The organism is Planomonospora parontospora, assembly GCA_014647935.1.
GTDB lineage: Bacteria > Actinomycetota > Actinomycetes > Streptosporangiales > Streptosporangiaceae > Planomonospora > Planomonospora parontospora.
Genome location: BMQD01000002.1, coordinates 282,835 through 499,623, shown reverse-complemented (window position 1 = coordinate 499,623; position 216,789 = coordinate 282,835). Strand labels below are relative to the sequence as shown.

The 216,789-nt window shown below is 73.7% G+C and carries 187 protein-coding genes, 4 tRNA genes and 1 pseudogene (1 of these 192 only partly in view); 100 read left to right on the top strand and 92 right to left on the bottom strand.

Annotated features, from left to right (window positions below; genetic code table 11):
• Positions 1 to 57: 57 nt before the first annotated feature.
• Positions 58 to 1,161 carry a CU044_5270 family protein gene (locus IEZ07_RS05305; RefSeq protein WP_307729006.1) on the top strand — a complete coding sequence of 368 codons (1,104 nt, stop codon included), beginning with the start codon at positions 58 to 60 and terminating at the stop codon, positions 1,159 to 1,161.
• A gap of 144 nt (positions 1,162 to 1,305) precedes the next feature.
• Entirely contained in the window at positions 1,306 to 2,529 is a 1,224-nt protein-coding gene (locus tag IEZ07_RS05300) for a GAF domain-containing sensor histidine kinase (protein WP_191893730.1), read from the top strand.
• Positions 2,530 to 2,587: 58 nt separating this feature from the next.
• On the opposite strand, the gene IEZ07_RS05295 is transcribed toward IEZ07_RS05300, so the two are convergent.
• Positions 2,588 to 4,030 carry an ATP-binding protein gene (locus tag IEZ07_RS05295; protein ID WP_191893729.1) on the bottom strand — a complete coding sequence of 481 codons (1,443 nt, stop codon included), beginning with the start codon at positions 4,028 to 4,030 and terminating at the stop codon, positions 2,588 to 2,590.
• Positions 4,031 to 4,174: 144 nt separating this feature from the next.
• Between IEZ07_RS05295 and IEZ07_RS05290 the strand changes: the two genes are divergently transcribed.
• The gene (locus IEZ07_RS05290; RefSeq protein ID WP_191893728.1) at positions 4,175 to 5,428 is read left to right on the top strand and encodes a hypothetical protein; all 1,254 of its coding nucleotides are present in this window, start codon (positions 4,175 to 4,177) and stop codon (positions 5,426 to 5,428) included.
• An 85-nt stretch (positions 5,429 to 5,513) separates the two neighbouring features.
• Here IEZ07_RS05290 and IEZ07_RS05285 read toward each other — a convergent pair whose 3' ends face one another.
• Positions 5,514 to 6,893 carry an ATP-binding protein gene (locus IEZ07_RS05285; RefSeq protein ID WP_191893727.1) on the bottom strand — a complete coding sequence of 460 codons (1,380 nt, stop codon included), beginning with the start codon at positions 6,891 to 6,893 and terminating at the stop codon, positions 5,514 to 5,516.
• A gap of 310 nt (positions 6,894 to 7,203) precedes the next feature.
• Positions 7,204 to 8,568, bottom strand: coding sequence for an APC family permease (locus IEZ07_RS05280; protein ID WP_191893726.1), 1,365 nt, complete (start codon positions 8,566 to 8,568; stop codon positions 7,204 to 7,206).
• 215 nt (positions 8,569 to 8,783) lie between these two features.
• Between IEZ07_RS05280 and IEZ07_RS05275 the strand changes: the two genes are divergently transcribed.
• Positions 8,784 to 9,170 (top strand): DUF8711 family protein, encoded by a 387-nt coding sequence (locus tag IEZ07_RS05275; protein WP_191893725.1) that lies wholly within the window; start codon positions 8,784 to 8,786, stop codon positions 9,168 to 9,170.
• A gap of 268 nt (positions 9,171 to 9,438) precedes the next feature.
• Here IEZ07_RS05275 and IEZ07_RS05270 read toward each other — a convergent pair whose 3' ends face one another.
• Positions 9,439 to 10,674: a glycosyltransferase family 4 protein gene (locus IEZ07_RS05270; RefSeq protein ID WP_191893724.1), complete on the bottom strand. Its 1,236-nt coding sequence runs from the start codon at positions 10,672 to 10,674 to the stop codon at positions 9,439 to 9,441.
• Positions 10,675 to 10,709: 35 nt separating this feature from the next.
• On the opposite strand from IEZ07_RS05270, the gene IEZ07_RS05265 reads away from it, so the two are divergent.
• The 3 genes from IEZ07_RS05265 to IEZ07_RS05255 all read left to right on the top strand — a co-directional run bounded on the left by IEZ07_RS05265 (position 10,710) and on the right by IEZ07_RS05255 (position 16,140).
• On the top strand, positions 10,710 to 11,543 hold the full coding sequence (locus IEZ07_RS05265; protein ID WP_239319377.1) for a PIG-L family deacetylase: 834 nt from the start codon (positions 10,710 to 10,712) through the stop codon (positions 11,541 to 11,543).
• Between the two features lie 34 nt (positions 11,544 to 11,577).
• Positions 11,578 to 12,639: a lysylphosphatidylglycerol synthase transmembrane domain-containing protein gene (locus tag IEZ07_RS05260; RefSeq protein WP_068903407.1), complete on the top strand. Its 1,062-nt coding sequence runs from the start codon at positions 11,578 to 11,580 to the stop codon at positions 12,637 to 12,639.
• A gap of 105 nt (positions 12,640 to 12,744) precedes the next feature.
• Complete coding sequence (locus IEZ07_RS05255; protein WP_239319380.1) at positions 12,745 to 16,140, top strand: ATP-binding protein; 3,396 nt, start codon at positions 12,745 to 12,747, stop codon at positions 16,138 to 16,140.
• Positions 16,141 to 16,161: 21 nt separating this feature from the next.
• On the opposite strand, the gene IEZ07_RS05250 is transcribed toward IEZ07_RS05255, so the two are convergent.
• Positions 16,162 to 16,680 carry a hypothetical protein gene (locus IEZ07_RS05250; RefSeq protein ID WP_191893723.1) on the bottom strand — a complete coding sequence of 173 codons (519 nt, stop codon included), beginning with the start codon at positions 16,678 to 16,680 and terminating at the stop codon, positions 16,162 to 16,164.
• Positions 16,681 to 16,838: 158 nt separating this feature from the next.
• Between IEZ07_RS05250 and IEZ07_RS05245 the strand changes: the two genes are divergently transcribed.
• Together IEZ07_RS05245 and IEZ07_RS05240 are read left to right on the top strand one after the other, a co-directional pair.
• Positions 16,839 to 17,405 (top strand): DedA family protein, encoded by a 567-nt coding sequence (locus IEZ07_RS05245; RefSeq protein ID WP_191893722.1) that lies wholly within the window; start codon positions 16,839 to 16,841, stop codon positions 17,403 to 17,405.
• Positions 17,398 to 18,435, top strand: a complete 1,038-nt coding sequence (locus IEZ07_RS05240) for a D-alanyl-D-alanine carboxypeptidase family protein (protein WP_204054235.1) — start codon at positions 17,398 to 17,400, stop codon at positions 18,433 to 18,435. Before IEZ07_RS05245 ends, IEZ07_RS05240 begins: the two co-directional genes overlap by 8 nt.
• Positions 18,436 to 18,514: 79 nt before the next feature.
• On the opposite strand, the gene IEZ07_RS05235 is transcribed toward IEZ07_RS05240, so the two are convergent.
• Entirely contained in the window at positions 18,515 to 19,480 is a 966-nt protein-coding gene (locus IEZ07_RS05235) for a TrmH family RNA methyltransferase (RefSeq protein WP_191893720.1), read from the bottom strand.
• 278 nt (positions 19,481 to 19,758) lie between these two features.
• Between IEZ07_RS05235 and IEZ07_RS05230 the strand changes: the two genes are divergently transcribed.
• The 14 genes from IEZ07_RS05230 (at position 19,759) to IEZ07_RS05165 (ending at position 39,502) form a co-directional block, all read left to right on the top strand.
• Positions 19,759 to 20,412 carry a cation efflux transmembrane domain-containing protein gene (locus IEZ07_RS05230; protein WP_239319383.1) on the top strand — a complete coding sequence of 218 codons (654 nt, stop codon included), beginning with the start codon at positions 19,759 to 19,761 and terminating at the stop codon, positions 20,410 to 20,412.
• 342 nt (positions 20,413 to 20,754) lie between these two features.
• Entirely contained in the window at positions 20,755 to 22,530 is a 1,776-nt protein-coding gene (locus IEZ07_RS05225) for a substrate-binding and VWA domain-containing protein (protein ID WP_191893718.1), read from the top strand.
• A gap of 192 nt (positions 22,531 to 22,722) precedes the next feature.
• Entirely contained in the window at positions 22,723 to 24,327 is a 1,605-nt protein-coding gene (locus tag IEZ07_RS05220) for a sigma factor-like helix-turn-helix DNA-binding protein (RefSeq protein ID WP_191893717.1), read from the top strand.
• Positions 24,328 to 24,847: 520 nt separating this feature from the next.
• Positions 24,848 to 25,966 (top strand): GNAT family N-acetyltransferase, encoded by a 1,119-nt coding sequence (locus IEZ07_RS05215; protein ID WP_191893716.1) that lies wholly within the window; start codon positions 24,848 to 24,850, stop codon positions 25,964 to 25,966.
• Positions 25,967 to 26,077: 111 nt separating this feature from the next.
• The gene (locus IEZ07_RS05210; RefSeq protein ID WP_191893715.1) at positions 26,078 to 26,911 is read left to right on the top strand and encodes a glycosyltransferase family 2 protein; all 834 of its coding nucleotides are present in this window, start codon (positions 26,078 to 26,080) and stop codon (positions 26,909 to 26,911) included.
• Positions 26,912 to 26,913: 2 nt separating this feature from the next.
• Entirely contained in the window at positions 26,914 to 27,855 is a 942-nt protein-coding gene (locus IEZ07_RS05205) for a glycosyltransferase family 2 protein (protein ID WP_191893714.1), read from the top strand.
• Entirely contained in the window at positions 27,852 to 28,673 is an 822-nt protein-coding gene (locus tag IEZ07_RS05200; RefSeq protein ID WP_191893713.1) for a polysaccharide deacetylase family protein, read from the top strand. The genes IEZ07_RS05205 and IEZ07_RS05200 overlap by 4 nt, the downstream gene beginning before the upstream one ends.
• Positions 28,670 to 30,955 carry a lipopolysaccharide biosynthesis protein gene (locus IEZ07_RS05195; protein ID WP_191893712.1) on the top strand — a complete coding sequence of 762 codons (2,286 nt, stop codon included), beginning with the start codon at positions 28,670 to 28,672 and terminating at the stop codon, positions 30,953 to 30,955. Before IEZ07_RS05200 ends, IEZ07_RS05195 begins: the two co-directional genes overlap by 4 nt.
• 135 nt (positions 30,956 to 31,090) lie before the next feature.
• A complete protein-coding gene (locus IEZ07_RS05190; RefSeq protein WP_068903378.1) occupies positions 31,091 to 32,002 on the top strand; it encodes a glycosyltransferase family 2 protein in 912 nt (303 codons plus the stop codon).
• Entirely contained in the window at positions 31,999 to 33,090 is a 1,092-nt protein-coding gene (locus tag IEZ07_RS05185) for a GNAT family N-acetyltransferase (protein WP_191893711.1), read from the top strand. Before IEZ07_RS05190 ends, IEZ07_RS05185 begins: the two co-directional genes overlap by 4 nt.
• Entirely contained in the window at positions 33,087 to 34,328 is a 1,242-nt protein-coding gene (locus tag IEZ07_RS05180; protein WP_191893710.1) for a DegT/DnrJ/EryC1/StrS family aminotransferase, read from the top strand. The genes IEZ07_RS05185 and IEZ07_RS05180 overlap by 4 nt, the downstream gene beginning before the upstream one ends.
• A 152-nt stretch (positions 34,329 to 34,480) precedes the next feature.
• The gene (locus tag IEZ07_RS05175; RefSeq protein WP_191893709.1) at positions 34,481 to 35,578 is read left to right on the top strand and encodes a glycoside hydrolase family 26 protein; all 1,098 of its coding nucleotides are present in this window, start codon (positions 34,481 to 34,483) and stop codon (positions 35,576 to 35,578) included.
• A gap of 170 nt (positions 35,579 to 35,748) precedes the next feature.
• Complete coding sequence (locus tag IEZ07_RS05170) at positions 35,749 to 39,081, top strand: glycosyltransferase family 2 protein (RefSeq protein ID WP_191893708.1); 3,333 nt, start codon at positions 35,749 to 35,751, stop codon at positions 39,079 to 39,081.
• A 28-nt stretch (positions 39,082 to 39,109) separates the two neighbouring features.
• Positions 39,110 to 39,502, top strand: a complete 393-nt coding sequence (locus IEZ07_RS05165; protein ID WP_191893707.1) for a hypothetical protein — start codon at positions 39,110 to 39,112, stop codon at positions 39,500 to 39,502.
• A gap of 131 nt (positions 39,503 to 39,633) precedes the next feature.
• Here IEZ07_RS05165 and IEZ07_RS05160 read toward each other — a convergent pair whose 3' ends face one another.
• Positions 39,634 to 40,671 (bottom strand): phosphotransferase family protein, encoded by a 1,038-nt coding sequence (locus IEZ07_RS05160; RefSeq protein ID WP_191893706.1) that lies wholly within the window; start codon positions 40,669 to 40,671, stop codon positions 39,634 to 39,636.
• 17 nt (positions 40,672 to 40,688) lie between these two features.
• Positions 40,689 to 42,113 (bottom strand): MocR-like pyridoxine biosynthesis transcription factor PdxR, encoded by a 1,425-nt coding sequence (gene pdxR / locus IEZ07_RS05155; RefSeq protein WP_191893705.1) that lies wholly within the window; start codon positions 42,111 to 42,113, stop codon positions 40,689 to 40,691.
• A gap of 68 nt (positions 42,114 to 42,181) precedes the next feature.
• Between pdxR and IEZ07_RS05150 the strand changes: the two genes are divergently transcribed.
• From IEZ07_RS05150 to IEZ07_RS05115, 8 genes are all read left to right on the top strand, one after another.
• Positions 42,182 to 42,874, top strand: coding sequence for a pyridoxamine 5'-phosphate oxidase family protein (locus IEZ07_RS05150; protein WP_191893704.1), 693 nt, complete (start codon positions 42,182 to 42,184; stop codon positions 42,872 to 42,874).
• Positions 42,875 to 42,962: 88 nt separating this feature from the next.
• Complete coding sequence (locus IEZ07_RS35465; RefSeq protein WP_191893703.1) at positions 42,963 to 44,963, top strand: serine/threonine-protein kinase; 2,001 nt, start codon at positions 42,963 to 42,965, stop codon at positions 44,961 to 44,963.
• A 188-nt stretch (positions 44,964 to 45,151) separates the two neighbouring features.
• Entirely contained in the window at positions 45,152 to 46,699 is a 1,548-nt protein-coding gene (locus IEZ07_RS05140) for a serine/threonine-protein kinase (RefSeq protein ID WP_191893702.1), read from the top strand.
• A 130-nt stretch (positions 46,700 to 46,829) separates the two neighbouring features.
• Complete coding sequence (locus tag IEZ07_RS05135; protein ID WP_191893701.1) at positions 46,830 to 48,230, top strand: protein kinase family protein; 1,401 nt, start codon at positions 46,830 to 46,832, stop codon at positions 48,228 to 48,230.
• A 58-nt stretch (positions 48,231 to 48,288) separates the two neighbouring features.
• Positions 48,289 to 49,608, top strand: coding sequence for a DUF2510 domain-containing protein (locus IEZ07_RS35460; RefSeq protein ID WP_204054237.1), 1,320 nt, complete (start codon positions 48,289 to 48,291; stop codon positions 49,606 to 49,608).
• A gap of 24 nt (positions 49,609 to 49,632) precedes the next feature.
• The gene (gene orn, locus IEZ07_RS05125) at positions 49,633 to 50,244 is read left to right on the top strand and encodes an oligoribonuclease (protein WP_191893700.1); all 612 of its coding nucleotides are present in this window, start codon (positions 49,633 to 49,635) and stop codon (positions 50,242 to 50,244) included.
• A gap of 210 nt (positions 50,245 to 50,454) precedes the next feature.
• Positions 50,455 to 50,530 (top strand) — tRNA-His (locus IEZ07_RS05120).
• A gap of 159 nt (positions 50,531 to 50,689) precedes the next feature.
• Positions 50,690 to 50,968, top strand: a complete 279-nt coding sequence (locus IEZ07_RS05115) for a helix-turn-helix domain-containing protein (protein ID WP_068903357.1) — start codon at positions 50,690 to 50,692, stop codon at positions 50,966 to 50,968.
• A gap of 77 nt (positions 50,969 to 51,045) precedes the next feature.
• Here the strand turns inward: IEZ07_RS05115 and lat are convergent, their stop codons facing one another.
• The gene (lat, locus tag IEZ07_RS05110; RefSeq protein ID WP_191893699.1) at positions 51,046 to 52,329 is read right to left on the bottom strand and encodes an L-lysine 6-transaminase; all 1,284 of its coding nucleotides are present in this window, start codon (positions 52,327 to 52,329) and stop codon (positions 51,046 to 51,048) included.
• A 214-nt stretch (positions 52,330 to 52,543) separates the two neighbouring features.
• Here lat and IEZ07_RS05105 point away from each other — a divergent pair, with 214 nt between their 5' ends.
• Positions 52,544 to 53,743, top strand: coding sequence for a M20 metallopeptidase family protein (locus tag IEZ07_RS05105; RefSeq protein ID WP_191893698.1), 1,200 nt, complete (start codon positions 52,544 to 52,546; stop codon positions 53,741 to 53,743).
• Between the two features lie 119 nt (positions 53,744 to 53,862).
• Here IEZ07_RS05105 and IEZ07_RS05100 read toward each other — a convergent pair whose 3' ends face one another.
• Entirely contained in the window at positions 53,863 to 54,243 is a 381-nt protein-coding gene (locus IEZ07_RS05100; RefSeq protein ID WP_191893697.1) for a PPOX class F420-dependent oxidoreductase, read from the bottom strand.
• A 346-nt stretch (positions 54,244 to 54,589) separates the two neighbouring features.
• Here IEZ07_RS05100 and IEZ07_RS05095 point away from each other — a divergent pair, with 346 nt between their 5' ends.
• Positions 54,590 to 55,282: a sensor histidine kinase gene (locus tag IEZ07_RS05095; protein WP_191893696.1), complete on the top strand. Its 693-nt coding sequence runs from the start codon at positions 54,590 to 54,592 to the stop codon at positions 55,280 to 55,282.
• On the top strand, positions 55,282 to 55,824 hold the full coding sequence (locus IEZ07_RS05090; RefSeq protein ID WP_191893695.1) for a sensor histidine kinase: 543 nt from the start codon (positions 55,282 to 55,284) through the stop codon (positions 55,822 to 55,824). The genes IEZ07_RS05095 and IEZ07_RS05090 overlap by 1 nt, the downstream gene beginning before the upstream one ends.
• Here IEZ07_RS05090 and trhA read toward each other — a convergent pair.
• Positions 55,809 to 56,483: a PAQR family membrane homeostasis protein TrhA gene (trhA, locus tag IEZ07_RS05085; protein WP_191893694.1), complete on the bottom strand. Its 675-nt coding sequence runs from the start codon at positions 56,481 to 56,483 to the stop codon at positions 55,809 to 55,811. The two genes, IEZ07_RS05090 and trhA, sit on opposite strands and share 16 nt — an antisense overlap.
• A 60-nt stretch (positions 56,484 to 56,543) precedes the next feature.
• Complete coding sequence (locus IEZ07_RS05080) at positions 56,544 to 58,133, bottom strand: penicillin-binding transpeptidase domain-containing protein (protein ID WP_191893693.1); 1,590 nt, start codon at positions 58,131 to 58,133, stop codon at positions 56,544 to 56,546.
• 59 nt (positions 58,134 to 58,192) lie between these two features.
• On the opposite strand from IEZ07_RS05080, the gene IEZ07_RS35455 reads away from it, so the two are divergent.
• Positions 58,193 to 59,041: a spermidine synthase gene (locus IEZ07_RS35455; RefSeq protein WP_239319385.1), complete on the top strand. Its 849-nt coding sequence runs from the start codon at positions 58,193 to 58,195 to the stop codon at positions 59,039 to 59,041.
• Positions 59,042 to 59,170: 129 nt separating this feature from the next.
• On the opposite strand, the pseudogene IEZ07_RS35450 reads toward IEZ07_RS35455, so the two are convergent.
• Positions 59,171 to 60,163: pseudogene (locus tag IEZ07_RS35450) on the bottom strand (sensor histidine kinase); the annotation flags it as partial.
• A 928-nt stretch (positions 60,164 to 61,091) separates the two neighbouring features.
• On the opposite strand from IEZ07_RS35450, the gene IEZ07_RS05070 reads away from it, so the two are divergent.
• Positions 61,092 to 62,525: a serine hydrolase gene (locus IEZ07_RS05070; RefSeq protein ID WP_191893691.1), complete on the top strand. Its 1,434-nt coding sequence runs from the start codon at positions 61,092 to 61,094 to the stop codon at positions 62,523 to 62,525.
• Between the two features lie 156 nt (positions 62,526 to 62,681).
• On the opposite strand, the gene IEZ07_RS05065 is transcribed toward IEZ07_RS05070, so the two are convergent.
• Together IEZ07_RS05065 and IEZ07_RS05060 are read right to left on the bottom strand one after the other, a co-directional pair.
• Positions 62,682 to 63,257 (bottom strand): superoxide dismutase family protein, encoded by a 576-nt coding sequence (locus IEZ07_RS05065; protein WP_191893690.1) that lies wholly within the window; start codon positions 63,255 to 63,257, stop codon positions 62,682 to 62,684.
• 186 nt (positions 63,258 to 63,443) lie between these two features.
• Complete coding sequence (locus tag IEZ07_RS05060; RefSeq protein WP_068903344.1) at positions 63,444 to 63,737, bottom strand: 4a-hydroxytetrahydrobiopterin dehydratase; 294 nt, start codon at positions 63,735 to 63,737, stop codon at positions 63,444 to 63,446.
• 151 nt (positions 63,738 to 63,888) lie between these two features.
• Here IEZ07_RS05060 and IEZ07_RS05055 point away from each other — a divergent pair, with 151 nt between their 5' ends.
• From IEZ07_RS05055 to IEZ07_RS05030, 6 genes are all read left to right on the top strand, one after another.
• A complete protein-coding gene (locus IEZ07_RS05055) occupies positions 63,889 to 64,539 on the top strand; it encodes a class II aldolase/adducin family protein (RefSeq protein ID WP_191893689.1) in 651 nt (216 codons plus the stop codon).
• Between the two features lie 2 nt (positions 64,540 to 64,541).
• Positions 64,542 to 65,756 carry a DUF4032 domain-containing protein gene (locus tag IEZ07_RS05050; RefSeq protein ID WP_191893688.1) on the top strand — a complete coding sequence of 405 codons (1,215 nt, stop codon included), beginning with the start codon at positions 64,542 to 64,544 and terminating at the stop codon, positions 65,754 to 65,756.
• A gap of 152 nt (positions 65,757 to 65,908) precedes the next feature.
• The gene (locus IEZ07_RS05045) at positions 65,909 to 66,289 is read left to right on the top strand and encodes a roadblock/LC7 domain-containing protein (RefSeq protein ID WP_084009003.1); all 381 of its coding nucleotides are present in this window, start codon (positions 65,909 to 65,911) and stop codon (positions 66,287 to 66,289) included.
• Between the two features lie 3 nt (positions 66,290 to 66,292).
• Complete coding sequence (locus tag IEZ07_RS05040; RefSeq protein ID WP_191893687.1) at positions 66,293 to 67,339, top strand: DUF4388 domain-containing protein; 1,047 nt, start codon at positions 66,293 to 66,295, stop codon at positions 67,337 to 67,339.
• 64 nt (positions 67,340 to 67,403) lie between these two features.
• The gene (locus IEZ07_RS05035) at positions 67,404 to 67,802 is read left to right on the top strand and encodes a roadblock/LC7 domain-containing protein (protein ID WP_084009027.1); all 399 of its coding nucleotides are present in this window, start codon (positions 67,404 to 67,406) and stop codon (positions 67,800 to 67,802) included.
• A gap of 28 nt (positions 67,803 to 67,830) precedes the next feature.
• Entirely contained in the window at positions 67,831 to 68,202 is a 372-nt protein-coding gene (locus tag IEZ07_RS05030; protein ID WP_189237785.1) for a hypothetical protein, read from the top strand.
• A 72-nt stretch (positions 68,203 to 68,274) separates the two neighbouring features.
• Here IEZ07_RS05030 and IEZ07_RS05025 read toward each other — a convergent pair whose 3' ends face one another.
• Both IEZ07_RS05025 and IEZ07_RS05020 read right to left on the bottom strand, forming a co-directional pair.
• Positions 68,275 to 69,141: an alpha/beta fold hydrolase gene (locus IEZ07_RS05025; RefSeq protein ID WP_191893686.1), complete on the bottom strand. Its 867-nt coding sequence runs from the start codon at positions 69,139 to 69,141 to the stop codon at positions 68,275 to 68,277.
• Between the two features lie 145 nt (positions 69,142 to 69,286).
• On the bottom strand, positions 69,287 to 70,177 hold the full coding sequence (locus IEZ07_RS05020) for a DUF4253 domain-containing protein (RefSeq protein ID WP_231647617.1): 891 nt from the start codon (positions 70,175 to 70,177) through the stop codon (positions 69,287 to 69,289).
• Between the two features lie 277 nt (positions 70,178 to 70,454).
• Between IEZ07_RS05020 and IEZ07_RS05015 the strand changes: the two genes are divergently transcribed.
• Positions 70,455 to 70,796 (top strand): ArsR/SmtB family transcription factor, encoded by a 342-nt coding sequence (locus IEZ07_RS05015; RefSeq protein WP_191893685.1) that lies wholly within the window; start codon positions 70,455 to 70,457, stop codon positions 70,794 to 70,796.
• Here the strand turns inward: IEZ07_RS05015 and IEZ07_RS05010 are convergent.
• From IEZ07_RS05010 to IEZ07_RS05000, 3 genes are read right to left on the bottom strand one after another with little or no spacing between them, the layout of a single operon-like run.
• Positions 70,726 to 72,573, bottom strand: a complete 1,848-nt coding sequence (locus tag IEZ07_RS05010) for a SulP family inorganic anion transporter (RefSeq protein ID WP_191893684.1) — start codon at positions 72,571 to 72,573, stop codon at positions 70,726 to 70,728. The two genes, IEZ07_RS05015 and IEZ07_RS05010, sit on opposite strands and share 71 nt — an antisense overlap.
• Positions 72,570 to 72,905, bottom strand: coding sequence for an ArsR/SmtB family transcription factor (locus IEZ07_RS05005; RefSeq protein WP_068903481.1), 336 nt, complete (start codon positions 72,903 to 72,905; stop codon positions 72,570 to 72,572). The genes IEZ07_RS05010 and IEZ07_RS05005 overlap by 4 nt, the downstream gene beginning before the upstream one ends.
• Positions 72,906 to 72,907: 2 nt before the next feature.
• Positions 72,908 to 73,102: a hypothetical protein gene (locus tag IEZ07_RS05000; RefSeq protein WP_068903334.1), complete on the bottom strand. Its 195-nt coding sequence runs from the start codon at positions 73,100 to 73,102 to the stop codon at positions 72,908 to 72,910.
• 330 nt (positions 73,103 to 73,432) lie between these two features.
• Here IEZ07_RS05000 and IEZ07_RS04995 point away from each other — a divergent pair, with 330 nt between their 5' ends.
• The 4 genes from IEZ07_RS04995 to IEZ07_RS04980 all read left to right on the top strand — a co-directional run bounded on the left by IEZ07_RS04995 (position 73,433) and on the right by IEZ07_RS04980 (position 76,293).
• Positions 73,433 to 73,603 carry a DUF3073 domain-containing protein gene (locus IEZ07_RS04995; RefSeq protein ID WP_084009001.1) on the top strand — a complete coding sequence of 57 codons (171 nt, stop codon included), beginning with the start codon at positions 73,433 to 73,435 and terminating at the stop codon, positions 73,601 to 73,603.
• A 215-nt stretch (positions 73,604 to 73,818) separates the two neighbouring features.
• Positions 73,819 to 74,163 carry a YciI family protein gene (locus IEZ07_RS04990; RefSeq protein WP_191893683.1) on the top strand — a complete coding sequence of 115 codons (345 nt, stop codon included), beginning with the start codon at positions 73,819 to 73,821 and terminating at the stop codon, positions 74,161 to 74,163.
• A 215-nt stretch (positions 74,164 to 74,378) separates the two neighbouring features.
• Positions 74,379 to 75,596: an RNA polymerase sigma factor gene (locus IEZ07_RS04985; protein ID WP_191893770.1), complete on the top strand. Its 1,218-nt coding sequence runs from the start codon at positions 74,379 to 74,381 to the stop codon at positions 75,594 to 75,596.
• 145 nt (positions 75,597 to 75,741) lie between these two features.
• The gene (locus IEZ07_RS04980) at positions 75,742 to 76,293 is read left to right on the top strand and encodes a DoxX family protein (RefSeq protein WP_191893682.1); all 552 of its coding nucleotides are present in this window, start codon (positions 75,742 to 75,744) and stop codon (positions 76,291 to 76,293) included.
• 211 nt (positions 76,294 to 76,504) lie between these two features.
• On the opposite strand, the gene IEZ07_RS04975 is transcribed toward IEZ07_RS04980, so the two are convergent.
• Positions 76,505 to 76,891, bottom strand: a complete 387-nt coding sequence (locus IEZ07_RS04975; RefSeq protein WP_191893681.1) for a hypothetical protein — start codon at positions 76,889 to 76,891, stop codon at positions 76,505 to 76,507.
• A gap of 377 nt (positions 76,892 to 77,268) precedes the next feature.
• Here IEZ07_RS04975 and IEZ07_RS04970 point away from each other — a divergent pair, with 377 nt between their 5' ends.
• Complete coding sequence (locus IEZ07_RS04970) at positions 77,269 to 78,267, top strand: TolB family protein (protein ID WP_191893680.1); 999 nt, start codon at positions 77,269 to 77,271, stop codon at positions 78,265 to 78,267.
• Positions 78,268 to 78,378: 111 nt separating this feature from the next.
• On the opposite strand, the gene IEZ07_RS04965 is transcribed toward IEZ07_RS04970, so the two are convergent.
• Positions 78,379 to 79,854: an AAA family ATPase gene (locus IEZ07_RS04965; protein WP_191893679.1), complete on the bottom strand. Its 1,476-nt coding sequence runs from the start codon at positions 79,852 to 79,854 to the stop codon at positions 78,379 to 78,381.
• Positions 79,855 to 80,150: 296 nt separating this feature from the next.
• Between IEZ07_RS04965 and IEZ07_RS04960 the strand changes: the two genes are divergently transcribed.
• Positions 80,151 to 80,420, top strand: coding sequence for a hypothetical protein (locus IEZ07_RS04960; RefSeq protein ID WP_191893678.1), 270 nt, complete (start codon positions 80,151 to 80,153; stop codon positions 80,418 to 80,420).
• A gap of 261 nt (positions 80,421 to 80,681) precedes the next feature.
• On the opposite strand, the gene IEZ07_RS04955 is transcribed toward IEZ07_RS04960, so the two are convergent.
• Positions 80,682 to 81,146: a pyridoxamine 5'-phosphate oxidase family protein gene (locus tag IEZ07_RS04955; protein ID WP_191893677.1), complete on the bottom strand. Its 465-nt coding sequence runs from the start codon at positions 81,144 to 81,146 to the stop codon at positions 80,682 to 80,684.
• On the opposite strand from IEZ07_RS04955, the gene IEZ07_RS04950 reads away from it, so the two are divergent.
• Positions 81,145 to 81,627 (top strand): MarR family winged helix-turn-helix transcriptional regulator, encoded by a 483-nt coding sequence (locus IEZ07_RS04950; RefSeq protein WP_191893676.1) that lies wholly within the window; start codon positions 81,145 to 81,147, stop codon positions 81,625 to 81,627. The two genes, IEZ07_RS04955 and IEZ07_RS04950, sit on opposite strands and share 2 nt — an antisense overlap.
• An 8-nt stretch (positions 81,628 to 81,635) precedes the next feature.
• On the opposite strand, the gene IEZ07_RS04945 is transcribed toward IEZ07_RS04950, so the two are convergent.
• The gene (locus tag IEZ07_RS04945) at positions 81,636 to 82,991 is read right to left on the bottom strand and encodes an AMP-dependent synthetase/ligase (RefSeq protein ID WP_204054238.1); all 1,356 of its coding nucleotides are present in this window, start codon (positions 82,989 to 82,991) and stop codon (positions 81,636 to 81,638) included.
• The gene (locus IEZ07_RS35445; protein ID WP_204054239.1) at positions 82,913 to 83,101 is read right to left on the bottom strand and encodes a hypothetical protein; all 189 of its coding nucleotides are present in this window, start codon (positions 83,099 to 83,101) and stop codon (positions 82,913 to 82,915) included. Before IEZ07_RS35445 ends, IEZ07_RS04945 begins: the two co-directional genes overlap by 79 nt.
• A 245-nt stretch (positions 83,102 to 83,346) precedes the next feature.
• Here IEZ07_RS35445 and IEZ07_RS04940 point away from each other — a divergent pair, with 245 nt between their 5' ends.
• Positions 83,347 to 83,577 carry a hypothetical protein gene (locus IEZ07_RS04940; RefSeq protein ID WP_196469648.1) on the top strand — a complete coding sequence of 77 codons (231 nt, stop codon included), beginning with the start codon at positions 83,347 to 83,349 and terminating at the stop codon, positions 83,575 to 83,577.
• Positions 83,578 to 83,871: 294 nt separating this feature from the next.
• Here the strand turns inward: IEZ07_RS04940 and IEZ07_RS04935 are convergent.
• Positions 83,872 to 83,948: transfer RNA gene (locus tag IEZ07_RS04935), tRNA-Lys, on the bottom strand.
• A gap of 100 nt (positions 83,949 to 84,048) precedes the next feature.
• Here IEZ07_RS04935 and IEZ07_RS04930 point away from each other — a divergent pair.
• Together IEZ07_RS04930 and IEZ07_RS04925 are read left to right on the top strand one after the other, a co-directional pair.
• The gene (locus tag IEZ07_RS04930) at positions 84,049 to 84,900 is read left to right on the top strand and encodes an AAA family ATPase (protein WP_191893673.1); all 852 of its coding nucleotides are present in this window, start codon (positions 84,049 to 84,051) and stop codon (positions 84,898 to 84,900) included.
• Positions 84,897 to 86,264, top strand: coding sequence for a vWA domain-containing protein (locus IEZ07_RS04925; protein ID WP_191893672.1), 1,368 nt, complete (start codon positions 84,897 to 84,899; stop codon positions 86,262 to 86,264). Before IEZ07_RS04930 ends, IEZ07_RS04925 begins: the two co-directional genes overlap by 4 nt.
• A 151-nt stretch (positions 86,265 to 86,415) precedes the next feature.
• On the opposite strand, the gene IEZ07_RS04920 is transcribed toward IEZ07_RS04925, so the two are convergent.
• Entirely contained in the window at positions 86,416 to 88,056 is a 1,641-nt protein-coding gene (locus IEZ07_RS04920; protein WP_191893671.1) for a methyl-accepting chemotaxis protein, read from the bottom strand.
• Positions 88,057 to 88,197: 141 nt separating this feature from the next.
• On the bottom strand, positions 88,198 to 88,926 hold the full coding sequence (locus tag IEZ07_RS04915; RefSeq protein WP_239319387.1) for a nuclease-related domain-containing protein: 729 nt from the start codon (positions 88,924 to 88,926) through the stop codon (positions 88,198 to 88,200).
• A gap of 237 nt (positions 88,927 to 89,163) precedes the next feature.
• On the opposite strand from IEZ07_RS04915, the gene IEZ07_RS04910 reads away from it, so the two are divergent.
• Positions 89,164 to 89,763, top strand: coding sequence for a TetR/AcrR family transcriptional regulator (locus IEZ07_RS04910; RefSeq protein ID WP_068903316.1), 600 nt, complete (start codon positions 89,164 to 89,166; stop codon positions 89,761 to 89,763).
• 165 nt (positions 89,764 to 89,928) lie between these two features.
• Here the strand turns inward: IEZ07_RS04910 and IEZ07_RS04905 are convergent, their stop codons facing one another.
• The 3 genes from IEZ07_RS04905 to IEZ07_RS04895 all read right to left on the bottom strand — a co-directional run bounded on the left by IEZ07_RS04905 (position 89,929) and on the right by IEZ07_RS04895 (position 93,711).
• Positions 89,929 to 91,008, bottom strand: a complete 1,080-nt coding sequence (locus IEZ07_RS04905; RefSeq protein ID WP_191893669.1) for an acyl-CoA dehydrogenase family protein — start codon at positions 91,006 to 91,008, stop codon at positions 89,929 to 89,931.
• 169 nt (positions 91,009 to 91,177) lie between these two features.
• Positions 91,178 to 92,347 carry an acyl-CoA dehydrogenase family protein gene (locus tag IEZ07_RS04900; protein ID WP_191893668.1) on the bottom strand — a complete coding sequence of 390 codons (1,170 nt, stop codon included), beginning with the start codon at positions 92,345 to 92,347 and terminating at the stop codon, positions 91,178 to 91,180.
• 146 nt (positions 92,348 to 92,493) lie between these two features.
• Complete coding sequence (locus IEZ07_RS04895; RefSeq protein ID WP_068903312.1) at positions 92,494 to 93,711, bottom strand: acyl-CoA dehydrogenase family protein; 1,218 nt, start codon at positions 93,709 to 93,711, stop codon at positions 92,494 to 92,496.
• 144 nt (positions 93,712 to 93,855) lie between these two features.
• On the opposite strand from IEZ07_RS04895, the gene IEZ07_RS04890 reads away from it, so the two are divergent.
• A complete protein-coding gene (locus IEZ07_RS04890; RefSeq protein ID WP_191893667.1) occupies positions 93,856 to 94,557 on the top strand; it encodes a GNAT family N-acetyltransferase in 702 nt (233 codons plus the stop codon).
• Positions 94,558 to 94,597: 40 nt separating this feature from the next.
• On the opposite strand, the gene IEZ07_RS04885 is transcribed toward IEZ07_RS04890, so the two are convergent.
• Positions 94,598 to 95,290, bottom strand: coding sequence for a TetR/AcrR family transcriptional regulator (locus IEZ07_RS04885; RefSeq protein WP_204054240.1), 693 nt, complete (start codon positions 95,288 to 95,290; stop codon positions 94,598 to 94,600).
• Between the two features lie 74 nt (positions 95,291 to 95,364).
• On the opposite strand from IEZ07_RS04885, the gene IEZ07_RS04880 reads away from it, so the two are divergent.
• Entirely contained in the window at positions 95,365 to 96,684 is a 1,320-nt protein-coding gene (locus tag IEZ07_RS04880) for an FAD-dependent monooxygenase (RefSeq protein WP_191893666.1), read from the top strand.
• On the opposite strand, the gene IEZ07_RS04875 is transcribed toward IEZ07_RS04880, so the two are convergent.
• Positions 96,674 to 97,828: a DMT family transporter gene (locus tag IEZ07_RS04875; RefSeq protein WP_301549303.1), complete on the bottom strand. Its 1,155-nt coding sequence runs from the start codon at positions 97,826 to 97,828 to the stop codon at positions 96,674 to 96,676. The two genes, IEZ07_RS04880 and IEZ07_RS04875, sit on opposite strands and share 11 nt — an antisense overlap.
• Before the next feature lie 223 nt (positions 97,829 to 98,051).
• On the bottom strand, positions 98,052 to 98,807 hold the full coding sequence (locus IEZ07_RS04870) for a class I SAM-dependent methyltransferase (protein WP_191893665.1): 756 nt from the start codon (positions 98,805 to 98,807) through the stop codon (positions 98,052 to 98,054).
• A gap of 71 nt (positions 98,808 to 98,878) precedes the next feature.
• Here IEZ07_RS04870 and IEZ07_RS04865 point away from each other — a divergent pair, with 71 nt between their 5' ends.
• On the top strand, positions 98,879 to 99,448 hold the full coding sequence (locus tag IEZ07_RS04865) for a CGNR zinc finger domain-containing protein (RefSeq protein WP_191893664.1): 570 nt from the start codon (positions 98,879 to 98,881) through the stop codon (positions 99,446 to 99,448).
• A 35-nt stretch (positions 99,449 to 99,483) separates the two neighbouring features.
• Here the strand turns inward: IEZ07_RS04865 and IEZ07_RS04860 are convergent, their stop codons facing one another.
• Entirely contained in the window at positions 99,484 to 100,602 is a 1,119-nt protein-coding gene (locus tag IEZ07_RS04860) for an epoxide hydrolase family protein (protein ID WP_191893663.1), read from the bottom strand.
• A gap of 126 nt (positions 100,603 to 100,728) precedes the next feature.
• On the opposite strand from IEZ07_RS04860, the gene IEZ07_RS04855 reads away from it, so the two are divergent.
• Complete coding sequence (locus IEZ07_RS04855) at positions 100,729 to 102,558, top strand: sensor histidine kinase (RefSeq protein ID WP_191893662.1); 1,830 nt, start codon at positions 100,729 to 100,731, stop codon at positions 102,556 to 102,558.
• On the opposite strand, the gene IEZ07_RS04850 is transcribed toward IEZ07_RS04855, so the two are convergent.
• The 4 genes from IEZ07_RS04850 to IEZ07_RS04835 form a co-directional block, all read right to left on the bottom strand.
• Complete coding sequence (locus IEZ07_RS04850; protein ID WP_191893661.1) at positions 102,536 to 103,141, bottom strand: response regulator transcription factor; 606 nt, start codon at positions 103,139 to 103,141, stop codon at positions 102,536 to 102,538. The two genes, IEZ07_RS04855 and IEZ07_RS04850, sit on opposite strands and share 23 nt — an antisense overlap.
• Before the next feature lie 187 nt (positions 103,142 to 103,328).
• The gene (locus tag IEZ07_RS04845; RefSeq protein ID WP_191893660.1) at positions 103,329 to 103,691 is read right to left on the bottom strand and encodes a VOC family protein; all 363 of its coding nucleotides are present in this window, start codon (positions 103,689 to 103,691) and stop codon (positions 103,329 to 103,331) included.
• Positions 103,692 to 103,784: 93 nt separating this feature from the next.
• The gene (locus IEZ07_RS04840) at positions 103,785 to 104,279 is read right to left on the bottom strand and encodes a hypothetical protein (RefSeq protein WP_191893659.1); all 495 of its coding nucleotides are present in this window, start codon (positions 104,277 to 104,279) and stop codon (positions 103,785 to 103,787) included.
• A gap of 180 nt (positions 104,280 to 104,459) precedes the next feature.
• Positions 104,460 to 106,121: a sensor histidine kinase gene (locus IEZ07_RS04835; RefSeq protein WP_191893658.1), complete on the bottom strand. Its 1,662-nt coding sequence runs from the start codon at positions 106,119 to 106,121 to the stop codon at positions 104,460 to 104,462.
• 244 nt (positions 106,122 to 106,365) lie between these two features.
• On the opposite strand from IEZ07_RS04835, the gene secA2 reads away from it, so the two are divergent.
• Complete coding sequence (gene secA2 / locus IEZ07_RS04830) at positions 106,366 to 108,681, top strand: accessory Sec system translocase SecA2 (RefSeq protein ID WP_204054247.1); 2,316 nt, start codon at positions 106,366 to 106,368, stop codon at positions 108,679 to 108,681.
• Between the two features lie 120 nt (positions 108,682 to 108,801).
• Here the strand turns inward: secA2 and IEZ07_RS04825 are convergent, their stop codons facing one another.
• The 3 genes from IEZ07_RS04825 to modB all read right to left on the bottom strand — a co-directional run bounded on the left by IEZ07_RS04825 (position 108,802) and on the right by modB (position 112,142).
• The gene (locus tag IEZ07_RS04825; RefSeq protein ID WP_191893656.1) at positions 108,802 to 110,058 is read right to left on the bottom strand and encodes an aminoglycoside phosphotransferase family protein; all 1,257 of its coding nucleotides are present in this window, start codon (positions 110,056 to 110,058) and stop codon (positions 108,802 to 108,804) included.
• Positions 110,059 to 110,293: 235 nt separating this feature from the next.
• The gene (locus IEZ07_RS04820) at positions 110,294 to 111,322 is read right to left on the bottom strand and encodes an ABC transporter ATP-binding protein (protein ID WP_191893655.1); all 1,029 of its coding nucleotides are present in this window, start codon (positions 111,320 to 111,322) and stop codon (positions 110,294 to 110,296) included.
• A gap of 37 nt (positions 111,323 to 111,359) precedes the next feature.
• Positions 111,360 to 112,142 carry a molybdate ABC transporter permease subunit gene (modB, locus tag IEZ07_RS04815; RefSeq protein ID WP_191893654.1) on the bottom strand — a complete coding sequence of 261 codons (783 nt, stop codon included), beginning with the start codon at positions 112,140 to 112,142 and terminating at the stop codon, positions 111,360 to 111,362.
• Between the two features lie 229 nt (positions 112,143 to 112,371).
• On the opposite strand from modB, the gene IEZ07_RS04810 reads away from it, so the two are divergent.
• The gene (locus IEZ07_RS04810) at positions 112,372 to 113,172 is read left to right on the top strand and encodes a helix-turn-helix domain-containing protein (protein ID WP_068903291.1); all 801 of its coding nucleotides are present in this window, start codon (positions 112,372 to 112,374) and stop codon (positions 113,170 to 113,172) included.
• A gap of 105 nt (positions 113,173 to 113,277) precedes the next feature.
• Here the strand turns inward: IEZ07_RS04810 and IEZ07_RS04805 are convergent, their stop codons facing one another.
• Entirely contained in the window at positions 113,278 to 113,685 is a 408-nt protein-coding gene (locus tag IEZ07_RS04805) for a RidA family protein (protein ID WP_068903289.1), read from the bottom strand.
• Between the two features lie 94 nt (positions 113,686 to 113,779).
• On the opposite strand from IEZ07_RS04805, the gene IEZ07_RS04800 reads away from it, so the two are divergent.
• Positions 113,780 to 114,388 (top strand): TetR/AcrR family transcriptional regulator, encoded by a 609-nt coding sequence (locus IEZ07_RS04800; protein ID WP_191893653.1) that lies wholly within the window; start codon positions 113,780 to 113,782, stop codon positions 114,386 to 114,388.
• Between the two features lie 52 nt (positions 114,389 to 114,440).
• Here the strand turns inward: IEZ07_RS04800 and IEZ07_RS04795 are convergent, their stop codons facing one another.
• Positions 114,441 to 114,986: a helix-turn-helix domain-containing protein gene (locus tag IEZ07_RS04795; RefSeq protein WP_191893652.1), complete on the bottom strand. Its 546-nt coding sequence runs from the start codon at positions 114,984 to 114,986 to the stop codon at positions 114,441 to 114,443.
• A gap of 74 nt (positions 114,987 to 115,060) precedes the next feature.
• Here IEZ07_RS04795 and IEZ07_RS04790 point away from each other — a divergent pair, with 74 nt between their 5' ends.
• From IEZ07_RS04790 to IEZ07_RS04780, 3 genes are all read left to right on the top strand, one after another.
• Complete coding sequence (locus IEZ07_RS04790) at positions 115,061 to 116,572, top strand: serine aminopeptidase domain-containing protein (protein WP_191893651.1); 1,512 nt, start codon at positions 115,061 to 115,063, stop codon at positions 116,570 to 116,572.
• Positions 116,573 to 116,608: 36 nt separating this feature from the next.
• Complete coding sequence (locus tag IEZ07_RS04785; RefSeq protein ID WP_191893650.1) at positions 116,609 to 117,643, top strand: LacI family DNA-binding transcriptional regulator; 1,035 nt, start codon at positions 116,609 to 116,611, stop codon at positions 117,641 to 117,643.
• Between the two features lie 328 nt (positions 117,644 to 117,971).
• Positions 117,972 to 119,345, top strand: coding sequence for an extracellular catalytic domain type 1 short-chain-length polyhydroxyalkanoate depolymerase (locus tag IEZ07_RS04780; protein WP_239319392.1), 1,374 nt, complete (start codon positions 117,972 to 117,974; stop codon positions 119,343 to 119,345).
• A gap of 112 nt (positions 119,346 to 119,457) precedes the next feature.
• On the opposite strand, the gene IEZ07_RS04775 is transcribed toward IEZ07_RS04780, so the two are convergent.
• Entirely contained in the window at positions 119,458 to 123,324 is a 3,867-nt protein-coding gene (locus tag IEZ07_RS04775; protein WP_191893649.1) for a WD40 repeat domain-containing protein, read from the bottom strand.
• 215 nt (positions 123,325 to 123,539) lie between these two features.
• Here IEZ07_RS04775 and IEZ07_RS04770 point away from each other — a divergent pair, with 215 nt between their 5' ends.
• Positions 123,540 to 123,932, top strand: coding sequence for a hypothetical protein (locus tag IEZ07_RS04770; protein WP_153054610.1), 393 nt, complete (start codon positions 123,540 to 123,542; stop codon positions 123,930 to 123,932).
• 305 nt (positions 123,933 to 124,237) lie between these two features.
• Positions 124,238 to 124,771, top strand: coding sequence for a hypothetical protein (locus IEZ07_RS04765; RefSeq protein ID WP_191893648.1), 534 nt, complete (start codon positions 124,238 to 124,240; stop codon positions 124,769 to 124,771).
• An 11-nt stretch (positions 124,772 to 124,782) separates the two neighbouring features.
• Here the strand turns inward: IEZ07_RS04765 and IEZ07_RS04760 are convergent, their stop codons facing one another.
• From IEZ07_RS04760 to IEZ07_RS04745, 4 genes are all read right to left on the bottom strand, one after another.
• Positions 124,783 to 125,724 carry a WD40 repeat domain-containing protein gene (locus IEZ07_RS04760; RefSeq protein WP_191893647.1) on the bottom strand — a complete coding sequence of 314 codons (942 nt, stop codon included), beginning with the start codon at positions 125,722 to 125,724 and terminating at the stop codon, positions 124,783 to 124,785.
• A gap of 51 nt (positions 125,725 to 125,775) precedes the next feature.
• Positions 125,776 to 126,402: a hypothetical protein gene (locus IEZ07_RS04755; protein ID WP_191893646.1), complete on the bottom strand. Its 627-nt coding sequence runs from the start codon at positions 126,400 to 126,402 to the stop codon at positions 125,776 to 125,778.
• Between the two features lie 85 nt (positions 126,403 to 126,487).
• Positions 126,488 to 127,306: an alpha/beta fold hydrolase gene (locus tag IEZ07_RS04750; protein WP_191893645.1), complete on the bottom strand. Its 819-nt coding sequence runs from the start codon at positions 127,304 to 127,306 to the stop codon at positions 126,488 to 126,490.
• 174 nt (positions 127,307 to 127,480) lie between these two features.
• Positions 127,481 to 128,674: an FAD-dependent oxidoreductase gene (locus IEZ07_RS04745; protein WP_191893644.1), complete on the bottom strand. Its 1,194-nt coding sequence runs from the start codon at positions 128,672 to 128,674 to the stop codon at positions 127,481 to 127,483.
• 85 nt (positions 128,675 to 128,759) lie between these two features.
• Here IEZ07_RS04745 and IEZ07_RS04740 point away from each other — a divergent pair, with 85 nt between their 5' ends.
• Complete coding sequence (locus IEZ07_RS04740; protein WP_191893643.1) at positions 128,760 to 129,269, top strand: MarR family transcriptional regulator; 510 nt, start codon at positions 128,760 to 128,762, stop codon at positions 129,267 to 129,269.
• Positions 129,270 to 129,351: 82 nt separating this feature from the next.
• Here IEZ07_RS04740 and IEZ07_RS04735 read toward each other — a convergent pair whose 3' ends face one another.
• The 3 genes from IEZ07_RS04735 to IEZ07_RS04725 form a co-directional block, all read right to left on the bottom strand.
• Positions 129,352 to 129,711, bottom strand: a complete 360-nt coding sequence (locus tag IEZ07_RS04735) for a hypothetical protein (RefSeq protein ID WP_191893642.1) — start codon at positions 129,709 to 129,711, stop codon at positions 129,352 to 129,354.
• A gap of 187 nt (positions 129,712 to 129,898) precedes the next feature.
• On the bottom strand, positions 129,899 to 132,361 hold the full coding sequence (locus IEZ07_RS04730; protein ID WP_191893641.1) for a hypothetical protein: 2,463 nt from the start codon (positions 132,359 to 132,361) through the stop codon (positions 129,899 to 129,901).
• Between the two features lie 243 nt (positions 132,362 to 132,604).
• Positions 132,605 to 134,224: a methyl-accepting chemotaxis protein gene (locus tag IEZ07_RS04725; RefSeq protein WP_239319408.1), complete on the bottom strand. Its 1,620-nt coding sequence runs from the start codon at positions 134,222 to 134,224 to the stop codon at positions 132,605 to 132,607.
• Between the two features lie 333 nt (positions 134,225 to 134,557).
• Between IEZ07_RS04725 and IEZ07_RS04720 the strand changes: the two genes are divergently transcribed.
• Both IEZ07_RS04720 and IEZ07_RS04715 read left to right on the top strand, forming a co-directional pair.
• Positions 134,558 to 139,237 carry a non-ribosomal peptide synthetase gene (locus IEZ07_RS04720; protein ID WP_191893639.1) on the top strand — a complete coding sequence of 1,560 codons (4,680 nt, stop codon included), beginning with the start codon at positions 134,558 to 134,560 and terminating at the stop codon, positions 139,235 to 139,237.
• Complete coding sequence (locus tag IEZ07_RS04715) at positions 139,234 to 140,610, top strand: MFS transporter (protein ID WP_204054242.1); 1,377 nt, start codon at positions 139,234 to 139,236, stop codon at positions 140,608 to 140,610. The genes IEZ07_RS04720 and IEZ07_RS04715 overlap by 4 nt, the downstream gene beginning before the upstream one ends.
• On the opposite strand, the gene IEZ07_RS04710 is transcribed toward IEZ07_RS04715, so the two are convergent.
• The 7 genes from IEZ07_RS04710 to IEZ07_RS04680 form a co-directional block, all read right to left on the bottom strand.
• The gene (locus tag IEZ07_RS04710; RefSeq protein WP_191893638.1) at positions 140,542 to 141,582 is read right to left on the bottom strand and encodes an SAM-dependent methyltransferase; all 1,041 of its coding nucleotides are present in this window, start codon (positions 141,580 to 141,582) and stop codon (positions 140,542 to 140,544) included. The two genes, IEZ07_RS04715 and IEZ07_RS04710, sit on opposite strands and share 69 nt — an antisense overlap.
• A gap of 61 nt (positions 141,583 to 141,643) precedes the next feature.
• The gene (locus IEZ07_RS04705) at positions 141,644 to 142,306 is read right to left on the bottom strand and encodes a DUF6875 domain-containing protein (RefSeq protein WP_191893637.1); all 663 of its coding nucleotides are present in this window, start codon (positions 142,304 to 142,306) and stop codon (positions 141,644 to 141,646) included.
• On the bottom strand, positions 142,303 to 143,718 hold the full coding sequence (locus IEZ07_RS04700) for an FAD-dependent oxidoreductase (protein ID WP_191893636.1): 1,416 nt from the start codon (positions 143,716 to 143,718) through the stop codon (positions 142,303 to 142,305). The genes IEZ07_RS04705 and IEZ07_RS04700 overlap by 4 nt, the downstream gene beginning before the upstream one ends.
• Positions 143,719 to 144,885: 1,167 nt before the next feature.
• Positions 144,886 to 145,821, bottom strand: a complete 936-nt coding sequence (locus IEZ07_RS04695) for an RNA polymerase sigma factor (protein WP_239319394.1) — start codon at positions 145,819 to 145,821, stop codon at positions 144,886 to 144,888.
• 328 nt (positions 145,822 to 146,149) lie between these two features.
• Complete coding sequence (locus tag IEZ07_RS04690) at positions 146,150 to 146,611, bottom strand: ATP-binding protein (RefSeq protein WP_191893634.1); 462 nt, start codon at positions 146,609 to 146,611, stop codon at positions 146,150 to 146,152.
• A gap of 105 nt (positions 146,612 to 146,716) precedes the next feature.
• Complete coding sequence (locus IEZ07_RS04685) at positions 146,717 to 147,673, bottom strand: TIGR03885 family FMN-dependent LLM class oxidoreductase (RefSeq protein WP_191893633.1); 957 nt, start codon at positions 147,671 to 147,673, stop codon at positions 146,717 to 146,719.
• Positions 147,674 to 147,748: 75 nt separating this feature from the next.
• A complete protein-coding gene (locus IEZ07_RS04680) occupies positions 147,749 to 148,672 on the bottom strand; it encodes a universal stress protein (protein ID WP_191893632.1) in 924 nt (307 codons plus the stop codon).
• Between the two features lie 277 nt (positions 148,673 to 148,949).
• On the opposite strand from IEZ07_RS04680, the gene IEZ07_RS04675 reads away from it, so the two are divergent.
• Complete coding sequence (locus tag IEZ07_RS04675) at positions 148,950 to 149,834, top strand: hypothetical protein (RefSeq protein WP_191893631.1); 885 nt, start codon at positions 148,950 to 148,952, stop codon at positions 149,832 to 149,834.
• Positions 149,835 to 149,921: 87 nt separating this feature from the next.
• On the opposite strand, the gene IEZ07_RS04670 is transcribed toward IEZ07_RS04675, so the two are convergent.
• Positions 149,922 to 150,734 (bottom strand): SDR family NAD(P)-dependent oxidoreductase, encoded by an 813-nt coding sequence (locus tag IEZ07_RS04670; RefSeq protein ID WP_191893630.1) that lies wholly within the window; start codon positions 150,732 to 150,734, stop codon positions 149,922 to 149,924.
• Positions 150,735 to 150,820: 86 nt separating this feature from the next.
• Between IEZ07_RS04670 and IEZ07_RS04665 the strand changes: the two genes are divergently transcribed.
• Both IEZ07_RS04665 and IEZ07_RS04660 read left to right on the top strand, forming a co-directional pair.
• Entirely contained in the window at positions 150,821 to 151,456 is a 636-nt protein-coding gene (locus tag IEZ07_RS04665) for a TetR/AcrR family transcriptional regulator (protein WP_191893629.1), read from the top strand.
• A gap of 369 nt (positions 151,457 to 151,825) precedes the next feature.
• Positions 151,826 to 152,530: a CBS domain-containing protein gene (locus IEZ07_RS04660; protein WP_191893766.1), complete on the top strand. Its 705-nt coding sequence runs from the start codon at positions 151,826 to 151,828 to the stop codon at positions 152,528 to 152,530.
• Positions 152,531 to 152,613: 83 nt separating this feature from the next.
• Here IEZ07_RS04660 and IEZ07_RS04655 read toward each other — a convergent pair whose 3' ends face one another.
• The 4 genes from IEZ07_RS04655 to IEZ07_RS04640 all read right to left on the bottom strand — a co-directional run bounded on the left by IEZ07_RS04655 (position 152,614) and on the right by IEZ07_RS04640 (position 154,501).
• On the bottom strand, positions 152,614 to 152,781 hold the full coding sequence (locus tag IEZ07_RS04655; RefSeq protein WP_157237477.1) for a hypothetical protein: 168 nt from the start codon (positions 152,779 to 152,781) through the stop codon (positions 152,614 to 152,616).
• Positions 152,782 to 152,995: 214 nt separating this feature from the next.
• Positions 152,996 to 153,484 carry a hypothetical protein gene (locus IEZ07_RS35440; protein ID WP_239319398.1) on the bottom strand — a complete coding sequence of 163 codons (489 nt, stop codon included), beginning with the start codon at positions 153,482 to 153,484 and terminating at the stop codon, positions 152,996 to 152,998.
• A 278-nt stretch (positions 153,485 to 153,762) separates the two neighbouring features.
• Positions 153,763 to 153,836: transfer RNA gene (locus IEZ07_RS04645), tRNA-Lys, on the bottom strand.
• Positions 153,837 to 153,949: 113 nt separating this feature from the next.
• Positions 153,950 to 154,501, bottom strand: a complete 552-nt coding sequence (locus IEZ07_RS04640) for a nucleotidyltransferase family protein (protein WP_230882396.1) — start codon at positions 154,499 to 154,501, stop codon at positions 153,950 to 153,952.
• A gap of 119 nt (positions 154,502 to 154,620) precedes the next feature.
• Here IEZ07_RS04640 and IEZ07_RS04635 point away from each other — a divergent pair, with 119 nt between their 5' ends.
• Together IEZ07_RS04635 and IEZ07_RS04630 are read left to right on the top strand one after the other, a co-directional pair.
• Positions 154,621 to 155,121 (top strand): DUF6328 family protein, encoded by a 501-nt coding sequence (locus IEZ07_RS04635; RefSeq protein ID WP_191893628.1) that lies wholly within the window; start codon positions 154,621 to 154,623, stop codon positions 155,119 to 155,121.
• Positions 155,122 to 155,146: 25 nt separating this feature from the next.
• Positions 155,147 to 155,296: a GPGG-motif small membrane protein gene (locus tag IEZ07_RS04630; protein WP_184719841.1), complete on the top strand. Its 150-nt coding sequence runs from the start codon at positions 155,147 to 155,149 to the stop codon at positions 155,294 to 155,296.
• A gap of 287 nt (positions 155,297 to 155,583) precedes the next feature.
• Here IEZ07_RS04630 and IEZ07_RS04625 read toward each other — a convergent pair whose 3' ends face one another.
• From IEZ07_RS04625 to IEZ07_RS04610, 4 genes are all read right to left on the bottom strand, one after another.
• On the bottom strand, positions 155,584 to 156,315 hold the full coding sequence (locus tag IEZ07_RS04625) for a metallophosphoesterase family protein (RefSeq protein WP_204054244.1): 732 nt from the start codon (positions 156,313 to 156,315) through the stop codon (positions 155,584 to 155,586).
• Positions 156,312 to 156,557: a BON domain-containing protein gene (locus tag IEZ07_RS04620; protein WP_068897500.1), complete on the bottom strand. Its 246-nt coding sequence runs from the start codon at positions 156,555 to 156,557 to the stop codon at positions 156,312 to 156,314. The genes IEZ07_RS04625 and IEZ07_RS04620 overlap by 4 nt, the downstream gene beginning before the upstream one ends.
• A gap of 210 nt (positions 156,558 to 156,767) precedes the next feature.
• Entirely contained in the window at positions 156,768 to 157,019 is a 252-nt protein-coding gene (locus IEZ07_RS04615) for a DUF4235 domain-containing protein (protein WP_068897501.1), read from the bottom strand.
• 31 nt (positions 157,020 to 157,050) lie between these two features.
• Positions 157,051 to 157,314 carry a DUF6458 family protein gene (locus IEZ07_RS04610; RefSeq protein ID WP_068897502.1) on the bottom strand — a complete coding sequence of 88 codons (264 nt, stop codon included), beginning with the start codon at positions 157,312 to 157,314 and terminating at the stop codon, positions 157,051 to 157,053.
• Positions 157,315 to 157,391: 77 nt separating this feature from the next.
• Here IEZ07_RS04610 and IEZ07_RS04605 point away from each other — a divergent pair, with 77 nt between their 5' ends.
• A complete protein-coding gene (locus IEZ07_RS04605; RefSeq protein WP_204054245.1) occupies positions 157,392 to 157,910 on the top strand; it encodes a shikimate kinase in 519 nt (172 codons plus the stop codon).
• Between the two features lie 128 nt (positions 157,911 to 158,038).
• Here the strand turns inward: IEZ07_RS04605 and IEZ07_RS04600 are convergent, their stop codons facing one another.
• From IEZ07_RS04600 to IEZ07_RS04585, 4 genes are all read right to left on the bottom strand, one after another.
• Positions 158,039 to 158,902, bottom strand: a complete 864-nt coding sequence (locus IEZ07_RS04600) for an SDR family oxidoreductase (protein WP_191893627.1) — start codon at positions 158,900 to 158,902, stop codon at positions 158,039 to 158,041.
• Between the two features lie 140 nt (positions 158,903 to 159,042).
• Positions 159,043 to 159,669 carry a DUF305 domain-containing protein gene (locus IEZ07_RS04595; RefSeq protein WP_239319402.1) on the bottom strand — a complete coding sequence of 209 codons (627 nt, stop codon included), beginning with the start codon at positions 159,667 to 159,669 and terminating at the stop codon, positions 159,043 to 159,045.
• A 10-nt stretch (positions 159,670 to 159,679) separates the two neighbouring features.
• Positions 159,680 to 160,555, bottom strand: a complete 876-nt coding sequence (locus IEZ07_RS04590) for a lytic polysaccharide monooxygenase auxiliary activity family 9 protein (protein WP_239319405.1) — start codon at positions 160,553 to 160,555, stop codon at positions 159,680 to 159,682.
• A gap of 116 nt (positions 160,556 to 160,671) precedes the next feature.
• A complete protein-coding gene (locus IEZ07_RS04585; RefSeq protein WP_191893626.1) occupies positions 160,672 to 161,580 on the bottom strand; it encodes an NADP-dependent oxidoreductase in 909 nt (302 codons plus the stop codon).
• A 149-nt stretch (positions 161,581 to 161,729) separates the two neighbouring features.
• Here IEZ07_RS04585 and IEZ07_RS04580 point away from each other — a divergent pair, with 149 nt between their 5' ends.
• From IEZ07_RS04580 to IEZ07_RS04555, 6 genes are all read left to right on the top strand, one after another.
• Entirely contained in the window at positions 161,730 to 163,352 is a 1,623-nt protein-coding gene (locus IEZ07_RS04580) for a serine/threonine-protein kinase (protein WP_191893625.1), read from the top strand.
• Positions 163,349 to 164,875, top strand: a complete 1,527-nt coding sequence (locus tag IEZ07_RS04575) for a serine/threonine-protein kinase (protein ID WP_191893624.1) — start codon at positions 163,349 to 163,351, stop codon at positions 164,873 to 164,875. Before IEZ07_RS04580 ends, IEZ07_RS04575 begins: the two co-directional genes overlap by 4 nt.
• A gap of 31 nt (positions 164,876 to 164,906) precedes the next feature.
• On the top strand, positions 164,907 to 166,370 hold the full coding sequence (locus tag IEZ07_RS04570; protein WP_191893623.1) for a hypothetical protein: 1,464 nt from the start codon (positions 164,907 to 164,909) through the stop codon (positions 166,368 to 166,370).
• A 2-nt stretch (positions 166,371 to 166,372) separates the two neighbouring features.
• Positions 166,373 to 167,125 (top strand): hypothetical protein, encoded by a 753-nt coding sequence (locus IEZ07_RS04565; RefSeq protein ID WP_191893622.1) that lies wholly within the window; start codon positions 166,373 to 166,375, stop codon positions 167,123 to 167,125.
• Positions 167,126 to 167,319: 194 nt separating this feature from the next.
• Entirely contained in the window at positions 167,320 to 167,775 is a 456-nt protein-coding gene (locus tag IEZ07_RS04560) for a helix-turn-helix domain-containing protein (protein WP_191893621.1), read from the top strand.
• Positions 167,776 to 167,784: 9 nt separating this feature from the next.
• The gene (locus IEZ07_RS04555) at positions 167,785 to 168,366 is read left to right on the top strand and encodes a PIN domain-containing protein (protein ID WP_191893620.1); all 582 of its coding nucleotides are present in this window, start codon (positions 167,785 to 167,787) and stop codon (positions 168,364 to 168,366) included.
• A 15-nt stretch (positions 168,367 to 168,381) separates the two neighbouring features.
• Here IEZ07_RS04555 and IEZ07_RS04550 read toward each other — a convergent pair whose 3' ends face one another.
• On the bottom strand, positions 168,382 to 168,918 hold the full coding sequence (locus IEZ07_RS04550) for an HAD domain-containing protein (protein WP_301549302.1): 537 nt from the start codon (positions 168,916 to 168,918) through the stop codon (positions 168,382 to 168,384).
• 245 nt (positions 168,919 to 169,163) lie between these two features.
• Here IEZ07_RS04550 and IEZ07_RS04545 point away from each other — a divergent pair, with 245 nt between their 5' ends.
• The 10 genes from IEZ07_RS04545 to IEZ07_RS04500 all read left to right on the top strand — a co-directional run bounded on the left by IEZ07_RS04545 (position 169,164) and on the right by IEZ07_RS04500 (position 186,803).
• Positions 169,164 to 169,961 (top strand): 2,3-dihydro-2,3-dihydroxybenzoate dehydrogenase, encoded by a 798-nt coding sequence (locus IEZ07_RS04545; protein WP_191893618.1) that lies wholly within the window; start codon positions 169,164 to 169,166, stop codon positions 169,959 to 169,961.
• Between the two features lie 107 nt (positions 169,962 to 170,068).
• Complete coding sequence (locus IEZ07_RS04540) at positions 170,069 to 171,292, top strand: isochorismate synthase (protein WP_191893617.1); 1,224 nt, start codon at positions 170,069 to 170,071, stop codon at positions 171,290 to 171,292.
• Complete coding sequence (locus IEZ07_RS04535) at positions 171,279 to 172,826, top strand: (2,3-dihydroxybenzoyl)adenylate synthase (RefSeq protein WP_191893616.1); 1,548 nt, start codon at positions 171,279 to 171,281, stop codon at positions 172,824 to 172,826. Before IEZ07_RS04540 ends, IEZ07_RS04535 begins: the two co-directional genes overlap by 14 nt.
• 6 nt (positions 172,827 to 172,832) lie before the next feature.
• Positions 172,833 to 173,480, top strand: a complete 648-nt coding sequence (locus IEZ07_RS04530) for an isochorismatase family protein (protein ID WP_068897512.1) — start codon at positions 172,833 to 172,835, stop codon at positions 173,478 to 173,480.
• Positions 173,473 to 173,691 carry a phosphopantetheine-binding protein gene (locus IEZ07_RS04525; RefSeq protein WP_068897513.1) on the top strand — a complete coding sequence of 73 codons (219 nt, stop codon included), beginning with the start codon at positions 173,473 to 173,475 and terminating at the stop codon, positions 173,689 to 173,691. Before IEZ07_RS04530 ends, IEZ07_RS04525 begins: the two co-directional genes overlap by 8 nt.
• Positions 173,688 to 180,992, top strand: coding sequence for a non-ribosomal peptide synthetase (locus IEZ07_RS04520; protein ID WP_191893615.1), 7,305 nt, complete (start codon positions 173,688 to 173,690; stop codon positions 180,990 to 180,992). The genes IEZ07_RS04525 and IEZ07_RS04520 overlap by 4 nt, the downstream gene beginning before the upstream one ends.
• Positions 180,989 to 181,183, top strand: coding sequence for an MbtH family protein (locus tag IEZ07_RS04515; RefSeq protein ID WP_068897514.1), 195 nt, complete (start codon positions 180,989 to 180,991; stop codon positions 181,181 to 181,183). The genes IEZ07_RS04520 and IEZ07_RS04515 overlap by 4 nt, the downstream gene beginning before the upstream one ends.
• Positions 181,180 to 182,478, top strand: coding sequence for an MFS transporter (locus IEZ07_RS04510; protein WP_191893614.1), 1,299 nt, complete (start codon positions 181,180 to 181,182; stop codon positions 182,476 to 182,478). The genes IEZ07_RS04515 and IEZ07_RS04510 overlap by 4 nt, the downstream gene beginning before the upstream one ends.
• Positions 182,479 to 182,731: 253 nt before the next feature.
• Complete coding sequence (locus IEZ07_RS04505; RefSeq protein WP_204054251.1) at positions 182,732 to 184,174, top strand: helix-turn-helix domain-containing protein; 1,443 nt, start codon at positions 182,732 to 182,734, stop codon at positions 184,172 to 184,174.
• 343 nt (positions 184,175 to 184,517) lie between these two features.
• A complete protein-coding gene (locus IEZ07_RS04500) occupies positions 184,518 to 186,803 on the top strand; it encodes a M4 family metallopeptidase (RefSeq protein WP_191893613.1) in 2,286 nt (761 codons plus the stop codon).
• A 190-nt stretch (positions 186,804 to 186,993) separates the two neighbouring features.
• Here IEZ07_RS04500 and IEZ07_RS04495 read toward each other — a convergent pair whose 3' ends face one another.
• The 7 genes from IEZ07_RS04495 to IEZ07_RS04465 all read right to left on the bottom strand — a co-directional run bounded on the left by IEZ07_RS04495 (position 186,994) and on the right by IEZ07_RS04465 (position 196,144).
• On the bottom strand, positions 186,994 to 187,908 hold the full coding sequence (locus IEZ07_RS04495; protein WP_239319415.1) for an RpnC/YadD family protein: 915 nt from the start codon (positions 187,906 to 187,908) through the stop codon (positions 186,994 to 186,996).
• A 120-nt stretch (positions 187,909 to 188,028) separates the two neighbouring features.
• The gene (gene efeB / locus IEZ07_RS04490) at positions 188,029 to 189,288 is read right to left on the bottom strand and encodes an iron uptake transporter deferrochelatase/peroxidase subunit (protein WP_239319420.1); all 1,260 of its coding nucleotides are present in this window, start codon (positions 189,286 to 189,288) and stop codon (positions 188,029 to 188,031) included.
• A complete protein-coding gene (gene efeO / locus IEZ07_RS04485) occupies positions 189,285 to 190,442 on the bottom strand; it encodes an iron uptake system protein EfeO (RefSeq protein WP_191893612.1) in 1,158 nt (385 codons plus the stop codon). Before efeO ends, efeB begins: the two co-directional genes overlap by 4 nt.
• Positions 190,443 to 190,456: 14 nt before the next feature.
• The gene (gene efeU / locus IEZ07_RS04480; RefSeq protein WP_191893611.1) at positions 190,457 to 191,299 is read right to left on the bottom strand and encodes an iron uptake transporter permease EfeU; all 843 of its coding nucleotides are present in this window, start codon (positions 191,297 to 191,299) and stop codon (positions 190,457 to 190,459) included.
• An 87-nt stretch (positions 191,300 to 191,386) separates the two neighbouring features.
• Positions 191,387 to 192,574: an amidohydrolase gene (locus IEZ07_RS04475; protein WP_204054252.1), complete on the bottom strand. Its 1,188-nt coding sequence runs from the start codon at positions 192,572 to 192,574 to the stop codon at positions 191,387 to 191,389.
• A 50-nt stretch (positions 192,575 to 192,624) separates the two neighbouring features.
• On the bottom strand, positions 192,625 to 193,899 hold the full coding sequence (locus IEZ07_RS04470; protein WP_204054253.1) for an enterochelin esterase domain-containing protein: 1,275 nt from the start codon (positions 193,897 to 193,899) through the stop codon (positions 192,625 to 192,627).
• 1 nt (position 193,900) lies between these two features.
• Complete coding sequence (locus tag IEZ07_RS04465) at positions 193,901 to 196,144, bottom strand: iron chelate uptake ABC transporter family permease subunit (protein WP_191893609.1); 2,244 nt, start codon at positions 196,142 to 196,144, stop codon at positions 193,901 to 193,903.
• 55 nt (positions 196,145 to 196,199) lie between these two features.
• Here IEZ07_RS04465 and IEZ07_RS04460 point away from each other — a divergent pair, with 55 nt between their 5' ends.
• Positions 196,200 to 197,171: an ABC transporter substrate-binding protein gene (locus IEZ07_RS04460; RefSeq protein ID WP_191893608.1), complete on the top strand. Its 972-nt coding sequence runs from the start codon at positions 196,200 to 196,202 to the stop codon at positions 197,169 to 197,171.
• Between the two features lie 132 nt (positions 197,172 to 197,303).
• On the opposite strand, the gene IEZ07_RS04455 is transcribed toward IEZ07_RS04460, so the two are convergent.
• Entirely contained in the window at positions 197,304 to 198,410 is a 1,107-nt protein-coding gene (locus IEZ07_RS04455; protein WP_191893607.1) for a hypothetical protein, read from the bottom strand.
• A gap of 240 nt (positions 198,411 to 198,650) precedes the next feature.
• On the opposite strand from IEZ07_RS04455, the gene IEZ07_RS04450 reads away from it, so the two are divergent.
• Positions 198,651 to 199,160, top strand: coding sequence for a DinB family protein (locus IEZ07_RS04450; protein ID WP_191893606.1), 510 nt, complete (start codon positions 198,651 to 198,653; stop codon positions 199,158 to 199,160).
• 99 nt (positions 199,161 to 199,259) lie between these two features.
• On the opposite strand, the gene IEZ07_RS04445 is transcribed toward IEZ07_RS04450, so the two are convergent.
• The 3 genes from IEZ07_RS04445 to IEZ07_RS04435 form a co-directional block, all read right to left on the bottom strand.
• A tRNA-Lys gene (locus IEZ07_RS04445) sits at positions 199,260 to 199,333 on the bottom strand.
• A 386-nt stretch (positions 199,334 to 199,719) separates the two neighbouring features.
• Positions 199,720 to 200,118: an OsmC family protein gene (locus tag IEZ07_RS04440; protein WP_068897527.1), complete on the bottom strand. Its 399-nt coding sequence runs from the start codon at positions 200,116 to 200,118 to the stop codon at positions 199,720 to 199,722.
• 133 nt (positions 200,119 to 200,251) lie between these two features.
• The gene (locus tag IEZ07_RS04435) at positions 200,252 to 200,554 is read right to left on the bottom strand and encodes a hypothetical protein (RefSeq protein ID WP_231647395.1); all 303 of its coding nucleotides are present in this window, start codon (positions 200,552 to 200,554) and stop codon (positions 200,252 to 200,254) included.
• A gap of 292 nt (positions 200,555 to 200,846) precedes the next feature.
• On the opposite strand from IEZ07_RS04435, the gene IEZ07_RS04430 reads away from it, so the two are divergent.
• Complete coding sequence (locus IEZ07_RS04430; RefSeq protein ID WP_191893605.1) at positions 200,847 to 201,218, top strand: phage holin family protein; 372 nt, start codon at positions 200,847 to 200,849, stop codon at positions 201,216 to 201,218.
• A gap of 72 nt (positions 201,219 to 201,290) precedes the next feature.
• On the opposite strand, the gene IEZ07_RS04425 is transcribed toward IEZ07_RS04430, so the two are convergent.
• Both IEZ07_RS04425 and IEZ07_RS04420 read right to left on the bottom strand, forming a co-directional pair.
• Positions 201,291 to 202,388, bottom strand: a complete 1,098-nt coding sequence (locus IEZ07_RS04425) for a glycerophosphodiester phosphodiesterase (protein ID WP_191893604.1) — start codon at positions 202,386 to 202,388, stop codon at positions 201,291 to 201,293.
• Between the two features lie 78 nt (positions 202,389 to 202,466).
• On the bottom strand, positions 202,467 to 203,795 hold the full coding sequence (locus tag IEZ07_RS04420; RefSeq protein WP_191893603.1) for a CynX/NimT family MFS transporter: 1,329 nt from the start codon (positions 203,793 to 203,795) through the stop codon (positions 202,467 to 202,469).
• Positions 203,796 to 203,998: 203 nt separating this feature from the next.
• Between IEZ07_RS04420 and pcaB the strand changes: the two genes are divergently transcribed.
• Together pcaB and IEZ07_RS04410 are read left to right on the top strand one after the other, a co-directional pair.
• On the top strand, positions 203,999 to 205,345 hold the full coding sequence (pcaB, locus tag IEZ07_RS04415; RefSeq protein ID WP_239319423.1) for a 3-carboxy-cis,cis-muconate cycloisomerase: 1,347 nt from the start codon (positions 203,999 to 204,001) through the stop codon (positions 205,343 to 205,345).
• A gap of 171 nt (positions 205,346 to 205,516) precedes the next feature.
• Entirely contained in the window at positions 205,517 to 206,506 is a 990-nt protein-coding gene (locus IEZ07_RS04410; protein WP_239319435.1) for a LacI family DNA-binding transcriptional regulator, read from the top strand.
• A 66-nt stretch (positions 206,507 to 206,572) separates the two neighbouring features.
• Here IEZ07_RS04410 and IEZ07_RS04405 read toward each other — a convergent pair whose 3' ends face one another.
• From IEZ07_RS04405 to IEZ07_RS04395, 3 genes are all read right to left on the bottom strand, one after another.
• Positions 206,573 to 206,974 (bottom strand): response regulator transcription factor, encoded by a 402-nt coding sequence (locus IEZ07_RS04405; protein WP_191893602.1) that lies wholly within the window; start codon positions 206,972 to 206,974, stop codon positions 206,573 to 206,575.
• A gap of 190 nt (positions 206,975 to 207,164) precedes the next feature.
• Complete coding sequence (locus tag IEZ07_RS04400) at positions 207,165 to 207,686, bottom strand: GNAT family N-acetyltransferase (RefSeq protein WP_191893601.1); 522 nt, start codon at positions 207,684 to 207,686, stop codon at positions 207,165 to 207,167.
• A gap of 122 nt (positions 207,687 to 207,808) precedes the next feature.
• A complete protein-coding gene (locus IEZ07_RS04395) occupies positions 207,809 to 209,005 on the bottom strand; it encodes an MFS transporter (protein WP_191893600.1) in 1,197 nt (398 codons plus the stop codon).
• An 87-nt stretch (positions 209,006 to 209,092) separates the two neighbouring features.
• Between IEZ07_RS04395 and IEZ07_RS04390 the strand changes: the two genes are divergently transcribed.
• On the top strand, positions 209,093 to 210,196 hold the full coding sequence (locus IEZ07_RS04390) for an ArsR family transcriptional regulator (RefSeq protein WP_191893599.1): 1,104 nt from the start codon (positions 209,093 to 209,095) through the stop codon (positions 210,194 to 210,196).
• A 114-nt stretch (positions 210,197 to 210,310) separates the two neighbouring features.
• Complete coding sequence (locus IEZ07_RS36165) at positions 210,311 to 212,545, top strand: ATP-binding cassette domain-containing protein (RefSeq protein ID WP_444980669.1); 2,235 nt, start codon at positions 210,311 to 210,313, stop codon at positions 212,543 to 212,545.
• On the opposite strand, the gene IEZ07_RS04380 is transcribed toward IEZ07_RS36165, so the two are convergent.
• Positions 212,523 to 213,980, bottom strand: coding sequence for a peptidoglycan D,D-transpeptidase FtsI family protein (locus IEZ07_RS04380; protein WP_191893598.1), 1,458 nt, complete (start codon positions 213,978 to 213,980; stop codon positions 212,523 to 212,525). The genes IEZ07_RS36165 and IEZ07_RS04380 overlap by 23 nt on opposite strands.
• Positions 213,981 to 214,164: 184 nt before the next feature.
• Positions 214,165 to 214,545, bottom strand: a complete 381-nt coding sequence (locus IEZ07_RS04375; protein ID WP_191893597.1) for a MerR family transcriptional regulator — start codon at positions 214,543 to 214,545, stop codon at positions 214,165 to 214,167.
• A 146-nt stretch (positions 214,546 to 214,691) separates the two neighbouring features.
• Between IEZ07_RS04375 and IEZ07_RS04370 the strand changes: the two genes are divergently transcribed.
• Positions 214,692 to 215,630, top strand: coding sequence for an aldo/keto reductase (locus IEZ07_RS04370; RefSeq protein ID WP_191893596.1), 939 nt, complete (start codon positions 214,692 to 214,694; stop codon positions 215,628 to 215,630).
• A gap of 70 nt (positions 215,631 to 215,700) precedes the next feature.
• On the opposite strand, the gene IEZ07_RS04365 is transcribed toward IEZ07_RS04370, so the two are convergent.
• Positions 215,701 to 216,351: a TetR/AcrR family transcriptional regulator gene (locus tag IEZ07_RS04365; RefSeq protein WP_191893595.1), complete on the bottom strand. Its 651-nt coding sequence runs from the start codon at positions 216,349 to 216,351 to the stop codon at positions 215,701 to 215,703.
• 71 nt (positions 216,352 to 216,422) lie between these two features.
• Between IEZ07_RS04365 and IEZ07_RS04360 the strand changes: the two genes are divergently transcribed.
• On the top strand, positions 216,423 to 216,789 hold the beginning of the coding sequence (locus IEZ07_RS04360; RefSeq protein ID WP_191893594.1) for a GH1 family beta-glucosidase. The gene runs 959 nt beyond the window's last position; the window shows 367 of its 1,326 coding nt (coding positions 1-367); its start codon is at positions 216,423 to 216,425; its stop codon lies beyond the right edge, outside the window.

Here is a 216,789-nt window from a genome sequence, read left to right as displayed (position 1 = left end):
GCGGGAGCTTCGTTTCCTCCCCGGCCTGAAGGCCGGGGTATCCACGAAGGAGGCCCCATGATGAACGCGATCCCGCCACGTCCGGCCGGACCCGGAGAGCACCCGGAACCGTCCGGGCCGCTACCGGTGCCCGCCGTACCGGACCTCTCCGCCGACCGCCATCACGTCCTCAGGGAGCATCTGATGAGCGAGATCCAGACGGCACACGGGTCCGAGAGGTCCCCGGCCCGGCGCCGGCCCCTCCTCCGGTTCTACCTGCCGCTCACCGCCGTGGCCGCGGCGGCCTGCGCCACCGCGCTCGTGGTCGGCGGCGTCGTGCCCGGAGCCCCCGGCGGCCCCGGCGGCCCCGTCTCCGGCGGCGGGACGGCGGCCGGAGCCGGCGGGACGGGCGCCACGCCCCGGTCCACCGCGGCCACCGTGGTCGAACTGGGCACCGCCAGCGCCGCCGGGGTCACGCGGCAGCTGGAGCGCATCTCCCTCGCGGCGGCGAAGCGGACCGCGCAGGTCCGCGCCGACCAGTTCGCCTACCAGAGGAGGATGCAGGCCGGCTCGATCCCGGCCCTCGAGCGGACCATGCCCGGCGAGGGCCCCATGGTGCTGACGCCCATGGCCCACCGGCAGATCTGGATCCCCCAGGACCCGCGCGGTAACCACGGCCTGATCATCGAGAACGGGGTCTCCGAGGACTGGGACCTCACCGCGACCGGCAACCCCTACGCCTACGGGCTGCTGGCCGCCTACCCCACCGACCCGGACGAGCTGCTGGCGAAGATCTACGCCGGCCTCGGCTCCGGGCTCCACGACGGCACCACCCGGGACCAGCAGGCGTTCAACGCCGTCGGCGAGATCCTGGACGGGGCGGTGCTGCCCCCGGACCTCGGCGCGGCGCTCTACCGGGCCGTCGCGAAGATCCCCGGCGTGGTCCTCGTCGACCGCGCGCAGGACGCGGCCGGACGCACCGGGATCGCGGTGGCCCGCGAGGACGACGGCGCGCGCACGGAATGGATCTTCGACCCGGAGACCCTGGAGTACCTCGGCGAACGCAAGGTCCAGGTGAAGGCCACCCGGTGGCTCCGGCCCGGGACCCTGCTGTCCACCAGCGCCGTCCTGGAGAGCGCCATCGTCGACGGGAAGGGCGAGGTCCCCGGGACGCGCTCCTGACCGTGACGGGCGGCCATCGCCCTCCGGCCCATCAGAGGACCCGGTCTGATCTGGGCTTTTACCCGGCGCGCCGGGCAGGGGCCCCACTAGACGGGGCGACAGCGGGTAGAAGTCCCGGACACGCCACGGCGAGAGGGGAACGTGATGGCGCAGGCGCCGGCTCCGGACGACGAGGCCGCCCGGTTGCGGGAGCTCGACGAGCTGGGAGCGCTGGAGGTCATCGTGGAGCCGGTCTTCCAGGCCATCGCCTCCCTCGCCTCCCAGATCTGCCGCACGCCCATCGCCCTGGTCAACCTGCTCGGCCGCGACCGCCAGTACTTCAAGGGGCACATCGGCGTCAGCTCCGTCAGCATGGACCGGCGGGTGACCTTCTGCCCCTACACCGCCACGACCCGGCAGACGCTGGAGGTGCCCGACGCGCTGGCCGACCCGCGCTTCCGCGACGATCCCATCGTGACCGGAGACCCGTATGTGCGCTTCTACGCGGGCGCGCCGATGGTCAACAGCCGTGACGTCGTCCTGGGCGTGGTGTGCGTGTTCGACCACCGGCCGCGCCGTCTCGCCGCGGAGCACCTCCGGGCCCTGGAGACCCTGGCCCTCTGCGCCGTCGGCATGCTGGAGCTGCGCCATCACGCCCGCCAGGCCGAACGGGTCATGGCCCGGTTGCGCGAGCTGGAGGAGCTCAAGCACCAGTTCCTGCGCACGGTCAACCACGAGCTGCGCACCCCGCTGACCTCCATCCGCAGCTATCTCCAGCTGCTCCAGGAGGGCGGGCTGGACCCGGAGACCGAGCAGCGGTTCATGCAGGTGATCGAGCGCAACGGCGACCGCATCCTCGATCTGGTCGACGGGCTGCTCCTGATGGCCAGCCTGAACGCCCGGACCGCGATCTTCCATCCGGCCCGGACCGACCTGGCCGAACTCGCCCGCCAGGCGGTCGCCGAGGCCACCGCCAAGGCGTGGGGCAGCGACCAGTCCCTCACCCTGGACGCCCCGGAACGGCTGGACGTGCTGGCCGACGCCGGGCGGATCCGGCACGTGATGGCCCAGTTGTTGGACAACGCCATCAAGTTCACCCCGTCCGGAGGGCGGGTCACCGTCACGGTGACCGGCGATCCCGTCCCCGCCGTGGAGGTCCGCGACACCGGCATCGGCATCGAGCCGGACCAGCTGGAGCACGTCTTCGACGACTTCTACCGCGCTCCGCAGGCCGAGTACCACGCGATCGGCGGCACCGGGATCGGCCTGTCCATCGTGCAGAAGGTCATGCGCATGCACGGCGGGAGCGTCCGGATCGTGAGCCGCCCCGGCGAGGGCGCCTCCGTGCGCTTCACCCTGCCCGCCGCCCCCTCGGCACCGCCCCCGTAGGGGCGTCGTCCTGGGCGGGAGGCCGCCTTCCGGTGTCATCGGGCCGAATCACCGATCCTCACCTCCAGGCCGCCAGCAGGTCCTCCGGTGTCCAGCTCGCGGCGAGGGGCAACCCCGGTTCGAACCCGGCCCTCGACACGGCCACCCTCGGCGTGTCCGCGGTCGTCCCGGGAACGGCGGCCGAGCCGCGGACCAGTTCGTCGTGGTCACGGCAGTCGAACGGCCGGGCGTCCAGCCACTTGATCGATCCGGTGAAGTGCACCCGGCTCGCGACAGGTTCCCGGTCCGCGCCCACGAGATCGATCTCGGGATTGTTCTGCCGGTTCCACCATCCGCCTACGGCCTCGGTGTCCGGCCAGGTGCCGTCCGGGAGCATCCTGGCCAGCGAGTCGCGCACGAGTGGCTCCACCGCGCGGCCCCGCCAGGTGGTCCAGGAGCGTTCGATCCTGCGCAGCGCCAGATCCGGCCTGCCGCGCTCGCTGTCCGAGAGGGCGCGTTGCAGGAAGGCGAGCCAGAACCGGAGGTAGTGATCCGCGATCCGGTACCGCTTGTTCTTCGTGTCGGGCCGGTCAGAGAGGGGAAGGTCCGCTGCCACGACCCGCTTGGCGATCAGGTTCGCGAGAATCGGAGACAGGGTGCCGGACGGCAGCGGCGCCGCGCCCCCCACGTTCGCGGCGATCGCGCTGAAGGTGCGTTCCCCGGCCCCGATGGTCTCCAGAACGGCCCGGGCGTAGGTCGCCGACGGGAACTCCCCGAGCAGGGACAGTTCTCCGGCCGCGAGGAGAGGGGACAGGGGGTTGGCAAGACTGGCTCGCAGGAAAGCCGCCCTGTCCATGCCCGGTTCCCATGAGCGGAGCACCTCGGGGAACCCTCCGGTGATGAGCAGGGCGTCCACCGCGTCGGCGGCGGCGAGTCCTGTCATGTCCGCGACGTCACCGAGGTCGAGCGGCTTCACCGTCATATGGGCGGCCCGGCCGAAGAACGGCCGGCCGTACTCCTGCAGGGCCTCCATCACCGACAGGTCGCCGCCGACCAGGAGCAGCAGGATCGGGCGGCCGGACAGGTGCCTGTCCCAGACCGTCTGGAGCGCTCCCTCGAACTCGCCGTCCTGCTCGATCAACCAGGGAACCTCGTCCAGGACGACGATGCACGGCGTCTCATCGCCCGCGGCGACTGCCAATGCGCGCAGGGCGTGGTTCCAGTCCCGGGGTACGGCCCCCTGGACGAGTTCGCCTCCCGCAAGCCCGGAGCAGGCGACAGCCTCGGCGAAGTCGCTCCGCTCCGCGACCGGGTTACGCCCCCTCGTCGCCTGGAAGACGACGTACGGGCGGCCCGAGCGGTCGCAGAACTCCTGGACCAACCGTGACTTGCCGACTCGTCTGCGGCCGGTGACGATCACCGCCCTACCGCGCGTCCCTCCTCGCCCTTCCGCCACCAGGCGCAGCTGAGCATCCAGCCGATCAAGGTCGGAACCTCTTCCGGCGAAGTCAGTCGATTTCATCTTAGTAAGATCTCATATTACGTATATTCAATCTACCTTTGATGGCAGACCGGCGTGGACCTGCGGGGTGACCACGCTGGAAAGATCGTGGCGGTCCGAGACATCCAGGCGCCTGAGAGGGGCGCCCCTGGGAAGATGCCGGACATGGTGAGGGTGCGGGTGGTGGCGGTCGCGGTCGTCGGAGCGTTCCTGGCGGCGGGGTGCGGTGCGGGCCGTACGGCGCAGCCCTCTCCGCCCGCGCCGGAGCGGATGACGGCGACCCTGCCCGCCCCCGCGCCGGGCCGTACGGCCTCCGCGGGCGCGACGCCTGCCGAGGACGCCCGGAGCACCGGGGCCGCCGGGGACGCGGTGGTGGCGCCGGAGTGGCGGGCCGTGCCGGGGGCGGAGCTGGAGGGCGCCGCCGCGCTCGTCGACGTGGCGGTCGCCGGGCCGCGGGACGTGTGGGCGGTCGGCTACCAGGCGAGCGCCGAGGACCGGGAGGGCTCGCCCGCCGTGGTGCGGTGGGACGGGGACCGGTGGCGCGAGGTCCCGCTGGGCGGCGGGCACGGGCTCTTCCGCGTGGAGGCCGTGAGCGCGGGCGGGCCGGACGACGTGTGGATCGCCGGGAACGGCGAGGGCGCCGTCGCCGGGCGCTGGAACGGCGGGGCCTGGAGCTGGGAGCGGCCGTTCGGGGTGGCGCAGGACTACCGCCTGGCGGACGTGGCGGTGGCCGGGGACCGGGTGTGGCTCGCCGCGAACGGCCCGGCGGGAGCGGTGGTCGTGGAGTGGGACGGCCGGGGGTTCCGCACCGCCCACCGGGCCGACGGGACCGTCCGTGCGATCACCGCGCGGGCGGGCCGGGTCTGGGCCGTGGGCCACGACGACGGCGGGCCGGCGGCCTGGCTCGGCTCCGGGGAGCCCGCCGCCCGGGTGTGGGAGGAGACCGCGATGCCCGCGATCCCCGGCGGGCGGCTGGGCCGCGTCTGGCAGGTCTCGCCGTCCGAGGCGTGGGCGGTGGGCGAGGCCGCCCCCGGCCCGGTGAACGTCTACGGCCGCAGGGAGGGGGAGCCGCTGGTCCTGCGCTGGGACGGGTCGCGCTGGACGCGGTCGCCGGTCCCGGTCGCGCGGGGCGCGCTGCACGGCGTCACGGCGTTCGACGGCGGCGACGTCTGGGCGTCCGGGACCGACGCGGCCCACCCCGGCCAGGCGCTCCTGCTCCGCTTCGACGGCACGCGGTGGAGCGCCGGGTACGGCCCCCGCCTCCGAGCCCGCGAGCAGGAACCGCGTTACGACGTCTCCGCCGACGTCGGGCGGACCGGCATCGCCAGGGTCCCGGGCACCGGCACGCTCTGGGCGGTGGGCTCGGTGGGCTGGGGCGACGACGAGGACGTCTTCGTCCTGCGCCGGGCATCCCGCTGAGCACCGCGCCGCCGACCCGCCCTTGCGGGTTCCCGCCGGGACCCGCCCGCGCTCCCCCGGCCGGGCCGCCGCCCTCGGGACGCGGCTACCTGTGCGCGGGTGGGGAGAAGATGTCGGCGGCCGTGATGGACAGGACGTCGGCGTCCGCGTTGGTGACGCTCTCCCTGGCGCATACCGCATAGCGCAGATCATCCGGATCCGCCGCCAGATGCGTCGCCTTCGCCGCGAGACCCGCCCTGATCCGGGCCGCGTTCACTTTCCTGCCCCATTTGGCCTCGCCCACCAGGATGGGCGTTCTCGACCTCCCGCTGAGCGCCACCGCGTCGATCTGGTGCTGTCCGTCTCCGCGCCACCAGGGGCCGACCGCCACCACCTCGGGTCCGATCTCGGCGGCCCGCAGGCGCAGGTGGTCGCGGAACGCCTCCTCCCACACGCCTCCCATGTGGTCGTCCAACGATGCCATCAGCACCGGCAGGACGGTCTCCCCGAGACCCCGGTCGACCTCCGGCAGTACCCGGGAGAGTGTGCCCAGGTAGAAGGCGAGGAAGTTGTCGGTGATGCGGTAGACCTTCCGGCGGGTCCGCGCCGACTCGGTGACCGGCTGGATCCTTTCCACCAGGCGGAGGGTCAGCAGATCGTTGAGGGTGCGGGTGGGGTCCGTGCCGATCGCGTCGGCGATCTCGTTGTGCTTGGTGCAGCCTTCGGCGATGGCCTGCAAGGTGGCGGCGAGGTGCGCTCCCTGCCCCGCCTCCGTGGCGAGGACCAGGTCTCCTTCACGGATCATCTTCGCGTCGGGACGGCAGGCGAGTCTTCTGATGTTGTCCTCGATCGAGAGCTCCTGACGCCACCACGACAGGTAGAGAGGCATCCCGCCGAGGATCCCGTAGACCAGTGCCCGATCCGGAGGGGACAGGTCCGGCAGCATCTCCGCCGCCTCGTGGGGGCGGAACGGGTGGAGCTGCATCGTCAGGTCGAACCGCCCGTAGAGCGGCGCGCGGTACTCCTGGATCGCGCGCATCGTGCGGACGGCCGACCCGCACAGGATGATCCGGAGCTTGGTCCGCCCATGCGCATGGTCGAGGAAGGCCCGGAGGACGCCTTCCAACTCGGGCGCCCGGCCGATCATCTCGGGGAACTCGTCCAGCACCAGGAGAAGGGGTTCGTCCTGCGCCTCGCGGCCGAGGTGGTCGAGCGCTTCGTCCCAGTTGCCGAAAGGACGCGAAACCAGGTCACGGGTGGAGGACAGCGTGTTGGCGGCGACGCGGTGGGAGAGCGCCTCCAGCTCACGGCGGGGCGCACGGTTCCCCCCCGTATGGAAGACCGCCCGCTTGCCCTCGGCGAACTCCTGGAGCAACGCCGTCTTCCCGACCCGGCGGCGGCCCCAGAGCAGAGCGGGCCGGGCGTCCGCCTCCTCCCACCACTCCCGCAGGGCCGCCAATTGCTCTTCACGTCCGACGAAAACCATGGGACAACGCTAACCGACATCGACGTCGCCGACATCCATGTCGGCGACGTCGATGTCGGTTTCCCTCGGAGTCAGTGGCGACCGCGCTGAAGAGACCATCGCACGAAGTTCACAGAGCGTCTGTTTCGAGACAAAGAATCCCAAGGGATGGACGAAACAGTCGGTGGGCTGGCGTAGCCTCCCTACTCTGACAAAAGGGAGTAGGAGATGAAAAGGGAGCAAATCACACAGAAGCCTCGGCCGCCCCGGCGGCCCGATCCGCTCGACCTCCGCACGCCCTCAGGGCGGCGGCTGCCGTTCTGACCCGGGCTCAGGACGATGACCGCCGTCCCGCTCCGGGCCGCAGACCGCCCCCGCCGCCCATGAAGAGCCGGTTCACCAGCCACAGCAGCGCGCCGACGCCCAGCAGCAGGCCCGCGCGGGCGTACACGTCGGCGCCGCGGCCCGTGACGGGCAGCGCCAGCACCAGGCAGACCACCGCGCCCAGCGCCGGCATCCAGCTCGGCGCCCGGAAGTGGTCGTGCGCCACGGGATCCCTCCGCAGGACCAGCACCGCCACGTTCACCATCGTGAACACGCACAGCAGCAGGAGCACCGTGGTGTCGGCCAGGCCCGCCACGTCCCCGGTGGCGACGAGCACCGCCGCGACGGCCACGGTGAACAGGATGGCCACCCAGGGAGTGGCACGCCGGGGGTGGACCACCGCGAAGGCGCCGGGCACGATGCCCTCGCGCGCCATGCCGTACACCAGGCGCGAGGCCATGATCATGTTGATCAGCGCCGTGTTCCCCACCGCCAGCAGCGCGATCAGCGCGAAGAGCTTGGGCGGGAAGGCCAGGCCCGCGACCCTGACGACCTCCAGGAGCGGGCCGGTCGACGCCACCAGCGTCTCGGTCTCCACCAGCATGGTCGCGGTGAACACGACCGCCATGTAGATCACCGTCGCGGCCGCCAGCCCGCCGAAGAGCGCCCGCGGGAAGTCACGCGCCGGGTCCTTCGCCTCCTCGGCGAGGTTGACCGAGTCCTCGAAGCCGAGCAGCGCGTAGAAGGCCAGGGCCGTGCCGCCCAGCACGCCCATGAAGGCGCCGTGCTCCGGATGGAACTCCAGCGCCCGGGCGGGCTCGCCCTCGCCGGTGAGCAGGGCGTAGACGCCGATCGCGACGATGACCAGCAGGCCGAACGCCTCGATGACCGTCAGGACCACGTTGACCTTGACCGACTCGGAGATGCCCGCCAGGTTCACCAGCGTCACCAGCGCCAGGAACCCGAACGCGCCGACGACGGCCGGCAGCGTCACGAACTCGCCGAGATAGGACCCGCCGAAGGCCCGCGCCGCCGCGCTCGCCGAGGTGACCCCGCTCATCATCACCGCGAAGGCCACCAGGAACGTGACGAACGGGATGCCGAACGCCCGGTTGGCGTAGAGCGCGGCCCCGGCCGCCTTCGGGTACTTCCCGACGAGCTCGGCGTAGGCGGTCGCGGTCAGCGCGGCCAGCACGAAGGCCACCAGGAAGGGCAGCCAGAGCGCCCCGCCGGCGTGCCCGGCCACCTTCCCCACCAGCGCGTAGATCCCCGCGCCCAGGATGTCGCCCACCACGAAGAGCAGCAGCGTCCGGCGCCCGATCACCCGCTTCAGGGAGTGCGGGGCGGCGGGACCAGCGGTCGTCTCGGCCATGCGCTCCCACTACCCGCGACCCGGCCGGGATCACGCCCGAGATCACAGCCGGGTCAGGTGCGGGATCACTGCCGAGATCAGGCCCGTGATCTCGGCTGGGATCACAGCCGAGATCACGTCCGCCCCGGGAGCCACCCGTGTAAGCGGCGTGTAAGTGATCCGCAAGGAGGGGCCCTAGAGTTCCACTCGTCACAGATTGCAGTGAAAGGCAAACAATGTTCTCCCTCCTCTCCTCCCGCCGCATCGCCGTCACCCTCGCGGGAGCCGCGCTCATCTCCATGACCGCCGCCTGCGGCGGCGCCGCCAACGCCGAAGCCTGCACCGAGGCGCAGAGCATCCTGACCAACGCCACGACCTCGATGTCCACCGCGGGCACCGACCCGGCGAAGTTCAACGAGGCGACCCAGAAGGTCGCCGACGACTTCAAGGCCCTGGCCGCCAAGACCGACGGCGACCTCGCCACCGCGATCACCGGCTTCGCCGACGTCTGGGCGAACATCAAGATCGACACGGCCAACCCCGCCGGGCTCGCCACGTCGATCCAGGACCTCACCTCGAAGAGCCAGGCGTTCAGCACCGAACTCGCCAAGGCCTGCTCCTAAACAGGACCCTGTGCCCCCTGTGGGGAGGGGGCACAGCCGGGATGCGGCCGCCGTTCCGCCTGCGGGGGGCAGGACGGTTCGGCGGCCGCGCCCGACCACGCTCGACCGGAGACCCCGGCCCGCCACCACGGGCCGGGGTCTTCGCGCGCCGCCGTACGGCACCGCACGCGACGATCGGCGATAACGCACGTCCCCGCACGGATCCGGCCCGGCCACGCCACCCGAGGCGGCCGGGCGGCCCCGGAACCCGCGGGCCCGCCGACCCGGCTCAGCCCCGCAGCGTGCGGGCCTGCTCGTAGCAGCGGTCGAAGCCCTCCAGCACGGCCGGCCACGAGCTGCGGACCGGCTCGGTCCCCCGGTTGTGCGCGGCGATCGACTCGCGCAGCTCCCGGTCCCGGGCCAGCCGGGCCACCGCCGACACCAGCTCCTCGAAGCTCCCCCCGAGCAGCCCCTCCTTGCCCGGCCGGACGAAGTCGGCCACCCCGCTCTCCGTCCTCGCCACCACCGGGACCCCCGCCGCCCGCGCCTCCAGCGCCGCCAGCCCGAACGACTCGCGGGGCGCCGGGGCCACGAACACGTCCGCCGCGGCGAGCAACTCCCGGATCCGCTCGCGGCTGTAGCGGCCGGGCAGCGACACCCAGCCGGTCATCCCGTTGGACCGCAGGTAGCGCTCCATCTGCGCGCGCGCCGGGCCGTCCCCGACGATGGTGGCCCGCAGCGGCACCCCCTCCGGGACCTGCGCCCGCGCCTGCTTCAGCAGCCGGAGCAGCCGGACCGGCTGCTTGCGCGGGGCCAGCCGCCCCACCGCGACCACGTGCACCGTCCCGTCCGCGGGCCTCGCGCCGATCCCCCGGCCCGCCGCGCCCTCCGGTCCCTCGCCCGGCCCGCCGTACGACGGCTCACCGGCCGCCCCGCCCTCCGGTCCGCCCGCCGGGACATCATCCGGGGCGCCGCCCGGCGCGGGCCGTACGGCGGGTGCCTCCGGGCGCCAGGCGGACAGGTTCAGGCCGTTGGAGACCACGTGCACCGGCACGCCCGGCCCGGCCACCGCGCGGATCGGCCGGGCCGCGGCCTCGCTCACCGCGGTGCCCACCAGCCCCCAGCGCTGCCAGCCGTACAGCGCCCGCAGGCTCCGGTAGATCCCGCGGGTGACCGGGTCCCACATGCTGTGCACGGTCACCACCAGCGGCAGTCCCGCGCGCGCCGCGGCGCGCACGCCCATCCAGGCGAACGGCGAGACCGCGCCGGTGTGCACGTGCACCACGTCCGGCCGCCGCGCCGCCATCAACCGGAGCAGGTGCCCCGTCCCGGCGGGGTGGACCGGCAGGTCGAAGGGGAGGTTCGCGACGGTCCGGTGCACCCCCGGCAGCGGCTCCCCCGGGGTGGCGGTCACCACCTCGGCGTCGTGCCCCGCCTCGCGCTGCGCCCGGACCAGATCGGCGACCTGCACCTCGATCCCCCCGAGGCGTGGCAGGTAGCAGTCACTGACGTGGATGATCCTCACGCTGCCAGCGTAGCCCCGCGTGAGATCATGGCCGAGTGCGCGCTTCCACGACCCGTCCGTCCGCCCCCCGCACCGCCGTGTTCTTCCACGCCCACCCCGACGACGAGGCCCTGCTGACCGCGGGCACCATGGCCATGCTCGCCGCCGAGGGCCACCGCGTGATCCTCGTCGTGGCGACCTCCGGCGAGCGCGGCCAGGCCGACCTCGCGCCCGGCGAGGCCCTCGGCGAGGCCCGGATGGCGGAGCTGTACAAGTCGGCCGCCGCGCTCGGCTGCGCCCGCGTGGTGAACCTCGGCTACGGCGACTCCGGGCTGGCCCCCGGCGGGGGGATCGCCGAGGACCGGCCGCCGAACGCGTTCATCGACGCCGACGGCGAGGAGGCGGCCCGGCGGCTGGCCGCGGTCCTCACCGAGGAGAAGGCCGACCTGCTGACCACCTACGACCCGGCCGGCGGCTACGGTCACCCCGACCACGTGCAGGTGCACCGGGTGGGCGGCCGGGCCGCGGAACTCGCGGGCACCCCGATCGTGCTGGAGGCGACGGTCAACCGCGACCCGCTGCTGCGGGGCCTCAAGCTGGCCCGCCGGTTCTACCCGCAGCTGGACGTGCGGGCCTTCGAGCGGGCCTACTCCTCCGGTGAGGAGATCACCCACCGGGTGAACGTGCGCCGGTTCGCCCGGCAGAAGCGGGCCAGCATGGCCGCCCACGCCACCCAGGCCACCGGGGCCGACACCCGGACCCTGGGCGTGATGCTCAAGGTGCCCGGCCCGCTGTACCGGCTGGTCTTCGGCACCGAGTGGTACGTCCGGCGGGACGTCCCGGCCGGCGCGAGGCTGAGGCACCCCTTCGAAACTCCTCCCAAAGCATGAGGCCCGTACCGGCACACTTGTTCCGGGAGGGCATATGAAGAACAGATGGGTCCAGATCGGCCTGTCGGTCGCGTCGCTGGGCCTGGCCGCCGCGCTGGTGGTCTTCCTGCCGCAGATCGTGCAGGCGCTGACGGGCAAGACCGTCTCCTGGACGGAGATCGGCGCCCGCTTCGCCGCGCTGAGCTGGCAGGCGGTGGCGCTGATGGCCGTCCTCTGGCTGGCCAGCCTGCTCGCCTACACGTTCGTGCTGACCGCCTCCCTGCCCGGCCTGACCCACCTGCAGGCCCTCACCCTGAACGCGGGCGGCAGCGCGGTGAGCAACCTGCTGCCCTTCGGCGGCGCCGCCGGGGTCGCGCTGACCTTCGCCATGACGAAGGGGTGGGGCTTCCCGGCCCGCGCCGTCGTCGTCTCCACGCTCTCCAGCGGCGTCTGGAACACGCTGTTCCGGTTCGTGCTGCCCGCCGTGGGCATCCTGGCGCTGCTGGCCAGCGGCAAGGCGCTCAGCCCCGCCGTCGTCCAGGCGGGCTGGGCCGGGGCCCTGTCCATCCTGGTGCTGGTCTGCGTCGCGGGGGCGGCGCTCTACTGGGACCGCGCCGCCGCTCTGCTCGGCCGCGCCCTCGACGCCCTCATGCGGCTGGCGCCCCCGGCGGTCCGCCCCGGCGAGCACGCCGCCTCGGCCGCCCTGGAGCGGCTCCGCGCCGACACCTCCGCGGTCGTGCGGACCCGCTGGCGCGGGCTGACTCTGGGCATGGTCTCCTTCCTCGGTCTCCAGTGGCTGGTCCTGGTCTGCTGCCTGCACGCGACGGGCGCCTATCCGGGCCTGGCCCAGTCGATCGCCGCCTTCGCGCTGTCCCGGGTCCTGACCACCGCCCTGGTCACTCCGAGCGGGACGGGGATCATGGAGGCCGGGACAATCGGCGCGCTGGTCTTCTTCGGGGTGCCCGCCGATTCGGCGACCGCCGCCGCACTGCTTTTCGGGTTCTGGACCTACACTGTCGAAATCCCCTTCGGAGGTCTGGCCCTGGGTGCGTGGGCGCTCCTGCGCCGACGCGAGGGCGCCCAGGCGGCGCCCGCCGAGGAGCCGGCCGGCCGTTAGGGGGTGCCCGCGGACCCCGCCCCGGCAGGACCCACCGGCACCCCGGGGTGCCAGCACCTGCCAGATGGGGAAAAACCTTGTGCGCGATTCGAAGGCACGCATAGCGTGACTGCTGACATGGTGGCGTTCCGGGTTCTCGGTCCGGTCGAGGCGTACCCCGGTGACAACGGGGGTGACGACGGGCTCGACCTCGGCGGGCTGCGGCAGCGTGCCGTGCTCGCCCGGCTCCTCGTCGCCCGGGGCCAGGTCGTCCCGGTCGACACCCTGCTGTACGACCTGTGGGACGACGACGCCGCCAAGGGCGCGCAGTCGGGCCTGCAGGTCTACATCTCCCGCCTGCGCCGGGTCCTGGAGCCCGGCCGGCCGCGCGGCGGCCCCAACCGGCTGCTGGTGACCGTCGCCTCCGGTTACGCGCTGCGGGTGGCCCCCGACCAGGTGGACGCGCTCCGCTTCGAGTCGCTGGTCCGCGCCGCCGGGGAGCAGTTGGAGGGCGACGACCCCGCCTCCGCCCGGGTCCGGCTGGAGAAGGCCCTGGGCATGTGGCGCGGCACCCCCTACTCCGAGTTCGCCGACCAGCCGTGGGCCGAGGCGGAGGTGAACCGCCTGACCGAGCTGCGGCTGGTCGCCCGCGAGCGGCACGCCGACAGCGGCCTGCGCCTGGGCATGCCCTCGGAGGCGGTGCCCGATCTGGAAGCGCTGACCACCGAGCACCCCCTGCGCGAGGAGGGCTGGCGGCTGCTCGCCCTGGGCCTGTACCGGTGCGGGCGGCAGGGCGACGCGCTGGCCGCGCTGCGCAGGGCCCGCACGATCCTCGCCGACGAGCTGGGCATCGACCCCGGCCCTGCGCTGCGCAAGCTGGAGTCCGACATCCTGTCCCAGGACCCCGGCCTGCAGCTGCCCGTCCCGCAGGGCAGGCAGCGCCCGGTGGTCCCGGCCGACACCTGGCCGCCCCGGCCCGCCGCGCTGGCCCCGGTCGAGCCGCCGCCGCTGGAGCCCGAGCCGTTCGTGGGCCGCGACGCCGAGCTGGAGCGGCTGACCGCGGCCGCGGCCAGGACCGGCCGCTTCACCGTCGCGGTGATCAGCGGTGACGCGGGCGCGGGCAAGAGCACGCTGGTCCGCCAGCTCACCACGCGGCTGTCGGCCGACGGCTGGGGCACCGCCTCCGGCGCCTGCCCGGACAGCAGCGCCACCCCGCCCGGCTGGGCCTGGGTGGAGATCCTGCGCACCCTGGTGGGCATGGCCGGTCCCGGCGAGTACGCCCCGCTGCTCGCCCCGCTGCTGGACGACACCGCCCCCGATCCCGACGACGACCAGGCGTCCGGCGGTTTCCGGCTGCACCGGGCGGTGGGCGGCTACATCGCCGCGATCGCGCGCGACACCCCGATCCTGCTCACGCTGGAGGACCTGCACTGGGCCGACGACCAGACGCTGGCGCTGCTGCGCGCGCTGCCGAGCCTGCTGGCCGGGAGCCGGGTGCTGCTGGTGGTCACCTGCCGTGACAGCGAGCTGACCGACCGGCAGGCCGAGGTACTGGCCGCGCTGGCCCGCCTCGGCCCGGTCCGGGTGGCCCTGTCCGGGCTGGACCCCAAGGCGGTGGCGGAGCTGGTCCGGGCGACCTGCGTACGCGAGGTGGACGAGGAGGCCGTCGAGAGCATCGTGGAGCGGACCCGCGGCAACCCCTTCTTCGTCCGCGAGACCGTGCGCCTGCTCGACGCCGAGGCGGTCAGCGACCGCGCCACGGCCGCCGAGGTGATCTCCGGGGTGCCGTCCGGCGTCCGCGACGTGCTGCGGCGGCGCATCTCCCGGCTGCCCGCCGCCGCCCAGCAGATCCTGCTGCAGGCCGCGGTGATCGGCCGCGACGTCGACGTGGACGTGCTGGTGGACGTGGCCGGCGACGAGGACGCGGTCGTCGAGGCCGTGGAGGCCGCGCTGCTGGCGGGCCTGGTCACCGAGCCGGGTCCCGGCCGGCTCCGCTTCGACCACGACCTGATGCGCGACACGCTCTACTCCGACGCCTCGCGGCTGCGCCGTTCCCGGCTGCACGCCGCGGTGGCCGCGGTGATCGAGCGCAGGAGCCCCGGGGACGTGGCCGCGCTGGCGCACCACTACGACGCGGCCGGGACCACCGAGACCGCGGTCAAGGCGGTGCACTACGCCGGACTAGCGGCCGAGCAGGCCGAGCGCCGCTTCGCCCACCGGGAGGCGGCCACCCTCTGGGCGCAGGCCATCGCCGCCTTCGACCGCTCCGGCGTGACCCAGACCCCGGAGACCGCCCGCGAGCGGCTGCTGCTGACGCTGCGGCTGATCAGGGCGCTGGCCCTGTGCGGGGACATGGCGGCGGCCCGCCGCCACCGGCGCGAGGCGATGGAGGCGGCCCGCCCGCTGGGCGACCTGGAGCTCACCGCCCGGGTCGCCGCGTCGCTGGCCGTACCGCACAAGGGCATGGCGCGCGACTTCACCCGGACCGCGTGGGAGATCGTGGACGTCGCCGAGCGGGCGCTGGTGGAGCTGCCCGCCGCCGAGCAGTCGCTGCGGGCCAGCCTGCTGGCCACGGTCGCGCTGGAGCTGGAGGGCTCGGCCACCTCCCGGGGCGAGCAGGCCTCGCTGGAGGCCGAGGAACTGGCCCGCCGGACCGGCGACCCGGCGCTGCTGGCGACCGCGCTGAGCGGGCGCCTGCGCCAGTCGTACGGCATCGCGCCGGTCGGCGAGCGGGAGGTCATCGGGCGGGAGCTGCTCCAGGTCGGCGAGGCCAGCGGGCAGGTCGCGGTGCAGGCCCTGGCCCACCTGGTGCTGATGGAGTGCTCGGCCGCCTCGGGCGCGTTCGCCGAGGCCGACGCGCACGTCGCGGCGGCCGAGCGGCTGGCCCGGCGGTACGGCCTGCCCGCGCCGGCCGCCGTCGGCGCGTGGTACGCCGGGCAGCGCCTGATGATCGCCGGTGACTTCCCCGGCGCGGAGCGGGCCTACCGCGACGCCGCTCGGCTGACCGCCCGGGCCGGGATGCTGGAGGGCCGCCAGGACCTGCCGCTGATCACCACCTTCTGCCTGCGGCTGGTCAACGGCCAGGCCGCGGAGATGGTGGAGCCGCTGGCCGAGGCGCACCAGCGCGGCGCCAAGTGGACGCTGGACGCCTACGCGGTGGCGCTGGCATCCGCGGGGCACGAGCGCGACGCGCGCGCGGTCATCGCGGTGAAGACGCCGGTGCGGCCGGACTTCCTCTACGAGCTGGCGCTGATCTGGCGGGCGCTGGCGGGCATGCTGCTCGACGACCGGGAGCGGATGGTCGAGGCCTACGACACGCTGAAGCCGTTCTCCGAGCGGATCGCGGGGGCGGGCACCGGCGTGGTCGCGCTCTGGCCGGTCGCGCTGACGCTCGGCGACCTCGCGCTCCGGCTGGGTTTCACCGACGCGGCGCGGTCCCACTACGCCAAGGCGCTGGAGGTGGCCGAGCGGGTCGGCGTGCCCCGCTGGGTCGAGGCGGCGCAGCGCTCCCTGAACGGCTGAGAAGGACCGGACCCGGCCGGGTCAGCAGCTGACCATGAACTTCTCGCTGCGCAGGGTGGCACCGCCGTCGACCGAGAGCTTCACCCGGTACAGGCCGGGGTTGCCGACGATCCGGGGCTCCCACTCGGCGGTCCGGCTCGCGCCGGTGAAGCCCGAGCCGGAGGTGAGGTAGGTCCGCCAGGTCCTGGTCGCCGGGCTCCAGCGCTGCAGGCGCCAGCCGTACGAGACGGTCTCCCCGGGGTCGGGGTTGCCGACCAGGCTCCGCACCCGGTAGGTCCGCTCGCAGCGCCCGCCCCCGGGGACCTCGTCGACGGCCACCGTGCCGGGCTCCGGCGCCCGCTCCGCGGCGGACTTCCCCGCCTGCGCCGAGAGGGTCACCGTCCGCACCCGCTCCGGTCCGGCGGCCTCGGCCCGGGCCGAGCCGCCCAGCGACTCCGCCCCCGCGTAGAGCGCGGCGAAGACGAGCGTGGCCGACAGCAGTCTCAGGACGGTCGCGGTTCCGCTGGCGACCACCGGTACGACGCTGCTCCGCGGGCTCATGACAGGCACCTCTCCTTCGTTCCACCCCAGGTGTACGGCGGAGCAGTTGATCCTTGCTTGCGGACTGCTTGCAGTGGCCTTCAAGGTCTAAAGTGAGGTAAGCCTGACCTAAGACCTCAAAAGGTCAGGCACCACGATCATGGCGGTGACGTTCACAGATGCGACCCCTCTCGGCGGCCCTTCCCGATCCCACCTCCGCCTCCGTCTTCGGCCTGCCGCTCTGGCTCTGGGTCGTGCTGGGCGGGGCGGCCCTGTTCGGCGCGTTCCAGGCCTACTACTGGATCGGCCACGCGCTCGGGCCGCGGCTGTACGCCTCCCGGGTCGGGCGCAGGATCAGGCCCGAGCACGTGCGGGCGGCCGAGAACGCGGTGCGCCGCTGGGGCGCGCTCGCCGTCTACGGCTGCTTCTGGGTCCCGGTGCTGCGGCACACGCTGCCGTGGGTGGCGGGCGTGCTGCGCGTCTCCTACCCCTGGTACGTCGTGGCCAGCGCACTCGGCTGCCTGACCTGGGTACCGGTCACCTCCTTCGGCCTGTACTCGGTGATCTGGGGGTGGGCGGGGCTGGCCGGGGAGTCGCCCCTCGCGGCGGGCGCCGTGGCCGCCGCGGTGGTCGCCGCGGTCGTCCTGCTCTTCCGGTGGCGCCGCCGCAGGGCCGCCCGGCGCGCCGAGGAGGCGCGGCTCCCGCGGAGCTCCGAGGCGCTCTGCCACGATGACTCGCATGCCTAACGGGGGAATCCTCCTGACCGCCTGCGTCACCGTGTTCGGACTGACCGGACCGACCGGGCCGCCCGCCCTGGCCGGACCGGCCGCCCCGGCGGCCCCGGCGGGACGCGTCATCCTGGCGGAACCCGCGTCCCTGACCGGACCGCCCGGCCTCACCGGACCGGCCGTCCCGGCGGCCCCCGCCGTCTCCGCCCGCGCCGCCTACCTGGTCGACACGACCACCGGAACGGCCCACTTCGGCAAGGAGGCGACCCGGAGGATGCCGGTCGCCAGCCTGGCCAAGATCATGACGGCGTACGTCGTGCTGCGCGAGGCCCGGCTGACCGATCTCGTGACGGTCAAGGCCGGGGACGTGGCGTACGCCCGGCGGAACGACGCCACCGACGCCTCGCTGCGCGCCGGGGAGCGGCTGACCGTCAAGGACCTGCTGCACGGCGCGATGCTCCCCTCCGGGGCGGACGCCACCCACGCGCTGGCCCGCGTCTACGGCCCGGGCCAGAAGAGGTTCGTCGCCAAGATGAACGCCACGGCCCGCTCCCTGGGACTGGCCGACACCGTCTACACCAACGCCGACGGGCTGCCCCGGCCGCGCGGCGGCCACTCCACCGCGGCCGACCAGGTGAGGCTGAGCGACCTCGCGCTCCGCCACCCGGTGCTGTCCGCCATCGCCTCCACCGAGAGGTACGTCGTGCGCAGGACCGCCGCACACCGCCGGCACGTCTGGACCAACACCAACGAACTGCTCGGCACACCCGGAGTGCTGGGCGTCAAGACCGGCTACACCGGCGCCGCCGGCTACTGCCTGGCCTTCGCCGCCGACCGCGACGGCCACCGGCTGGTCGGCGTGCTGCTGGGCGAGACCCGCTCCAAGCGGCGTTTCCAGACCGCCGGGCGGCTGCTGGACTGGGCCGAGAGGCTGATCGAGGAGGCCCCGGTGCCGGACGGCCCGCCGCCGGGCGGCGGGGAGCCCGCCCCGCCCGCCCCGCCGGGAGGCCTGCTGGACCTGCCGGCCCTGGACTCCACCGTCCTTTGACGTCCTCCTCACGGAACGAGGGGGGGGGACGCCGCCCCGATCCCCCGCCCGATGAGGAGACCGGGCCGGGGCTCCCGGTTCACCGGTCCCGGCGCATCAGGCCGTGGCAGGCGATGGCGGCGGCGGCCACCACGTTGAGGGAGTCGACGCCCAGGCCCATCGCGGCCGGGCTCATCGGGATGCACACCGGCAGGTCGGCCTCGTGCAGCCACCGGGAGGAGAGCCCGTCGCCCTCCGATCCCAGCAGCAGCGCCACCCGCTCCGGCATCTCCACCCCGTCCAGGGGCGCGGCGGCCTGGTCGGGGGTGAGCGCCAGCGTCAGGAAGCCCGCCGCGCGCAGCTCCGCCAGGCCGTCGTACCAGTCGGCCATCCGCGCGTACGGGATCGCGAAGACCGCGCCCATCGAGACCTTGACGGACCTGCGGTAGAGCGGGTCGGCGCAGCGGGGCGAGAGGATCACCGCCTCGACGCCCAGGGCCGCGGCGCACCGGAAGATGGCGCCGACGTTGCCGTGGTCCACGAGGTCCTCCAGGACCAGGACGCGGCCGGGAGCGCTCCGCTCCCCGGTCGTCCGGGCCCCGCCGTCGCGGCCCTCCCCCGCCGCGGCCTCCGCTCGGCCCGGCTCCGCCGCAGCTTGCGCTCGGCCCGGCTCCGCTGCGGCCTGCGTGCACACCGGCTCCGCCTCCGCGGTCCGGCCGCCTCCGCGGGGCGGCCCGGCGAGGATCTCCGCCACGGAGGGCAGGACCCGCCGTTCCATCGAGGCGAGCGCGCCCCGGTGCACGGGAAACCCCGTGATCTCCTCCATCACGTCGTCGTCCACCACGTGGACCCGGTCGCCGAGGCCGGCGAGGACGTCGGCGAGGGAGTCGACCCAGCGGCGGGTCAGCAGTACCGAGCGCACCGGGTAGCCGGCGGCCACGGCGCGGCGGATGACCTTCTCCCCCTCCGCGATGAACAGGCCGTGCTCGGCCTCCAGACTCTTGCGGAGCTCGACGTCGCGCAGGTGGGCGAAGTCGGTCAGGCGGGGATCCGGGGCGTCGTGCACCTTCGAATCCTGCCACGGCCCGCGGTCAGGCCTCCCGGGAGGGTTCGGCCGGGGCCGGGCGGATCGAATCCGGGCGGATCCGATCCGAGGAGACGAGCGGCAGCACGGCGGCGACGTGGCTGGGCGTGAACGGCACGGGGCTCCCACGGGGTCGAGTGGATCTTTCCGGGATCCTACGGACCGGCCCCCGTTCCCCGGAGCCGGAGATGGACGGTCACCATGAGGTAACGTTCCGTGACGGACGGAGGGGCCGTCACCGGGAGAGGACAGGGGAGCCAGTGGCCGAGCAGGGGGCGGAGCGGACCGCGACAGGTCCGGTACGGCCGGCGCACGACGGCGGCTGGCTCCGCGACGCCCGCCGGGCGCGCACGCTCTCGCTGGTCACCCTCGCCTGGCTGGGCGCCGAGAGCGCGCTCGGCATCGCCGCGGGCCTGCGGGCCCACTCGGTCGCGCTGATCGGCTGGGGGGTCTGGTCCCTGGTGGAGGCGCTCGCCAGCCTCATCGTGGTCTGGCGGTTCACCGGGTCCCGGATGCACTCGGCGGACGCCGAGGACCGGGCGCGCAGGGCGGTGGCGGTCAGCTTCTGGCTGCTCGCCCCCTACCTCGTGGTGCACGTGGCGCACGACCTGGACGCGGGGCACCGGGCGGAGCCCAGCGCGCTCGGGATCGCGGTGACGGCGGTCAGCCTGGTGAGCATGCCGCTGCTGGGCGCGGCGAAACGACGGCTCGGCGCACGGCTGCACTCGACGGCCACCGCGGGCGAGGGCACCCAGAACCTCATGTGCGGGCTGCTCGCCGCGGGCGTGCTGGCCGGGCTGGTGCTGAACGGCGCCGGCTGGTGGTGGGCGGACCCGCTGATGGCCGTGTGCCTGGCCGCGGTGGCCGTGCGAGAGGGACTGCGGACCTGGCAGGGGCACTCCTGCTGCCACTGAGGCCGCCGCACCGCCGCCGCGGCGGCCACTGAGGTCGCCGCGCCGCCGCCTCCGCAACCGCTGAAGCCGCCGGACGGCGCCACCGATGGCCGCCCGGTCGGCGCCATCGCCCTCACCGGCGGCTGCCGGGTGGGCACCAGGTCGCGACGGTCCGTGCCCCCGGCCGGACGCCGCGCGACCGTTGCACACCGCGAGTCCCTGTTTCGTCACATGAAGTAATAGCCACACTAAAAGGGGCGTTTTGCCGTAGTAAGTGTTCCCAGTACAGTTCCGTGAATATTGCGGTTTACCTCCCGATAAGGTGACCGCTGGCTTCAGGACATCGACACCGAAGAGGACATCGTGGGCGGACGCCACCGGACGGATGAACTCGACGACGGCTACACCTCCCCCCGCGAGGCGTCCCGGCGGCGGCGGGGCGGGCGGGGGAAGGTACTGGTCCCGCTCGCGGGATCGGTGGCCTTCGCCGTACTGCTCGGAGTCGCCGCCTTCGTGATCGTCAACCGTGACGGGGGATGCGCGGAGGACGCGACCGGTCTCCGGGTCACCGTCTCGCCCGACATCCATCTCGCGGTCTCCCAGATCGCGGAGCGCTTCAACAAGGCGGGCCGGGAGGACGGCGGCGGGTGCGCCTCCGTCAAGGTGGCCAAGGCCGCCTCGGCCACCGTGGCCTCCGGGCTGGGCGGGAGCGGCGGCAAGGTCGGCGCGATGGACCTGTGGATCCCCGACTCCAGCCTCTGGGTGACCGGCGTCCGGGCGAAGAACCCGTCCGTCCCCGAGCCCGCCGTGTCCGTCGCCCAGTCCCCCGTCGTCATGGTGGCCTCCGGGTCGGTGGTGCCGAACCTGAAGAAGAGCTTCGGCGACGCCAGCTGGACCGGAATGATCAACGCCACGAACGCGGCCAACGTGGACGGCCCCGGCCGCAAGGTCCGCGTGCTCGCCCTGGACCCCGCACTCAACTCCGCCGGGCTGGGCGCGCTGCTGGCCGCCGCCGGGGTGGCCACGGCCTCGGGCGTCGGCGACGAGCAGCTGGTCGGCGCGATGAAGACGCTGTCCACCTCGACCGTCAAGGACCAGGGCGCGCTCCTGGCCAGCCTGGGCGTCAAGGGCCGCCGCGTCCCGCTGGGGGTCTCCTCCGAGCAGGGCGTCTGGGCCTTCAACAACACCAAGAAGCCCGAGGTCCCGGCCGTCCCCCTCTATCCGGCCGAGGGCACCTTCAACCTCGACTACCCGGCGGTGGTCACCGCCCAGGACGCCGGCGTCCGCAAGGCGGCCGAGGCGTTCGTCAAGGAGCTCGGCACCCCCGCCGCCCAGAAGACCCTCCAGGACCAGGGCTTCCGCACCCCGGACGGCGAGGGCGGCAAGGCCATCTCCGACGCGGACGGCTTCCAGGCCGAGGCTCCGCAGGCGCTGCCGACCCCCGACCCCAAGACCGTGGCGAGCATGTCCCAGTCGTGGTCGCGGATCAACCTCGGCACCAGGCTGGTCACCCTCCTGGACGTCTCCGGCACGATGGCGCTGCCCATCCCCGGCACCGGGCTCACCCGGATGCAGGCGATCAGCAGGATCGCCATCGAGGGCATGAAGCCGTTCCCCAACGGCAGCGAGATGGGGTTGTGGGAGTTCTCCACCCATCTCGACGGCAAGGGGGTGGACTACCGCGAGACGGTCTCGGTCGGCCCGCTGACCGAGACCGTGGACGGCGTGCTGCGCCGGAACCTGATCAACCAGAAGCTCGCCGGGGTCCAGGCCAGGGCCACCGGTGACACCGGGCTCAACGACACCCTCGCCGCCGCCTACCGGATGATGAAGGACGGCTACAAGAGCGACAAGATCAACACGATCCTCATCATGACGGACGGCGCCGGGAACGACGACCCCGACGGCGGGATGAGCAACCAGGAACTCCTGAAGCTCCTGAAGGACGAGTTCGACCCGGAGAAGCCGGTCAGCATCCTCATCATCGCCTTCGGCCCCGACGCCCCCAAGGGCAAGCGGCAGATGGACGCCATCGCCAAGGCGACCAACGGCGACGCCTACATCGTCAAGGACATCCTGGAGATCCGGAAGGTCTTCCTGGAGGGCATGAAGCGCCGCCTCTGCTCCCCCCACTGCTGATCTTCCCGCTCTTCCGACGGCCGGTGCCCCACGGGCACCGGCCGTCACATTCTTCCCGATCATCCCGGTTCTCCCAGGTCATGCCGGGTCGGCATATCGGGACAACCCCTCCCGGACAGGCGGCGTCCCACTCGCGTGGGGTCTCGGGCGCGTCCCGTGAACGAGCCCGTCTGCGTCGGGGAGGAAATGTCCGTGCCCGGATGGCCGACCGTCGGCCGGACCGACGATCAACGACTCGCGGAGGCGCTCCGGCGCGCCGACGCCCAGGCGCCCGCGCGGCTGTTCGACGCCTACGCCGAACGGCTCGGCGACTACGCCTTCTCGCTGCTGGGCGACGTCGACGCGGCGGCCGACGCCGTGCACGACGCCCTGGTCGTCGCGCACGGGTGCGCGGACCGGCTGCGGGACGCCGGACGGCTGCGCCCCTGGCTGTACGCGCTCGTCCGGGTCCGGTGCGCCGCCGGCTCCCGCGGCGGACGGGGCACAGGGCCCTCGCCGGTCGTCGACGAGCCCGACGACCCCGGGGAGCGCGAACTGGCCGCGCTGGTCCGGGAGACGCTGGCGGAGCTGGGCGGACAGGAGCGGGAGGTGCTGGAGCTCTCCCTCCGGCACGGCCTGAGCTCCGGCGAGGCCGGCGCGGTGCTCGGCCTGACCTCCCGGCAGGCCGCGACCCGCCTCGGCCGGGCCCGCGACCATCTGGAGAACGCCGCCGCCGCGGTCGTGCTGGCCAGGATCGGCCGGGCGCACTGCCCGGACCTGTCGGCGATGGTCGACTCGTGGGAAGGGCCGCTCACCCCGGCGCTGCGCAGGAGGCTGTCGGCCCACATCGCCCGCTGCGAGGTCTGCGCCGGCCTGCGCGACCGGCACGTCCCGGCCGGGCGGCTGCTGGACCTGCTCCCCGCCGCCCTCCCGCCGCTCTCCCTGCGCCGCCGGACGATCGCCACCTGCGTGGACCCCGGGCAGAGCGGGACCCGCGCCGCCGTCGTCGCCGCCGGGGACCGCTTCGACCGGACCGGCTTCCCGGTCACCGGAGAACGACGCGCCGTACCGAGGGCCGCGCGCCGCAGGAAGCGGACCGGGCGGGCGGCCCCGGTGATCGCGGCGGCCGTGTGCGTGCTGGCCGCGACGGCGGGCGTGATCGTGGTCACCGGACAGGACCTCGTACGGAGTCCTGCGGGCCGGGCGGAGTCCGCACCCGACCCGGAACCGGCGATGATCGTCGCCCCGCCGGAGCCGGAGCCGGACGCCGCGCCGGAGCCGGAGGAGCCCGGACCCGGTCTGGAGGAGCCCCCGGCGGAGGAGCCCGGACCCGAACCGGCGGAGAGCGCCCGCAGCACCGCACCGGGTCCCCGCACCGGCCGCCCCGCGGCCTCCCGCCCCGCCGTACCCCGCCCGGCGGCGGACCGGCCGCGCACCACCCGCCCGCCCGCGCCCCGGCCGTCCGCCCGGCTGAGCGTCTCGTGCCCGTCGAGCATCGGCGCCGGGGCGGGGCGGATCCGGCTGACGGCGCGGGGCGCCGCGGTCGAGTGGTCGGCGACCACCTCGGGAGGACTGGTCGTCCACCCCGCCGGCGGGCGGCTCCGGGCCGGTGCCTCGGCGATGATCTGGGTGACCGCCGCCGACCCCGGGGAGAGCGGGTCCGGGCGGGTCGCGTTCCGGTCGTCCGGGGGCGGCACCGCCTGCGCCGTCTCCTGGGACGGCCCCGCCCCCGAGGACTCCGAGCCCGCACCCGATCCCACCGAGGCTCCCGAGCCCACCCCTACGCCCTCCGTGAGCCCGGAGCAGGAGGCCGCCTGATTTCCTGACCGGACGCTGAACGACTTCACGACATCCCTTAGCAATTGGGTAAACCATGGGCCTATGGCAAACGTCGCCATTGACGACCCTGAGGGACGGTTGGTCACATGGGGTGGCGGTCAGCCACGCCCTACCAGTCCGGGAGTCGGGAGATGCGGATCATCCGCAGGGCGCTCCGAGGGGCGCTCGCGTTCGCATGTGCGACGGGAGCGGCCCTGGCACTCACCGGGACCGAGGTTTTCTTCCGTTCTGTCCTGGTTCTTCTGTTTCTTCTATTAACTCCCGCCGTCGCTCTGATCGGAGTGTTGCGTGATCGTAACCCTCTCAGAGTGATAACGACTGGAATAGCGGCAAGTGTCGCTACTAACACGCTCCTTGCCATAGCCATGCTCTCTTTTGACGCATGGTCGCCACGTGCCGGAGTGGCGACGATCGCGGTTGTGGGAGCGTTCTTGTGGGTGCTGCGCACGCTGTATCGGGGCGACGGAGGCCTGCGGGCCGAACAGGGGGCGAGGTCAGGGTGAAGATCACTGTTGTCTGTCCGGGGGAGCTCGGCGAGCCGGAGATCAACCGGTGGCGTGAGATCCAGAAGGCCTCTCCGGCTCTCGACAATCCGTTCCTGTCCGTGGACTTCACGCTGGCCATGGGCCGGCTGCGCGACCGCGTCAGGGTCGCGGTCATCGAGGACGGCGGCACGGTCACGGGCTTCTTCCCCTACGAGCGGCACGCCTTCGGCGTCGGCAGGCCGCTGGGCGGCTTCCTCGTCACCTGCCACGGAGTGATCGCGACGCCGGAGTTCAAGATGGACGCGCGCGAACTGCTCCGGGCCTGCAGGCTCTCGGTCATCGACTTCGACTACCTGGTCGCGGGCCAGCCCACGTTCTCCCCGTACGAGACGGACGTGCGCCCGGCCCCCGTCATGGACCTCGGCTCCGGGTTCGACGCCTACGTCGAGCAGATCCGCGCCGCCTCGCCGAAGAACTACAAGACCGTGCGGTACAAGGAACGCAAACTCGGCCGCGAGCACGGCGAGGTCAGGTTCGACTGGGAGTCCGCGGACCTCGGCGCGCTGCACACGCTCCTGCGCTGGAAGTCCGACCAGTACCAGCGGACCGGCCGGGTCGACCGCTTCGCCCAGCCCTGGATCATCCGGCTCGTCGAGGAGATGCACGCCGCCCGGTCCGACGACTTCGCCGGAGTCCTGACCATGGTCTACGCCGGGGACACCCCGGTCGCCGGTCACTTCGGCCTGCGCACCGCGCAGACCCTCGTCGGCTGGTTCCCCGCCTACGACACCGCCTACGCCCCCTACTCGCCCGGCATCATGCACCACCTGCACCTGGCCGAGCACGCCGCGCGCTCCGGCCTGCACCAGATCGACATGGGCAAGGGCGACCGCGAGTACAAGGACTGGTTGAAGACCGGCGTCCTGATGGTCGCCGAGGCCCGCGTCGCGCGCCCATCCCCCACCACCGCCGTGCAGTGGGCGGGCAGGGTCCCCCTGAGCCGGCTGCGCACCGCCGTCGTGGACGACCCGCGTCTCTTCAAGGCAGCCGACCGCCTGCTCAAGGCCTACGGGCAGGCAAAATCACGCCTCCGACCGCGTTTCCGCTCGCACCAGTCAACGCGGACACGGTAACCATTCCCTTCACGGCCATTCGATTCCCGATGTGACACCTCTCTCGCTCTCAGTCGCGCTCGTCCTCGTCTCGTGCCGGGAACCGAGCGCGCGGAAGGACCATCCGTCATCATGAACCACGAAACGATCAGAGCCAATGGCAAGCAGAGCGGCACACTCCGCTCCATCCCGCCCCTCGAGCGGTTCACCCCGCTCACTCCCCACATGGCCATCTCGCCCACCGTGAGCGTCGTCGTGCCCGCGATGAACGAGGCGGAGAACCTCCCGCACGTCTTCGCCACGCTGCCGCAGTGGATCGACGAGATCATCCTGGTGGACGGCAACTCGGTGGACGACACCGTCGCCGTCGCCAAGAGGCTGCGGCCCAACGTCCGCGTGGTCACCCAGACCGGCAAGGGCAAGGGCGACGCGCTGGCCGCGGGCTTCGCCGCCTGCACCGGCGACATCATCGTGATGATCGACGCCGACGGGTCCACCGACGGCCGGGAGATCATCCAGTTCGTGAGCGCGCTGGTGGCCGGCGCCGACTTCGTCAAGGGTTCGCGCTACGCCTCCGGCGGCGGCAGCGACGACCTCACCTTCACCCGCACGCTCGGCAACAAGGCGCTGACCGGTCTGGTGAACAGGATCTACGGGACCCAGTACAGCGACCTGTGCTATGGCTACAACGCCTTCTGGGCCCGCCACCTCGGCGTCCTCAACGTGGACTGCGCGGGCTTCGAGGTGGAGACCCTGATGAACATCAGGGCGGCCAAGGCCGGGCTGAAGATCCACGAGGTGCCCAGCCACGAGCGCTGCCGCATCCACGGGGAGAGCAACCTCCGTGCGGTCCGCGACGGCCTCCGGGTGCTCAGGACGATCATCAGGGAGTGGCGCGGCCGCTCCACGGCCAGGGTTCCCGAGCCGCGGACCGCCACCCCCGCCGCGGACCAGGGCGCCGCCTGACCATGAAGATCAGCGTCGTCATCTGCGTCTACACGGAAGACCGCTGGGAGGACATCCGGGAGGCCGTCGAATCGGTCGAACGGCAGCGGCGCAAGCCGTACGAGGTCATCCTGGTCGTCGATCACAACCCGGACCTGCACCTGCGGCTGAAGCAGGAGTACCCCGGCGCGATCGTGGTCGAGAACGCGCACGAGCAGGGGCTGTCCGGTGGCAAGAACACCGGCGCGGCGACCGCCTCGGGCGACGTCGTGGCGTACCTGGACGACGACGCGGTGGCGGAGCCCGGCTGGCTGGAGGCTTTGGAGGAGGGTTTCCAGGACCCGGCCGTCGTGGGGGTGGGCGGGTCGACCAGGCCGCTGTGGGCGACGGGCCGTCGCCCGCGCTGGTTCCCACCGGAGTTCGACTGGACCGTGGGGTGCACCTACGTGGGCATGCCCACGGTCCGCGCGCCGATCCGCAACGTGATGGGCGGCAACGCGGCCTTCCGCCGCGAGGTCGTGGGCGCGGCCGGCGGCTTCCACACCGGCATCGGCCGCAGCGTGCAGGGCCGCAGGAGCCGCCCGCTCGGCTGCGAGGAGACGGAGTTCTGCATCCGCCTCTCCCAGCGGTTCCCGGGAGCGGTGATGCTGTTCGAGCCGGCGGCGGTGATCGGGCACAAGGTCTCGGCGCAGCGGGAGCGGTTCGCCTACTTCAGGTCCCGCTGCTACGCCGAGGGCCTGTCCAAGGCCCTGGTCGCCTCCAGCGTCGGCACCCGGGACGGTCTCTCCAGCGAGAGGGCGTACGCGACCAGGACCCTGCCCGCCGGAGTGCTGCACGGGATCGGCGCGGCGTTCCGGGGCGACCCGGCGGGCCTGGCCAGGGCCTTCGCCATCGTCGTCGGCCTGGCCTGGACCGGTTGGGGCTATGTGGTGGGCACGACACGTCTGAAGTCGAGGCGATCATGACACGCGTTCCGATCCTGATGTACCACGCGGTGAGCGAGCGGCCGACCGAGGAGACCCGGCCGCTCGCGGTCTCGCCGCGGCGCTTCGCCGAGCAGCTGGAGATGCTCCGGGAGCAGGGTTTCACCCCGATGACCATGTCCGACCTGGTCGCCGGGGTGAACCGGACCGGCCCGCTGCCGGACAGGCCGGTGGCGATCACCTTCGACGACGGTTACGCCGACTTCCACGACGAGGCGCTGCCGCTGCTCGCCCGGTACGGCTATCCCGCGACGGTCTTCGTGACCACCGGCTGGATCCGGGACGCCGGGTCGGAGTCCGCCGGACGGCCGCTGGGCCCCACCCTGGCCTGGAACCAGATCCGGGAGGCGGTCTCCTGCGGCATCGAGATCGGCGGGCACAGCCACAGCCACCCGCAGCTCGACCAGCTCCCCGGCCGGAAGCTCCGTGACGAGCTGCGCCGGAACAAGGCCCTGCTGGAGGACCACCTCGACCGCCCGGTGGCCACCATGGCCTACCCCTACGGCTACTCCAGCGCCCGGGTGCGCCGGGAGGTCCGCAGAGCGGGCTACTGGACCGCGTGCGCCGTGGCCAACGACGTCTTCTGCGAGGGCGACGAACTGCTGGCGCTGCCGCGGCTCACCGTCACCGAGCACACCTCGCCGATGAAGTTCGCCAAGGTGATCACCGGGCAGGGCCTGCCCCTGCTCTACCTGCGCGAGCGGGCGCTCACCAAGGGATACGCGCTCGTGCGGCGCACCCGCTACGGGTTGCACCGGACCGGCGCCCTGCTGCGGGCCGGGACAGGTAATGGGCGGTGACTGAGACGAGTGCGCCGGCGGGGAGGACGGAGGGCGCGAAGCGGCGGCGAGGATCGCTGGGCACCCTGCGGGACCGCCTCCCCAAGGACCTGAACGACCCCCTGCTCCGCAACGCCTACTCGCTGATCGTCAACGCCGGTGCGGCCGGCGCCCTCGGGCTGGCCTACTGGACGGTCGCCGCACGCTTCTACGGCGACGCCGACTACGGCCGCGGCTTCGCACTGATCGCCGCCATGCGGCTGCTCGCGGCGCTCACCGCCTTCGGCTTCGTCGGCGCGCTCACCCGGTTCCTGCCCGAGGGCGGGCGGGCGACGGGCCGTCTGGTCGGCTGCACCTACCTGGTGGGCGGCGGCGCGGCTGCGGCCGCGACGGGGCTCTTCCTCGCCACGCTCCCGTCCTGGGGCGCCAACTTCGGCGGCCTGTCCGGGCTCGCGCCCGCGGCCTGGTTCCTGCTGGCCGTCGTCCTGTGGTGCGTGTTCACGCTCCAGGACGTGGTGCTCACCGCGCTGGGCAAGGCGCCCTGGGTGCCGCTGATCGGGGTGGCCGTCGGGGTGGCGAAGCTCGGACTGCTGATCGTGCTGGCCCCGTCCTTCCCCGGCTCGGGGATCTTCCTGGCCTGGACGATCCCGGTGGCCTTCACCGTCGTGCCGATCAGCATCGCGATCTTCACCAGGCTGGCGCCGCGGGCCGCCGCCCGCAGCGGTCACCGCCCGCCGCCCCCGATGCGCAGGATCGGCGGCTTCCTGGCCGGCGACTTCCCCGGCACGCTGCTCATCCTGGCCAGCGTCTACCTCGTGCCCGCCCTGGTGTCCGGGGGCGTGGACGCGCGCATGGCGGGTTACTACGGCGCGGCGGTGACCCTCGTCGGCGTCTTCGACATGCTCGCCCTCAACATGGCGATCTCCCTGACCATCGAGGGTGCCGGCGACCCGGCGGCGCTCGCGGGCAGGTGCAGGCTCGCCCTCCGGCGGACCATGATGCTCCTGGTCCCCGCGGTGGCGGTGACGGCTCTGGCCGCCCCGCTCATCCTCCGGCTCGGCTGGGGGGAGTCCTACGCCGAACACGGGGCGGACGTGCTCAGGCTGCTCGCGTTCGCCTCGATCCCGCACGCCCTCATCGAGATCTACCTGGGCGTGCTGCGCGCCCGCAGCCGCGTGCGGGCGCTGCTGCTGTTCCAGGCGCTGCTCTGCGTCCTGGTCGTGGGGCTGTCGTTCGTCTTCTTCCGCGCGCACGGCATCACCGGTGTGGGCCTCGGCACCCTCGCCGCCCAGGTGATCGTCGCCGCCGTCATCGCCCCCGGGCTGTTCCGGGTGCTGCGGACGGCCGGCGCACCGGGCACCGGACTCCCGCCGGACGCCGACCTCTCACCGGACAACGTCCCGACCCTGGTGATGATGACGGTCGACGCCCAGCCCACGGTCACCCGGCTCCGGGACGGATCCCCCTTCCCGGACGGCGGCCCCGCGCCACGGCCCCGGCACGCGCGGCCCGCGGCACCGGACCCGGGTGCGGGGCGCACCGCACCGGACCCGGGTGCGGGGCGCACCGCACCGCATCCCGGGCGCACCGTACCGGCGCCGCGCGCGCCCCGCCCGGTGCCGGGTCCGCGGACACGGCCCGCCGTGCCGTGGTGGGAGTGGACGCGCGCCCTGCTTCCGCCGCTGATCGCCGCCGAGGGCCTCGTGATCGTCGTGCTCACCGTGGCGGCGGGCGGGCGCTCGCCCGCCGTACCCGTGCCCGCGGTGACCCTGGCCGGCGCCGGGCTGGTGGCGGTGGCGCTCCTGGCCGAGCTCGTGATGCGCCGCCGGACCTGGCTGCTGTGGGTGCAGCTGCTCACCGTGGCGCTGTGCCTGCACGGGACGGAGGCGCTGTCCGGCTCGACCGGCCGTGCCACCGCCGCCACCGCCGGCGCGGTCGTGAGGGTGATGGCGACCGGCGAGGCCGGCCCCGGGGAGTGGCCGCTGGCCCTGCCCGCGTTCCTGGCCCGCGCGATGGGCCTGACCGACCCCACCCCGCTGCTCGTGTGGGCGCCGGTCGCCCTGGCCGCGGCGAGCCTGGCCCCCGCGCTGCTCGCCGCGCGGCTCGTGCACCACGACGAACGCGTCCGCTGGACTCTGGCGCTCGCGGTGACGGCGGTGCTCTGGCTCGCGCCCGCCGAGTCGATCACGGCCTCCACCGCCTTCCTGCTCTGCCTGTGCGCGCTGGCCCTGGCACCGGCCCGCGCGCCGCGCCGGACCGCTCCCGCGGCCGCCGAGGACGGGCGTCTGGAGACGGCGGCCTAGATGAGGACCACGACCGGCGACCCGCCCTCCGGCCCGGATCCCGTCCCCGGAGGGCCCGAGAGCGCCCGGACCGCTCCGGCCTCCATGACCTCCCGAGTTCCCATGAGTTTCCCGAGTTCTAGGAAAGGACCTGCCGTGAACGACTGGCCGGCGATCACCGTGGTGATCCCGACCCGCAATCGCACCGGACTCCTCCAGGAGACGATCGACTCGATCCTCGGCCAGGACTATCCGGGCGACATCACCTGCGTCGCCGTCTTCGACCAGAGCCCCCCGGACGAGTCGTTCGCGACCTCCCGTCCCGGGCGGCGGGTCATGGTGACGCCCAACACGCGGCAGCCGGGGATCGCCGGCGCCCGCAACACCGGCGTGCTGCTCGACGACGGCGAACTGGTCGCCTTCTGCGACGACACCGACCTCTGGCTGCCGCACCGGCTCCGGTCCCAGGTGACGGCGCTCGGCGGCGGCCACTTCGCGACCTGCGGGATCGAGCTCTTCAACGACGAGGTGGCCTTCGCCAGGTCGGTGCCCACGCCGACGGTGACCCTGCAGGACCTGCTGCGCAAGCAGCTGCCCTCGATGCACCCCTCGACCTACCTGATGCGCCGCGACGCGCTCACCGGCGGCTTCGGCCTGGTCAGCGAGGAGCTGCCCGGCGGCTACGGCGAGGACTACGAGTTGCTGCTGCGGGCCGCCCGGTTTGGGCCGATCGTCAACGTGCCGGAGACGGGGGTCAGGGTCAGGCTGCACACGGCCTCGCACTTCTCCGTCGTCGAGTCCAGCGAGACGATCTCCACGGCGCTGCGCTGGATGCTGGAGCGCTATCCGGAGTTCACCGGGGCGCCGGGCGGCTACGCCCAGCTCGCCGGGAAGATCGCCTTCGCCGAGGCCGCGCTGGGCCGCTCCGCGCAGGCGCTGCGCTGGATCGGCAGGGCCGTACGGCGGCGCCCCTGGGAGCCGCGCGCCTACCTGGCGCTGGCCGTCACGGCGGGCATGCCCGCTCCGGCGATCGTGGGCCGCCTGCACCGGATGGGGCGCGGCATATGAAGATCGACGTCATCCGCCCCGGGGAGCTGGGCAAGGCCGAGATCGACGCGTGGCGCGAGATGCAGCACGCCACGCCGCGGCTGGGCAACCCCTTCCTCAGCCCGGAGTTCACGGTCGCGATGGGCGAGGTCTGCGCCGAGGCCCGGGTCGCGGTCGTCTCCGAGCAGGACGGGCCGGTCGGCTTCTTCCCGTTCGAGCGGCACCCCGGCGGCGTGGGCACCGCGCTGGGCGCCTGGGTCTCGCTCTGCCAGGGCGTGGTCCACGCGCCGGGCGCCGAGTTCGACGCCGAGGCCCTGTTGCGCGCCTGCGGGCTGCACGTGTGGGAGTTCGGCTGCATGGTCGACGGGCAGAAGTGGTTCCAGCCGTTCGAGGTACTGCGCCAGGAGGCCGTGGTCCTCGACCTGGCGGACGGCTACGCCGCCTATCTCGACGGGCTGCGCGAGCGCTCCCCCAAGTTCCTCAAGTCCACCCTCTACAAGGAGCGCAAGCTCGGCCGCGACGCGGGCGAGCTGACCTTCGACTTCGCGGTCCGCGACGAGGAGCAGTTCCGGCTGCTGCGGAGCTGGAAGTCCGCGCAGTACCAGCGGATGGGCCGCCCCGACCGGTTCGGCAGGGCCTGGGTCGTGGAGCTCGCCGAGCGGCTGCACGCGATCGACACCCCCGACTTCGCCGGGCCGCTGTCCATGCTCTACTGCGACGGCAAGCCGGTCGCGGGGCACTTCGGGCTGCGCTCGGACACGATCCTGATCGGCTGGTTCCCGGCCTACGACCCGGAGTTCGCCAAGTACTCCCCCGGCCTGATCCAGCACCTGAGGATGGCCGAGGCGGCCGCCGCCGCCGGGCTGCGCTCGATGGACCTGGGGATCGGGACCGGCTCGGAGTACAAGGACGCGCTGCGCAGCCGGGGCGAGCCGGTGAGCGAGGGATGCGTGCGCCGCCGCTCGGCCGGCGCGGCGGCGTACTGGCTGCGCCGCACGCCGGTGCGCCGGGCCCGGCAGTTCATCCTGGACAGCCCCGCCCTGTACGGCGCGGCCGACCGGGCCATGAAGCGGTACGGGAACCTGCGGGCACGGTTGAAGACGCGATGAGCCGCACCCTCGAATCGATCATGAGTGAGCGGGTCGGGGCCGCGTGCCTGCACGTGCCCTCGGCCCGGTTCGGCCTCTACCTCGCCCTGCGGCACTGGTTCGGCGCCGGAGACCGGGTGCTGATCGCCCCGACCAACTGCGAGACCGTGCTGTTCATCGCGCTGGCAGCGGGCCTGCGGCCCGTCATGGCGCCCGTCTCGGCGGACGACGGCAACATCGACCCGGACCTGGTCGACTGGACCGGCCTGGCGGGCGTGCTCACCACCCACCTGTACGGCCAGCCCGACCGGGTGGTCCGGCTGCGCGCCGAGTGCGACCGCCGCGGCCTGGTCCTGGTCGACGACGCCGCGCACGCCATGCTCACCACGGTGGACGGCCGCCCGGCCGGCACGTTCGGCGCCGCCGGCGTGTTCAGCCTGGCCAAGCACGGCAGGGCCATGTCCGGCGGGTTCCTCACGGTGGAGGACCCCGGCGAGCTGCCCGCCCTGGCCCGCATGCGCGACGGGCTCCTGCTCGACGGCGGTCCGCGCGCGCAGGTCCTCGGCGCGCTCCGCCCGATGCTGCGGGAGACGGTCTACCGGACCGGGCTGGTCCGGCCGATGTGGCGGGCGCTGAAGGCGCTCGGCGTGATCGAGTGGACGGGCCACCGCTGCGCTCCGCGCGAGGAGGAACTGCTCGCGGCCCTGGAGGCGGTGGAGGACCCGGAGGCGCCGGGCGGGCTCGACGGGCTCGGCCACTGGCTCCGGATCGACCTGGACGACTGGCGGATGCGGCAGGGCGGGCTGCTCCGGGCCTACCAGCGCTCCCGCTTCCGGGTGGTCGACCGGGAGCGCGAACGCCGGCTGGCCGGGGTGGAGCTGCTGCGCGGGCTGCCGTGGGCCGCGCGGGGCGTGGCCGGGTCGCCGCCGGCGCCGTTGCTCCGGGTGCCGCTGGTGGTCGAGGACCGCGACGCGGTCGTCACCGCACTGGAGAGGCACGGCGTGGTCCCGGGGTTCGTCTACGACCCGCCGCTGGACGACTATCTCGGCCTCGTGCCCGCCGGGCCCACCCCGGAGGCCGCGCGCTGGTGGACGCGGCACGTGCTCCCGGTGGACCCGTTGCGCGCGCGGCGCGTCGCCGTACTGCTGGACCGGCTGGGGGTGCGGCCGGCCGGCCCGCCTCCGCCCCGCTCTCCGGGCCCGCCCCCGGCTCCGTCCGCCCCCGCGGCCTCGGCGGAGGAGACGGGCGCCCGGATGTGAGCACCGAAGACAGCGCAGCGTGACCTTACGCTCACCATAGCCCGCCCCCTTCATGATCCATGAGAGCTGATGAGTCAAGCAGAGCGCCCGGAGAGTGATCGCCCCATGTCGGCTTCAGCCGGTCCGCTGGACCCACGCGTTCGGAGGACCACATGACCATGCCCGGCAGGGGGAGGCACGCCCGCCGCGACCGGGGGCTGCCCCCTTCCAAGTGGATTCCGATCTCGCTGGTGGCGGCCCTGGTGGCCGCCCTGGCCGTCACCGCCGTGGTCTACATGTACGCCTCCCCCGTCGAACGCAGTGCGGCGCCGCCCCCGCCGACCGTGCCGGGGGTCCGGCCGACCCCGACCTCCTGCGTGCCGACCTCCGACCTGGTGCCGCCGTGCGGGGCCTGGTGGGGGATGCACGTCCCGCCGGACCGGGAGCGCGGGCTGGTGGCCGACGTGACGGCGATGGAGTCGAGGATCGGCCGGAAACTCGACATCACCATCAGTTACCACGACATGTCCGAGACCGACGCGGGCCGCTTCTTCCGGGACGACGAGAGCGACCTCGCCGAGGAGCGCGTGCTGTTCCTCGGCTGGGAGTCGACGATCTGGGCCGGGAACGTGGACATCCCCTGGCACGCCATCGCGCGCGGGGAGCTCGACCGGGTCATCGACGCCCAGGCCGAGCGGGTCAAGGAGTACGGCAAGCCCGTCCTGATCGGCTTCGACGGGGAGAAGGACCGCGAGGAGAGCGGCCAGACCCCCGAGGAGTACATCGCGGCCTACAAGCGCATCGTCGACCGCTTCCGGCAGGCGGGCGCGGACAACGCGCTCTGGGTCTGGGGCGTCACCGGCTACTACCCGTTCCGCGACCGCTGGAAGCCGTACTACCCGGGCGACGACTACGTCGACTGGATCAGCTACGACCCCTACAACTTCGCCACCTGCCGGGGCGCGAAGTGGCAGAGCTTCGAGGAGACCGTGCAGCCCACCTACGAGTGGTTCCAGCAGAACGGCTTCGCCCACAAGCCGCTGATGCTGGCCGAGTACGGGACGGAGAGCGACTCCGCCGACCCCTCCGCGCGGGCCGACTGGTACCGCGGCATCCCGGCTGCGATGAAGCGGATGCCCAACCTCAAGGCGATCATCCAGTGGAACAACACCGACGCCGACGACTGCGATTTCTCGCTCACCGGTCCCGGCGTCCTGGAGGCGTTCGCGGAGGCGGGGAAGGATCCCTACTTCCAGCAGCCCCTCCCCTGACGGAGGGGTCGCGGAGCCGGGCCCGCGCCCGGCGGATGACGCGCGGCGACACGGAGCGGACCAGGTCAAGGCCCTCTGTGGCCGTACGGCGGTGATACGGCGAAAGCGAAGCAACGCGGAGTAAAGTCGGCAACGATTAGCTCCCGTCGACTACCCAGGGAAGGGTGCGTGTGGAGGGCAAGCAGGCTGAAGAGGTGATCGACGAGGTGATCACCCGACCGATGAGGCGCCCGGCCTCCACCGCGGTCGAGCCCTCCGAGCCCTCCGAGCCCGGTGAGCCCGGAGCCGGGCCCGCGGTCGAGTCCGCGGTCGAGTCCGCGGTCGAGTCCGCGGTCGAGTCCATGGCCGGACCCGCGGCCGAGCCCGGCGGCGGGAGCCCGGCGGGAAGCGCACCTGACCGGAGGGCCCGGGATGACGGGCCCTCCGCGGAGCGCGGAACCGGACCTGACGACTCCGGCGGACTCGGCGAACCCGACGGCTCCGGCGAACCCGACGGCTCCGGCGGCTCCGGCGGCTCCGGCGGGGAGGACGTCCCGGAGACCGCGGACGAGGTCTCCGGAGACGGGATCTCCGCGGAGACGATCACCGTCGTGCCGGTCGGGCGGGGCGGTGTGAGCGACGGCGCGCCCACCGTCGTCTGGCGGGTGCCCGTCCCGAAGATCCCGGCCGCCCGCGGGGAGCCGGAGCTGGAGAAGACCGCGCCCGAGCAGGAGGAGACCCCGCCCGGCGAGACGGTCGTCCCGTCGCTGTCGGTCGTCGTCGTCGCGGGCCCCGCGCAGTCGCGGTTCCGCCTGGCCGTCACGGTCAAGGCGCTGCGGGCCCAGGAGCCGGCCCCCGAGGAGATCGTCCTGGTCGTGGACCGCTCCCCCGAGCTGGCCGAGTGGGCCGAGGCCGAACTCTGCGGGACCGACGGGGCCGGGGAGATCACCGTGGTGCGGGAACAGGAGGCCGCCGGCGCGGCCTCCGCCCGCAACCTGGGGCTGGCCCGCGTCCGGGGGGACGTCGTCGCCTTCCTCGACGGCGACTCCGCTCCCGAACCGGGTTGGTCGGCGGCGCTGCTGGAGCCGTACGCCGACCACGACGTGGTCGCGGTCCGCGGCAGGGTGGCGCTGCGCTGGAGCTCGGGCAGGCCCGACTGGTTCCCCGCCGAACTGGCCTGGGTGCTGGGGGTGCCGTTCACGGGTTCCCGCATCCAGCCGGACCGCGTCGACGACCTGTACGGCGGCGCCCTGTCGTTCCGGCGGGAGGCGCTGGCCGAGGCCGGGGGGTTCCCCGAGGAGCCCGACCAGCGCCCCGAGGAGATCTCCGCCGAGCCCGCGGGCGGTGTGAAGACCGAGCTCCGCTCCCGCCTGCTCGACCTGCGGCCCGGCGCGAAGCTGCTCCACGAGCCTTCGGCGGTGGTACGGCTGGACGTGCCCGAGCGGCGCTCCCGCCTGGCCTACTTTCTGGCCCGGTGCGCCGCCGAGGGCCGGTCGCAGGCGGACGTGGGGCGTCGCACCAACGGGTGGGAGGGGCTCCTGGCCCACCTGGCACCGGTCCGGAACGGCCTGCCCCGGGCGGTGTTCCGCGCGGTCACCTTCACCGGGCCGGCGGACATCAAGGGGTGGAAGGCCCTGCTCGTGATGCTCCTGGGCATGGCGGCGGCCAACGCCGGCTACGTGAGCGGGAGGCTGCGCACGACGCGGGCCGACGGGACTCCGCGGGAGACGGGCCAGTGGACGTGGTTCCTCTCCCGGACGGCGCTGCCGGTCGCCACCGTGCTGTGGGGGCTCTCCCTGCGCGAGGTCGACCTCGACCGGATGACCGACCTGGGGCTGATCACCGTCCTGCCCGCCCTGTTCTGGATCGCGGTCGCGGTCATGATCATCGGGTTCGTCGCGCTGCTCGGCGACCGGAAGGCCCTGGAGCTCTGGCACGCGGGCTACACCCTGGTGCTGATCGCGGTCCTGCACGCGACCCCCGCGCTGCTCTACCCCTCGCTGCGCTACTCCTGGGCGTGGAAGCACGTCTCCGTCATCGACTACCTGATCCGGCACGGCGCCACGGACCCGGAGCTCAGCCCGCTGGCCGCCTACCACCAGTGGCCGGGCTTCTTCTCGTTCTTCGCGATGATGACGGAGGCCGCCGGGCTGCCGGACGCCCTCGGCATCGCCGCGTGGGGGCCCGCCGTCTTCAACACCGCGATGCTGCTCCCGCTGCTGCTGCTGTTCCGCACGGTGACGCGCAACCGGCAGCTGGTGTGGGGCGCGGTCTGGGTCTACTTCTCCTGCTCCTGGGTGGGCCAGGACTACTTCTCGCCGCAGGCCACCACCCTGGTCCTCTACCTGACCGTGCTGGTCGTCGTGGTGCGGCGCTTCCGGCGCGGGCCGATCAGGGCGGGCGACGACCCCGAGGGGCTGGGCGCGGAGCCCCCGCCCGTCTCCGGCACGCGCAGGCGCCTGGTCTGGACGATCCTGCTGGCCCTCCCGATCGTGGCGATCGCCTCCTCCCACCAGCTGACGCCGCTCATGCTGGTGGCCGGACTGGCCGCCCTGTCCGTACTGCGGCGCCACCGCAACCTGGGCATCCTGCTGTTCACCGGGTTCACCGTGCTGGTGTGGGACGCCGTGGCCGCCTGGCAGCTCCTGGAGGCCCGGTTCAGCGACATCGTGGAGTCGCTCGGCGACGCCGGCGGCAACCTGGACGACGGCCTCCTCTCCCTCGGCACCGCCGCCCCCGGACAGGTGATCGTCGCCTACGCCGACCGCGCGCTCTCCGCGGGGCTGTGGCTGCTCGCCGCCGGCGGCGCCCTGCTGCGCCGCCGCTGGCTCAGGCGGCCGGGCCTGCCCCTGCTGGTGATCGGGCTCAGCCCGCTGCTGTTCCTCGCCGCGGGGAGCTACGGCGGGGAGATCATGTTCCGCATCTACCTGTTCACGCTCCCGCTCAGCGCGTTCCTGGCCGCCGCGCTGTTCCTGCCCGCCCGCCGGACCTTCGTCCGCGTCCTGATCCTGCCCCTGGTCCTCATGCTCATGGTCACCGGCTTCTTCTTCGGCAACTACGGCAAGGAGCAGTCCAACTACTTCACCCAGGACGAGGTCCGGCTCGTGCGCGCGGTGCACCGCGCGGCGCCGGAGGGGTCGCTCATCGTGGCGCCCACGTTCTTCCTGCCCGCCGCCTACGACTACTACGAGCGCTACCAGCACAGCTGGCTGGACGAGCTGCCCCGCTCGCGCGACGCCGCCCCCGGGATGCCGAAGTACGTGCCCACCCGGGTGGAGCTGGTGCAGGACCCGGTGCCGTCGCTCATCGGCCTCATGTCGAGCGTGCCGCCGGGCGGCAAGGCCTACCTGGTGCTCAACCGCGCGCAGAAGGCCGCCATCGAGACGGCGGGCATCTTCCCGAAGGGCACGATCGACCGGCTGCGCCGGGGGATCGAGGCGTCCGACCGGTTCCGGGTGCTCGTCCGCAACTCCGGGGGCGCCGTCTACGAACTGATCCCGAAGAGAGCGGCGGCGACCCCGTGACGGCGGGGCTCCGCGCTGGAGGCAACCGATGAACACCATACGCTGGCCGCTCCTGCTGCTCGCCTCCTCCGGCTGGCTGGCCCTGCTCACGACCGAGACTCCCGGCGGCGCTCCGCTGCGCGTCACCGTCACGGTGGTCTTCCTGCTCACCTGTCCGGGAGCCGCCGTGCTGGCGCTGTTCCGGCCGCTGCTCGCCCCGCGCGACCACACCGGGGACGCCATGGAGAGCATCGCGCTCACGGTGGCGCTCAGCGTCGCGCTGGGCATCCTGGTCAGCGAGGCGTTCTTCATGACGGGCGCGTTCACGGTGTACCGGGTGCTGACCGCGCTGGCCACCATCACCTCGCTCGCCGCCCTCGGCGTGCCGCTCACCGCGTACCGGGCCCGCCGGCGCGCGGCGCGCTCGCCGGAGGCCGCCTGAGGCCGTCCGGCGCCGCGCCCCGCCCGGCACCGCCCCGGGGTCCGCGCCGTACCCGTCCCGCCCCGGGTCCGCGCCGCCGTACCCCGCCCCGGACCACCGCCCCGGGATTCGCGCGGAGTGCGTACGGAGGGTCAGGCCGGGCGCTCGTCCAGCGCCCGGTGGGCCCGCGCGACCAGGACGGGGACGGAGGCGCCCAGGTCGCCGAAGCCCTCGCCGACCGTCTTGCCTTGGACGAAGCGCGCGTGGATGCCCTCCAGGATCACGGCGAGCTTGAAGTTGCCGAAGGCCAGGTAGAAGTCCAGGTCGCTCAGGTCGGCCCCGGACACCTTCGCGTAGTGGGCGGCGAACCCCTTCGCGTCCAGGAAGCCGGGGGTGAGCGTGACGTCGCCCGCCACCGGGACGGAGGAGCGCGCGCCGTCACCGGGGTCGTGCCAGTAGGTCAGGGTGAGGCCGAGGTCGGCGACGGGGTCGCCCAAGGTGGACATCTCCCAGTCGACCACGGCCCGGATCTGCGGGTCCGCGCCGGGCACCAGCCGTACCAGCGTGTTGTCCAGGCGGTAGTCGCCGTGCACGAGAGCGGCGGACGGCCGGTCGGGGAGGCGTTCGCGCAGGCGGGCGACGAGCTCGTCGTACTCGGCGAGCTCGCGGGTCTTCGAGCGCTCCCACTGCTGTCCCCAGCGCTCCAGCTGGCGCGCCAGGTAGCCCTCCGGCCGACCGAAGCCGCGCAGGCCGACCGCCTCGTAGTCGACGGCGTGGATCGCGGCGAGCACCTCGGCGAGCCGCTCCGACAGCGCCCTGGCCTGGGCCGGCGCCAGGTCGGCCTGACCGCGGGCGCGCAGGGCCTCGCCCTCGACGTGGGCCATCAGGTAGAAGGGGGCGCCGATCACGTCCTCGTCGGTGCAGAGGGCGACCGGCTCGGGCACCGGCACGGGGGTCGGCGCGAGCGCGGAGACGACCCGCCACTCCCTGCGCATGTCGTGGGCCGTGGGCAGGACGTGGCCAAGGGGCGGGCGGCGCAGGACCAGCCTGCGGCCCGGCGTCTCGACCCGGTACGTCAGGTTGGACCGGCCTCCCGAGATCAGCGCGATCTCGGTGGGCTCCTCCGCGTCGGGGACGTGGCGGGCCATCCACGCGACCAGGCGGGTCCGGTCGATGCCAGGGATGCTCATGGCCCACTATTAGAACGTTATTCTGCACCGTCCGCCAGTCCCGGCCCCAGCAACCGGGCCAGGATCGCGGCCCCGGCCCGCACCTGGGCGAGCGAGGCGGAGCCGTACCCGATCACCAGGCCGTGCCGGCCGGGCGGCCCGTGGTGGTGGCGGTCGGTGGTGTCCAGCAGGACGCCGCGGGCGCGGGCCGCCTCGACGAGGGGACCGACCCGGTGCTCCGGGAGCCCGACCATGACGTGCAGGCCCGCGGTGTCCCCCGTCACCCGGGAGCCGAGCGCCGCCACGAGCGCGGCCCGCCGCCGGGCGTACTCCAGCCGCATGCGGCGCAGGTGCCGGTCGAGATCGCCGCGCTCCAGCAGTACGGTCACCGCCTGCTGGGCCGGGCCCCCGGTGCGGTCGGTCAGGTCCTCGCGGGTCCGGGCGACGGCGTCGAGCAGGCCGGGGGAGGCGACCAGCCAGCCGACCCCGATGTCCGGGGACAGGGACTTCGACAGGGTGCCGAGCAGCACCACCTGATCGGGGTCGAGGCCGTACAGGGCGGGCAGCGGGGCGACGTCGTAACGGAACTCGGCGTCGTAGTCGTCCTCCACGACGAACGCGCCGCTGCGCCGGGCCCAGGCGAGCAGGCGCTCCCGGCGCGCGATGGGCAGGCGCCCGCCGAGCGGGTACTGGTGGGCGGGCGTGGTGTACAGCAGGCCGAGGTCCTCCGGCAGCCCGTCGACGAGTACCCCGTCGGCGTCCACCGGGCAGGGGACGATCGCGGCGCCCCGCGCCCGGAGGATCGTCCGCGCCCTGCGCCAGCCGGGGTCCTCGACGCCCGCCCGGTCACCGGAGCGCAGGACGGTGGCCGCGAGCAGGTCGAGGCCGTTGCCGGTGCCGCGGGTGACCATGACGTTCTCCGGGCCCGCCGGGACGCCCCTGGTCCTGCGCAGGTGCACGGCCAGCGCCTCCCGCAGCCGCGGCAGGCCGTAGGGGTCGGGGTCGTCCCCCGGCGGCAGGTCGGCGGCCTGCCGCCACGCCCGCCGCCACGCCGCCTCGTCGTAGTCCCGCACCCACGGCCGTCCCGGCCGCAGATCGATCAGGGGCCCGCCGTCCGGAGCCGTCGCCGCACCCGCGCGGCGCGTCACGGGCCTCCCCCGCGTCGCACCGGCCGGCTCCGCCGCGGGGCCGTGCCAGGAGAGGTCGAGGTCGGCCACGTAGGTGCCGGAGCCGTGGCGGCCCTCGATCCAGCCTTCGGCGTAGAGCTGCTGGTAGGCCTCGGTGACGACGGTGCGGCTGACGGCGAGCTGGCGGGCCAGCGCGCGGGTCGAGGGCAGCCGCTCACCGGGCTTGAGGGTCCCGCCGCGGATGGCGGCGCGCAACCGGTCGCCGAGCTGGACGGTGAGGGAGACCGGGGCGGCGCGGTCCACCGCGAGGGGCAGGTCGACGGGGATGGGGGGCAAAGTGGTCTCCCGGATCAGACGGGAAGTGGACGTGTTCCCGGTGTCCACTCCCTGTCTAGGTTAGGACCATGTCCTCACCCTCCTCGCCGCCCGCCCCGTCCGTCCCGCCGCTCTCGGCGACCCCCCGGACCGTCCTCGGCCGTTCCCGGGAGCGGGCCCGCACCGACCGCGCCGACCTGTACGCCGTGCTGGACGCCGGGCTCATCTGCCACCTGGGCGTGGTGGCCCGCGGCGTCCCGATGGTGGTGCCCACCGGCTACGGCCGCATCGGCGACACCCTCTACCTGCACGGTTCCACCGGCGCCACCTCCCTGCGGGCCGGCGGAGACGGAGGCGAGGTCTGCGTCACCGTCACCCACCTGGACGGCATCGTGCTGGCCCGGTCGGCCTTCCACCACTCGGTCAACTACCGCTCGGCCATGGTCTACGGCACTCCCCGCCTCGTGACCGACCCCGACGAGCACCTGGCCGGGCTGCGCGCGATCACCGAGCAGCTCGCTCCCGGCCAGTGGGACGCCGTGCGCCCGCCGACCCGCAAGGAGCTCGCCGCGACGGCCGTGCTCGCCCTCTCCCTCGCCGAGGCCTCGGTGAAGATCCGGCAGGGGCCGCCGGTCGACGACGAGGAGGACTACGGGCTGCCGATCTGGGCCGGGGTCCTGCCGCTCCGCACGACGTGGGGCGAGCCCGAGCCGGACCCCGCCCTGACGGCGGACCTGCCCGTGCCCGGACATATCGCCTCGCGAAACATAACCATCGGGTAAGGCTGCTCCGGCAAACCGGATACCCGGCCCAGACGTCTCATCAGAGGATCATCGAAGGAGCCTCACCCCGAACCCATTGGAGAGCGTCATGGCCGCCGGCGGATGGAGCGTGCCCGGCTACACCGAGCTGCGCGAGCTCGGCGCGGGCGGTGGAGGCCGGGTGGTGCTCGCCCGGCACGACGAGTCGGGCGTGCACGTCGCGATCAAGTACCTGTCGGAGTCCCTCCGGGACGACCCCGGCTTCCTCGCCCGGTTCCGCGACGAGGCGCGGCTCCTGGTGGAGCTGGCCGACCCCAACGTGACCCGGCTCTACGAGTACGTCGAGGAGGCCGGGAACGCCGCGATCGTGATGGAGGCCGTCGACGCGGTCTCCCTGCGCGAACTGCTGCGCGAGCACGGCGCGACCGGCCCCGAGGCCGCCCTCGTCGTGCTCAAGGGCTCGCTGCTGGGACTGGCCGCGGCGCACGGGAGCGGCCTGGTGCACCGGGACTACAAGCCGGAGAACGTCCTCGTCCAGGCGGACGGCGCCAGCAAGCTGGTGGACTTCGGCATCGCCGTGCGCGCCGGGCAGGCGGACGCTCCCGCGGGCACGCCGCCGTACATGGCGCCCGAGCAGTGGACCGGCGCGCCCGCCTCACCCACCACCGACGTCTACGCCGCCACCGTGGTGTTCTTCGAGTGCCTGACCGGGCGCCGGCCGTACCGGGCGGGTGACCGGGCCGTGCTGATGCACCAGCACGCGCACGCGCCGATCCCGGTGGAGGAGGTGCCCGGGCCCGTCCGGGACCTGGTCGCCCGGGGCATGGCCAAGGACCCGTGGGACCGGCCGGTCTCCTCCGCGGGGTTCGTGGCCGAACTGGAGGCCGTGGCGACGGCGGCGTACGGATCCGACTGGGAGGAACGGGGAAGGTCTCGGCTGGCCGCCCTGGCGGCGCTGCTCCCGCTGCTGTTCCGGCTCCGCGCGCCCGGCTCGGAGGGCGGGACCGCCCTGTTCCAGAGCACGCTGTTCCGCACCGTGCTGGGCGCGTTGCGCGGCAGGTCGGCGGGGGTCGCGGTCGGTGCCGGGCTGGTCCTGGCCGCCGGCGGCGTCAGCGTCTACGTGCTGGCCGCCGACCGGGCTCCGGAACCGCAGCGGATCGACGTCGTGGCCGCCGCGCCGCCGTCCGGCGCTCCGGGTTCACCCGGCCCGGAGAGCCTCTCCCCTCCCCCCACCTCCGGCGCCCCGACCGCCCCCGGGAGCCCTTCCGGAGAACCCGCGACGCCGCCCGGCCTGACGACACCGCCCGGGACCGGGGAGCCGCCCTCCGCCGGACCGTCGAGCCCGCCCGCAGCCACCGCCCCCGCCGGCGGCCCCACGGCCGCTCCCACGACCGCGCCGGCCCCGGGTCCCACCGCCACCGCCACTCTCACCCCGACCCCGGCCGCCACACCCACACCGGCCGCCACACCCACGCCGACCGCCACACCCACGCCGACCGCCACACCCACACCGACCCCGACCGCCACGCCCACCGCGGCTCCGAGGCCGCTGGTCCGGCGGGTGGACGTGGCACGGGCCGCACTCGACGCCAGGGGCGCGGCCGTCGCCTCGGTCACCGTGGGCGCCGCGAACAACCGGCAGGTGCGGCTGCGCGTCGCCTTCCGGGTGGGCCGGAGCGTCCAGCAGACGACGGTGGCCCTGGCCGGGGCGACGGACTACACCCGGACGGTCAGGTTCTCCTTCCCGAAGGTGCCCTGCGGGTCGGGATGGAGCGTCGTGGCGACCGGGCTGCCGTCGGGGCGTTCCGACAGCGCGAGCGGCAGGACCGCCCCGTGCGCCCGGCCCACCCCGACCGCCGAGCCCACCCCGACGCGGCGGCCCACCGCCGATCGCACGACGCCCACGACTGACCGCACGACGCCCGGGACCACGCAGAAGCAGACGGCCAGGGCCACGGTGAAGCCCACGGCCCGGATCACGGTGAAGCCTACGCTCAAGGCGCCCGCCACCCGGAAGCCGTCGCCTAAGCCGCCCGCGCCGGCCCCGCCCCGCACGAAGAGCACCGCGCCGTCCACGGAGGCCGGGACGGGGCCCGACCGGATCGGATGACCGCCGGTCATCCCGGACGATGGCCGGTTCCGGCGCCGCCCGACTCATGCCCGGCCGGCTCGTATGACCGCCGGTCACTCCACTCTTATGAGATGAATTCGTGATTTATCAGCGCAGTGCGCTGTTTGATGGCTAAGCTACGGTCCGTTCTTTTACGGGTGGGGGTCCCGGCAACGGAGGAGACCGTTATGTACGGCATGCCATCGGCTTGGCGTGTCCCTGGTTACACGGAGATCCGCGAGCTGGGCGCCGGCGCCGCCGGGCGCGTGGTGATGGCCCGGCACGACGCCGAGGGCACGCTGGTCGCGATCAAGTATCTGTCCGACGAGCTCCGCGGCGACGCGGGCTTCGCCGCGCGCTTCCGGCACGAGGCGCGGCTGCTCCACCGGCTGAACGGCTCGCACGCCGTCCGGCTGTACGACTACGTGGAGACCAGCGAGGGCGCGGCCATCGTCATGGAGCTCGTGGACGGCGTGTCCCTGCGCGCCATCCTCCGCTCCGAGGGACCGACCGGTCCCGAGGCCGCGCTCGTGGTGCTCAGGGGCTCGCTGCTGGGCCTCGCCGCCGCGCACCGGGCGGGGATCGTGCACCGCGACTTCAAGCCCGAGAACGTCATGGTCGACGCCGGCGGGACGAGCAAGCTGGTCGACTTCGGCATCGCGCTCCCCACCGGCGACGGCGGCGCGCCCGCGGGCACGCCGCCGTACATGGCGCCCGAGCAGTGGGGCGGCGCGCCCGCCTCGCCCGCCACCGACGTCTACGCCGCCACCGTGGTGTTCTTCGAGTGCCTGACGGGCGCCCGGCCCTTCCGCGCGCAGACCGTCGCCGCGCTGGCCCGGCAGCACCAGACCCTCGAGCCTCCCGTGGACGAGGTCCCGCCCGCCCTGCAGGGGCTGGTGGAACGCGGCCTGGCCAAGAACCCCGCCGACCGGCCGCCGACCGCCGCCGCCTTCGTCACCGAGTTGGAGGCGGTCGCCGCCGACGCCTACGGGCCGGACTGGCAGGAGCGCGGGCGCCGGCGCCTGTCCGGGCTCGCGGGGCTGCTGGCGAGCCTGTTCCCCGACCAGCCGGAGACCCCGGAGACCGGCACCTCCCTGGCGGAGACCGACCTCGGCGGCGGTGACGAGTCCCTGCTCGGCAGACTGGGCGTCAAGATCGCGATCGGCGTCGCGTGCATCGCGGTGATCACCGGGGTGGCCGTCGTGCTGGTCGGCTCCGGGGACGACCCCGTGCTGCAGTCGCAGAGCTCGGTCACCGCTCCGAGCGATCCCCCGTCCGACCCCGTCGAGTCCCCGGAGGACGAGGAGCCCGACGAGCCGGCGGAGCCGGAGGAACCGGAGGACGGGCCCGAGGCGACGCCGACCCCCGCTCCGGCCGGGACCACCGCTCCTCCGTCGGCCGCGCCCAGCACCGCCCCCGCCGCCCCCTCCTCGGCCGCGCCCAGCCGCACCCCCTCCGCGACGCCCACCAGGAAGCCCGCACCGGCGACGACGAAACCGGCCGCCCCCGCCGAGGAGGAGCAGGACGAGGGCTCCGAGCCCGGCGGACCGGAATCCGTCTCCGCCGACAGGCCGACGCGGACGCGGTCCGCGCCGCCGCCACCGCCGGCGACGACCGCACCGCCCCGGACCTCCGCCCCCTCCACCGCGCCCTCGGCCTCCTCGGAGTCGACGCCCAGCGAGGGCGGTTCCGCCCCGGTCACCGCCTCGCCCGTCGTGCTAGAGACGCCGCGCTGACCGTCCCGTGCCCCGTCGCACGGCACCCGTCCCGGGACCGGTGACGGGTGCCGTGCGTTCCGTCCACACTGATGGGGGGGCGGTGGGAGAACGGGACGGCAGCGGAGACGACGGCGGAACGGAAACGATCTTGAGCGACGGGCAGATGGAACTCGCCGGACACCGGCTGACCGGCCGGACGTGGATCGGCGAACTGGGGACGTGGTACTCGGCGGTGGCCCCGGGCGGCCGGCCGGCGAGCGCGCTCAGGTTCGACGCCCGGCCGTTCACCGACCCGGCGGCACGGGACCGGCTGGTCGCGGCCGTGGTCGCCGACCGCAGGCTCCTCCAGGGCGGCCTGACGGGGCTGGTCCCGGTCACCGATCTGATCACCGCGCGGGACGAGATCTGGCTGCTCACCGGGGAACCGGTCAGTCCGACCGTGACCGATCTGCTGACCCGGCCGCCCGGCGGTCCGCGGCCCGGCGCGAGCGAGGCGGCCACCGTACTGGCGGAGACCGCGCAGACACTGCTGGCCGTCCACACCGCGGGGCTGGCCCACGGCGCGGTGCATCCCGGCACCGTGGTGATCGCCCCGGGCGGATCGGTGCTGCTGGCCGAGCGCGGCCTGGCCGACGCCCTGCACGGGCGGCCCTCCGTCCCGGACAGGGACGTCGCGGCCTGGGCCTCGCTCGCCCGCGGTCTGGCGGCGAACTGGGCCGTGGACGCCCCCCGGGCGGCCGGATTGTTCGAGCGGGTCGCGGTGACCGCCACCACCCACGGCCTCGCGGCGGCCCGCGACGCCCTGCTCGCCGGTCGCGACCTGCTCCCCTCGGGGTTCCCCGCCCGCGACCGGCTGACGGAGACCGCGCACCGGTGGTCCGTGCACGACGAGCCCACCCGGGCGGCGCACCCGGCTCCTGCTCCGGTCCCGCTCCCGGCCGGCCGCGACGAGGAGGAGGCCGTCACACTGCTCCAGGTCCCGGAGGGCGGCGGCCGTACCGGAGCCGCCGTGCGGTTCGGTCCCGGAGTGCCGTCGGAGACGGCCGCCGCGCAGATCTGGCGGGAGGGAAGGAGCGGGCAGGCCACCGTGCTCGGCTCCGGCGGGGAGCGGGCGCCCCGGCCGTCCCGGCCCCCCGCCCGGCGATACCGTACGGCGCTCTCCGCGGCGGTCCTCGCGCTGATGGTCGCGGGAGCTGTGGTGGTCTGGCTGCTGCGGGGCCCGTCCGTTCCCCTGGCGGTGACCGGGGTGGAGGTGCTGGCGCCGAAGCAGACGCAGCGGTGCGGCGAGACCATCACCATCCGGGGCGTGCTCACCACGAACGGCTCCCCGGGAGAGGTCCGCTACCGGTGGAGGCAGAGCGACAAGAAGGACGAGCCGATCGAGCAGGCCCAGCGGGTGGCGGCCGGGAAGACCGAATACGTGGTTCCCATGCACTGGCGCGTGAAGGGCAAGGGGAACTTCAGGGGAACGGCCACCCTGGAGGTCGTCTCGCCGGTTCCGGACGGCGCGAAGATCTCCGACAAGGCGAGCATCACCTACAGATGCTGACGAAGCATCGCAAGGTCCACAATGCACTGCATACCGGATTCTTACTACTCTGACCACTATGACCACGCAGACCCCCGCCGGCTGGTATCCCGATCCCTACGGTTCACCGCAGCTGCGGTGGTGGGACGGCAGCCAGTGGACCGACGCCACGCACCCGCTCGACTCGCCGCCCGCCGGGCAGGCCGGGCCCTCGGCGCCGCAGGGACCCAGTCAGGGACAGCCGGGAGCCCAGGGACATCCGGCGGCGGGCCCGTCCCAGGAAGGGGCGGCGCAGAGCGGCATGACGGTTCAGATGGAGCAGCCCCAGTGGAGCGCCACCCCCGATGACACCCTCCGGATGCCCCCCGCGGAGCAGGAGGGCGCGGCGCCCGCCGCACCGTACGGAGGACCGGCGCCCGCCGCACCGTACGGAGGACCGGCGCCCGCCGCACCCTACGGCGCGCCCGCCCCGGCCGGGCCCTACGGCGCACCCGCTCCCGCCGCACCGTACGGCGCGCCCGCCCCGGCCGGGCCCTATGGGGGACCCGCCGCACCCTACGGCGGAGGACCCGTCGCACCGGCGGCCGGACCCTACGGCGGGCCCGGCGGTCCTTACGGCGCGCCTCCCGGACCGCAGCCGGGCGGGAAGAGCCCGTGGCCCTGGATCCTCGGCGGCGGCGGGGTGGTCGTCCTGATCATCGGAATCGTGGTCGCCGCCATGTTCCTGATCGATGCGGACGGCAGGCCTACCGCGAGCGGCTTCACCCCCCCGCCCGTGCCGACCGTGACGCAGGAGCCCACTCCCGAGTCGACGCCCGAGCCCTCGCCGACCCAGGAGAGTCCTTCCGGCGACATGCCCCAGCCGGAGAACGGGCGCATCACCGACCCTGTGACCGGTCTGTCCTACGAATTCCCCGGCGACAGGTGGCAGGTGCCCACCGGAAACCCCTCGGGGGCGCTCGGCTTCACCTGGACCAGCGCGGTGGAGACCACGTCCCACGAGAACTACGACGGCCAGGGCCACAGCTGGCTCGGCACCATTTACAGCGCGGAACTTCCCGCCCGGTACGCCTACGACGGGCCGAAGAGCATGGACTCCGTCACGGCGCAGATCATGCTGGGGCTGGAGCCGATCTTCTACAGCCCCGAGCACCGGCGCGAGCCCGTCGATCGCAAGGCCATCAAGGTCAGCGGCAGGGACGCCTGGCTGGTCTCGTTCGACCTGGACTTCACCGAGCTCTCGGAGAAGAACGGGTGGAAGTGGAAGAAGGAGCGGGCCACCCTCGTGCTCGTGGACCGGGGGGAGGGCAAGCGCCCCGCGCTGCTGTACATGTCCATCCCGGACAACCTCGACACCTCGGTGACCGACCGGGTGCTCAAGTCGCTCGAACTCTCCTGACCCGGGGGCACTACGCTGAAGGTTATGAGTGACCTGCTGGTCTGGATCGACTGTGAGATGACCGGGCTCGACCTCGGCCGTGACGCCCTCGTCGAGGTGGCCTGCGTGGTCACCGACGGCGAGCTCAACCAGCTGGACGAGGGCGTCGACGTGGTCATCAAGCCCCCGCCCGAGTCGCTGGAGCAGATGTCGGAGGTGGTGCGGGAGATGCACACCGCCTCGGGCCTGCTGGACGTGCTGGGCGGGGGTGTCACGCTGGCCGAGGCCGAGGCGCTCGTCCTCGACTACATCAAGGGCCACGTGCCGGAGCCGAAGAAGGCACCGCTGTGCGGCAACTCCATCGCCACGGACAGATCCTTCATCGCGCGGGACATGCCCCTGGTGGACGCCTTCCTGCACTACCGGATGATCGACGTCTCCTCGGTGAAGGAGCTCGCCCGGCGGTGGTACCCGCGGGTCTACTTCGCCTCCCCGGAGAAGCAGGGCGGCCATCGGGCGCTGGCCGACATCGTCGAGAGCATCCGCGAGCTCCGCTACTACCGCGCGGCGGTCTTCGTGCCCCAGCCCGGGCCCGACTCCGCCACCGCCCGCGGACTCGCCGAGAGCGTCTCCACCCCGCCCTCCGCCTCCGCCTGAGCCGCGGCGCGCAGCGTCGCCGTGAAACCCGCGAGGGGCTCCGGCGTCTGGACCGAGGAGCGAAGGAGCGCAGCGGATGAGCGACGAGGGAAGACGGCGGTTACCGGCCCCCGAGCCGCGGCGCGCGGCGTCGCCGTAAAACAGGGTGCGTGACGACTCCCAAAGACCGCTACACTTTTCATGTGCTGCCGCCGCGAGGCGACGGACATGGTGGGCGTAGCTCAGTTGGCAGAGCGCCAGGTTGTGGTCCTGGATGCCGGGGGTTCAAGTCCCCTCGCTCACCCCAGGTGAACGGCCGGTCCTTCGGGACCGGCCGTTCTGCATTTCCCCCAAGGATTCAACTTCCCCACCAAAGAGGGACATCACGGGTTATGCTCGCTGCTACTGCTGCGCCGTAAGACCGGGGGCCTCGGCGACCTGACCGTGTTGCTTCCGCGGAGGCGGGATGAGAGTCGACGATGCAAGGTTCAACGCCGAACCCGGAGTCGTGACGGGCTTGAGCAGGCGCGAGGCCGAGGTCATGGAGCTGATCGCGGACGGTCACTCCAACGGCCAGATCGCCCGTCACCTGTTCCTCAGCGAGAAGACCGTCAAGAACCACGTGAACCGGATCTACGCCAAGCTCGGCGCGGACTCGCGGGTGACCGCGATCGGCCTCTGGCGGGGACGGAAGGCTCCCGGCGCACCGTCCCGCCGTGAACCCGGAGAGGACCCGCCCAGGTAGCCTCGCCGCCGCTCCGGAGACGGACCGGGCCGCCCGGGTGGAGGGCGGGGGCCGTACCGACGGGCCGAGGCGGGCGGCTAGCGGACCGGGTCCAGGACCCGGGCGATGGCGGCCGCGCCCTCCTGGAGTTCCTCCCTGGTCACCGAGAGGGCGGGGCGGAGCCGTACCGACCGCTCGCCGCAGGGCAGCACGAGCACCCCCTCGTCCTCCCGCAGACGGGCCACCGCCCGGTCCCGGTCCGCTCCCGAGGGCAGGTCGAAGGCGCACATCAGGCCCCGTCCCCGGGCGTTCCCGACCCGCTCGGGGAACTTCGCCTGGATCTTCAGGAGCATCGCCAGGAGTTCCTCTCCCAGCTCTCCGGCGCGCGGGATCAGGCCGTCACGCTCGACGATCTCCAGGATGCGGCGGGAGCGGACCATGTCCACCAGCCCGCCGCCCCAGGTGGAGTTGATCCGGCCGCTGACCCGGAACACGTTGTCCGGCACGAGGTCCACCCTGCGGCCCGCCATCACCCCTCCGACCTGGACCTTCTTGGCGAAGGCGACCACGTCGGGGCGCAGGCCGAGCTGCTGGTAGGCCCAGGGGGTGCCGGTGGTGCCGCCCCCGGTCTGCACCTCGTCCAGGACGAACAGCGCGTCGTGGGCGTGGCAGAGCCGTTCCATCGCCTGGAGGAACTCGGCGCGCATGTGGTTGTCGCCGCCCTCGCCCTGGATCGGCTCGGCGATGAAGCAGGCGATGTCGTGCGGGTGCCGTTCGAACGCGGCCCGAGCCTGTGCCAGCGCCCGCTCCTCGGCGGCCTCGACGTCGCCGAAGTGAACGGCGGGCACGTCGATGCGGGGCCAGCCGAACGTCGGGAACCGGTCGGTCTTGACCGGGTCGGTGTTGGTCAGCGAGAGGGTGTAGCCGCTGCGGCCGTGGAAGGCCCGGGTGAGGTGGAGCACCTTCGTGCCGAGTCCGGCGGGCCGGCCGTTCGCCTCGTTGTGCCGCGACTTCCAGTCGAAGGCGCACTTCAGCGCGTTCTCCACGGCCAGCGCGCCGCCCTCGACGAAGAACAGGTGGGGTAGTTCGGGGTCGCCGAGCACGCGGGTGAAGGTCTCGGCGAAGTCGGCGAGGTGGGCGGTGTAGAGGTCGGAGTTGGCGGGTTTGTTCGCGGCGACCCGGCCGAGCAGCGCGAGGAACTCCGGATCGTCGCCGAACGGGTTCACGCCGAGCGGCGCGGACGCGAAGAAGGTGTAGAAGTCCAGGTAGGAGCGGCCGGTCCGGGCGTCGACGAGCCGGGATCCGCGGCTCCGTTCGAGATCGAGAACCAGCCGGTAGCCGTCCACGAGCAGGTGGCGAGCGAGGCGGCCGTGCACGTCCATGTCCCCTCCACGGTGAGCTGGACAGATGATTCCCCCGCATTGATCCTCTTACTTGAAGATATTACGTAATATCCCCGATATTTGTGAAGATTATGCGGTGACCGTCAGGTGACACCGGCGACCTCCGCGACCCCGGCGGGGAGGACCTCACCTCCGCCCGGGGCGCCGGGTTATGGTTCCCTCGGAGAGCCCGTCCGTCCAGGAGGAGTGCCCGGTGTCCCTTCGCGAATCCGCCGTCGACATGCGGGACGAACTGGTCCGTCTCCGCCACGCCCTGCACCGGGAGCCCGAGCTCGGCCTCGACCTGCCCCGGACCCAGGAGAAGGTGCTGACCGCGCTGTCGGGCCTCCCCCTGGAGGTACGGCTCGGCGAGGGGCTGAGCTCGGTCACCGCGGTCCTCCGGGGCGACCGGCCCGGCCCCACCGTGCTGCTCCGCGGCGACATGGACGCCCTGCCGGTCTCCGAGCGCGGCGGCGCGGAGGAGGTCTCCCGGCTGGACGGGCGGATGCACGCCTGCGGCCACGACCTGCACACCACCATGCTCGCCGGGGCCGCCCACCTGCTCTCGGCCCGGCGCGACCGGCTCGCCGGGAACGTGGTCTTCATGTTCCAGCCGGGCGAGGAGGGGCACCGGGGCGCGAAGATCATGATCGATGAGGGCGTGCTCGACGCGTCCGGCGAGTGGCCGGTCGCCGCCTACGCCCTGCACGTGATCAGCTCGGTGCTCCCGAACGGCCTCTTCCTCACCAGGACCGGACCGATCATGGCGGCCGCCGACCGGCTCGTCGTGACCGTGCGCGGCGCCGGAGGGCACGGCTCGGCGCCGCACCTGGCCAAGGACCCGATTCCCGCCGCGTGCGAGATGGTCCTGGCGCTCCAGTCGATGGTGACGCGGGGCTTCGACGTGTTCGACCCGGTGGTGGTCACCGTCGGCTCCTTCCACGCGGGCACGGTCGACAACGTGATCCCCGAGGAGGCCAGGTTCGAGGCGACGATCCGGTCGTTCTCCGCCGCCTCCCACGAGCGGGTCCGGGAGCGGGCGGTCGCCCTCGTCGGAGGCATCGCCGCGGCGCACGGGCTCGAGGTGGAGACCGACTTCGAGATGGGCTACCCGGTCACGGTCAACGACGGCGCCGAGGCCGACTTCGTCGGCGAGACCGTCCGCGAGGTCTACGGCGAGGAGCGGTTCATCCGGGCGCCGCAGCCGTTCACCGGCGCGGAGGACTTCTCCTACGTGTGCGACCGGGTCCCGTCGGCGTTCGTGGCCCTCGGCGCGTGCCCGCCCGGCCTCGACCCGCGCAGGGCCGCCTACAACCACTCCCCCGAGGCCCGCTTCGACGACGGGGTCCTGACCGACGGCGCCGCCCTCTACGCCGAGCTCGCCTCCCGCCGCCTCGGCCTGGCCGCGGGCTGACCACCTCCGGAGGACCTGCCGGGACGTCCGGACCCGCCGCCGGAGGACCTGCCGGGCCCGGAAGGCCTCCCTCCGCTCCGGAACGCGGCAGGCCGGACACGGAGCCGGACGGGCGCGGCTCAGCCGGCGGGGGTGATGCGGATGCCCACGGTGCCCGCGCTCCCCCTGCGGAGCCTGCTGCCGAGGATGACCAGCCGGGCCTGCAGACCGTACTTCCGCGTCAGCAGACCTCGCACCCGCTCGGTCTCCTCGGCGGACATGATCTCCGCCCGGCCCCCGACCTCTTCGCCCCGCGCGTTCCCCCGCACGTCGCACGCCCTGACCGCGACCTCCGGGTTGTTGCGGATCCGCTTGACCTTGCCCGCCGAGACCGGCGTCCAGATCACCAGGGCCTCACCGTCGGGAGCCGCCCAGACCGGCGTGGCGACCGCCGCGCCGTTCCTGCGGTAGGTCGTCACGGAGACGTACGGCTCGGCGGCCAGCTCCCGGATGCTCGTCATGGCCGGAATCCTAGGCCGCGGCGGCGCCGTACCGCCCCGCGGACACGCCCCGGCCGACTGGAGGTCCTCCGTACGGCGGGGCTGATCGACTGCGAGCGGCGCGGCACCCGGGTCCACTACTGGATCGTCCCCGAGACGGTGAACCGGCTCGGCGCCCTGTTCGGACCGCAGGCCGAGCCCGCGCACGTCGAGACGGCGTTCCCCGCCGGTAGACCCGGTGCGACCTGGGCATGGACAGGTGGGTACGGATGCTCGGGCACGGATGAGCGCCGACGAGCACGGATCAGCGCGACTCGGAACGGACGACCTCGAAGCGAGTCGCCGGAAGACTTTGGACGCGTTGCGGATGCCGGAGACACCGATACCGGCCGACGAGGCCGAGCGGCTGCGGGAGATGGACGACCTGCAGGTGCTGAACCCCGCCCTCGAACCCGAACTCCAGGCCATCGCCACGCTGGCCGCGCGCATCTGCGGGGTCCCCATCGCGCTGGTGAACCTGGTGGGCGGGGAGTGGCAGTACTTCAAGGGCCGTGCGGGCATCACGCTGAGCGGCGTGGGCCGTGACAGCGGATTCTGCCCGTACACCGTCTTCGAACGCGAGCTGCTGGAGGTGACCGACGCGCTGACCGACCCGCGCTTCCAGGAGGACCCCCTGGTCGTCGGCGAGCCGCACGTGCGCTACTACGTCGGCGTGCCGATGCTCAGCAGCCGGGGCCACGTTCTCGGCACCGTCTGCCTGTTCGACCACCGGCCGCGCCGGTTGACGCCCGAGCAGCACCAGGTCCTGCGCGTCCTGGCGGCCAACGCCACCATGCTGCTGGAGTTGCGGAGCCGCGCCCGGGAGTCCGAGCGGGTCACCCGGAGCCTGCGCGAGGTGCAGGAACTCAAGGCGCAGTTCCTGCGCACGATCAACCACGAGCTGCGCACCCCGATGACCTCGATCCGCAGCTACCTGCACCTGCTGGAGGAGGACGACGGACTGGACGAGCTCACCCGGGACAGGTCCTGCAGGTCGTCGAGCGCAACACCACGCACCTGATGGACCTGCTGGACGAGTTGCTGCTGCTGGCCAGCCTCAACGCCGGGACCGCCGCGTTCACCCCTGCGCGCGCGGACCTGGCCGACATCGCCCGGCGCGCGGTCGACGCCGTCTCCCGGGAGGCCGAGGACAGGGAGCACTCCCTGCGCCTGCACGCTCCCGCCGGGGCGCAGGTGCGGGTCGACGCCGGACGCCTGGAGCACGCCCTGCGGCACGTGCTGAGCAACGCGATCAAGTTCACCCCGCCCGGCGGCTCCATCGACGTCGCCGTCAGCCGCGACCCCGTGCCCACACTGGAGATCCGCGACACCGGGATCGCCGTCGGGGTGGAGGACCTGGAGTACGTCTTCGAGGACTTCTACCGCGCCTCGAACGCCGAGGAGCAGGCCATCGCCGGTCTGGGCATCGGCCTGTCCATCACCTCGAAGATCGTCCGGTGGCACGGGGGCGTCGCGCGGATGGAGAACGAGGAGCACGGAGGCATCCACGTCACCCTCACCCTTCCCGTCCCCGCACCTCGCACGGCTCAGGACGCTCCGTAGACCACCAGGGAGACCGCGATGTACTGCACCAGGTAGGCGGCGAGGGTGAAGGCGTGGAAGACCTCGTGGAACCCGAACCAGCGGGGCGAGGGGTCGGGGCGGCGCAGGCCGTACACGACGCCGCCGGCGGTGTAGAGGACTCCGCCGACGAAGATCAGCGCCACCGCGGCCACGCCCGCGCCCTCCGCGAGCTGGGGCAGCACGAAGACGGCCGTCCAGCCGAGGGCGATGTAGAGGGCCGTGGACAGCCAGCGGGGCGCGTGGGTCCACAGCACCCGGAACAGCACGCCCGCGATCGCGCCGGCCCAGACCACGGACAGGACCACCACGCGGGCGGAGCCGTCCAGCGCGAGCAGCGCGAACGGGGTGTAGGTGCCCGCGATGATCAGATAGATGTTGGCGTGGTCGAGCCTGCGCAGCACCTCTTCCAGGCGCGGTGAGAGCGTGCCGCGGTGGTACGTCGCCGAGATGCCGAACAGCAGGCCCGAGGTGATCGCGTAGATCACGGCGGCGAGCCGCGCCTGCAGGGTCGGCCCCAGTGCCACCAGGACGAAACCGGCGACGAGCGTGACGGGCAGCGCCCCGGCGTGCAGCCATCCGCGGAGCCTCGGCTTGATCGACTCCGGGAGCGACGTCTTCTCAGAAGCGGTCGTGGTCATGAACCTACGGTATCGTAACTTACGCCTACGTAGGTTGTGATCCGCCCTACATCTCCTCCCCTACAGGGCCCGTAGGAAACGGGCCGCGACGGGCAGGGCCGTCCCCGCCCCGCTCCCGCCGTTCTCCACGAACACCGCGAAGGCCACCCCGTCCCGGTAGCCGACGAACCAGGCGTGCTCCCCGGTGGCCGCCTCGGCGGTGCCCGTCTTGCCCGCCGTGCCCTCCGGCAACGGCACGCCCGAGGCGCTCCCCTCCGTCACCGCCGCCCGCATCATCGTGCGCAGTCCCTCGGCGACGCCCGGCGGGAGCGGGCGGTCCTCCTCCTCGCCCCGCCGCCGCGTCATGGTCGGGGAGTGCCAGTGCCCGCTCTCCACCGCGGCGGCGGCCAGTGCCATGCAGAGCGGGCTGGCCTCCACCGAGTTCTGCCCGAAGGAGTCGGCGGCCAGCTCGTCGCCTGTCGTGTGCGCCCGGATCGAGCCGCACCGGCCCGGGACCCCGGGAAGGGGCCGGTTGAACCCGAACAGCTCGGCGGCCCGCACCAGGCCGCCGTCCTGCAGGCCGGTCACCGCCCGCTCGGCGAAGGCGGTGTTGCAGGAGACGGCGAAGGCGCGGATCAGCGTGGTCTCGCCGAGCGCGGTGACGGACGAGGCGTTGCGGAACGGGTACCCGCCCGGGGGCGAGTAGGAGTCCGGGCAGGACACCGGCGAGTCCGGGGTGAGCCCGGCCGACAGCAGCGCCGCGCCGGTGACCACCTTGAACGTCGAGCCCGGCGGATACAGGCCGAAGAACGCCTTCCGGCCGCCCAGCCGGTCGGCGACCGCGAGGACCTCGCCGGTGCCGGACGCGACCGCGACGATCGCGGCGGGACGGCCGACGCCGTCCAGCGCCCGGGCCGCCGCCGCCTGGACCCGGCGGGAGAACGTGGTGCGCACGTCCTCGGCGGGCGGCGGCTCGGACCCCAGGAGCCGCCGGACACCGCCGCCGGGCTCCACCGCCTCCAGCACGAGACCCGCGGCCTCCCCGTCCTCCGCGTCCTCCCCGTCCTCCCCGTCCTCCGCGGCCTCTCCGGCGGCCTCGCCGAGGAGGCCCTCCCGCAGCTCCGCGAGGTAGTCCTCCGCCCCGCTGTCGCGCGGGAAGCGGGCGCCCGAGGAGGTCACCAGCCGGGCCTGCGGCGCCGGGATCTCCCTGATCCGCACCCGCCCGCCGCCGGCGAGCGCCGGGTGGAGGGTCTCCGGCGCCCAGGCCACCTTCCACTCCCCGTCCTCGCGGGCGAGCCTCAGCGTCGAGGCGAACGGCCACTCGCCGAGGTCCTCGACCTCGCGGACCCCCTCGAACGGCAGCTCGGCCGCCCGGTCGCCCCGGAGCCTGATCGCCCCCGGGGTGACGGTCAGCGACTCGACGCCCAGTTCCTCGGCGAAGGCCCGGTGCCGCTCGACGAGGTCCGCCGGGGCGCCGCCCGCGAGCCGTTCCATCGCGGCCAGGTCGCCGCCCTCCCAGGCCGCCAGATAGGCCCTGGCCACCTCCTCCGCGCTCGCCGGGCGCCGCTCCTGGCTCCCGGCGGACGGCAGGGGCCGCGTGAGCGCGTAGACACCCCCGCAGATGATGACGAGCACGACGGTGACGAGAGCGAGGAGCGGCCGGGTGCGCATACGGTTTCTCCCAGAAGAGTCTCCACCCGGTGTATATCAGAGGAAAGAGGATCAAAGGGATGTCCAGGCGGGAAGCACAGGGGCCGATGCCGGGCCGTTACCCGGTGACCTTCGGGGAGGTCGACCTGCTGCGCGACCTCGACAGGCCCTCGGGCTGGGTCGTCTCCTCCGGCGGTGTCCCCCAGTCCTACGTCGACCTGGACGACCCCACCTACCTCGATTTCGAGTACGTCCAGCTGATGGCCCTGGTGATCGACCTGCTGGACGAGGGGCCGCTGGACGCCGTGCACGTCGGCGGCTGCGCCTGCACCCTGCCCCGCTACGTCGCGGCGACCCGCCCGGGATCCCGGCAGCTCGTAGCCGAGCCCGACGGCGGCCTGGTCCAGCTCGTCCGCGACCAGCTCCGCCTGAAGTCCGTGCCCCGGCTCAAGGTGAAGATCCTCGACGGCCGCAGCGCCACCGCCGGGCTCGCCGACGGCTCGGCCGACCTGCTCGTGCTGGACGCCTTCAGCGGCGCCATGATGCCGCTCGACCTGGCCACCTCCGAGTACATGGGCGAGGTGGCCCGCGTGCTGCGCCCGTCCGGGACGCTGCTGGTCAACATCGCCGACGGCAAGGGACTGGCCTTCGCCCGGCGGGTGCTCGCGACGATCGGCGGGACCTTCCGCCACGTGGCGATGCTGGCCGAGCCCGGCGTGCTGCGCGGCCGCCGGTTCGGCAACCTCATCGCCGCCGCCTCACCCGCCGCCCTCCCCCTGGCCGGGCTGACCCGCCGGGCCGCGGGCGGCCTCACCCAGGCCCGCTGCCTGCACGGGGAGGAGCTGACCCGCTTCGTCGCCGGGGCCCCGCCGCTGAACGACGGCGACCCGGTGGTCGTCCCCGTCCCCCCGCCCGCCGTCTTCGGCTGACGACGGCCCGAGCCTGTCCCCGCGCCTGTCCCCGGGTCCGAGCGCGGGCCCCGCCCCGGACCCGGACCCAGGTCCGGACCCGAACTCAGGCACAGAACGGTACACCGGCACCGGCACCGGCACCGGCACCCAGGCTCGCACCCGGGTGCCCTCCCCCGGCGCACTGGACACCTCCAGGCTCCCGCCGAGCGCCCGCAGCCGGTCGGCCAGCGGCCCGAGCCCCCGCCGGCCGGTCACCGCCGGGTCGAAGCCCCTCCCGTCGTCGGCCACCACGGCCTGGAGCCGCCCCGCGGCGTGCGCCAGCCGTACCTCGATCCGGGTGGCGTCGGCGTGCTTGAGCGCGTTGGCCACCGCCTCGCTCACCGTGAAGTACATCGCGCCCTCGACCTGGTCGGGGAAGCGCCGGGCCCGCAGTTCGGGGGCGGCGGTCACGGTGGTCGCCACCGGCAGGCGCGAGCAGCGCTCCTCGACCGCCTCGGCCAGCCCGCCCTGGCTCAGCGCGGACGGGTGGATGCCCGCCGCCAGCTCCCGCAGGTCGGCGAGGGCCTGGCGCGCCTGCTCCCGCAGCAGCGCCAGCAGCTCGGGTTCCCCTCCGGTGGCCCTGGCCAGCTCCAGGCCCGCGATGAGCGCGACGAGCTGCTGCTGCGCGCCGTCGTGGATGTCCCGTTCGATCCGCCGCCGCCCCGCCTCCTCGGCGTCGACCAGCCGGGCGGCCAGCGCCGCGCTCCGGATCGCCAGCCCGACCGGTACGGCCAGCGCCCCCAGCAGCCGCCGGTCCTCGGCCGTGACGGGCCCGGCGGTCTTCGGTCCGCAGGCGATGTGCCCCAGCCCGGCCGGCACGGTGAGCACCGCCTCGCCGTCCTCCTCCCCCGCGACCACCCGCGTGCCGTCGGCCAGCGCGACGGCCGCCCACCGGACCTCCAGCCCGGCCCGTACGGCTCCCGCCAGCCGTTCGAGCTGCTCGACCGGGTCGGCGTCCTCCAGCCCCGGGCCGATCTCGGTCAGCAGCTCGTCCACCGTGGGCCGCAGGTCGAAGACGAGAAAGAGCCGCGACCCCCGGATCCCCACCCGGACGTCGAGCAGGTTGTGCCGGAACACCGCCGCCGCGATCACGGCGGGCATGGCGGCCATGATGGTGAGGGCGCCGAACCAGCCCGCGGCCTCCTGGCCCTTCTCGGCGAAGACCCCCGTCAGGACGTACCCGCCGAGGTTGGCGACCGTCCCGGCGATCATCCAGCGCAGCGGGCGGCGCTCGGCCGCCGGGCTCCGCAGGCAGCGCAGGACGAGCGAGGCCAGCACCGCGAGCGCGGCCAGGAAGGTCGCCAGCTGCCCCAGCCCGCCCGCGGCCCCTGCGACCAGGCCGGCCGTCCCGCCGAGGTCGAACGGGTTGCCCCCGGAGAAGAAGGACACGTAGACCTCGTCCGGGCTCAGCAGGATGCCCAGCCAGTAGACGGCGATCACCGCCGCGGCGATCCGGGCACCCGCCCGCCAGCGCCGCGAGGGCAGCCGCCCGTCGGGGAAGAGCAGCGGGATGAAGACCCAGCTCAGACCGTAGAAGAGGGGGAAGAACGAGAGCATCAGGACGCCGGCGGCGGCCGCCGGTCCCGGGCCTCCGCGCAGCAGGAGGCCGTATCCGGACGCCCCGAGCCCCAGGCAGCCGGCGGTGGCCAGCAGCAGCCAGCCGTACACGTTGTCCGGGCGGCGCCGCGCGATGAGCAGGCCGAGGGCGGGCAGCGACAGGCACGCCGCGATGAACACCCACTGGGTGAACGGGACGGGCAGGCCGGTCTCCATGACCGCGCCCGCGACGATCCCGGCCGAGGCTGCGCCGGCCGCCGCGCCGGACAGCAGACGGGCCCTGGTGGATGCCATGGAACGCAGCGTGGCCCTCCACCGGGCCCGCCGTCCATGAGGTTGTCCGCACACCGGGTGCAGTTTGCCGCACCCCGGAGGACGGGGGACTGCCGGGTACTGCGCCGCCGCGCCGCTCCCTAGGTTCGGACCGAGGCCGCCGGAGGGGCGGCCGGAACCACGACGACGAGGAGTCCCCATGCGACCGCTGTCCCGACCGACCCGCCTCCTGGCGGCGGCCCTGGCCGCCGCGGCCGTCCCGGTGATCGCGCTCACCGGCGGGCAGGCGGCGCAGGCCGCGCCGGTCGCGCAGGCCGCTCAGGTCACTCACGACGCTCAGACCATCCAGTTCACTCATGTCGCTCAGATCACCGCCTCCGCGGTCACCGCCGCCCCGGAGATCCCCGACAGCCCGGCCGGCCGGCAGCTCCGCTGGTTCCTGGGCGCGCCGGACCGGGCGCCGCTCTCCGGGAGCGAGCTGGCCGGGCACGTCGAGGCCGCCTTCCTGGCGGAGCTGACCGTCGAGAAGTTCAACGCCTTCCTCGCGGACGTGCGCGGGCTCACGCTGGAGAAGCTCACCGAGGTCACGCCCACCGCGCTGACCGGGACGGGGAGGATCGGCAAGGAGGAGGTCACGCTCCAGCTCCGGGTGAACGCGCAGGGGAAGATCGACAGGCTCGGGGTGGGGGCCCCGCAGCCGCCGATCCCGGCCGCCCCGAAGAGCTGGGCCGAGCTCGACGCCCGGCTGCGCAAGGCCGCCCCCGAGGTGGGCTTCCTCGCCGCGGAGATCGACTCCCGGGGCCGGTGCCGGACCGTGCACGGCCTGGCCGCGGGCAAGGCCCGGCCGCTGGGCTCGATCTTCAAGCTCTACGTGCTCGGCGCGGTGGCCGAGAAGATCAGGGACGGGAAGCTGAGCTGGGACACCGAGCTCACCATCAGGCCGGAGTGGAAGAGCCCGAGCGAGGGCGGCCTGTTCGAGCGGCCGGACAACAGCACCGTCACGGTCCGCGAGGCGGCCGAGCTGATGATCTCGATCAGCGACAACACCGCCACCGACATGCTCATCCACACCGCCGGCCGCAAGGCCGTCGAGGCCAAGGTGCGCCAGTGGTCCGACCACCCGAAGGGCAACATCCCCTTCCTGACCACCAAGGAGTCGTTCCTGCTCAAGGGCGTCGACTACCCGAAGCACGCCAGGGCCTACCTCGCGCGGGACGCCCAGGGCAGGCGCGCGTACCTGGAGAACGTCGTCGCCGGGCTGAAGCTCACCGACATCAAGGTGTGGACCGCGCCCCGCGAGACCCACACGCTGGAGTGGTTCGGCTCGCCGAAGGACGTGTGCCGTGCCTTCAGCGGGCTGGCGAAGCTGTACAGCGAGCCGCTGCACGGGGCGCTCTCGGCCAGCGACATCGGGATCGGGCTGGACCCCGCGAAGTGGCCCGTCGTCTGGGCCAAGGGCGGCTCCGAGCTCGGTGTGTTCGACCTGGCCTACGCCGCCCGCACGGCCGCCGGGCGGACCTACGTCGTCGTCCCGCTGGCGAACGACCGCAGGAAGCCGCTCGACGAGGCCAAGGTCGCCCCCGAGCTCATCTCGCTCAGCCGCGGCGCGTTCGCGCTGCTCGCCAGGGGCTGACCCGGACGGCGGGCACCGGTGGCACCGGTTCGTGCCCTCCCCCGAGGAAGGCGCGAACCGGTGCCCGTCCCGGTGCGCCGCCCGGCGCCGCGCCGGCGCCCGTCCCGGCTCGCGGCGAGCGTGACGCGGTCGGCCCGGGGTCCGGCGGAGCCCGTCTCAGCTCGCCGCGAGCGTGACGCAGGCGACCCGGGGCCCGGCGGAGCCCGCGTCGGCCCCGGCCGTCCTGGTCGGCTCGGCGTGGACGACCAGCGAGCGGGGTGGCCGGCCCGGGGCGAACGCCCAGTCCTGCTTCGCCGTCGCGCTGGCCGCGCCCCGCCGGTCGGTGGTGAAGTCGAGCCAGACCTCGCTGGCGGCGCTGGCGTGGGAGTGGTGGCCGTCGCGGTAGTGCGGCCCGGCGTCGTCGGGGTCGGCGCCGCACGGGTTCACGTGCAGGTGCACGCCGTACGTCCGGCCGGGCAGGAAGCCGCGGACCTCGACCTTCGCCGTGGACAGCACCGCCCCGGACTCCGCCGTCACGCGGGCCCACGCCCCCGGCGGCACCAGCGCCCTGTCGTAGGCGATCGCGGTGGCCCGCGGGGCGGGCGCGCCGAACGTGCCGCCACCGGAGAGCACGGTCCCCCCCGGGGTCACGTCGTGCACGGCCGGCCGGGCCCTGCCCTCCGGGCCACTCTGCCCGCCGCACGCCGCGGCCAGCAGGGTGACGGCGGTGAGAATCCACGGCAGGCGGCGCATCGGCATCTCCTCGGCCCGGCGGGAAGGACGCCCCACTCTAACGAGTGACCGTCCGGGCACGCAGGGTGTTCGCCTGATGGAGCTCCCACTCCTCTCCCGGCGCGCCCACGCCGTACGGCGGGCCCGCATCGCACGGCGGGCACCGCAGCACGGGAGGAGCGGACGGCCGGGAGGGCCGAACGGCCGTCAGGCCCCGTGGGCGGCGGCGATCCCGTCGATGCGGGCGGCCAGCGCGAAGTCGTTCTCGGTCAGGCCGCCGGCGTCATGAGTGGTCAGGGCCAGGTGCAGGGTGCGCCAGCGGATGTCGATGTCGGGGTGGTGGTTCATCTTCTCGGCCTCGACCGCGATCTCGTCGACGATGCGGATCGCGGTTGGGAAGTCGGGGGCGGTCACCTTCCGGCGGATCTCGTCGCCCTCGCGCCGCCACTCGGGCACCTCGGCCAGCCGCCGCTGCACGGCGGAGTCGTCAAGCAGGTCCATCGCCCCAGGAGATCACATCGGAGGCGGGACGCCGAATCACGCCACGCCCGTTCCCAGGCCCAGAAGGCCGTCGCGTCGCGGGCGCGTCTTCCGCATGACGGAGTAAGTTGCGGTTTGCCCCTTATTACCGCAAAGCCGTACGTTTATGGTCATGCTGCTGGCCGAGCAACGCCGCCTGCTGTGCGAGTACGGCCGCCGGGCCGCCGAGACCGGACTGGTCGTCGGGACCGCCGGCAACCTGAGCGTGCGCGCCGGGGACCTGGTCGCGGTCACGCCGAGCGGGGTCCCCCTGGACCGGCTGGAGCCCGAGGCCTGCCCGGTCGTCGACGTGGCGGGCCACCTGGTCGAGGGCGCGCTGCGGCCCTCCTCCGAGACGCCGATGCACCTGGCGGTCTACGCGAGCGGCGACGCCGGGGCCGTGGTGCACACCCACTCCGTTTTCGGCGCCGTGGTCGCCGCCACCATGACGGAGCTGCCGCCGATCCACTACACCGTGCTCCTGCTCGGCGGACCGGTCCGGGTCGCCGAGTACGCCACCTACGGCACCCCGGAGCTGGCCGCGAACGTCCGCGCCGCCCTGGAGGGCGGCAGGAGGGCCGCGCTGCTGGCCTCCCACGGCGGCGTCACCCTCGGCGACGACCTGGCGGGCGCCTTCGAGGCGACCCGGCTGCTGGAGTGGCTCTGCGAGGTCTACGTCCGCGCCAGGGCGGTCGGCGAGCCCCGGGTGCTCACCGGCGAACAGCTCGCGGCCGTGGCCCACCGCGCCTTCAACCCCCCGACGTTCCCCACCCGCGAGGACTGACGATGCCCCTCCAGCTGACCGGCTCCCCCAGCGACCCGGACCTGCTCCGCCTGCCCTGGGACGTGCCCCTGGAGAAGTGGCCGGAGCACCGCCTGGTCTCGCTGCCGCGCGGCATCTCCCGGCACGTGGTGCGCTTCGCCCGGCTCTCCGGCCGGGTCTACGCGATCAAGGAGATCAGCGAGCACTACGCCAGGCGGGAGTACCGCCTGCTGTGGGATCTGCACCGGCTGGACACCCCCGCGGTGGAGCCGGTGGCGTACGTCACCGGCCGGACCGGCGCCGACGGCGAGCCGCTGGACTCCGCGCTGATCACCCAGCACCTGCAGTTCTCCCTGCCCTACCGGGCCGTCATGTCGGGGACCATCCGGCCCGACACCCTCAACCGGCTCCTGGACGCCCTGGCGGTCCTGCTCGTCCGGCTCCACCTGAACGGCTTCTACTGGGGCGACTGCTCGCTGTCGAACGTGCTCTTCCGCAGGGACGCAGGCTCCTTCGCCGCCTACCTGGTCGACGCCGAGACCGGCGAGCTCCACCCAATGATCAGCGAGGGGCAGCGCCGGCACGACATCGACGTCGCGCACACCAACCTCTACGGCGAGATGCTCGACCTGGAGGCCGGCGGCCTGCTCCACCCCTCCATCGACCCGGAGGAGGTGGCCGACTCGGTCTGCTCGCGCTACCACGCGCTCTGGGGCGAGCTCACCTCCGACGAGATCATCGAGGAGGTCGACTGGCACATGATCGACCAGCGGATCCGCCGGCTGAACTCCCTCGGCTTCGACGTCGCCGAGATGATGGTCCGCCGCAAGGCGGGCACCGGCCGGTTGATCGTCCGGCCCAAGGTCGTGGACGCCGGCCACCACCAGCGCAGGCTGCTCCGCCTCACCGGCCTGGACGTGGAGGAGAACCAGGCCCGGCGGCTGCTCAACGACCTCGACTCCTTCCGCGTCTCGTACGGCCTGCGCCACGAGGACGAGGCGATCGTGGCCCACCGCTGGCTGGCCGAGGTGTTCCAGCCGACGGTCGAGGCCGTCCCGGAGGAGATGCGGCGCAAGCTGGAGCCCGCCCAGCTCTTCCACGAGGTGCTCGACCACCGCTGGTACATGTCCCAGGAGGCCGGGGGCGACGTCGGACTGCAGACCGCAGTGCAGTCTTATGTGAAGAATATTCTTATTTTCAAGCCGGACGAGAAGGCACTTATCTCCGAAGGCCAGTAGACGGTGTTGCACATGGAGTGCGCTTCCTTCTACCCGGTGGATGAAACTTCCTCCTCCCCACATCTCATTTTTTATTAGGACACATAACTCTCTCGGGAATTCCCTACTCTGGCCGGGCGACGTTTTCCGCAGCCGTCGGCGAGGGAGTTCGAGTGCTCGGAATCGAAGAGTGCCTGACCGAGGTGATGGCCATCCCCGGCGCGCTGGACGCGATCCTGATCGACCAGACCAGCGGGATGGCCGTGGCGACCGGCGGCGGCAGCCGCCACCTGGACGCGGAGAAGTCCGCGGCCGGCCTCAGCGGGACCCTCCAGGCGACCCTGGACGGACTCGCCGCGACCTCCCCCACCGGCACGGTCCGCGTCAATGAAATGATCATTACCGCGGACGATGGGCATCATTTACTGAAACCTCTGGAAACAGTTTTCGATGGCCCATTAGTGATATATGTCCGACTCGATCCCGGCCGTTCGAATCTGGCCCTGGCCCGCCACCGGCTCCAGGCGCTTTCCGGCCGGCTCATAACGACGTGAGCCATGCCGACCGCCGAGAGCGTCCTGCGCGGACTCGCCGACGACCGGGCGACCGGCGCCCTGCGCCTGGGGAAGGCCGGGGTGTTCTACCTCACCGGCGGCCGGGTCACCTACGCCGAGAGCGCCTGCTGCCCCCGGGCCGAGGACCTGCTCGTCGCCGGCGGCCGGATCTCCGCGCACGCCGTACGGCAGGCCAGGCAGGCCGCGTCGGAGCAGCGGCCGGGCGGCGGCCTGCTGGTCGACCGGGGCCTGCTCACCCGGGGCGAGCTGGAGTTCTGCGTGCTGGGCGCGGTGCTCGACGCCGCGTTCTTCCTGTTCGACGCCACCGGCGTCCGGATGCGGTTCCGCCCGGAGGACCGGCACTGGCTCGGACCCCAGTGGTATTTCGACGTGACCGGACTGCTCCGGGAGCACGGGCGAAGGAGGGCACAGTTGGACCAGGCCTGGCCATCCGCCGAGCTGGACACCCTTCCCGTCGTCCCGCTGGCGCGCATCCCCGCCCAGCAGGTCATGCTCACCTCCCTCCAGTGGGAGGTCCTGGTCGGCGCGGACTCCTCGGCGACCCCCGCCGACCTGGCCCGCAAGCTGGGCCGTCCCGCCTACTCGGTGCTGCTGGCCGTACGGCAGCTCGGCGCGGCGGGGCTGCTGCGCCGACCGGAGCCGCCGCCGGAGGCCCCTCCCGGAGAACCGCCGGAGGCCCCGCCGAGGACATCCCCGAAGACGTCTCCGGAGGCGCCGGCCGGGGCGCCTCCGGAGACCCGGTCCCGCGTCCCGTCCGGCCCGCCGCCCGAGGCTCCGGTGCCCGGAGCGCCCGCTCCACCCGGGGCGTCCGCTCCGTCCGGGGTCCTCCCCCGGCGGGCCGGCGCCGCCGCCCGCGCCGGGACCGCCCCGGAGGCCGGGATCGCCCCGGAGGCCGGGATCGCCCCGGAGGCCGGGGCCGAAGCGGTCCGGCCCCGGCCGTCCCCGGAGTGGCTCCCCGCCGCCACGGGGGACCCCACCGACGTGAACCTGCTCATCCGGCTGAGGAACGCATTGGAGGCGCTCGCATGAGGTCGGTCTCGTGCCGCTGACCCTGAGGCTGCGGACGCTGAAGCTGATCGGAAGGAGGATGCCCGTGGAACTGCGTGACGAGGTGTACCGGGAGATGGTCCTGCTGCGCCGGCGCATGCCCGACGTGGACGGCAGCGTCGCGTGCAGCGTGGACGGCCTGGTGATCGCCGGTGACATGGCCGGCAGCGTCGAGCAGACCGGCGCGCTCTCCTCCGCCCTGCTGGCCCTCAGCCGCCGGATGACCGGCCTCATCGGCAAGGGCGCCCTGGAGGAGACCCTGATCTCCGGCACCAACGGCTACGCGGCCTTCTACGCCGCCGGCCCCAAGATCGTCCTCGCGGTCACGGCCCGCCCGGGCACCAACCTCGGGCTGCTGCGACTGGAGGGCCGCAGGACGGCGGCGAACCTGGCCGCCATCGGCGAACGCATGTCGGCAACGACCAGACCCTCGACAACACAGTGACTCGACAACTCAGTGATCGGAGAGACCAATGGCCAGCATGGACGTGTCCCTCAAGGAGATGATGGCGATCGACGGCGCCGTCGGCGCGGTGGTCGTGGACTACAACAGCGGGATGGCCCTGGGCGCGCTCGGGGGTTCCAAGGACCTCGACCTCCAGGTCGCGGCGGCGGGCAACACCGAGGTCGTCAAGGCCAAGCTGCGGACGATGGAGTCGCTGGGCCTCAAGGCCACCATCGAGGACATCCTCATCACCCTCACCGACCAGTACCACATCATCCGGCCGATCACCGGCCGGGGCGGCAAGGGCCTCTTCCTCTACCTCGCGCTCGATCGCGGCCGCGCCAACCTGGCGCTGGCCCGGCACAACCTGCGCGGCATCGAGGAGAAGCTCGAAGTCTGAACCTCCGGCCGCGGTCCGCGCCCCGGGAGGCGGGGGCCGCGGCCGGAGCCGCTGGTCGACCGGCGGCCGGGCCTAGCGCTCCGCGGTGGCGGTCAGGCCGCCGATCTCGGCGGCGAACTCCGGCCAGAGCGGGCGCGGCAGGTCGTGCCCCATGCCCGGGTAGGTGACCAGCCTGGCGCCGGGCACGGCGTCCGCCGTGGCGATCCCGCCGGGCAGCGGCACGAGCTGGTCCTGCTCCCCGTGCAGGACCAGGGCCGGCACCGACAGCTCCTTGAGCAGCGGCGCGCGGTCGCCCGAGGCCATGATCGCGGCGAGCTGCCGGGCCACCCCGGCGGGGTCGTAGGCGCGGTCGTAGCTCAGGCCCGCGAGCCGGGCGATCCGGTCGGCGTCGAAGGGGTAGCCCGGCGAGGCGATGACCTTCCAGGTCTCCAGCGCCCGCGCGATCGCGGTCTCCCGGTCGGGCGAGGGCGGCGACATGAGCGCCGCCATGGCCGCCTCGGTGGGCGGGGCGGCCTGCGGGCTCGGCGTGGACATGATCGAGGTCAGGCTGCGCACCCGGTCCGGGTGGCGGATGGCCATCGCCTGGGCGATCATCCCGCCCATGGAGACGCCGGCCACGTGCGCCGACTCCAGGCCGAGCGCGTCGAGCAGCCCGGCGGCATCGTCCGCCATGTCGCCGAGCAGGTACGGCGCGTCCGCACTGGAAACGGGGCCGAAGGAGGGCGTGCCCGCGTCGTGGAAGTGGGTGGACTCGCCCACGTCCCGGTTGTCGAACCGGATGACGTGGTGCCCCCCGTCCGCGAGCAGCGTGCAGAACTCCTCGTCCCAGTGGATCATCTGGGAGCCCAGCCCCATGATCAGGAGCAGCGGGCGCCCTCCCGGGGACCCGAAGGTGTCATAGGCGATCTCGATGCCGTTCGCCGAGGCGCGCAGAGCCATCTCACTCCCACCGTGCTCGTCCGTCGGAACAGAATCTCATTCTGGAAGCGTCGCGACAAGAGCCATGTTCTGTTCACGATCGCGATCACAGCGGCGGCCCCCGGCGGCCTCCTCGCGCCGAGCCCGCCGGACGGGCGGACGGGGCTCAGTCCCACCAGAACGACCAGGCGTTCCTGCCCATGATCTGCTCGGCGTAGTCGATCAGCGTCCCGGCTCCCTGCACGATGCTGTCGGGGCAGAACGTCCAGTGCTCGGCGGCCAGGTGCAGGGCGTGCTCCCGCGTGACCGGAGGGGCCGCGACGCTCAGGTCCAGGGTGTTGAAGCCCATGCCGACCACCCGCGCGCCGAACCGGTCCTCCCAGCTGCGCACCACGGCCGCCAGCGGGACCATCCACTCGTTGTGGTTCAGCGCGCCCTGCCAGCCCATGGCCGCCAGCGCGTCGGCCCCCCGGTCCACGGCCACCAGGCCGAGGGGAGTGCGGCGCTCGGCCACGAGCCCGGCGTACCAGTCGGCGACCACGTCGGGGTCCGCCATCGGCGTCCCCGGCCCGGCCGGACCGGGGCACCGCGGGCCGAACGGGTCCAGGATCTCCAGTTGGCCGGGGTGGGCCTTCTCGATCCAGTCGGCCCACACCTCGGCCATGAACGCGGCGGTGTTGTAGTTGTCGATCTCGGCGGGGGCGTCCGGAGCGATCTGGCCGGCCGTCCACGGCTGGACGGTGTCCTCCAGCAGCACCGGCCACAGGCCCGAGTGCGGGTGCTCGGCCCGCAGCCTGGTCCACAGCTCGGCGGAGACGACCGTGTCGCTGAGCCAGAACGCCGGCTGATGGTACGAAGTCGTCAGCAGCGACGTGTAACCGGGGTCGGGCCAGACCAGGTCTCCGGTCGGCAGCTCGACCGCGAGGGTCCGCCCCTCGCCGCCGTCGGCGAACAGCTGCCCCAGCAACGGCGGAAGCCGCTCACGCTCGCAGTCACCCATCTCAACCGTCCCGATCCCGACCACGCCCCAATTTTGCCTGCCGGTCGCCACGCGCACGGCGGAAGCCACCGATGCCCGGCCAGGGACAACTCGCCATAATTCCATCTACCAGCGGAGTGCCGTCCCGCGGAGGCGCCTTCCCCGGGTGCGGCGTTGCTAAAGTTGGCAATTGCCCGGAGTGCCGGGGCGTGCGGGAGGCGGTCGCGACGCGGTGGCCGCTCCGGTGCCCACCGGGATCCGGGGTCCGGGCGGCGCGGCCGTCCGCGCGGAGCCCGTACGGACGTCCACGCAGGGCCGCGGGAGACGGCAGTGCCACGGGAGGGAGGGCGCCGCGGTGAGCGCACCGCTGTACCAGCTGAAGGCGGAGTTCTTCAAGACGCTCGGGCACCCCTCGCGCATCCGGGTGCTGGAGCTCCTCAGCGAGCGCGAGCACTCCGTCGCGGAGATGCTCCCCGAGGTCGGCATAGAGCCGGCGCACCTGTCTCAGCAGCTGGCGGTGCTCCGGCGGGCGAACCTCGTCGCGGCCCGCAAGGAGGGCTCCACCGTCTACTACTCGCTGACCCATCCGGGCCTCGCCGACCTCCTCGCCGTGGCCCGGTCCATCCTCACCGGCGTGCTGTCCGGGCAGGCGGAGCTCCTGGAGGACCTGCGGGCCTCGGCCCGCGAACGGGGGTGAGCAGACCCCTGGCGTGGGCGATGGCCGCCGGGGTGCCGGGGAAGACCAGCCCGTCGCGGCGCAGGTGCTCGGCGACGCCGAGCGCGGCCAGGACCTGGTCGTGGCCCGGCCGGATGCCCGACAGCAGCACGGTGATGCCGCGGCCCTCCAGGCGGGTGATCGCGTCGCCCAGGACCTGCGCGCCGGTGGCGTCGAGGGTCGAGACGCGGGACATCCGCAGGATCACCACCCGCACGTCGGAGATCTCCGAAAGCTCCAGCAGGAAGCGGTGCGCGGCGGCGAAGAACAGGGGCCCGTCGAACCGGTAGGCGACGATGTGCTCATCGAGCAGCCGCCGCTCCTCCTCGTCGTCGTGGTCGCCGGTCTCCAGCGGCACCTGCTCCACCTGGGCGGTCCTGGCGATCGCGCGCAGCGCCAGGACGATCGCCACGCCGATGCCGACGGCGACGGCCGTCACCAGGTCGAGCGCGACGGTGACGGCGAACGTGAGGATCATGACGATCGCGTCGCCGCGCGTCGCCCGGGCGATCGCGCGCAGGGAGCCGACCTCCACCATCCGCACGGTCGTGGCCAGCAGCACCCCGGCGAGCGCCGCCAGCGGGATGCGTCCGACGAGTCCGGAGGCGGCCAGCACGATCACCGCCAGCACGACCGCGTGGCTGAGCGAGGCCAGGCGCGAGCGGGCGCCGGAGCGCACGTTGACGGCGGTCCTGGCGATCGCGGCGGTGGCCGGGACGCCGCCGAACAGCGGCGCGGCCAGGTTCGCGATCCCCTGGCCGAAGAGCTCCCGGTCGGGGTCGTGCTTCTCGTTGACGCTCATCGCGTCGGCGACCGAGGCGCACAGCAGGCTCTCCAGCGCGGCCAGCGCGGCCACGGCCAGCGCGGCCGGGATCAGCGCGGTGATCGCCCCGGGGTCCAGGAAGCCGAGGGAGGGCGCGGGCAGCCCGGCGGGGAGCGCCCCGATCCGGGCCACGTCGAGCCCGGCGAGTTCGGCCACCAGGGTGGCCAGCACCACGCCGACCAACGAGAACGGCACGCCGGGCCGCCGGCGGGCACCGGCCAGCATGAGCCCGGCCACGGCGACGGCCATGAGCAGGGGGGCGACGGCCGGGGCCGCGGCGTACGCGGCGACGGCTCCGGCCGCCACCTGCCAGACCCGCTCGCCGTCGATCCCCGCCACTCCGAGGGCCGCGGGGACCTGCTGCAGCGCGATCACCACGGCGATCCCGGCGGTGAAGCCCTCGATGACCGAGGTGGGCATGAACCGGATGTAGCGGCCGACCCTCGCCACGGCGAGCCCGATGAGGATCACCCCGGCCAGCAGCCCGACCGTCAGCACTCCGCTCGCACCGAACTGATGCACGATCGGCACCAGCACCACGGTCATCGCCCCGGTGGGGCCGGAGACCTGCAGGTTGCTCCCACCGAAGACCGCCGCCAGCGCCCCCGCCACGACGGCGGTCGCCAACCCGGCCGAGGCGCCCAGTCCGGAGCTGACCCCGAAGGCCAGCGCGAGGGGCAGTGCCACGACCGCCACGGTCAGTCCGGCCAGCAGGTCCCGGCGCGGGTTCCGGCGGGCCGGCGCCCAGTCCGAGCGGCGGGGCAGCAGACCGGTCAAGCGGTCGCGCAGCAGCGCACCGGCGGAGGCCGCACCGGGGACCGGGCCGGGAACCGGTACGGTCCCCGTACCCGAGGCCGGACCGGTGACCGTATCGGGAACCGGGCCCGAGGCCGGGTCGGCGACCGTACCGGGGACCGCGCCGGGGGTCGTGCTCATCTGCGGGCCTCGGCGCGCAGCTCGGCCAGGAGTTCTCCCTGCCCGGCCAGCAGGTCGGCGAGGATCCGCCGCGCCGCGACCAGCAGCTCCGCCACGTCCGGGGTGGACAGGGCGTAGACGACGGTGGTCCCCTCGCGCGTGGCGCCCACGATCCCGGCCCGGCGCAGCACCGCCAGCTGCTGGGAGAGGTTGGACGCCTCGACGTCGACCGCGGCGAGGAGGTCCCGGACCGGCAGCGGACCGGTCTGGAGCAGCTCCAGCACCCGGATGCGGACCGGGTGCCCGAGCGTGCGGAAGAACTCCGCCTTGGCCTGGTTGAGCGGCACCGCCATGATCACGCCGTTTCGCCGGCGGGCGCGCCGACCCCGTGCCGCACCTCGACGCCGTGCTGCCCGGCGATGCGCAGCAGGTTGTCCAGGCGGCCGGACAGGACCTCGACCGCGTGGTCGTCGTGCGCCTGGCGCACGAGCCGCAACTCCGCGTCGACCTCGTCGATACGCGCCAGCAACTCAGCCGTGAACTCGCTCATGCATCCTGCTTCCCGTGGACTTCCGGTGGACTTCCCGCGGACCGGCGCCGGTGCACCGGCGCCCGGGTGGCGGGAACATGCTACTTACAAACTCGCCAATTGCGTAATTCTTCAAGTCGTAAGGGGCTTGGGTAAGATGGCGGCGGTGGTCCGCTCCCGGAGGTCTCCCCCGCCGGCCCAGGTCCCGATCCGGATCAGGTCAGGACCGGGCGGGGCACGCCGGGTAAGGTCACCGGCGAGCGAGGACCGGCCCGGGATACCGGGCCGCGCTGGCCCGCGATGCGACAATGACGAGAGGCCGGGCACGGTCTACGTGAGGGAGTGCAGCCAATGGGACGGGGTCGCGCCAAGGCGAAGCAGACGAAGGTCGCTCGCCAGCTGAAGTACAGCAGTCACCACATCGATCTCGAGCGGCTGCGTGAGGAGCTCGGCTCCGGAGACGACCGCGCGCAGGACCGCCCCGAGACCGACGCCCCCGCGGGGGAGCCGGCCGACAGGTAGCGGCCGGGAGCACGCAGGGCGCGGCGGCGGGTCCCAGGACCCGCCGCCGCCCGCGTCTTCGCGCCGCAGCCCGGGCCGGGTCCGCCCCGCATCGTGGACGCCCCGGAGAGAACCCGGAAAGAATTCCGGGAGCCGTGTCGAACGGACCGCCGCCCGTTCGACGCGTCAGCGGGAGGCCGGGAACCGACCCGGCCGCAACGACAGGGAGCACCACGATGCGGTTCCTCATGATGACCACCGAGACCGAGAGCGTCCCGGACGAGCGGCTGATGGCCGAGATGGGCCGGTTCATCGAGGAGATGAGCCGGGCGGGGGTGCTGCTGGCCACCGGCGGCCTGGACCCCCGGGCCACCCGCATCACGTCCTCCGGCGGCAAGGTCACCGTGACCGACGGCCCGTACACCGAGGCCAAGGAGGCCGTCGTCGGGTTCGCGCTCATCGAGACGCGCACCAAGGAGGAGGCGGTCGAGCTGTCCAAGCGCTTCTGGCGGATCGCCGGCGACGGCGCGGGCGTGATCCAGCAGGTGTTCGGTCCCGAGGACCCGATGCCCGGGCGGTGAGCCCGCCCGGGTCCTCCGGGACGGTGTGAGCCGCGGGCCCGTTCCTCGGCCCACACCGGGCCCACGGTAGATCCCGCACCGGAGCCCGCGGCGGAACTTGCGCAGGCGGTCCCGCCGGTGCTCTCATCGTCGGGGTGACGGCCTCTGACCCCCGGCGGGAGACGCACCGGGACGCGCATAGTGATGCGCACGGGGCGATCGACGCGGTCTGGCGGATGGAGGCGGCCCGGATCATCGCCGGCCTCGCGCGGATGGTGCACGACATCGGCCTGGCCGAGGAGCTGGCGCAGGACGCCCTGGTCGCGGCGCTCGAACAGTGGCCGGAGTCAGGCACGCCGGACAACCCGGGTGCCTGGCTCATGGCCGTCGCCAAGCGCCGGGCCGTCGACCGGATCCGCCGGCAGCAGCGGCTGGAGCGCAAGCTGGAGGAGATCGGGCACGGGCTCGAGGACGAGGATCCGGCCCCGGAGTTCGACGCCGTCCTGGACACCGACCCCATCGAGGACGACCTCCTCCGGCTGGTGTTCACCGCCTGCCACCCCGTCCTGTCCGCCCAGGCGCGCGCCGCGCTCACGCTCCGCCTGCTCGGCGGCCTGACGACCGAGGAGATCGCCCGCGCCTTCCTGGTCCCCGAGGCGACCGTCGCGCAGCGGATCGTCCGCGCCAAGCGCACGCTCGCCGAGGCGGGGGTGCCGTTCGAGGTGCCCGAGGGCGCCGAGCGCGCCGACCGGCTGGCCTCGGTCCTGGAGGTCGTCTACCTGATCTTCAACGAGGGCTACGCCGCGAGCGGCGGCACCTCGTGGATGCGGGTGGACCTCTGCCAGGAGGCGCTGCGCCTCGGCCGCGTCCTGGCCGGGCTCGCCCCGCAGGAGCCCGAGGTCCACGGTCTCGTCGCGCTGATGGAGATCCAGGCCTCGCGCACCCGGGCGCGCACCGGCCCGTCCGGCGAACCCGTCCGGATCCTCGACCAGAACCGCGGTCTGTGGGACCGGCTGCTGATCCGGCGCGGCTTCGCGGCGCTGCTGCGCGCGGAGAAGCTCGGCGCACCCCCCGGCCCGTACGTCCTGCAGGCCGCGATCGCCGCCTGCCACGCGCAGGCCCGCACCGCCGAGGAGACCGACTGGGCGCGCATCGCCGCCCTCTACGAACTGCTCGTCCGGCTGACCCCCTCGCCGGTGGTCGAGCTCAACCGCGCCGTCGCGCTCGGCATGGCGTACGGCCCGGCGCGCGGGCTGGAGGTCGTCGACGCCCTCGGTTCGGAGCCCGCGCTCAAGGACTACCACCTGCTGCCGTCCGTGCGCGGGGACCTGCTCGCCCGGCTGGGCCGCCTCGACGAGGCCCGTACGGAGTTCGAACGCGCGGCCTCCCTCACCCGCAACCTCCCAGAACGCACCCTCCTGCTGTCCCGTGCCGCCGCATGCACACCCTCCTGACCTGCGACGACCCTCCTCCCATGCGGGCGGCGAGCGGCCGCCGGAAAAAGTCCCGGGAAAAACCCGGAGCCGTGTCGAACGGGCCGTCACCCGTTCGACGCGTGGTCAGAGAGCAGGAAGACCAGCATCCGGAAGGACAGCCGCCATGGCCGCCGCACAGATCCCCGCCACCGGCACCACCGCCGACACCGACGCCACCGCCGCGGGAACCGGTATCGGAACCGGCACCGGCACCGGCACCGGCACCACGGACGCCGCCGGCCGTCACGGTGCCCCGCACGGCACCCCCCGCGGTTCTTCCCGCGGCACCGCCCGCAAGGTCCTGTGGACCCTGCAGATCCTCATCGCGCTGTTCCTGGTCGTCGCCTCCGCCCTGCCCAAGCTCGTCGGCGAGCAGAACGCGGTGGAGACCTTCGAGCTGATCGGCTGGGGTCAGTGGTTCCGGTACGTGACCGGCGTCGTCGAGCTTGCGGGCGGGATCGGCCTGCTGATCCCGCGGCTGGCCGGGGCCGCGGCGACCGGGCTCATCGGCCTGATGGCCGGCGCCGCCCTGACCCAGATCCTGGTGATCGAGCCCGCCTGGGCCCTGCTCCCGGTCGCGTTCGGCGCCGTGCTCGCGCTCGTCGCCCGGGACCGCCGGGAGGAGACCCGCGCCCTGGTCCGCTCCCTGCCCCTGAGCCGCTCGCGGCGGCGCTGATCTCCCGGGCGGAAAGGCGGGAGGCTCCGGATCCGGCCGGAACGCCGGGTCTCCGAGCCCCGTCGGATCATCGGATCCGCCCCTTCACCGGCCTCCTCCGGCGGAAGAACGGCCCGTGCGCCCCGAGAGCGCACGGGCCGTCCGGCTCCTCCCGGACCCGTCCCGGCACGGGGCCGGTTCCCTCCCGCGTGACGGGCCGGATCGGGTGGTCTCAGCGGCGTCCGTGGTGCTTGTGCTTGCCGTGGTGCCCGTAGCCGCCGTAGCCGTGGTCACGGTCGTATCCTCCGTAGTTCCCGTAACCCCCGTACTTGTCCTTGTGCTTGCCATAGCCGCCGTAACCGTAGCCGCCGTGGTTCCCGTAACCGCCGTAACCGTAGCCGCCGTGGTTCCCGTAACCCCCGTACTTGTTCTTGTGCTTGCCGTAGCCGCCGTAGTTCCCGTAACCGCCGTGGTTCCCGTAGCCCCCGTAACCGCCCTGGGAGTAACCGGAGCCTCCGTAGGGGTACGGGTGGTCGCTGTCGGCCAGAGCCCCGCCGTGCCCGGCGAGTCCGAGGGCCGCGACGGCGCCCGCGACCACTGCGGCACGCCTAATCTTCATGATCATTACGATTGCCCCCTTTGCGGCCCACGATCGGTGAACACCACAGATCACCAGGAGGGACACCGCGCGATCAGCCTCCGGGACCGGACACGGTCGACGCCCCAGGCTGAGGGCCGCTCTCCCAGCCAGCCTATGCTCACAGGCCTCGTCGGCCGCCGCAGAAAACCCATATGTCTACAAGGGCAGCAAATGATGATTTGGCATCAGGCACTGCTCTCCCGCAGCGGTGTGCGAGGATTCATGGCGGTGTCCCGACGATCACCGGCTCGGGCGATGAAGCCTCCGGGTTCCGCCTCGGACGGATCGACGGGAACAGACAGGTCTCAACGGGTCGGGTCCGCTGACGGGTACCGAAACTCTGGGGGAAGAACATCGTGAAGCACCGGGCCCTCGCCGCAGGCGCCGTACTCACCGCACTCGCCGTGTCCACCGCGACGGCTGCCGCACTCGCCGGGCCCGCGCAGGCCGTACCGGCTCGGAGCACGTCCGCGCAGGCCGAATCAGCGCAGGTCGTATCCGAGCAGGCCGTACCCGCCCGGAGCGCGCCCGCGCAGGCCGCGCCGGCTCCGCTGACCGGCGGGGGCGTCTACCTCGGCTACGGCAGCGGTGTCCGCCTGGTGACGGAGAGCGGACGGGCCCTCTGGACCGACCGCTCCGGCTACGGGCAGTTCTCCGTCTCCCCCGACGGCCGGAAGGTCGCCTGGATCGACGGCAGGGGGCGCCTGCACGTCTCCGCCGCCGGCTCCGGGAAGGCCTCCGACAAGGTCGTCGCCCGGGGAGCGGCCGCCGGCGGTCCCTGCCTGACCCCCGCCTGGTCGGCCGACTCCCGGCGGATCGCCTTCCCTCTGGCCGGTCAGGCCGACAGGCTGACCGTCGCGGTGGTCGGCGCGGACGGCAGGGGCCTGGACAAGGTCGGCGCGACCCTCGGCGTCTGCCACCTGACCTGGTCCGCCGACGGCCGCACCCTCGCCGGATACGCCGGGACCACCGAGGGCGTCCATCTCCTGGACACCGCCTCCCGCACCTCCCGGCGGGTCCCCGGCATCAGGCTGGCCAACCACGTGGCGGGCCTGTCCCCCGACGGCCGCCGCGTCGTGGTGCACGCGATCGGCCCGGACGACGCCGCCGGAGACGGCTCCTGGCCGACGGAGTTCACCCCGTCGGTGTACGACACGCGGACCGGGAAGAAGATCGCCCTCCCGGTCCGGGGCAGGCTGATCGGCGCCCTGTACCTGCGCGACGGCCGCCTGGCCGTCCGGGTCGCGGGCCGGACCGCCAACACGCTGGTGGTCCTCTCCCCCTCCGGCAAGCGCCTGCAGACCCTGTCCGAGAAGCCCCGCAACAGGCGGCTGGGCCTCCTCCAGGCGCGCTGACGGGAACAGCCGTACCGGTGTCACCGGTACGGCTCACACCCCCGGCGAGGCCCCGGCTTCACCGGGCGGCCGGCGGGCGGAGCGTCCCGGACGGCGTCCCCGACGGCGCGGTCACGGTTCCCCGTAGAGCTCCGCCAGGTCCACGAGCAGGACGTCGGAGTCGCTCCGGGCAGCGAGGGCCCGCAGCTCGTCGGTGAATCCCGCGCCGCTGAAGCAGGCGAGCCGGGTCGGGGCCGTGTCGTAGCGGCCCCCGCAGGCGACGAGGGAGCGGACGTGCCTCAGCCGGTCCAGGTGCCCCATCCCCATGACGTCGTTCCACTTCGCCTCGCCGATCAGCAGCAGCGGCGCCTTCCGCCCGTCACCGATGCCGACCACCGCGACGTCGACCTCGTGACCGGTACGGCGGGCCGCGTCGTTGACGACGCCGTGCCCGACCCGCGCGGGCAGGCCGCCCAGGAGGTCGGGGTCGGCGTGGTGCGACGCCCAGTCCCGGCAGACCTGCTCGAAGTGCGGCCCCAGGATGTTGCTCGCGAAGCGGCGACGGCTGGCCTGCCAGATCCGTCCGGCCGAGCCGGGGCGTTCCAGCTGGTCCCAGACCGGCCGCATGACGGCGTGGTAGAAGCCGACCAGGGGCTCGGCGATCCGGTAGGCGGGGCGGTTGTCCCGGAAGACGTCCGCGTCGCGGTGGAGCAGCCCGGCGTCCTCCAGGACGTTGATCGGATGCGCGATGTCCGCGGCCTTCCGCTCCAGATATCCGGCCATGCCGCTGCGGGTGGCGTTGCCCTCGGCCACCGCCGCGAGCACCGAATGGTACAGGGTGGTGTCCCGCAGGTCCGGCTCCTCCGCCAGCAGGTATCTCGCCTCGCGGAACAGGGGGCTCTCCGGGCTCAGCACGGTGCGGACCACCCAGTCGTCGAAGTCCTCCGGCCCACTCGGACTGTCTCCCCGGGCGAACTCCTTGCGGTAGGCGGGCGTGCCGCCGACGATCGCGTTCACCCGCAGCGCCAGGTGCGGGTCGGTGATCTCCCAGAACCGGGCGGCGAGCCGGTGGTCCAGCGTGCGCACGACCAGTTCGAGACCGGCCCGGCCGCGCAGCGGGGCGTTTCCGGCGAGCAGCTTCCCCATGAGGGAGAGCGCGGATCCGCAGAGCAGCAGCCGCGTCCGCGACTCGGAGCGCTCCCGGCGCAGCGGGCGGAAGGCCTGCTGGATGATCGAGGGCAGCTCGGCGTTGGCCTTGGCGAGGTAGGGGAACTCGTCGATGACCACCGGCACCGGGCGGTCGCGTCCGAGCGCGAGCAGCGCGTCCACCACCTCGAACCAGTCCGTGAAGTGGTACGGCGTGGGCGGCGAGCCGTAGGCGGTGAGCGCGGCGCTGATCCTCCGCAGCGACTCGGAGTCCGTGGCCTCGGTCGCACCGAAATAGAAGCCTCCGGCGGCCGTGCACACCGCGTCCAGCAGGAAGGTCTTGCCTTGGCGGCGGCGCCCGGAGACCACGCCCAGGGTCGCACCCGGCTGCGGATCGGTGACGAACCGCGCCAGCGCGGCCCACTCGTGGTCACGGTCGAACATCATGGCAGGCTTGTCCACCAGCACTCCATGGATATGGGACTACACTTCTGTAAAGTGTAGTCCCATATCCTCCGTATCGATGGCCCCGTCGACGACGGCGTCCCAGGCGTCGCCCGTCAGGTCGACTCGATCGGCCTGTGCCGAGTGGGAATCACCCGAAAGGCCAAGGCGGCAGCGGTAATCTCGGGCATCCGGTAATGAGAAATGGAGTCTTGTCGGCTCGAATCAGGGGCATCCAGGGTGATATTTGACCTTTTCTCGCGGCTCGGGGCTCTGGAGAGGACGGGCATCGCGGCCACGATCGGGGAGGGGCCGTGACATCCGCCGGGTTAAACGGGATCGACCCCGAGCGGCTGGAGCAGGCCGCCGCCCTGCGCGACGGGGCCGACCGGCTGACCGTGCTCGGTGAGGAGCTCGGCGGGAAACTCCACCGGTACGGCATCGGCACCGACGCACCCAGGGAGATCATCCGGATCGCCGACCGAGGCAGGACCGGGGCCTCCAAGCTCCGCGAGCGGGCGGAGCTGATCCGGAAGCTCAACGAGGGCGGCGTCAAGTCCGGCGAGTTCGACCCCCTCACCTGACGGCTTCCAGGATCCGGGCCACACCGTGGCGATCGCTTCGGGCGGTGACCTCTCCGCGGACCCACTGGAGACATTCCAGCGCGTTCTCTGTGGCCGGGTCGCGGTTCACAGGTGAGAAGCAGATCAGAAGCGGATCCCATCGAGTGGGAACGGCCTCCCCCTCCACCACGCTCCAGAGGCCGGGCCCGCCGTACGGCCCGCCACCGGCGCGGTCGGTGAGCCGAGCCGCACGGCGGAAGGCCATGGCCGCGTCATGACCGGTCAGGCGGGACGTTGCCACGATTCCTTGAGCGTGCCGAGCCGCCAGGGCGTCATCTTGAGCACGGTGATGCGTTCGTCCCGGTGGTCCTGCCCGCCCAGGATGCGCGGGTCGTAACCGAGCGGCTCGTCGGCGCTCGCGAACAGGTCCCACACCTTCTTCCGCGTCTCCTCGTCGCCGGCGAAGGCCGCGTCGCACTCGGCCACCGCCACCTCCTGGGCCGGGTCCCAGTACGAGCACGACACGTACGGATGGCGCGACAGGTGCGCCACCTTGAGCGGGGTGGGCCGGGTGAACGCCCATCCGACGACGCCTTCGCCGGTCCGCTCCCAGTACGGGTGCATGACACGCGAGCGCGGCCGGCCGCGGCTGTCCACGGTGGCCAGCGTGCACCACACGATGCGGTGCGCGATCCTCACGAACTCGTCGAGGAGTCCGGCGGGCGGGACGATAGGATGCACAACCATGGCTGTGCATCCTAGTGCGAAGAACCTCGATCTGTCTCTGGTGACCCTGTTCGCCGGCTGGGCCATGACGGACGAGGTGCAACGCCGCTTGACCGACGCCGGCTTCAGCGACCTGCGCTTCAACGACGGCGTGGTCATCCAGCACCTCCTGCGCGAACCGCTGTCCGTCACCGCCCTGGCCCGGTGCATGGGCGTCACCCAGCAGGCGGCGTCCAAGGCCGTCACCGACATGGAGCGCCGCGGTCTGCTCACCCGCGAGCCGGCCCCCGGCGACGCCCGCACCCGCCTCCTCCGCCTGACGCCGCACGGCGCGGCCGCCGTCGAGGCGGCCCGCGCCCACCGCGCCGCGCTGGACGCCGAGCTGGCGGAGCGGTTCGGCGCGGACCGGATCGCCGAGACCCGCGCGCTGCTCGCGGCCGTCCTGTCCCACCTCGACCGCGATGACGCCGTCCGCAACCGCAGGGTCCGCCCGCCCGCCTGAACGGCGGGTCAGGCCGTGCCGTAGAGGGCGTCGGCCTCGTGGGCGTACCGGTCCAGCACGTAGTGGCGCCGGACCTTCTGCGTGGGGGTGAGCTCCCTGCCGACGGTGAAGACGCCCTCCAGGAGGCGGAAGCGCTTGACCGCCTCGGCCCGCGACACCGCCCGGTTGGCCACGTCGACGGCCTCCTGGATCGTGCGCAGCAGGTCGGGGTCGTCACGCAGCTCGGAGAGCTCCGCCTCCGGCGGTTTGCCGTGGTCGTGCTTCCAGCGCGGGAAGGACTCCGGATCCACCGTGACCAGAGCGCCCACGTACGGCCGGCCCTCCCCCACGACGACGCACTGGTCGACGAGCCAGTGGGCGCGCAGGCGGTCCTCGATGACCGCCGGGGCGACGTTCTTGCCGGAGGCGGTGACGATGATCTCCTTCTTGCGGCCGGTGACGCGTATGAACCCGTCGGCGTCCAGCTCGCCGAGGTCGCCGGTGCGCAGCCAGCCGTCGGCGTCGAACGCCTCAGCGGTGGCCTCCGGGTTGCGCCAGTGCCCTCGGAACACGTTCGGTCCCTTGAGCAGGAGCTCCCCGTCGGGCGCCACCCGTACGGCGTAGCCGGGCAGCGGCGGGCCCACGGTGCCCATGCGCGGCCGGGCGGGCGGGTTGAGCGTGTGCCCGGACGTGCTCTCGGTCAGCCCCCAGCCCTCCACCACGGTGATCCCCGCACCGCGCATGAAATGGCCCAGCCGGACGCCGAGGGGGGCGGCGCCGCTGACGGCGTGCCGCGCCCGGCCGCCCATGGCGGCGCGCAGCTTGGCGTACACCAGCCGGTCGAACACCGCCCGCCGGAGCCGCAGGAGCGGGCCCGGACCGCCTCGGCCGAGCGCTCGGCTGTAGGCCACGGCGGTGTCGGCGGCCATCGCGAACAGCTTCCCGTGCCCCTCGCTCTCGGCCTTGAGCAGCGCGGCGTTGTAGGCCTTCTCCAGCACCCGGGGCACGATGAGCATGAGGGTGTGCCGGAAGGCCCGCAGTTCGGCCGGGACGTCCTTCATGTCGGGGCTGTATCCGACGAGTACGCCCCGGTGCAGGGCGGCCAGCTGGACGGCGCGCGCGAAGACGTGGGCCAGCGGCAGGAACAGCAGGCCCGAGGCGTTCTCGTGCAGGACCAGTTCGCCGACGCCCTCGACGCGCGTCACGTTCCGCACCTCCGCCGCCAGGTTCGCATGGGTGATCATGCAGCCCTTCGCGGGACCGGTGGTGCCCGAGGTGTAGACGATCGTGGCGAGGTCCCCGGCGGTCAGCTCCCGGCGGCGCGACTCGACCTCGGCGTCCAGACTCCGGCCGCCTTGCGGCTCACCGCGGCGCGGTCCGGCCACCGGGACGCCTGCGCGAAGACGTCGTCCAGCGCCGTGCCCGCGTCCCGGGCGTCCTCGCCGGAGACCACCGGCGGCGTCCGCCACTCACCCACCCCAGAGGAACGCTGCATATCTCCAGCTTGCTCCGCCCCCGGCTCCGGAGTCAGGGACCGCGGACCCGGAATGGGGAGCAGTTGGACCTCTGTCGGGCCGGGAATGCCGCTCCCGGCGTCCCTCGCCGGTACGGCTTCCGCCCTCCGGGGGCGGGTACCATACCGGATTCTTCGCGGCCGTGAGCATCACGAACAGATGTCCCGGCGCGATTCACCGGGGGAAACGTCCCATGCTTACCCCCAATGGGCGCATACTGGGAAAGATGAAATCGTCCCACGCCGCGACCCGGCGCATCCTGCCTGGCAGTCCCTTCAACCGCACCATCGTGCCGCCGCCCCCCGTCGAGCAGTACGCCCTGAACGACCGCGTGAGCCACGACAAGTACGGCCTCGGCGTGGTCATCGGAGTCGAGGACGAGCTCGCCGTGCTCGTCGACTTCGGCCCCGAGCAGCGGCGGATCACCACGCCGTTCGCCAAGATGACCCGGCTCTGAGTCCACCGACACCACCGTCCACCGACACCCACCGGGAGTCCACCGACACCCGGCGGCGGGTCCGGTGACGCGTCCGCCGACGCGTCCGGGACACGCCCACCGACGACGACGGAGGCCCGCACGCCGGCGTGCCTCCACCCCGACCCGGACGCATGAGTCACCGGAAGGTCCAGGCACATGAGTCCTCACGGAGCCCGGACGACGAGCCGGGAGAAGACGAGGAAGACCCGCGCAAACGAAATCGGCCCGCCGATCAGGCGGGCCGATTCCGGATCCGCCGGCGGACCGGCGGGATGGTGCGCCGCCAGGGACTCGAACCCCGGACCCGCTGATTAAGAGTCAGCTGCTCTAACCAACTGAGCTAGCGGCGCGTGAAGCACTTGAAGAGTAGCGCATCCGCGGGCGTGCTTCGAAATCGACGGGTTCGACCCGCTAGGCTAGAACAACATTCGGTTCTGCCCGGGAGCACACATGTGGTTCGCCTCGCCCGCCGACGTCCGTGAGCGCCTCGCCGCCGTCGACTACCTCCCCGACGACGCCATCGCGACCTCGGTCTTCCTCGCCGCCGCGCTCGGCAAGCCCCTGCTCGCCGAGGGACCCGCGGGCGTGGGCAAGACCCAGCTGGCCAAGGCCGTCGCCGCCGTCACCGGGGCGCGGCTCGTCCGCCTCCAGTGCTACGAGGGCCTGGACGAGGCCCGCGCCCTGTACGAGTGGAACTACAAGAAGCAGCTCCTGCGCATCCAGGCCGCGGGCGGCCAGGACTGGGACACCACCCACGACGACATCTTCACCGAGGAGTTCCTGCTGGAGCGGCCGCTGCTGGCGGCCATCCGCTCCGAGACCCCCACGGTCCTGCTGATCGACGAGACGGACAAGGCCGACGTCGAGGTCGAGGGGCTGCTGCTGGAGATCCTCTCCGACTTCCAGGTCACCATCCCCGAGCTGGGCACGATCACCGCCGTGCGCAGGCCGTACGTCGTGCTGACCTCCAACGCGACCCGCGAGCTGTCGGAGGCGCTCAAGCGGCGCTGCCTCTACCTGCACCTGGAGTACCCGTCGCCGGAGCGCGAGCGGGACATCGTGCTGGCCCAGGTGCCCGCGATCGAGGCGGGCCTGGCCGAGCAGCTCGCCCGCACGGTCGCCACGCTGCGCACCCTGGAGCTGAAGAAGTCCCCTTCGATCGCCGAGACGATCGACTGGGCCAACACCCTGCTCGCGCTGGGCCGGACCGAGCTGGACGAGGAGACGACCGGCGCGACCCTCGGCGTGGTCCTCAAGCACGCCTCCGACCAGCAGCGGGCCCGCAAGGAGCTCGGCCTGTGAGCCTGCTGGACCGGCATGTCGGCTTCGTGCACGCGCTGCGCGAGGCGGGGCTGCCCGTGTCGCCCGCCGAGGGGCTGGACGCGGCGCGGGCGCTGCAGGTGATCGACCTGACCGAGCGGGAGTCGCTGCGCGCCGCCTACGCGGCGACGCTGGTCAAGCGGCCCTCGCACCGGCCCGGCTTCGACACCCTGTTCGACCTGTGGTTCCCCGCCTCCACCACCGGCCTGTACGGTTCCCGCCCCGCCTCCGGACCCGATCCGCGGACCGCCGGGATCCCCGAGCTGCGGGACCGGCTGGCCGAGCTGCTGTTGGAGGCGGGCGAGCGGCCCGGGGAGCTGGACGCGTTCGCCCGGGAGATGGTCGAGCGGTTCGGCCGCCAGCCCGCGAGCCCCGGCCGGCAGAACTGGTTCTCCTACCCGGTGCTGCGGGCCCTGTCCCCCGAGACCCTGATGGCCCGGCTGCTCGCCGAGGTCCTGGCCGGGGCCGAGCGCGGCGGCCTGGCCGAGAAGGTCGCCCGCGAGCGCGTCACCCGCGGCATCCGGCGGTTCGAGGAGGCCGTCTCCACCGACGTCCGGCGCCGCATCGCCGAGGAGTCGGGGATCGAGCGGATCGCGCGCTCCGCCGTACGGCCCCCGCTGGAACAGGTGGACTTCCTCCGGACCACCAAGGCCGACCTGGCCAGGCTGCGCCGGGAGGTGCACCCGCTCGCCCGCCGCCTGGCCGCGCGGCTGACCGTCAAGCACCGGCTGGGGCACCGCGGCCGCCTGGACTTCCGCCGCACGGTCCGGGCCTCGCTGTCCACCGGCGGCGTCCCGCTGACCACCCACCTCAAGCCGCGCCGCCCGCACAAGCCCGAGCTCGTCGTGCTCTGCGACGTCAGCGACTCGGTCGCCTCCTTCGCCCACTTCACGCTGCTGCTGACCTACGCGCTGCGCGAGCAGTTCACCAAGGTCCGCGCGTTCGGCTTCGTGGACACCGTGGACGAGATCACCCGCTTCTTCGTCCCCGGCGCCGACGTGGCCGAGGCCATGACCCGGCTGGCCCGGGAGGCCGACATGGTGCGGTTCGGCCGCACCGACTACGGCCGCGCGTTCGAACGCTTCGCCGAGCGGTACGGCGACGCCGTCGGGCCGAGGACCTCGCTGCTGATCCTGGGCGACGCCCGGTCCAACTACCAGCCGCCCGCCCTGGAGACCCTGAGGCGCCTGAGCGCCGGTGCCCGGCACGCCTACTGGCTCAACCCCGAGCCGGTCGCCCAGTGGGACACCGGGGACTCCTCGGCGACGGCCTACGGCGGGATCGTCCCGATGTACGAGTGCCGGAACGTCGTCCAGCTCTCGGCCTTCATCGAGGAACTCGCCTGAGGGCGGCCCGAGGGGATCGAGGAACTCGCCTGGGGGCGGCCCGAGGGGGCGCCGGTCGTCCGGCGCCCCCACTCCCCGTTCTCCCCGCGGCCTGCCGGCGGGAGAACGGGGAGTGGGGGCGCCGAGCCCCGCGACGCCGCCCGCCGCCGTCTCAGTAGCGGAAGCCGGAGACCAGCTGGTGCAGCCGGGTCGACAGCCCGGCCAGCTCGGCCGCGGCCCGTCGGCTCTCGCCCACGCCCCCGGCGGTGACCTGGGCCGCGTCGGCCAGCACCGCGATGTTGGCCGCGATGTCCGCGCTGCCCTGGGCCGCGTCGGCCACGCTGCGGTTCATCTCGTTGGTGGTGGCGGTCTGCTCCTCCACCGCCGAGGCGATGGTCAGCTGGTAGTCGTTGATCCTGCTGATGATCGAGCTGATCTCGGCGATCGCCGTCACCGCGCTCTCGGTGTCGGCCTGGATGGCCTCGACCCGCTTGGAGATGTCCTCGGTGGCCTTGGCCGTCTCCTGGGCCAGGTCCTTGACCTCACCGGCCACGACCGCGAAGCCCTTGCCCGCGTCCCCGGCCCGGGCCGCCTCGATCGTGGCGTTGAGCGCCAGCAGGTTCGTCTGCTCGGCGATGCTCGTGATGGTCTTGATCACGCTGCCGATCTCCGCCGACGAGGCGCCGAGCTTGGCGACGGTCTCGTTGGTCGACTCCGCCACCTCGACCGCCTGCGCGGCGACCTTGGCGCCCTCACCGGCGTTGTGCGCGATCTCCCGGATGGACGATCCCATCTCCTCCGAACCCGCTGAGACGGTCTGCACGTTCTGCGAGACCTGCCCGGCCGCCCCGGCGACGTTGCTCGCCTGAGCCGACGCCTCGTCGGCCGAGGCGGCGATCCGGTCGCTGACCGCCGACAGCTCGGTCGAGCTGGCGGCCAGCGTGTCGGCGTTCTCCGCCAGCGCCTCGATGGTCCGCCGGACGGCGTCGTTGGCCTGGTTGACCGCGACCGCCATCGCACCGGCCTCGTCCCGCGAGGTGATCTCGGCCTTCTGGGTGAGGTCGCCCCGGGCCGTGGCGTCCAGCACCCGGGAGACGGCGTTCAGGGCGCGGACGATCTGGCGGGCCGCCACCCGGGACAGGGCCAGGGCGAGCAGCAGGCCCACCGTCACCAGCGTCAGGATGAGGACCCGGGAGCTCTCGTACTCGTCGATCGCCGTGGCGGCGACCGTCTCGGCGTTGCTCGTCTCGAACGTCGTCAGGTTGTCCATCGCGGCGGTGAAGGCCTTCATGACCTTGTCGAACTGGGCGAGCGCCTCCGGGGTGAGGTCCTGGGGGTCGCCCGTGGACTGCGTGCCGGAGACGTAGGACAGGTAGGCCTGCCACGCCTCGTCGAAGGCGGCGACGTGCTTGCGCGCCTCGGCATCGTCGGAGGCGACGGCCTTGTAGGCCTCGAACGCCCGGCCGATCCCTTCGAAGTCCTCGTTCAGCTGCTGCGCGAGCTGCGCCTTGGCCGCCGGGTCCGTGACGGTGTACATGGTGCTGGAGTTGAGGAGCAGGTCGGTCATGTGGCCGCGGGCCTCGCCCAGGTGGGACAGGCGCTGGACGTTGCCCTGCCGGAGTGCCTGCAGGTCGCCGCTCAGGTCGCCCATGCGGCTCAGCGCCACGAAGCTGACGCCCGCGCCCATGAGCGCCACCACGAACACGGTGATCATGATCTTGGCGCTGATGCGGCGGTCGGCGAACCAGCCGAGCACCGGGTTGCGGTGCACGGTCACCACGGGCCGTGCGGTGTCTGCGGAGAGGTCGGTCACGTCGGATCCTTCCATAGCGGGACCGGGAAGCTGTGCGGCAGCACGCCGGGCGGGAACGCCGCATCGTCCCATCGGCCGCCGGGACCGCGACCTGAGCCGATCGGCCCGGCTCTCCGCCGCCGGGCCGATCGGACCGGGAGGTCAGCCCATACGCCTCAGCACCCGGGCGGCCGTGCGGGTGAGCACCTCCACCTGGCTCTCGTCGAGCGCCTGGCGGGGCGCGCCGAGAATCCAGGAGGCCGCGTGCCGGGGCTTGAGCAGCGTGACGCCCTCGGCGGTGACCGTGCGCCGGCGCTCGGTGCCGTGCACGAGTTGCCCGCCGTGCACGGCCAGCAGCGGCTCGATCGCGACGGGGACGCCCGACTCCCGGCTGAGCACCCCGGCCAGCGCCTCCGCGGCCTCTACGAGCGCCCGGGCCTCCTTCGACCCGTACTTCTCGCCGAAGAACAGCCGCCCGCCGTACGTGGCGATCTCGGTGTCGGGGTCCCACGCCTCGTTGTCCACGACCCAGACGCCGCCGGGGCCGATGACCAGGTGGTCGATCGAGGCCTGCCCGGGCACGGCCCGGCCGTCGAGCACCCGGTAGCCGTGCCTGCGGAGCCGACGGCGGAGCAGCCGGGCGGTGACGGTCTCGCCGCGCCGCCTGCCCCGCCAGACCGCGGTCGACCTGAAGGACCACCAGTCCCAGGCCAGGTCGGCGACGGCGACCAGCACGCCGAGCGCCGGCCCGAGCACCACCGGCGACAGGCCGAACCGGTAGGCCAGCGCGATGCCCGCGACCAGCCCTCCGGCCGCCTTGAGGCCGCGCGCCTTCCAGCGCTCTTTGGACTCCTCGCGCCAGTTCTTCTCGTACATCACCTGCGGTGACAACCCGTGAACCTGGTCATCGGGCGGCACGTAGATAGATCCGCCAGGCACAACGAACCCCCACAGTTCGAGTGGATGGGAAGGGCATGGACCTGCCACGCTGAAGATCCTTGGATAATGAAATACCCAAGTGGGAGCTCCAGGCAGGAGAAGGTGACGCAAGTAACACGGCTTCGTCATCCGGTGGGCACTCTGACCGACCAGTCGGTATGCTTTCTCCACCACGTACAAGGGGAGCACATGGCCCAGGACCAGGAGCCGGTACGGCAGCGACTGCTCAGCGAGGCCACCCGCCTTTTCGCCGAGCAGGGTTTCGAGAGCACCTCGGTGCAGGAGATCGTCACCGCGGCGGGCGTCACCAAAGGCGCCATGTACCACTATTTCGACTCGAAGGACGACCTGCTCCGTGAAATCTACGGCCGGGTCCTCCGCATGCAGATGGAGCGGCTCGTCCAGTTCGCCGACGGTCCCGGCACCGTGACCGAGCGCCTGTACGGCGCCGCCGCCGACGTCGTGCAGACCTCCGTCGAGAACCTCGACGACTCCAAGATCTTCTTCCGCTCGATGCATCTGCTGGCGCCCGACACCCGCAAGGGCGTGCGGGCCGAGCGCCGCGTCTACCACGAGCGCTTCCGGGACCTGATCCTCGAGGGCCAGCGCGAAGGCGTCTTCCGCACCGACACCCCCGCCGACATCGTCGTCGACTTCTTCTTCGGCTCGGTCCACCACCTCAACACCTGGTACAGCCCGGAGGGACCGATCTCCGGCGCCGCCCTGGGCGCCTACTACGCCGACCTCCTGCTCACCTCGCTCCGGCCCCAGGACCGCCCCGCCGGCTGAGGACCGGCCCGCGGCCTCGGGACCGGTTCCACGAGCTCGGGACCGGCCCGCGGCCTCCGCAACGGCCCGCAAGCCGAGCACCGGCCCGGCGGCCCCGGGGAGGAAGTCCCAGGGCCGTCGGGCCTGCCGGACGATCAGGCGGGAGCGGGCGGGTCCGCCCGGCGATCAGGCGGGAGCGGGCAGGTCCGCCAGCTCGGCCACGGCGTCGCGGTGGGCGCCGGGCGAACCCAGTGCGATCTGCCCCGCCTTGGCGCGCTTGAGATACAGGTGCACCGGGTGTTCCCAGGTCATGCCGATGCCCCCGTGCAGCTGCACGCTCTCCTCGGCGACGTGCAGCGCCACCTCCGAGCACCACGCCTTGGCCACAGCCACGGCCAGCTCCGGCGAGTCCCCGCCGGGCTCGGCCAGCAGGTCGGCGGCGTTGCGGGCGGCCGCACGGGCGCGCACCACGTCCAGCCAGAGATCGGCCATCCGGTGCTTGATCGACTGGAACGAGCCGATCGGCCGGGCGAACTGGTGGCGCTCCCTGATGTAGGCGAGCGTCGTGTCCAGGCACCACTGCGCCACGCCCAGCTGCTCGGAGGCGAGCAGCCCGGCGCCGAACGCCAGCACCTTCCCCCGCTCGAAGTGCCCGAGTACCTCGCCGGGGGCGCCGTCGAAGGTCACCGTCGCGACGGGCCGGGTCAGGTCCAGCGAGGGCACGACCTCGATCCGGGCGTCCCCTGCCTCCACCTGGTAGAGCGCGCCCGGACCGACCGGGACGAGCAGCACGTCGGCGACGTCCGCGCCCGCGACCGCGCGCACCTGCCCGCTCAGCGTGCCGTCCGCGCCGACGGTGACGCCCTCCGGCAGCGACCGGTACGGCGAGGCGGCCAGCGGGACCACCAGCGCCGCCGTGGCCTCACCGGAGGCGAGCTCCTGGATCAGGTCCTCCTCGCCGATCTCCAGCAGCGCCTTCGTCGCCAGCACGGCGCTGGTCAGGAACGGCACCGGCGCGACCGCACGGCCCAGCTCCTCCAGCACCACCGCGACCTCGCGCGCGGTCGCCCCCGCCCCGCCGAGCGCCTCCGGCACCAGCAGGCCCGCCACCCCGATGTCCCGGGAGAGCGTCTTCCACAGTTCCATGTCGTACGGCGCGGCCGACTCGATCCGCGCCAGCACGGCGTCCGGCCCGCAGCGGTCGGCGAGCAGGTCCCGCACGGAGGCCCGGAGCTCCTCCTCGACCTCGGTGTACAGCAGTGTCATCGGTCGCTCACCACTCCTCGCTCACTGCACGGGCCACTCGTACCTCGCGGACCGCTCCGCTCACTCCGTCGGGCTCGCTCCGGGTCATCGGTCGCTCACCACTCCTCGCTCACTGCACGGGCCACTCGTACCTCGCGGACCGCTCCGGATCCGCTCCGTGCCGCCGGGGTCATCGGGGGAGGTCCTTCCAGGGCACGTCCTTGTCGACGCGGGGCTCCGACGGCAGGCCGAGCACGCGCTCGGCGACGATGTTGCGCAGGATCTCCGAGGTCCCGCCCTCGATCGAGTTCCCCTTCGCGCGCAGGTAGCGGTATCCGGCGCCGCGGCCGAAGAAGTCCACGCTGTCGGAGCGGCGGAACGACCAGTCGTCGTACTCCAGCCCCTCCTCCCCGCGCAGCTCGACGTCCAGCCCGGACAGCGCCTGGTTGAGCGAGGCGAAGGAGAGCTTCATGCCCGACCCCTCGGGGCCGGGCTGCCCCGCCGCGAGCTGCTCGCGCAGCCGGGCCCCGGCCAGCCGGGTCACCTCGGCCTCCACCCAGAGCCGGAGCAGCCTCCGGTGCAGGTCGTGGGTGCGCAGTTCGGGCCGGGACCGCCAGGTCTCGGCCACCACGCCGGCCATGCCGCCGCCGCGCCGTACCGGGGCCCCGCCGATGGCGACCCGCTCGTTCATCAGGGTCATCTGCGCGACCCGCCAGCCGTCGCCGACCTCGCCGAGGCGCAGATCGTCGCCGAGCCGCACGCCCGTCAGGAAGACCTCGTTGAACTCCGCCTCACCGGTGATCTGCCGCAGCGGCCGGACGTCGACGCCGGGCGCGTGCATGTCGCAGACGAAGTACGTCAGCCCCCGGTGCTTGGGCACCTCCGCGTCGGTCCGGGCGACCAGGATCGCCCACCGGGAGTGGTGCGCCCCGGAGGTCCACACCTTCTGCCCGTCCACGACCCACTCGTCGCCGTCGCGGACCGCGCGCGTCGCGAGGGTCGCCAGGTCCGAACCGGCGCCGGGCTCGCTGAAGAGCTGGCACCAGATCTCCTCGCCCGTCCACAGCGGCCGCAGGAAGCGCTTCTTCTGCTCCTCGGTGCCGAACGCCAGGATCGTCGGCGCGGCCATCCCGAGTCCGATCCCCTGGACGCCGGTGTCGAGCTGCGGCGTCCCGGCGAGCACGCGCTCCACCACCTGCTGCAGCTCCCGGTGGACGCCCAGGCCGCCCAGGCCTGCGGGGAAGTGCACCCAGGCGAGCCCCGCGTCGAACCGGGCCCGCAGGAACTCCAGGCGGTCACCGCCCGGATCGTGCGCGGCCAGGAACTCCCTGGCCAGCGACTCCACTTCTTCGGCTGTCATCAACGTTCTCCCATCACCTTCCAGAACCGCCGGATTCACCTGACGGCTCTCTCGCGTCCCTGTCGCGGTTCCTTCGTTCGGAACGGTCAGGGCCTGGCCGTCGCCCACCTCTTCCCGAGGGAGGCGAGAAGCCGCTCTCTTCCGGTTCAGGAGAGCGGAGGAGTCACGTGCTTCTTCAGTTCGCGGTAGGCGAGCGAACGCTTGTGCACCTCGTCGGGGCCGTCGGCCAGGCGCAGCGACCTGGCCGCGGCCCAGAGGCCGGCCAGCGGGAAGTCCTGGCTGACGCCGCCGGCTCCGTGGACCTGGATGGCCTTGTCCACGATCCACTCCACCTCGCGCGGAGTGGCGATCTTGATGGCCTGGATCTCGGTGTGGGCGCCCCGGTTCCCCACCGTGTCCATCAGCCAGGCGGTCTTCAGCACCAGCAGCCTGAGCTGCTCGATCTTCACGCGCGACTCGGCGATCCAGTCCTGCACGACGCCCTGCTGGGCGATCGGCTTGCCGAACGCGGTCCGGGCCAGGGCACGGGCGCACATCAGCTCGACGGCCCGCTCGGCCATCCCGATCAGCCGCATGCAGTGGTGGATCCGGCCCGGCCCGAGGCGGGCCTGGGCGATGGCGAAGCCGCCGCCCTCCTCGCCGATGAGGTTGGCCACCGGCACCCGCACATCGGTGAAGTCGATCTCGCCGTGCCCGCCGTGGTCGGCGTCGGTGTAGCCGAACACGTGCATGCCGCGCCGGACGTGCACGCCCGGGGTGTCCGTGGGGACCAGGACCATCGACTGCTGCCGGTGCGACGACGCCTCGGGGTCGGTCTTGCCCATCACGATGAGGATCCGGCAGTCCGGGTTCATCGCGCCGGAGGCGAACCACTTGCGGCCGTTGATCACGTACTCGCCGCCGTCGCGCGTGATCGACAGCGAGATGTTCGAGGCGTCGGAGGAGGCCACGGCAGGCTCGGTCATCGCGAACGCCGAGCGGATCTCCCCGCGCAGCAGCGGCTCCAGCCACTCCTTGCGCTGCCGCTCGTCGCCGAACTGGGCCAGGACCTCCATGTTGCCGGTGTCCGGGGCGGCGCAGTTGGTGGCGGCGGGCGCGATCCTCGGCGACCGGCCCATGATCTCGGCCAGCGGCGCGTACTGCAGGTTCGTCAGCCCGGCGCCGTGCTCGCCGGGCAGGAAGAGGTTCCACAGGCCGCGCTCGCGCGCCTCCGCCTTCAGCCCCTCCAGCAGCGGCGGGACGGTCCAGCCGCTCTCGGCGGCCTGGGCCTCGAAGGCCTCCTCCGCCGGATAAACGCACTCGTCCATGAACGCGAGCAGCCGTTGCCTCAGCTCCTCGGTCCTGGCGTCGAACCCGAAGTCCATCGGTACTCCTCACCTCGTCCCACCGGAGCGTACCGACCGGACGGTATGAGTGTCGACCGTCCCTCCCGAATCCGGGTGGTCTTCCGGGAAAACCCACCAAGTGGACCTTAAGGCCGGCCGCTTCCCCCTTCTAGGGTCGTCCGCATGACCGCGACCATGCCCTCTCCCGTCACCCTCGAAGGCACCGCCGTACGGCTGGAACCGCTGACCCCCGCCCACCTTCCCGACCTCTTCGCCGCGGGGGGCGGCGACCCGGAGGTCTGGCGCTGGCTGGGGGTCCCCGTGCCGGGGACCGAGGCGGAGCTGGCGGCGATCGCGCGCCACCTCATCGAGGACGACCGGCACGTGCCGTTCGCGGTGGTCCTCCGGGAGACCGGCCGGGCGACCGGCTGGACCTCCTACATCGACGTGCCGGGATTCGACCACAGCGTCGAGATCGGCTGGACCTGGTACGGCAGGGCGGTCTGGCGCACCGCGGTGAACACGGAGTGCAAGGTCCTCCTGATCGACCACGCCCTCGGCGCACTCGGGTTCAACCGGGTCCAGCTGAAGACCGACCACCTCAACACCCGCTCCCAGGCCGCCATCCGGCGCCTCGGCTGCGCCTACGAGGGCACCCTGCGCCGCCACCGCCGCCGCCCCGACGGCACCTGGCGCGACACGGTCTACTTCAGCGTGCTCGACCACGAGTGGCCCGCCCACCGCGCCCGGCTGACCGCCCGCCCGGCCACCGGCCCCGAGACCGCCCGCCCCGCCCGCACCTCCGACCCCCACACCTCCGGGCCCGGCGCTTCCGGGCCCGACGCCTCCGGGCTCACCGCCGGGGCGCCGGTCGGCGCCTCCTAGGCATCCGGCGCGGAACCGGTCGGCGTTCCTCCGGCGTTCCTCAGGCGCGCGACACGGAGCCGCCGGACAGCATGCCCGCGAGCAGCTCCCGCACGCCGCGGCGGAGATCGCCGAGGGTGGGCTCGGCCCCGGCCCCGACGATGGCGTCGAACATCACGCCCTCCCCGAAGACGACCAGCTGGCGGCCGTGCCGTACCGGATCGGGGGAGCCCGCGGCGGCGAGCAGGGCGACGGCCGGTTCCCGGAACCGGCCCCCCGCCCGGTCGTAGATCGCCCGGAGCTCGGGGCGGCGGGTCGCCTCCAGGGCCAGCTCGTAGCGGGCCACCGTACGGCGGCGGTCGACGGTGAGCTGCGCCCACAGCACCCGGGCCGTCATCTCCGCGAGCGCGTCCAGGGCGTCCCCGCCGTTCCCGGGCTCTCCACCGCCCCCGCCCGGCAGGCCTCCCCGATCCCCCGGACCACCGGACCCGGCCGACAGGCCCGGGCCTCCCGGAACCGGCGGCTCGCCCACGGCCCCCGCCATGAACGACGAGAAGAGCTCCACCTCCAGTTCGGTGAGCCGGGCGAGGGCCAGTTCCAGCAGGGCCGAGCGGGTGCGCGCCAGGTTGGACGTGGAACCGGGCGGCAGGCCGGCCGCCTCGTCGACCGCCCGGTGGGTCAGCCCGCGCATCCCACGCTCGGCCAGCAGGGTGATGGCGGTCTCCGCGACCAGTTCAGCGCGTTGGGACTTCACCCACGGGATACTACATTTGTAGTTGGACTACAGGGGTAGTACTGTTCACTACATCCGTAGTGAAGGAGATGGACATGGCGCGCGCAGTGGTGGTCGGGGCGGGAATCGGCGGACTGACCGCGGCGGTGGCGCTCCAGCGGCACGGCTGGGACGTCACGGTGCTGGAGCGGGCGGCGTCCCTGGAGCCGGTCGGCTCCGGGCTGGCCGTCGCGGCCAACGCGTTGAGGGCGCTGGACACGATCGGCGTCGGCGACGAGATCCGCGGGCTCTCCGCCGTCCAGGGCGACGGCGGAGTGCGCAGCGCGGGCGGCCGCTGGCTGGTGAGGACCAGCGCGGAGGCCGTGACCGCGCAGTACGGCGACTCTGTGGTCCTGCTGCGCCGCGCGCAACTGGTCGACGCGCTCGTCGCGCGGCTGGCCCCCGGCACCGTACGGCTGGACACCACGGTCACCGGCGTGGACCCGGAGACCGGCGCGGTGACCGCCGTCACGGCCGAGACTGCGGCTCCGGACCCGCGCGCCGCCCGCGCCGCCGGCACCGGGCCCCGTCTCAGGAGCGGCGGCGCAGGCGGCGGGGCGGAGACCGTCCTGGAGGCAGGCGGCGCGGGCGGCGGGCGGGAGACCGTCCTGGAGGCCGAGCTGGTGGTGGCCGCCGACGGCATCCACTCCCCCGTCCGGGCGGCGCTGTTCCCCGGCCACCCCGGCCCGCGCTACTCCGGGACCACGAGCTGGCGGGTGCTCGTCCCCGCCGAGGGCGTGCCCGGTCAGGCATCGGAGAGCTGGGGCGCCGGCCGGGTCTTCGGGATCATGCCGCTGGCCGGCGGAACGACCTACTGCTACGCCACCGACACCGTGCCCGCGGGTGGCGGGAACGGTGCGGGTGGCAACGGCGCGGGCCGCGGGGATGACGGCGAGCTCCCGGAGCTGCGGCGGCTGTTCGGTGACTGGCACGCCCCGATCCCGGCGCTGCTCGCCGCGGCCTCGCCGCAGGACGTGCTCCGCAACGACGTCCACTACCTGGCGACCCCGCTGCCCGCGATGCACCGGGGCAGGGTGGCGCTGCTGGGGGACGCGGCGCACGCCATGACGCCCAACCTGGGTCAGGGCGCCTGCCAGGCGATCGAGGACGCGGTGGTGCTGGCCCACGTCGCCGGGTCCGGGGAGGGCGCCGCACCCGACGTCGCCTCCCGGCTGGGCGCCTACACCGCCGCCCGCCTGGAGCGGACCTCGAAGATCGTCGCCCGCTCCGCCGCGATCTGCCGAGCCACCAAGATCCGCAATCCGCTCACCGTACGGCTGCGCGACACGGCGATGCTGCTCGCCGCGCGGCTCGCACCGGGCCAGGCCGCCGGCGCGGCGGACGACATCTTCGGCTGGCGCCCTCCTACGGCGTGACCTGGACGCTCCCGGAGGCGGGGGCGGGGGCGGGGGCGGGGGCGGACCCCGGGACCGGCTCGGTCTCCGCCGCGCGGGCCGGAGCGGAATCCGCGGAGGACTCCGGGAAGACGGCGGGGACGGCTCCCGGGGAGAGCGCCGGGGCCTTACGGCCGGAGGTCTTGCGGTCGAGGCTCTCGTGGCCGGCGCCGTACCGGTCCGAAGCCGTGTGGCCGGAGGTCCCGCGCTCGGAGGCCTTGTGGTCTGAGGCCTTGTGGTCTGAGGCCTTGTGGTCTGAGGCCTTGTGGTCTGAGGCCTTGTGGTCTGAGGCCTTGTGGTCTGAGGCCTTGTGGTCGGGGGCGAGCCGCCCGAGGGTGAGCGTCCCCCAGACCATCAGCGCGCCGGCCAGGAGCGCCGGGAGCACGTTCGACCAGCCGGAGGGCATCGCCTCGTCCAGCAGGAGCGCTCCGGCGAGGATCGAGGTGATCGGGTCGACCACCTGCACGCCCGCGTAGGCGATGCCGAAGTAGCCCACCTCGTAGGACTTCTGCAGCAGCACGACCGCGCAGATGAGCAGCACCGGGACGGCGAGGGTGAACCAGCTGAGCAGGTTGGCCCACTCACCGCCGAAGTTCCCGCCCACCACCCGGACGAAGGTGGAGACGCTGGCCGTCACCGCGCCCGCGGCGACCGAGAGCACCAGCGCCTTGGCCGGGCCGCGCGCCCTCCGCCCGGCCAGATGGGTCACCAGCACGACCAGCCCGACGCAGCCGAGGAAACCGAACGCCTCCCGGCCCGTCATGTGCGGCGTCACCGCGTGCGAGGGCACCAGCAGCAGCAGGCCCAGCAGCCCGACCGCCACCGCGGCCGAGCCGACGATCTCCGCCCGATGGGCCTTCCTGCCGTGCAGCATCGCCGCGAGCGGCACCGCGAACACCAACGTCGCCACGCTGATCGGCTGCACCGCGACCAGCGGCGCGAAGCTCAGCGCCACCGCGTGCAGGGACGCACCGGTGAATCCGATGACGCCGCCCAGCCACCAGCGGGGGCGCCTCATCAGCTTGAGCGAGGCGCCCTCCGTGACCGCCTCGAACTGCTGGAGCGCGGCGCCCAGGGCGTAGCCGAGCGCGCCGACGAGAGCGATCGAGATCCCGACCCAGGTCATCGCCACCCGCCCTCGGGGGAAGCCGCGCATGGGTAAAAAAGCGATACTCGGGTCATCCATCCAGCTTAGGGCTCTCGACGGCCTGGTAAGGGCCTCCTCAAGTCCGATCGACCGTCTTCGCCGCCTTCCCGGAGGCCTTCCGTCGGTCCCGGCGGCCTTCCGGCCGGTCCTGGCGGCGCCGCCGGGACCGGCCGGGTCAACCTCGGACGGCGCAGAGGAGCCGTCAGCCTCGGACGGCGCAGAGGAGCCGGTCGTGACCGCGCTGCCAGAGGCAGCCGACCTCGGTGAAGCCCGCGTCGCGGAGGGCCTCGACGTGCTGGGAGAGCAGCGGGGACTCCGAACCATGGTGGTCGGCGCCTGCCGTGGTGCGCGCCGCGTGGAGCTCGGCGAAGGCGGGGTCGGCGGTGACCCCGTCCCACCACTGGCGCCAGTTCTCGGGCCGCCGGCCGGCGAACCTGCGCTCGGCCTCCCGCTCGTGCAGGGTGCGCTCGAGGCGGGCGAGGGCCGGGGTGGCGTCGTCGGTCTCCAGGTGGTCGCCGTTGAGCAGGAGCCCGCCCGGACGCAGCACGGTCGCCAGCTCGCCGTACATCTTCGGCAGGTCCGCCGCGGAGATCCAGTGCAGCGCCGTGGTGCTCACCGCGGCGTCGGCGGGCCGGTCCAGGCCCAGGGAGCCGCTCCAGCCGGGGGTGCGCAGGTCCGCGGAGACGAACCTGAGCCGGGGATAGGCGGCCCGGCCGAGGCCGAGCAGCAGCGGGTCCGCGTCGACCGAGACCACCGTCGCCCCGGGCAGCCGGTCCAGGAGGCGAGCCGACAGCGAACCCGGCCCGCAGCCGAGGTCGACGACCAGCGGGTCGGGACGGCCCAGCGCCTCGACGGCGTCGATCAGCGCGGTGAAGCGCTCCTCCCGGTCGGGCAGGTAGCCCTCCTGCTGGCGGTCCCAGCGCGAGATCCATTCGAGTGCGGCATCGTGGGTGAGCACAATCGCCTCCTTGTAACTGTCGTCTAAGCTGGTGACAGTTACAAGCTAGACCCGGAGAGGTAACTGGTCAAGTGGATTTCAACAGTCACGCTGACGCGATCGTCCGGGTGGCGGTGGGTCTGGTCAACGAACTGACCCCCGGAGAGAGACGGGGCCGCAACCTCCCTCCCCCGCACGACCTGGCCGCCGCCGCCACCGAGGGTCTGCGCGCCGGCTACCCCGGCCACCGGAAGGTCACCGCGGAGGAGGCCCGCGAACTCGCCGGGGTCGCGGCACGCCTGCGCGCCGTCTTCGACGCCGTCGCGGCGGAGGACGTCGACGAGGCGGCCCTGCGGGTCAACGCCCTGCTGGAGGAGACCCGCGCCCGGCCGCTGCTCCAGCGGCACGACGGGGAGCCGTGGCACCTGCACTTCCACGGCACCGGGGGCACCGCCGCCGAGGACTGGGCGGCGAGCTGCGCCACCGGGCTGGCGATCGTGCTGGGCAGCGAGTTCCACGACCGCCTCGGCGTGTGCACCGCACCGCACTGCGACCGGGTCTACGTGGACGTCTCCCGCAACGGCACCCGCCGCTTCTGCGGCACCGCCTGCCAGAACCGCGTCAAGACGGCCGCCTTCCGCGCCAGGGGCAGGACCCCGTGAGGGACCCGTGAGGGCGCGCCGCCGCGGTTCCCCGCTCATCTGCCGGACAGGCAGGTGAAGAAGCGGCGGATGTCCTCGCCGAGCAGGTCCGGGGCGTCGTGCGCGGCCCAGCGGCCGCCGCGGTCGAACTCGTGCCAGGACACGATGTACCGGTGGTCTCGCTCGGCGAGTCTCCGGACCGGGCGGAAGTCGTGGGCGAAGCTCGCCAGGCCGATCGGGAACGTGGTCGGGTTCGGATACGCCGAGGCGCGGCCGTTCTCGTGGTGGAAGCGGGCCGCGGACGCCGCGGTGCCGGTGAACCAGTAGATCGAGGCGTTGGTCAGCACCACGTCCGGGTCCACACCGGCCAGCGACCGGCAGATCCAGGCGAGCTGACCGGCCGGCGAGTCGGCCGGCCCGTGGCGGAGGACCCGCGGTCGCTCCTGCCGAGCCCCGTCGTGGACGGCAGGGCCGGTGAAGGAGTGCGGGAGGTCCTGGTACCCCGTGTCCTCTGGAGGAGGGCCCTGCGACTCGGCGGGGTCACCGGAGGGGAAGATCTGGTTGACGTGCACGGCGATCACGTGTTCGGGATCGATCCGGCCGAGCACCGGCGAGATGATCGATCCCGCGTCGTTCCCGTGCGCGCCGTACCGGTCGTAGCCGAGCCGCCGCATCAGCTCGGCCCAGGCCCGGGCGACGCGCACGGCGCCCCAGCCCTTCCCGCGGGTGCGCCCGGAGAAGCCGGACCCGGGGATGGACGGGATCACCAGGTGGAAATCGCGTGACAGCGGCTCGACCAGGTCCAGGTACTCCACGAAGGTGCTGGGCCAGCCGTGCGTGAGGATGAGCGGCGTCGCCGCGGGGTCGGCCGAGCGCACGTGCACGAAGTGGACGGTCTGGCCGTCGATGACGGTCGTGAACTGCGGATAGGAGTTCAGTCTCGCCTCCTGCGCCCGCCAGTCGAAGGAGTCGCGCCAGCGCTCGGCGAGGTCCCGCACGTACGCCGACGGCACGCCGTACCACCGGTCCGGCCGCACGGGGCCGGACGCCGGCCGGTCGGTCGGCCCCGCGGGCGGCGGTTCATCGGTCCAGCGGGTGCGGGCCAGGCGGTCGCGTAGATCGTTGACGGCGGCTTCCGGGATCGCGATCCGGAACGGCCTGATGTCCTCTGCCATGCCTCCACGATCCGGGCTCGGGCCGGCATGACGGCAGTGCCTGACGCACCGGTCCATCTGCCCATCGCATGACACCAACCTGCAAAATGCACATAATCATGGGTTCCGCAGGTGATCGGAGGCTGGATGAGCAGGTTCGGCTGGACGCTCGTCCTCGCCATGGTGTGCGCCCTCGCCGTCGCCCGTGCGGGGGACTTCCTGCGCGAGCCCCTCCCCGCCCGGGACACCGCGCTCGGTGTCGCCGCCATCGCGGCGGTCGCGGCCCTCCACGTGGTGATCGTCATGCGGCCGTGGCGGCCGCACCTCCTGCTGGCGGCCCAGGCGTTCCTGGTCTTCGCGCCGTACCTCGCGCTCGGGAGAGCGTGGGGGCCCCTCTCCGGATTCCTGGGCGCGGCGATCCTGCTGACCGTACCCGCCCCGCTGTCCTGGCCGCTGTTCGCGCTCACCGCGGCCGCCGACACCGCCATCGACGCCTACCGCGGCTCCGATCCGCTCTCCGTGGCGGGCATCGCGATCGTCGTCCTCAACACCGGTCTCGGCATGTTCGCCGTCACTCACCTGGCCAGACGGCTCGACCAGGCGACCGGGCAGCGCGAACGACTCGCCGCGCTCGCCGCCGAGCGGGAGCGGCTGGAGAGCGCGGCCCGGCTGCACGGCACGCTCGGAACCGAACTGTCCAGGATCATCCAGCTGATCCGCGACGGCCTGACCGCGCCGACCACGGAGCGGCTGGCCCGCGTGGCCGACCTCGGCCGTACGGCGCTGGCCGCCGCACGCATGATCGCCGACGCCCAGCGCGTGGTGGTGCCGGCCGTACCGCCGGCGCCGGACGCCGACCGGACGGCGCGGATCCGGCCCCGCCTCGCCTGGTGGTTCCTGGTCCTCATGCTGGCCGACCACTCGGCCATCACCGTGATCAGCCTCGCCCTGGAGCCCCGGACGGAGGCGGGCGTCTGGGCGCTGGCCGGCTCGTTGACGGCGGCCTCGGTGGGGCTGCAGCTGTACCACGGGGCTCCCCGCGCGCCCGGCCCCGAGCCGCGGGCCTGGCCGTGGACCCTCACCCTGCACGGGCTCGTCGTGGTCGTCGCCACGGCGATCCCGTTCTGGTCGCCGCAGTCCGTCCTGGCCCCGCTCCTTCCCGTGGCCGGCGCCGCCGTCGTCCGGCTGCGCCGCCTCTGGGCATGGGCGATCCCCCCGCTCTTCGCCCTCATGCCGGCTCTCGTCTCCGACCGGCACTGGACCGGTGCCGGCGACTACGTCTACTGGAACGCGGGCGTCATCGTCATCACCATCCAGGTGTACGCCCTGTGCCGCATCCCCGAAGTGACCCGCGAGCTCGAGGAGACCAGCGGCGACGTGGCCCGTGTCGCGGCCGTCACCGAACGCCTGCGCCTGGCCCGCGACCTCCACGATCTGCTCGGCATGAGCCTGTCGGGGATCAGCCTCAAAGCCGAACTCGCCGCCCGCCTGCTGCCGACGGACCCCGATCGCGCCCGGCGCGAACTCTCCGAACTGCTCGTCCTGGCCGAGCGCGCCCGCGACGAGGTCCGCTCCCTCACCACCGAGCTCTCCCTGCCGGAGGAGATCGCGGCCGCCCGCTCGATCCTGGAGGCCGCGGGCCTGCACGTCACCGTCTCGACGTCCGGACCGCCCCCTGGCGCCCCGCTCCTGGCCGTCGCCCTCCGCGAGGCGGTGACCAACGTCATCCGCCACTCCGCCGCGCGCACCTGCCACATCTCCGTTGTCTCGATCCCCGGCGGGGTGCGGCTGCGCGTCACCAACGACGGCCTCGCACCGGCCGTACCGCAAGGCCCGGGAACCGGGCCGACGACCGCACCGGAACGCCGGGGGACCGGGCTGGCCGGCCTCACCGAGCGCATCACCCGGGCGGGCGGGCGGCTGGACACCGGTCAGCGCGACGGCACGTTCACGCTCACAGCCAGCCTGCCGCAGTAGCGATGCGGATCGCGTCCACCCGGTTGCGCGCTCCCAGCTTGATCACCGCCGAGGCGAGATAGTTCCGTACGGTGCCGTAGCTCAGGTGGAGCTGCGCGGACACCTCGCGCGGTGTCGCACCGGACGCGGTCAGGCGCAGCACGTCGGCCTCCCGAGCGGTCAGCGGGCTGCCCGCCACGTCCAGCGCCGCGTAGGCGAGCTGCGGGTCGATCACCCGCCCGCCCGCGGCCACGGTACGGATCGCGTCGGTCAGATCCTGCGGCCGGGAGTCCTTCACCATGAAGCCCGCCACCTGAGCGGCGATCCCCCGGCGCAGGTTCCCCGGCCGTCCCACCGCGGTCAGGATCAACGTCCTGCACTCCGGGAGCCTGTCGCGCAGCTCCGCCGCCGCCTGGAGGCCGTCCACCCCGGGCAGCTCGATGTCGATCACGGCGACGTCCGGCCGGTGCTCCAGCGCGGCGGGGACGATGCGGTCACCGGACCCGACCGCGGCCACGACCGCCATGTCGCTCTCCAGCTCCAGCAGGCCGCACAGCGCCTCACGCAGGATCCGCATGTCCTCCGCGATGAGCACCCGGATCATCCGCACCTCACCGCTCAGATCGCACTCGGCAGCCGCACCCGCCGCAGCCTATCGACCTACGGTCCCGTAGCGGCCGACCGGATCACGTCCACCGTCCGGCGACTCCCCGGGCGGCCCAGGGTGACGCCGTGGAACGGCGGGCCCGGTCCGTGACCGGCCCCCAGGTCACGGACCGGGCCCGGCCTGGTCAGTCGCGGGCCGGGCAGACGCAGAACAGGTGCCCCTCGGGGTCGGCGAGCACCGTCCAGTTCTCCCCGCCGGGCTGGAAGTCCGGCCTGCTCGCGCCGAGCTCCACGTACTCCGCGACCGCCCGGTCCACGTCCGGGACGCGCACGTCCAGGTGGAACTGCTTGTCCGGGCCGGGCCAGGCGGCGGGCCTGCGCTCGGTGTTCTTCTGGAAGTAGATCGTCATGGTGCCGTCGCCGATGCCGGCGTACTCGTCCTCGGCGTACTGGATCTCGTAGCCGAACACGGCGGCGTAGAAGTCGGCGAGCCGCTTGGGCTCGGCGCAGTCGAGGTTCACGGCGAGGAACTTGGCTTTCGTGGTCATGAGGCCATCGTGGCGGCCGTACCTGTCAGCTCGTGTCAGGTACGGCCGGGACTTTCGTCGTCCTGTGGCGGGGCCCGCCGGCGGACCTCCGCCCTACGGCAGGACCAGCTCGTGGACCTTGACCGCCATCGGGCCGGCCGGGTCGTAGACGACCTTCACCGGGATCCTGCCCTTGCGGAGCCGGTCGTACAGGTGAATCGGGTCGCAGCGCCTGGTGCCCAGCTCGTACCTGCTGCGGGTGTCGTACGGGTGACCCGCCGGAGGCCTGCCGCACTTCTTGTTCACCTGGCGGAAGTCGAGCCCCTCGGTGTAGTCGATCCGGACGGGGGCGCCCTTCCGCCTGCCGATGTACCAGCCGCCGTTCTCGCCCTCGCCGTGGCCGTAGCGCCTGACCCGGTGCGGGGTGACGATCATGGCGGAGTTCCCGGACTTCCTCGCCCAGCCGTACACCGTCTTCAGACCGGACTCCCGCTCGGCGGCCGGCGCGGACGCCGCCGGGGCCGAGGCGGGTGCGGCGGCCAGGGCGGGCGCCGCGGAGGCGAGCAGGAGGGCCGCGGCGAGGGCCGCGGCGGCCGAGGTCTTGTTCACGTCTTCTCCGATCGTGGGATCGGGATCATCCTGGCACGGGAAACGCCCTGCACAGAGGGGGTGATCCCGTGATTCATCCCATGCCGGAACGGAACAACCTTCTACCGGAGAAGCGCGTCACAGGATTCTCCGGACCTCGGCGCTCCCGGTCGCGGGCGGCCCGCGGGAACCGCAGGGGCCCTACGAGTCCGCCCGGGCGGCGGCCCGGTCCCCGGCCGTCTCCGCGACCGGCGGGTCCTGCCGCTCGGCGGAGGCCTCCCCGGATCCGGACGGCCCCGGATCCGGCTCCCCGCCGGTCGCCGGGAGGGCGATGACGAAGCGCGTCCCCCCGGTGTATCCGGTGTCGAGCCAGATCCTCCCCCGGTGGTACTCGACGATCTTCCGGCAGATCGCCAGGCCGATGCCCGTCCCCTCGTAGGCGTCCCGGTTGTGCAGCCGCTGGAAGATGATGAAGATCTTGTCGGCGAACCGGGCGTCGATGCCGATGCCGTTGTCCGTCACGGTGATCAGCCACTCCCCGTCCTCGCGCCGCGCCTCGACCCGGACCACCGGCGCGCGGTCGGGGTGGCGGAACTTCAGCGCGTTGCCCAGCAGGTTCTGCCAGAGCATCACGAACTGGGACCGGTCACCGGTCACCTCGGGCAGGGGGCCGAGCTCGATCTCGCCCCCGGACTCCTCCACCGCCGCGGTGAGGTTGCGCAGCGCCGAGGCGATCGTCTCCTCCAGGGCGAACGTCACCGGCTCCCGGGTGATCCGGCCCACCCGGGAGAAAGTGAGCAGTTCGTTGATGAGCACCTGCATGCGCTTGGCGCCGTCCACCGCGAAGGCGATGTACTGCCTGGCCCGGTCGTCCAGCTGCTCGGCGTAGCGCTGCTCCAGCATCTGGGTGAAGCTGGCCACCTTGCGCAGCGGCTCCTGCAGGTCGTGGCTGGCGACGTAGGCGAACTGCTCCAGCTCGGCGTTCGAGCGCCGCAGCTCGGTGGTCTGCTCCTCCAGCAGGCCCCGGGCCCGGCGGCTCTCCTCCAGCTCGGCCACGATCCGCTCGCGCATCGCCTCCATGTCGCGGGACAGGGCCGCGATGTCGGCCGGGCCGCCGGTGTCGACGTGGTGCTCGAAGTCACCGCCGGTGACCCGGCGCGAGGCGGCGCTCAGCCGGTCCAGCGGGCGGAACACCACCACGCGCAGCAGCACCGCCACCGCGATGATCGCGAACAGCAGGACCGTGAGGATGCCGAGGAAGGCGGCGTCGCGGAGCAGCCGCGCGTCGCCCAGGTTGGCGCGCGCGTCGTCCCGCGACCGCGTCCAGGCGGCGTTCTGCGCGTCCAGCGCGGCGCGCACGGTCTCGAAGGACTGCCTGCTCGCCTCCACCTGCGCCGTGCTCACCTTCTCCGCGCCCTCGTCCCGGGTCCGCTCGATCATCGGCTCGGCGTGCCGGGTCCGCCACAGCCCGATGAGGCGCTCCACCTCGTCCAGCTCGCGCAGCGGCCGCCCCTGCCGGATGAGCCGCCTGATCTCGCCCACCGACTCCCGCTCGGCCTCCAGGCCGGCGGTGTACGGCTCCAGGAACTCCTCCCTGCCGGTGAGGACGAAGCCCCGGACGCCGGTCTCCTGGTTCAGCAGAGCGGTCTTCAGCCGCTCCGACTCGACCCGGGCCGGGGAGATCTGGTCCACCAGCCGGTTGGACACCTGCGCGGTGTTGCGCAGGGCGGTGGCCCCCGTCACCGCGGACCCGGCGAGCAGGAAGGCCATGGCCAGGAGCACGACGTTGACCCATCCCTGCGCGCTCCAGCGGCCCGCCCGGGCCCTCGCGGGGGACGGTGCGGCCTTCTCCTCTGCGGTCATCGCCCTCTCACCTTCCGGCGGTACGGCCCCGCGGAGCGCAGGGCCCGGTGCCACTGCCCCGCGCGGAGCGGGACTCACAGCGGGGACAAGATACCGGTACGGGGCCCCGGACCCGGCCCGGAGCCCGGCGGCCGGGCGGCCCGGATCCGCTCCGGTTCCGCGGCGCCTCAGCGGCGGACGCGACGCCTCACCGGCAGAGGGGAACGCGATCCGGGGAGCGGGCGTTGGAGGGAACGTGGCGTCGATAAAGCAGTTCGTCAGGCGGTTCCTGGAGCGTCCCGGTTCGATCGACCTGACCCCCTTCGAACGGACGGTGGCGGCCTCCCGGGCCCACGAGGAGCGCCTGCGGGCCGTGGAGGAGCTGCCCGAGCCCCGGGTGGACGACCCGGCCGCTTTCTGCGCCCTGCTCCGGGAGGCCGCCGACCGGTCGCTGGGGCTGCGCCCGTACGACGTGCAGCTCGTCGGCACGCTCGCCCTGCTCTCCGGCAACGTCGCGGAGATGGCCACCGGCGAGGGCAAGACCCTCTCCGGGGCGATGGCCGCCGCCGGATACGCGCTGCAGGGCAGGCGGGTCCACGTGATCTCGGTCAACGACTACCTGGCCAGGCGCGACGCCGAGTGGATGGGCCCGCTGTACGACGCGCTGGGCGTCACGGTCGGCTGGATCGACCAGAACTCCACGCCCGAGGAGCGCCGCGAGGCCTACGCCAGGGACGTGACCTACGGCTCGGTCAGCGAGATCGGCTTCGACGTGCTGCGCGACCGGCTCCGCACCGATGTCGCCGAGCTCGTCGTGCCCGAGCCGCAGGTCGCGCTGGTCGACGAGGCCGACTCGGTGCTGGTGGACGAGGCCCGGGTGCCGCTGGTGCTGGCCGGGGCCGCCGATCCGGGCGACGCGGTGCCGGAGATGGCCGCGCTGGTCCGGCAGCTCGTCAAGGGCTACCACTACGAGATCGACGACCAGGCCCGCAACGTCCATCTGACCCCCAAGGGCATCGACACGGTCGAGAACGCCCTGGGCGTCGAGCTCTACGACACCCCCGGGACCCTGGCCGAGGTCAGCCTCGCGCTGCACGCCCACGCCCTGCTCACCAAGGACGTCGACTACATCGTCCGCGACGGCCGGGTCCATCTGATCAACCCGTCGCGGGGCCGGGTGGCGCTGCTGCAGCGCTGGCCGGACGGCCTGCAGGCGGCGGTCGAGGCCAAGGAGGCGCTGCCCGCCTCCGAGACCGGCGAGATCCTCGACTCGATCACCGTCCAGGGGCTGATCACCCGCTATCCCGTCAAGTGCGGGATGACCGGCACCGCCGTGGCCGTCGGCGAGCAGCTCCGCGAGTTCTACGGCCTCGAGGTGGCCGTCGTCCCGCCCAACCGGCCGCTGGTCCGCGCCGACGAGCCGGACCGCCTGTTCGAGCACGCCCTGGAGCGGGACCGGGCGCTGGCCGACGAGATCGCCGAGGCGCATGCGACCGGCAGGCCGGTCCTCATCGGCACCCTGGACGTGGCGGAGTCCGAGCGGCTCGCGCTGACCCTGGCCGGCCGCGGCCTGGAGTGCGTGGTGCTCAACGCCAAGAACGACGCCGAGGAGGCCTCGATCATCGCGGCGGCCGGGGAACGCGGCTCGATCACGGTCTCCACCCAGATGGCCGGGCGCGGCACCGACATCCGCCTCGGCGAGGGGGTCGACGCGCTGGGCGGGCTGTACGTCATCGGCTCGGGACGGCACGCCGCCAGCCGCCTGGACGACCAGCTCCGCGGCCGCGCCGGCCGGCAGGGCGACCCCGGCGGCTCGGTCTTCTTCGTCAGCGGCGAGGACGACCTGATCACCCACTACGTCGCCGACGAGTACACCGGCGGGGTGCCCTCCCAGCGGCTCGTCGCGCACGCCCAGCGCGTCGCCGAGGGCGTCAACATGGAGATCCACCGCAACACCTGGCGCTACACGCGCCTGCTGGAGCGCCAGCGCGAGGAGGTCCTGGAGCGGCGGGACAAGGTCCTGCGCGGCCGTACGGCCTCCGAGGCCCTGGCCGCGGCCGCCCCCGAGCGCTGGGCCGAGGTGCTGGAGAGCCTGAGGACCGGGACCGGGACCGGAGCCGGGGCCGACGGGGGCGGGCACGGGGCCGGGGCCGACCGAGGGGGCGGGACCGACGAGGGCGGGACCGGCGCGGGGCCCGGCGCCGAGGGGGCCGCGGACGTGCTGCACGAGGCGGCCCGGCAGATCGTGCTGTTCCACCTCGACCGCTGCTGGGCCGAGCACCTGGCCTACCTCGGCGAGGTCCGCGAGGGCATCCACCTGCGCGTCCTCGGCCGGGCCAACCCGATCGACGAGTTCCACAAGGAGGCCGTCGGCGCCTACCGGCGCATGCTGGCCGAGGTGGAGTCCCGTTCGGTCGCCGCCTTCGAGGCCGCCGAGATCACCGCCGACGGCCTCGACCTGGAGGGCGCGGGCCTCAAGCGCCCCACCGCCACCTGGACCTACCTCGTCCAGGACAATCCCTTCGGCACCGAGCTGGAGCGCATCACCAGCCGGCTGGCCCGCGGGTCCAGGCGCCGCTGACGGCCGCCCGCCCCCGGCGGGTCGCCCACCGGGCCGCCCGCCGCCGGGTCACCCGTCCCACCGGACCGTCCCCGGCGGGTCGCCCACCGGACCGCCCGCCACCAGGCAGTCCCCGCCAGGTCACCCGCCGGACCGGCCGCCGCCGTCGAGGGGGGCCGCGGCGGCCAGGGCCGCGCGGATCTCGGCCGCCGGATCGCCCTCGTGGTAGACGCGCTCGCTCGTCTCGATGCCGTCCAGGAACTCCTGGTAGCGCACCGCGTACGCCAGGCGCGCGAAGGGGCCCGCCAGGGCCAGCGCCCTGGCCGGGTCGGAGCCGGGGACCAGCGCCGACCAGGCCGCGGTCCACGCGCCGGTCACCTCGTGGCGGCGGCCGGCGGGCAGGAACTCGCACGTCCGCAGCGCGTCCAGCGCGGGGTGGCCGAAATGGCAGTCGGCGAAGTCGACGGCGGCCGTGCGCCGCCCGTCCGACCGCCAGTTGCCGGGATGGAAGTCGGCGTGCACCAGGGAGTGCGGCAGGCCGCACTCCTCCAGCGCGGCGGCCAGCCCGGGCAGCCCGTCGGCCAGCCGGCGCGCCGCCGACAGCTCGGCGGCGGACAGGCCGGTCGCGGCCTCGCCGTCCAGGAGCCCGTGCGCCAGCTCCGCCAGGGCCCCGGGAGTGCGGTCCGGCAGGCCGTCCGGGATCCCGTCCCTGCGCCGCGCGACCGCCGCCTGCGCCGCGGCCCAGCGCCCGGTCATCGCGCGGACGGTCTCCGCCGGGGCCTCCCAGCAGTCCTCGCCGGGCAGGTGGTCGAGGATCACCCGGCGGCGGCGGGCGTCGGACGCCACGACGGCGGGGACGATCTCCGGGTCCACCGCCGCGAGCGCCTCCATCGCGCCCGCCTCCCACGTCGCGAAGCCGGGTGTCTCCTTCAGCCAGACCGGGCCCTGCGCGGTGGGGATGCGGAACAGTCCCGACAGGTTCCAGGTCTTCACCTGCCGCACGGGTCCGCTCACCGGGCGGCCCGCCGCGCGCAGCGCCTCCCGGGCCCACTCCAGGGACTCCCGGAGGCCGGACGCGGTGGCCCACCCGGCCCGGCGGGCGGCGGGCCGCAGCAGCCCGGCCGCGCCGGCGGGCGGCGGGCCGAGCAGTCCGCCGCGGGGGCGGCCGAAGGCCTCGGCGTGGTAGGTCACGTGCCCGTCCCTGGCACCGTCCCCGCCCCGCACGTCCACCAGCCGCAGCACCATGACGGGCACGCCGAGCACCTCCGTCAGGTGGTCGGCGACCGGCCCGGCGTCCGCCCACCAGGGGGTCGCCACCGGGAACGGCCCGAGGCTCCCCAGGCACTCGCCCTCCGACGTCACCACCGCGCCGGCCGTACGGCCCCGCTCTCTTCCCATCGGGCCAGTCTGACCGTCCGCGCCCCGCCGCCGCGAGCGGTTATCCGGTCCCGCACCCCGCGGGTCCCACCCCCCCGTACTCCGGTCGGAGGCCGCCCCGTACTCCGGTCGGAGGCCGCCCCGCACTCCGGTCGGAGGCCGCCCCGCACTCCGGTCGGAGGTCGCCCCGCACTCCGGTCGGAGGTCGCCGCGGGGCCGGCGGGACGATAGGGGCCGAGTGCGATCCCGTAGGCGGTCAGGCCGGGTAGGCGTGGGTCTCGGTGGCCTTGAGGGCGGCCCAGACCCGCGCGCCGGGCCGGAGGCCGAGCTCGGCGACCGCGGCGGCGGTGACGTCGGCGGAGGCCTCGACCGGACCGGTGAGCAGCACCCGGACGTGGTCGCCGTGCCGTTCCACCCCGCCGATCACCGCCTCCCAGAGGTTGCGCGGGGTGCCGTCCGGACGGGTGCGGTAGAGGGCGACCGCCGTGGGCGGGAAGGCCACGAACACCGGGCCGGTCTGGGACTCGGCCGCGTTCAGCGTGACGCCGTCCAGCCGTACGGCGTGCCCGTCGGCGACGCCCCGGTAGAGGTTGAGCCCGACCAGCCGGGCGACGTAGTCCGTGCGGGGGCGGCGGGCCACGGCCGAGGGGGCGCCCTCCTGGACGACCGCGCCGTCCTCCACCACGACGAGCCGGTCGGCCAGCACCATCGCGTCGAGCGGGTCGTGGGTGACCAGCACGGCGGCCCCGTCGAAGTCGCCGAGGTGGCGGTGGAGGGCCGCGCGGACCTCCAGGCGGGTGTGCGCGTCGAGCGCGGCGAGCGGCTCGTCGAGGAGGAGCAGGCGGGGCCGTACGGCCAGCGCCCGGGCGAGGGCGACCCGCTGGGCCTGCCCGCCGGACAGCTCGTGGGGCCTGGCCCTCTCATGCCCGGCCAGGCCGACGCGCTCCAGCCACTCGCCCGCGAGCTCGCGGGCCCGCCGCTTCGGCACGCCGTGGCAGCGCGGGCCGAAGGCGACGTTGTCCAGCGCGGACAGGTGCGGGAAGAGCAGGTAGTCCTGGAAGACCATGCCCACGGGACGGCGCTCGGCGGGGGTCGTGTGCAGCGGCTCACCGTCGAGGCGGATGTGCCCGGCGGACAGCGGCAGCAGCCCGGCCAGCGCCCGCAGGACCGTGGTCTTGCCCGCGCCGTTGGGGCCGAGCAGCGCGACCACCTCCCCGGCGGCGACCTCCAGCTCCAGGTCGAGGCGGAACCTCGGCCGCTCCACCACCAGCCTGCCGCTGATCATGCTCCTCCCTCCCTCCGTGAGAAAACCGGCCCGGCGCTCACGGCGTCCCCGCCCACCGGTCGCGGAGGCTGGCCAGCACGAGCACGGAGACCGCGAGCAGGACCAGGCTGAGCACGATCGCCGCCTCGGGGTCGGTCTCCAGCGCGAGGTACACCGCCAGCGGCATGGTCTGCGTCCGCCCCGGGAAGTTCCCGGCGAAGGTGATGGTGGCCCCGAACTCCCCCAGCGCCCGCGCCCAGCACAGTACGGCTCCCGCCGAGACGCCGGGCGCGACGAGCGGCAGCGTGACGCGGGTGAACACCCGCCACCGGGACGCCCCGAGGGTGGCCGCGGCCTCCTCGTAGCGCAGGTCCGCCGCCCTGAGCGCGCCCTCGACGCTGATCACCAGGAACGGCATGGCCACGAAGGCCTCGGCGAGCACCACCCCGGCCGTGGTGAACGGGAACGAGATCCCGAACACCTCGTACAGCCACCGTCCGGCCAGCCCGTTCCGGCCGAGGACGAGCAGCAGCGCGACGCCGCCGACCACGGGCGGCAGCACCAGCGGGACGGTCACCAGGGCCCGGATCAGCCGCCGCCCGGGCGGGTTCCCCCGGGCCAGCAGCCAGGCCAGCGGGACCCCGAACAGCAGGCAGATCGCGGTGGCGAGGGTGGCGGTGAGCAGCGACAGGCGCAGCGCCTCCAGCACGAGCGGTTCGGCCAGCCGCTCCCCCATCTCCGCCCACGGGGCCCTGACCAGCAGGCCGAGCAGGGGCAGGACGAGGAAGACCAGTCCGGCGACCGCCGGGACCACCAGCGGCCACGGCATCCGTCCTCGCATCCGGCCGTCCCCTCCTCTCGCACCGCCCGCCCGTGTCCACGGGAGGCGAGGAGCACGCGGCGGAGCCGGTCAGGAGCGCCGGCACGGCCGGCGCCGGCACCCGGGACTCCGAGGCCCACGCCGTCCGATCCTGGCACACGCCGCGGCCGCGGCGGCCTCCGGGATGTCACGGTCTCCGTTACATCGACGGTAATGGTTTGGCGAATCATTGCCGGATATTGTGTTATTTGTGACCACCACCAGCGCGAACCGGCCGGTAGGCGAGCTGCTGCGCCAGTGGCGGGAGCGCCGGAGGATGAGTCAGCTGGACCTGGCCATCCAGGCCGACATCTCCACCCGGCACCTGAGCTTCGTGGAGACCGGCCGCTCCAAGCCCAGCCGGGACATGATCCTCCATCTCGCCGAGGAGCTGGACCTGCCGCTCCGCGAGCGCAACCACCTGCTGCTCGCGGGCGGTTTCGCCCCGGTGTTCGCCGAGACCCCGCTGAACTCCCCCGAGATGGCCTCGGTCCGCGAGGCGCTGGGGCAGGTGCTGAGCGGGCACCAGCCGTACCCGGCCGTGGTCGTGGACCAGCGCTGGAACCTGGTGGACCGCAACCCCGCCACCGGGCTGCTGCTGCGCGGCGTCGCCCCGGAACTGCTCGAACCACCGGTCAACGTGCTGCGGCTGAGCCTGCACCCGAAGGGCATCGCGCACCGGATCCTCAATCTGGGCGAGTGGCGCGCCCACCTGCTGCACCGGCTGCGCCGCCAGATCAGCCTGACCGCCGACCCGGAGCTGACCGAGCTCTGGCGGGAGCTCGTCGACTATCCCTGCGACCAGCCGGAGCCCGAGCTGGGCAGCGGCCCCGGGCAGATCGTGATCCCGCTCCGGCTCCGCCGCGGCTATCGTGAGCTGGTCTTCTTCAGCACCATGACGACCTTCGGCACCCCGCTCGACATCACCGTGGCCGAGCTGGCCATCGAGGCGTACTTCCCCGCCAACCCCGAGACCGCCGCCTACCTGCAGCACCAGCACCACCCCGACTAGGGTCCGCCCGCCGTTCCGGCACGGCGCACCCGGCCGGCACATGGAGACGCCCGGCCGGCACATGGAGACGGCGGGCCGCCCGGACGTGAGGATGCGAGGACGCTGTTAGTCGATCACCGCGGTGGCCTCGATCTCGACCAGGAGGTCCGGCTCCGCCAGCGCCGCGACGCCCAGCAGCGTGATCGGCTTGACCGGGTCGACGCCCAGCTTCGCCGCCGCCCGGCTCACCCCCTCGCCCAGCAGCTGCATCTTCTCGGGGCTCCAGTCGACGACGTAGGCGGTCAGCTTCGCCACGTCGTCGAAGGAGCCGCCGATCCCGGCCATGGCGGTGCCGATGTTGAGGTAGGCCTGCTCGACCTGGGCGGCGAGGTCTCCTTCGCCGACCCGCCGGCCCTCGGCGTCCCGGGCCACCTGGCCCGCGATGAACACCAGCTTCGATCCGGTGGCGATCGACAGCTGCCGGTAGGCCTCGGGCTTCGGCAGTCCTTCGGGGTTGACCAGCGTCACGGCCATGACTTCTCCTCCACGTCGGGAACAGGATCGATGTCTTCCGAAAGCATAGCGACGTTATGTATCGAAGCATAGCAACGCTATGTATTCTGGCGCGATGGCGAGGACGAAAGATCCGGCGGTCCGGTCCCTGCTGCTGGAGCGAGCCGCCCAGATGCTCCGGGCCCGGCAGCCCGTCACGCTCCGCACGCTGGTCGCCGGCACCGGCGTGTCGACGATGGCCGTCTACACCTACTTCGGCGGCATGGACCAGCTGTGGAAGGCGCTGCGGCAGGAGGGCTTCACCCGGCTGGCGGCCAAGCTCGCAGCCGTCCCGGCGTCCGCGGACCCGGTGCGGGACCTCGCCGCCCTGGCCGCCGCCTACCTGGCCAACGCCGTGGAGAACCCCGACCTCTACCGCGTCATGTTCGACGCGGACTTCGAGCTCGAGGACGCCGAAGCCGCGGACGAGACCCTGCACTACCTCGTCCGGGCCGTCGACCGGGCCAGGGCGGCCGGCCGATTCCGCGACGACGTCTCCCCGCCGGAGCTGGCGACGCAGAGCTGGATGATCGGCCACGGACTCGCGTCCCTCGTCGTCACGGGCCCCCTGCCGCACCAGGCACTCGCTCACGCCGTGCCCATGCTGACCGCGCTGTTCGCCGGCGCGGGGGACGAACCCGGCAGGTGCCGCCGGTCGGTGGAGCGCGGCTGGGACGGGCCCTGACGGATGCGGATCCGGCCGTCTCCCGTCGGAGGCCGCTCCGGCCGGAAGGCGGTCAGTCCTCTGCCGGGGAGGGCGCGGACGGCATCAGGACGGTGGTGACCACCCTCCTCGTCCGCCCCTCCCCCGGCCCGTTGCCCGCCCTGGCCTGGAACACGGCCCGCAGGTCGGCCGCGAACGCGGCGAACTCGTCGTCGGAGAGCCACAGCGCGGTCTGGCGGTAGCCGACGCCGTCGCGGCGCAGGTCGACGTCGCCCCGGTCGAGATAGCGGTCATAGCCGGCCAGCAGCCCGGCGACGAAGGCCATGAACGCCCGCCGGTGGTCTTCGGGGGACATCGCGGCCAGGTCCTCGTCGGCGACCTGCGCCGCCGCCAGGTGCAGCGCGTAGGTGCGCTCCACCGCACCCCGCACCCGCTGCTCGCCGACGGTCTCCAGCACGCCCGCGTCGGCCAGCAGCGCGACGTGGCGGTACAGCGTGGCAGTCGAGACGTCGGAGAGCTCCGCGGCGAGGGCCGCGGTGGTCATGCGGCGGTCGCCGAGCAGCGCCTGGACGATGCGCAGGCGGACCGGATGGAGCAGCAGATCGGCCGTCGTCTTCATGGATGAACACTCTCACATTTGACATCAATCTCAAAGATGAGAATACTCATGATTGGACATAGAGGAAAGGACGCATGATGGCGACGATGACGGTGGCCGGTGGCGAGCTTGTGCTGGCGCTCGGCCGGGGCGAGCAGGTGGCGGGACTGCACGGGGACATCCGGGTGCCGCTCTCCGCGGTCCGCGAGGTCGCCGTCGTGGAGAACCCGGTGGCGGAGGTCCGCGGCCTGCGCGCCCCCGGCCTGGCCGTCCCCGGGCGGACGAAGATCGGGACCTGGCGGCGGGCGGGGAGCCGGTCGTTCGTGGTCGCCCGCCGGGACGTGCCCGCCGTGCGGGTGGCGCTGAGCGGCGCCCGCTACGACGAGCTGCTGATCAGTGACGCGGCCGCGACGGAGCTCGCCGCGCGGATCCGCGAGTCGGCCGGCCTGCCCGCGCCGGTCACCGAGGAGCGCGTCACCTTCTCCTCCGGCGACCTCACCCTCGGCGGCACGCTCGCCCTCCCGCCCGCCGGCACGGCTCCGGCGGACCCGGCCGCCTCACCGGCCTCCACCGGCTCGGCCTCCGCGGGTACGGCCTCCACCGGCGCGGTCTCCGGTGCCGGGCGCGAGCCGTACCCGGTCGCACTGATCATCACCGGTTCGGGCCCGCTGGACCGGGACGCGAACCACCCGCGGATGCCCCTGGGGATCAGCCGCGACCTGGCGCACGCGCTGGCCCGGGCCGGGGTGGCGTCCTTCCGCTACGACAAGCGCGGCGCCGGGGAGTCCCAGGGGTCCTTCCTCGCCGCGGGCCTGAACGACAACATCGACGACGCGCGCGCCGCGCTGGCCTGGCTCCGGACCCGCCCGGAGATCGACCCGGCGGCGGTGTTCGTCATCGGCCACAGCGAGGGCGCCGTCATCGCCACCGCCCTCGGCGCCGAGCCCGCCGGGCCGGCGGCGGACCTGGCCGGGATCGTGCTGCTCTCGCCCATGGCGAAGACGGGCGAGGAGACGCTGGCCTGGCAGACCCGGCAGATCGCCGGGGACCTGCCCGCGCCGGTCCGGGTGATCCTGCGCCTGCTCCGCACCGACATCGCCGCCAAGCAGGCGGAGGCCGTCGCCAGACTCAAGGCCACGACCACCGACGTCGCCCGGATCCAGGGGCGCAGGACGAACGCGCGCTGGCACCGCGAGTTCATCGCCTTCGACCCCGAGCCCGCGCTGCGCGCGCTGCGTGCCCCGGTCCTCGCCGTCACCGGAGCCGGCGACGTCCAGGTGGACCCCGCCGACCTCGACGCCATCGCCGCCACCGCGGGCCGCGACCGCGGCGCGGCCGAGGGCGACACTGCGAAGGGCGGCACGGCGACGGGCTACGGCACGGGGACGAAGGACGTCACGGCGACGGACGACGACAAGGCGACGGGTGATGTCGCGGCGGCGGGCGACGTCACGACCGTGCGCGTGCCCGAGCTGAGCCACCTGCTCCGCCGCGACCCGGACGGCGGCGGCCTGCGCACCTACAAGCAGCAGATCCGCAGGCCCGTCGACCCCGGTCTCCTCTCCCTCGTGACGGACTGGATCACCGACCGCCTCCCCCGGACCTGAACCGGCCCGCCGCGCTCTCCTGTCTAGACTGGGGCGGTGACTTCGAGCGGCCCCGACAGCGCAGAACCCGGGCGGCAGGGGCTGACCGTCGCGAAGATCGCGCATCTCGCGGGGGTGTCCGCGCCGACCGTCTCCCGGGTCCTCAACGGCCAGCCCGGAGTGGCGCTCGGCACCCGGCAGCGGGTGGAGGCCGTGCTCCGGGAGCAGGGATACCAGCGGCGGGAGAGCGGCCCGGCCGCCATCCTGGAGCTGGTCTTCCACGCGCTGGAGAGCCTGTGGGCGCTTGAGATCATCCGCGGCGTTGAGCAGGTCGCCCGGGAGCACGGGCTCGCCGTGGTGCTCACCGAGATGCAGGGCCGGCTCACCCCCGGCCGGGCGTGGACCGAGCAGGTCCTCGCCCGGCGCCCGGCCGGTGTCATCGCGGTCTTCTCCGAGCTCACCGTCCAGCAGCAGTCGCAGCTGGCCACCCGTTCGATCCCCCTGGTCGTGCTGGACCCGACCGGCGAGCCGCTGCACCGCACGCCCTCGGTGGGCGCCACCAACTGGAGCGGCGGGATGGCCGCGACCCGGCACCTGCTCGACCTGGGGCACCGGCGCATCGCCATGCTCAGCGGCCCGACCGAGTGGCCGTGCTGCCGCGCCCGGCTCGACGGCTACCGGGCCGCCATGGACGCCGCGGGCGTGCCGGTCGACCCGGACCTCGTCCGCGTCAGCACCCTCTACGTCGAGGGCGGCCTGCGCGACGGCGGCGAGCTGCTCCGCCTGCCCGCCCCGCCGACCGCGATCTTCACCGCCAACGACCTGCAGGCGTTCGGCGTCTACGAGGCCGCCCGTCAGGCCGGCCTGCGGATCCCGGAGGACCTGAGCGTCGTCGGGTTCGACGACCTGTCGTTCACCCGGTGGGCCGGGCCTCCCATGACGACCGTGCGCCAGCCGCTGGTCCGCATGGGCGCCGCCGCGGCCCGGATGATCGTCGCCCTGGCGGGCGGCGAGGAGCTCGAACAGCACCGCGTCGAACTGGCCACCGAACTCGTCGTACGGCAGAGCACCGCACCACCCTCCCGGCGCTGAGCCGCACGGCGGGACGCCTCCCCGCAGCCCCGACGCAGCCGTACGGGGCAGCACCGCCACGCCCTCCCGGCGCCGAGCCGCGTCGCAGAGCACCGCCCGCCGGCCCGGCGCCGAGCCGCGCGGCGGAACACCGCCCCCTCCCGGCCCGGCGCCGGTGAAGAAAGTTTCATCCCCGCCGCGCCCGCCCCCGCAGGCCGTACCAGGTCACCGGCACGCCTCCGGGTGGGCGTGCCGGAGCGCCTTGCCCATAGAAATGTTCCGCCGGATACTCCGGAACGTTTCAGAGGGCTCGCGCCGTGCGGCCCGTACCCGGAGGACAGGACAGCCGATGAGGATGAGAAGCAAGGCGAGGAGCGGGCTGAGCACCGTAGCCGCCGCTGTGGCCGCCACGGTGGCCGCCGTCGTGGCGCTCGCCGTCACGGGACTGGTCACGGCGCCCCCGGCGTCGTCGGCCTCCCTCACCGAGATCACCGGCTTCGGGACCAACCCGACCAATCTGAGGATGCACCTCTACGTCCCGGACAGCGCTCCGGCCAGACCCGCGATCGTGGTGGCCGTGCACTACTGCACCGGCTCCGGCCCGGCCTTCCACTCGGGCACGGAGTTCGCCTCCCTGGCCGACCGGTACGGCTTCGTCCTCGTCTACCCGTCCGCGACGAGGAGCGGCTCCTGCTTCGACGTCTCCTCGCCCCAGGCCCTGCGACGCGACGGCGGCAGCGACCCGGTGGGCATCATGTCCATGGTCAGGTACGTCCAGCAGCGCCACAACGGCGACCCCGACCGGGTCTACGTCACCGGCGCGTCCTCCGGCGCCATGATGACGAACGTCCTGCTGGGCGACTACCCCGACGTGTTCAAGGCCGGGGCCGCGTTCATGGGCGTGCCGTTCGGCTGCTTCGCCACCACCGACGGCTCCTCCTGGAACAGCGCCTGCGCCAACGGCCAGGTGGTCAGGACCCCGCAGCAGTGGGGCGACCTGGTGCGCGCCGCGTACCCCGGCCACAGCGGCCCGCGCCCCCGGATGCAGATCTGGCACGGCACCGAGGACGCCACGCTGCGCTACCCGAACTTCCAGGAGCAGATCAAGCAGTGGACGAACGTCCACGGGGTCGGCCAGACCCCGGTGCTCTCCGACACTCCGCGGCCGGGCTGGGTACGGACCCGCTACGGGAGCACCGGCGAGCAGGCCCCGGTGGAGGCGATCAGCCTGCCCGGGGTCGGGCACAACCTGCCGATGGGCGGCATGGCCGAGGCCGTCATCCGGTTCTTCGGCCTGACCGGCGGCCCCACCACCTCGCCCACCCCGACCGTGACGCCGACCGTCACCCCCACGGCGACGCCGACCGTCACCCCGACCTCGACGCCCACCGTCACCCCCGGCACCGGCTCCTGCCGCGTCACCTACACCGTGAACGCCTGGAACACCGGCCTCACCACCGCGGTGAAGATCACCAACACCGGCTCCGCCGCGGTCGACGGCTGGTCCCTGGCGTTCACCCTGCCGGGAGGGCAGACGGTCTCCAACGCCTGGAACGCCGCCGTCTCACCGAACAGCGGCCAGGTGACCGCCAGGAACGTCTCCTACAACGGGACCATCGCACCGGGCGCCTCGGCGGAGTTCGGCTTCCAGGCCGCCCACACCGGGAACACCGGCGAACCGGCCTCCTTCACCCTCAACGGCACGCCCTGCGCCGTCGGCTGATCTCCGGACGGACGGGCCCTCCGCCGTCTCGGGACGGACGGGCCCTCCGCCGCGGGGGGTACGGCGTGCCGTACCTCCGCCGGACCCGGGACGCCCGCCCCGCCCGGCCGCGTCAGCCGCGGGTGACCTCCGTACGGCCCGCCGGGCACGTCCTGCGGTAGGGCCGCTCCGGGATGTGCCGCCGCCATTCCTGCCGGGTGAGGTCGCGGGCGAGCGCCCCGCAGATGCGGGTGATGACCCGCTGCGGATCGGTGTCCCACAGCAGCACGTCGCCGTCAGCGCCGGCGGTGACGAGCGTGCGCCCGTCGGGAGCGAAGGCGAGCGCCCTGACCGGCTGGGTGTGCCCCGTGAGGCGGGCGGTGCGGGTGCCCCGGCGGACGTCCCACAGGATGACCGAGTCGCCGCCGCCGGTGAAGGCCAGGGTGCGGCCGTCGGGGCTGAAGGCCGCACCCGTGGTGACGGCGTCGGCGTGTTCGGGGATGACGGCCAGGCGGGTACGGCGGGCCACGTCCCACAGGACGACGTTCTCGTCGGCCCCGGCGCTGACCAGGGTGCGGCCGTCGGGGCTGAAGGCGACGGTTCTGACCCATCCGGAGTGGCCGAGCAGCGGCGCGGCCAGCGGTCTGCGGGCGGCCACGTCCCACAGCATCACGGCCGGGTCGTGCCCGGCACTGGCCAGGATGCGGCCGTCGGGACTGAAGGCCACCCCGTTGACGGGCAGGCTGTGCCCGGTGAGCGTGGCCAGGCGCCGGTGGGTGGCCGTGTCCCACAGCATCACGGTCGTGTCGGCGCTCGCCGTGGCGAGGACGCGCCCGTCCGGGCTGAAGGCGAGGTCGAGCACGTGTCCGGTGTGCCCGGCGAGCACGACCGGCGAGTCCCGGCCGGAGATCCAGAGCGTGACGGTGTTGCCCCGGGTCTCGAGGGTGAACTCCGTCGCGGTGGCGAGGACACGCCCGTCCGGGCTGAAGGCCAGGGCGTTGACGCGCGCGGACCGGTCGACCCGGACCTCGCGCAGGGTCCGGTCGGCGGAGTTCCACACCGTCGTCCTCCCGGCGGAGGTGGTGGCGAGGGTGCGGCCGTCGGGGCTGAAGACCGCGTCGTCCACCTGGTCGTCGTGACGGGCCAGGTACGGCCGGGTGGTGTCCCACAGCAGGATGTCGCCGTCCTCCCCGGCCGATGCCAGGCGGGGTTCGCCGGGGCTGAACGCGAGGGTGTAGACGTTGGCCCGGTGCCCGGTGAGGCGGCCGCGCAGGGTATGGTGCCCGACGTCCCACAGCAGGATGGCCGGGTCGTGCCCGGAGGTGGCGAGCGTGCGGCCGTCCGGGCTGAAGGCCAGGGCGATGATCTGGCCTTCCCGCCGGTGGGTGAAGGTGGCCAGGCGGGTGCGGGTGGCCGTGTCCCACAGGATGACGGTCGTGTCGGCCCCCGCGGTGGCGAGGACGCGGCCGTCCGGGCTGAACGCCACCGCGCCGGCGGTCTCGGTGTGCCCGGTCAGGGTGGCCAGCCGGGTACGGGCGGCCACGTCCCACAGCACGACGACGGCGTCGTCTCCGCAGGTGGCGAGCGTGCGGCCGTCCGGGCTGAAGGCGACTCCGCGGGCTTTTCCGGTGTGCCCGGTCAGGGTGGCCAGCCGGGTGCGGGCGGCGACGTCCCACAGCACGACGGTCGTGTCGTCGGCGGCGGTGGCCACCGTACGGCCGTCCGGGCTGAAGGCGATCTCCCTGATCTGCGCGGTGTGCTCGGTGAGCACGGCCACCCGTGCGCGGGCGGCGGCGTCCCAGAGCACGAGGGCGCCGTCCTCTCCCCCCGTGGCGAGGACGCGGCCGTCGGGGCTGAGCGCCGCGGCCTTCAGCCAGGTGTCGTGCCCGGTGAGGGCGGCCGACCGGGTCCTGCGGCGGGCGTCCCACACCGCCACGGTCCGGTCCCGGCCGACGCTGTAGAGGGTGCGGCCGTCGAGGGCGAAGAGGACCTGGGAGACGGCGCCGGTGTGCCCGGTGAGCGTGCCGTGGTGGGCGTGGAGCGGGGAGGTGCTGAGCAGCGCGCCGCGCGCCTCGGTCGTCGGCTCGGTGGTGAACGCCTCCGCGGCGAGCAGCATGGCCGTCTCGGGTTCGGAGTCGGCCGAGGTCAGCGCCTGGGCGGCGAGCTGGCGGGAGAGCGCGGTCCGGTGGGCGTGTTCGGCGTCGCGCCACTCCCGGATCGCGACGACGCCGGTGCCGGTGGCGATCAGGAGCAGGATCGTCAGCGCCGCGGCCAGACGGCGCAGCTGGCGGCTGCGACGGGCGGCTCTGGCTCGTTCGGTGTCCTCGAGCCGGATCGAGGCGTCGAGGAACGCGCGCTCGTCGTCGTTGAGGACGTTGCGCCGGTCGTGGTGGGCGGCCCATTCACGGGCGACGGCCAGGCGCGCCCCGCGGTACAGCGCTCCGGGGTCGCGGTCGAGGGAGATCCAGGTCCGGGCGGCCTGGGTGAGGTGGTGGCGGGTGCGCAGGCCCTCCCGGTCGGCGGCCAGCCACCGGTGCAGCCGGGGCCACGCGCGGATGAGCGCCTCGTGGGCTATCTCGACGGTGTCCTCGCCGAGGGTGATCAGCCGGGCCCCGGCGAACAGGTCGAGGACCGCGAGGGTGTCGGGGTCGCGGAGGTCGAGCTCGTCGCGGGTGATGCGGCGACCGGTGTCCCCGGTGCCCTCTCCGGGTGCGGTCAGCCGCAGGAAGAGGTCCTTGGCGCGGGCCTGCCGTACCGGGCCGAGCGTGGTGTGGAGGGTCTCCGCCGTCTTGGCCAGGGCGCCGTGGATCCCGCCGGCCGCCTGGTATCCGGCCAGGGTGAGGGTGTTGCCGCGGCGGCGGCGCCAGGTCTCCAGGAGCGCGTGGGAGATGAGCGGCAGTGCGCCCGGCTGGCCCGCGGTGTCGGCGACGATCGTGGCCAGGAGGGCGCCTTCGACGGTGCAACCGGTGTCACGCGCGGGCCGGGTGATGGCCTGGCGCAGTTCCTCGGTCGTCATGGGGCCGAGGAGGATCTGGGCGTCGGTGAGCGCGGCGGCGAGTTCGGGATGGTCGGCGCAGTGGGCGTAGAAGTCGGCGCGCACCCCGAGGACGACTCGGACGGGGGCGTCCGGCGCGCGGGTGACGGCCAGCAGGGCGGCGATGAAGCGGGTCCGCTCCTCGGGATCGCGGCAGAGGGTGAAGACCTCCTCGAACTGGTCGACCACCAGGAGCACGTCACCGGCCGGGGTCCGTCCGGCGGTGTCCGGCGGCGCGTGCGCCTCGGCGGTGCCCGGAGGGGCGTGCGCCTCGGCCGAGGTCTGTCCGGCGGTGCCCGGAGGGGCGTGCGCCTCGGCGGAGCTCCGTCCGGCGGTGCCCGGAGGGGCGTGCGCCCCGGCCTGCGGCGTGCCGGTCACGGTGGCGAGCACGGCCGTGTACTCCTGCAGCGGATGGGCGCCGGGAGTCATCAGCAGCGTCCGCCAGGCCCGCCCTCCCGTCTGCCCGGGATCCTGCACGCCGGGCAGGAGCCCCGCGCGCAGCAGTGAGGACTTTCCCGCTCCGGACGGACCGAAGAGCGCGAGGAAGGGGTGGCGAACCAGTCGTGCGACGAGTTCGCCGACCAGTTTCTCCCGGCCGTGGAAGTGCCGCGCGTCCTCGGGCTGGAAGGCGGCCAGTCCCCGGTAAGGCGCCCTGCCGTCTCCGGCCGCGGCGTCACCGGGTTCCTCCGCGGAGGGGACGTCCAGCTCCCCGGCGACGCGGTGCCAGCGTTCCCGCCACCGCCCGGTGTCACCGCCGCACGCCTGGACGTAGGCGAGGGTGACGGCGAGGCTGGGGAGCTTCTCGCCCCGGGCGGCCTGGGCGAGGGTGGTGGCGGAGTAGTGCGCTTTGCGCGCCAGCTCCCGGTAGCCGGGGTTGCCGGCCTGCCGCCGCAGGAGGCGGAGCTCCCAGGCGAACCGCTGCAGAGCGTCCGCCTCCGGATCCAGGGGACGCTCGGGACGCGGCATGCTCCACCTCCGAAGATCCGGAACGGTTGTGCGGTGTTGATTGTGCACCATTCGCCCCGAAGCCGCACAACACGCGGACCACTACACATGTCAGTGCACGAGTCAGCCCGGCCGGGGGATCGGCTCCGCTCCCGGATGAGCGCCGGCCGGTACGACGAGAACGGTTCCAGAGAAGCCGGAAATCTCGGAAATATCGGAGATCGAGGAGACAGGTCATGACGATGCGTGGAAAGAGATCGCTCCTGGCTGCCGCGGGTGCCGCGGTGATCGCGCTTGCGGGACCGCTGGCCTTCAGCGGGCCCGCGGCGGCCGAGCCGTACGGCACGCGGACGTGCACCACCGCCCCCCTGGTGTCGTGTACGACGGGCTCTCTGGAGCCGCACAGCAGCGAGGGATGGCTCGAGGTCAGGTTCTCCGGCGGGGCCTGCCGCGTCAGCTGGTCGCTGTACAACGTCTCGAACAACTGGCAGCGGGTGGCGGGGGGCACCAAGTACTTCGCCGCCAGCACGACGTTCAAGGTGCACGGCCTGGTGCCCGGCCACTACTACAGGCTCGAGGCGGTGTCCCAGAACTGCGTGCTCGGGATGAGGCTGCGCAACTTCACCTGAGTCCGCCGGGGGTCGGGCGGCCGCCGTTCCCGATGCGGGGGCTGGAGGATGCTCCGGCATCCTCCACCGGTCATGAGGCTCCTCCCGGTTCCGCACCCTCCCGGGCGCGGGACCGGAAGGAGCCCACCGGCGACCCGTCGGAACCCCCGCCGAACCCACGTTGCGCCCGGCCCGGTCGGGCCCGTCAGAGGCAGGGGTTCGTCCGGTCCCGGCGGCGGGCCGCCACTGCCACAGTGGAACCGGACCCGCACGCCGCACGCCCGAGTCGATCTCTGTGGTGGAATGCTCCGGTGGATCAGGCGCGGGTGAGGCAGCTGCTGGGCGAGATGCTGCTCTGCTGTTTCGTGATCGTCCTGATCAGCGGCGGCTTCCTGGCGTTCTTCTACACGCCCAGCGGCGAGGTCATCCCCTACGGCGGAGCCTACGAGCCGCTCCGGGGCGTCCCCATGAGCGCCGCCTACCACTCGATTCTGGACATCGGCTTCGAAGTCGACACAGGGCTGTTCGTGCGGGGGCTGCACCACAGCACCTCGCTCCTGCTCGGCGTGGGCACCGCCTTCTGGGCGCTGCTCGGCCGGTTCCGGTACGCGTTCGCGGTGCTGTGCCTGATCATCCTCGGCGGGATCGCCGGTTACGGAGCCGCCGACGACCTGCTGTCCGGGACCGTCCTGGGCCGGGTGCCCATCCCCCTCTGGTACGGCCTGCACCTGCTGCTGGCTCTGATCGTGGGCGCGGCGCTGGTGCTCTCCTCCCGGCGGGAGGCGGCCCGGCGGCCCAGGACGATCCCCTTCGTGGCGCTGAGCATCGGCCTCGCCCTCCTGGCGGTCCTCGCGCTCTGAGGCCGTCGCCGTCAGCCTGCGACGATGACGTCCCCCACGGCGGAGGTGACGGTGAAGGAGTCGAGCCGTCGCAGCCGGCCCGTCGTGCGGTCCAACCGGTACCAGGTGTAGACGTGGTATTCGGCGCCGCTCCGCCCGCGATAGGAGTCGGTCAGCACGTCGAGCCGGCCCGCCCTGTCCCAGCGCGCCCGGTAGGGGGCCTCGCCCCTGCGGAGCCGGAGCGGGAACGTGCGCCTCTTCCCGGTGGCCAGATTGCGGACGGTGACCGCGTTCTTCGAGGGATGGACGTCGTCCCGCCGGGCCTTGGCCACGGTGACGCCGTCGCGGCCGAGGTCGCCCATCATGTAGGCCGACCGCCGCAGCCGCACCGACCAGGTCCCGGTCTTGTAGACCACCGCCCCGCGCACGTGGGTGGCCATCAGGTGCTTCTCGTCCGGGCTGAACCTCGCCAGGTCGTGTCCCCGGGGCAGGTCGAAGGCCTTCCCGGTGGCCGTGTCCACGATCCGGTCGACCGGTTTCAGGGAGACGAGGTGCTCTCCGTCGATGCCGACGAACCGCCCGCGCGGGGAGAGGGTCAGCTCGGTCACCGACACGGACTCCGGCCGCCTCACCGCGGTCCGGCGCGCCTTCCCGGTGGCGGTCTCCCAGATCATGAGAACACCGTCGCTCCTGCGGAAGTACGCGGCGCGGGTGCCGTCCGGGGAGAGCGCCATGAGCCCCATGGCCGGGTGGTCGCCGTCGGGCCGCTGTGCGTCGGGAAGCGCGAGGACACGGCCGCTGCTCAACCAGAGCCTCCACGGCCCGCACGGGTGCCGCCCGACGCCGCCGTCGTTCCGGCAGGCACCGAGGCCTGCGTGGCGGATCACCGGCTTGACCGGCGCGGCCCCGGCCGGGAGGCCGGTCATGAGCACGACTGCGGCCGTGACCGCGGCCGTCACTGTCCGGAACGGCATGCCCGCATCTTCCCACAGCGCCGCGGAGCCTCGCCGCGAAACGACCGTCCGTCAACAGACTCCGGGCAGCGTGCATGTCTTCGCCGCCATTTCTGCGGCATTGCCACGCAGGGTCTTGACGGCTCGCTTCTGCGGGTGGCCGAGGGAGTCCAGGTCACCGAAGTAGATCATCAGAGCTCTGCCCCTGCGCGCCACGATGCCTGACAGCACCGGAGACCATTCTCTGTTGAGCTTGTCGTACATCATGAAGCGCATCAGCGAGGCCTCGTCCGCCAGTCGCGTGCGGTTCACCACCCACCGGGTCCTCCCGTCGTCGGCCCAGCTGTACGGCTTGCCGTACGGCCGGGCCACGCACCGCCTGGCGTCGGCGAGCAGCTTCTTCATGGCCGTCCTGGCCGCCCTGGAGCTCCGGTGGATCACGAGTTGCTCGCCGGAGTGCGAGGGCGCGCTGGTGTCGTAGGTGATCGTGCGCACGGCCGAGCGGTCCGCCGTCGTGGCGCGCTTGCGCCTGCACGGGTTCAGCAACAAGGGCTGGTCGAGCCTGTCGCTGATCTTCCACCACTCCTCGGCCTTCTCCTCCTCCGTCTGGGGTGCACGGGCGGCTTTCTCACTCAGCAGGAAGTTCTCGGGGATCTGCACGGGAGCGAGGGCGAGAGACGCCGCAAGGAGCATGATCATGAAGGGTTGGACGAGCGGAGGGCCCACCGGGTTCCGGCGGGCCGCCCGTCTGCCGTGAGGGCGCGAGCCGGCGGGCGAGAGGGCCTCACCTCTCGGCGGCGACCCGGTCGAGCCACTCCAGCATCAGCGCGTCGAAGAGCTCCGGCTGCTCGAACTGGGCGTTGTGCCCGGCCACGTCGAGCACCGCGTAAGTCGCCCGCGGATAGTGCTCGAGCAGCGCGAACGCGTCCGCGTAACCGACCACGTGGTCCTGCCGACCGGCGATGATCACGGTGGGCCGGTCGAAGCTCCGGCTCTCCGAGGGCTCCGGGTCCAGCAACCGGTTCGGCGCGATGCGCTCCAGCGCCGCGGTGTCGGCGCAGTCGAGGCCGACCATGATCTCGTCACGGAACCGGCGCAGGGTCTCCGAGGTCTGCACCACCGCCATCTCCGCGAACTCCTCGGCGAGCCGCGGCTCCGCCGAGGCGAGCAGCCCGGGATCGGGCCGCAGCACCTGGAATTCCGGGAGGACGCGCTCGGTGGCGCCCAGCCGGTCGGCGGCCGGGCAGATCAGCGCCAGTCCCAGCACCCGCTCCGGCCGCAGCCCCACCAGGGCGCGGGCCAGGTAACCGCCGTACGACTCGCCGGCCAGCAGGAACGGCTCATCGCCGAGGACGTCGTCCACGAAGGCCAGCACGGCCTCGAGCAGGCCGGCGGCGCTCGTCACGGAGGCGGGAGCCGGTGACTTCCCCATGCCCGGCAGGTCGGGATAGAGCCGCCGGTATCCGTCACGCCGGGCGAAGACCGGCTCCAGGCAGCCGAGCATCAGCCGGTGGTCCGGCGTCCAGCCGTGCAGCGCCAGGACCGGCGTGCCGGTCCCGTGCTCCACGAAGTGCAGCGGCGCGGACGTACGTACCGACGACATTACCGACCTCCGATGATCTTGCAGTTGATTCCGCCGCATCCTGCCACAGCGCACTGACAGATCTGCCGGCGAGCGCCCGGTCGGCGCCGAACGGCCGGAGGCGCCACGACCTCGCAGCCCGGTGTGCGGACTGCTCCGGACGAGGTCGCCCGCAAACTGGAGCCCACCGCCGGGTCATCCCGCATCGGCTTCGACCTTGCTGTCGAAGTCGATGCGGTGGTCGTACAGCCAGCTCAGCGCTTGCGGACCGCCGAACCGCTTCATGAGCACCGGGAACATCGCGTCGCGGAGCACACGGCTCGGTCCCGTTGCGGACTTGCTCCGGTTGACCTGCCGGGCGCCGGCGTGCACCTTACGCAGACGCCCTTCGCGTAGACGTTGGTAGGCCGGGAGGGCCTGGGCCACTGGCAGGTCGCGAAGGCAGCGGGCGAGCTCGACGGCGTCCTCCACAGCCATCGCGGCGCCCTGCCCCGAGCTGGGGGAGGTGACGTGGGCGGCATCTCCGATCAGTACGGCCCGGCCCCGGTGCCAGGTCTTCGGCGCCTTCATCTGGTGAGCGGCGAACCAGTCGTAACCGGGCGGCGTGGCCTGGACGATCCGGGCGGCGGGGGAGACGTCCACCGCAAGAAGCCCGTGCAGCCGCTGCCGCCACTGTTCGGCGGGGATCGCAGCGAGCTGCGCGGGCATGGGCTCCCTGGCGGCGGGGACGTTGACGAACCACCAGACGCAGCCGTCCTCACGCTGCACGTAGCCGAAGAACGCCCGTCTGCCGAACACCATGTGGAAGGTGCCGTATCCGCTGTCCAGGTCGAGGCCGTGTGCGAACCCGTTGGTGCCGAAGATGCCGCAGTAGCGGGGACGGGGGCCATCGGGAGCGACGAACCGCCTGGTCGCCGAGCGCATGCCGTCGGCGCCGATGAGCACGTCGCCCACCGCCTCGCCGCCGTCGGCGAAGCGCGCCACGATCCGGTCTCCGCGGTGCTCGACCTGGACGAGTCGCCTGCCGTACTCGACGGGCACGCCCCGGGCGGCGGCGTGCCCGTGCAGGGCGGCGTACAGATCGGCGCGCCGGAGCTGGACGGCCGTCGTGCCGTCCGGCAGCGGGGCCGGAACGTCCTCGCCGAGCCGCCGGCCGTCACCGAGCCACATCACGCCTCGAGGGCAGGGAAACCCGGCGTCGGCGACGGCGCGGTGCGCATCCAGCACCTGGAGCGCCGCCAGTCCGTTGGTGGACAGGCCCATCGTGGCGCCCACGCCGTACGCGCCGGCGGGGTGCGCCTCGTAGATGACCGAGTCGATGCCAGCCTTCTGCAGGGCCATGGCCGCTGCGGGCCCGGCGACGCCGCCACCGATGATCAGAGCTTTCATGGTCTACCCTTCAGCGAATCTACGCTTCAGAAAGTATCTTCTTTAAGAAGCCTCTTCTCAAAGAAGCTAAATCGGAGGGGGTCAGATGTCAACGGAGCGAGGAGACCTGGAGGTCGCCGCCTTTGCGGAGATCCCGCAGTTCGTCAGCGCGACGACGCTGTTCCAGCACGCCGTGGCCGACCAGCTCGGCCTACCCGTCAACGACCTGCACTGCCTCAACCTGGTGAGCTCGGGCCGAGCCGTGACGCCCACGCAGCTCGCCGAGCGCATGGGCATGACCACCGGCGCGGTCACGAAGATGCTCGACCGGATGCAGGAACAGCGGCTGATCCGGCGCGAGCCCGATCCTCGTGACCGCCGGCGTGTGATCATCAGCCAGTTGCCCGACAGGCTCGCCGAACTCGCCGAGCTCTACCGGCCCATGGCCGCCTTCCTACAGGAGCGGCTGGCCGCCTCCACCACCGACCAGCTCCGGTTCATCGTCGAGTTCGCCGCCGCGGCCGGGAACGTCGCTCTTGACCAGGCCGCCCTGCTGCGCAGGAACGGCAAGCCACACGCCACCCGCAGGAGTGCGCGCGAGAAGCATCGGCCGTGAGGGCGACCGATCCTCCCCGCCACAGGCTTCGTCGGCCTTCAGCGCGCCGAGGGTACCGGGGCGGGGTACCGGTACCGCGCGCCTACTCCCATCCGCGCAGGTCCGCCACGTAACGGTCATGGGCGGCGGCCTCCCACTCCTCCATGGAAGAATGCCTGCCCCGGCAGTAGCGGCCGACCAGGTGCGCCAGGAACGCCTCGCACTCGGCCTCGTCGCGCAGGCGCAATCCCGGGTCCGCGCTCCCGGCACGGAGCAGGTGGCCGCCGCCCGGCTCCGCGGTCAGGGTGACCTCGCCGCTCCGCCGCTCCCTGCGGGGTGACCGTACGGCCAGGTAGGCGGCGTAGACGTACCGGTAGGCGAACTCGTCGTGCGTGTCGTGGATCCGGTCGAGCCAGGAGCCGATCTCGTCACCGGCCGTCCCCGTTCCGGGTCTCGTTCCCATCGCCCCATTCTGACCGCCGGCGATAACGACGTCTCTTGGTGTGGAGCGTGCGGGTGTCGGCGCCGAGGCGGCCGCCGTCCAGCCGGGCCAGGCCGAACGGGTCGTCGGCCAGGTGCTGCGGGTGGGTGCTCTTGCGGTCGGTGACGTCACTGGAGACGCCGCCGGCCGGCGGCGGCCGGGCGTCCGGTCACGGCCGGGTGCGCTCACGGTGCACGACCACGCCGTCCTCGCGCCCGGGGTAGGCCATGATCAGCAGCCGCTGCGCGCCGTACTTCTCGCCCTCCCACGGGAGCCAGGCGTAGTGCACCCGGATCCGGTAGTCGCCGCTCCTGCCACGCAGGGCGAGGTTCGGATACTCGGGGCCGCTCATCGGGTCACCGAGCTCGATCCTCCCGCCGGGACTGCGGTAGCCCACCTCGACGACGTGCTGCCAACCCCTGGTCTCCACGGGCGGGCGGCGCGTATAGGTCTCGAGCGTGAGGCAGGTCGGCGCGTCGGGGTGGATCTGGATCTGCAACTGGCCGGGGAGCGCGGACACCAGCCCGTTCTCCTCCGGATGCTCGGACGGGCCGTCCTCGGAGAGATCACTCTCGGCGGTCTCCTCGTACGCCTCCAGCACCCCGTAGTCCGTCACCACCCGTTCCTTGACCACCGTCGCCGACGCCGGTCTGATCAGAGGACGGTGGCGGGGCGCCTCGTCGCACATGCGCTGCCGCTCCGCCGCCCACTCCCGCATCTCGCGCTCCTCCTCCGCCGCCTCCGCCCTGACCACCGCGTCGGCGGCCGGGCAGACCTCGTCGAGGACGTACGTGAACTCGCGCACGTCGACGCCGCTCACCGCGCGGACGCGGGCGATCTCCCCGGGGTCGTTCCGCGTGTAGACGCCGCAGAGCCGGCGGCCGTACGCCACCAGCGCCGGATCGGACAGGTCCTCGCCCACCGGGAGCGTCGTCCGGCCGGCGCGCACCTCGCACACGAAGGCCAGCTCACCGCTCAGCGGAGGGGTCTCGACGCGCCGCCCGTACCCGTCGGTCGCGGACCGGAGCCGCCCGCACTCGCCTTCGGTGGTGAACGGGCCGCGGGCGAGGTCCGCCGCGGGGAGCAGGCAGAGCGCCGTCACCGTGACCGCGCACGCCACCGCCGTCCGGTACGGCGAGCGCCGGGCCGGGCGCCGGCCGTACCGGAGCAGCAGGATCAGCGCCGACGCGGCGCAGGCGGCGCTGTGCCAGAGCGGCGGGACGCCGGTGAAGACCGTCGCACCGCCCTCCCCGGCGGCGGACACCCAGTCGGGATAGAGCTGCGGGCCCCCGTATCCGAAGGACACGTAGCCGGAGGACGGGCCCCCGCCCTCGTCGACGTACCCGGGCTCGGTCCGGGGGCCGGGCGCGGCGGTGGCCGCGGTGATCGCCCCGGCCGCGGCCGCCAGGAGCAGGACGCCCGCTGCCGTCCGTACGTGGCGGGGCGTCCGGCGCACCACCGCGGTCAGGGCCAGGAGGGCGAGGCCGCCGATCCCGACGAGGAGGTCGGCGCAGAACCAGAGCAGTGCGAGCTGGGGGTGCAGCGCACCGGTGAGGGTCCCGCCGATCGGCCCCTCCGGCCCGAGCCAGAAGGGGACCCCGCGGGCGAGACCGGCGAGTACGGGCAGCAGCGGCAGCACGACCGCCATGACCGGGAGCGGCCATCGTCCGAGCGGGGCCCGGTCCGGTGCCGGCCGATCCCCGCCCGGTACGGCTCCGGCGTCCGGTACGGCTCCCGCCTCCCGTACGGCTCCCGCATCCGGCGCGGCCTTCGCATGCGGGCCGCCGAGGTCGTGGGCGGACCGCGCCAGCCAGACCGGGACGAGGACCTGGAAAACCACGATGAGGCCGGTGAGCACCGTGCCGGAGTCCCCCCACGGGAAACGGAGGGTGAGGACGAGAGGCGTGACGAGGAGCGACATCGCCGGATCTGCGACTCCGACCCACACGGTGGTCCGGCCCCACCGGCCGTCCCGCGCCTGCATCACCAGGACCAGCACCGTCCACAGCGTCCAGGGCACCCCGCCCAGGCTCCCCAACTGGAAGACGTCCCCGGCCGCGTCGAGGTCGAGGGCGTCGCACACCCTCGCACCGGTCGACGCCGCCGCGGACAGCGTCCCGGCCGCGAGCGCGGTGAACCTCACCCCCCGGGACGCACCGGACAGCACCTGGTGGAACAGCAGCACGAGGGCCAGCTCCGCGAGGCTCCAGCAGACGTCCGCCCACCACGGTGACGAGAGGCCGGTGAACCGGTGGAAGACCAGATGCAGGACCAGGTCCGCGTAGAGCACCCGGCGCAACCGGCGCGCGGCCTTCCCCGCGGACCTCGCGGGCCCCGCAGGAACCACGGCCTCCGCAATCCCTGCAGCAGCCGCCGCCCCCGAGGGATCCGCGGACCTGGCAGGCTTCATGGGTCCCGGGAGGCCGACGGGCCCGGCGGACCCAGTGAACCCGGCGGACCCTGCGGACCCGCCCGTCACCGGGCCGCGGAGGATCTGCCAGAGCGCCCAGCCCTGCACTGTTCCGGCCAGGAGCAGCGGCAGCAGGGACCAGCCCGACAGGTCCTCCGCCGGATCGGACTCCGACCACGCGCCGAGGGACAGCACCCCGGTGAGGAATCCGTCGCCTCCCACCGCCGCGACGGCACCCGACACGGCGACCGCGGCCGTGTAACCGACCGCGATCAGCCCCGCCGGCCACCCGAACCGGTACCGGCGGCCGAGCCGGGGAAGGCGAGGAAGCCAGGGAAGCAGAGGAAGGCGGGAGAGCCGGGGAGGGCGCACGCGTGTCCCCCTGATGGTGAGAAGGATCAACCGAGCAAAGCGCCCAACCCTAGCGGGAACACCCTACGGAGTCGATCATCGCGGTGCCGCGGGTCAGACCCGGAAGTGCGCGACGGACCGGTTCAGGCCGACGGCCAGGTCCGCCAGCTGCCGGGCGGCCCCGGTCGCCTGGGCCGCGCCGGCGTTGGCCTCGCCCGCCGCGTGCGAGACGTCGGCGACGCTGCGCGCGATCTGATCCACGCCGGTGGCCGCCTGGCCGACGCTGCGGCTGATCTCCTGCGTGGTCGCCGTCTGCTCCTCCACCGCCGAGGCCACCGTGGTCTGGTGCTCGTTGATCCGCTCGACGATCCCGGTGATCTCCGACAGCGCCTGCGCCGCCTCGGCGCTGCTGCCCTGGATCGCGGCGATCTTGCGGCTGATCTCCTCGGTGGCCTTGGCGGTCTCCTGCGCCAGTTCCTTGACCTCGGTCGCCACGACCGCGAAGCCCTTGCCGGACTCCCCGGCCCGCGCCGCCTCGATGGTCGCGTTCAGCGCCAGCAGGTTGGTCTGCTCGGCGATGCTGTTGATCACCTTGACGACGTCGCCCACCTCGCTGCTCGCCGTACCCAGGGCGGCGACGGAGGCGTTGGTCTGGGCGGCGACGTTCTGCGCCTGCTGCGCGATCTGGACCGCGCTGGCGGCGCTGCGCGAGATGTCGGCGATCGCCGCGTTCATCTCCTCGCTGGCCCCGGCCACGGTGGTGACGCTGGCCGAGACCTGCCCGGCCGCCGAGGCCGCGCTCTGCGACTGCGCCGCGGTGACGGTGGCGCCCGACTCGATCCGCGCCGCCAGGCCGGTCAGCTCCGCGGAGGCCCCGGTCAGCCGCCCCGCCTGGTCCTGCACGTCCTGGACGCTGGCGCGCATGGCGCCCAGCGAGCGGCTCAGCGCCCCGGACATCACGCCGACCTCGTCGCGGGTGCCGGTCTGCGGCACCTGGATGGTCAAGTCGCCGTCGGCTACCGCGCCGAGGGCGTCCGCGAACCGGCGCAGCGGGCGGCTGATGCCCCGCGACACCCGTACGGCCAGCGCCAGGCCGAGCAGCACGGCCGCCCCGAGAAAGAGCAGGGAGAGGGTCACCGCCGTGTCGTACTTGCCGTCCAGGTCGGCCGCGGTGGCCGCCGCCTCGGTCTTCTCGGCCTCGACCATCTCCTTGAGGAGGGCCTTGCACTCCTCCCAGGGCGCGTTCGCCGCCCCGGTGTCCTTGATCGACATATAGGTCTCGACGTCGCCCTTGATGGCGGCGGGCAGCATCTGCTGCTCGGCGACCGCGCTGTAGGCGTCGAAGCTCTCGCGGAACTCCGCGACCTTCTCCGGCGCGGCGGCGATCGGGCCGTACTCCTCCAGCAGCCCGTCGATGCTCTCGATGTCACCGTCGATCTTGTCGAGCATCTTCCGCAGGTCCTCGGAGCCCGTCTCAAGCAGGGGGACCTGGTTCTGGTCCAGGCGCAGCACGCGGAGCACGTCACGCAGGTCGGACGCCACCACCATCGGCTGGACGTTGCCGGTGTAGATGGACTGGCCCGCCGAGCGCACCGCGCTGGTCTGGGCCAGCGTGACGAGCGTGGCGGCGGACGACACGAGCAGCGTGACCAGCACGGTGACGCCGATCTTCATGCCGACCGGCAGATCGCCCCAGAGCCGGCGGCGGCCGCCTGCGGCCGCGTGCGTGTTCATGGATTCCACGGGGTTCCCTTATGAGTCAGGTCACAGCAGACGGTTGTGACCTGACTCATCGGTTCCCACCGGCCCGAACGAAGGAGAAATCCGGACCCCTGCCACCGGAACCGGTGTCACCGGCCCCGCAGGTGCCGCAGCCGGTCCGCGGAACCGGCCGGCTCGCCCCGTTCCCCCGGCAGCGCAGGGGGAGAGGAACCCGGCTGCGGTTTCCTTGACGCCCGGCGGAGACCGTCGCTAGCTTTGGGAGCGCTCCCAAAGATCGGATACCCCGCAGACGCCGCTCGCCCTCGAGCCGGTCCGTCGGAGGAGTCGAGACATATGCCGAGTGACATGGCTCCGAAGGCTGGACTCCCCGGGAAGGACACGCGGCGCCCGGCGCCCGGGTCCCGGCCGGGCTCGGAGATCCCGCCCCGCGCCCCGTCCGACGACGTACCGCTCACCCCGGCGCAGCAGCGCCTGTGGTTCCTGGACCGCGTCGGATTCGACGGCGCCGCCTACCTGCTGTGGCTGGGGGTCCGGATCACCGGGCCGGTCGACCTGGCGGCGCTGCGCGGCTCCCTGAGCGCCCTGGTCCGGCGGCACGAGGCACTGCGCACCGCCGTCGTGGAGACGGACCGCGGGCCGAGGCAGGTCGTCCGCGACCTGCCCGAGGACGAGCTCGCCGGGCTGCTGCACGTCGAGGAGCTCGGTGCGCTCCCCGCGCCGGACTCCGGGGTCGAGGAGCGGGAGTCGCTCGCGCGGCGGCGCACCCGGGAGGTCCTGACCGCGCCGTTCGACCTCTCCCGCCCGCCGCTGCTGCGGGTCACGCTGCTCCGCCTGGCCGAGGACGAGCACGTGCTCCTGATGAGCGTGCACCACATCGTCGCCGACGGGCCTTCCCTGGCGGTCCTCTCCGACGAGCTGTTCGCCGGCTACCGCGCCGCCGTGACCGGTGAGCCGGAACCGGCCTCCCCCGGCGACGTCGCACAGTTCCCCGACTACGCGGTGTGGCTGGCCGGCCAGGATCCCGAGTCCCTCCGCGCCGACCGCGACTACTGGCGCGACCGGCTCGACGGCGTCCCGCCGCTGCTGCCGCTGCCCACCGACCGGCCGCGCACCGCCTCGCAGGGGACGGACTCCGGCCGCTGCTCCGCGCGGCTGCCCGACGAGGTGGCCCAGGGCCTGCGGGCGCTGCTGCGGCGCGAGAGGTGCACGCCGTACATCGTGCTGCAGACCGCTTTCGCGGCGGCGCTGGCCCGGGTGTGCGACGTGGAGGACCTGGTCATCGGGACACCGGTGGCCAACCGCGACCTGCCCTCGCTGGCCCGGTCGGTGGGCATGTACGTCAACACCCTGGCGATGCGCGCCGACGTGCGCGGCAATCCCACGCTCACCGAGCTGCTCCGGCGCACGCGCGCCGGGTTCCTCGGCGCCTTCAAACACCAGAGGTTCCCGTTCGACCAGGTGGTCGAGCTGGTGAACGCCCCCCGCGACCTCGCCCACAACCCCGTCTTCCAGGTCATGCTGGTCGTCCAGGGGGCCGACCGGTCCGACCACGGCGTGCCCGGCTGGTCCATGCGCGAGTGGGAGACGCCGTCTCCGAGCGCCCGGTTCGACCTCACCGTGCACGCCGTCGTGGGCGCCGACATGGACATCAGCATCGACTACTCCACCGCCCTCTTCGACGCCGGGACCGCCGAGCGCATGAGGGACCACGTGGTGCGGATGCTCACCGAGCTGGCGGCGCGGCCGGAGACCCGGGTGTGGGACGTCGACCTCACCGGTGACGGGCCCGGCGGCGCCGCGGCCCTGCCGGCGGGCACCGGGCGGGACGAGGCCGTACGGGATGGGGTCGGGCGGGACGAGGCCGTACGGGACGAGGCCGTACGGGACGAAGCCGCGCGCGCCGCGGAGCCGCGGGTGCACGAGCTGGTCGCGCTCCGGGCCGCGCAGACGCCCGAGGCGCCGGCCGTCGTCGCCGGGGACGGGCGCACCCTCTCCTACCGGGAGCTGGACCGGCGCGCCGACGACCTCGCCGGTGAGCTGGCCGGTGCGGGCGTGGGCCCGGGGACGCTCGCCGGCGTGGTCCTGCCCTCCGGTCCGGAGGCCGTGGTGGCGATCCTGGGCGTGCTCAAGGCGGGCGGCGCGTACCTGCCGCTCGACCCCTCCCACCCGCCGGCCCGCCTGCGGGACATCCTGCGGGAGTCCGGAGCCCTCGTGACCCTCTCGGCGGGCGGCGGCGGCATCGAGATCTCCGCCCTGGCACCCGGCGGCGGTACGGTGGCCGGGACCCCTCCGGCTCCGGCACCCGGCGGCACGGTGAGCGGGACCTCCTCCTCGCCGGTGACCGGCGACGGTACGGTGGCCGGGATCCCCCCGGCTCCGGTACCCGGCGGCGCGGCATCCGGGAGCCCCTCCGGCCGTCCCGGCCCGGACGACCTGGCGTACGTGATCTACACCTCGGGCTCCACCGGCCGTCCGAAGGGGGTCATGGTCACGCACGGGACGCTCTCCCGGCTGACGGAGTCCTTCGTCCGCGTCCACGGGTTCGGCCCGGGGCAGCGGCTGCTCGTGCTCCCGCCGCTGACCTTCGACGCGTCGGTGGGGGACGTGTTCCCCGCGCTGGTCTCGGGTGCGGCCCTGGTGTTCCATCCCGAGCCCGCCCTGCTCGACGGGGCGGAGCTCGTGCGGTTCTGCGCCGAGCGGGGGGTGACGGCCGTGGACACCGCGGCCGCCCTGTGGCGGCGCTGGGCCGGGGAGCTGGACGGGACGGACGTGCCCGGCGACTGGCCGGTGGACGTCATGATGATCGGCGGGGAGCGCGCGCCCATGGACGCGGTGCGGGCCTGGGCGCGGGCCACCGGCGGCCGGGTGCGGCTCTTCAACCACTACGGCCCGACCGAGGCCACGGTCTGCGCCACCGTCCACGCCACGGTGGACGGCACGGGCAACGGCGCCGGGGACGGGACGGTGCAGGGCGGCACGGGGAACGGCGCGGTGGCCGCGGGCACCGCCCACCTGCCGATCGGGCGGCCGCTCCCGCACGTCCGCGCGTACGTCTGCGACCGGCACGGCGGGCGGGCCCCGGTGGGCACGCCCGGCGAGCTGTACCTGGGCGGCGACTGCCTGGCCCGCGGATACCTCGGCGACCCGGCGATGACCGCCGACCGGTTCGTGCCCGACCCGTTCGCCGCCGCACCGGGCTCGCGCATGTACCGCACCGGCGACCTGGCCCGGTGGCTGGCCGACGGGTCCCTGGAGTTCCTCGGCCGGGCCGACCGGCAGGTGAAGATCCACGGCCACCTCGTCGAGCCCGCCGAGGTGGAGGCCGCGCTGGCGGCGCATCCGGCGGTGGGCGAGGCGGCGGTCGCGGCCCTGCCCGACCCGGCCGGCCACCACCGGCTGATCGCCTACGTGACCGGCGGCGAGCCCGGTGACCTCCGGCGCCACCTGCGGGACCGGCTGCCGGACTACCTCGTGCCCGCGCTCTTCGTCCGGCTGGACGCCCTCCCCCGCACCGCGCACGGCAAGACCGACTACGCGGCACTGCCCGCGCCCGAGCCCGGCGGCTCCGGACCGGAGGAGTACACCCCGCCGCGGGGTCCCGTGGAGGAGGCGCTCGCCCGGGTCTGGGCCGGCGTGCTCGGCGTGGAACGGGTGGGCCGCCACGACGGCTTCTTCGCCCTCGGCGGGCACTCCCTGCGGATCGCCGAGGTGGTGACCCGGGTGCACGCCGAGCTCGGCGTACGGCCCTCCGCCCGCGACCTGTTCGAGGCCGCCGACCTGGCCGAGTTCGCGGCGCTGGTCACCGCGCGCGCCGACGGCTCCCGCGACGGCGGCGCGGACGACGACGCACCGGACCTGCGGGCCGAGGTGAGGCTGCCGGACGAGGTGGCGGTGGCCGCCCGGACCTCCGCCCGGCCCGGTCCCGGGACGTTCCTGCTGACCGGCGCCACGGGCTTCCTCGGCGCGCACCTCGTCGCCGAGCTGCTGGAGCGCACGACGGGCCGGGTGATCTGCCTGGTGCGCGCCGGCTCCCCGGAGCACGCCCTGCGGCGGGTGCGGGAGAACCTGGTCCGGTACGGGCTGGAGCGGGTCTCCGGCGACTCCCGGCTGGTGGGGCTGCCCGGTGACCTGGCCGCGCCGCGCCTCGGGCTGGACGCCGAGGCGTTCGGCGAGCTGGCCCTGCGGGTGGACGCCGTCTGCCACAGCGGCGGGCTGGTCAACTTCGCCCAGCCGTACGCCCTGCTGCGCCCGCCGAACGTGGCGGGCACGGTGGAGGTGCTGCGGCTCGCGGCGCTGGGCGGCGGGGTCCCGGTGCACCTGCTCTCGACCCTGGGGGTGTACCTCGGCGACGCCTACCGGGGGCGGCCGGTGAGCGAGCTCGATCCGCCGGAGGACCCCGGCGGGCTCGGCGGCGGGTACAACCAGAGCAAGTGGGTGGCCGACCGGCTGGCCGAACCGGCACGGCGGCGCGGCATCCCGGTGACCGTGCACCGGCCCGCCCGGATCGGCGGGGACAGCCGCACCGGGATCGGGGCTCCCGACGACTACTTCGGCCGGCTGCTGATCACCTGCGCCCAGGTCGGCATGGTGCCCGAGCTGGGCTTCGAGGAGGACCTGTCCCCGGTGGACCAGGTGGCCGGCGGAGTGGCCGCGGCGGTCGCCTCAGCCCAGCCTCCCCCTCACGACCTGCACTACTTCAATCCGGCGACGGTCGGCTACGGGCGGATCGCCGCGGCCCTGGCCGAGCGCGGATGCCCCGCCGACCTGGTGCCCTGGTCCCGGTGGCGGGCCGCCGTACTGGCCCGGCTGGCCGCCGGGGAGCCGACCGCGCTCGAGCCGTTCGCCGCCGGGCTGGCCGAGACCGAACCGCGCTTCGACCGGCCGCTGTTCGACTGCGCCCGCACCGAGAAGTGGCTGAGCGGGGCGGGCGTGCCGCCCGCCCCCGACGGGTCGTGGCTGCTCGGCCGCTACCTGGACGCGTTCGCCACCGCGGGCCGGCTGCCGGGCGCGGGGAGCGGATCGTGACCGCGCGAGGGGACCTGATCAGGTTCGGCGGGGTGTGGCTGGCCTCGCTGGTGTCCGGCGTGGGGTCCAGCATCACCTCCTTCGTCCTGGGCGTGTGGGTGTTCCAGACGACCGGGTCGGCCACCCTGTTCGCCTTCGTGATGCTGAGCTCCATGCTTCCCGGCCTGGTCGCCGGGCCGTTCGCCGGGGTGGCGATCGACCGCTTCAACCGGCGGACGGTCATGGTGGTCACCGACAGCCTGGCGGCGGTGTCCACCGCCGCGGTCGCGGTCCTGCTGTACCTGGACGCGCTCGCGGTGTGGCACGTCTACGTCAGCGCGACGGTGAGCGCCGCGTGCGGGGTCTTCCACCTGACCGCCTACCAGGCGATGACGCCGATGCTGATCCCCAAGCGGCACCTGGGCCGGGCCAACGGGCTCATGCAGGCCGCCACCGCGATCCAGATCGCCGCCCCGCTCCTGGCCGCCTCACTGCTCGGGGCCGTGGGCATGGTCGGCGTGCTCGTCGTCGACCTGGCGTCGTTCGCCGTCGCGATGGGCACGCTGCTGGTGGTGAGCCTGCCGGCGCCGGTCCTGCGCCCGGCGGAGCGGACCGAGCGGCCGTCCCTCGGCTCGGACCTCACTTTCGGCCTGCGGTATCTCCGGGCCCGGCCCGCGCTCCTCGCGTTCGTCCTCATGCTCACCGCGTACAACTTCCTCTTCGGGGTCGCCGGAGTACTGGTCCAGCCGCTCATCCTGTCCTTCTCCTCGGCGGCCACCCTCGGCGTGCTGATGTTCGCGGGCGGGTCCGGGCTCTTCGCGGGCGGGCTGCTCATGGGCGCGTGGGGCGGGCCGAAGCGGCGGGTGGCCGGGATCGCGGTGTTCATGGCGCTCGGCGGAGCGGCCCTGGCCCTGCACGCGCCCTGGACGTCGGCGGTGGTCGTGGGGGCCGCCGCGGCCGTGTTCCTGTTCACCCTGCCCGTGGTCCAGGGCACCGTCGTCACGGTCCTGCAGAGCAAGGTCGAACCGGCCTCGCTGGGCAGGGTCATGGGCACCTCGCACACCCTCGGCCAGCTCGCGATGCCCGCCGCCTACCTGCTGGCGGCCCCGCTGGCCGAGAACGTCGTGGGCCCGGCCCTGGAGCCCGGCGGCCCGCTCACGGGCTCGCTGGGAGCGGTCGTCGGGGTCGGTGAGGCGCGCGGCCTCGCCGCGGTGGTGCTGGCGGACGGGATCCTGCTGGTCCTGCTGGCGGGCGTCGTGATGCTGGTCCCCGCGCTCCGGCGGCTGGAGCACGACGTTCCCGACGCCGACGCCGTCCCCGGCGCCTCAGCCCTCGCGGTCGGCGACGAGCAGGCAGAACGCGGCCGACCGGGTGAGATCGCGGCGTTCGACTGAGCCGCAGCCCGCCGCTTCCATCCACCCGGCGATCGTCTCCACCGGATGGAGCCTGCCGCCCTGGGTGTGGATCAGGTTGAGGTCGAAGCCGCGGGTGAACGCCTCCTCGCGGACGCTGCCTACCGGGTCGGGGAGGGTCTCCATCACGATCAGCCTCCCCCCGGGGCGCAGTGCCCCCGCCGCCCGGCCCACCAGGGCCCGGGCGGTGTCGGCGGGGAAGCCGTGCAGCACGTTGAACAGCAGCACGACGTCCTGTCCCCCGGGCGCCTCGGCCGTACGGAGGTCCCCGGGGAGGAAGGTGAAGCGCTCCGCCAGCCCGGCGGCCTCCACCGCCGCGCGCCCCGGCTCCAGGGCCTCGGGCAGGTCGAGGACGGTCGCGGACAGTCCGGGGTGGCGGCGGCAGTAGGCGAGGCTGTACCTGGCGTGCCCCCCGCCGAGGTCCAGCAGGCGGGCCGGCTCGCCGGGCGGCCCGGCGAGCTCCAGCACCTCCTCCTCCAGCCACTCGGCGATGCGGAGCTGGACCCCCTGGAATCCGGTGAGCACGTCGGGACGTTCCTGGAGCCAGGCGTAGAAGTCCCGCTGCGGCTTTCCGGTGCGCACGGTCTCCTCCAGGCCCTGCCAGAGCCCGCCGATCAGGGAGTGCCAGAAGTCCAGCACGGCCCCGAACCCGTCGTCCGGCCCGGCCAGCCACGCCCCGGCCGGGGTCCGCTCGTAGCCGTCCTCGCCCTCGGCGAGGTAGCCGCCGGTGACCAGCAGGCGCAGCAGCGCGCGGAGGTTCGCCTCGTCCACGGCCAGCTCGCCGGCGAGGGCGCCGAGCTCGCGCGGCCCCCGTTCGAGCGCGCTGAACACGCCGAGCCGCAGTGCGGCCACCGCGGCGTGGAAGATCATCGTCTGGATCAGGTCGATCTGGACGGCCGGACCCTCTCCTCGGCGCAGGGTCGCGGCCTCGTCGGGCGGCAGGTCGAGTGGCACGTCGCTCCTCGGTCGGTTCATCGGCCCGGGTGCCCGGCGGCCCGGGCACCCGGCGGTCTCATCAGCTCAGGCTCTCGGCGGCGGCGCGTACCGACTCCCTCAGATGCGAGGGCACCTCGTCCCCGAACCACGACAGGTAGGAGCGCACGTGGTCGTCGTCGTCCCGGAGGAAGGGGAAGTCGGTCGCCACCATGCGCCTGATCACCAGCATCGCCACGGGGCTGGACAGCGGGCGCAGGTCGGGGTTCCACAGGCCCGGCTTGTCGGGCGGTCCCGGATGGAACTCGCCGATCATGAGCCCCTCCGAGACGTACGACGCCTTCAACGCCGCCTGGGCCGCGTCGATGGCCGGGAGGTCCTCCCTGCGCGCGTCCGGGAAGAGGATCATCAGGGTCGTGTAGGTGGAGAGGGTCTCTCCGGCCGGGGCCAGCCGCATGAACCACTCGCGGTACGGCCGGACGGAGTGCACCACCTCCTCCGGGTCGGCCGGGTGGCCCGGCCGTACCGCGAGGAAGGTCCGGCCCTTGTCCATCGACGTCGAGGTGTACGGGCACACCGCTCCCCTGCGTCCCAGCTCGGGCAGCGGCCTGCACAGGTATTCGCCCATCCACTCCCGCACGGTGCGCAGGACGGGAAGGTGTCCGGCGGCCTCCGGCGGCGGCGTCCGGCCGAGGTCCCCCATCTCGAAGAGGACCAGGTCGTCACGGTCGGGATGGCGTATCACCCGGTCCTCCTCGCGGAGGCTCCGGTACGGCGCCGCAGCCGCCGGACGGCCGCGGCCGCGCCCAGGGCGGCTCCCGCGGACAGCGCCGCCGCGGCCGCGCCCAGCAGCGCGTTCTGACGGCGGGCGCGGTGCAGCGCCTCGCCGTAGGGCATCGAGGTGTGCGAGATCATGGTGTACAACGGCTGCCATCCTCGGGGGAAGATCCGGTTGAGCGTCAGGTCGGCGCGGGCCCGGAGCAGGCGCACGGGAGAGCGCAGGCCGTCGCGCAGTTCCAGGAAGTTCTCCTTCGACAGCTCGGCCAGGACGTCGGTGTGCGGTCGCCTCAGGTCCTGGTACTCCCGCAGCGCGGCGCCCCGGTCCGCGGGATGCCGGGCCAGGCACTCGTCGAGCACGAGGCAGTCCTCGAAGGAGGCGTTCATCCCCTGCCCGTAGAAGGGGTAGACGGCGTGGCAGGCGTCTCCGACGAGCACCACCCGCTCCCCCGCGTGCCATGCCGAGGTGCGCACGCTGACCAGGCGCCCGACCGGGTTGGCCTCGAACTCCTCGGCCAGGTCCGGGATGAGCCGCAGGGCGTCCGGGAACCTGCTCCGGAAGAACCGTTCGGCCTCTGCGCCCGAACCGAGCGAGGCGAAGCTCGACCCGCCCTCGTGCGGCAGGAAGAGCGTGCAGGTCAGCGAGTTGTCGGTGTTGGGGTGCGCGACGATCAGCGCGCGGTGGGCCGGCCAGAGGTGCAGCGCCTCGATCGGGGTTCGCGGGCCGCCGTCCGGCGCCGGCGGGATCGTGAGCTCCTTGTACCCCCATTCGAGGAACTCCTGGTGCAGGTCCGCGGACCTGCCGCGCTGCATGAGCCGGCGCACGGCGGAGAAGGCCCCGTCCGCACCGACCACGAGATCGGCCTCGACCCGCCGCGTCTCCCCCGAGATCGTGTCGGACAGCGTCAGCGTGCCGGTGTCCGCGTCGAGGTCGACGCAGCGCAGCCCGTAGAAGAACGTCACCCCGCCGAGGGCTTCGGCGTGCTCGATGAGCAGCGCGTTGAGCACGCCGCGGCGGATCGAGTAGAGGATCTCGTGGTCCGCCGTGCCGTACGGCTGGAACGTCAGCTCCCCCGAGGGGGAGTGGATCATGCGTCCCCGCATCGGCACGGTGTGCGGCCACAGTTCCTCGAGCAGCCCGGCCCGGCGCAGGGCCCGGATGCCCCGTGCGGAGAGCCCCAGGTTGATGGAGCGTCCGTCGCCCTCGTCCTTGCTCAGGCGCGGGTCGTCCCGGTGCTCGTAGACCTCGACCCGGAAGCCCCGCCGGGCCAGGAACAGGGCGAGCAGGGACCCGGACAGCCCCGCGCCCACGATCGCGGCGCGCGGCCCGGACCGGGCGTTCTCCCGCAGCGGGGGTCGTGAGAGATCGTCATCCGTCATCTGGTCTCCACCGATTCGTCGTGCCGCGGTAGGGGGTCATGCCGCGGACCTGCGCGGCGGCGCGCACCGGGTGTCCTCGGCGGCTCCGGTCAGCGGCTCCGGGCCCTCGCCCGCGAGCGGTTCCCGGCTCACCGCCCGGCCGTCCGCCCACCGCACCCGCCCGGTTCCGTACGGTGACCGCGGGTTCGCCGGTCTGTGAATACGGACACGAATCCAGAAACGGTCATTTAAGGAATTGAAGGCGCAGGTCATCACACTCTCCCTGTAGAGGGAAATTCGATTGGCCGTTCGCGGCGGGCGAGAATGCGCAGCGCTCCGCGGACCCCGGCATGCGGAAGCCCAGGGCTCGCGGCTTCGCGGAAGCGGTGCCGGAGGACGGCGGAGGACACCGGAACGTCCCGGCCGGCGGGCGCCGTACCGGGGCGCCGACGCGTCCGGACCTCCGGTTTCAGGCATCGTCGGCAGAAGCCGCGACAGGTCGCCGAGGTCGTCGGAAACCTGCGGACTCCATCGGACGCTCGGTCACGATGGCGACCGAAACGTTTCATGGGAGCGCTCCCACCACCCGTGGGAACGCTCCCACTTGCCGAAGATATGGACACGGGATATCACCCGTCAAGATACTGTCACTAACGCTTAATGACATTAGCGATAGAAATTTTCAGCCATGCCTAGTAATCGCAGGTCATGACCCCGTACCGATCGCGGACACCGTACGGCCCGCACTCGGGCGAGCGGCTGGACCGCGGAGACCTGTGCGCCGAGGCGATCCGCCCGGCGCGCCTGCCGGCCGGGCTCATGCCCGACGAGCCGGAGGTCCTCGGGCTGCCGACGTCACGCCGCGGCCCGTCACCCCGCCCCCGGGATGCGCATACGGCTCTCGCCGGAGAACGGGGAACCCTTTCACCTCCCCTTCTCGCACCCCTTCCCGGGGAAGCCGGCGGTCCGGTCCAGCCCGATTCGGAACCGCGAGCCCGGTAGTCCACGACCTGGCCCTCGGTCGCTCCCAGCCCCGTGCGGGCCGCGTAGGAGACCGAGGAGAGCTTCTCCCCGGTCCTCGGATCGAGGATCTGCCGGTAACGGACCGGCAGATCCTCGCCGGAGTACACCAGAAAGCCCTCCGGCCCGCCGAAATCCACGGAGATGCCCCTTCTGCCCGGGGGTCCGTCACCGCGCCCACGACCTTGGTGGTCGGCAGACCGGCCAGGACGCGGATGACCGCGGCGCGCTGGGCGGGGCTGAGCGGCATGCCCAGGAGATTCGCGGTGACGGGGAGGAACTCCTCGAAAGACTGCGTGAAACCGCGCCTGTTCCAGGTCTCGTGGTAGGCGCGGAGCCGCTTCCTGAGCTCGGCCGGCTCGGTGGGCAGCGCCGCCAGATCCGCCATGGTGAACTCGCCGACCGTCGTGTCGGGATAGGTTCCCGCGGGGTCCGTCCGCAGGGTGTACCGGCAGTCCTGCGATTCGGCGGCGACCGGCACCGAACCGCACGGCTCCCCGTCTCGCGATACCCCTTGACCCGGGCGGGGGATCCCGCCGCCCGCCAGCGACGCTCGTCCGCGGCGGTGGCCGGGCGGGCGCTGCCCCGCCACGGCCGCATGAGCACCGGATCGGCGGGGTCGCGCGGCTGCCAGGTCTCCCTCCGGTCGACCACCGTGAGCGTGTAGCCGCCGCTGAACAGGTGACCATCGTCGACCGCCGCCTCGCGCCAGTAGGCGCCGCCGCCCGCGGGAAGCTTCTCGATCCTGCCGGCCAGGTCGAACAGCTCCTGGTTGGCCCTCGACGGCGTGAGCACGGCGACGCGCTCGGTGGCGTGGTCGCCCGCGTCGGCGGCCTCCTCGAGCCAGGTCCGCAGCTCGGCTTCCAGGGATTCGCGCCGGGCGGTCTGCCGGAAGCCGTCGCGCAGGATGTTGCGGGCGAAGCGGAGGAGCCAGGGCAGCTGCGCGTGGTCGGGGATGTCGTCTAGCCGCCGCCAGGCCATCAGGAAGGTCTCGCTGACCACTTCCTCCGCGAGTTGGCGTCCGGCGCGGCTTGCCGCGTAGCCGTACACCCGCGCCTGGTAGGTGGTGTAGAGCGCGGTGAAGCGCTCATGTGGGTTCGGCAAGCCGGTTTCTTCGGTCGGGACACGTCCGTCGTAGAGCATGTGGCCCGGAGGAAGGCTTTCTTACAGTCCGGTTCCGCTCCTTCCGAACGGTCCGGTCCCGGGATCCCGTCCGGACCCGGCTCCGAACGGACCGGCGGGCGTCCCGGGGAACCGGATCACGCGGAACCGGATCACGCGGAACCGGATCACGCGGAACCGGCCGCCGGACGCAGCCGGGGGCCCGGCACGTACGGCACCGCGTCGGGGATCAATCGGCGGGGACGTCGCAGGGCGCCCGGCGGGTGACGTCGCCGACCGGGCGGAGACGGCCGGCACGCGAGGGAGCGGATCAGGCGAAGGCACCCGACGCGCGGTGGAGCGCTCCGTACGGCAGGCATCCGCCGCCGAGCACGAACCAGACGATCTTCCCGCCGGACTCCGGCCAGGACACGCCCCATTCGGCGGCGAGGGCGTCGACGATCTGCAGCCCCCTGCCGCCGGTGGCCTCCATGTCCGCCTCGCGCATCCGGGGCGCGCCCGTGCCCGGGTCGAAGAGCTCACCGTACACGTGGGCGCCGTCGCCGCCGAGGCGCAGCGCGCAGGCCGCGCCCCCGTGGCGGACGGCGTTGGTGACCAGCTCGCTCACGATGAGCACGCAGTCGTCCACCAGGTCTTCGGCGCCCCAGCCCGGGAGCTCACGGCGCACCAGGGAACGGGCCTCGCGCACGCTCGCGGGGGCCGCGGCCAGGAGGCCTTCGAAGGTGTGGACGAGATCTGCTGGCGCCATGAGCGAGCCGTTCTGGGGGGACACTGGCTTCTCCTCAGCTATGGGAGCGCTCCCATAGCAAATGTAGAACATCCACCCCGGGGATGTGAACCGCTCACGACATTCTCGTTTCGAAAATATGTCGAAATGTCACCTGAGCTGCGGGAGGACCTTCGCACCGAACGCGTCGATGAACGCCGACTGCTCCTGGCCGACGTGGTGCAGGTAGATCTCCTCGAAGCCCAGTTCGGCGTACTCGTTGATCCGGGCCGCGTGCCACCCCAGATCGGGGGAGACGTTGACCACTTCGGCGACCCGGGCGGGCGCGACCTCCTCCGACACCACGTCGAACAGCTCGGCCGTGTCGAGGTCCCAGCAGACCGGGGGGCGGAAGACGTTGCTGCGCCACTGCTCGTGGGCGACCGCCTCGGCCTCCTCCCGGCTCTCCGCCCAGCTCAGGTGGACCTGGAGCGCGAGCTTTCCGCGGCCCCCCGCCTCCCGGTAGGCGTCCGCGACCTCGCGCAGCGTCTTCAGCGGAGCGTTCACGGTGATCAGCCCGTCGGCCCACTCGGCGCACCACCGGGCGGTCTCCACGCTCACCGCCGCCCCCACCAGTTTCGGCGGGGTCTCCGGCCGGGTCCACAGGCGGGCCCGGTCCACGGTGACCAGCCCGTCGTGGCTCACCTCCTCGCCCGCCAGCAGCGCCCGGATGACGTCGACGCACTCGCGCAGCCGCGCCGTGCGCACCGCCTTGCGCGGCCAGCGCTCCCCGGTGATGTGCTCGTTGCTCGCCTCCCCGGTGCCCAGCGCGGCCCAGAACCGGCCGGGGAACATCGCGCCGAGGGTGCCGATCGCCTGGGCGATGATCGCCGGGTGGTAGCGCTGCCCCGGCGCGTTGACCACGCCGAACGGCAGGCCGGTGGCCTGGAGCGCCGCCCCCAGCCAGGACCAGGCGAAGCCGGACTGCCCCTGCCGCTCGCTCCACGGCGAGAAGTGGTCCGACGACATCGCCGCCGCGAAACCCGCCTGCTCGGCCCGCGTCACCGCCTTCAGCAGCTCGGCCGGGTGGATCTGCTCGTGTGATGAGTGAAAGCCGTAGGTCGCCATGGTCTCCATCGCTACCCAGCCGACGGCGCTCCAGACCGCCCCGGGCGGCCCTTCTCCGGCCGACCGGCCGACCGGTCAGCCGCTCCCCTCGCGGCCGGCGGGGCCGTCCCCGTGGGCGGCGAGCGCTCGCGGGCCGATCACCGTCACCGGGCAGCAGGCGTGGTGCAGCACGCCGTGGCTCACCGATCCCAGGAAGAGTCCCGCGAGCGCCCCCTTCCCGTGGGATCCCATGACGAGCAGGTCCGCCGCCTCCGAGGCGTCGACGAGCGCCTGGACCGGGTGGCCCATCACCTGCTCGTGGACGATCTCGAGCTCCGGATGCGCCTTGGCGACCGGGCGCACCGCCTCCTCCAGGATGCGCGTCCAGACGCCCTCGATCTGGGTGAGGTCGAAGAGCGACGGCGGGAGCAGGGTGGACGCCGCGACGGGCAGGTTCCACGCCAGGAGCGCCCGCAGGCGCGCCCCGCGGACCGACGCCTCCTCCGCGGCGAACCTGAGCGCCTCGGCCCCGGCGGGCGACCCGTCCACGCCGACGACGACCTCCCCGAACTCCCGCCCCGGCTCCACCGGGCCGCGGATCACCGCCACCGGGCAGGAGGCCTGGGAGACGATCTTCAGCGCGACGGATCCGAGCAGCAGGCTGGAGATCCGGCCCTCCCCGCGCGAGGCGACCACGAGCAGGTCCCCCGGCCCGGCCTCGGCGGCCAGCGCGTGCGCGGGCTCGCCGAAGGCCATCGCGTCGGCGACCTCCACCCCCGGCGCGGACTCACGCGCGTGGGCCACCGCCTGGTCGACGATCTCGCGGCCGTTGTGCCACATCCACTGCCGCACCTCCTCGATCTCGCCGTCCGTCCGGGAGTGCAGCCACTCGTGCACGACGTGCACCACCCGCACGGGGAGACCGCGGCGCCCCGCCTCCCGCACCGCCCACTCCACCGCGCGGAGACTGTTCGCCGACCCGTCGACCCCCACCACCACATGTTCCATGGCGGTGCCCATACCCAGTCGTGTACGGACCGTCACAGCCTCCGGCGGGGTCCGCGGACGGACCGCCGGGACGGTACCACCGGTCCGATGGAGCCCCGCCGGACCGCGCCGTTCCGGTGAAAGCCCGGCGATCCGCGCCGGGCCGCGCACGGACCACCGCAATCCGCCTGCAACCGGTGTGAAAGCAGATCGCGGTTACCTGTCGGCGGCAGCACGGACGCGGCGCTCCGGAGCGCCACCGCGGAACGGTGGCCCTGAGCGGCATATCGGAGAGGACGAGGGAACGTCGATGGCACGCATGGGCAAGCTGGGTGTGGGGGTCGGGATCTGCGGGGGCCTCCTCCTCGCGGCGGGGGTCACCGGGATGACCATGTGGCCGATGCCCGCCTGGGCCACTCCGGCCTTCGTCGTCGGGATGATGACGACCTTCGCCGGGGTCTTCACCTCGGCCTGGTCGTTCCACACGACGGCCTTCCGCCGGGGGATGTCGGTGTTCGAGGAGCAGCTCGGCCCGGAGAAGTCCGGCGGGCTCTTCGGCATGGTCCGGGACCTGCAGGACATGGCCCGGGGCAACGGCGACCTGCTCGCCGGCGGGTTGCCCGCCACCGCCGTCGTGCTCTCCATGAGGGACACCGGCATGACCCTGAACGACCAGCCCATGGTCGGCTTCGAGCTGGAGGTCCGCCCCGGGGGCGCGGCCCCCTACCGGGTCGCGCACCGCGAGACCCTGCCCCGGCTGCTCGTCGGCGCGGTGCTGCCCGGCTCCGTGCTGTCCGTGCGGATCGACCCGGCGGACCCGCGGCGGCTGGCCGTCGACTGGAACCGCGCGCCCGGCCGGGAGGAGCCGGTGGTCGCCGAGCACCTGTCCGCGGCCGACCTGCTCGCCCGGGGCCTGCCCGGCACCGCCACGGTGATGGGCACCTTCGACCTGAACGGCATGACCGCCGACAACGGCGACCCGATCGTGGGGTTCGTGCTGCAGGTGGTCCCCGACGGCGGGGGCGCACCGTACCAGGTGCGGCTCGGCCACCGCGTGCCCCCGGCCCACCTGCACCGTACGGTGCCCGGCACCCGGCTGCCCGTCCGGATCGCCGCGGAGGACCCGGAGAAGGTCGCCGTCGACTGGGAGGGCGAGGCCGCCGCCCGCGCGAAGACCGCTCCGACGGCGTTCTGAGACCGGTCCCGCCGAGGGTCCCGCCGCCGCGCCCACGACGGCTCTCCGGGTGGACGGGCCCTCACGATGCGCCCGGCACGGGAGAGGTCACCGCGCCGTGACGGGTGTGAGCTCGTCGGCCACCTGCCGGGTGACCATCCGGCCGATCATCGCGACGAGCTTGCGGGGCCGTCTCGGCATCAGGTGGGACACCGCGAAGTTGCCGAGGCCCGGCACCACGTAGCCCCGGTCGCGGTCGAGCGCGCGCAGCGCCGCGGCGACGACCCGCTCCGGCGTGCTCATCTTCGCCCCGATCGCCGCCTTCCGCGTGCCGATCCCGTCGAAGAACGCCGTCTCGACCGGGCCCGGCGCGACGGCCAGGACCTTCACCCCGGTGCCGCGCATCTCGCTCCACAGGGCGAGGCTGAAGTTGAGGACGAAGGTCTTGGAGGCCCCGTACGTCGCGAAGTAGGGGGTGATGTTGAACCCCGCGGTCGATCCCACGTTGACCACCGCCCCGGAGCCCCGCGCGAGCATTCCGGGCAGGAAGGCGTGGGTCAGGCCCACCAGGGCCACGACGTTGACCATGAGCTCGTCGTGCTCGCGCTCGGCCGCGATGCCCTCGAAGCGCCCCGCCGTGCCGAAACCCGCGTTGTTGACCAGCAGGTCGATCGTGATCTCCCGGGCGGCGAGCGCCTCGGCGACCCGCGTGGCGGCGTCGGGCGCGGACAGGTCCTGCGGGACGACCTCGACCCGGACTCCGTAGGCGCCCCGCAGCTCGGCGGCCAGCGCCTCCAGCGCGGGCACCGAGCGGGCGACGAGCACTAGGTGGTGGCCGCGGGCGGCCAGTCGACGGGCGAACTCGGCACCGATGCCGGAGGAGGCGCCGGTGACCAGGGCGGTGGTGTTCTGCGGCTTCATGAGAGAGAACGTATCAGATAAACACTGATCTGCAACAATTAGTCTCACTTACGCGTCGGAGCCGAGCGAGGTTGTAGCGTCTTCCCATGAGCGGTACAGCAGGCAGGCCATTGCGGGCGGACGCCGAACGCAGCATCAAAGCGATCATGAGAGCGGCCGAGGACCTGCTCGGCACCAATCCGGCCGCCACCATGGAGCAGATCGCCGAGGCGGCGGGGGTGGCGCGGGCGACCGTGCACCGCAGGTTCGCCAGCCGCGAGGCGCTGCTCGAGACGATGGAGGTCACCGCCTGGCGCGAGATCGAGCAGGCCGTCGAGGCCGCCCGACCGAAGACCGCGCCCCCGCTGGTCGCCCTGCACCAGGCCACCGCGAACATCCTGCAGGTCAAGCCGGGCTGGCGCTTCACCCTGACCCGCCCGGTGCCGCTCAGCCCGCGGGCGCAGGCCGTCCACGCCGCCGTGATGGCGAACTGCGAGACGGTCTTCGCGAGGGCCGTGGAGTCCGGTCTGCTGCCGCCGGACATCGACACGGCCTGGACCAGGCAGGCGTACCTCGCCCTGCTGGGCGAGGCCGCGCACCACACCGGCCGGGACGCCGGCACCGCCTGCGCCGTCCGGGCCACCGATCCCGACGCCCTCGCCACCCTCGTCATCGACACGCTGATGTACGGCCTGGCCCGGCCGGCGCCGCCGCAGAACCACCGCACGGGACGGGACGGCTAGCGCTCGGCGACGCCCTCCCGGGGCCGGGTCCCCGATCCCGGCGGGCCGGGCCCTTCGTCCCCGCTCCCCTCCGCGGCCGGGCGGGCGGCCGGTCGGACGGGTCCCGCCGTTCGTCGCGGCCGCGCGGGCGTCGGCCTGGTCGAACCCCGACCGCCGCCGGACGGCGGCCGAAAGGCCCTGCCGCCGGGGACCTCCGCCCCTCCTCGCCGGACCCGCCCGGCGATGGAATGGAGGGGCGGGAGATCCCGGGCCGGGAGACGGATCCGGCCGGGCGACCGCGCCGAACCGCGGGGCCGCGCGGGCGGGCCGGCGCAGGCCGGGGTCCCGTCCCCGCTTCCCCCGACGCCCCACCGGAGGTTCACCGTGAAGATGACCGTCAAGGACGTCATGACCGCCGAGGTCGCGGCCGTGCGGGCGAACGCGCCCTTCCACACGATCGCCGCGCTCCTCATCGACCGGGGCGTGAGCGGCGTCCCGGTCGTGGACGCCGCGCAGCGGGTGGTCGGTGTCGTGTCCGAGGCCGATCTGGTCCGCAAGGAGGAGTTCAAGGAGCGCTACTACGGCGAGGCGTACCGCCCGCCGCTGCGCACCCGGCTCCGCCACCGCCTGGGCGAGGACGGCGACGTCGAGCGCCGGGCGGCCGGGGACACGGCCGAGGAGCTGATGACCTCCCCCGCCGTCGTCACCACCCCCGACTCCTCCATCGTGCTGGTCGCCCGCATGATGGACCGGCACGGCGTCAAGCGGCTCCCCGTGGTCGCCTCCGACGGCACCCTGGTCGGCATCGTCAGCCGCCGCGACGTGATCCGCGTGTTCGTGCGCAGCGACGCCGAGATCGAGCGCCGCGTCCGCGACGACGTCATCGTGCGGAACCTCTGGGCGGATCCGGAGACCGTACGGATCACCTCGCGGGAGGGGGTCGTGACGATCTCCGGTGAACTGGAGACGCGCAGCCAGGCCGCCGCGGCCGTCCGCGTGACCCGCAACCTCGACGGGGTCGTCGACGTCGTCGACGAGCTCTCCTGGCGGACCGACGACACGGTGCCCGTCCCGGTCGTCTGGGGCGGAGCCTGAACTCCGTCGCGTCCGGACGGACCGGAGACGCCGGAGGGGACAGGAACCCCGGACGGACCGGAGACCCCGGAGAGGGGAAGGGCTCAGAAGGTGTGGCCTTGGCCGGAATCCTCGGTCCCGTGCGACCTCTCCAGCTCGGCCTCCAGGCCGGGGACCAGGCGTTCGAGGGCCTCGTGCCACTCCCGGTGGCGTCCGGGGTGTTCGACCATGGCCCCGCAGGTCCGGCACAGGGGCAGCGGATTGATCGTCATATCGTGATCCCTCCGGGGGTGGGCGATCGGCGTGCACGGTCAACTGCCCTCCAGCGGGCCTTCCTATCGCGATCGCCGCGGGAGAAGCCGTTCCGGCCGCCCGGTCCGGGAGCCCGGATGAGTCCGGGAGCCAGGGGGCCGGAGGTGCCGGGAGTCGGGGATACCGGGGTACGGGGCTACCGGCGGCGCAGAGGGTCGGCGGGAAGTCAGGAGTTCAGGAGAAGACGTAGCACTCCACCTCGGCCCTGCGCTGCGTCAGCCCGCCCGTCACCCACTTCTCGACGCACCCGCGCTCCCGCGCGCTGAGCGGGAGCCGGCCGCACACGGTGACGCCGGAGTACGTCCGGCAGTCCAGGTCGCGGTTCTCCCGCCCCACCCGGTAGTCGCGCCGGACGGCCGCCAGGCACTCCTCCCGCAGCCCGGCCGTGTCGGCGTACCGGCACTGGCCGGTCAGGATCCGGTGCTGCTCCGCGCTCACCTCGGCCCCGCCCGCGGAGGACCCGTCAGGAGACCCGCCCGGCGTCCGGTCCGGGGTCCGGTCCTTGTCGGCCCCGTCCGGCTTCGCCTCGTCCGGCCGAGCCGGGTTCACCGCCGTCCCCGCCGCCGGGACCTGCGGCGGCGCCTGCGCCGGGGCGCTCTCCGGTCCGGAACCGCAACCGGCGGCCGCCATGGTCAACGCCAGCACGCAGACGAATGCTCTCATATCGTGACCCCCGGCCCAGAGTAACCCGAGCCAGGTCTGATCCCGGAAAACTCCACGCATCGCTTGGGTAGGCGGACCTCGCCCCGGCCCGGCCGGGCCGCCCGCTCCCGGCGACCCGGCGACCCGGCGACCCGGCGACCCGGCGACCCGGCGACCCGGCGACCCGGCGACCCGGCGACCCGAAGAGCATGACAGAGGCCCCGGGCGTCCGCGCACGGAAGAAGCCGGACGAGGAAAGGAAAGAGCCCGGGTCACAGGTGACCCGGGCTCTCCGCCGGTGCGCCGCCAGGGACTCGAACCCCGGACCCGCTGATTAAGAGTCAGCTGCTCTAACCAACTGAGCTAGCGGCGCTTGACCAGCAAAAGACTACAGGACTCCGCCCGGTGGTCCGTACATCACACGACATGTACGGAGTTCGGCGCTCCGGCGCTTCCCGTGTCCGCTGCGGTCCCGGCGTTCCGCGCTCACGGCCAGGCCGGGTCGCCCTCCGAGTCGACGGGGTCGGAGATCACGCCCAGCCGCTCCAGCAGGATCAGGAAGGTCGAAGCGTACGGCGAGTCCCGGACGACCGCCGCCACCCGGTTCCAGTCGACCTGCTCGCGCAGCGCCCGGACCTGCGGGAGCAGGGAGCCGTAGTCGCAGGCATGCTCCGAGAGCGGCAGCAGCCACGAGATCACCAGGTCGGTCGCCTCCAGGACGGGCACGATCACCGCGGAGGCCTTCAGCGGCTCGGCCCGCTCCAGCAGCGCGGGGGTGACCGCGTTGTCGGCGATCCGGAAGATCAGGTCCACCAACCGGCCCTCATCGTAGGCTTTGACCAGCCAGTCCTCCGGCGGTTTGGCCGTGGTGAAGCCCAGTTCGCTCAGTGCCTCCAGGGCGGTCGGCACGTCCTCCTGCGGCAGGACGAAGTCGACGTCGTGCAGCGAGGGTGCGGCCCCGCGCGCGTAGGCGGCGCATCCGCCGGCGAGCGCGAAGCGGACACCGGCGTCTTTGAGCGCACTGCTCGATCGCTTCAACGTCTCCAGAATGGCGTCGGTGACCTCATGGCTGTGGCTTCCCATAAACGAGTGGCTACCCCCTGGACCGGCCGGTAGTCCCCAGGTATGACCTGGGTAAGCCCGGGTAATGGACTTCGATGATTCAACCTGAAGAAGTCCGTACAGAACCCCCCGCACCCGGTGAGAGTCACAAGGAGCGCGTTGACCGCGAATTGACCGAGCTGCTCCAGGGGCTGCGCGTCGCGGTCACCGGGGTGCAGGTCCTCTTCGCCTTCCTGCTGACGCTGCCCTTCTCCGCCGGTTTCGGGAAGGTGGACACCCTCGGCCGCTGGCTTTTCTTCATCTCGCTGCTCAGTTCGGCCTTCGCCTCGGTCTGCTTCATCACGCCGGCCGCCCAGCACCGCCTGCTGTTCCGCACGGGGCTGAAGGAGAGGATGCTGCACCGCGCCAACGAGCTCGGCATCGTGGGTGCGATCGCGCTCGCCGTCGCGATGACGAGCGCGGTCGCGCTCGTCACGGAGACGGTGATCCCGGGCTGGCCGGCGGCGGTCTTCGGCGGGGCCGTGGGGCTGCTCAGCGCCTGGCTGTGGTTCGTCCAGCCGGTGATCGATCTTTACCGGGACAAGGACGTTAGTTGACGGTTCCCTGGGGCAGTCGCCTTTCATGGCTACCTTGCTCTGGATCATCGCAGTCGTACTGGTCATCTCCGGGATCTACGTGATCCTGGCCCGCCGCGACCTCCTCTGGGGGATCGTGCTCATCGTGCTCGGCTTCCTGGTCGGTCCGGGGGGTGTGAGCATCTTCAACGTCTGACGCGGGCCATGGCCCGCCGACACCATCGCATCGAAGTCCCGTCACAGAGTCCAGATCACAAGACCTAGCGGGCCGGGTTCCCACCCGGCCCGCTTCCGTGTCCGCCTCCCGCCGCCGTTCCCGGGACCGCCGCGTTCGAGGTCTTTCCGGGATCTGCGCCTCAGGACCGCCGCGTTCGGGGACTTTCCGGGACCTCGCCCCAGGACCGCCGCCACCGTCGGCTCAGCGGTCCCGGCGGCGCCTCCGGCGGCCGGCGGCTCAGCACCGGCCGTCGCCGTCGCGGCGGCTCAGCACTGGCCTTCGCCGTCGTGGCAGTAGACCGCGTAGGCCCGGCCCAGCACCGGCAGCGCCACGTTGCGCACCCGGATCCCGCCGGGCGTCATGCCCTTCTCGGTCCCCTTGTGCGCGTGGCCGTGCACGATCAGGTCGGCGCCTTCGGCGTCCACGGCCTCGGCCAGCAGGTAGCTGCCCAGGAAAGGGTAGATCTCCAGCGGCTCGCCCTCCAGTGTGTCGTTGACCGGAGAGTAGTGCGACAGGACGACGCGCACGTCGGCCTCGGTCTCCTTGAGCGCGCGCCGCCAGCGGTCCGCGATCCGCTTCGTGTGGTTCACGAACGCCTTGATCTCCGGCTCCCCGAACTCGCTGGCGCACTTGCCGGCGAACCCGCCGCCGAATCCCTTGCCCCCGACCACGCCGAGCCGCGTCCCGCCGATGTCGAGCACGACCGCGTCGTCGTGGAGCACCATGATCCCGGCGTCGCGCAGCAGAGCCGCGATCTCCGCGGGCCGGTCGGAGTGGTGGTCGTGGTTGCCGAGCACGGCGACCACCGGGATGGGCAGGTCGCGGAACTCGTCCGCCACCACCTGGCCCTCCTCCAGTGTGCCGTGCCGGGTCAGGTCTCCGGCCAGTAGCAGCACGTCGGCCTTGTCCTCGATGCCGGCGAGATGCTCACGGTAGCGGCCCCGGACGTCCTCGCCCAGGTGCACGTCACCGACCGCCGCGATGCGCAGCTTGCTCACAGCTTCTCCTCCCCTCCCGGTTCCCGGATGTCCGCCACGGTGAGCTCGTTGCGGACCGCCAGTCCGGGAGCCGCCTCCTCCGCCACACCGGCGATCAGATCGCGGCGTTCCTCGGAGGTCACCTGACCGCGCAGGAAGAGCTGCTCTCCCCTGACGTCCACCCGGATGCCGAGTTCGGTGGTGCGTTCGTCCTCCGCCAGCGCCTGTTGCACCCGCGCGGCGACGTACTGCGGAGCCTCCATGATCGAACTCCTTTCGCCCTCAGAACAGATCGCCTTCCCGCGATGCCGGAGGGCAAACGGAGGGGGAGACCGGCCGGAGGCCGTACCGTCCGGTCCCGGGCAGGCGAAAACCCCGGCGCCGTACTGGGGCCGGGGCTTTCGCCGCGGGCACACGGAAGCCCCGGCGCCCTCCTCGGGGCCGGGGACCTCGCGCGGGCCGTGCCGGCGGCCCTACTTCCCGGTGGCCTGGTGCAGGCTCCGGGACGTGGAGCGGTCGATCGCCGCCTTGACCATGCCGTAGATCGCGCCCTGCACGGCCGCCGCGACGAGGATCTCGCCCCAGCCGTACTCCTCGGACGTGGCCTGCGGCGCGTCGTCCTTGCCCGCCGCCAGCTTCCAGACCTGCTTGAAGATGGCTCCGGCGACGAGGCCGCCGAGCATTCCGCCTGCGGTCCCCACGCCTCGGGATACGAGAGTGCTCAATGTCCGTCCTCCGTCTCACGTTGCGGGAATCTCACACGACCGGCGGGTCGTCGTAGTGACGCTCTTCGTAGACGCGCCGGTGGGTCACCGGGTCCTCCTCGACGACCACCGTGGTGGGCGCGATGGCCCTGCGGGCGACGTTCATCCGGTAGATGGCGATCAGCAGCCAGACCAGGCCGCCCAGCATCAGGATGACGCCGAGGATGTTGATGTCGAACCCCGCGAGATCGAATTCGACCGCCCATGTGAAGATGGCGCCGAGCATGATGAGGATGATTCCGCCTGCGATGGTCATGGGATTTCCCTCCTTCGTGCCAACGCCACTTCACCTATCCCCCACACGGATCTCAAACGTTGACCTCGGAGGCCGCCGTGAAATTCAACCGTCCGATCGTCGTGACGGGCCTGATGGGCGCGGGCAAGTCCTCCGTGGCCCGCATCCTGGCCGCGGAGCTGGGACGCGAGCTGCGTGACAGCGACCCCGACCTCTCCGCCCGGTACGGCGGCGCCACGGCGGCCCAGACGGCCGAGCGGGAGGGCGTGGCGGAGCTGCACCGCCGGGAGGCCGAGCACCTGCGCGAGTCCCTCGCCGAGCAGCCGCCCCCGGTGATCGCCGCGGCCGCGAGCGTGGTGGAGGACCCGGTCTGCCGGGAGGCGCTGGCCTCCGCGCTGGTGGTCTGGCTGGACGCCCCGGCCGAGGTCCTCGCCGAGCGGATGCTCTCCGGCGGGCACCGCCCGCACTTCGAGCCCGACCTCGACGTGATGCTCACCAAGCAGCGGGCCCGCAGGGGGCCGTTCTTCGCCGAGGTGGCGGACCTGACCTTCGACGTGTCGGCGGCCGAACCCGCGGAGGTGGCCTCCTCGGTGCTCGCGTCGCTCGGCGACCGGTGACCCGTACCCCGCCCGCCCCGCCCCGCGCGCCGGACGGGCCGGACGGGCCTAGCGCGTCGGATGGGCCGGGTGGTCCGGGCGTGCCGAGCGGCCCGGGCACGCCGGATGGGCCGGAGCACGCCGCCGGTTCATCCCGGGAGCGTCTCCCCGCCGATCGGAGCCAGGACCTCCCCGGTGTAGTAGGAGGAGAGCCGGTCTGAGGCGAAGAAGACGTACGACGGCGCGATCTCGTCGGGCTGGGCGGGGCGCTTCATCGGCACCTGCTCGCCGAACTTGCCGACCTTCTCCTCCGGGAAGGTCGCGGGGATCAGCGGCGTCCAGACCGGCCCCGGCGCCACCGCGTTCACCCTGATGCGCCGCTCGACCAGGGTCTGCGCGAGCGAGTAGGTCAGGGCGTTGATCGCCCCCTTGGTCGCGGAGTAGTCGATCAGGGTCTTGTTCCCGCGCAGCCCGTTGATCGAGGAGGTGTTGACGATGGCGCTCCCGTCGGGCATGTGCGCGAGGGCCGCCTTGGTCACCCAGAAGTAGCTGTGGATGTTGACGGCGAACGTGCGCTCCCACTGGGAGTCGGACAGCTCCTCCAGCGACTCCACCGGCGCCTGCGTGGCGACGTTGTTGACCAGCACGTCGAGGCCGCCGAGCGCGGAGACGGCCGACTCGACCACCTGCCGGCAGTGCGCGGCGCTCGCCAGGTCGCCCGGGAGCAGCACGCAGCGCCGCCCCTCCTTCTCGACGAGGCCCTTGGTGTGCTCGGCGTCCTCGTGCTCATCCAGGTAGGCGATGGCGACGTCGGCGCCCTCCTTGGCGAACGCGACCGCCACGGCCCGCCCGATGCCGGAGTCGCCCCCGGTGATCAGGGCGCGCTTGTCGGCGAGGAGGTCGCGGCCGGCGTAGTCGCGCATCTCGTCCCTGGGCTCGGGTGTCATCGCCCCGCTCTCCCCGGGGTAGGGCTGGGTCTGGGGCGGCGGCGTGCTGCTCTGTTCCTGTGGCATACGGCCCGCCTACCCGATGTCCCGCGCCGCATTCCGCCGTACCCGGCACGGCGTCCCGCCGCTCTCCGGCCTTCCCCGGCCTCCCACGGTTCTCCCGGGCCCCGGCGGGGTTCCGGCCGGGGCCGCGGGGCCGTACGGCCTCAGCCGCCGAGCAGCTCCAGCATCCGCTCGACCTGTGCCGTGCGGGAGGCGTCGATCCGCCCGGCCAGCTCCCTGATCTCGGGATGCAGCCCGGCGATGGCCTCCGCCCTGGCCAGCTGCGCCGCGTCGTCCTGGTGGGCGATCATCATGTTGAGGAAGGTCCGCTCGAAGTCGGCGGGGGCCGCGTCCGCGACCGAGGCGATCTCGCGCGCGGCCGTCTCCGGCATCCCGCCGTGCGCGGCGTGCTCGTCGGGCGGCGCGGTCGGCGGCTGGCCCCAGTCGCGCAGCCTGCCCGCCATGGCGGCCGTCTCGGCCTCCTGCGTCACGGCGATCGCCGCCGCCAGGGTGCCGACCTCTTCGCGGACCTCCCGGCCCCGCGCCAGCCGGGCCAGCTCGACGCCCTGGCCGTTGTGGACCACCATCATCTGCAGGAACATCACGTCGGCGGAGTTGAAGCCCCGGGCGGCGCCGGCCGCGGCCGCCCGCTCGGCCATCGCCTCCCGCGCCCACCGGCCCTCGGAGGCACCGCAGCCGCCGACGGCCACGAGGGCCGCGACGGCGAGCAGGGCCACCGGGAGGGCCGGTGGGACACGCCGCGCTCCGCACTCCGCACGGGGTCGCGTCATGGCGGTCGGATCAGAGACGCTGCCAGAGAGCCGGGACGTTCGGCGGTTCCCAGCCCGTCAGGGAGGTGTGCGCCTGGCGGCACTGGTAGGTCGCCCCGCCGTAGGTCACCCGGACGCCCGCCGCGTAGGCGGTGCCGGGGGCCCAGGTGCCGCCCGGCTGCGAGGTCGGGGTGGGCGTCGGGGTGACGGTCGGCGTGGGGGTGGGCGTGACCGTGGGGGTCACGGTCGGGGTGGGCGTCGGGGAGGGGTTGGAACCGCCGCCGAAGTCGACGTCGCTGCAGGTGTAGAAGGCCTCCTCGCTGCCCACCACCCGCTGCCAGATCGAGTAGATCAGGGCGCGGCCGCTCCGCTGCGGGAGGTTGATCGTCCAGTTGGTGTAGGTGCCGGGGTTCTGGTTGTTGAAGGTCCTGATGTGCTCCAGGTCCGACCAGCGCAGCGGCTGGGCCGGGTTCCAGCCCGGCTTGGTGATGTAGAACTCGAAGTTGCTGTTCGCGTGCGGCGCGGTCGCGTGGTAGGTGATCGTCAGCGGTCCGGGGCTGACCCGGGTCGCGGGCCAGTCGGTGCGGGCGAGGTTCAGCCCGCGGTACTTGTCCCGCCCGGCGCCGCAGAGCTGGCCGTCCGGGATGATCTCGCGGTGCCGCCCGCCGGCGTCGAGCCGGGACACCTCGTGCCAGTCGTAGAACGCCTGGGTCCCGCCGGCCGCGACGGCTGCCTTGCACGCGGCGGACTTGGGGTTGTCCGGGCCCTCGGTCTTGCAGACGTAGGCGCGGCTGGGCGGGTTCGACATGGATCCGTGGGCCTGCGCGGGGGTGGTGGGGATCACGGCCAGCAGGGATCCGAGCATGAGGGCGGCGGCCCCGGTGGCCGCCTTGGGTCGCACGTACACGTGGACGCCTCCTGATTGGGGGAAATGGAGGTAGAGCATGTCCAACGGCCGACGGATAGCACGTTATTAATAGGAAACCTTACTAAGAATTCCTGCCGGGGGCCACCCTCCCGCCCTCAGCCCACGGTCAGGACCACCTTGCCCCGCCCGTGCCGCGCCTCGACCTCGCGGTGGGCCTCGGCGGCCCGCTCCAGCGGGTAGGCCCGGCGGACGTGCCAGGCCAGGGCGCCGCGGACGTGCAGTTCGGCGAGCTCCGCCAGTCGGGAGGCCAGGCGGACGCCCCGGGTCGTCTGCACGCCCAGTCCGGCGGCCCGGCCGTGCTCCACCAGGGTGACGATCCGCTCGGGCGCCACCAGCCGCAGTGAGACGTCGAGCGCCTCGCCCCCCGCCCCGTCCAGGACCGCGTCCACCCCGCCGGGGGCCGCGGCGCGGACCCGCTCCTCCAGGCCCTCGCCGTACGTCACCGGGACGGCGCCGAGGGAGCGCAGGTAGTCGTGGTTCTCCTGGCGCGCGGTGCCGATGACGACGGCGCCGCGCGACCGGGCGAGCTGCACCGCGGCGGTGCCGACCGCCCCGGCGGCGGCGTGGACCAGGAGCGTGTCGCCCTCGCCCGCGCCCAGCTGCTCCAGCGCGATGTGAGCGGTCTGGGTCCCGGCGGTGAAGCCGCCCGCCACCTCCCACGACATGCCCGCCGGCTTGGGCGTGACGTTCTCCGCCGGGACCACGACGTACTCGGCGTAGCAGCCCAGCAGGTCGAAGCCGAGCACCTCGTCGCCCGGCGCGAACCCGGTCACCCCGGCGCCCACCTGGTCGACCACCCCGGCGAACTCGTTCCCCGGCACCCGGGGCAGGTCGCCGGAGACCCCGGGCGGGGCCCAGCCCTGCCGCACCGCCACGTCGAAGGGCTGCACGCCCGCCGCCCGCACCCGGACCCGCACCTGGCCGCCGCCCGCCTCCGGGGTCTCCATCTCCATCGCCCGCAGCACCTCGGGGCCGCCGAACTCGGAGAACGCCGCCACCTTCATCTCAGACTCCTTCGTCTCGTCCGTGTCACCCCCGACCCTGCAACCTCGACCGAGGTCGAGGTCAATTCCGGACGTCCACCACCGCGCTCTCCCCGCCTGACGTGGCGCGACGTGACGGATACAAGAAGTGAGTCCGCTATCCTCCCGCTATGCCGGACGGGGACGATTTCACGACGCGCTACCGACTGCTGCACCGGTTGGGCAGCGGTGGGATGGGCACCGTGTGGCTGGCCAGGGACGAGATGCTCGACCGCGAGGTGGCGGTCAAGGAGCTGACGCCGCCTCCCGGGATGAGCGAGGCCCAGCGCGTCGAGGCGGTCGCGCGCGCCGTACGGGAGGCGCAGGCCACCGCGCAGCTGCGCCATCCGGCGGTCGTCGCCGTGCACGACGTGGCGGTGCACGACGGCAAGCCGTGGATCGTCATGGAGCTGCTGCGCGGCCGCACCCTCGCCGAGTTCGTCAAGGAGCGGGGACCTCTCCCGCCCGAGCAGGCGGCCGCGCTCGGCGCGCAGCTCCTCGACGGGCTGGACGCCGCACACGCCCGCGGCATCCAGCACCGCGACGTCAAGCCGGGCAACGTCTTCTTGACCGACTCGGGGCGGGTCGTCCTGACCGACTTCGGCATCGCCCGGTTCGCCGGTGACACGACGCTGACCCAGGCCGACCTGCTCATCGGGTCGCCCGGCTTCATCGCCCCGGAGCGGCTCGACGGCGAGCCGGGCGGGCCCGCCTCGGACCTGTGGTCGCTCGGCGCCACCCTGTACCTCGGGGCCGAGGGCGTCCCGGCCATCGAGGGCGAGGCCATGGTGCGGCTGAGCGCGACGCTCTCCGGCCGGATCAGGCCGCCGCACCGGTCCGGCGCGCTCGGCCCGGTCCTGATGGCGATGATGGCCCGCCACGCCGCGCAGCGCCCGGACGCGCAGACCCTGCGCGGGCTGCTCGCCCAGGTCGCCGCCGGGCACGCCCCCCAGGTCCCGTCCCCGCCGCCGCCCGTCCTCCCCCCGCCGCCGCGCCCGCACGAGCAGGTGCACGGCCTCCCCTCCCCGCAGACCCACGGTCACCCGGTCCCGCAAGCCCAGGGTCACCCCGCCCCGCACGGTCCCGGTGCCGAGCCGGACGCCCCCGGGGCCGCTCCGGTGCGGCGCCGGGGCGGGCTCCGCCTCTGGGCGGCCGTGGCGGCCGTCGCCTGCGTCGCAGGCGCGGGAGCGGGAGCGGCGCTGGCGCTCACCACCGGGCCGGGCGAGCGCACCTCGTTCGACGAGCCCGTGGACTTCTGCAAACTGCTCACCGCCGAGCAGGTCCGCCAGATCATGGGCGTCGCCCAGCCCCCGGCCGGCCGCCCGGACGACGGCGGCTGCGCCTGGACCACCGAAGACACCGGGATCGCGCTGATCCCCGTCACCGACAGCGACACCCCGCAGCCGTGGGCGCTGACCCCGGAGTCGGCGCGCACGCTCTTCGCCAACCTGGACCGGGAACACGCCAAGGCGTCCCAGGTCACCTGGGAGTGGAAGGAGATCGGCGTCAGCGGGGCGACCGCGGAGCGGACCGTCCGCCGGGCGGTGCCGGGCCTGGGCGAGGAGGCCTTCGCCTACGATCTGGCCTCCGCCGGAGGCCGCACGCACTCGGGCATCGTGACCTTCCGGCTGCTCGACCTCGTCGTCGAGGCCCAGTACTCCACGCGCTCCTCCCGGCCCTCCGACGACGACATCAGGAGCGGCGCGCTGGCGGTGGCGCGGCAGGGCGAGGCGGCGCTGCGGGGCCTGAAGTGACCGGCCGCACCCTGGCCGGCCGGTACCGGCTGGTGGAACGGCTCGGCGAGGGCGGCGCGGGCACGGTCTGGCGGGCGCACGACGAGACGCTCCGCCGCGACGTCGCGGTCAAGGAGCTGCGTGGCGGCGCCGGGTTCGCCGAGCGGGCGATCGCCGAGGCCCGGGCCGCCGCCCGGGTGAACCACCCGGCCATCGTCATGGTCCACGACGTGGTGACCCACGGCGGCCTGCCGTGGATCGTGATGGACCTGATCGACGGCGTCTCCCTGGACCGGCTGATCGAGCAGGGCCCGATCCCCGCGCCCCGGGTCGCCGCGATCGGGCTGCGGGTCCTGGCCGCGCTGGAGGCCGCGCACGCGCACGGCATGCTGCACCGCGACGTCAAACCGGGCAACGTACTGGTCGAGCGGGACGGTACGGCGGTGCTCGCCGACTTCGGCATCGCGGCCCCGATGACCGGCGAGCAAAGCCTGGCCGACCGGGCCGGCTCCGCCGGGTACACCGCCCCCGAGCGTCTCCGGGAGGAGCCGGCCGGGCCGCAGTCCGACCTGTGGGCGCTGGGGGCGACGCTGTACGCGGCGGTGGAGGGCCACGCTCCCTTCCGCCGCGACCATCCCGCCGCCGTCGCCGCCGCGGTGCTGATGCACGATCCGCCCGCACCGGTCCTGGCCGGGCCCGAGCTCGGCGGGCTCCTGCTCGCCATGCTCGCCAAGGATCCGGCCCGGCGCCCCGCCCCCGCGGCGGTCCGGCAGGTCCTCGACCGGATCGCCGCCACGACCTCCTACCGCTCCGTCGCCACCGCGCCGGTCGCCCCGGCCGTCCCGCACGGAGCCCTGCCCGCTCCGCACGGAGTTCGGCCCGTCCCCGCGAGGGCGGGCCGGCGCCGCCGGCTCCGGGTCGCCGCCGCCGTGGTGGCGGTCTCCGCGGTCGCCGGCGCGGCGATCGCCTGGAGCACGGTCGTGTCGCCGGGCGACGGGCCGGACCGGGGGCGGTTCGCCGCCGCGCCGGAAGCCTGCGACCTGCTCACCGTCGAACAGGTCCGCGAGTTGGTCGGCCAGGTCACCGATCCGAGGATGACCAAGGTGGACGAGTGCACGTGGAACTACCTGAAGAGGGGCGTCCCCTACCGCTGGATCAGTGTGCAGACGCAGGCCGTACCCCCGCACGGCGAGACTCCCGCGCCCGAGGCGGCGCGGCTGCTCTTCGAGGACATGCGGCGGGAGACCGACTCCGAGGCGGGCGGCGACACCGCGTTCGGCCGCCAGACCAGGTCCCGGGTCCGCGCGCTGCCCGGCGTGGGCGAGGAGGCGTTCGCCCGGGACTACGTGAGGGAGGGTACGAACATCTCCCGCACCGTCTGCAGCGTCTGGCTCCGCGTCAGCAACCTGATCGTCAGGGTGGAGTGGACCCGCGCCGAGGACGGCGGGGTCCGCCCGGCCGACCAGCGGACCGTGCTGCGCGCCGCCGAGCGGGTGGCGGCCGGACTCGTCACGCCCGGACCGTCCGGGCCGTCCGGCGGTTGAGCCGCGCCCCCGTCCCCCACAGGAGGTCCCCGTGAGTTCCGGCAGTCCCGAGCCCCCCGCCACCCCGGCCACCGCACCGGCCGAGTGGGGGCCGACCGTCCCGTCCCCGGTTCCGTCGCCGGGGCCCCGGCGGTGGCTGCCGCCCGTGGCGGGCGTGACGGCGCTCGCCCTGGCCGCGGGCGGAGGCTCCTACCTGCTGGTGAGCTGGCTGAACGCCGCCGGGGCCCCGGCCCCCGCCGCGTCCCCGGCCGCTCCCGCCTCCCAGGGCCCCGCGGGACCTCCGGACGTCTGCGCCATGCTCGACCGGGTCGACGTCGACCGCCTCGTCCCCCAGGCGAAGGTGAGCGACTCCACCAACGACAACCGGGCCTCCTCACCGGCCTATGTGAACTGGAGCTGCTCCTGGCAGAACATGAACTACTCCTACGGCGAGTACCGCCGGAGCCGGCAGATCAACGTCAAGGTCACCCAGTACGAGGGGGAGAAGACGGAGACCGCCGACACCGTCGCCCGGCGGAACTACGGCTACGACCTCGAATCGGCCCGGTACGCCGAGAACCACCCCCAGAAGGACTACTACTATTCCGCCGTCCGCAAGCTCCAGGGCGCCGGCGACGAGGCGCACGTCCAGTACACCTGGTCCAAGGGGAAGACGAAGTACGCCTTCGGGACGGGGTTCGGCCGGGTCGGCGACGTGACCGTCAAGGTGGAGTACCAGGCCGACCAGCAGCCCAAGGACGTCCCGCTCTTCTCCGACGAGGGCAAGCAGTCCGTCACCGAGCAGAACGCGCTGCGGGAGGCCGAGCTCCTGATGCGACAGGTCTCCGAGGCCGTCGCCGCCTGGCGGCAGGGCAGGCCGTACGCCCGCTCGGCCCCCCGGCCGACGTCCTCGCCGACCCCCTCCCCCACGCCCACCCCGGTGGAGATCGCCTTCCCGAAGGTCTGCGCCGAGGTGACTCCGGTCGCGGCGCCGCTGGTCCCCGGCGCGGCGCTCAAGTCGGAGCGCACGCAGAGCGGCGACCGGACGGCCGTCACCTGCCGCTGGAACAACCGGGAGATCCCCGCCGGAGGGAAGCACCGGCTGCGCAGCGTCTTCGTCACCTTCACCACCTTCGTCGACCGCGTCGGGAAACCCGATTCCTGGGCGGCCAAGCAGCACTACATCGACCGGCGGGCCGAGGCGAAGGAGTGGGAGGGCAGTGGGTTCCAGGGGCTCTTCTGGTACAAGGTGACCGAGCCCAAGGGCTGGGGTGAGCGGGCGTTCCACCAGTACCGGAAGAACCGGACCCCCAGCGCGCACGTCGGGGTGGCCGACGCGGTGGTGCTCTCCGGCCCGACCGTGGTCGAGGTCTCCTTCGGCGGCTCCGACCGCCCCGAGGGCACCGGGATCAACGACCCGAAGTCCGTCCTCATGCCGCAGCAGGAGGTCGTCACGGGTCTCGTCCCGGTCACCGAGGCGGTCCTCGAGTCCTTCCGGCGGAACGGGGTCCGCTAACGATGCCCGGTCCGGACCCGGCGCTCCGGCGGCGATGGGCGGCGCCCGTCGCGGCAGGGGCGGCCGCGCTCGCCGTCACCGGCGGCGTCCTCGTCCACCTGGCGGCCGGATCCGGCGTCCCGGAAGGCCCCGCCGGGGACCCCGCCGCCTCCTCGTCGCAGCCCCCGGTACGGCCCGCCGACGGGGATCCCGACGTCTGCGCCATGGTCGGCGGCGCCGAGCTCGCCCGGCTCGTCCCGCAGGCGGCGGTGAAACGCGGAGAGAGGGACGATGCGCTGTCCACCGTCTGGAACTGCTCCTGGAACGACTCCGTCCACCCCGCCGGGGACCACACCGAGCAGGCCACCATCAGGGTCCAGGTGATGCGGTACAAGGAGCAGTACGGCCTGACCGCCGAGGAGCGGGCCCGGGCCGGTTACGCCCTGCACCTGCGGATCGCCCGCACCGGCGCCACCGCCCCGGCCGGCGACCACCGGATCTCCTCCGTCACCCCGCTCACCGGGGTCGGCGACGAGGCGCACGTCCGGCACACCCGGTCCACCGCCTCCCTCGCCACCGGCGACGGCTTCGGCCGGGTAGGGGACGTCCTCGTCACGGTGGAGTACCGCGCCGTCCGGTGGCCGGGCCGCGGCCCGCGGCCCTTCGGCGGCGGGCAGGACCGGCCGGTCCCCGTCGAGGACGCGCTGCGGGAGACCGAGCTCGTGCTCCGGCAGGTCTCCGCGGCCGTCGCGACCTGGCGGCGGGGCAGGCCGTAGCCCGGCCCTCCTCTTCCCGGACCAGCCGGAGGCTCCGGTTCCGCCGCTGCGAGGACGTCGAGCGAGAGCGGCGGATCGCCTGTCGTGTCCGCCGTACGACCGTCCGCACCTCCTGAGGAGTACGACACCATGGTTGCACTTTTTGCACTTGAGCTGCGATCCTGGCGAGGAACCCCAGGAAGGAGAAGTGCGGCATGACAGTCACAGCTGATGCCCTGATGCCCGACCCGGAGGAGTCCGGCGCCCTTGAGAAAGTGACGCGCACACTGCACCGGCAGGGAAATCCACGACTGCGGCTCGTCCGAGGAGACTCGGAGACTGAACTCCCCCCCTCTCTCGAGTCGGCTCTGGTACGGATCGCCGAGTTGATGTCCGCGGGCCGCGGCGTGGCCATCGTGCCCGTGGACCGGGAACTGACCACCCGGGAGGCCGCAGACCTGCTCGGTGTCTCACGGCCGACGCTGATCAAGCTCCTCGACGACGGGCAGATCGGTTTCACCCGCCCCAACAACAGCCGGCGCATTCCGCTGCACGAGATTCTCGACTACAAGGAACGGCGCAGTCGCCGGAGGAAGGCCCTTCTGGACGAGATGACCGCCGATGCCGTCGACACGGGCCTTTATGGCGTGCCGTCTTCAGACGCCGGGTGACCGCCGCGCATGACCATCGCGATCCTGGATGCCAACGTACTGATCCCCAACGCTCTGTGCGATCTGCTGCTCCGGCTCGCCGAGGAGAACCTCCTCCAGCCGCGATGGTCTCCCCACATTCTCACGGAGGTACAACGGCATCTGCCCTCGGCGGATCCGAAAGTCCTCAGCAGGAGGGTCGATGCCATGAACGCGGCCTTCGAGAGCGCGATGGTGACCGGCTACGAGCGGCTGATCGCTGAGATGACCAACCATCCCAAGGACCGGCACGTCCTGGCGGCCGCGGTCCACGCCGACGCCGACCTGATCATCACCTGTAACCTCCGGGACTTCCCCGACGAGTCCTGTGATCTCCACGGCATCGAGGTCCAGCATCCCGACGACTTCCTCCTGGACCTGCTGGACCGGGAACCCGGGACGATCGACCAGGTGATCCGCGAGCAGTCGGCCGCGACCGGACGATCCGGCCCGAAGCTGACACCGCTGGATGTCATGCATTACCTGGCGGCGGCGGGGGCGAAACGGTTCAGCGCCTCTTTGGTCGCCCGCTTCGAACATGATTGGAATCAGCAGGTGGAGTCCGAAGGCTGACGCCACGGGTGCGCTTCACCGACCGGGAGCAGGGAGGTCGGCGCCCTCGGCGGGCCCGCCGAGCCCTTCGTTCACCGAAGTGGAGACGAAGGTCTCGATGGCGGTCAGGTCGTCGGGCTGCAACCCTCTGCGGGGCGAGGGTGCGATCAGCAGGGCCCGCCCGCCTTCGGTCAGCTCGTCGTAGACCGGTCCACAGGTGGGCGTTTCGACGTCGTCGGTCCAGACGAGCCGCCGTTCCTGCGCCAGGATCCGACGTGCGGCGGCGAGTTTGGCCTCCGCCGCGACGACGGCGGAAAGGTGGCCTGACCAGGCGCGGGCCAGCCGGGGCAGAGCGAACAGCCGCTCCATCTGGTCGGCGTCGGCGCACCAGGTGCTACACCAGCGGATCTCGACGCCTCCCGCCCGATGCAGTGCGCGGATGCGGTCGGTCAGAGCAGGCGCCCAGCGCATGCGGTAGGCGTCGCCACCGGAGTAAGCGGTTCCTCTGCGCGGGACACCGCCCCAACCGGGCCGGGCGACGTTGATCACACCATCGACGTCGAGCAACCACACCGGCCGATCCATCAGCCGGAATGGGTCGTGTGCGCGCGGTAGAGAGCGGACGTGCTCATGATCTGCCTCCTGGGACTGCGGAACGGAGCACTCCAGCATCCATCGTGAATGCACCGCATCACGTCACCCTGACATCGTCCCGCATCGACAGGCTTCGACGCGACTTGACAGATCACGACAGAAGTATCAAATTAGGCAAGGCTTTCCTTAATAAGGCATGCCTAACCTAATCGGAAGGTCGTGGAGTGGACGGGATCGGAGGCCGGGTCGCCCTGGTGACCGGGGCGGCCGGAGGCATCGGGAGAGCGGTCTGCGCCGCCCTGGCCGGAGCGGGGGCGCAGGTCGCCGCAGCCGACCTGGACGCCGTGCCGGCGGAGTCCGCAGGCGTTCCGGACGCCGCCGCGGCGGAGGAGCTCAAGGGCGCGACGCCGTACCGGCTGGACGTGCGCGATCCGCGCGCGGTCGAGGAGACGGTCGCGGCCGTCGAGCGGGACCTGGGCCCGATCGACATCCTGGTCAACGTCGCGGGCGTGCTCCTGCCCGGCCGGGCCGCGGAGACCGACGACGAGCGGTGGCGGCGGACCTTCGCGGTCAACGCCGACGGCGTCTTCCACGCCTCCCGCGCGGTCGCCGCCCGGATGACCCCCCGGCGGCGCGGCGCGATCGTCACCGTCGGCTCCAACGCCGCCTCGGTGCCGCGGATCGGCATGGCCGCCTACGCCGCCTCCAAGGCCGCCGCGGCCATGTTCACCCGCTGCCTCGGCCTGGAGCTGGCCCGCCACGGCATCCGCTGCAACGTCGTCTCCCCCGGCTCGACCGACACCGCCATGCTGCGCGCGCTGGCCGGGGACCGCGATCCCGAGGAGGCGCAGAGCGCCGTGCTCGACGGCGACCCGGCCGCCTTCCGGGTCGGCATCCCGCTCGGCCGCGTCGCCGACCCCGCGGACGTCGCCGACGCCGTCCTCTTCCTCGCCTCCGACCAGGCCAGGCACATCACCATGCACGACCTCCTCGTCGACGGCGGCGCGACCCTCCGCACATGACCGGACAGCACCCACCTCCGGCTGCGGCGCGGCCTCCGCGCCCGGCCGGACGGGACCCCTTCGCCGACGGCGGCGCGGCCCTCCGCGCCCGACCAGATTGGACTTCGATGCATTCGCTGACAACCGCCGCGGATCCGCTGGCGGGATACGCACCCGGCGAGTCGGTGCTCTTCTCCTCGCCGGGCGGCACGCTGCTCACCCGCGGCGTGCGCACCGTCGTCGGCGGTGAACTCGGCTCCCTGCCGGAACGGGTGGCGGCCGCGCTCGGCTCGGACGGTACGGCGAGCAGGACGGCGAGCGGAACCGCGGACACCGCGACGGGCAGGGCCGTGAACGGAACCGCCGCCGAGATGGCGGACGGGGCCGGGAGCAGGGTGGCGGCCGGGGCGATCGGGTTCGACGGCGCGGCGCACCTGGTCGTCCCGGCCGCCGCCACCTGGTCGGGCCCGCTGGAGCCGGTCGCGGCGGCCCCGCGCGGCGGCTGGCGGGTCCGGCCGGTCCCGGCCCCGGAGGACTACCGCAAGGCCGTGCGGCGGGCGGTGGAGATCCTCCAGAGCGCGGACGACGACCCCGACGGCCTGCGCAAGGTGGTCCTCGCCCGGACCCTCGAACTCGACGGCGACGGGCCCCTCGACCTGCGCGAGCTGCTGCGCCCCCTGGCCGGGCGCGACCTGTCCTTCGCCGCGCCGCTGCCCGGCGGCCGCACCCTCATCGGCGCCAGCCCCGAGCTGCTCGTCTCGCGCCGGGGCCGGACCGTGCTCTCCAACCCCCTCGCCGGCTCCGCGGCCCGCAGCGCCGACCCCGCCGAGGACCGCCGCCGCGCCGAGGCGCTGACCGCCTCCGCCAAGGACCTGTACGAGCACCGCCTGGTCGTGGAGGCGGTCGCCGACGCGCTCCAGCCGTACTGCGCGCACCTGGAGGTGCCGTACACCCCCGAGCTGACCTCCACCGAGACGATGTGGCACCTGTCCACGCGCGTCACCGGCGTGCTGCGCGATCCCGGCACCCCCGTCCTCGCGCTCGCCGCCGCCCTGCACCCCACCCCGGCCGTGTGCGGGACGCCCCGCGCCGCGGCCCGGCGGGTGATCGAGGAGCTGGAGCCGTTCGACCGCGGCGCCTACACCGGCCTGGTCGGCTGGACCGACGCGGCCGGCGACGGCGAGTGGGCGGTGACCATCCGCTGCGCCGAGGCCGCGGAGCGGACCCTGCGGCTCTTCGCGGGCGCCGGGATCGTCCCCGGCTCCGACCCCGAGCGGGAACTCGCCGAGACCTCCGCCAAGTTCCGGACCATGCTGCGAGCCCTGGGAGTGAGCACCGATGCACTGGCCTGACGACGTCGCCGCCCGTTACCGCGCCGCCGGATACTGGCGGGGTGAGACCTTCGGCGGCCTGCTGCGCGACCTCGCCGCCCGGTACGGCTCCCGCCCCGCGCTGATCTCCCCCGGCCTCCCCGGCTCCCCGGCCGCCCGGTGGACCTTCCGGGACCTGGACGAGCGGGCCGACCGGCTCGCCGCCGGGCTGCACGCCGCCGGGATCCGGCACGGCGACCGGGTCGTCCTGCAGCTGCCGAACGTGCCCGAGTTCCACCAGGTCTGCTTCGCGCTCTTCCGGATCGGCGCGCTCCCGGTCTTCGCGCTGCCCGCGCACCGCTCCGCGGAGATCTCCTACTTCTGCGAGTTCACCGAGGCCGCCGCCTACGTCTGCCCGGACGAGGAGCACAAGGCGTACGCCCCGGGCACCCGCGCGTTCACCCTGGCCGACCTGGCCGGCCTGTCGGCGCCTTCGGGGACCGACCCGGTGGAGCCACCCGGCCCCGGTCCCGGCCCCGGCGACCTCGCCTTCCTGCAGCTGTCCGGCGGCAGCACCGGCCTGCCCAAGCTGATCCCGAGGACCCACGACGACTACATCTACAGCTTCCGGGCCAGCGCGGAGATCTGCGAGCTGACCCCGGAGAGCGTCTACCTGTGCGCGCTGCCGGCCGCGCACAACTTCCCGATGAGCTCCCCCGGCGTCTTCGGCGCGCTCAGCGCCGGGGCGGCCAGCGTGCTGGCGCCCGACCCCAGCCCCGGCACCTGCTTCCCGCTGATCGAGCGGGAGCGGGTCACCATCGCCGCGCTGGTCCCCCCGCTCGCGCTGGTCTGGATGGACGCCGCCGCCTCCGGCGGGCACGACCTGTCGAGCCTGGAGGTGCTCCAGGTCGGCGGGGCCAAGTTCAGCGAGGAGGCGGCCAAGCGGGTCGGCCCCGAGCTGGGCTGCACGCTGCAGCAGGTCTTCGGCATGGCCGAGGGGCTGGTCAACTACACCCGGCTGGACGACCCCGAGGACGTGATCGTCTCCACCCAGGGCCGTCCCATCTCCCCGGACGACGAGATCCTCATCCTGGACGACGAGGGGAACGAGAGCGACCACGGCCACCTGCTGACCCGCGGGCCGTACACGATCCGCGGCTACTGGCGGGCCGACGAGCACAACAGGACCGCGTTCACCGAGGACGGCTTCTACCGGACCGGCGACATCGTCCGGCGCGCCGAGGGCGGTTACCTCGTCGTCGAGGGCCGGGCCAAGGACCAGATCAACCGGGGCGGCGAGAAGATCGCCGCCGAGGAGGTCGAGAACCACCTCCTGGCCCACCCGGCGGTCCGCGACGCCAGCGTGGTCGCCGTCCCCGACCCCTACCTGGGCGAGCGCACCCGCGCCTACCTGATCTGCCGCGGCGAGGCGCCGAAGAAGGCCGAGCTCCGGGCCTTCCTCCGGGACCGCGGCATCGCCGCCTTCAAGATCCCGGACATGTTCGAGTTCGTCGACGCCTTCCCGCAGACCGCGGTCGGCAAGGTCAGCAAGCGCCACCTCCGCGAAAGGACCTGACAGACCATGGCGATCCCCCAGATCCAGCCGTACCCGATGCCGGACGACCTGCCCGCCAACCGGGTCGAGTGGCGCCCCGACGCCCGCCGCGCCGTCCTGCTCGTCCACGACATGCAGAACCACTTCGTGCGCGCCTTCACCCCCGGGCAGTCGCCGCTGGTCGAGCTGATGTCCAACGTCCTGGCGCTGCGCGAGCACTGCGCGGCGCTGGGCGTGCCCGTCGTCTACTCGGCGCAGCCCGGCGGGCAGAGCGCCGAGCAGCGCGGCCTGCTCCTCGACTTCTGGGGCGACGGCATCGGCCCGGACCCGCACGACGCCCGGATCGTCGACGAGCTGGCGCCGCGCGAGGGCGACGTGCTGCTCACCAAGTGGCGCTACAGCGCCTACCAGCGGACCGGCCTGGCCGAGCTGATGGGCTCCCTCGGCCGCGACCAGCTGATCGTCTGCGGGATCTACGCGCACATCGGCGTGCTGATGACCGCCTGCGAGGCGTTCATGCGGGACGTGCAGCCGTTCGTGGTCGCCGACGCGGTCGCCGACTTCTCCGCCGAGCACCACCGGATGGCCCTCGACTACGCCGCCCAGCGCTGCGCCGTCACCGTCACCACCCGGCAGCTCAGCCGCGCCCTCACCCGGGAGGTGGCCGGTGTCTGAGACCGCCGTACGGCTCCGCGCCGAGATCGCCGAACTGCTCTACGTGGACCCCGAGGAGCTGGAGTTCGACGAGAACCTCATGGACGCCGGGCTGGACTCCATCCGGGTGATGACCCTGATCGAGCGGTGGCGCCGCGAGGGCGTCGAGCTGACCTTCGCCGACCTGGCGGAGAAGCCCACCGTCGCGGCCTGGGCGGAGCTGCTGAGTTGAGCGCTTCCGAGTCGAGTCCCGCCGGGCCGGGCACCGCCAGGCCCGGCACCGCCAGGTCGAACACCACCGGGCCGGGCACCGTCGGGTCGAGCGCCGTCGGGTCGAGCGCCGTCGGGTCGAGCGCCGTCGGGCCGGGTTCCGAGACCTTCCCGCTCACCGGGGCGCAGGCGGGCATCTGGTTCGCCCAGCGCCTCGATCCCGGCAACCCCGTCTACAACACCGCCGACCGGGTCGACATCCACGGCACGCTCGACCCGGCGCTGTTCGAGCGGGCGCTCCGGCGCGGCCTGGCCGAGGCCGAGCCGCTGCGCCTGCGCTTCACCGAGGAGCCCGCCCAGTACCTGCCGGAGTGCGACTCGCTGCGCGACTCCATCACCGTCCTCGACCTGCGCGGCGAGACCGACCCGGACGCCGCCGCCGAGGCGTGGATGCGCGCCGACGTGCGCACGCCGGTGGACCCGGTGGACGGCGGCGCCGACGGCTCCCTGTCCCGCCACGCCCTGCTGCGCCTGGCCGACGACCGGTTCACCTGGTACCTGCGCGTGCACCACCTGCTGATCGACGCCTACGCGATGTCGATGCTGGTCGGCCGGGTCGCGGAGATCTACAGCGCGCTGGACGGCGGCCTGCCGAGCGGCCCGAGCCCGTTCGGCGGGCTGGCGCCCGTGCTGGAGGAGGAGGCCGCCTACCTCGGCTCCGAGCGTCACTCCAAGGACCGGGCCTACTGGCTCGGCCTGCTGGACCGCGCCCCCGAGCCCGCGGGCCTGGCGGGCGCGCCCGCGCTCTCGGCGCGCGAGGTCGTACGGCACCGCGAGGAACTGCCCGCCACCGGGCACTGGGAGGCGCTCGCCCGCGAGACCCGGGCGACCTGGGCCGAGGTGGCCGCCGCAGGCGTCGCCGTCTACCTCGGGCGGCTCACCGGGAGCACCGACGTGCTGGTCGGCCTGCCGCTGATGAACCGGTCCGGCGCCGCGCTGCGGGTGCCGTGCCTGACCGTCAACGTGCTCCCGCTCCGGCTCGACGTGCGCCCCGGCGTCCCCCTCGGCGACCTGGTCCGCCAGACGGCCCGGCGGATGGCCGAGGCCCGCCGCCACTCCCGGTACCGGATCGAGGAGCTCCGCCGCGACCTCGGCCTGTCCGGTTCCTCGCGGGCGCTGTTCGGCCCGCTGCTCAACATCAAGCCGTTCGCGTCCGACGTGAAGTTCGGCCCGCTCCCCGCCACCGTGCGCAACCTCGCCGCCGGACCCGTCGACGACCTGGCCGTGGCGCTCCTGCTCGACGGCGACCGTCTCACGCTCGAACTCGACGGCAACGCCGCCCTCTACTCGGAGCGGGACCTCGCCGTCCACGCCCGGCGGCTGGCCCGGCTCCTGTCGGCCCTGGCCGACGTCCCGCCCGGCACCCCGATCGGCCGCCTGCCCCTGCTCACCGAGGAGGACGAGGCGGCCCTGCCCACCGCGTCCGCCGCGGCCGCCACCGGGCCGCGCACCGTCGTCGAGGTCTTCGACGAGCGGGTACGGCTGACGCCCGGCGAGCGGGCGCTCGTCTGCTCGGGCGAGGAGCTGACCTTCGGCGAGCTGGGCCGCCGGGCCGACCGGCTGGCCCGGCGGCTGGTCCGGGAAGGGGCCGGGCCGGAGCGGATCGTGGCGCTGGAGCTGCCGCGCTCGGCCGACCTGGTGGTGGCGCTGCTCGCCGTACTGAAGAGCGGCGCCGCGTTCCTCCCGGTCGACCCGGCCTACCCGGCCGACCGGCGGGAGTTCATGCTCTCCGACGCGCGGCCGTCGATCGTGGTCACCCCGGAGTGGCTGGCCGCGGGCACCGCAGACTCCCCGCCCCGCACCGGTCTCCCGGAGTCCGCGGGCACCGCGGACTCCCCGCCCCGCACCGCGCTTCCGGGCACCGCGGGGACCCGGCCCGGTGACACCGGGGAGGCCCCGGGCGCCGCCCTCCCCCTCCCCAGGCCCGACGACGCCGCGTACGTGATCTACACGTCGGGGTCGACCGGCCGCCCCAAGGGCGTGGTCGCGACCCACCGGGGCCTGGCCGCCCTGTTCGCCAGCCACCGCGAGCGGCTGTTCCCCTCCGGAGATCGGGCCGGTGAGCGGCTCCGGGTGGCGCACACCGCGTCGTTCTCGTTCGACGCCTCCCTCGACCCCGTCCTGTGGATGGTCGGCGGGCACGAGCTGCACCTGCTCGACGACGACACCTACCGGGACCCCGAGGCGCTGACCGCCTGCGTCCGCGAGCTCGGGATCGACTACCTCGACCTGACCCCGTCCCACCTGAAGGAGATGCCCGCCCTGCTGGCGGCGCCGCCGCGGATCGTCGTGGTCGGCGGCGAGGCCGTGCCCGAACCGCTCTGGCGGCGCCTGCGAGAGAGCGGCGCGCTCGCGGTCGACCACTACGGTCCCACCGAGGCGACCGTCGACGCCTACACCCGGCTCGGCGACGGCACCGAGGGCCCCACCCTCGGGACCCGCGCCCACGTGCTCGACCACGCCCTGCAACCGGCCCCGCCCGGGGTCGCGGGCGAGCTGTACCTGTCCGGGGACGGCCTGGCGCGCGGCTACCTCCGCCGCCCGGAGCTGACCGCCGAGCGGTTCGTGGCCGGGCCGGGCGGCTCGCGCCTGTACCGGACCGGCGACCGGGCCCGCTGGACCGCCGACGGGCGGCTCGAACTCCTCGGCCGCACCGACGACCAGGTCAAGGTACGCGGCGTCCGGATCGAGCCCGGCGAGATCGAGGCCGTGCTGGAGGAGCACCCCGGTGTCTCCGCCGCCGCCGTGGCCGTCCGCAGCGGCAGGCTGGTCGCCTACGCGGTGCCCGCCGGGGAGTCCGCCGGCCCGGACACCACGGCCGCACCGGCCCTCCGGGAGACCACGGCCGCGCCGGACACCACGGCCGTCCCCGCCGCGGACCCCGCGACCGCGGGAGCCACCGGGTCCCGGCAGGCCGCCGGGCTGCGCGAGTTCGCCGCGTCCCGGCTCCCGACCGGGATGGTGCCCTCGGCCGTCGCCTGGCTGGACGCGCTGCCCCGCACCCCCAGCGGGAAGCTGGACCGGGCCGCCCTGCCCGAGGTCGACGCCGCGACGCGGCGGAGCCGGGAGCCGGAGAACGCCTCCGAGCACGCCATGCGCGAGCTCTTCCGCGAGGTCCTGGGGGTACCCGGGGCCGGGGTGGAGGACGGCTTCTTCGAGCTCGGCGGCCACTCGCTGCTCGCCGCGCGGCTGGCCGTACGGATCAGGGAGACCTTCGGCGTCCGGATGCCGATCGCGACGATCTTCGAGGCCCCCACGGCCGCCGGGCTCGTCGCCCGGCTGCCCTCCGGCCACACCGCCCGGCCGCCGCTGCGGCCCCGGCGCCGGCCCGATCCGGTCCCGCTCTCGTCCGCGCAGGCCAGGCTCTGGTTCCTGTACCGGATCGAGGGTCCGAACCCGACCTACAACATCCCCATCGCGCTGCACCTGCCCGGCCCGGTGGACCGTACCGCACTGGAGGCCGCGCTCGGCGACCTGGTGGCCCGCCACGAGGTGCTGCGCACGGTCTTCCCCGAGCGCGACGGCGTTCCCTGCCAGCGGATCCTGGAGCCCGGACCGGTGCCGCTGCCCGTCTGGCAGCCCGGCGAGCACCTGGCCGAGGCCGTCCGGACCGTCGCGCGCCGCGGATTCGACCTGGCCGTCGAGACCCCGTTCCGGGCCCACCTGCTCCGGGGCCGCGACGGGAACAGGAGCGGTGACGGTGCCGGGGACGGCGCGGAGCACGTGCTGGTGCTGGTGCTGCACCACATCGCCGGCGACGGCTGGTCGACGGAGCCGCTGGTCCGCGACCTGCTGACCGCCTACGAGGCCCGCAGGGCGCACCGGGCGCCCGCGTTCGAGCCGCTGCCGGTGCAGTACGCCGACTACGCGCTCTGTCAGCGCGAGCTGCCCGACACCGACCTGTCCCACTGGACCGAGGCCCTCGCGGGCCTGCCCGACCGGCTGGAACTGCCCGCCGACCGGCCCCGGCCGGCGGTGTCGAGCGGCGCGGGCGGTACGGTCCCCGTCCGGTTCGACCCCGGTCTGACCGCCGGGATCGAGGCGCTCGCCCGGGCGAACCGTGCCAGCGTCTTCATGGTGCTGCACGCCGCCCTGGCGGCCCTGCTCACCCGGCTCGGCGCGGGCACGGACATCCCGATCGGCACGCCCGTGGCGGGCCGGGGCGACAGCGCGCTGGACGACGCCGTCGGCTTCTTCGTCAACACGCTCGTGCTGCGCACCGACACCTCCGGCGACCCGGCCTTCACCGAGCTGCTCCGGCGGGTGAAGGAGACCGACCTGGCCGCCTTCGACCACGCCGAGACGCCGTTCGACCGGCTGGTCGAGGTCCTCAACCCGCCCCGGGCCCGCAACCGGCACCCGCTGTTCCAGGTGATGCTGGTGCACCAGGACGCCCCGGCTCCGGGCGTGGAGGTGGTGCACACCGGCACCGCCAAGTTCGACCTGACCCTCAACCTCGACCGGTCCGGCTCCGGATTCCTGGAGTACAGCACCGACCTGTTCGACCCCGGGACCGCCCGCTCCATCGCCGAGCGGCTGGTCCGCCTGCTCTCGGCCGCCGTCGCCGACCCGGACCGCCCCGTCAGCGGGCTCGACATCCTCAGCGGGGCCGAGCGGCGGACGCTGATCGAGGGCTGGAACGGGGACCTGGTCAGCGAGCCGGGCGCCACCCTGCCCGAGCTGTTCGAGGCGCAGGCCCGCCGCACCCCGGACGCCGTGGCCGTCACCGCCGCCGGGACGGAGCTCACCTACGCCGAGCTGAACGCGCGGGCCAACCGGCTGGCGCACAAGCTCGCCGCGCACGGCGCAGGGCCGGAGCGCATCGTGGCGCTCGCGCTGCCCCGGTCGGCGGACCTGGTGGCCGCGCTGCTCGCGGTGGTCAAGACGGGAGCCGCCTACCTGCCGCTGGACCCGACCTACCCGGCCGACCGGCTCGACTACATGATCTCGGACGCCGCGCCGGTCTGCGTGGTCGACCCCGGCTGGCTGGAGGACCTGGACGACTGGCTCGACCACGACCCCGAGCGGTCCCTGGCGCCGGGCAACGCCGCGTACGTGATCTACACCTCAGGCTCGACCGGCCGGCCCAAGGGCGTGCTCGTCACGCACCACAACGTGGTCCGGCTGCTGTCGGCCACCGACCACTGGTTCGGCTTCGGTCCCGACGACGTGTGGACGCTCTTCCACTCCTACGCCTTCGACTTCTCGGTGTGGGAGCTGTGGGGCGCGCTGCTGTACGGCGGGCGCCTGGTCGTGGTCCCCTACGAGGTGAGCAGGTCCCCCGAGGACTTCCTCGGCCTGCTGGCGCGCGAGCGGGTCACGGTGCTGAACCAGACCCCGTCGGCGTTCTACCAGCTGGTCGCGGCCGACGACGGGCGCGAGCTGGCGCTGCGGTACGTGGTGTTCGGCGGGGAGGCGCTGGAGCTGGCCCGGCTGTCGGACTGGTACGCCCGCAGGCCCGGCCCCGCCGGACCCGGCCACGAGCCCGGCCCGGCGCAGAGCCCACCGCGCCCGAGCCCGGCGCAGAGCCCACCGCGCCCGAGCCCGGCGCAGAGCCCACCGCGCCCGAGCCCGGCGCAGAACGGCCCGCTGCTGGTCAACATGTACGGCATCACCGAGACGACCGTGCACGTCACGCACATGCCGCTCTCCCCGGACCACCGGGAGGGCAGCCTCATCGGCCGCGGCATCCCCGATCTCCGGGTCTACCTGCTGGACGGCACCCTGCAGCCGGTGCCGCCGGGGGTCGTGGGCGAGATGTACGTGGCCGGCGACGGCCTGGCCCGCGGCTACCTCGGACGGCCGGAACTGACCGCCGAGCGGTTCGTCGCCGACCCGTACGGCCCGCCCGGCACGCGCATGTACCGCTCGGGCGACCTGGCCCGCTGGAGGCCGGACGGCACCCTCGACTACGTCGGCCGCGCCGACCAGCAGGTCAAGGTGCGCGGCTTCCGGATCGAACTCGGCGAGATCGAGGCGGCGCTGCTGCGCCACCCCGCGGTCGGGCAGGCCGCGGTGATCGTCCGCGAGGACAGGCCGGGCGACAGACGCCTGGTCGCCTACGCCGTACCGGCCACGGTGCCGGGCGGCGTGCTCGACGCCGCCGAGCTGCGCCGGTTCGCGGCGCAGGCGCTGCCGGACTACATGGTGCCCTCGGCGGTCGTGGAGATCACCGCGCTCCCGCTCACCGTCAACGGCAAGCTCGACCGCCGGGCGCTGCCCGCGCCCGCCGCGCCCGCCGCGGAGGGGCGGCCTCCGGCCACACCCCTGGAGGAGACGCTCTGCGGGCTCTTCGCCGAGGTGCTCGACCTGCCCCGGGCGGGCGCCGACGACGGCTTCTTCGAGCTGGGCGGGCACTCGCTGCTCGCCGTACGGCTGGTCTCCCGGATCCGGGAGGTCCTCGGCGCCGAGGTGACCATCGGCGCGCTCTTCGAGGCGCCCACCCCGGCCGGGCTGGCCGCCCTCGTCCAGGGCGAGGACGGCGGCACGGGCGTCGACCCGCTGGCGGTGCTGCTGCCGCTGCGCGAGACGGGCTCGGCCCCGCCGCTGTTCTGCGTGCACCCGGCGGGCGGGCTGAGCTGGTGCTACAGCGGCCTGATCCGGCATCTGCCGGACCGGCCGATCTACGGCCTGCAGGCCCGCCACGACCCGCTGCCCTCCTCCCTGCGGGAGCTCGCGGCCGACTACGTGGCGCGGATCCGCGAGGTCCAGCCGGAGGGGCCGTACCACCTGCTGGGCTGGTCCACCGGCGGCATCATCGCGCAGGAGATGGCCGTGCAGCTCCGGCTGGCCGGACAGGGCGTCGCACCGCTGGCGATCCTGGACGCCTACCCGGCCGAGGGCATGCGGGACCTGCCGCCCTCCGACGAGGCCGAGGCCCTGGAGGCGCTGCTCACCATGGGCGGCTTCGCCCCGGACGCCGCGTCCACTCTGGAGGGCGCGATCGAGGTGCTGCGCCGGGAGGGCAGCCCGCTGGCGGGCCTGCCGGTGGAGACGCTCCGCTCGCTGCGGGACCTCTACCTGAACACCAACCGCCTGGTGCGGAAGCTCGACACCCGGGTGTTCGACGGCGACGTGCTGTTCTTCCGCGCCACCGTCGACACCATCGACGACACCCTCACCCCGAACACCTGGCGGCCCCACGTCAGCGGCATGATCGACGCCCACGACGTGGCCTGCAGCCACAAGGACATGACCCGGCCGGGACCGATCGCCGAGATCGGCGCGATCGTCGCGGCCCGACTCCGGGAGCGCAACCGATGAACCCCTTCGACGACCCCGACGGCGAGTTCCTCGTCCTGGCCAACGACGAGGAGCAGCACTCCATCTGGCCGTCGTTCGCCGCCGTCCCCGACGGCTGGGCGGTCCGCTTCGGTCCCGAGGCGCGCGCCGCCTGCCTGGCCTACGTCGCCGCGCACTGGACCGACCTGCGTCCCCGGAGCCTGACCCGTTGAACGAGCCCGCTTCTCCGAACGACCGCCCGGCGGGTGACGTCGTGGCGACGGCCGCTCCCCCGGCACCCCCTCCCCCGGTGCCCGGCCCGGTGGACGACGGACCGGCGGGGGCGGGCCGGGCCGCGCGGTGGGCCGTACCGGTCGTCTACGTGACGGCCATGTGCATGAACGGCCTGGACGCGACGATCGTCAACCCGGCGCTGTTCTCCATCGCCACCGACCTCGGCGTGGGCCCGGCCGCGGCGAACCTGGTGGAGGGCTCCTTCCTGGCCAGCCTGGCGGTGTCCATGCCGGTGGCCGGGTGGCTCTGCGACCGGTACGGCGCGGCGCGGGTGTTCCTCGCCGCGCTGGCGCTGTTCACCGCGGCGTCGGCGCTGTGCGGGCTGGCCTGGAACCTGGACTCCCTGGTGGGATTCCGGGTGCTGCAGGGCGTCGGCGGCGGGGTGCTGACCCCGGCCGGCATGACGATGCTGTTCACCGCGTACGCCCCCGAGGAGCGCATGCGGCTGTCGCGGTACATCGTCGTGCCGACGGCGCTGGCACCCGCGCTGGGACCGGTCCTCGGCGGGCTGCTGGCCGACCACCTCTCCTGGCGGTGGGCGTTCCTGCTCAACGTGCCCTTCGGCGTGGCCGCGGTGCTCCTGGGACTCGCGGCCGTCCGCGTCCCCTCCCCCGGAGCCGGTACGGCGGGCCGGTTCGACCTGCGCGGCCTGCTGGCCCTGTGGGTGCTCAAGGACCGCGGCTTCCTGCGCGGCGCCGCGGCGGCGTCCCTGGCGGCGGCGGGCCTGATGGGCATGCTCTTCGTCTTCCCGCTGATGTACCAGGACGCGCTGGGCGCCTCGGCCTCGGACGCCGGGCTGGTGCTCTTCCCCGAGGCGCTGGGGTTGATGGCCGCCGGGTTCGCCGTCGACCGGGTCTGCGCCCGGTGGGGCGAACGGCGGGTGACGGCGCTCGGCCTGCTCGGCGGCGCGGCGCTGTTCGCGGCGCTGGCCCTGACCGCCCCCGGCCCCTGGACGCTGAGAGCGATCATGTTCTCGGTGGGGCTGGTGCTCGGGCACGCGGTGACGGCGGTCCAGATCTCCGCGTTCGACGACGTCGCCCCGGAGGTGATGGGCCGGGCCATGACCCTGTTCCAGTCGCTGCGCATGCTCGGCGGCGCACTGGGCGTGGGCCTGTGCGCCCTCGCGATCCCCGTCGGCTATCCGGCCGCGCTGCTGGTCGCCGCCGCCTTCCTCGCGGCGGCGTTCCTGGCCGCCGCGCTGATCGCGCCCACCGTCCGCCCGGCGGACGGCTGACCGCGCCCACCGTCCGCCCACCGTCCGCCCACCGTCCGCCCGGCGGACGGCCGACCGGCCCGCGGAGCGGCCTCCGGTCCTGCCGCGGGAGGCGCACGCCGTACAGTGTGCGCCTCCCGCACGGGGATCACGTTCCCTCAAAGCCGGATCACCGGTCTGTGCGGAAGACGTGTATCGGCGGCGGATGACCGGTGTTACGATCCCGGCACCTCGGTGACCGGGTGGTGACATACCGCGCCACCCGGTGTGCTCCGTGCGCGCGGGAGGTCTGGTGGACGTCGTCGGCACTCGGGCGAACGCACCTGCGGCTCCGGCACCGTGGGCCGAGTTCGGCCGTCAGCTCCGCCGCTGGCGGCAGCGCGCCGGCCTCACCCAGGCGCAGGTCGGGACCAGGGTCGGTTACGACCACAGCGCCATCAGCAAGCTGGAGGGCGGCAGGCGCGAGCCGTCGCCGCGGTTGGCGCGCCACCTCGATGAGGTCCTCGGCGCCGGCGGGGAGCTGCTTGCGGTCTACACGGCCTCCCGGCACGAGGACGCGGACACCGCGCCCCGGGCCGCCGGCGGGACCCGGCCCGGCCCGCTGCCCGGAGACACCGGAGACGGCGGGGACGCCGGAGCCGCCGTCCCGGTCTTCCCGGACGTGCTCGGCTGGCCGTACCGCCTGCCCAGCCACGGCCTCGAGTGCCCTCTGCACGACGACGAGGGCTGTACGGTGCCCGCACCGGCCGACGCGCTCCCGGCGTATCTCGCGTTCTGCACCGCCGGCCTCCCGGCGGACACCGGTTCCGACACCGTCCACGTGCTCTCCGGGCTCCTGGTGGCCTGCTGGCGCGCCGGCGCCGAGCGGACGTCACCGGAGACGATCACGGCGGTCGAGCAGGCGCTCCACGCGATCGTGCGGCGCATGGAGGGGCTCGCGGGGGCGTCCCGGCGGGCGTTCCGGCGGCTCGCCGCCGGTTACGCGCAGCTCGCCGGGGAGCTGCGGATGCAGCGCGGCCAGAACGGGATGGCGATGGCCTGGCTCCACAAAGGGCTGGGCTGGGCCGCCGTGTCCGACGGCGTCGGGATGTGCGCCACCATCCTCTACGACATGAGCACGGTCGCCCGCCTGGAGTACGACGCGCCCTCGGCCCTGGCGTACGCGCGCGCGATCAGGGCCGCCGATCCCGGCCTGCGCTGGACCTCCGTCGCAGCCGATCTCTGCGAGGCGCGGGCGCACGCCCTCGGCGGCGACGCACTGGAGTCCCGGCTGCATCTGGCCCGGGCCCGGACGGGCCTGTCCCGGCTGGGGGAACGCGATCTGGCCGAGGCGCCGTGGCTGTGCGGGGCCGCCGGAGAGGTCCATCTGGAGTCGGGGACCGGCGGCGCCCTGCGCGACATCGCCGCCCTGACGGCGGACCGGTCGGCGGCCTGCCTGGCGGCCGAGGCGACGGAACGGTCGCTGCGCAGCCTCGCGGAGCGGATGCGTCCCGCCAGGCTGCTCCTCACGCTGCGGCTGGCCGACTGCCATGCCTGCGCCGGGGATCCGGAGGCGGCGCTGGCCGTCGCCGGCCCGGTGCTGGCGGAGGCGAGCGCCGTACCGAGTGCGGTGATCGGCCGGGAGCTTCGCGGGCTGCGCGGCAGACTGGCGACCCGCTGGGGCGGCCGGCCGGACGTGCGCGACTTCATCGACCCGTTCGGCCGCAGCCTCCCCTGACCGCGAGCGGCTCCGCCCGCCGGTCCACCTGCGCTCCCGCCCGCCGGTGCACTTGCCGATGCGCTTGCCGGTTCGGGGTACGGCAAGCGCCTTCCCTCACCTTCCGTCAAGAAATCAGCACATTGTGTGATCTCTACGGCTCCTGATCGACAGAAGTTTGCACCACGCGTTGAGAATATTGACCAATTTCTGTCTGATATGGGACCTTTCGTCCGCGTTGTTCGCGGCGATCCCTGCCGACAGATCCCGACGGGCTCTGCCGACCGGTCTCGCATCGATGTCCGCGGCGGCGGCCGTACGCCGTCACCGCGGTTCCCCCACATCGTCAGAGAGCGAGAACAGCATGAGAGGGTCCCTCCGGACACCGGCCCTGGCCGGTGTCGCGCTCACCCTGGCGGCAGCCACCGTGCTCGTCGCCTCCACCTCCGCCTCGGCCGATCCGCCTCCCTCGCCCGCCGACGCGGCCGCCGTGGCCAGGGCCGAGCAGGCCATCGAACGGCACCGCGACGCGATCCGCGGGGCCGGCCAGGACGACTACAAGGTCCAGACCGTCCGGGTGGACGCCGACGGCACGTCGCACGTCCGCTATCACCGGACCTACCGGGGTCTGCGGGTCCGCGGCGGCGACTTCGTCGTCCACCTGAGGCCCGACGGCGCCTTCGCCGACGCCTCGGTCGGGCTCACCGAGGCGCTGACGCTCGGCACCAGCCCGAAGGTGTCCGCCGCCACCGCCGCCGGGAAGGCCAAGAGCGCGTTCACCGGGAAGATCACCGAGGTCGGCGATCCGGAGCTGTTCGTCGACGCGTCCTCCGGGCAGGGACGCCTGGCCTGGGAGACCGTGGTCAGCGGCTGGGCCGCCGACGGGCAGACGCCCTCACGGCTGCACGTGATCGTCGACGCCGGGTCCGGTGAGGTCACCGACTCCTACGACGAGATCAGGTCGGCCGTCGAGGGCGCCACGACGGCCACCGCGAGCACCTCGAGCGCCCTGGTCGACGGGACCGGGAACTCGATCTACTCCGGCACCGTCACGATCTCCACGACGCAGTCCGGGAGCTCGTACAGCATGGTCGACCCGGACCGGGGCAACGGCAGAACGTGCGACATGAACAACCGCACCAGCGGCACCTGCTCGACCTTCACCGACCCCGACAACACCTGGGGCACCGGTTCCAACGGCAACCGGCAGTCGGCCGGGGTGGACGCCCACCACGGCGCCGCGAAGACGTTCGACTACTTCAAGAACGTGCACGGCCGCAACGGCATCTTCGGCAACGGGAGCGGCGTGCCGAGCCGGGTCCACTACGGCAGCAACTACGTCAACGCCTTCTGGGACGGCTCCCAGATGACCTACGGCGACGGCTCGGGCAACTCCCGGCCGCTGGTCGCCATCGACGTGGCCGGTCACGAGATGTCCCACGGCGTGACCGAGAACACCGCCGGCCTGGTCTACTCCGGCGAGTCCGGCGGCCTGAACGAGGCCACCAGCGACATCTTCGGGAACATGGTCGAGTTCTACGCCGGCAGCGGTGCGGACCCCGGCGACTACCAGGTCGGCGAGAAGATCGACATCAGGGGCAACGGCACCCCGCTCCGCTACATGTACGACCCCGCGCTGGACGGCAGCTCGCACTCCTGCTGGTCGACCCGCACCGCGAGCGTCGACGTCCACTACTCCTCCGGCGTCGGCAACCACTTCTTCTTCGACCTCGCCGAGGGCACCGGGGCGACCCCGTACGGCACCTCGCCGGTGTGCGGCTCGGCCCCGGCCGTGACCGGCATCGGCAGGGAGAAGGCGGAGAAGATCTGGTTCCGGGCGCTGGACGCCTACTTCACCTCCAGCACCCGCTACGTCAACAGCGGCAACCCGGCCAACACCGCCCGCGCCTACACGCTCCGCGCCGCCACCGACCTGTACGGCAGCTGCTCCACCGAGTATCGGACCGTCCAGGCGGCCTGGACGGCGGTCAACGTGGCGGGCAGCGACGCCCCGTGCTCGTCCGGGAACGACTTCTCGGTCTCCGTCTCCCCGACCTCGGCCTCCACCGCCCCCGGCGGCTCCGTCAGCACGACCGTCTCCACCCAGGTAACCGGCGGCTCCGCGCAGACCGTGGCCCTGTCCGCCGCCGGCCTGCCCTCGGGCGCCACCGCCTCCTTCGACCCCTCCTCCGTCCAGGCCGGCGGCACCGCCAGGCTGACCGTGGCCACCACCGCCTCCACCCCCGCCGGCACCTACCCCGTCACCGTCACCGGCACCGGCGCCACCGCCACCCGGACCGCGACCTTCACCCTGACCGTCAACGGCCCGGGCGGCGGCGCCTGCCAGGGCTTCGAGACCACGAAGACCGGAACCCTGAGCTCCGGCGCCAGCCAGTACCAGCCTGACGGGGGCTCCTTCCAGACGACCGTCAGCGGGACGCACCGCGCCTGCCTCGACGGACCGAACGGCACCGACTTCGACCTGTACCTGCAGAAGCGGGGCACCTTCGGCTGGAGCACCGTGGCCCGCAGCACCTCCACCGGCCCCGATGAGAGCCTGACCTACAACGGCACCGCCGGCACCTACCGCTACCGTGTCCACTCCTACAGCGGCAGCGGTGACTACACCCTCGGTTACGACGCCCCGTAACCGCCGATACCGTCCCAGACGCCCACCGGAGCCCCCGGGCACCGGTGGGCGTCGCCCTGCACCCGCTCCTTCAACCCCGTTATAGCAGGATCACCCGCACGCGGCGGGGTGGACCGGTGGACCCGGATGACCCGTCGCAGGTCAGGTGCGGAGCGGAGGCGGCTCGCCGGAGCCACCGGGCGGATGTCCGTCAGCGGTCTTCTCCGTCCGTCTCGCCGAACAGCTCGTGCACGGTCCGGGCTGTCGCCGCGCGGGTCGCCCAGGACTCCAGCCGGGCGAGGTCGGCGCAGGCGGTGATCCGGGCGCGGACGTCGTCTGGCACCTCCAGGCCGCGGGCGGCCAGCACCAGCAGCACCAGCCGGGCCGCCTCCTCTGCTCTGCCTTCCGCCTTGCCTTCCGCCTTGCCCTTGGCCTTTCCTTCTTCCAGGCCGCGGCCGTAGTGCTCACGGGCGAAGGGGCTGTAGACCGGCCAGGTGGTGGACGTCATGATCTCCTCCAGGAGGCGCCGCACCTCGGGTGCGGACATGCTGTAAGCGTGTTCATAGTACTTCGGAGCGTGATCGTCGGGCAGTTCCGCGAGCGCCGCGGCGAACGCCTCGACGACCTTGCGCTGACGGCCGTGCACCATGACCGCCAGGGCCGCCAGCTCCGGCTGGGCCGCGGCCTGCTGCGGGTCGGTGACGACGGGGATGCCGTCCGGCCCCAGCACTCGGGCCTGCAACCGGTAGCCGGTCAGGCCGGAGTCGATCGGCCGGGCGTAGTAGTCGGCGGTCCTGGCGTCGGGGCAGACCACCAGCACAGTGACGTCGCAGCGCAGCAGCAGCCAGAGCGCGGCGGCGTAGCGGGCGAGCTGCCGGGGGTTCTTCGACGTGTCCTGCTGGATCTCGACGATGATCGCGTGTGCGGGGGCGGTCGGCGGCCCCATGACGACGACCAGGTCCGCTTCGATGTCGTCGGAGGGCCGGGTGTTGAAGGTGGTGTTCTCCAGCCGGACCAGCGGGGTGGCGGGTAGTTCCTGTCCCAGCAGGTCGCGCAGGATCTCCACGGCCAGTTGGGGGCGGTCGCGGAACAGGTTGATCAGAGAGTCATGTCGGGGAGATGGCACGTCGCTTATTGTCACACATGAATCACTTTAAGTAATCACTTCTGTGATGGGTTGACGATCTACTGACGAGCAGGCCGGGGATGTACGCCTTCGTCTCCGGCCTGCTCGGATCGCGGGCCCTCAGGCGAAGAGCGCCCTCCCCCAGTGGTCGCTCGCGTCCACCACCCCGGGCGGACAGGCGAACAGCCCGCTGGAGACGTGCTTGATGTACTCGTTGAGCGGGTCGGTGGCGGCCAACGCCTGCTGCACCGGGACGAACTGCCTGCGCGGGTCACGCTGGTAGGCGATGAAGAACAGGCCCGCGTCCAGCCGTCCCAGGCCGTCGGAGCCGTCGACGTAGTTGTAGCCGCGGCGCAGCAGGCGCGCTCCGCCGTGCGAGGTGGGGTGCGCCAGCCGGACGTGGGCGTCCCGGGGGATCACCGGCTCTCCGCCGGGACCGGTCTTCGCGAAGTCCGGCTCGTCGAACTCGGCCTTCCCGGTGAGCGGGGCGCCCTCGCCCTTGTCCCGGCCGAAGATCGCCTCCTGCTCCGCCAGCGGGGCGCGGTCCCAGGTCTCGATGTGCATTCGGATCTTGCGGGTGACCAGGTAGGCACCGCCGTCCATCCAGGCCGGTCCGTCGCCGGGGGCCGCCCACAGGTGGTCGCGGAGCATCGCGGTGTCCTCGAGCTTGAGGTTGTTCGTGCCGTCCTTGAAGCCCATCAGGTTGCGCGGGGTGGCCTGCGTCCGGGAGGTGGACGACGTGCGGCCGAAGCCCAGCTGCGAGTAGCGCACGGTCACCCTGCCGAACCCGATCCGCGCGAGGTTGCGGATCGCGTGCACGGCCACCTGCGGGTCGTGCGCGCACGCCTGGACGCAGATGTCACCGCCGGAGATCTCGGGCAGCAGCCCGTCACCCGCGAAGGCGGGCAGGTCGGCGAGCGCGGGCGGCCTCCGCCCGGCCAGCCCGAACCGCTCGTCGAACAGCGACGGGCCGAAACCGACCGTCAGGGTGAGACCGGAGGCGGGCAGGCCGAGGGCCTCGCCGGTGTCGTCCGGCGGAGCCTCCGGGGCCCCGCCGACCGCGCCGAACGCGCCTGCGTCCCTGCCCTGGGTCATCCGCGCGGCGGCGGCCGTCCACTCCTGCAGCAGGTCGACCAGCTCGGCCCGCTCGGTGGTGGTCACGTCGAAGGCGACGAAGTGCAGCCGGTCCTGGGCGGGGGTCGTGATCCCCGCCTGGTGCCGGCCGTAGAACGGCACCGCGTCGGACGCCGAGGACGACGACACCGGGCGGGCGGCGGGCGGCTCGTCCGCGAGCACGCGGGCGGCGACCGCCCCGGCCCCTGCGGCGGCGACGCCCGCGGCGCCCAGGCCGAACAGCGACCGGCGGCTGATCCCGCTCACCGCACCACCACCGCCGCGACCTTGCTGATCGGCTCGGAGAGGCTGTTGATGGCGTCCGACAGCACGCGCAGGTCCTCCTTCGACAGCTCGGTGTGCAGCTTCCAGCCGTCACCGCTGCGGTGCGCCTCCAGGGCGGCCTCGGCGGCGGCGAACCTCTCGTCCAGCGTCTTCACCAGCGCCGGGTCGCGCTCCTCCAGGACCGGGCGGAGCGACTGGACCGCGGCCCTGGACCCCTGGAGGTTGGCGGCGAAGTCCCACAGGTCCGTGTGGGAGTAGCGGTCCTCCTCACCGGTGATCTTCCCGGTGGCCACCTCGTCGAGCAGTTCCTTGGCCCCGTTGGCGAGCTGGACCGGGGAGAGCTCGGCCGCGTTGGCCTTCTCCACGATCGTGGTGACGTCGGTCATCAGCTTGTCGGCCAGCTCGTCGTCGCCCGAGACGTCCTTGGCCACCCAGAGGTCTTTCTCGATCCTGTGGAAACCTGTCCACTCCTCCCCCTCGGCCACGTCGTTCTCCCGGGCGTCGATCGCCGGGTCGAGGTCGCCGAAGATCTCGGCCACCGGCTCGATGCGCTCCCAGTAGGTGCGGGCGACGGGGAACAGCTCCTTGGCCTTGTCGATGTCCTCGGCCTTGACGGCGTCCACGAACTCCTTGGTCTTGACCAGCAGGGTGTCCGACTGGGACTTGACGTACCGCTTGTAGCCGGCGACGGCCTCGGCGAGCTTCGCGTCGTCGGTCAGCGGCTTGTGCTCTCCGCTGACCTTGAGCGCGTTGCGGATGCCCTTGCCCGTCATGCCGGGCTTGCAGGCCGTCTCGTACATGCCCGCCGGGAGCTCCACGACGAGCTCCCGGGTCAGGCCGGGGACGATGTTCTCGACCTCGCCCATCACCCGGTCACCCGCGGCGAAGACGTAGAACTCCGTCACCTTGGCGCCGTTGTTGGTCACGGCGAACGTCGAGGTGCCCGCGGCCACCTCGGTGGCGGCGACCTTGCACTCGGTGTCGGTGGCGGCGACGGCGACCGGGCCGCCCCCGGTCCCGGCGGCGGCCGTGGCCCCCGGGCCCGAATCCGGGTCCGCCGACGAGCAGCCGGCGAGACCGGCGAGGGCGAGGACGGCGGCGGCCAGGGCGGTGGGCGCGGCGGTGGGGGTGCGCATTGCGTTGACTCCGGTCAGGAAGCGGCCTGGGCCGACTGGGGGGCGGGGCCCGCCGGCGTCCTGCCGCCGGGCCACAGGAAGAGGACGAGGACGGGCACCGCGTAGGCGACCCAGGCGACGGTCTCCAGGACGCTGGGCTGGGCGGTGACGTTGAACATGCCGCCGAGCACCATCGAGTACCAGGCGCCGGGGTCGAGGACGCCGCTGATGTCGAAGGCGTGGGTGTTCAGCCCCGGCAGGAACCCCGCCTCCTGCAGGTCGTGCACGCCGTACTTGAGGATGCCTGCGGCGACGAGGATCAGCAGCAGGCCGGTCCAGGTGAAGAACGTGGTGAGGTTGATCCGCAGGGCGCTGCGGTACAGCCCCCAGCCGAGCGCGACCGAGGTCAGCAGGCCCAGGGTGATGCCGATCAGCGGGCTGGCGGTGGTGGTGGCGCCCTGCACGGCGGCGAACCACAGCAGCGTGGTCTCCAGCCCCTCGCGCGCCACCGCGAGGAACGCCACCACGACGACGGCCACGGGTCCCAGCCGGAGCGCCTCGCCGAGCTTCTCCCGCAGCTCCCCGGACATCCGCCGGGCGGCCGTCCGCATCCAGAAGATCATGGACGTGACGAACACGGTCGCGGTGATCGAGACGACCGCCTCGAACAGCTCCTGCTGCTGCAGGTCGAGGTGGGCGGCGGTGAAGGTGAGCAGCGCGCCGAACGCCACCGAGAGCACGGCCGCGGCGCCGACGCCCGCCCAGACCAGCGGCAGCCGGTCGCGGCGGTCGCTCTTGACGAGGAAGGCCACGAGGATGGAGACGACGAGCGCCGCCTCCAGCCCCTCGCGGAGACCGATGAGATAACTCGCGAGCATGGACGGCCTCCACCCGTAAGCCTTGCCTAACTTAGGACAGGCTTACCATAACCTGAACGTCTCCTGAAGAGTGAGCGGGGGTGGTGTTCACGCTCCCGCGGGCGGACGGACCAGGTCGGCCGCCGTCCAGGCGAGCAGGACGGCGGCGTCGAGCAGCGCGCGGTCGGCCGCCGGGGCCGCGGCGGCCTCGGCGAAGGCGGCGTCGTGCGGTACGGCCCCGCCGGCACCGATGTCGAGCATCGGGTGGATGGCGCGGACCACGTGCGAGACGTTGGCCATGTCGGTCATCGCGAACGGCTCGCGCTCGACCGGGGCGGGCCGCCCGAGCGCGGCGGCGTTGGCCGCGTACAGCTCCGCCAGCCCCGCGTCGTCCCGGAAGTCCAGGTAGTCCGGTTCCGGGCGGGTCAGGTTCAGCTCGCAGCCGCTCGCCACGGCGGCGCCCCGGAAGCAGTCCTCCACCCGGGCGCGGAGCGCCGCGAGGTCCTCGGCCCTGGCGGCCCTGATCTCGTAACTCGCCGCGGCGCGGGCCGGGATGACGTTGGGCGCCTCCCCCGCGGCCGTCACCACGCCGTGCACGTGCCAGTCGCGCGGGAGCTGCTGGCGGAGCAGCCCGATCGCGACCTGGGCCAGGGTCATCGCGTCGGCGGCGTTGCGGCCCTCGTGCGGGGCGAGGGTGGCGTGAGCCGGGCGGCCGAGGTACTCGGCGTCGAGCGTGCCGAGCGCGAACGAGCGGAACCTGACGGTCTCGAACGGCCCGGGATGCACCATCATGGCCGCGTCCACGCCGTCGAAGACGCCCGCCTCCAGCAGCAGCGCCTTGCCCCCGCCGCGCTCCTCGGCGGGGGTGCCGACCACCTTCACGGTCAGGCCGAGCGCGTCGGCGACCGGGGCGAGCGCCAGGCCCGCGCCGACGGCCGCCGCGGCGATGACGTTGTGCCCGCAGGCGTGGCCGAGGCCGGGCAGCGCGTCGTACTCCGCGCAGAACGCCACCGTCACGGGGCCGGAGCCGTACGACGCGGAGAAGGCGGTCGGCAGCCCGCCCGCCCCGGCGGTCACCTCGAACCCGGCCGCGCTCAGCGCCCGCGCCGTCCACTCCGCCGCCCGGTGCTCGGCGAAGGCCGTCTCGGGATGCGCGTGGATCCGGTGGCTCAACCCGACCAGCTCCCCGGCGTGCGCCAGCACCCGTTCCCTGATCGCGGCCTTCACCGGGTCGCGCCCCGGTCCCTCCGCGCCCGCCCCGGCCGCGCCCGCTCCGCTCACATCCGCGCCGTTCACATCCGCTCCCTTCGCGCCCGCCCCGGCCACATCCGCTCCGGGGGCGCCCATCACGACCACCCCGCGGCCAGCCCGGAGAGCCCGGAGGCGAGCCCTCCGAGCCAGCAGGCCGGGTCGTGGCCGCCGTTGTACTCGGTGAACGTCACCTCGTACCCCTTGGCGGCGAGGACCCCGGCGAACCGCCGGTTCTCGGCGAGCAGCATCCACTCCAGCCGCCCGGCCTCCACGTGGAAGCGGACCGGGAGCCGGGGCGCCCGCTCGTAGCTCCGGGTCAGCCATTCGGGGTCGTCGTCGCTCCACCAGTAGGAGCCGGACTGCGAGAGCACGTTGCCGAAGCGCTCGGGAGCGGTGAACGCCGCGTAGGAGGCGGTGAGCCCGCCGAAGCTCTGGCCCGCGACCACGGTCAGCCCGGGATCGCCGGTGACCCCCCACTCCTGTTGCGCCCAGGGCAGCAGGTCGTCGGCCAGGTGCCGGACGAACGGCTCGTGGCAGGCCATCTCGCGCAGCCGGGTCGGCCGGTCCACCGCGTCGGGCAGCAGCACGACCGTCGGCGGGATCCGGCCCTCGGCGATCAGGTTGTCCATCGTCGGCGCGATCCGCCCGGCCCACACGTCCCCGTCGAGCAGGACGAGCACCGGGTACGGCCCGCCGCCCCGGTGTCCCGCCACTCCGCCGTCCCGTTCCGCCATGGGAGCCGCCGGGGCCACGGGAGCCGCCGGAACCGCCGAAACCGCCGAGGATCCCGGCGTCCCCGGGACCTCCCGCTCGGATGTCTCCGCCGCGGAGGCCTCGTGCCCCGGCGGCGTGTAGACCCAGACCCGCCGTCCCGCGACCGCGCTCTCGTGCACCCGTCCCCCGGGCACGCCGGGGCGCCGATCCCGGTACGGCTGCGCGGGGGCCTCCGGAAGTTCCAGCAGGGAGGAGGGGTTGCGGCCGTGGCTTCCGGGGACCATGACGGGGTTGCCCGGGTCGGGGAGGGCCGTCGTCATGACGCGCAGCCAGGAGTCCCGGTCGGTGCCGGGCACCTGCTCGCACGGGAGGATCTGGTAGCTCGCCCGCAGGTCCCCCTCGAGCTCGTAGGTCAGGCTGAGCACGTCGCCGCCCGGCTCCCGGGTCATCACGTGGGCGCCGATGTCGCCCGTGTGCCGGTCCCGGTCGGTCAGCGTGTTGATCAGGACGACCGCCCGCTCGTCCTCGGACCGGGCCCGCCACAGGAAGGTCACCCGGTACCTGCCCGGCGTCCGGGCCGGCTCGACCAGCGGGGTGGTCCGGCCGTCCCGCGGGGGCACGCCCGGGGAACCGTGTCCGGGGGATTGCATCGGCATGTCACGACCTCCGGTCGGAGAGCAGGGTCCACAGCAGGAAGGGGCCGCCCAGGACGCTCGTCACGACGCCCGCGGGGATCTCCGCCCCGGAGGCGATGACGCGGCCGATCGTGTCGGCGGCCACGACGAGCGCGGCTCCGGTGAGGGGCGCGCCGACGAGCGGGAGCCGGGCGGGCCCGGACAGGCGGGCGGCGATCACGGGCGCGGCCAGCGCCACGAAGGCGATGGGCCCGCCGATGCCGATGGCCAGCCCGGCCAGGGCCACGGCCAGGGCGAGGACGGCCAGCCGGGTCGTCCGGGGGTTCGCCCCGAGCCCGGTGCCGACGTCCTCGCTGAAACGCATCACGTCCAGCCGCCGGGAGACGGCCAGCGCGGCGGGCAGCAGCAGGGCCAGTCCGACGGCCACCGGCAGCGCCACCGGGTAGCCGCGCCCGGCGAGGCTGCCGACGCTCCAGGAGTGGATGGCCGTGGCCGAGCTGAGGCCGCGCCAGGCCAGGACCGACTGGGTCAGCGCCCCGGCCAGGGTGGTGACCGCCAGGCCCGTGACGATGAACCGGTAGCCCTGGGTGCCGACGCCGCCGGAGATCGCGAAGACCACGACGGCGGCGGCGAGGGCGCCGAGCGGGCCGGTCCACCAGTGCTCGAAGAGCATCTCCGCGGACGAGAAGAGTCCGGCCAGCATGATGGCGATGACGGCGCCCTGGTTGATGCCGAGCATGTCGGGGGTGGCCAGCCGGTTGCGGGCCAGCGCCTGGGTCAGGCAGCCGGACAGGCCGAGCGCGGCCCCCGCCACCAGCCCGGCGACGACCCTGGGCAGCCGGATCTCCTGGACGAGCAGGATCTGCCCGCCCGCCCCGATCCCGCGCAGCGCGTCCAGCGCCTGGCCGGCGGTCATCGCGGACTGCCCTGCCACCAGCGCGGTCACCCCGGCCGCCGCCGCGAGCGCGGCCAGCGCCGCGACGGCGAAGGAGGATCGCACCGGGAGCAGGACCGAGAGGGCGCCGAGCCGTACCGGCAGCGCGTCGGACGGGAGCGGTCCCCGCCCCGGCCCGGACCCCGCTCCGCGCCGTACACCGGACCGTGCGCCGTGTTGCACGCCGGACCGTACGCCTCGCCGTGCGCCGGTCGCCGGGGCCCCGCCCGCGCGGTCCGCTCCGGCCCGCCGCCCCAGGATGCGGCGGAGCCCTTCCGCCGGCGACCGGAGGAGCCCCGCCCCCCGGCGCGGGATCCTGTCCGAGATCAGGTCCCCGGCCCCGGCGGCGACCGCGCGGGAGCGCGCCACCACGATCAGCACGGGTCCGCCGAGGATCGCGATCAGCAGCGAGACCGGCGCCTCGTACGGCCGCATGACCACCCGGGCGAGCACGTCCGCGCCGAGCAGCACCAGCGCGCCGGCCAGGCCCGACAGCACGATCTGCGGGCCGACCCGGCCGCCGAGCAGGGTCCTGGCCAGGTAGCCGGCCAGCAGGCCGAGGAAGCCGATCGGCCCGGCCACCGCGACCGCGGCGGCGCTGAGCAGCGTCACCGCCACGGTCACCGTGACCCGGGTACGGCCGGGCCGGTGGCCGAGGGCCACGGCCATGTCGTCGCCGAGGGAGAGCGCGGCCAGCGGCCGGGCGGCCAGCGCGGCCATGCCGAGTCCGGCCAGGATCGCCGGGGAGACCGACAGGACCCGCTCCAGCGGGACGCCCGCGAGCGAGCCGAGCACCCAGAACCGGTACTGGTCGAAGGTGACGGGGTCGGCGACCAGCATGGCCGAGGTGATCCCGGTGAGCGTGGCCGACAGCGCCGCGCCCGCCAGGACCAGTTTGAGCGGGGAGAAGCGGGAGCCGATCAGCAGCACGACCCCGGTGGCCAGCAGCGCGCCGCCGAGGGCCCAGACCAGGTAGGCCCCGCCGGTCTGCGCGCCCGCGTAGACGATCCCGACGACCACGCCGAGGGCGGCGCCCGAGTTCACCCCGAGCAGTCCGGTCTCGGCGAGCGGGTTGCGGGTGACCGCCTGCAGCAGCATGCCCGAGACGCCGAGGGCGGCGCCCACGACGAGGGCGGCCAGCGTGCGGGGCAGCCGGAGCGTGGTGACGACCATCTCCAGATGGTGGTCGCCGCGGGCGCCGAGCAGGTAGTCGACGACCTGCTCCGGCGCGACCCGGCCGGCGCCGGTCAGCACGGAGGCCGCGGCGAGTCCCAGCAACGCCGTCAGGCAGAGGGCGAACACCGGGAGGGGGGCCCGGGGTTGCGTAAACATAAGGTAAGGCTAACCTAAAGTAGGTAAGACTTGCCTAATCTGGTCTGGAGTTCGCATGTCCCCCCTCCGCAGGGCCGGCGGCCTGTTCGCCGCCGTTCTCGCCGCCTTGACCGTCGCGGCGTGCGGCACGCCGTCCGAGAACGCGTCCACGGACACGTCCGCGGCACCCGCCGCCTCGTCCTCCGCCGCCTCCGCCACCCGCGAGGTGAAGGACGCCACCGGCACCCTGATCAAGGTCCCCGCGGAGCCGAAGCGCGTGGTCACCCTCACCCAGGAGGACCTCGACGCCGCCCTCGCCCTCGGCGTCACCCCGGTCGGCATCACCAACGGCCAGGGCCTCGACAAGCCCCCGGCGTACCTCGCCGACAAGGTCCAGGGCATCCCCGTCGTCGGCAACCTGCTCCAGCCGGTGATCGACAAGGTCGTCGAGGTCCAGCCCGACCTGATCCTCGCCGGGGACATGCAGGACCAGCAGATGCTCGACCAGCTCCGCAAGATCACTCCTGCGACGGTGGTCACGATGGCGCCCACCGACGACTGGAAGCTGTCGTTCATGGGCATCGGCAACACGCTGAACAGGCTCGACGCGGCCAAGAAGGTCCTCGCCGACTACGACGCCAAGGTCGCCGAGGCGAAGGCCAAGGTCGAGCCCGCCGAGGTGAGCATCGTCCGGTGGAACCCGCAGGGCCCGAGCTGGATGGAGAAGCGGCAGTTCGCCAGCTTCGTCGCCACCGACCTCGGCCTCACCCGGCCCAAGGCGCAGGACAAGGACGGCACCGCCCACTCCATGCCGCTGAGCCTGGAGGCCCTGTCCGACATCGACGGCGAGTGGCTGTTCCTGTCCACCCTCACCTCCGACGGCGAGAAGGCCCTCGCCGAAGTCAAGGAGACCCCCGCCTTCAAGGAGCTGAAGGCCGTCAAGGCCGGCCACGTCGCCACCGTCGACGGCTCCGTCTGGAGCACCCGCGGCGCCCCGCTGGCCGCCCAGGTCGTCCTCGACGACCTGGTCAAGGCCCTCGCCGGCTGACGGGCCCGCGTCCCGCACCCAGATCACCCGGACGGGCGCCCTCCCCCGGTCCCTGCCCCGATCACCCGGACGGGTGCCCGGGTCCCCGCCGCGCCCACGCGGACGGGCGTCCCACCGAGCGCCCCGCCGGTCTCACCGGCGGGGCGTTCGCCCGTCGCCGCCGGTGTTCGCCCGCTCGGCGAAGACCCAGTTGTCGGCGGTCGTCCTCAGCCCCGGCAGCCACGTGCCGGGCACGTCGCGCCCGGCGGCGAGCTGCCGGACCGCGCCGTCCCGCATCTCCCCGTGGGCGTGGAAGAGGTGGATCCCGGCCACCCCGAAACCCGGGAACCCCACCTCGATGCCGCGCGCGTCCTCGTACGCGGCGTCGAGGATCCTGCCGGGCCCGGCGTCGAGGTCCTCGCCCAGCGCCCGGATGGAGTCCGGATGGATGCTCCTCATCCCCGCGCGCTGGTCCGCCGTGGGAGCCCGGAACCCGCCGGGCACCGCGTCCCCCTCGGCGCCCTCCTCGATGTCCCCCTCGACGCGTCTCGGCCACTCCAGCGGCGTCGCGGCCCCACCGGCCGCCGGGACCGCGCGCGCTCCGACGAAACCGCCCAGGCCGCCCGCGCCGAGCGTGCCCAGGCCCGCCAGCACGGCGCGGGAGACGCCGAGCCGGGCCGCGACCCCGGACAGCAGCGCCACCGCGGGACCGTTCGCCTTGGCCAGGCCCGCGATGAGCGCCCGTACGGCCGTCCCCGCCTCCACCATCCGGGCGTTGGCCACATAGGTCGCCTGCACGTTGAGGGCGGGCACCACCGCGGCGGCCAGGAGCGACGCCACGTGACGCACGAGCGCCGCCCCGATGACCGCGGACGACAACCCGACGGACGTGTAGGCCACCGCGGTCAGCTTCAGCGCGGCGTCCATGGCGTCGTACATCTCGGCGGCCTGCCCGAGCGTCTCCTGGTATGGCCGGACCCGGGCGGCCATGAAGGCGTCCCGGCCGCGCTCCGTCCACCGGTCGGCGTCGGCCCGGCCGTTCACGGCCTCCGTGACCAGGGCCCTCGCGGACCGGACGCGCTCGGCGACGCCCCCGTACCGGTCGCCGGCGTGCCAGATCTGCGCCGGGTCGGAGACGAGCGTGCCCAGCGCGAGCGCGACGGGGGCGGCGAGCGGGAAGACGGCCGCCGCACTTGAGGCGCTCGCCGCCCCCCAGACGCTCGGAGCCGAGGTGATCACATCACTGGGCGCAACACCCATGGGGCCGCTCCCCGGGTCGGTGGACGCGAGCGGATCGACCAGCAAGCTACAAGATCTCATGCGCCCTGACAACGGACCGTGTCGGCCGTGCCCCAGCGGTTCACCGCGGCCCTCCCGCTCCGCAAGGCCGCCGATCCCCGGACCGCCGCCGGAGCACCGCATCGGTGATCCGGAAATGTCGGTGCCGGTCGGTAGCGTGGACTCGCCGGATCACGCGAACGCCACGGAAGGCGGGTCTCCATGACCACCCAGGACAAGACCATCACCGGCGAGCGGGCCGATCTGCTGCAGACGCTGGCCAGGCATCGGGGCTTCCTGCGCCAGACGGTCGAAGGGCTGACCGACGAGCAGGCGGCGCGGCGCACCACGGTGAGTGAGCTCTGCCTGGGCGGTCTGATCAAGCACGTGGCCGGGGTCGAGGACAGCTGGATGAGGTTCGCGGTCGGCGGGGCCGAGGCGATGTACGGCGAGCCGATCGACTGGGAGGGCCAGTTCCGCATGCTGGAGGGCGAGACCCTGGCCGGGCTCCTCGACGCCTACGAGCAGGTGGCCCGCCGGACGGACGAGCTGGTCGCGACGCTGCCCGACCTGGACGCCGCCCACCCGCTCCCGGAGGCCCCGTGGTTCGAGCCGGGCGCCTCCTGGTCGGTGCGGCGGGTGCTGCTGCACGTCATCGCCGAGACCTCCCAGCACGCCGGTCACGCCGACATCATCCGCGAGGCGCTGGACGGCGCGAAGACCATGGGTTGAGGACCGAAGGCCATGGTCTGAAGGCCATGGTCCGAGAAGGCCGCGGGCCGGAACGCGAAAAGCCCGGGCCGGTGAGACCGGCCCGGGCTTTCACCTCGGTGCGCCGCCAGGGACTCGAACCCCGGACCCGCTGATTAAGAGTCAGCTGCTCTAACCAACTGAGCTAGCGGCGCTTGCGATGGGCCAACTCTAGCAGCCCGGCGGAGGGCAACGCACATCCCCACCCAGAACGCGCATCCGCCCGGATGCCTCCGGGAGGCTCCGGACACAGATGCGGGGCCGGACGGTTCCCCCAACCGTCCGGCCCCGTCTTCACCTGGCGGGCTCTGCCGTCGCCTCCCCCAAGACGACGGCGGCTCCGCTCGTGGACGCGATCCCCCCGCGTCCTTTTCCGGTAAAAGTCTCCGTTGGGCCCCGGTGGTCCTCGCGGACCTCCTTGACCTGCTTCCACACTAGCGAGACGAAGGCAACGAGAACGTCATACACAGGTTGGTTTTGCCCCTACACCCGGAGTGACCCGGTATAGGCCGGGTCAGCCTGCCGGACCGCGGGGGGGGCGTCACACGGGCAGTTCGAGGACGACCTCGGTGCGGTTCCGCAGGGCGTTGCTCACCGTGCAGTGATTCTCCTCGACGCGGTGCGCGACCGCACGGAAGACCTCGGCCGCCTTCTCGTCACCCTCGGGCAGTTCGACGTCGTAGCTCACGGTGATCGGTCCGAGCCTGGTGGGCTCGATCTTCTCGCTGCTGACGGTCATCGCCAGGCGGACCAGCCGGTGGCCGCGCTTGGCGGTGAGGGGCTCCACGGTGACGATGTTGCAGCCTCCGAGCGCGGCCAGCAGCAACTCGACCGGAGTGAAGACGCCCTGCTCGTCACCGCCGCCCATGGCCACCTCGGCGCCGCGCTCGTTGCGCGCGATGTATCCGTCCTCGGTCCGCTCCACGTGCACCGATGCCATGATCCGTCCTCCCTGGTCGCCTGCCGATCACCTTATCCAAGCGTGCGGTACGGCCAGGCGGGGGCGCCGGGCCGTACGCCCGCGGCCGCGTTCGGCGGCCGGGAGGGATCGGGCGGCCCGGCGGAGGCGGACTCTAGGGTTCGGGGGCGGCCATGGCGTCCGGGTGCTCGGACAGGTAGGCGATGTAGAACGGCCGCAGCGCCTCACCGAGCTCTCCCTCACCCGCCACCATGGCGTCGCTGAGCAGAGCCGAGACCCGGGTGAGGTCGTTGGCCGTCTGGTCGCTGTTCCCGCTCGCCGCCTCGGCCGGCGGGATCATCTTGAGCAGTTCCCAGAGAAAGCCGAAATCCCCGTGGTGCACCGCGTACCCCACTGCTCGGTCGTGGAGCTCCCGGGCCGACAACGCATCCAGCTCATCCGTTTCCAACGATCCCACCCCCTTATGCCCCATCTGCCCCCAGATGTGAGCGATCATGCGTGTTCGTCGTCGATCGAACGGTCAGCGGACGGGCCGATCACGGTAAACGGTCTCCTACCGCAGGTCCCTCCAGGGGAGATCGAGCCCGGTCCGCGCCACGACCGGCACCCGAGTGGCTAGTGTCGAGGCATACCGGTCGGCGCAAAGATCTACGGACCTTCGGGCCTACCGGCCGTCCTCCGACCGTGCGAGGATCCCCGGACGCCCAAGTCCCCGGCCTGGAGGCCGGGGCCCCCATTGGAGGTAATCGGTGAAGATAATCATCAAAGTCCTCATCGTGGCGGCCTCCCTGTGGGTGGCCGAACTGCTCGTGGACGGGATCACCGTCTCGGGGGACACGACACCGAAGAGGATCGGCACGCTGCTCGCGGTCGCCTTCGTCTTCGGTCTCGTCAACGCGGTCCTCAAGCCGATCATCAAGACCATCGGCTGCGCCTTCTACGTCCTGACCCTCGGTCTGTTCGCCCTCGTCGTGAACGCCGGCCTGCTCCTGCTCACGAGCTGGATCGCCGATCAGCTCGACCTGTCGTTCCACGTAACCGGCTTCTGGGCCGCCCTCTGGGGAGCGGTCATCGTCGGCGTGGTGAGCTGGCTGCTCGACCTGGTCCTGGGCCGCGACTGACGCGGCGGCCACCGGCCCGGCCTCCGGCTCCCGGCCGGTCCTCCACGGAGGACCGGCCGGGAGCCGGACGCGTCAGAGGACCCGCTCCCGGACGGCGCGGGCGATGCCCGGGTCGTCGGCGAAGACGCCGTCCAGACCGAGCCGGTAGAGCTTCTCCAGCCAGCCCATCACATCGCCGGTGGCGCGCGGGAAGGCCGGGTTGGCCGGGTCGCCGAGCCGGAAGTCCACCGGGAGCTGGGAGTTCTCGTTCCGCACGGTCCAGGTGTGGACCTTCAGCCGGGCCCGGTGGGCGTCGCCGATCAGCGTGGTGGGCGCGAGCAGGCGGCCGTCGGGGCCGGTGGGGACGATCCGCCGGGTGTCCACGCCGATGCCGTCGGCGTACCGCGCGACCTCGCGCAGGCCCTCGGGGGTCACCATCGCGTCGTAGGTGCGCGGGTCCCCCGCCGCGGTCCAGTCGTACGGCGCGCCGCTCGCGCTGATCAGCTGGATCAGCGGGAGCCGGGTCTTCCTCCGCAGCTCGCGCAGGTTGGCCGTCTCGAAGGACTGGATGAAGACGGGGGAGCGCCGCCCGTCCCAGCCGTGCCTGCGGAGGGTCTCCAGCAGCGGCTCCTCCAGGGAGAGGCCGATGGAGTCGAAGTAGGTGGGGTGCTTGGTCTCGGGGTAGACGCCGACCCCGTGCTCACCGGCCAGCAGCAGGACCTCCTCGAAGGTCGGGATCTCCGCCAGCCCGTCGAAGACGGTGTTGCCCGGCCGCAGGTCGGGCACGCGCTCCACCGCCCGGAGGGTCCTCAGCTCGGCGAGCGTGAAGTCCTCGGTGAACCAGCCGGTGACCGGCCGCCCGTCGACGGTCTTCGTGGTACGGCGCGCCGCGAACTCCGGATGGTCCGCCACGTCCGTGGTGCCGGAGATCTCGTTCTCGTGGCGGGCCACGAGGACGCCGTCCTTCGTGGAGACCAGGTCGGGCTCGATGTAGTCGGCGCCCAGCGCGATCGCGGCCTCGTAGGAGAGCAGGGTGTGCTCGGGACGGTGGGCGCTCGCGCCCCGGTGGCCGATGACGATGGGCTCGCCGCCGCGGCGCTCGGCGGCGGCGGGTTCGGGTCGGTGCAGCACAACGGTGACGGTACCGGTCGCGAGAACGGTCAGCGCCACGGCGAGGAGCCTACGGATCATGGGAGGACCGTAGGGGCCCGGGGTGACCGGCGGGTGCCCGGGACGCGACCGCCGCGCCACGGCCCGGTGTCGGGAACGTCATTCACCGCGGACCGGAGCGGAACGCGGCCCGGCTCCCGGCTCCGCCCCGGGCCCGGCGTCCGGCGCGGGCCCGGCGTCCGGCGCGGGCCCGGCGTCCGGCGCGGGATCCGGCCCGGGGTCCCCGGTCCCACGAGCCTCCCGTCCCGGCCGTCCCGCAGCCGGTGCCGGGCGTCCGGCGAGGAGTCCGGCGGCGAGCTGGAGCCCGCACGCGCCGAGCCCGGCCAGCAGCGGCACCGTCCAGCCGCCGGTGACCTCCCGGAGCAGGCCGATCAGGAACGGGCCGAGGGCCGCCAGGACGTACCCGGCCGACTGGGCGACGGCCGACAGCGCGGTCACCGCCGCCGGGTCCGGGGCCCGCAGGGTGATGATCAGCAGGGCCAGCGCGATCGCGGCGCCCTGGCCGACGCCGAGCACGAGCATCCAGAGCCAGGGGACGGTGGCGGGAGCCGCCAGCACCCCGGCGTACCCGGCGGCGGTGAGCAGGGTCGCCGCCGTGACGTGCGGCACCTGCGAGCGCACCCTCCCGGCGTGCACGGGCACCGCGAGCGTCACCGCCACCTGGACGAGGTTGGACAGGCTCAGCAGGTAGCCGGCCTGGTCGGCGGGGAGCCCCGCCTCCTGGAAGACCGTCGGCAGCCAGGCGAGCGTGATGTAGAAGGTCAGCGACTGCAGCCCCATGAACGCCGTGACGGCCCAGGTCACCGGGGCGCGCAGCAGCGCACCGAACGGCCTGGGCGCCGCCGGTCCGCCCGCCGGGCGGCGCAGCGCCTGGGGCAGCCAGAGTACGGCCGCCGCCACGGCGGGGAGCGCGGCCAGCGCGGTGGCCCCGCGCCAGCCGTACCCGGTGGCGTGTTCGAGCGGGACCGTCAGCCCGGAGGCCGCGGCGGCGCCGAGGACCAGGCCGGAGACGTAGACGCCGGTGAACGGGCCGACCCGCGCGGGGAAGTGCTGCTTGACGATGGCGGGCATCACCACGTTCATGACCGCGATGGCGGTGCCGGCCACGGCCGCGCCCGCGTACAGCGCGGGGACGCTCCCGGCGCTGCGCAGCAGCAGGCCTGCGGCCAGCACCAGCAGCCCGGCCAGCAGTGTGCGGTCCAGGCCGAACCGGCGGGCCAGCAGGGGGGCGAGCGGGGCGAGCACCCCCAGGCAGACCACCATCACCGTGGTGATCGCGCCGCCTCCGGCCGGGCTCAGCCCGAGATCCTCCATGATCTCGTCGAGCACCGGCGAGATCCCGGCCAGGGCGGGCCGGAGGTTGAACGAGGCGAGTACGAACCCGGCGACCAGCAGGAACCATGACAGGCGGACCCGGCGCTCGGACATCGCCCTACTTTCGCACACGCCCCCGGCCGCACACGTCCCCGGCCGCGCACGTCTCCGGCGGTGACCGGCGCCGGGCGGGAACGGGCATCGGCCCGTCGCACCCTCACCGGAAGGTCCCGGCACCGGTTCCGGCCCCGGACACCCGTCCGGCGCCCGGCGGGTCCCGTGACACGCTGGAGGTACGCAAGCGGGAGGTGGGCGTCATGATGTCGGCAGGTTCGGCGGGGTCGACGGGACCGGACGGGCTGTTCTCCGGGATGTTCGCGCGGGGCGGGGCCGCCGCCGAGGTGACGGACGCGGCCTGGCTGGCCGCGATGCTGGACGTGGAGGCGGCGCTGGCCCGCGCCCAGGCCGGGCTCGGCCTCGTCCCGCGCGAGGCCGCCGAGGCGGTCGGGGCCGCCTGCGACCCGGAGCTGTTCGACCTGGCCGAGATCGGGCGCAGGGCCGCGGGCAGCGCCAACCCGGTGGTCCCGCTGGTCGCCGCGCTGCGCGAGCAGGTCCGCGGGGACCTGCGCCGGTACGTGCACCACGGCGCCACCAGCCAGGACGTCAACGACACCGCCGCGATGCTGGTGGCCCGGCGCGCCCTCGCGCAGATCCTGGGCGACCTGCGCACCGCCGCCGACGCCTGCGCCCGCCTCGCCGGGGAGCACCGCGACACCGTCATGGCCGGGCGCACGGTCCTGCAGCAGGCCGTGCCGATCACCTTCGGGCTGAAGGCCGCCGGGTGGCTCACCGCGCTGCACCGCTCGCACGCCCGGCTGGCCGCGCTGCGCCTGCCCGTCCAGTACGGCGGCGCCGCGGGCACGCTCTCCGTCCTCGGGGAGCGCGGCCACGAGGTGCCGCCCCGGCTCGCGGCCGAGCTGGAGCTGGCCGCCCCGATCCTGCCCTGGCACACCGACCGGACCCCGGTCGCCGAACTGGCCTGCGCGCTGGGCGTCACCGCCGGCGTCCTGGGCAAGATCGCGACCGATGTGAAGCTGCTGGCCCAGACCGAGGTGGCCGAGGCCGCCGAGCCCTCGGCCCCGGGCCGGGGCGGTTCCAGCGCGATGCCGCACAAGCGCAACCCGGTGGGCGCGGTCTCCGTGCTCGCCTGCGTCCAGCGGGTCCCCGGGCTCGTGGCCTCGGTGCTGGCCGGCATGCTCGCCGAACACGAGCGCGCCGCCGGGCCCTGGCAGGCCGAGTGGGAGACCGCGGGCGAGCTGCTCCGGCTGACCGGGAGCGCCGCCTCCTGGCTCGGCGAGCTCCTGGAGGGCCTGACCGTGGACGCCGCCCGGATGCGCGCCAACCTCCACCTGACCCGGGGCCTGCCGATGGCCGAGAACGTCGTCGTCCGGCTCGGCGGCACGCCGCAGGCCCGCTCGGCGGTGGACGCCGCCTGCGCGCGCGCCGTCGAGGAGGGCCTGTCCCTGCGGGAGGCGCTGCTCGCCGGGCCCGGGGCGGACCTGTCGCCGGAGGACCTCGACACCGCCCTCGACCCGGCGCGCGCCCTGGGCTCGGCCGGTGCCTTCGTCGACCGCGCGCTGGAGCACAGCAGGGAGGACACGTGACGGACGGGTGGAGCGCGGGGGACGCCGCCCGCCGCGCCGTACCGGGCGGGGAGCGCGTGGAACGGACCGCGGCGGGCCCGGAATCCGGCCGGGACGACGGCAGGTGAGATCCTGGGACCGGAACGCGGTGACGATGTTGTCCGCGAGCGCGGCCTGGTCCATGATCGGAACGTGACAGAGGGCATCCGGGGCCGGCCCACGATGAAGGACGTCGCGGCGGCGGCCGGGGTGGCGCTCAAGACGGTCTCCCGGTTCGTCAACGCGGAGCCCGGGGTCAGCCCCGCCACCGCCGAGAGGGTCGCCGCGGCCATCGAACGGCTCGGCTACCGGCGCAACGAGAGCGCCCGGATGCTCCGCCGCGGCCGGACCGCGACCATCGGGCTGGTGATCGAGGACGTCGCCGACCCGTTCTACTCGGAGATCGGCCGGGCGGTCGAGGACGTCGCGCTCCGCCACGGCTCGCTGGTGTTCAGCGGCTCCTCCGGGGAGGATCCGCGGCGCGAGCGGGAGCTCGTGCTCGCCTTCTGCGCACGGCGGGTGGACGGTTTGGTCATCGTGCCCGCCGGGACCGACCACGACTACCTGCTGCCCGAGCTCGACGCGGGCGTCGCCGCCGTCTTCGCCGACCGTCCCGGAGGGCTGGACGCGGACACCGTGCTCTCCGACAACGCCGGCGGCGCGCACTCCGGGGTGACCCACCTGATCCGCCACGGCCACCGCCGGATCGCCTTCCTCGGCGACCGCACCGCCATCTTCACCGCCGCCGAGCGCCTGCGCGGCTACCGCCGCGCGCTCTCCGACGCGGGTCTGCCCGCCGACGGGACGCTGATCGCGACGGGTCCGCCGGAGCGGGCCGGGGTCGCGCTGGACCGGATGCTCGCCGAGCCGGACCCGCCCACGGCCGTGTTCGCCGGCAACGGCCGGATCACCGTGGCGCTGCTGCGCTCCGGTCACCGCCCGCCCCTGGTCGGCTTCGACGACTTCGAGCTGGCCGACCTGCTGACGCCCGGGGTGAGCGTGGTGGCCCAGGATCCCGCCGGTCTCGGCCGGACGGCCGCCGAGCTGCTCTTCCGCCGCCTGTCCGGCGAGACCGGTCCCGCCCGGCGGATCGAACTGGCGACCCGGCTCGTCCCCCGCGGGTCGGGTGAGCTGCGGCCCTGACCCCGGGGTCGGAGCCCGCCACGGGAAGGAAGCCCCCGCTCGCGGGAAGGCCGCGCCGTGTCCCGATCAGGATCGCCGATCCCGGCCGGAGCCGGGCTGCGCCACGCGGGCGAGCATCGACTCGACCCGCGCCATGAACTCCTCGTGGCCGAACGGCTTCATCATGTAGTCGTCGACACCGGCCCGGAAGGCGGCCTCCATGTCCTCCTCCCCCACCCGGACCGTCAGCATCATCACCGCCACCCGGTCGCCGCCGGGCATCGCCCGCAGCCTGCGGCACACCTCGGGACCGGCCATCCCGGGCATCACCCAGTCCAGGATCACGGCGTCGGGCATCTCCCGGGCGGCGATCTCCAGCGCGGCCTGCCCGCTGGCCGCCATCACGACATCGTGCCCGAACCGCTTGAGCACGAGACCCACCACGAACTGCACGTCCGGATCGTCGTCCACGACCAGAACCCCGGCCATCACCCCACCGTTCGAAGACTCTCGGGGTCCGCCCCGTTCCCGCGTCACCGGCCGGGCCCGCCCCTCCCGCGGACCCCCGTCGTCCAACGGTCCTACCCAGCCCCCGCGGGTGTTGCGTCTCCGGAGGCAAAAACTTGCCGAAGGTCCGCGCAGAACCCCGGCCCGGCTGATCCGGGGCACCGGCCCCGGATCAGCCGAGCCGCTTGTAGTAGAAGCTGCAGTCCCGCAGGGAGCCGGCCGGGTCGGCGGCGTAGTCGGGGACGATGCCGTAGCGGGTCCAGCCGGCGGCGCCGTACAGGCGGTCCGCGTCGCTGCCGGTCTCGGTGTCCAGGAGCAGGAGGGTGGTCCCCGCCTCGGCGGCGGCCCGCTCGGCGGCGGCGAGCAGCCCGCGCCCCAGTCCGCGGCCCCGGGCGCGGGGGTGGACCATCAGTTTGACGACCTCGGCCCGGTGCCCGCCGTTGGCCTTGGCCTCGAAGGCGAGGCTGACCGTGCCGTCGACGCCTCCGGGCCCGCGGGAGACCCAGACGGCGAGCCCGCCGTCGGCCACGGCGGGCTCCCTGGCCCGCCACCAGGCCTCCGCCGCGTCCCGGCCGAGGGGGGCGAGGAAGCCCAGGGAGGCGCCGCCGGAGACGGTGTCGCAGAGGAGCTCGGCGAGTTCCTGCACGCTGTCGCGGAAGTCCTCGACCGACAGGCGGGTGATCGTGTACGGCATGCCGGCCTTCTGTCGGGTGCGGTGCGCGAAAGGGTCCGGAAGGACGCGGAAACGCGCAGGCGGTCCTCCGTAGGATATGAGACGAAGATCCAGCCCGTACCGGCCAGGCACCCCCGTACCGGTCAGCGTCCGGGGCCGTCCGGGTGCAGGGATCTGCGCAGGGCCAGCGAGCAGATGATCGTCGCGGTCCCGGCGAGGGCGACGGCCAGATGGGGGGCCGTCCACTCGGCGGCGGCCCCCGCCAGCGCGGCGCCCACCGCCTGGCCGGTCATCGCGCCCGTGCCGAGCAGTCCGAAGGCCTGGCCCCGGACCGCTTCCGGGGTCACGTCCACGAACCGCCGCTGCAGCCCGAGCGCGTAGGAGCCGCCGGCCGCCGTGGCGAGCAGGACGAGCAGCGCGGTCCCGGCGAGTCCCGGCTGGAACGCGAACCCGAGCAGGGGCACACCCCCCGCCACCGCGAGGGGCAGGGCCAGCCGCTCCCGCCCCTCCGGGGAGACGAACCGGCCGACGGCGAAGCTGCCGAGCGCCAGGCCCGCGGACGCGGCGGTGAGCGCGATCCCGGCCGTGCCGCCCAGGTAGGGGACGAGCACGGCCTCGGCTCCCGTCACGAAGGAGACCGGGAGCCACTGCGCCAGCAGCAGCCCGCGCACCCGCGCGTCGGTCAGCAGGGCCCGGTTGACCCGCAGCGTCTCCCGTACGGCGCCGCCCTCGCCCCTGCCCCGGCCGGGCAGGTCCGGCAGCCCCGCCCGCAGGACGACCGCGGCGAGAGCCGAGAGCCCCGCGGTGACCAGCAGGGCCCCCTCCGATCCGGTGGCGGCGAGCAGGCCGCCGCCCAAGGCCAGCCCGCCGACCTGGGCCCCGGCCGCCGTCACGCCCAGCACCGATCTGGCGAGCACGAACGCGTCCCCCGCCAGCAGGTCGGGCAGGAGCGCGGTGCGGGCCGCCCCGAAGACCGGGGAGAGCACGCCGGTGGCCAGCACCAGCGCGAGCATCGCCCAGACGGGCATCCCGGCGAGGGCCAGCAGCAGGCAGGTCGCGACCCTGACCAGTTCCCCGGCGACCATCAGCGGGCGCGGCCGGATCCGGTCGGCAAGCGAGATCAGGAAGGTGCCGCCCACTACGTAGGGCAGGAACCCGAGCATGTACGCCGCCGCCGACAGGCCCGCGGAGCCGGTCCGCGCGTGCACCAGCGCCGCCAGGGCCAGCATCTTGACCTGGTCCCCGGCGACCAGGAGCGCGAAGCTCCCGAACAGCACCCGGAATCCGTCCGCGGCGAAGACGTCACCGTAGGTCGCGCCGCGTTCTCGTGTGGTCGTCATGCACCGATGCTCGGAGGAGGGCCGCCGGAAGACTAATCTTTCGGATATCCCCGAAAGGCCGGTCGCGGGAGACGGCAGGAGGCGCCCGTGGTATACCGGATCGAGGTCAGCTCCGCGGATCTGGTGGCGAGCCGGTTCGCGATCTCCCCGCTCATCACGACCAAGCAGGCGCTCTGGGTCCTGTCCGGGAAGAAGGAGGCCGGGCCGTGGCGGGCCTGGACCGACCGGATGCGGGAGCCGTACGGCCGGCTGCTGGCCACCGAGCCGGGGCTGGGGCCGATGACCGTGCTCTTCCGCGACCACGCCTACAACGCCGACTTCCCCGCGCCCCCGCCGGCCGGCGTGAACACGCCGATCGAGGAGGAGCTCGCGGTCGTGCGCGCCACGCCCGTCGCCCAGGCGCACGAGGAGATCGCCCGCAACCTGGAGGGCATGGCGCGCCCGCCGGAGGAGGCCGCCCGGGTGCTGTTCTCACCGGACGTGGTGGCGCTGTTCGCCGACGCGCTCCAGCGGGCCTGGGAGGAGATCGTCGCTCCCTCCTGGCCGCGCTTCCACGCGATCCTGGAGCGGGACGTGGTCCAGCGGGCGGGCCGCCTGGCGACGTACGGCTGGGCGGCGGCCCTCGACGACCTGGCACCGAAGGCGCGCTGGCTGCCGGACGGCGTCATCGAGGTCCACTCCGGCCCCGGCCGCGGCCCTGGCACCGGCACCAGCACAGGTCTTGGCTCCGACTCCGGTCTTGGCACCGGCACCGGCTTCGGCTCCGGTCCTGGCTCCGACGAGACGTTCCGGCTGGACGGCCGGGGCGTGCTCTTCCTGCCGTCGGTCTTCCCCCTCGGGATCGGCTCCTACTTCGAGCACGACTGGCCGTACGCGCTCTCCTACCCGGCGCGCGGCACCGGCGTCCCGCCCGAGACCGGTGGCGGCGCAGCCGGTCTGGCCGGGCTGATCGGCCGGACCAGGACCCGCATCCTGCTGGAGCTGGCCGTACCGGCGACCACCAGCCGGCTCGCCACCCTGCTCGGCCTGGGTCTGGGCACCGTCGGCGGTCACCTGGCGGCGTTGCGCGGGGCAGGCCTGGTCGCCCGGGCCCGCACCGGCCGCAGCGTGCTCTACCACCGGACCGCGCTCGGCGACGCACTGGCCGGTCCGCCGGAGACCGGCCCGCCGTCGGCGGATGGAGGCCGGTGACGACCGTACTCCGCCCCCGCGGATCCGCAGCGTCAGAGCACATCGGCGCAGGTGTCCCATGCTGGACAGCCCCGGGCCATGGCGACCTCCGGTGAGGCGATTCAGACTGCCAGCATGGCGGACACCTCTCCGGACCCTGTCCCAGAACCCCGCAACGCGGCGCCCGGAGGCGCGGAATCCCGAAGCGCGGAACCCCGCGACCCGGAATCCCGCGCCTCCGGGCCGAACACCGCGGAGCCTCCCGCCCCCGGTCCCCGCGCCCCCGGCACCGACTCCCACACTCCCGACACCAGCACCGGCACCGACACCGACACCGGCGGATCCGGCGTCCCGGAGCTCGGTGAGATCAACCTCACCGACTGGTACGCACACGCGGACAAGCTGGTCGGCGTTGGGTTCCTGACCGTCGCCCGGCGGCTGCCCGCCCTGGTGGCCCAGGCCGTACGGCTGGCCTGGCTGGCCAGCCCCCGCGACACCGCCACCACGATCGCGCTGAGCCTGCTGAGCGGCGTCTTCACCGCGTTCGGCCTGCTCGCCACGACCGGGGTGCTGACCGCCCTGTTCGAGGCCGGTCCCACCCCGGAGCGGGTCAGGGCGGCCCTGCCCAGCCTGGTCCTGGTGGGCGTGGCCGCCACGTTGCGCACGCTCACCCAGGCGGGCGCGGGCTGGGCGCAGTCCCGGTTGGACCCGCAGGTCAGCCGGATCGCCGAGGAGCGTCTCTACGGGCTGACCAGCCGGGTCGGCCTGGCCGCCTTCGACGACCCCGACTTCCACGACGCGCTGCAGCGCGCCAGGGCGCGGGGCGTATCCATGGCCGACGTGGTGGTCGGCACGGCCATCGACGTGCTGACCGCGGCGATCGGCATCGTCGCGGCCGCGGGCGTGCTCGGCGTCCTGCACCCCGTGCTGCTGCCGCTGCTGGTGCTCGCGGTGCTGCCGGACGCCTGGGCGGCCGTCCGGGCGGCCCGCATGCGCTACACCACCATGTACCGGCTGATCCCCGCCGCCCGGCGCAAGTGGATCACCGCCCAGCTCCTGGCGGACGGCGAGCCGGCCGCCGAGGTGCGCTCGTTCACCATGCGCGGCTTCCTGATGCGGATGTACGACGCGGTCTCCCGCGCGGAGCAGGCCGTCCTGCTGGACCTGGCACGGCGGCAGACGTTCACGCGGGTGCTCGGCGAGGGGCTGAGCGGCGTGGGCACCGCCCTGGTCTACGTCGCCCTCGGCCTGCTGCTGGCCGCCGGAGCGGTCCCGCTGGCCGTGGCGGGCACCGCCGTGCTGGCGATCCGTTCCGGGCAGACCTACCTCGCGAACCTGATGTACGCCACCAACCGGCTGTACGAGGAGGGGCTCTACTTCACCGACTTCCTCGAGTTCTGCGCCGACGCCGAGGCCCGGCTGACCTCCGGGCGCTCCGGCCCGGTCCCGGAGGGGTTCGAGCGCATCACCGCCGAGGACGTCGTCTTCACCTACCCGGGGTCGGACTCCCCCGCCCTGCAGGGGGTCTCGGTCCATCTCGACCGGGGCGAGGTGGTCGCGCTCGTGGGCGAGAACGGTTCCGGCAAGACCACCCTGGCGAAGATCCTGTCCGGTCTCTACGAGCCCGACGGCGGGCGCGTCCGCTGGGACGGCACCGACCTGTCCGAGGTGGACCCCGACCGGCTCCGGCGGCACATCGCGGTCATCGCCCAGGACCACACCCGCTGGCCGCTGACCGCCCGCCAGAACATCACCATGGGCACGGACAAGGGGGAGCCCGCGCTGGTCGCGGCGGCCGAGGTGGCCGGGGCCGACCAGGTCATGGCGGACGGACCGGCGCTTCAAGGACGGTCAGGAGTTGTCGGGCGGGCAGTGGCAGCGGATCGCGGTCGCCCGGGGCTTCCACCGGGACGCTCCCCTGCTGATCTGCGACGAGCCCACCGCCGCCCTCGACGCCCGGGCCGAGCACGCGCTCTTCGAACGCGTGCGCGAGCACGCCGGCGGCCGTACCGTCCTGCTGATCACCCACCGGCTGGCCAGCGTCCGCTACGCCGACCGGATCTACGTCCTCGACCACGGCAAGGTCACCGAGGAGGGCACCCACACCGAGCTGATGGAGCTCGGCGGCCTCTACGCCGAGCTGTACGGCCTGCAGGCCCGCGCCTACTCCCCCTGACCGGCTCCCGTCGCCCCTCCTGGCCGGTTCCCGCTCCCTCGGGCCAGCGGATCAGCGGATCAGCGGATCAGCGGATCAGCGGATCGGCATCCGGGCCATCGGTCGGACCGGCACGAGCAGGACCGGCACGAGCAGGACCGGCACGAGCAGGACCGGTGCGGGCCGCCGGGCTCACCCCAGGACCGCCCGCATGATCGCCCTCGCGACGGGCGCGGCCACCCGGCCGCCGGAGCCGCCTCCCTCGACGACGACTCCCACGGCCACCCGGGGGGAGTCCGCCGGGGCGAAGCCCGTGAAGACGGCGTGGTCCCGGCCGCCGTTCTCGGCCGTCCCGGTCTTGGCCGCCACCCCGACGCCCGGGAGGGCCGCGGCGCGGCCGGTGCCGCCCCGCCGCGTGACGCCGGTCATCATGGCGGTGAGCCGCCGGGCGTCGCGGGAGCTCAGCGCGCGGCGGTAGCGGGACGGCTCCGCCTCGCCGATCACCGTTCCGTCGCCGAGCCGTACCTCCCGCACCAGGTGGGGACGCATGAGCGAGCCGTCGCCCGCGACCGCCGCCGAGAGCATCGCGAGCACGAGCGGGGTGGCGCGGTCGTCGAACTGGCCCAGCGCGGACATCGCGGTCTGCGCCCGGTCCATCCCGGCCGGGTAGACGCTCCGGGCCACGGGCATGGGCACCGCGAGACCGCCGTCGTTGAACCCGAACGCCTCGGCCCGCTCGCGCAGCGCATCCTGGCCGAGACCGATGCCGATCATCGCGAACGGGGTGTTGCAGGAGATCTTGAACGCGTAGGCCAGGGACGGGAGGCCGTCGCCGCAGGCCGTACCGCGGAAGTTGCGCAGGCGGACGGAGGCGCCGGGGAGCCGGAACGCGGCGGGCGCGGCGACGCGCGTGCCCGGCCGGTAGTCGCCCGAGGCGAGTGCGGCGGCGGTGGTGACGATCTTGAAGGCGGATCCGGGCGGGTAGGTCTGCCGGATCGCCCGGTTCAGCAGCGGGCGGCCGGGGTCGGCCTGCAGCCGCCGGTCGGTCCGGTCGAGTTCGGCCACGTCGGGGGTGGTGTAGAGGTTCGGGTCGTAGGACGGGTAGGAGGCCATGGCCAGGATCTCACCGGTGGCCGGGTCGATCGCGACGGCGGCCCCGGGGCGGCCGGTGGCGCGCAGTCCCGCGTAGGCGGCCCGCTGCGCCCGCCCGTCGATCGTGAGCACGACCGCCGCGCCCGCCGCCGCCGTCCCGTCCACGATCGCGCGGACCCTCACCCGGGGGTCGGTCCCGGCGAGCACCGCGTCCTCGGCCTGCTCGATCCCGGTGGCGGCGTAGAACGACAGGTGCCCGGTGACCGGCGCGTGGACGGGCCCTTCGGGGTAGAACCGCCGGTACCGGTGGCGGTCTCCGTCCCGGGGGTCCCGGCGGCTGACCGCGACGACGGTGCCGTCGCGCAGCCGGATCTCCCCCCGAGAGCGGTCGAACCGGGCGGTCAGGGCCCGCTGGTTGTGCGGGTCCTCCCGCAGCCCGGCGGCGTCGAACACCTGGATCCAAGTCGCCTTCCCGAGCACCGCGAACAGCATCACCCCGCACGCCACGGCGACGTGCCTCAGCGGGATGTCGATCCGTCGCGCGCGCGGTGCGGCCATGGGCCCCCTCCCCGAGGTCCGGCTTCCGGTCTAACAGCCGGCCCGGAAAGGGCCCCCCGCCGCACGGCAAAAGCCCCGTACGGCCCGCGTCACGACAACCGACGGCCCGCCCTCGCATGCGCCCCGCCGTACCCCAAGGGGCCCGCGCCCGAGCTCCGCCCCGCCGTACCGCGACGGGCGCGCGTCACGACAGCCCGCGGCCCGTCCCGACGACCCCGCGGTAGTAACCGATCTTGTTCCGGATCGCGGTCTGCTTCTCCCGCAGGTTGGCCACTTGGGCCTCCACCCGGCGGTCGTGCGCCTCCAGCAGCGCGATCCGGTCGCGGATCGTGTGCTCGCCCTGCCTGGTCAGCTCCGCGAAGCGGAGCATCTCCGCGATCGGCATGCCGGTGTCCCGCAGGCACCTGATCATGCCCAGCCAGCCGATGTCCTCCTGGGTGAAGCGGCGCTGACCGGCGGCGTTGCGGCCGATCGGCTCCAGCAGCCCGATCCGCTCGTAGTAACGCAGGGTGTCGAGGCTGAACCCGGTCTCCTCGGCCACCTGTCCCGGGGTGTACACGCTCATGCGCGAAAGCATGGCACCTGGAGCGGGCTCCAGGTCAAGCTCCCCTGCCGCCGCCGAAACGGCTTGAGCGGGCTCCAGATCAAGTTCGCCGACCGCCGCTGAAACGGCTTGACATGGAGTGCGCTCCAGCTCGCACGCTGGGCCGTATGACGCACATCCCCCTTGCACTGGGCACCATCCCGTTCGGCACCGCCGTCGACGACGGCACGGCTTTCGCGATCATGGACCGCTTCGCCGAGGCAGGCGGCGCGCTGCTGGACACCTCCAACAACTACCCCTTCTGGTTCGACGGGGCGACCGGCGACGAGAGCGAGCTGGCCATCGGCCGCTGGCTGGCCTCGCGGAAGAACCGCGACCGGATCGTCATCAGCACCAAGTGCGGCGCCCGGCCGACCGTCCCCGGCGACCGCACGCTCGGCTCCGCCGAGGGCCTGTCGGCGCGGGCCGTCGAGACCGCGATCGAGGGCAGCCTGCGCAGGCTGGGGACCGACCGCGTGGACGTCCACTGGGCGCACATCGAGGACCGGTCGGTCCCGTTGGCCGAGACCCTCGGCGCCTTCGACGGGCTGGTCCGGGCGGGCAAGGTACGGGAGACCGGGGCCAGCAACATCCCCGCCTGGCGGTTCGAGCGCGCCCGGAACGTCGCCCGGGAGAACGGCTGGACGCCCTACTCCCACCTGCAGCTGCGCCACTCCTACGTCCGGCCCCGGCCCGGAGCCCCGCTCCAGTCCTCCGGGCACACGGTGGTCAACGACGACACCCTCGACTACCTGCGCGAGGAGCCCGGCGTGACCCTGTGGGCGTACAGCACGCTGATGAGCGGCGGGTACACCCGCACCGACCGCCCCTTCGACCCGGCCTTCGACCATCCCGGCACCACCCGGCGCCTGGCCGTGCTGCACGAGGTCGCGGCCGAGCTGGGCGCCACCGTGAACCAGGTGGTCCTGGCCTGGCTGATCGGCGGCTCCCCCACCACCGTCCCGATCGTCGGCGCGAGCACCGTCGCGCAGCTCGACGAGGCGCTCGGCGCGCTGGACGTCAAGCTCGACGACGAGCTCCGCGCCCGGCTGGACGCCGTCTCCTGACGGGACCTCCTGGCCGGGCCCCGGAGCAGCGCCCGGCCGGGCCCGGAAGGCCGCGCGCCCCGGCGGGACGCTACGGCAGGCGGGCGGCGAGGTAGCGGCGGACCATGAGCTTGCACTCGTCGATCAGTTCGGGGTCGCCCTCCGGACTGGTCCTGAAGGCGAGCTTGAGCACGGCGTCCGCCGCCTCCACCGCGACGACCAGCGCCCGGTCCAGCTCCGCCCCCGCCGGGGCGCCGAGCACCTCGATGGTGATCCCCCGGAGGCGGTCGGCCACGACGACGTTGTTCTCCAGCGCGGTGTCGAGCATGCGCTCGGTCCCCCGCAGCGCCGGGCCGCCCGGTGCGTACAGCACCTCGCCGAAGTCCACGACGCCGAAGCCGGGAGTGGAGCGCTTCATGGCGACGAACTCGTCGATCGCCAGGTCCACCATGCCGGTCCAGTCGGAGGGCTCGGCGTCGGCGAGCCGGGCGGTGATCCGGCTGAGGAACGCCTCCAGGTTGCGCACGGCGAGCGCGCGCACCAGCCCCTGCTTGTCGGAGAAGAACTGGTAGAAGGTGCCGATCGGCACCTCCGCGCGGCGCGCGACCTCCTTGGTGGTCAGCGCGTCGTAACCCACCTCGTCCAGCAGCCTGGCGCACTCGTCCAGCATGCGCTCGACCCGTTCCACGCTCCGCCGCTGGGCGGGGCGACGGCGCAGTGTTCCCCCGGAGACGTTCGTCATTACCTCATCATCCCCCATGGACTCCTCCCGCGAGCTAACATGAGCAGTACTCATACAACCGGGAGGTGAGGATGTTCCTCTGGGGTGCCGCCACCGCCGCCTACCAGATCGAGGGCGCAGTCTCCGCAGGCGGCCGGGGTCCTTCCGTCTGGGACACCTTCTCCCACGAGCCCGGCCGGGTCCGCGACGGCCACACCGGCGACACCGCCTGCGACCATTACCACCGCTGGCCCGAGGACGTCGCGCTCCTGGCCGGGCTGGGCGTGGACTCCTACCGCTTCTCCATCGCCTGGCCCCGGGTCCAGCCCGGCGGCAGCGGGCCGGCCAACCCCGCGGGGCTCGACTTCTACGACCGGCTGACCGACGCCCTGCTCGCGGAGGGCATCGTCCCGGCCGCCACCCTGTTCCACTGGGACCTGCCCCAGCCCCTCCAGGACG

Bases quoted from the DNA above. Each gene is read 5' to 3' on its own strand.
- IEZ07_RS05115 (WP_068903357.1), top strand. From the start codon at position 50,690: ATGAGAGTCGACGATGCAAGGTTCAACGCCGAACCCGGAGTCGTGACG.
- IEZ07_RS04670 (WP_191893630.1), bottom strand. From the start codon at position 150,734: ATGAAGCCGCAGAACACCACCGCCCTGGTCACCGGCGCCTCCTCCGGC.
- IEZ07_RS04790 (WP_191893651.1), top strand. From the start codon at position 115,061: ATGATGGCGACGATGACGGTGGCCGGTGGCGAGCTTGTGCTGGCGCTC.
- IEZ07_RS05055 (WP_191893689.1), top strand. From the start codon at position 63,889: ATGCTGCTGGCCGAGCAACGCCGCCTGCTGTGCGAGTACGGCCGCCGG.
- IEZ07_RS04455 (WP_191893607.1), bottom strand. From the start codon at position 198,410: ATGGGTGTTGCGCCCAGTGATGTGATCACCTCGGCTCCGAGCGTCTGG.
- IEZ07_RS04825 (WP_191893656.1), bottom strand. From the start codon at position 110,058: ATGGGAAGAGAGCGGGGCCGTACGGCCGGCGCGGTGGTGACGTCGGAG.
- IEZ07_RS04905 (WP_191893669.1), bottom strand. From the start codon at position 91,008: ATGACACTGCTGTACACCGAGGTCGAGGAGGAGCTCCGGGCCTCCGTG.
- IEZ07_RS05240 (WP_204054235.1), top strand. From the start codon at position 17,398: ATGCCTAACGGGGGAATCCTCCTGACCGCCTGCGTCACCGTGTTCGGA.
- IEZ07_RS05060 (WP_068903344.1), bottom strand. From the start codon at position 63,737: ATGGACCTGCTTGACGACTCCGCCGTGCAGCGGCGGCTGGCCGAGGTG.
- IEZ07_RS04515 (WP_068897514.1), top strand. From the start codon at position 180,989: ATGAACCCCTTCGACGACCCCGACGGCGAGTTCCTCGTCCTGGCCAAC.
- IEZ07_RS04820 (WP_191893655.1), bottom strand. From the start codon at position 111,322: ATGATCAGCGGCAGGCTGGTGGTGGAGCGGCCGAGGTTCCGCCTCGAC.
- IEZ07_RS05005 (WP_068903481.1), bottom strand. From the start codon at position 72,905: ATGGCGGTGCCGCTCAACCAGGCCAAGGCGGAGTTCTTCCGCACGCTC.
- IEZ07_RS35465 (WP_191893703.1), top strand. From the start codon at position 42,963: ATGGCCGCCGGCGGATGGAGCGTGCCCGGCTACACCGAGCTGCGCGAG.
- IEZ07_RS05025 (WP_191893686.1), bottom strand. From the start codon at position 69,141: ATGGCTCTGCGCGCCTCGGCGAACGGCATCGAGATCGCCTATGACACC.
- IEZ07_RS04375 (WP_191893597.1), bottom strand. From the start codon at position 214,545: ATGAGCGTGTACACCCCGGGACAGGTGGCCGAGGAGACCGGGTTCAGC.
- IEZ07_RS04630 (WP_184719841.1), top strand. From the start codon at position 155,147: ATGGCTACCTTGCTCTGGATCATCGCAGTCGTACTGGTCATCTCCGGG.
- IEZ07_RS04555 (WP_191893620.1), top strand. From the start codon at position 167,785: ATGACCATCGCGATCCTGGATGCCAACGTACTGATCCCCAACGCTCTG.
- IEZ07_RS04855 (WP_191893662.1), top strand. From the start codon at position 100,729: ATGAGCAGGTTCGGCTGGACGCTCGTCCTCGCCATGGTGTGCGCCCTC.
- IEZ07_RS04700 (WP_191893636.1), bottom strand. From the start codon at position 143,718: ATGACGGATGACGATCTCTCACGACCCCCGCTGCGGGAGAACGCCCGG.
- IEZ07_RS04770 (WP_153054610.1), top strand. From the start codon at position 123,540: ATGACGATGCGTGGAAAGAGATCGCTCCTGGCTGCCGCGGGTGCCGCG.
- IEZ07_RS05180 (WP_191893710.1), top strand. From the start codon at position 33,087: ATGAGCCGCACCCTCGAATCGATCATGAGTGAGCGGGTCGGGGCCGCG.
- IEZ07_RS04600 (WP_191893627.1), bottom strand. From the start codon at position 158,902: ATGCCACAGGAACAGAGCAGCACGCCGCCGCCCCAGACCCAGCCCTAC.
- IEZ07_RS05245 (WP_191893722.1), top strand. From the start codon at position 16,839: ATGCGACCCCTCTCGGCGGCCCTTCCCGATCCCACCTCCGCCTCCGTC.
- IEZ07_RS35455 (WP_239319385.1), top strand. From the start codon at position 58,193: ATGTCCAGGCGGGAAGCACAGGGGCCGATGCCGGGCCGTTACCCGGTG.
- IEZ07_RS05150 (WP_191893704.1), top strand. From the start codon at position 42,182: ATGTCCTCACCCTCCTCGCCGCCCGCCCCGTCCGTCCCGCCGCTCTCG.
- IEZ07_RS04620 (WP_068897500.1), bottom strand. From the start codon at position 156,557: ATGGAGGCTCCGCAGTACGTCGCCGCGCGGGTGCAACAGGCGCTGGCG.
- IEZ07_RS05200 (WP_191893713.1), top strand. From the start codon at position 27,852: ATGACACGCGTTCCGATCCTGATGTACCACGCGGTGAGCGAGCGGCCG.
- IEZ07_RS35445 (WP_204054239.1), bottom strand. From the start codon at position 83,101: ATGCAGCGTTCCTCTGGGGTGGGTGAGTGGCGGACGCCGCCGGTGGTC.
- IEZ07_RS04660 (WP_191893766.1), top strand. From the start codon at position 151,826: ATGACCGTCAAGGACGTCATGACCGCCGAGGTCGCGGCCGTGCGGGCG.
- IEZ07_RS04500 (WP_191893613.1), top strand. From the start codon at position 184,518: ATGAGAGGGTCCCTCCGGACACCGGCCCTGGCCGGTGTCGCGCTCACC.
- IEZ07_RS05305 (WP_307729006.1), top strand. From the start codon at position 58: ATGATGAACGCGATCCCGCCACGTCCGGCCGGACCCGGAGAGCACCCG.
- IEZ07_RS05140 (WP_191893702.1), top strand. From the start codon at position 45,152: ATGTACGGCATGCCATCGGCTTGGCGTGTCCCTGGTTACACGGAGATC.
- IEZ07_RS35460 (WP_204054237.1), top strand. From the start codon at position 48,289: ATGACCACGCAGACCCCCGCCGGCTGGTATCCCGATCCCTACGGTTCA.
- IEZ07_RS04595 (WP_239319402.1), bottom strand. From the start codon at position 159,669: ATGACGCGACCCCGTGCGGAGTGCGGAGCGCGGCGTGTCCCACCGGCC.
- IEZ07_RS05070 (WP_191893691.1), top strand. From the start codon at position 61,092: ATGCGACCGCTGTCCCGACCGACCCGCCTCCTGGCGGCGGCCCTGGCC.
- efeU (WP_191893611.1), bottom strand. From the start codon at position 191,299: ATGCTCGCGAGTTATCTCATCGGTCTCCGCGAGGGGCTGGAGGCGGCG.
- IEZ07_RS04680 (WP_191893632.1), bottom strand. From the start codon at position 148,672: ATGGGCACCGCCATGGAACATGTGGTGGTGGGGGTCGACGGGTCGGCG.
- IEZ07_RS05165 (WP_191893707.1), top strand. From the start codon at position 39,110: ATGAACACCATACGCTGGCCGCTCCTGCTGCTCGCCTCCTCCGGCTGG.
- modB (WP_191893654.1), bottom strand. From the start codon at position 112,142: ATGCGAGGACGGATGCCGTGGCCGCTGGTGGTCCCGGCGGTCGCCGGA.
- IEZ07_RS05050 (WP_191893688.1), top strand. From the start codon at position 64,542: ATGCCCCTCCAGCTGACCGGCTCCCCCAGCGACCCGGACCTGCTCCGC.
- IEZ07_RS04530 (WP_068897512.1), top strand. From the start codon at position 172,833: ATGGCGATCCCCCAGATCCAGCCGTACCCGATGCCGGACGACCTGCCC.
- IEZ07_RS04890 (WP_191893667.1), top strand. From the start codon at position 93,856: ATGACCGCGACCATGCCCTCTCCCGTCACCCTCGAAGGCACCGCCGTA.
- IEZ07_RS04405 (WP_191893602.1), bottom strand. From the start codon at position 206,974: ATGGCCGGGGTTCTGGTCGTGGACGACGATCCGGACGTGCAGTTCGTG.
- IEZ07_RS04955 (WP_191893677.1), bottom strand. From the start codon at position 81,146: ATGGTTGTGCATCCTATCGTCCCGCCCGCCGGACTCCTCGACGAGTTC.
- IEZ07_RS04745 (WP_191893644.1), bottom strand. From the start codon at position 128,674: ATGAAAGCTCTGATCATCGGTGGCGGCGTCGCCGGGCCCGCAGCGGCC.
- IEZ07_RS05040 (WP_191893687.1), top strand. From the start codon at position 66,293: ATGCCGACCGCCGAGAGCGTCCTGCGCGGACTCGCCGACGACCGGGCG.
- IEZ07_RS04365 (WP_191893595.1), bottom strand. From the start codon at position 216,351: ATGACGAACGTCTCCGGGGGAACACTGCGCCGTCGCCCCGCCCAGCGG.
- IEZ07_RS04465 (WP_191893609.1), bottom strand. From the start codon at position 196,144: ATGTTTACGCAACCCCGGGCCCCCCTCCCGGTGTTCGCCCTCTGCCTG.
- efeO (WP_191893612.1), bottom strand. From the start codon at position 190,442: ATGCGCACCCCCACCGCCGCGCCCACCGCCCTGGCCGCCGCCGTCCTC.
- IEZ07_RS04460 (WP_191893608.1), top strand. From the start codon at position 196,200: ATGTCCCCCCTCCGCAGGGCCGGCGGCCTGTTCGCCGCCGTTCTCGCC.
- IEZ07_RS04395 (WP_191893600.1), bottom strand. From the start codon at position 209,005: ATGACGACCACACGAGAACGCGGCGCGACCTACGGTGACGTCTTCGCC.
- IEZ07_RS04775 (WP_191893649.1), bottom strand. From the start codon at position 123,324: ATGCCGCGTCCCGAGCGTCCCCTGGATCCGGAGGCGGACGCTCTGCAG.
- IEZ07_RS04400 (WP_191893601.1), bottom strand. From the start codon at position 207,686: ATGCCGTACACGATCACCCGCCTGTCGGTCGAGGACTTCCGCGACAGC.
- IEZ07_RS04380 (WP_191893598.1), bottom strand. From the start codon at position 213,980: ATGGCCGCACCGCGCGCGCGACGGATCGACATCCCGCTGAGGCACGTC.
- IEZ07_RS04950 (WP_191893676.1), top strand. From the start codon at position 81,145: ATGGCTGTGCATCCTAGTGCGAAGAACCTCGATCTGTCTCTGGTGACC.
- IEZ07_RS05250 (WP_191893723.1), bottom strand. From the start codon at position 16,680: ATGAGCCCGCGGAGCAGCGTCGTACCGGTGGTCGCCAGCGGAACCGCG.
- IEZ07_RS04780 (WP_239319392.1), top strand. From the start codon at position 117,972: ATGAGGATGAGAAGCAAGGCGAGGAGCGGGCTGAGCACCGTAGCCGCC.
- IEZ07_RS04940 (WP_196469648.1), top strand. From the start codon at position 83,347: ATGAAATCGTCCCACGCCGCGACCCGGCGCATCCTGCCTGGCAGTCCC.
- IEZ07_RS04880 (WP_191893666.1), top strand. From the start codon at position 95,365: ATGGCGCGCGCAGTGGTGGTCGGGGCGGGAATCGGCGGACTGACCGCG.
- IEZ07_RS05205 (WP_191893714.1), top strand. From the start codon at position 26,914: ATGAAGATCAGCGTCGTCATCTGCGTCTACACGGAAGACCGCTGGGAG.
- IEZ07_RS04740 (WP_191893643.1), top strand. From the start codon at position 128,760: ATGTCAACGGAGCGAGGAGACCTGGAGGTCGCCGCCTTTGCGGAGATC.
- IEZ07_RS05080 (WP_191893693.1), bottom strand. From the start codon at position 58,133: ATGCGCACCCGGCCGCTCCTCGCTCTCGTCACCGTCGTGCTCGTCATC.
- IEZ07_RS05275 (WP_191893725.1), top strand. From the start codon at position 8,784: ATGTTCTCCCTCCTCTCCTCCCGCCGCATCGCCGTCACCCTCGCGGGA.
- IEZ07_RS04975 (WP_191893681.1), bottom strand. From the start codon at position 76,891: ATGAAGATTAGGCGTGCCGCAGTGGTCGCGGGCGCCGTCGCGGCCCTC.
- IEZ07_RS04470 (WP_204054253.1), bottom strand. From the start codon at position 193,899: ATGCCGATGCAATCCCCCGGACACGGTTCCCCGGGCGTGCCCCCGCGG.
- orn (WP_191893700.1), top strand. From the start codon at position 49,633: ATGAGTGACCTGCTGGTCTGGATCGACTGTGAGATGACCGGGCTCGAC.
- IEZ07_RS04795 (WP_191893652.1), bottom strand. From the start codon at position 114,986: ATGAAGACGACGGCCGATCTGCTGCTCCATCCGGTCCGCCTGCGCATC.
- IEZ07_RS35440 (WP_239319398.1), bottom strand. From the start codon at position 153,484: ATGAGAGCATTCGTCTGCGTGCTGGCGTTGACCATGGCGGCCGCCGGT.
- IEZ07_RS04535 (WP_191893616.1), top strand. From the start codon at position 171,279: ATGCACTGGCCTGACGACGTCGCCGCCCGTTACCGCGCCGCCGGATAC.
- IEZ07_RS04850 (WP_191893661.1), bottom strand. From the start codon at position 103,141: ATGATCCGGGTGCTCATCGCGGAGGACATGCGGATCCTGCGTGAGGCG.
- IEZ07_RS04370 (WP_191893596.1), top strand. From the start codon at position 214,692: ATGACGCACATCCCCCTTGCACTGGGCACCATCCCGTTCGGCACCGCC.
- IEZ07_RS04990 (WP_191893683.1), top strand. From the start codon at position 73,819: ATGCGGTTCCTCATGATGACCACCGAGACCGAGAGCGTCCCGGACGAG.
- IEZ07_RS05100 (WP_191893697.1), bottom strand. From the start codon at position 54,243: ATGACGAGCATCCGGGAGCTGGCCGCCGAGCCGTACGTCTCCGTGACG.
- IEZ07_RS05295 (WP_191893729.1), bottom strand. From the start codon at position 4,030: ATGAAATCGACTGACTTCGCCGGAAGAGGTTCCGACCTTGATCGGCTG.
- IEZ07_RS04725 (WP_239319408.1), bottom strand. From the start codon at position 134,224: ATGAACACGCACGCGGCCGCAGGCGGCCGCCGCCGGCTCTGGGGCGAT.
- IEZ07_RS04720 (WP_191893639.1), top strand. From the start codon at position 134,558: ATGGCTCCGAAGGCTGGACTCCCCGGGAAGGACACGCGGCGCCCGGCG.
- IEZ07_RS04685 (WP_191893633.1), bottom strand. From the start codon at position 147,673: ATGGCGACCTACGGCTTTCACTCATCACACGAGCAGATCCACCCGGCC.
- IEZ07_RS04665 (WP_191893629.1), top strand. From the start codon at position 150,821: ATGAGCGGTACAGCAGGCAGGCCATTGCGGGCGGACGCCGAACGCAGC.
- IEZ07_RS04860 (WP_191893663.1), bottom strand. From the start codon at position 100,602: ATGGCAGAGGACATCAGGCCGTTCCGGATCGCGATCCCGGAAGCCGCC.
- IEZ07_RS04420 (WP_191893603.1), bottom strand. From the start codon at position 203,795: ATGTCCGAGCGCCGGGTCCGCCTGTCATGGTTCCTGCTGGTCGCCGGG.
- IEZ07_RS05185 (WP_191893711.1), top strand. From the start codon at position 31,999: ATGAAGATCGACGTCATCCGCCCCGGGGAGCTGGGCAAGGCCGAGATC.
- IEZ07_RS05030 (WP_189237785.1), top strand. From the start codon at position 67,831: ATGGCCAGCATGGACGTGTCCCTCAAGGAGATGATGGCGATCGACGGC.
- IEZ07_RS04655 (WP_157237477.1), bottom strand. From the start codon at position 152,781: ATGACGATCAATCCGCTGCCCCTGTGCCGGACCTGCGGGGCCATGGTC.
- IEZ07_RS04835 (WP_191893658.1), bottom strand. From the start codon at position 106,121: ATGACCGCAGAGGAGAAGGCCGCACCGTCCCCCGCGAGGGCCCGGGCG.
- IEZ07_RS04565 (WP_191893622.1), top strand. From the start codon at position 166,373: ATGCCCGGTCCGGACCCGGCGCTCCGGCGGCGATGGGCGGCGCCCGTC.
- IEZ07_RS04585 (WP_191893626.1), bottom strand. From the start codon at position 161,580: ATGAAGGTGGCGGCGTTCTCCGAGTTCGGCGGCCCCGAGGTGCTGCGG.
- IEZ07_RS04760 (WP_191893647.1), bottom strand. From the start codon at position 125,724: ATGCCGTTCCGGACAGTGACGGCCGCGGTCACGGCCGCAGTCGTGCTC.
- IEZ07_RS04425 (WP_191893604.1), bottom strand. From the start codon at position 202,388: ATGATCCGTAGGCTCCTCGCCGTGGCGCTGACCGTTCTCGCGACCGGT.
- IEZ07_RS04875 (WP_301549303.1), bottom strand. From the start codon at position 97,828: ATGACCTGGGTCGGGATCTCGATCGCTCTCGTCGGCGCGCTCGGCTAC.
- IEZ07_RS04560 (WP_191893621.1), top strand. From the start codon at position 167,320: ATGACAGTCACAGCTGATGCCCTGATGCCCGACCCGGAGGAGTCCGGC.
- IEZ07_RS05000 (WP_068903334.1), bottom strand. From the start codon at position 73,102: ATGAGCGAGTTCACGGCTGAGTTGCTGGCGCGTATCGACGAGGTCGAC.
- IEZ07_RS05210 (WP_191893715.1), top strand. From the start codon at position 26,078: ATGAACCACGAAACGATCAGAGCCAATGGCAAGCAGAGCGGCACACTC.
- IEZ07_RS04610 (WP_068897502.1), bottom strand. From the start codon at position 157,314: ATGACCATCGCAGGCGGAATCATCCTCATCATGCTCGGCGCCATCTTC.
- IEZ07_RS04450 (WP_191893606.1), top strand. From the start codon at position 198,651: ATGACCACCCAGGACAAGACCATCACCGGCGAGCGGGCCGATCTGCTG.
- IEZ07_RS05280 (WP_191893726.1), bottom strand. From the start codon at position 8,568: ATGGCCGAGACGACCGCTGGTCCCGCCGCCCCGCACTCCCTGAAGCGG.
- IEZ07_RS05290 (WP_191893728.1), top strand. From the start codon at position 4,175: ATGGTGAGGGTGCGGGTGGTGGCGGTCGCGGTCGTCGGAGCGTTCCTG.
- IEZ07_RS04805 (WP_068903289.1), bottom strand. From the start codon at position 113,685: ATGGCCGTGACGCTGGTCAACCCCGAAGGACTGCCGAAGCCCGAGGCC.
- IEZ07_RS04675 (WP_191893631.1), top strand. From the start codon at position 148,950: ATGGCACGCATGGGCAAGCTGGGTGTGGGGGTCGGGATCTGCGGGGGC.
- IEZ07_RS04750 (WP_191893645.1), bottom strand. From the start codon at position 127,306: ATGTCGTCGGTACGTACGTCCGCGCCGCTGCACTTCGTGGAGCACGGG.
- IEZ07_RS05160 (WP_191893706.1), bottom strand. From the start codon at position 40,671: ATGAGCATCCCTGGCATCGACCGGACCCGCCTGGTCGCGTGGATGGCC.
- IEZ07_RS05285 (WP_191893727.1), bottom strand. From the start codon at position 6,893: ATGGTTTTCGTCGGACGTGAAGAGCAATTGGCGGCCCTGCGGGAGTGG.
- IEZ07_RS36165 (WP_444980669.1), top strand. From the start codon at position 210,311: ATGGCGGACACCTCTCCGGACCCTGTCCCAGAACCCCGCAACGCGGCG.
- IEZ07_RS04440 (WP_068897527.1), bottom strand. From the start codon at position 200,118: ATGGCATCGGTGCACGTGGAGCGGACCGAGGACGGATACATCGCGCGC.
- IEZ07_RS04995 (WP_084009001.1), top strand. From the start codon at position 73,433: ATGGGACGGGGTCGCGCCAAGGCGAAGCAGACGAAGGTCGCTCGCCAG.
- IEZ07_RS04980 (WP_191893682.1), top strand. From the start codon at position 75,742: ATGGCCGCCGCACAGATCCCCGCCACCGGCACCACCGCCGACACCGAC.
- IEZ07_RS04635 (WP_191893628.1), top strand. From the start codon at position 154,621: ATGATTCAACCTGAAGAAGTCCGTACAGAACCCCCCGCACCCGGTGAG.
- lat (WP_191893699.1), bottom strand. From the start codon at position 52,329: ATGGACGTGCACGGCCGCCTCGCTCGCCACCTGCTCGTGGACGGCTAC.
- IEZ07_RS04985 (WP_191893770.1), top strand. From the start codon at position 74,379: ATGGAGGCGGCCCGGATCATCGCCGGCCTCGCGCGGATGGTGCACGAC.
- IEZ07_RS05010 (WP_191893684.1), bottom strand. From the start codon at position 72,573: ATGAGCACGACCCCCGGCGCGGTCCCCGGTACGGTCGCCGACCCGGCC.
- IEZ07_RS04930 (WP_191893673.1), top strand. From the start codon at position 84,049: ATGTGGTTCGCCTCGCCCGCCGACGTCCGTGAGCGCCTCGCCGCCGTC.
- IEZ07_RS05260 (WP_068903407.1), top strand. From the start codon at position 11,578: ATGAAGAACAGATGGGTCCAGATCGGCCTGTCGGTCGCGTCGCTGGGC.
- IEZ07_RS04540 (WP_191893617.1), top strand. From the start codon at position 170,069: ATGCATTCGCTGACAACCGCCGCGGATCCGCTGGCGGGATACGCACCC.
- IEZ07_RS04580 (WP_191893625.1), top strand. From the start codon at position 161,730: ATGCCGGACGGGGACGATTTCACGACGCGCTACCGACTGCTGCACCGG.
- IEZ07_RS05065 (WP_191893690.1), bottom strand. From the start codon at position 63,257: ATGCGCCGCCTGCCGTGGATTCTCACCGCCGTCACCCTGCTGGCCGCG.
- IEZ07_RS04755 (WP_191893646.1), bottom strand. From the start codon at position 126,402: ATGATCATGCTCCTTGCGGCGTCTCTCGCCCTCGCTCCCGTGCAGATC.
- IEZ07_RS04900 (WP_191893668.1), bottom strand. From the start codon at position 92,347: ATGACAGCCGAAGAAGTGGAGTCGCTGGCCAGGGAGTTCCTGGCCGCG.
- IEZ07_RS05095 (WP_191893696.1), top strand. From the start codon at position 54,590: ATGCCGGAGACACCGATACCGGCCGACGAGGCCGAGCGGCTGCGGGAG.
- IEZ07_RS04910 (WP_068903316.1), top strand. From the start codon at position 89,164: ATGGCCCAGGACCAGGAGCCGGTACGGCAGCGACTGCTCAGCGAGGCC.
- trhA (WP_191893694.1), bottom strand. From the start codon at position 56,483: ATGACCACGACCGCTTCTGAGAAGACGTCGCTCCCGGAGTCGATCAAG.
- pcaB (WP_239319423.1), top strand. From the start codon at position 203,999: ATGATGTCGGCAGGTTCGGCGGGGTCGACGGGACCGGACGGGCTGTTC.
- IEZ07_RS04800 (WP_191893653.1), top strand. From the start codon at position 113,780: ATGGCGAGGACGAAAGATCCGGCGGTCCGGTCCCTGCTGCTGGAGCGA.
- IEZ07_RS04845 (WP_191893660.1), bottom strand. From the start codon at position 103,691: ATGACCACGAAAGCCAAGTTCCTCGCCGTGAACCTCGACTGCGCCGAG.
- IEZ07_RS04895 (WP_068903312.1), bottom strand. From the start codon at position 93,711: ATGGACTTCGGGTTCGACGCCAGGACCGAGGAGCTGAGGCAACGGCTG.
- IEZ07_RS05175 (WP_191893709.1), top strand. From the start codon at position 34,481: ATGACCATGCCCGGCAGGGGGAGGCACGCCCGCCGCGACCGGGGGCTG.
- IEZ07_RS05090 (WP_191893695.1), top strand. From the start codon at position 55,282: ATGGACCTGCTGGACGAGTTGCTGCTGCTGGCCAGCCTCAACGCCGGG.
- IEZ07_RS05300 (WP_191893730.1), top strand. From the start codon at position 1,306: ATGGCGCAGGCGCCGGCTCCGGACGACGAGGCCGCCCGGTTGCGGGAG.
- IEZ07_RS04735 (WP_191893642.1), bottom strand. From the start codon at position 129,711: ATGGGAACGAGACCCGGAACGGGGACGGCCGGTGACGAGATCGGCTCC.